This window comes from Burkholderia sp. BCC1972, from assembly GCF_905339605.1.
Taxonomy (GTDB): Bacteria; Pseudomonadota; Gammaproteobacteria; order Burkholderiales; family Burkholderiaceae; genus Burkholderia.
The window spans coordinates 1-162479 of record NZ_CAJPGH010000019.1 but is presented as its reverse complement, the minus strand read 5'-3'; the positions used below and the strand labels follow the sequence as shown (position 1 = coordinate 162479).

At 65.9% G+C, this 162479-nt stretch carries 154 protein-coding genes, 1 tRNA gene, 1 pseudogene and 1 riboswitch; of the genes and pseudogenes, 100 read left to right on the top strand and 56 right to left on the bottom strand.

Annotated elements, in window-relative coordinates; translation table 11 throughout:
- Positions 1-169 precede the first annotated feature (169 nt).
- A complete protein-coding gene (gene msrP, locus U5798_RS25240) occupies positions 170-1165 on the top strand; it encodes a protein-methionine-sulfoxide reductase catalytic subunit MsrP (protein WP_322083556.1) in 996 nt (331 codons plus the stop codon).
- A 20-nt stretch (positions 1166-1185) separates the two neighbouring features.
- The gene (msrQ, locus tag U5798_RS25235) at positions 1186-1872 is read left to right on the top strand and encodes a protein-methionine-sulfoxide reductase heme-binding subunit MsrQ (protein WP_322083555.1); all 687 of its coding nucleotides are present in this window, start codon (positions 1186-1188) and stop codon (positions 1870-1872) included.
- Positions 1873-1953: 81 nt separating this feature from the next.
- Here msrQ and lptM read toward each other — a convergent pair whose 3' ends face one another.
- Entirely contained in the window at positions 1954-2232 is a 279-nt protein-coding gene (gene lptM, locus U5798_RS25230; RefSeq protein WP_124453478.1) for an LPS translocon maturation chaperone LptM, read from the bottom strand.
- Between the two features lie 36 nt (positions 2233-2268).
- Between lptM and cyaY the strand changes: the two genes are divergently transcribed.
- The gene (gene cyaY, locus U5798_RS25225) at positions 2269-2595 is read left to right on the top strand and encodes an iron donor protein CyaY (RefSeq protein ID WP_124453476.1); all 327 of its coding nucleotides are present in this window, start codon (positions 2269-2271) and stop codon (positions 2593-2595) included.
- A gap of 81 nt (positions 2596-2676) precedes the next feature.
- Here cyaY and U5798_RS25220 read toward each other — a convergent pair whose 3' ends face one another.
- Positions 2677-5064: a penicillin-binding protein 1A gene (locus U5798_RS25220; protein ID WP_124453474.1), complete on the bottom strand. Its 2388-nt coding sequence runs from the start codon at positions 5062-5064 to the stop codon at positions 2677-2679.
- A gap of 226 nt (positions 5065-5290) precedes the next feature.
- On the opposite strand from U5798_RS25220, the gene U5798_RS25215 reads away from it, so the two are divergent.
- From U5798_RS25215 to ugpQ, 12 genes are all read left to right on the top strand, one after another.
- Positions 5291-6214: a competence protein ComA gene (locus tag U5798_RS25215; RefSeq protein ID WP_124453472.1), complete on the top strand. Its 924-nt coding sequence runs from the start codon at positions 5291-5293 to the stop codon at positions 6212-6214.
- The gene (locus U5798_RS25210) at positions 6211-6819 is read left to right on the top strand and encodes a fimbrial protein (protein ID WP_322083554.1); all 609 of its coding nucleotides are present in this window, start codon (positions 6211-6213) and stop codon (positions 6817-6819) included. The genes U5798_RS25215 and U5798_RS25210 overlap by 4 nt, the downstream gene beginning before the upstream one ends.
- On the top strand, positions 6816-7670 hold the full coding sequence (locus tag U5798_RS25205) for a pilus assembly protein (RefSeq protein WP_322083553.1): 855 nt from the start codon (positions 6816-6818) through the stop codon (positions 7668-7670). The genes U5798_RS25210 and U5798_RS25205 overlap by 4 nt, the downstream gene beginning before the upstream one ends.
- A complete protein-coding gene (locus U5798_RS25200; protein WP_322083552.1) occupies positions 7667-9298 on the top strand; it encodes a type IV pilus secretin PilQ in 1632 nt (543 codons plus the stop codon). Before U5798_RS25205 ends, U5798_RS25200 begins: the two co-directional genes overlap by 4 nt.
- A 40-nt stretch (positions 9299-9338) precedes the next feature.
- On the top strand, positions 9339-9893 hold the full coding sequence (gene aroK / locus U5798_RS25195; protein ID WP_322083558.1) for a shikimate kinase AroK: 555 nt from the start codon (positions 9339-9341) through the stop codon (positions 9891-9893).
- Entirely contained in the window at positions 9890-10969 is a 1080-nt protein-coding gene (gene aroB / locus U5798_RS25190) for a 3-dehydroquinate synthase (RefSeq protein WP_124453464.1), read from the top strand. The genes aroK and aroB overlap by 4 nt, the downstream gene beginning before the upstream one ends.
- 41 nt (positions 10970-11010) lie before the next feature.
- Entirely contained in the window at positions 11011-12219 is a 1209-nt protein-coding gene (locus U5798_RS25185; RefSeq protein WP_124453462.1) for a deoxyguanosinetriphosphate triphosphohydrolase, read from the top strand.
- Between the two features lie 88 nt (positions 12220-12307).
- The gene (ugpB, locus tag U5798_RS25180; protein ID WP_124453460.1) at positions 12308-13642 is read left to right on the top strand and encodes a sn-glycerol-3-phosphate ABC transporter substrate-binding protein UgpB; all 1335 of its coding nucleotides are present in this window, start codon (positions 12308-12310) and stop codon (positions 13640-13642) included.
- Positions 13643-13738: 96 nt separating this feature from the next.
- On the top strand, positions 13739-14623 hold the full coding sequence (ugpA, locus tag U5798_RS25175; protein WP_124453458.1) for a sn-glycerol-3-phosphate ABC transporter permease UgpA: 885 nt from the start codon (positions 13739-13741) through the stop codon (positions 14621-14623).
- On the top strand, positions 14620-15465 hold the full coding sequence (gene ugpE, locus U5798_RS25170) for a sn-glycerol-3-phosphate ABC transporter permease UgpE (RefSeq protein ID WP_124453457.1): 846 nt from the start codon (positions 14620-14622) through the stop codon (positions 15463-15465). The genes ugpA and ugpE overlap by 4 nt, the downstream gene beginning before the upstream one ends.
- Before the next feature lie 31 nt (positions 15466-15496).
- Positions 15497-16582 (top strand): sn-glycerol-3-phosphate import ATP-binding protein UgpC, encoded by a 1086-nt coding sequence (locus tag U5798_RS25165; RefSeq protein ID WP_322083551.1) that lies wholly within the window; start codon positions 15497-15499, stop codon positions 16580-16582.
- 28 nt (positions 16583-16610) lie between these two features.
- On the top strand, positions 16611-17381 hold the full coding sequence (gene ugpQ / locus U5798_RS25160) for a glycerophosphodiester phosphodiesterase (RefSeq protein ID WP_322083550.1): 771 nt from the start codon (positions 16611-16613) through the stop codon (positions 17379-17381).
- 176 nt (positions 17382-17557) lie between these two features.
- Here ugpQ and U5798_RS25155 read toward each other — a convergent pair whose 3' ends face one another.
- Positions 17558-18289: an OmpW/AlkL family protein gene (locus tag U5798_RS25155; RefSeq protein ID WP_124453452.1), complete on the bottom strand. Its 732-nt coding sequence runs from the start codon at positions 18287-18289 to the stop codon at positions 17558-17560.
- A gap of 194 nt (positions 18290-18483) precedes the next feature.
- Between U5798_RS25155 and U5798_RS25150 the strand changes: the two genes are divergently transcribed.
- The 3 genes from U5798_RS25150 to U5798_RS25140 all read left to right on the top strand — a co-directional run bounded on the left by U5798_RS25150 (position 18484) and on the right by U5798_RS25140 (position 25741).
- Positions 18484-19197, top strand: a complete 714-nt coding sequence (locus U5798_RS25150) for a transposase (RefSeq protein ID WP_034189835.1) — start codon at positions 18484-18486, stop codon at positions 19195-19197.
- A 288-nt stretch (positions 19198-19485) separates the two neighbouring features.
- A complete protein-coding gene (locus U5798_RS25145; protein WP_124453449.1) occupies positions 19486-24189 on the top strand; it encodes a glutamate synthase-related protein in 4704 nt (1567 codons plus the stop codon).
- Positions 24190-24274: 85 nt separating this feature from the next.
- Complete coding sequence (locus tag U5798_RS25140; protein WP_124453447.1) at positions 24275-25741, top strand: glutamate synthase subunit beta; 1467 nt, start codon at positions 24275-24277, stop codon at positions 25739-25741.
- A 59-nt stretch (positions 25742-25800) separates the two neighbouring features.
- On the opposite strand, the gene U5798_RS25135 is transcribed toward U5798_RS25140, so the two are convergent.
- From U5798_RS25135 to U5798_RS25125, 3 genes are all read right to left on the bottom strand, one after another.
- On the bottom strand, positions 25801-26199 hold the full coding sequence (locus tag U5798_RS25135) for a hypothetical protein (protein WP_322083549.1): 399 nt from the start codon (positions 26197-26199) through the stop codon (positions 25801-25803).
- A 76-nt stretch (positions 26200-26275) separates the two neighbouring features.
- Positions 26276-27493: a lipid II-degrading bacteriocin gene (locus U5798_RS25130; RefSeq protein WP_322083548.1), complete on the bottom strand. Its 1218-nt coding sequence runs from the start codon at positions 27491-27493 to the stop codon at positions 26276-26278.
- A gap of 365 nt (positions 27494-27858) precedes the next feature.
- On the bottom strand, positions 27859-28116 hold the full coding sequence (locus U5798_RS25125; RefSeq protein ID WP_322083547.1) for a hypothetical protein: 258 nt from the start codon (positions 28114-28116) through the stop codon (positions 27859-27861).
- A 215-nt stretch (positions 28117-28331) separates the two neighbouring features.
- On the opposite strand from U5798_RS25125, the gene U5798_RS25120 reads away from it, so the two are divergent.
- Positions 28332-29828 (top strand): alanine/glycine:cation symporter family protein, encoded by a 1497-nt coding sequence (locus U5798_RS25120; RefSeq protein ID WP_322083546.1) that lies wholly within the window; start codon positions 28332-28334, stop codon positions 29826-29828.
- Complete coding sequence (gene thpR / locus U5798_RS25115) at positions 29825-30400, top strand: RNA 2',3'-cyclic phosphodiesterase (RefSeq protein ID WP_322083545.1); 576 nt, start codon at positions 29825-29827, stop codon at positions 30398-30400. The genes U5798_RS25120 and thpR overlap by 4 nt, the downstream gene beginning before the upstream one ends.
- Here the strand turns inward: thpR and U5798_RS25110 are convergent.
- The 4 genes and pseudogenes from U5798_RS25110 to U5798_RS25095 form a co-directional block, all read right to left on the bottom strand.
- Entirely contained in the window at positions 30388-31671 is a 1284-nt protein-coding gene (locus U5798_RS25110; RefSeq protein WP_322083544.1) for a D-amino acid dehydrogenase, read from the bottom strand. The genes thpR and U5798_RS25110 overlap by 13 nt on opposite strands.
- Positions 31672-31696: 25 nt before the next feature.
- Positions 31697-32959 carry an MFS transporter gene (locus tag U5798_RS25105; RefSeq protein WP_124453439.1) on the bottom strand — a complete coding sequence of 421 codons (1263 nt, stop codon included), beginning with the start codon at positions 32957-32959 and terminating at the stop codon, positions 31697-31699.
- Positions 32960-33086: 127 nt separating this feature from the next.
- Positions 33087-33727, bottom strand: a pseudogene (locus tag U5798_RS25100) (SDR family NAD(P)-dependent oxidoreductase).
- Positions 33724-35493: an ABC transporter ATP-binding protein/permease gene (locus U5798_RS25095; protein WP_124453435.1), complete on the bottom strand. Its 1770-nt coding sequence runs from the start codon at positions 35491-35493 to the stop codon at positions 33724-33726. The pseudogene U5798_RS25100 and the gene U5798_RS25095 overlap by 4 nt, the downstream one beginning before the upstream one ends.
- A gap of 270 nt (positions 35494-35763) precedes the next feature.
- A riboswitch (TPP riboswitch) is annotated at positions 35764-35887 on the top strand.
- A 213-nt stretch (positions 35888-36100) separates the two neighbouring features.
- Between U5798_RS25095 and U5798_RS25090 the strand changes: the two genes are divergently transcribed.
- From U5798_RS25090 to tatC, 29 genes are all read left to right on the top strand, one after another.
- Positions 36101-37237 (top strand): FAD-dependent oxidoreductase, encoded by a 1137-nt coding sequence (locus U5798_RS25090; protein WP_124453434.1) that lies wholly within the window; start codon positions 36101-36103, stop codon positions 37235-37237.
- A 32-nt stretch (positions 37238-37269) separates the two neighbouring features.
- On the top strand, positions 37270-37467 hold the full coding sequence (gene thiS, locus U5798_RS25085) for a sulfur carrier protein ThiS (RefSeq protein ID WP_014898319.1): 198 nt from the start codon (positions 37270-37272) through the stop codon (positions 37465-37467).
- Positions 37468-37505: 38 nt separating this feature from the next.
- Positions 37506-38321: a thiazole synthase gene (locus tag U5798_RS25080; RefSeq protein WP_039322226.1), complete on the top strand. Its 816-nt coding sequence runs from the start codon at positions 37506-37508 to the stop codon at positions 38319-38321.
- Positions 38318-39442, top strand: coding sequence for a thiamine phosphate synthase (gene thiE, locus U5798_RS25075; protein WP_322083543.1), 1125 nt, complete (start codon positions 38318-38320; stop codon positions 39440-39442). The genes U5798_RS25080 and thiE overlap by 4 nt, the downstream gene beginning before the upstream one ends.
- An 84-nt stretch (positions 39443-39526) precedes the next feature.
- Positions 39527-40348 carry an ABC transporter ATP-binding protein gene (locus U5798_RS25070; RefSeq protein ID WP_124453428.1) on the top strand — a complete coding sequence of 274 codons (822 nt, stop codon included), beginning with the start codon at positions 39527-39529 and terminating at the stop codon, positions 40346-40348.
- The gene (mlaE, locus tag U5798_RS25065) at positions 40345-41112 is read left to right on the top strand and encodes a lipid asymmetry maintenance ABC transporter permease subunit MlaE (RefSeq protein WP_011655796.1); all 768 of its coding nucleotides are present in this window, start codon (positions 40345-40347) and stop codon (positions 41110-41112) included. Before U5798_RS25070 ends, mlaE begins: the two co-directional genes overlap by 4 nt.
- A 24-nt stretch (positions 41113-41136) precedes the next feature.
- Complete coding sequence (mlaD, locus tag U5798_RS25060; RefSeq protein ID WP_124453425.1) at positions 41137-41697, top strand: outer membrane lipid asymmetry maintenance protein MlaD; 561 nt, start codon at positions 41137-41139, stop codon at positions 41695-41697.
- 31 nt (positions 41698-41728) lie between these two features.
- Complete coding sequence (locus U5798_RS25055) at positions 41729-42694, top strand: VacJ family lipoprotein (protein ID WP_322083557.1); 966 nt, start codon at positions 41729-41731, stop codon at positions 42692-42694.
- A 111-nt stretch (positions 42695-42805) separates the two neighbouring features.
- Positions 42806-43435: a phospholipid-binding protein MlaC gene (locus U5798_RS25050; protein ID WP_059522369.1), complete on the top strand. Its 630-nt coding sequence runs from the start codon at positions 42806-42808 to the stop codon at positions 43433-43435.
- A complete protein-coding gene (locus U5798_RS25045; protein WP_322083542.1) occupies positions 43432-43707 on the top strand; it encodes a lipid asymmetry maintenance protein MlaB in 276 nt (91 codons plus the stop codon). Before U5798_RS25050 ends, U5798_RS25045 begins: the two co-directional genes overlap by 4 nt.
- A gap of 192 nt (positions 43708-43899) precedes the next feature.
- Positions 43900-44826: an ABC transporter ATP-binding protein gene (locus U5798_RS25040; protein ID WP_124453421.1), complete on the top strand. Its 927-nt coding sequence runs from the start codon at positions 43900-43902 to the stop codon at positions 44824-44826.
- Entirely contained in the window at positions 44823-45578 is a 756-nt protein-coding gene (locus tag U5798_RS25035; RefSeq protein WP_124453419.1) for an ABC transporter permease, read from the top strand. Before U5798_RS25040 ends, U5798_RS25035 begins: the two co-directional genes overlap by 4 nt.
- A 56-nt stretch (positions 45579-45634) precedes the next feature.
- On the top strand, positions 45635-45874 hold the full coding sequence (locus U5798_RS25030) for a BolA family protein (RefSeq protein WP_006477131.1): 240 nt from the start codon (positions 45635-45637) through the stop codon (positions 45872-45874).
- Positions 45875-45888: 14 nt separating this feature from the next.
- A complete protein-coding gene (gene murA, locus U5798_RS25025; protein WP_059232573.1) occupies positions 45889-47238 on the top strand; it encodes a UDP-N-acetylglucosamine 1-carboxyvinyltransferase in 1350 nt (449 codons plus the stop codon).
- Positions 47235-47888, top strand: coding sequence for an ATP phosphoribosyltransferase (hisG, locus tag U5798_RS25020; RefSeq protein WP_012327780.1), 654 nt, complete (start codon positions 47235-47237; stop codon positions 47886-47888). The genes murA and hisG overlap by 4 nt, the downstream gene beginning before the upstream one ends.
- Positions 47889-47912: 24 nt before the next feature.
- Positions 47913-49229 (top strand): histidinol dehydrogenase, encoded by a 1317-nt coding sequence (gene hisD, locus U5798_RS25015; protein ID WP_322083541.1) that lies wholly within the window; start codon positions 47913-47915, stop codon positions 49227-49229.
- Positions 49230-49374: 145 nt separating this feature from the next.
- Positions 49375-50448, top strand: a complete 1074-nt coding sequence (gene hisC, locus U5798_RS25010) for a histidinol-phosphate transaminase (protein ID WP_322083540.1) — start codon at positions 49375-49377, stop codon at positions 50446-50448.
- A 65-nt stretch (positions 50449-50513) separates the two neighbouring features.
- Complete coding sequence (gene hisB, locus U5798_RS25005) at positions 50514-51101, top strand: imidazoleglycerol-phosphate dehydratase HisB (protein WP_322083539.1); 588 nt, start codon at positions 50514-50516, stop codon at positions 51099-51101.
- 63 nt (positions 51102-51164) lie between these two features.
- On the top strand, positions 51165-51785 hold the full coding sequence (locus U5798_RS25000) for a YchE family NAAT transporter (protein WP_124453411.1): 621 nt from the start codon (positions 51165-51167) through the stop codon (positions 51783-51785).
- On the top strand, positions 51782-52423 hold the full coding sequence (gene hisH / locus U5798_RS24995; protein ID WP_124453409.1) for an imidazole glycerol phosphate synthase subunit HisH: 642 nt from the start codon (positions 51782-51784) through the stop codon (positions 52421-52423). The genes U5798_RS25000 and hisH overlap by 4 nt, the downstream gene beginning before the upstream one ends.
- A 163-nt stretch (positions 52424-52586) precedes the next feature.
- Complete coding sequence (gene hisA, locus U5798_RS24990) at positions 52587-53342, top strand: 1-(5-phosphoribosyl)-5-[(5-phosphoribosylamino)methylideneamino]imidazole-4-carboxamide isomerase (protein ID WP_124453407.1); 756 nt, start codon at positions 52587-52589, stop codon at positions 53340-53342.
- Between the two features lie 105 nt (positions 53343-53447).
- Positions 53448-54221 carry an imidazole glycerol phosphate synthase subunit HisF gene (gene hisF / locus U5798_RS24985; RefSeq protein WP_011350732.1) on the top strand — a complete coding sequence of 258 codons (774 nt, stop codon included), beginning with the start codon at positions 53448-53450 and terminating at the stop codon, positions 54219-54221.
- Positions 54221-54637, top strand: coding sequence for a phosphoribosyl-AMP cyclohydrolase (gene hisI / locus U5798_RS24980; RefSeq protein WP_027783357.1), 417 nt, complete (start codon positions 54221-54223; stop codon positions 54635-54637). The genes hisF and hisI overlap by 1 nt, the downstream gene beginning before the upstream one ends.
- Complete coding sequence (locus U5798_RS24975) at positions 54634-54999, top strand: phosphoribosyl-ATP diphosphatase (RefSeq protein WP_006485344.1); 366 nt, start codon at positions 54634-54636, stop codon at positions 54997-54999. Before hisI ends, U5798_RS24975 begins: the two co-directional genes overlap by 4 nt.
- Positions 55000-55070: 71 nt before the next feature.
- Positions 55071-55463, top strand: coding sequence for a DUF4870 family protein (locus U5798_RS24970; RefSeq protein WP_124453405.1), 393 nt, complete (start codon positions 55071-55073; stop codon positions 55461-55463).
- 31 nt (positions 55464-55494) lie between these two features.
- Positions 55495-55860 (top strand): histidine triad nucleotide-binding protein, encoded by a 366-nt coding sequence (locus U5798_RS24965; protein WP_124453403.1) that lies wholly within the window; start codon positions 55495-55497, stop codon positions 55858-55860.
- A 93-nt stretch (positions 55861-55953) separates the two neighbouring features.
- Complete coding sequence (gene tatA / locus U5798_RS24960; protein ID WP_059232563.1) at positions 55954-56184, top strand: Sec-independent protein translocase subunit TatA; 231 nt, start codon at positions 55954-55956, stop codon at positions 56182-56184.
- Positions 56185-56210: 26 nt separating this feature from the next.
- Entirely contained in the window at positions 56211-56741 is a 531-nt protein-coding gene (gene tatB, locus U5798_RS24955; RefSeq protein ID WP_124453401.1) for a Sec-independent protein translocase protein TatB, read from the top strand.
- 41 nt (positions 56742-56782) lie between these two features.
- Positions 56783-57571, top strand: a complete 789-nt coding sequence (tatC, locus tag U5798_RS24950; protein WP_124453399.1) for a twin-arginine translocase subunit TatC — start codon at positions 56783-56785, stop codon at positions 57569-57571.
- A 204-nt stretch (positions 57572-57775) separates the two neighbouring features.
- Here tatC and U5798_RS24945 read toward each other — a convergent pair whose 3' ends face one another.
- Positions 57776-58981 (bottom strand): Do family serine endopeptidase, encoded by a 1206-nt coding sequence (locus U5798_RS24945; protein WP_124453397.1) that lies wholly within the window; start codon positions 58979-58981, stop codon positions 57776-57778.
- A 21-nt stretch (positions 58982-59002) separates the two neighbouring features.
- Here U5798_RS24945 and U5798_RS24940 point away from each other — a divergent pair, with 21 nt between their 5' ends.
- The 7 genes from U5798_RS24940 to U5798_RS24910 all read left to right on the top strand — a co-directional run bounded on the left by U5798_RS24940 (position 59003) and on the right by U5798_RS24910 (position 64144).
- Complete coding sequence (locus U5798_RS24940; RefSeq protein ID WP_322083538.1) at positions 59003-59749, top strand: Nif3-like dinuclear metal center hexameric protein; 747 nt, start codon at positions 59003-59005, stop codon at positions 59747-59749.
- Positions 59750-59967: 218 nt separating this feature from the next.
- Entirely contained in the window at positions 59968-60588 is a 621-nt protein-coding gene (petA, locus tag U5798_RS24935) for a ubiquinol-cytochrome c reductase iron-sulfur subunit (RefSeq protein ID WP_124453489.1), read from the top strand.
- The gene (locus U5798_RS24930; protein ID WP_124453393.1) at positions 60588-61970 is read left to right on the top strand and encodes a cytochrome b; all 1383 of its coding nucleotides are present in this window, start codon (positions 60588-60590) and stop codon (positions 61968-61970) included. Before petA ends, U5798_RS24930 begins: the two co-directional genes overlap by 1 nt.
- A 21-nt stretch (positions 61971-61991) precedes the next feature.
- Positions 61992-62750: a cytochrome c1 gene (locus U5798_RS24925; protein WP_124453391.1), complete on the top strand. Its 759-nt coding sequence runs from the start codon at positions 61992-61994 to the stop codon at positions 62748-62750.
- A 94-nt stretch (positions 62751-62844) separates the two neighbouring features.
- A complete protein-coding gene (locus tag U5798_RS24920) occupies positions 62845-63456 on the top strand; it encodes a glutathione S-transferase N-terminal domain-containing protein (RefSeq protein WP_006400565.1) in 612 nt (203 codons plus the stop codon).
- Positions 63457-63527: 71 nt separating this feature from the next.
- Positions 63528-64049, top strand: a complete 522-nt coding sequence (locus U5798_RS24915; RefSeq protein ID WP_124453389.1) for a ClpXP protease specificity-enhancing factor — start codon at positions 63528-63530, stop codon at positions 64047-64049.
- Between the two features lie 19 nt (positions 64050-64068).
- Positions 64069-64144: transfer RNA gene (locus U5798_RS24910), tRNA-Thr, on the top strand.
- Positions 64145-64629: 485 nt separating this feature from the next.
- On the opposite strand, the gene U5798_RS24905 is transcribed toward U5798_RS24910, so the two are convergent.
- The 6 genes from U5798_RS24905 to U5798_RS24880 all read right to left on the bottom strand — a co-directional run bounded on the left by U5798_RS24905 (position 64630) and on the right by U5798_RS24880 (position 69599).
- Positions 64630-65076, bottom strand: coding sequence for a hypothetical protein (locus tag U5798_RS24905; protein ID WP_322083537.1), 447 nt, complete (start codon positions 65074-65076; stop codon positions 64630-64632).
- A 198-nt stretch (positions 65077-65274) separates the two neighbouring features.
- Positions 65275-65916: an NUDIX hydrolase gene (locus U5798_RS24900; protein ID WP_322083536.1), complete on the bottom strand. Its 642-nt coding sequence runs from the start codon at positions 65914-65916 to the stop codon at positions 65275-65277.
- Positions 65917-66112: 196 nt separating this feature from the next.
- Entirely contained in the window at positions 66113-67231 is a 1119-nt protein-coding gene (locus U5798_RS24895) for a DUF3396 domain-containing protein (protein WP_322083535.1), read from the bottom strand.
- A 9-nt stretch (positions 67232-67240) separates the two neighbouring features.
- Positions 67241-67972, bottom strand: coding sequence for a VRR-NUC domain-containing protein (locus tag U5798_RS24890; RefSeq protein WP_322083534.1), 732 nt, complete (start codon positions 67970-67972; stop codon positions 67241-67243).
- Positions 67969-68496 carry a PAAR domain-containing protein gene (locus tag U5798_RS24885; protein WP_322083533.1) on the bottom strand — a complete coding sequence of 176 codons (528 nt, stop codon included), beginning with the start codon at positions 68494-68496 and terminating at the stop codon, positions 67969-67971. Before U5798_RS24885 ends, U5798_RS24890 begins: the two co-directional genes overlap by 4 nt.
- 398 nt (positions 68497-68894) lie before the next feature.
- On the bottom strand, positions 68895-69599 hold the full coding sequence (locus U5798_RS24880) for a hypothetical protein (protein ID WP_322083532.1): 705 nt from the start codon (positions 69597-69599) through the stop codon (positions 68895-68897).
- Positions 69600-70223: 624 nt separating this feature from the next.
- Here U5798_RS24880 and U5798_RS24875 point away from each other — a divergent pair.
- Together U5798_RS24875 and U5798_RS24870 are read left to right on the top strand one after the other, a co-directional pair.
- Complete coding sequence (locus U5798_RS24875; RefSeq protein WP_322083531.1) at positions 70224-70355, top strand: hypothetical protein; 132 nt, start codon at positions 70224-70226, stop codon at positions 70353-70355.
- 304 nt (positions 70356-70659) lie between these two features.
- The gene (locus U5798_RS24870) at positions 70660-70863 is read left to right on the top strand and encodes a hypothetical protein (RefSeq protein WP_034189859.1); all 204 of its coding nucleotides are present in this window, start codon (positions 70660-70662) and stop codon (positions 70861-70863) included.
- Positions 70864-70922: 59 nt separating this feature from the next.
- On the opposite strand, the gene U5798_RS24865 is transcribed toward U5798_RS24870, so the two are convergent.
- Positions 70923-71723: a transporter substrate-binding domain-containing protein gene (locus tag U5798_RS24865; RefSeq protein ID WP_322083530.1), complete on the bottom strand. Its 801-nt coding sequence runs from the start codon at positions 71721-71723 to the stop codon at positions 70923-70925.
- A 337-nt stretch (positions 71724-72060) separates the two neighbouring features.
- On the opposite strand from U5798_RS24865, the gene U5798_RS24860 reads away from it, so the two are divergent.
- The 5 genes from U5798_RS24860 (at position 72061) to U5798_RS24840 (ending at position 81870) form a co-directional block, all read left to right on the top strand.
- Entirely contained in the window at positions 72061-75240 is a 3180-nt protein-coding gene (locus tag U5798_RS24860; RefSeq protein ID WP_322083529.1) for a type VI secretion system Vgr family protein, read from the top strand.
- Between the two features lie 53 nt (positions 75241-75293).
- Entirely contained in the window at positions 75294-79967 is a 4674-nt protein-coding gene (locus U5798_RS24855; RefSeq protein WP_322083528.1) for an RHS repeat-associated core domain-containing protein, read from the top strand.
- Position 79968: 1 nt separating this feature from the next.
- Positions 79969-80355 (top strand): hypothetical protein, encoded by a 387-nt coding sequence (locus U5798_RS24850; RefSeq protein ID WP_322083527.1) that lies wholly within the window; start codon positions 79969-79971, stop codon positions 80353-80355.
- A gap of 399 nt (positions 80356-80754) precedes the next feature.
- The gene (locus tag U5798_RS24845) at positions 80755-81339 is read left to right on the top strand and encodes a hypothetical protein (RefSeq protein WP_322083526.1); all 585 of its coding nucleotides are present in this window, start codon (positions 80755-80757) and stop codon (positions 81337-81339) included.
- 213 nt (positions 81340-81552) lie between these two features.
- The gene (locus U5798_RS24840; RefSeq protein ID WP_322083525.1) at positions 81553-81870 is read left to right on the top strand and encodes a hypothetical protein; all 318 of its coding nucleotides are present in this window, start codon (positions 81553-81555) and stop codon (positions 81868-81870) included.
- A gap of 84 nt (positions 81871-81954) precedes the next feature.
- On the opposite strand, the gene icmH is transcribed toward U5798_RS24840, so the two are convergent.
- The 3 genes from icmH to tssJ all read right to left on the bottom strand — a co-directional run bounded on the left by icmH (position 81955) and on the right by tssJ (position 84792).
- Positions 81955-82737 carry a type IVB secretion system protein IcmH/DotU gene (icmH, locus tag U5798_RS24835; protein ID WP_124453266.1) on the bottom strand — a complete coding sequence of 261 codons (783 nt, stop codon included), beginning with the start codon at positions 82735-82737 and terminating at the stop codon, positions 81955-81957.
- Positions 82734-84080, bottom strand: coding sequence for a type VI secretion system baseplate subunit TssK (tssK, locus tag U5798_RS24830; RefSeq protein WP_006477098.1), 1347 nt, complete (start codon positions 84078-84080; stop codon positions 82734-82736). The genes icmH and tssK overlap by 4 nt, the downstream gene beginning before the upstream one ends.
- Positions 84081-84180: 100 nt before the next feature.
- Positions 84181-84792, bottom strand: coding sequence for a type VI secretion system lipoprotein TssJ (tssJ, locus tag U5798_RS24825; RefSeq protein WP_124453264.1), 612 nt, complete (start codon positions 84790-84792; stop codon positions 84181-84183).
- A 374-nt stretch (positions 84793-85166) separates the two neighbouring features.
- On the opposite strand from tssJ, the gene U5798_RS24820 reads away from it, so the two are divergent.
- From U5798_RS24820 to tssA, 9 genes are all read left to right on the top strand, one after another.
- The gene (locus U5798_RS24820) at positions 85167-85808 is read left to right on the top strand and encodes a tetratricopeptide repeat protein (protein WP_124453262.1); all 642 of its coding nucleotides are present in this window, start codon (positions 85167-85169) and stop codon (positions 85806-85808) included.
- A gap of 46 nt (positions 85809-85854) precedes the next feature.
- Entirely contained in the window at positions 85855-86370 is a 516-nt protein-coding gene (tssB, locus tag U5798_RS24815) for a type VI secretion system contractile sheath small subunit (RefSeq protein ID WP_006484395.1), read from the top strand.
- Positions 86371-86385: 15 nt separating this feature from the next.
- Positions 86386-87876 (top strand): type VI secretion system contractile sheath large subunit, encoded by a 1491-nt coding sequence (gene tssC, locus U5798_RS24810; RefSeq protein WP_124453260.1) that lies wholly within the window; start codon positions 86386-86388, stop codon positions 87874-87876.
- Between the two features lie 71 nt (positions 87877-87947).
- Positions 87948-88451, top strand: coding sequence for an Hcp family type VI secretion system effector (locus U5798_RS24805; RefSeq protein ID WP_124453258.1), 504 nt, complete (start codon positions 87948-87950; stop codon positions 88449-88451).
- A 62-nt stretch (positions 88452-88513) separates the two neighbouring features.
- Entirely contained in the window at positions 88514-88999 is a 486-nt protein-coding gene (gene tssE, locus U5798_RS24800) for a type VI secretion system baseplate subunit TssE (RefSeq protein ID WP_124453256.1), read from the top strand.
- A gap of 77 nt (positions 89000-89076) precedes the next feature.
- Entirely contained in the window at positions 89077-90912 is a 1836-nt protein-coding gene (tssF, locus tag U5798_RS24795) for a type VI secretion system baseplate subunit TssF (protein ID WP_322083524.1), read from the top strand.
- Positions 90876-91976 (top strand): type VI secretion system baseplate subunit TssG, encoded by a 1101-nt coding sequence (tssG, locus tag U5798_RS24790; protein WP_322083523.1) that lies wholly within the window; start codon positions 90876-90878, stop codon positions 91974-91976. The genes tssF and tssG overlap by 37 nt, the downstream gene beginning before the upstream one ends.
- 43 nt (positions 91977-92019) lie before the next feature.
- Entirely contained in the window at positions 92020-94689 is a 2670-nt protein-coding gene (tssH, locus tag U5798_RS24785) for a type VI secretion system ATPase TssH (protein WP_322083522.1), read from the top strand.
- 44 nt (positions 94690-94733) lie between these two features.
- Positions 94734-95855 (top strand): type VI secretion system protein TssA, encoded by a 1122-nt coding sequence (gene tssA, locus U5798_RS24780; RefSeq protein WP_322083521.1) that lies wholly within the window; start codon positions 94734-94736, stop codon positions 95853-95855.
- A gap of 76 nt (positions 95856-95931) precedes the next feature.
- On the opposite strand, the gene U5798_RS24775 is transcribed toward tssA, so the two are convergent.
- From U5798_RS24775 to U5798_RS24760, 4 genes are all read right to left on the bottom strand, one after another.
- The gene (locus U5798_RS24775; RefSeq protein ID WP_322083520.1) at positions 95932-96882 is read right to left on the bottom strand and encodes an OmpA family protein; all 951 of its coding nucleotides are present in this window, start codon (positions 96880-96882) and stop codon (positions 95932-95934) included.
- Positions 96883-96886: 4 nt separating this feature from the next.
- The gene (gene tagF / locus U5798_RS24770) at positions 96887-97876 is read right to left on the bottom strand and encodes a type VI secretion system-associated protein TagF (RefSeq protein WP_124453244.1); all 990 of its coding nucleotides are present in this window, start codon (positions 97874-97876) and stop codon (positions 96887-96889) included.
- Complete coding sequence (gene tssM, locus U5798_RS24765; RefSeq protein ID WP_124453242.1) at positions 97873-101820, bottom strand: type VI secretion system membrane subunit TssM; 3948 nt, start codon at positions 101818-101820, stop codon at positions 97873-97875. The genes tagF and tssM overlap by 4 nt, the downstream gene beginning before the upstream one ends.
- A 301-nt stretch (positions 101821-102121) precedes the next feature.
- Complete coding sequence (locus U5798_RS24760; RefSeq protein ID WP_124453240.1) at positions 102122-102967, bottom strand: M15 family metallopeptidase; 846 nt, start codon at positions 102965-102967, stop codon at positions 102122-102124.
- Positions 102968-103088: 121 nt separating this feature from the next.
- Between U5798_RS24760 and U5798_RS24755 the strand changes: the two genes are divergently transcribed.
- Positions 103089-104057 (top strand): phage tail protein, encoded by a 969-nt coding sequence (locus U5798_RS24755; RefSeq protein WP_124453238.1) that lies wholly within the window; start codon positions 103089-103091, stop codon positions 104055-104057.
- Between the two features lie 206 nt (positions 104058-104263).
- Positions 104264-105292, top strand: coding sequence for a transporter (locus tag U5798_RS24750; protein WP_322083519.1), 1029 nt, complete (start codon positions 104264-104266; stop codon positions 105290-105292).
- 33 nt (positions 105293-105325) lie between these two features.
- Here U5798_RS24750 and U5798_RS24745 read toward each other — a convergent pair whose 3' ends face one another.
- Both U5798_RS24745 and U5798_RS24740 read right to left on the bottom strand, forming a co-directional pair.
- Complete coding sequence (locus U5798_RS24745) at positions 105326-105478, bottom strand: DUF1427 family protein (RefSeq protein WP_081051886.1); 153 nt, start codon at positions 105476-105478, stop codon at positions 105326-105328.
- Positions 105479-105502: 24 nt separating this feature from the next.
- Entirely contained in the window at positions 105503-106480 is a 978-nt protein-coding gene (locus U5798_RS24740; protein ID WP_322083518.1) for a zinc-binding alcohol dehydrogenase family protein, read from the bottom strand.
- Positions 106481-106641: 161 nt separating this feature from the next.
- Between U5798_RS24740 and U5798_RS24735 the strand changes: the two genes are divergently transcribed.
- A complete protein-coding gene (locus U5798_RS24735) occupies positions 106642-107562 on the top strand; it encodes a LysR family transcriptional regulator (RefSeq protein WP_322083517.1) in 921 nt (306 codons plus the stop codon).
- A 120-nt stretch (positions 107563-107682) separates the two neighbouring features.
- On the opposite strand, the gene U5798_RS24730 is transcribed toward U5798_RS24735, so the two are convergent.
- Positions 107683-109851, bottom strand: coding sequence for a M1 family metallopeptidase (locus tag U5798_RS24730; protein WP_124453230.1), 2169 nt, complete (start codon positions 109849-109851; stop codon positions 107683-107685).
- On the opposite strand from U5798_RS24730, the gene U5798_RS24725 reads away from it, so the two are divergent.
- From U5798_RS24725 to U5798_RS24705, 5 genes are all read left to right on the top strand, one after another.
- On the top strand, positions 109850-110077 hold the full coding sequence (locus U5798_RS24725; protein WP_185658184.1) for a hypothetical protein: 228 nt from the start codon (positions 109850-109852) through the stop codon (positions 110075-110077). The genes U5798_RS24730 and U5798_RS24725 overlap by 2 nt on opposite strands.
- Before the next feature lie 415 nt (positions 110078-110492).
- On the top strand, positions 110493-110987 hold the full coding sequence (locus U5798_RS24720) for an LEA type 2 family protein (protein ID WP_322083516.1): 495 nt from the start codon (positions 110493-110495) through the stop codon (positions 110985-110987).
- A gap of 153 nt (positions 110988-111140) precedes the next feature.
- A complete protein-coding gene (locus U5798_RS24715; RefSeq protein ID WP_124453227.1) occupies positions 111141-111473 on the top strand; it encodes a YegP family protein in 333 nt (110 codons plus the stop codon).
- Between the two features lie 136 nt (positions 111474-111609).
- A complete protein-coding gene (locus tag U5798_RS24710; protein WP_322083515.1) occupies positions 111610-112743 on the top strand; it encodes a class I SAM-dependent methyltransferase in 1134 nt (377 codons plus the stop codon).
- A 95-nt stretch (positions 112744-112838) separates the two neighbouring features.
- Positions 112839-113729 carry an SAM-dependent methyltransferase gene (locus U5798_RS24705; protein ID WP_322083514.1) on the top strand — a complete coding sequence of 297 codons (891 nt, stop codon included), beginning with the start codon at positions 112839-112841 and terminating at the stop codon, positions 113727-113729.
- A 55-nt stretch (positions 113730-113784) separates the two neighbouring features.
- Here the strand turns inward: U5798_RS24705 and U5798_RS24700 are convergent, their stop codons facing one another.
- Together U5798_RS24700 and U5798_RS24695 are read right to left on the bottom strand one after the other, a co-directional pair.
- Positions 113785-114357 carry a DUF1415 domain-containing protein gene (locus U5798_RS24700; RefSeq protein WP_124453212.1) on the bottom strand — a complete coding sequence of 191 codons (573 nt, stop codon included), beginning with the start codon at positions 114355-114357 and terminating at the stop codon, positions 113785-113787.
- Between the two features lie 76 nt (positions 114358-114433).
- A complete protein-coding gene (locus U5798_RS24695) occupies positions 114434-115054 on the bottom strand; it encodes a TetR/AcrR family transcriptional regulator (RefSeq protein ID WP_322083513.1) in 621 nt (206 codons plus the stop codon).
- 220 nt (positions 115055-115274) lie between these two features.
- Here U5798_RS24695 and U5798_RS24690 point away from each other — a divergent pair, with 220 nt between their 5' ends.
- The 3 genes from U5798_RS24690 (at position 115275) to U5798_RS24680 (ending at position 118761) form a co-directional block, all read left to right on the top strand.
- On the top strand, positions 115275-116558 hold the full coding sequence (locus tag U5798_RS24690) for an MFS transporter (RefSeq protein ID WP_124453208.1): 1284 nt from the start codon (positions 115275-115277) through the stop codon (positions 116556-116558).
- A gap of 157 nt (positions 116559-116715) precedes the next feature.
- Positions 116716-117321 (top strand): nitroreductase family protein, encoded by a 606-nt coding sequence (locus U5798_RS24685; RefSeq protein WP_322083512.1) that lies wholly within the window; start codon positions 116716-116718, stop codon positions 117319-117321.
- Between the two features lie 189 nt (positions 117322-117510).
- A complete protein-coding gene (locus tag U5798_RS24680) occupies positions 117511-118761 on the top strand; it encodes an Hsp70 family protein (protein WP_322083511.1) in 1251 nt (416 codons plus the stop codon).
- 103 nt (positions 118762-118864) lie between these two features.
- On the opposite strand, the gene U5798_RS24675 is transcribed toward U5798_RS24680, so the two are convergent.
- Entirely contained in the window at positions 118865-119068 is a 204-nt protein-coding gene (locus tag U5798_RS24675) for a cold-shock protein (protein WP_006477070.1), read from the bottom strand.
- A 420-nt stretch (positions 119069-119488) separates the two neighbouring features.
- Here U5798_RS24675 and U5798_RS24670 point away from each other — a divergent pair, with 420 nt between their 5' ends.
- Positions 119489-121087, top strand: a complete 1599-nt coding sequence (locus tag U5798_RS24670) for an APC family permease (RefSeq protein WP_124453200.1) — start codon at positions 119489-119491, stop codon at positions 121085-121087.
- Positions 121088-121196: 109 nt separating this feature from the next.
- Here U5798_RS24670 and U5798_RS24665 read toward each other — a convergent pair whose 3' ends face one another.
- The 7 genes from U5798_RS24665 to U5798_RS24635 all read right to left on the bottom strand — a co-directional run bounded on the left by U5798_RS24665 (position 121197) and on the right by U5798_RS24635 (position 127314).
- Positions 121197-121988 carry a DODA-type extradiol aromatic ring-opening family dioxygenase gene (locus U5798_RS24665; protein WP_124453198.1) on the bottom strand — a complete coding sequence of 264 codons (792 nt, stop codon included), beginning with the start codon at positions 121986-121988 and terminating at the stop codon, positions 121197-121199.
- Between the two features lie 210 nt (positions 121989-122198).
- The gene (locus U5798_RS24660) at positions 122199-122795 is read right to left on the bottom strand and encodes a UbiX family flavin prenyltransferase (RefSeq protein WP_059236411.1); all 597 of its coding nucleotides are present in this window, start codon (positions 122793-122795) and stop codon (positions 122199-122201) included.
- 24 nt (positions 122796-122819) lie between these two features.
- Entirely contained in the window at positions 122820-123131 is a 312-nt protein-coding gene (gene grxD, locus U5798_RS24655) for a Grx4 family monothiol glutaredoxin (protein WP_006477066.1), read from the bottom strand.
- A 67-nt stretch (positions 123132-123198) separates the two neighbouring features.
- Positions 123199-124041 (bottom strand): peptide chain release factor N(5)-glutamine methyltransferase, encoded by an 843-nt coding sequence (prmC, locus tag U5798_RS24650; protein ID WP_322083510.1) that lies wholly within the window; start codon positions 124039-124041, stop codon positions 123199-123201.
- Between the two features lie 7 nt (positions 124042-124048).
- Entirely contained in the window at positions 124049-125131 is a 1083-nt protein-coding gene (prfA, locus tag U5798_RS24645; protein ID WP_124453194.1) for a peptide chain release factor 1, read from the bottom strand.
- Between the two features lie 93 nt (positions 125132-125224).
- Positions 125225-126523 carry a glutamyl-tRNA reductase gene (hemA, locus tag U5798_RS24640; RefSeq protein WP_322083509.1) on the bottom strand — a complete coding sequence of 433 codons (1299 nt, stop codon included), beginning with the start codon at positions 126521-126523 and terminating at the stop codon, positions 125225-125227.
- A gap of 26 nt (positions 126524-126549) precedes the next feature.
- Positions 126550-127314, bottom strand: coding sequence for a response regulator transcription factor (locus U5798_RS24635; protein WP_124453192.1), 765 nt, complete (start codon positions 127312-127314; stop codon positions 126550-126552).
- A gap of 171 nt (positions 127315-127485) precedes the next feature.
- Here U5798_RS24635 and U5798_RS24630 point away from each other — a divergent pair, with 171 nt between their 5' ends.
- Genes U5798_RS24630 through U5798_RS24615 form a run of 4 tightly spaced genes read left to right on the top strand, consistent with a single transcriptional unit; the run spans position 127486 to position 130800 of the window.
- Entirely contained in the window at positions 127486-127740 is a 255-nt protein-coding gene (locus tag U5798_RS24630) for a hypothetical protein (protein ID WP_124453190.1), read from the top strand.
- A gap of 18 nt (positions 127741-127758) precedes the next feature.
- Complete coding sequence (locus U5798_RS24625; protein ID WP_322083508.1) at positions 127759-129573, top strand: aminopeptidase P family protein; 1815 nt, start codon at positions 127759-127761, stop codon at positions 129571-129573.
- A gap of 55 nt (positions 129574-129628) precedes the next feature.
- Positions 129629-130180: a cysteine hydrolase family protein gene (locus U5798_RS24620; RefSeq protein ID WP_322083507.1), complete on the top strand. Its 552-nt coding sequence runs from the start codon at positions 129629-129631 to the stop codon at positions 130178-130180.
- On the top strand, positions 130177-130800 hold the full coding sequence (locus tag U5798_RS24615) for an HAD family hydrolase (protein ID WP_124453184.1): 624 nt from the start codon (positions 130177-130179) through the stop codon (positions 130798-130800). Before U5798_RS24620 ends, U5798_RS24615 begins: the two co-directional genes overlap by 4 nt.
- Positions 130801-130931: 131 nt before the next feature.
- Here the strand turns inward: U5798_RS24615 and ettA are convergent, their stop codons facing one another.
- The 3 genes from ettA to gcvA form a co-directional block, all read right to left on the bottom strand.
- Positions 130932-132599 (bottom strand): energy-dependent translational throttle protein EttA, encoded by a 1668-nt coding sequence (gene ettA / locus U5798_RS24610; RefSeq protein ID WP_124453182.1) that lies wholly within the window; start codon positions 132597-132599, stop codon positions 130932-130934.
- Positions 132600-132785: 186 nt separating this feature from the next.
- Positions 132786-133094, bottom strand: coding sequence for a DUF3761 domain-containing protein (locus U5798_RS24605; protein WP_322083506.1), 309 nt, complete (start codon positions 133092-133094; stop codon positions 132786-132788).
- A gap of 51 nt (positions 133095-133145) precedes the next feature.
- Complete coding sequence (gene gcvA / locus U5798_RS24600; protein WP_322083505.1) at positions 133146-134084, bottom strand: transcriptional regulator GcvA; 939 nt, start codon at positions 134082-134084, stop codon at positions 133146-133148.
- 193 nt (positions 134085-134277) lie between these two features.
- On the opposite strand from gcvA, the gene U5798_RS24595 reads away from it, so the two are divergent.
- The 5 genes from U5798_RS24595 to U5798_RS24575 all read left to right on the top strand — a co-directional run bounded on the left by U5798_RS24595 (position 134278) and on the right by U5798_RS24575 (position 140066).
- A complete protein-coding gene (locus tag U5798_RS24595; protein WP_124453175.1) occupies positions 134278-135540 on the top strand; it encodes an MFS transporter in 1263 nt (420 codons plus the stop codon).
- 83 nt (positions 135541-135623) lie between these two features.
- Complete coding sequence (locus U5798_RS24590; protein WP_322083504.1) at positions 135624-135968, top strand: MmcQ/YjbR family DNA-binding protein; 345 nt, start codon at positions 135624-135626, stop codon at positions 135966-135968.
- A gap of 406 nt (positions 135969-136374) precedes the next feature.
- Positions 136375-137766 carry a GABA permease gene (gene gabP, locus U5798_RS24585; RefSeq protein ID WP_322083503.1) on the top strand — a complete coding sequence of 464 codons (1392 nt, stop codon included), beginning with the start codon at positions 136375-136377 and terminating at the stop codon, positions 137764-137766.
- 329 nt (positions 137767-138095) lie between these two features.
- The gene (locus U5798_RS24580; protein ID WP_322083502.1) at positions 138096-138965 is read left to right on the top strand and encodes an alpha/beta fold hydrolase; all 870 of its coding nucleotides are present in this window, start codon (positions 138096-138098) and stop codon (positions 138963-138965) included.
- A 39-nt stretch (positions 138966-139004) separates the two neighbouring features.
- Entirely contained in the window at positions 139005-140066 is a 1062-nt protein-coding gene (locus U5798_RS24575) for a radical SAM protein (RefSeq protein ID WP_322083501.1), read from the top strand.
- Positions 140067-140134: 68 nt separating this feature from the next.
- Here U5798_RS24575 and ychF read toward each other — a convergent pair whose 3' ends face one another.
- Entirely contained in the window at positions 140135-141229 is a 1095-nt protein-coding gene (gene ychF / locus U5798_RS24570; RefSeq protein ID WP_124453163.1) for a redox-regulated ATPase YchF, read from the bottom strand.
- Positions 141230-141475: 246 nt separating this feature from the next.
- Here ychF and U5798_RS24565 point away from each other — a divergent pair, with 246 nt between their 5' ends.
- The 4 genes from U5798_RS24565 (at position 141476) to U5798_RS24550 (ending at position 146122) form a co-directional block, all read left to right on the top strand.
- A complete protein-coding gene (locus U5798_RS24565; RefSeq protein ID WP_124453161.1) occupies positions 141476-142654 on the top strand; it encodes a UbiH/UbiF family hydroxylase in 1179 nt (392 codons plus the stop codon).
- Between the two features lie 90 nt (positions 142655-142744).
- Entirely contained in the window at positions 142745-143473 is a 729-nt protein-coding gene (locus tag U5798_RS24560; RefSeq protein WP_124453159.1) for a DsbC family protein, read from the top strand.
- Between the two features lie 105 nt (positions 143474-143578).
- Positions 143579-145378, top strand: a complete 1800-nt coding sequence (locus tag U5798_RS24555; protein ID WP_322083500.1) for a M61 family metallopeptidase — start codon at positions 143579-143581, stop codon at positions 145376-145378.
- Positions 145379-145525: 147 nt separating this feature from the next.
- A complete protein-coding gene (locus tag U5798_RS24550; protein WP_096472359.1) occupies positions 145526-146122 on the top strand; it encodes an FMN-dependent NADH-azoreductase in 597 nt (198 codons plus the stop codon).
- Positions 146123-146250: 128 nt separating this feature from the next.
- Here the strand turns inward: U5798_RS24550 and U5798_RS24545 are convergent, their stop codons facing one another.
- The 8 genes from U5798_RS24545 to rpe all read right to left on the bottom strand — a co-directional run bounded on the left by U5798_RS24545 (position 146251) and on the right by rpe (position 153572).
- Positions 146251-147162, bottom strand: a complete 912-nt coding sequence (locus tag U5798_RS24545) for a uracil-DNA glycosylase (RefSeq protein WP_322083499.1) — start codon at positions 147160-147162, stop codon at positions 146251-146253.
- Between the two features lie 13 nt (positions 147163-147175).
- Positions 147176-147802 carry a CYTH domain-containing protein gene (locus tag U5798_RS24540; protein ID WP_322083498.1) on the bottom strand — a complete coding sequence of 209 codons (627 nt, stop codon included), beginning with the start codon at positions 147800-147802 and terminating at the stop codon, positions 147176-147178.
- Positions 147802-148587 carry an indole-3-glycerol phosphate synthase TrpC gene (trpC, locus tag U5798_RS24535; RefSeq protein ID WP_059557500.1) on the bottom strand — a complete coding sequence of 262 codons (786 nt, stop codon included), beginning with the start codon at positions 148585-148587 and terminating at the stop codon, positions 147802-147804. The genes U5798_RS24540 and trpC overlap by 1 nt, the downstream gene beginning before the upstream one ends.
- Positions 148588-148616: 29 nt before the next feature.
- Positions 148617-149648, bottom strand: coding sequence for an anthranilate phosphoribosyltransferase (trpD, locus tag U5798_RS24530; protein WP_322083497.1), 1032 nt, complete (start codon positions 149646-149648; stop codon positions 148617-148619).
- Between the two features lie 13 nt (positions 149649-149661).
- Positions 149662-150252 carry an aminodeoxychorismate/anthranilate synthase component II gene (locus U5798_RS24525; protein WP_124453146.1) on the bottom strand — a complete coding sequence of 197 codons (591 nt, stop codon included), beginning with the start codon at positions 150250-150252 and terminating at the stop codon, positions 149662-149664.
- 13 nt (positions 150253-150265) lie between these two features.
- Positions 150266-151759, bottom strand: a complete 1494-nt coding sequence (gene trpE / locus U5798_RS24520) for an anthranilate synthase component I (RefSeq protein WP_124453144.1) — start codon at positions 151757-151759, stop codon at positions 150266-150268.
- A 357-nt stretch (positions 151760-152116) separates the two neighbouring features.
- On the bottom strand, positions 152117-152881 hold the full coding sequence (locus U5798_RS24515) for a phosphoglycolate phosphatase (RefSeq protein ID WP_322083496.1): 765 nt from the start codon (positions 152879-152881) through the stop codon (positions 152117-152119).
- Positions 152882-152885: 4 nt separating this feature from the next.
- Positions 152886-153572: a ribulose-phosphate 3-epimerase gene (gene rpe / locus U5798_RS24510; RefSeq protein ID WP_011883156.1), complete on the bottom strand. Its 687-nt coding sequence runs from the start codon at positions 153570-153572 to the stop codon at positions 152886-152888.
- Between the two features lie 178 nt (positions 153573-153750).
- Between rpe and apaG the strand changes: the two genes are divergently transcribed.
- Entirely contained in the window at positions 153751-154125 is a 375-nt protein-coding gene (gene apaG / locus U5798_RS24505; protein ID WP_011350820.1) for a Co2+/Mg2+ efflux protein ApaG, read from the top strand.
- Between the two features lie 14 nt (positions 154126-154139).
- Here apaG and U5798_RS24500 read toward each other — a convergent pair whose 3' ends face one another.
- Entirely contained in the window at positions 154140-154286 is a 147-nt protein-coding gene (locus U5798_RS24500) for a hypothetical protein (RefSeq protein WP_322083495.1), read from the bottom strand.
- Between the two features lie 28 nt (positions 154287-154314).
- On the opposite strand from U5798_RS24500, the gene U5798_RS24495 reads away from it, so the two are divergent.
- On the top strand, positions 154315-155439 hold the full coding sequence (locus U5798_RS24495) for a murein transglycosylase A (protein WP_322083494.1): 1125 nt from the start codon (positions 154315-154317) through the stop codon (positions 155437-155439).
- Positions 155440-155688: 249 nt separating this feature from the next.
- Here U5798_RS24495 and paaK read toward each other — a convergent pair whose 3' ends face one another.
- The 5 genes from paaK to paaN form a co-directional block, all read right to left on the bottom strand.
- Entirely contained in the window at positions 155689-156987 is a 1299-nt protein-coding gene (gene paaK / locus U5798_RS24490) for a phenylacetate--CoA ligase PaaK (protein ID WP_124453137.1), read from the bottom strand.
- Positions 156988-157025: 38 nt separating this feature from the next.
- On the bottom strand, positions 157026-157478 hold the full coding sequence (paaI, locus tag U5798_RS24485) for a hydroxyphenylacetyl-CoA thioesterase PaaI (protein ID WP_322083493.1): 453 nt from the start codon (positions 157476-157478) through the stop codon (positions 157026-157028).
- 1 nt (position 157479) lies between these two features.
- A complete protein-coding gene (paaG, locus tag U5798_RS24480) occupies positions 157480-158271 on the bottom strand; it encodes a 2-(1,2-epoxy-1,2-dihydrophenyl)acetyl-CoA isomerase PaaG (protein WP_322083492.1) in 792 nt (263 codons plus the stop codon).
- A gap of 45 nt (positions 158272-158316) precedes the next feature.
- Complete coding sequence (gene pcaF / locus U5798_RS24475) at positions 158317-159519, bottom strand: 3-oxoadipyl-CoA thiolase (RefSeq protein ID WP_124453132.1); 1203 nt, start codon at positions 159517-159519, stop codon at positions 158317-158319.
- Positions 159520-159606: 87 nt separating this feature from the next.
- Positions 159607-161313 carry a phenylacetic acid degradation protein PaaN gene (paaN, locus tag U5798_RS24470; protein WP_322083491.1) on the bottom strand — a complete coding sequence of 569 codons (1707 nt, stop codon included), beginning with the start codon at positions 161311-161313 and terminating at the stop codon, positions 159607-159609.
- A gap of 131 nt (positions 161314-161444) precedes the next feature.
- Between paaN and U5798_RS24465 the strand changes: the two genes are divergently transcribed.
- Positions 161445-162221 (top strand): enoyl-CoA hydratase, encoded by a 777-nt coding sequence (locus U5798_RS24465; protein ID WP_124453128.1) that lies wholly within the window; start codon positions 161445-161447, stop codon positions 162219-162221.
- Positions 162222-162479 lie beyond the last annotated feature (258 nt).

Sequence of the window (162479 nt, the reverse complement as noted above, 5' to 3'; positions counted from 1 at the left end):
CAAGCTGTAAGATTTCCGCCGCTCGTCCGACTATCGAACCGCCGGTGCACTGCGTGCCCGGCGGTTTTGTTTTGTAACAGGCGGGCGAACCGGGCGTCGAACGGCGCATGACGGGCCGGGTCGAACGCTCATGAAGCGTGCGCGCCGCGCATGCAGGAGGAGCAGCACGATGTGGATCAAACGCCCTTTGCGGAACGTACTGACCGGCGGTGATATTTCGCCCAGCGAGATCACCCCGCGCGCGATATTCGAGAACCGGCGGCGCGTGTTGCAGGCGGCCGGCCTCGCGGCGGCGGGCGGCTTGCTCGGCGGCAGCGGTGCGGCAATCGCCGCGTATGCATCGCCCGACGCGCGCGCGGCGAAGCTCGCGGCCAAAACGAACCCGACGTTCGTCGCCGCCGACAAGGTGACGCCGTTCAAGGACATCACGTCCTACAACAACTTCTACGAATTCGGCACCGACAAGAGCGACCCGGCGCAGAACGCCGGCACGCTGCGGCCGCGTCCGTGGCGCGTGAGCGTCGAGGGCGAGGTACAGCACCCGAAGGTGTTCGACCTCGACGAACTGCTGAAACTCGCGCCGCTCGAGGAACGCGTGTACCGGCTGCGCTGCGTCGAGGGCTGGTCGATGGTGATCCCGTGGATCGGCGTGCCGCTGTCCGAGCTGATCAAGCGCGTGCAGCCGACCGGCAACGCGAAATACGTGCAGTTCATCACGCTCGCCGACCCGTCGCAGATGCCGGGCCTTTCGACGCCGGTGCTCGACTGGCCATATTCGGAAGGGCTGCGGATGGATGAGGCGATGAATCCGCTGACACTGCTGACGATGGGGGTCTACGGGCAGGTGCTGCCGAACCAGAACGGCGCGCCGGTGCGGATCATCGTGCCGTGGAAGTACGGCTTCAAGAGCGCGAAGTCGCTCGTGAAGATCCGCTTCGTCGACAAGCAGCCGAAGACGAGCTGGAACACCTACGCATCGAACGAGTACGGCTTCTATTCGAACGTGAACCCGAACGTCGATCATCCGCGCTGGAGCCAGGCGACCGAGCGGCGCATCGGCGAGGACGGCTTCTTCACGCCGAAGCGCAAGACGCTGATGTTCAACGGCTACGGCGACCTCGTCGCGTCGATGTATCAGGGCATGGACCTGAAGAAGAACTTCTGAGCCCGACGGTGAGAAACGACATGCCTCCTTCGACGCTCACGCCCGCTCGCGCGGCGGATACCGGACGCGCCGCACGCACCGCGCGGGCCGGTGCGATCCGTCCGCCCGCGCCGCGCTGGCTCGCGCCGGCCAAGGTGCAGGTGTTCGCAGCCGGTCTCTATCCGCTCGCGCGTCTCGTGCTGTTCGGGCTGACCGACCGGCTCGGTGCGAATCCGATCGAATTCATCACGCGCTCGACGGGCCTCTGGACGCTCGTCATGTTGTGCATCACGCTCGCCGTCACACCGCTGCGGCGCATGACGGGGTTCGCGGCGCTGCTGCGTTTTCGCCGGATGATCGGGCTGTTCGCGTTCTTTTACGCGACGCTGCACTTCACGACCTACCTGTGGTTCGACAAGTGGTTCGACGTCGTCGCGATCCTGAAGGACGTCGGCAAGCGTCCGTTCATCACGGTCGGCTTCGCCGCATTCGTGCTGCTGATCCCGCTCGCCGCGACGTCGACGCGCGCAATGGTGCGCCGGCTCGGCCGCCACTGGGCGACGCTGCATCGTGCGATCTATGCGGTCGCACTGTTCGGCGTGCTGCACTTCTGGTGGATGCGCGCCGGCAAGCACAATCTCGCGCAGCCGAAGCTCTACGCGGCGATCGTCGCGGCGCTGCTCGGCTGGCGGCTGCTTGCATGGGGATGGCGGCGCGTGCGTGCGTGACGGCGCAGCCCGGAAAAACAAAAGGCGATGACCGTGAAGTCATCGCCTAGTTTCGCCAGCCGCGCGAGCCGCGTTGCGTCGTTACTTCGCGGCGGCCGGACCCGATGCCGGGGCGGGCATGGTCGATGCGCCGCTCGACAACTCGGGCGACAGCGTGAGCGGCGAACCCGACGTATCGGGTGTATCGTCGGACGACGCGTTTTCATCGGTCGGTTTCACGTCCGACGGCGGCGTGTTCTGTTGCTGGAGCGGTTTGGGCATCGGGGGTACGGTGGGCAGATAAAGCGCGCCGCTTTGACCGCAGCCGGCAAGAATCGCCAAAGCCGCTACAATCGCGCTCATCCGGAAAACGACTCGCATGATCGTCCCTGAACAATTGAACCGATAGAGTTTAGCATGTCCGATACCGAATACCTGACCCGTGCCGAGGCCGTGCTGATGGCCGTCGAGCGTACCGTCGACGCCGCGAACGATGGCGACCACGACATCGATCTGGAGCGCAACGGCAGCGTCCTGACGCTGACGTTCGAGAACGGCTCGAAGATCATCGTCAACCTGCAGCCGCCGATGAAGGAAGTGTGGATCGCCGCGAAGGCAGGCGGATTCCACTACCGTTTCATCGACGGCGAGTGGCGCGATACGCGCACGGGCACCGAGTTCTTCTCGGCGCTCACCGAATACGCGACCCAGCAGGCCGGCCTGCCGATCACGTTCAGCCTGTGACGCACCGGGGCGCCGGACCCCGAGCGTCGCAGCCAAAGAAAAAGCGCCCCGCGGGGCGCTTTTTCATGGCCGGGCCGTGTGTCAGTGGCCGCGGAACAGGTTCATGATGTCCTGCTTTTCCTGCTCGTCGACGTGCGGCACGGCTTCGTCGACGTTCTGCGTGGCCGGCGCCTGCGGCACGCCGACCGTCGACACGAAGCCGTGACCCGGCGTGAATTCGGTGAAGTACAGCTCGCTGCCGAGCGACTCGACACCGTCGGGCATCGTCGGCTTGAACTCGGGCACGCCCTTCAGCGCCGCGCCCATGTACTCGATCCAGACCGGCAGCGACAGGCCGCCGCCCGTTTCGCGATCGCCGAGGCTGCGCGGGTTGTCGTAGCCGATCCACGCGATCGCGGCGAGCGTGTGCTGGTAGCCGGCGAACCACGCGTCGTGCGAATCGTTCGTCGTACCGGTCTTGCCCGCGAGGTCGGTGCGCTTCAGGATGTTGGTCCGTGCGCCCGTGCCGCGCTGCGCGACGCTCTGCAGCAGGCTGTTCATCACGTATGCGTTGCGCGCGTCGATCGCGCGCGGCGCGTTCTGCTCGGCGACGAGCGGCTGTGCACGCGCGACGATCGCGCCGTTCGGATCGGTGACTTCGGCGATCAGGTACGGATTGACGCGGTAGCCGCCGTTCGCGAACACCGAGTACGCGCCGGCCATCTGCAGCGGCGTGACCTGGCCCGCGCCGAGCGCCATCGGCAGGTAGGCCGGATGACGGTCGGCATCGAAGCCGAAGCGCGTGATGTACTGCTGCGCGTACTTCGTGCCGATGTGGTTCAGGATCCGGATCGACACGAGGTTGCGCGAGCGCTGCAGCGCGGTGCGCATCGACATCGGGCCTTCGAAGCCGCCGCCGTAGTTCTTCGGCTCCCACGGCTGGCCGCCCGTTTCGGCGGCGCTGAAGTACAGCGGGCCGTCGTTGATCACGGTTGCCGGCCCGAGGCCCTTGTCGAGCGACGCCGAGTAGATGAACGGCTTGAACGACGAACCCGGCTGCCGCCATGCCTGCGTGACGTGGTTGAACTTGTTCTTGTTGTAGTCGAAGCCGCCGACGAGCGAGCGGATCGCGCCGTCCTGCGGGACGATCGACAGGAACGCGCCTTCGACCTGCGGCAATTGCGTGATCGACCATTTGCCGGTGTCGTTCTTCACGACGCGGACGATCGCACCGGGGCGGATGCGGCGGTTCGGCTGCGCGCTGGCCGACAGCGCGCCCGACGCGAAGCGCAGGTTGTCGCCCTCGACCGTCGCCGTGCTGCCGTCGATGAACGCCACCGTGATCTGGCGCGGGCTCGCGGCCGTGACGACCGCGGCAATCAGCTCGCCGTTGTCGGGGTGTTCGAGCAGCGCGTCGTCGATCGCCTGTTCGCGGTCGTCGGCACCGGCGGGCAGTTCGATGAAGCCTTCCGGCCCGCGATAGCCGTGGCGACGCTCGTAATCCATGATGCCCTTGCGCAGCGCGGTGTACGCGACCTGCTGGTCCGCGGAATCGATCGTCGTGACGACGTTGAAGCCGCGCGTGTAGGTTTCCTCGCGGTACTGCGCGTACATCATCTGTCTGACCATTTCCGCGACGTACTCGGCGTGCACGCTGAAATCGCGGCCCGGGCCCTTGACGACGAGCGGCTGCGCGGACGCTTCGTCGTACTGCTCGCGCGTGATGAAGTTCAGCTCGAGCATCCGCTGCAGGATGTATTCTTGGCGCACCTTCGCGCGCTTCGGATTGACGACCGGGTTGTACGCGGACGGCGCTTTCGGCAGCCCCGCGAGCATCGCGGCTTCCGCGAGCGAGATGTCCTTCAGGTCCTTGCCGAAATAGACCCGCGCGGCGCTCGCGAAGCCGTACGCGCGCTGGCCGAGATAGATCTGATTCATGTAGACCTCGAGAATCTGATCCTTCGTCAGCGCGCGCTCGATCCGGTACGCGAGCAGCATCTCGTAGATCTTGCGCGTGTAGGTCTTCTCGCTCGACAGGAAGAAGTTGCGCGCGACCTGCATCGTGATCGTGCTCGCGCCCTGCGACGCGTGGCCGTTCGTCAGCGCGACGAAGCCGGCGCGGATGATGCCGGTGAGGTCGACGCCGCCGTGATCGTAGAAGCGCGCGTCCTCGATCGCGAGGATCGCCTTCTTCAGCGAGTCGGGCACGTCCTTGAAATGGACGACGTCGCGGCGCTCCTCGCCGAATTCGCCGATCAGCACGTGATCGGACGTGTAGATGCGCAGCGGCACCTTCGGGCGATAGTCGGTCAGCGCGTCGAGCGACGGCATGTTCGGCCAGGCGACGACGAGCGCGTAGCCGAGCACGAGGCCGCCGGCCACGACGAGGGCCACGCACATCGCGGCGAAGCCGAGCAGGACTTTTTGCCACCAGGGCCGTTTCTTCGGCTCCGGGGCAGGAGGCGGGGACGTAGGAGTCGTGGATTGCATAGGCATACCGGAAAACAGTCCCGCGATTATAGCTGCCCGGTAAGACCGGTCCTGACGCGGGGGGCGGCCGCCGGAAAGCCGCCGGTCGGCATGCCGTCAGTATGACTCGCGCACGGCCGCCGCCGGCCGCTGCTGGCCGTTTGGCCGACTGTCGGCGGCGCGCGCCGCTTTGCAGAATCAGGTCTCGGAAACGCGGCGTGGGCCGCGACGATTTCGGGAGGCTGGGATGGCGGGACGATGGGTAGCACGGTTTGCGCAGGGCAGGCACCGGTCGACGGGAATCGACGTCGGCGCCGGCGAGGTGAGGGTGGTCGTGCTGAGCCGGCGCGGCCGGGGCGCGGATGTGCGGGTCGAGGGGCTCGAGCGGGAGCCGGTCGGGCTGGCGGGCGGGCCGGAAGACGCGCGCTGGGCCGCGGTCGCGCGTGCGCTGGCGGCAGCCGTTGCGCGACTGTCGGCGGCCGACGTGCGATGCGATGCGCGCGGCGTGATGGCGCTGCATGACGACGAAATACGTACCGCGACGCTCGACCTGGCCGGCCGTCACGACATCCCGGACGCCGCGCGGCAGGCGGCCGAGCGCATCTCGGGGCTGGCGCCGGACAGTTTCGCGTTCGACTGGCGGCAGCACGGCGGCGCGCGCTCCGGCGAGATTGCTGTGACCGTGGCCCCGCTCGCGCTGCTCGAACGGCGGATCGACGTGGCCGCCCAGGCCGGTATCGACCTGACGGCGGTCGACGGCGAGTCGGCGGCCATGCTGCGCGCACTGCGCTATGCCGCGCAATTCGAACTCGATGCTCAGGGTTCGTACGCCGCGCTCTGGTTCTGCGATTCGGGAGTGCGCGGCTGGCGAATCGACGGGCCGTTGGCGGTGCCGGTGCTCACGCTGTCCGGCACGCTGCCGGAGGCGCTCCCCGATGCGCTGCGCCGGCGCGCGCTCGGCGCCGTGCGCTGTGTATTCGTCGCCGGGGACGAGCGAAGCATCGCGCGCTTCGAAACGTCCGTCGCCGAGATTGGTGATGTGCTCGGCTCGGCGGTGGTGCCGTTCGACTGCACGAGCTGGGACGGGCAGCCATGCCCGCCCGCCGGCATGCCGGGCGGCCCGGCATTCGCCGTTGCGTTCGGGCTGGCGCTGCGCGGGGTGTGGGAATGACGGTCGATCAGGCGGCACTCGGCGGCTTCAACCTGCTGCCGTACCGCGAACGGCTGGCGCACGCGTTGCGGCGTCGCCGGGCCGCGCAGTGCGCGACGGCGATCCTGCTCGGCGTGCTCGGCACCTTGCTGTGGACGGGCGCGGCCACCTGGATGCGGTGGCGCACGGATGCCGCGCGCGCGGGTGTGGAAACGCGGCTGCGACAGTTGCAGCCGCAGGTGAGTGCCGCGACGCGCGCCGCCGATGCGGCGGCTGTCATCGCGCGGCGCGACGCGCAGGCCGCCGCGCTTGCCGCACCGCACGGGCGCGTCGCAGGGCTGCTGGCGACACTGGTGCAGGTGCGCGACAACGGCGTCCGGCTCGACGCGTTGCGCACGACGCCGGCCGGGGCCGTGCTCGATGTGCGGGCCACGAGCTACCGGGTGGCCGCGCGATGGCTCGCCGCGATGGCACGCGAGCAGCGTGACTGGCGGATCGACGTGGATGCGTTGACGCCTGCGTCGAGTGCGCGGGCGCCGCTTGCCGGGATGCCGTTCCGGTTCTCGGTTCAATTGCGCTGGCACGATGCGATGCCGTCGCGGACGGCGTCGGGAGGTGGCGCATGACGGCGATCACGCATTGGCCGGTGCCGCGTGGCGTTGCGTGGCCGCGCGGCATGCCGCGGGTCTCGCCGGCGGCCATGCAAGCCGCCGGCTGCGTGCTGGCGTTCGTGGCCGTGCTGGCAGGCGGCATTCATCTGGCGAATGCGGCCGACTGGAGCGGGCTCGCGCATAGTCGCGCGTTGCTGGTGGCCGCGCAGGGGCGCGCGGCCGACGCGCAGCGCATGCTCGAATCCGCGGAACGACGGCGCGGCGCCCATCCGGCGCCGGCGCATGACGATCGCGCGTCGCGTGCGCCGGAATGGGCCGCGCTGATGCTGGAGCTGGCCGATCTCGCTGCGTCGAGCGGGCTGCATGGCGTATCGATCGAGCCGCAGCGCACCGATGGCGCGGCGCCGGACGGCCGGCGCACCGTCCGCATCGCCGCGGATGGCGGCTTTCGCGCGTTGTCGAGGATGGTCGGCGGGTTGGCGCGCTTTCCGGTGCTGGCGGTGCCGTCGGCGCTGCGTGTCGAGCGCGGCATGCAGTCAACGCGGGTGGACATGTCTGTCGACGTGTTTCCGGCGCTGCCGGCCGCATCGCCCGCTGGCGGCACGGTGCCGCTTCGGGCTGAAGCGCTCGACGCCGATCCGTTCGGCGCTGAAGCCGATGGCGTGGCGGCCCGGCTCGCCGGCACGATTCGCGACGCGCGTGCCGGTCTCGCCTTGTTCGACGACGGCAACGGCGCGTTCACGGCCGTGATGCCCGGCGAAGCGCTCGGGGCGGCGCGCGTGGTGCGCGTCGAGTCCGCGGCGGTGATGCTCGCGACGGCGGACGGCGCGCACCGGGTCGCCTTCGACGACGGAGGGCGCCCATGACGAAGTACGGCCGTTGGGCGCTCGCCGTCTGGGCCGGATCGACGGCGGCCTGCGCAGGCGCATCGTTGCCGCCGCTGCCGGCAGTCTGGCCTGCCGCGTCGGTGGAGGCACCGGTGCCGGGCCTGCCGCTGCCGCACGGGAGGATGGATGGTGTGGACCACGCGGTCGAGGAGGAAGCCGGCCCGCCGCCGTTCGACCAGGCCGCTCGTGCGGTGCTTCGGACGGAGCCCGCCGCACCGGCCCCGCAGTTGGAGGGGCCGCCGATTCCGTTGGTGCCGCCGGCCCGGATGAGCGACGCCGCGGCGCGGCAACCCGGCGATGCGGACGACGCGCGGCGGATCTCGCTGAATCTGCAGGGCGCCGGGCTCGCGGCCGCGTTCGACGCGTTCGCGCGGTTCACGGGGCTCAATATCGTCGTCGGCGAGCAGGTGCGCGGCACGGTCACGTTACGTCTGAACAATGTCCGCTGGCGCGAGGCCTTCGACACGCTGCTCGACACGCACGGGCTCGCGATGTCCCGGCGCGGCAACGTGATCTGGGTCACGCCGGCGGCCGACCTGGCCGCCCGCGAGCGCGAGCGCTTCGAAATGCACGCGCGGGCCGCCGATCTGGAGCCGCTGGCGAGCCGCACGTTCGCGCTGCACTACCCGCGCGCGCAGGACGTGCAGCGGCTGCTGGCCGGCGCGACCGGCCAGCGCCTGCTGTCGAAGCGCGGTGCCGCGGCGGCCGATCCGCGCACGAACCTGCTGTTCGTCACCGATCTCGCGCCGCGCATCGCGCAGATCGCGGGCCTGATCGACGCGATCGACCGGCCGTCGCGGCAGGTCCGGATCGAGGCGCGGATCGTCGAAGGCGAACAGGGTTTCTCGCGCAACCTCGGCGTGCGCGTCGCGCTGCGGGCGCAGGGGCGGCCGCCGGCGGGCGAGAGCGCCACGTTCACGGCCGACGCGCGCAATGCGCTCGACCTGGCCGCGCGGCCGCTCGGCGGCTTCGACGCGGCGACTGCCGGCTTCACGCTATTCGCCGCGCCGCTCAGCCGCGTACTCGACGTCGAACTGAGCGCGCTCGAGGCACAAGGGCGGGGCCAGATCGTTTCGCGGCCGCGCGTGGTGACGGCCGACCGCGTCAAGGCCATTGTCGAGCAGGGTTCGGAGCTGCCGTACCAGGCGAAGGTGGGCAACGGCATGAGCGGCGTGCAGTTCCGCCGCGCGACGCTCAAGCTCGAGGTCGAGCCGCAGATCACGCCGGACGGGCGCGTGGTGCTCGACCTGGACGTGACGAAGGACAGCGTCGGCGAGCCGACGGCGGCCGGCCCCGCCATCCATACGAAGCATGTACAGACACGTGTCGAGGTCGAGAATGGCGGGACGGTCGCAATCGGTGGTATCTATGAACAACTGAACCGGAACGATGTGACGCGCGTGCCGCTCTTGGGCAAAATACCGTTTCTGGGCGCACTTTTCCGGCACCGCGCGCAGCGCGACCAGCGCAACGAACTGGTCGTGTTCATCACGCCGACCGTCGTCGATGCGCGCTGCGATGCGCGCGGCGCGGGCGACGCGGATGCCGATAAAACGGGGCCGGAAGCCGCCGGCGCAGGCTCGACAAGGCAGCCGCTTTGCCAGTAAGCTGCGCCACACACCAGCAAGATTGAAGCAGAGGAAGCCGTTGCAAGCGCGGGACCCACATGCAAACGTATTTTTCGTCGGCCTTATGGGAGCGGGTAAGACCACCGTGGGCCGTGCGGTCGCGCGTCGTCTCGACAGGACGTTCTTCGACTCCGACCATGAAATCGAGGCCCGCACGGGCGCGCGCATTCCGGTGATCTTCGAGCTGGAAGGCGAGGCCGGGTTTCGCGATCGCGAAACGCAGGTGATCACCGATCTCACGCAGCGCGAGAACATCGTGCTCGCGACGGGCGGCGGCGCGGTGCTGCGCCCGGAAAATCGCGACTGCCTGAAAAGCAACGGCATCGTCGTCTATCTGCGCGCCAATCCGCACGATCTGTGGCTGCGCACGCGCAAGGACAAGAACCGCCCGCTGCTGCAGACCGAAGATCCGAAGGGGCGTCTCGAAGCGCTGTACGAAGTGCGCGATCCGCTGTACCGCGAATGCGCGGATTTCGTCATCGAGACCGGCCGTCCGTCGGTCAACGGTCTCGTCAACATGGTGCTGATGCAACTCGAACTGGCGGGCGTCATCGCCAAGCCGCTACAAGCATGATTACTGTCAACGTCGATCTGGGCGACCGCGCCTATCCGATTCACATTGGTGCCGACCTGATCGGCCGCACCGAGCTGTTCGCGCCTCACATCAAGGGTTCGTCCGTCACGATCGTCACCAACACGACGGTCGATCCGCTCTACGGCGACGCGCTGCGCGCGGCGCTCGCGCCGCTCGGCAAGCGCGTGTCGACGGTCGTGCTGCCGGACGGCGAGGCGTACAAGAACTGGGAAACGCTGAACCTGATCTTCGACGGCCTGCTGACCGAACGCGCGGATCGCAAGACGACGCTCGTCGCGCTCGGCGGCGGCGTGATCGGCGACATGACGGGCTTTGCCGCTGCGTGCTACATGCGCGGCGTGCCGTTCATCCAGGTGCCGACGACGCTGCTGTCGCAAGTCGATTCGTCGGTCGGCGGCAAGACGGGCATCAATCACCCGCTCGGCAAGAACATGATCGGCGCGTTCTACCAGCCGCAAGCCGTGATCGCGGACATCGGCGCGCTGTCGACGCTGCCCGATCGCGAACTGGCGGCCGGCGTCGCCGAAGTCATCAAGACGGGCGCGATCGCAGATGCCGAGTTCTTCGACTGGATCGAGGCGAACGTCGATGCGCTGAACCGTCGCGAGCCGGCGGCGCTCGCGCACGCGGTGAAGCGTTCGTGCGAGATCAAGGCGAGCGTCGTCGCGGCCGACGAGCGTGAAGGCGGCCTGCGCGCAATCCTGAATTTCGGCCACACGTTCGGCCACGCGATCGAGGCCGGGCTCGGCTACGGAGAGTGGCTGCACGGCGAGGCGGTCGGCTGCGGGATGGTGATGGCGGGCGACCTGTCGGCACGGCTCGGCCTGCTCGACGAAGCGTCGCGGCAGCGCCTCGACGCGGTGATTGCGGCCGCGCATCTGCCGACCCGCGGGCCCGCGCTCGGCGACGCACGCTACATGGACCTGATGCGTGTCGACAAGAAGGCCGAGGCCGGCGCGATCAAGTTCATCCTGCTGAAGCGATTCGGCGATACGCTGATCACCGAGGCGCCGGACGAAGCCGTGTTCGCTACACTGGCGCAGACGACCCGCTAACGATGGCCCGGATGCCCCGGCGCCCCTGACATGGAGGAGACGTGAGCGAGACATCCAGCAGCACACTGCCCGAAGCCAGCCGCGCATCCGCCGCGCCGGTGGCCGAGCCGCCGACACTGGCGGCGCTGGAAGCCCATCTCGCTCCGTATGCCGCCCACGCGTCGCAGTCGCGTGGGCGCCGCCATCCGGAAACCCCGCCGGCGGCGCGCACCGAATTCCAGCGCGACCGCGACCGCATCGTCCATTCGACCGCGTTCCGCCGGCTCGAATACAAGACGCAGGTCTTCGTCAATCACGAAGGCGACCTGTTCCGCACCCGCCTCACGCACAGCCTCGAAGTCGCGCAGATCGCACGCTCGGTCGCACGCAACCTGCGCCTGAACGAGGATCTCGTCGAGGCGATCTCGCTCGCGCACGATCTCGGCCATACGCCGTTCGGCCATGCCGGGCAGGACGCGCTGAATGCGTGCATGCGCGACCACGGCGGCTTCGAGCACAACCTGCAGAGCCTCGCGGTCGTCGACGAGCTCGAGGAGCACTACGGTGCATTCAACGGGCTGAACCTGTGCTTCGAGACGCGCGAAGGCATCCTGAAACATTGCTCGCGCGAGAACGCGCGCAAGCTCGGCGCGCTCGGCGAGCGTTTCCTGCACGGCCGCCAGCCGTCGCTCGAAGCGCAGCTCGCGAACATCGCCGATGAAATCGCCTACAACAACCACGATGTCGACGACGGCCTGCGTTCCGGCCTGATCACGATCGAGCAGCTCGCGGAAGTCGAGCTGTGGCAGCGCCACTACGAAGCGGCGCTCGCCGAATTCCCGCACCTCGAAGGCCGCCGGCTCGTGCACGAGACGGTGCGCCGCATCATCAACACGCTGATCGTCGACCTGATCGACGAAACCACGCGCAACCTCGTGCGCGTCGCGCCTGCGTCGCTCGACGACGTGCGCGCCGCACCGCCGCTCGTGTCGCACAGCGCGACGGTCGCCGCGCAGGCCGCCGCGCTCAAGCGTTTCCTCTTCAAGAACCTGTATCGCCACTACAAGGTGATGCGCATGGCGAGCAAGGCGCAACGCGTCGTCACGGGGCTGTTCGACGCGTTCATCGACGATCCGCGCCTGCTGCCGCCGCCGTACCAGTCCGACGACACGGCACATCAGCCGCGCCTCGTCGCGCACTACATTGCCGGCATGACCGACCGCTTCGCGCTGAAGGAATATCAGCGCCTGTTCGTCATCAGCGACAACTGACTGTCACAAACGATCACTAGACTTCGCCGGTTCAATGGCGACGGGAATGTTGCACACGCTGTTGGTAACGTTTTCATAGGAGAGGTCGATGAAGAAGAAGCCTGCGGGGACACTGGTTCGTTCGATCGCGCTCGGCGGCGCGCTGATGTTCGGGGTACAGCACGTGGCGCTCGCCGCGACGGAAATTCAGTTCTGGCATGCGATGGAGGCCGCGCTCGGCGAGCGGGTCAATGCGATCGCCGACCAGTTCAACGCGTCGCAAAGCGACTACAAGATCGTGCCGGTCTTCAAGGGCACCTACGACCAGGCGCTCGCGGCCGGCATCGCCGCGTATCGCAGCGGCAACGCGCCTGCGATCCTCCAGGTCTACGAGGTCGGCACGGCCACGATGATGCAGGCGAAGAAGGCCGTCGTGCCGGTCTACGACGTGTTCAAGCAGGCCGGCGTGCCGCTCGACGAAAAGGCGTTCGTGCCGACCATCGCGAGCTACTACAGCGACGCGAAGACGGGCCATCTCGTGTCGATGCCGTTCAACAGCTCGACGCCGGTGCTGTACTACAACAAGGACGCGTTCAAGAAGGCCGGCCTCGACCCGAACCAGCCGCCGAAGACGTGGGCCGACGTGAAGGCCGATGCCGAGAAGCTGCGCAAGTCGGGGATGGCGTGCGGCTTCACGACCGGCTGGCAGGGCTGGATCCAGCTCGAGAACTACAGCGCGTGGCACGGGCTGCCGTTCGCGACCCGCAACAACGGCTTCGACGGCACCGACGCCGTCCTCGAATTCAACAAGCCGCAGCAGGTCGAGCACGTGTCGTTCCTGCAGCAGATGGCGAAGGACGGCACGTTCACGTACGCGGGCCGCAAGGATGAAGCGTCGGCGAAGTTCTACAGCGGCGACTGCGGGATCCTGACGACGTCGTCGGGCGCGCTCGCGAACGTGCAGAAGTTCGCGAAGTTCAGCTACGGCACCGGCATGCTGCCGTACGACGCGAACGTGAAGGGCGCACCGCAGAACGCGATCATCGGCGGCGCGAGCCTGTGGGTGCTGGCCGGCAAGGATCCGGCGACCTACAAGGGTGTCGCGAAATTCCTCGCGTACCTCGCAACGCCCGCCGTCGCCGCGAAGTGGCACCAGGACACGGGCTACCTGCCGGTCACGACCGCCGCCTACGACCTCACGCGCCAGCAGGGCTTCTACGCGAAGAACCCGAGCGCCGAAACCGCGATCAAGCAGATGCTGAACAAGCCGCCGCTGCCGTACACGAAGGGGCTGCGCCTGGGCAACATGCCGCAGATCCGCACGATCGTCGACGAGGAGTTCGAACAGGTCTGGGCGCAGAAGAAGTCGCCGAAGGATGCGCTCGATTCGGCCGCGTCGCGTGGCGACGAGCTGCTGCGCCGCTTCGAGAAGTCGGGCGGCTGAGCACGCATCGCTTCGTGCTGCCGGCGGCATCGCGCGCGAGCGCATGCCGGCCGGCGGCGCGGCTTCCTTTCCGCTTCGCCTGACCGGATATCCGCGATGCAATCCCGTTCCCGTTTCGGTACGAGCCTGGTGCCGTACCTGCTGATCGCGCCGCAGCTCGCGATCACGGCCGTGTTCTTCCTGTGGCCGGCCGGCGTCGCGCTGTGGCAGTCGACGCAGATGCAGGACGCGTTCGGCACGTCGAGCGAATTCGTCGGCTTCGCGAACTTCACGCACCTGTTCGCCGATCCGCTGTATCTCGACTCATTTCGCACGACGCTCGTGTTCAGCGGGCTCGTCACGGTGAGCGGGCTCGTCGTGTCGCTGCTGCTCGCCGCGTGCGCCGATCGCGTGATTCGCGGCGCACGCGTGTACCGCACGCTGCTGATCTGGCCGTACGCGGTCGCGCCGACGATCGCGGCCGTGCTGTGGGCGTTCCTGTTCAACCCGAGCATCGGCCTGATCACCTATGCGCTCGCGAAGGGCGGCATCGTCTGGAACCATGCGCTGAACGGCGAGCAGGCGATGTTCCTCGTCGTGCTCGCGTCGGTGTGGAAGCAGGTGAGCTACAACTTCCTGTTCTTCTACGCGGGCCTGCAGGCGATCCCGCGCTCGCTGATCGAGGCGGCGGCGATCGACGGCGCCGGGCCGGTGCGGCGCTTCTTCCACATCGTGCTGCCGCTGCTGTCGCCGACGAGTTTCTTCCTGCTGGTCGTGAACCTCGTCTACGCGTTCTTCGACACCTTCCCGGTGATCGACGCGGCCACCGGCGGCGGCCCGGCGCAGAGCACCAAGACGCTGATCTACAAGATCTTCGCGGAAGGCTTCCAGGGGCTCGACATCGGCAGCTCGGGCGCGCAGTCGGTCGTGCTGATGATCATCGTCGTCGGGCTCACGGTGATCCAGTTCCGCTTCGTCGAACGCAGGGTGCAATACGCATGATCGAAAATCGCAAGGGCTTCGACCTGTTCTGCCATGCGGTGCTGATCGCGGGCGTCGTGCTGATCGTGTTCCCCGTCTACGTCGCGTTCTGCGCGGCGACGATGAACGCGCAGGAAGTGTTCACGGTGCCGCTGTCGCTCGTGCCGAGCTCGCACCTGTTCGAGAACGTCGCGCATATCTGGTCGCACGGCAGCGGCGGCACGACGGCGCCGTTCGGCCGCCTGCTCGTGAACAGCTTCGCGATGGCGCTCGGCATCGCGGTCGGCAAGATCGCGGTGTCGATCCTGTCCGCGTACGCGATCGTCTATTTCCGCTTTCCGTTTCGCAACACGGCGTTCTGGCTGATCTTCGTCACGCTGATGCTGCCGGTGGAAGTGCGGATCTTTCCGACCGTGCAGGTGGTGTCGACGCTGCACCTGACGAACACGTACGGCGGGCTCACGATGCCGCTGATCGCGTCGGCGACCGCGACGTTCCTGTTCCGCCAGTTCTTCATGACGCTGCCCGACGAGCTGATGGACGCCGCGCGCATCGACGGCGCGGGGCCGCTGCGCTTCTTCTGGGACGTCGTGCTGCCGCTGTCGAAGACGAGCATCGCGGCGCTGTTCGTGATCACGTTTATCTACGGCTGGAACCAGTATCTGTGGCCGATCCTGATCACGACGGAGGCGTCGCTGTCGACGGCGGTGGTGGGCATCAAGACGATGATCGCGAGCGGCGACGCCGCGACCGAATGGCAATACGTGATGGCGGCGACGCTGCTGGCGATGATTCCGCCGCTCGTCGTCGTGCTGGCGATGCAGCGCTGGTTCGTGCGCGGCCTCGTCGATTCCGAGAAATGAACCACGGACGTAACCGGGAGAAGGACCAGGTATGGCTGCGCTGAGCTTGAAGGGCGTCAGGAAATCCTACGACGGCAAGCAGCACGTGCTGCACGGCATCGACGTGGAGATCGCGGACGGCGAATTCATCGTGCTGGTCGGCCCGTCGGGCTGCGGCAAGTCGACGTTGCTGCGGATGATCGCGGGGCTCGAGTCCGTGACGGACGGCGAGATCGCGATCGGCGAGCGCGTCGTCAACACGCTTGAGCCGAAGGATCGCGACATCGCGATGGTGTTCCAGAACTATGCGCTGTACCCGCACATGACGGTCGCGCAGAACATGGGCTACGGGCTGAAGATCCGCGGGATCGAGCGCGCGACGATCGATTCGCGGGTGGCCGCGGCCGCGAAGATCCTCGAACTGGAGCCGCTGCTCGCGCGGCGGCCGCGCGAGCTGTCGGGCGGCCAGCGGCAGCGCGTCGCGATGGGGCGCGCGATCGTGCGCGAGCCGTCGGTGTTCCTGTTCGACGAGCCGTTGTCGAACCTCGACGCGAAGCTGCGCGTGCAGATGCGGCTCGAGATCCAGCGGCTGCATGCGCGGCTCGCGACGACGAGCGTCTACGTGACGCACGACCAGATCGAGGCGATGACGCTCGCGCAGCGCGTGATCGTGATGAACCGCGGCTACGCGGAGCAGATCGGCGCGCCGGTCGACGTGTACGAGAAGCCGGCGACGGTGTTCGTCGCGGGCTTCATCGGCTCGCCGGCGATGAACCTGATGCACGGCCGGCTGTCGGAAGACGGCGCGACGTTCACGGTCGCGGGCGGCGGCCCTGCGCTGCCGGTCGCCGGCGCGCCCGGCATCGGCACGGCGATCGCCGCCGGGCGCGACTGGGTGCTCGGCGTGCGTCCCGAACACATGACGCCGCAGCCGGGCGCCGCGCAGGCGACGCTGCCGGTCGACTCGTGCGAGCTGCTCGGCGCGGACAACCTCGCGCATGGCCGCTGGGGCAATCACGACGTCGCGGTGCGCCTGCCGCACGCGGACCGTCCTGCGCGCGGCACGGCGCTGGCGGCCGCGCTGCCCGCGCACCGGCTGCATTTCTTCGATCCCGAAACCGGCAAGCGTGCCGGCTGACCCCGTTGCACTTGCCGAGAGACCGACGATGACCTTCCGCACCGACTGGCCCTATCCGCGCGTCGTCGCCCATCGCGGCGGCGGCACGCTCGCGCCGGAGAACACGCTGGCCGCGCTCGACGAGGGCGCGCGGCGCGGGCACCGGATGGTCGAGTTCGACGCGAAGCTGTCGGCCGACGACGTGACGTTCCTGCTGCACGACGACACCGTCGACCGGACCTCGAACGGCACGGGGGCGGCGGCGGGCATGCGTTATGCGGCGCTGGCGGCGCTCGATGCGGGCGCGTGGCGCGACGCGCGTTTCGCGGGCGAGCGGATGCCGACGCTCGAGGCCGCGGCGGCGCGCTGCATCGCGCACGGGCTGGCCGCGAATGTCGAGATCAAGCCGTGCCCAGGGCGCGAGCGCGAGACCGGGCAGCGCGTCGCGGCCGACGCGGCCGCGTACTGGCGCGATGCCGCGGTGCCGCCGCTGCTGTCGTCGTTCTCGTTCGATGCACTGCAGCAGGCGCGCGCGACCGTGCCGGCGCTGCCGCGCGGGATGCTCTACGAAGCCGTGCCGGACGACTGGCATGCCCAGGTCGTCGATGCGCTCGACTGCGTATCGTTGCATGCAGACCACAAAAAGCTCGACGAACCGCTCGTGCGCGCGATCAAGGCGGCCGGTCTGCGCATCCTGGCTTACACGGTGAACGACCTCGAACGGGCGCGCGAACTCGCGCGCTGGGGCGTCGATTCGGTCTGCACGGACCGCATCGACCTGATCGCGCCCGATGCGCTGGACGACATCGCCATCGTCTGACGGCAGCGGTCGCTGCGGGGTCCGGTGAAACTTTTGCCCGGAACGTGCCTGACGCGAAAAAACGACGCCCCGACGGGATTCCCGCCGGGGCGTTTTGCATCGTGGAGACGTTACGCCAGGAAAAATCCGCTACAAATTGCAGCAGGATTAACCATTCCCCAAATATTCGACTACGCTTAGAAGCGGTAGCCGACGTTCAGGTACGTGACGATCGGGTTCAGCGAGATGTGGGCCTTCGACGTTTCCGTCAGCGTGCCGACCGGCGTCCGGCGGGCCGTCGTGAAGGTCGCCGTCACGCTGACCGGGATGTACGAGAGCGACAGGCCTGCGAACCAGTGTTTCGTGAAGTTGTACGTGAAGCCGGCGTTGAAGACAGGCGCCCACTGGTTGCTGGTCGTGGCGCTGGTCGGGCCGCCGAGCACGCCGTTCTCGAAGCTGCCGTTCGTGATCTTCGCGCCGGTGAACCAGACATACGTCGCGCCGATGCCGACATACGGACGGAACTTCGCGTTGGCGTCGTTGAAGTGGTAGCGCAGCAATACGGCGGGGCTCCACTGGTACGCACGGCCGAGTACGCCGAATCTTTCGAACTGACCCTTGCCGGTAATGTCGAACTTCGGCGGTATCCCCATAACGAGCTCGGTGGAGATATGGTCGGTGATGAAGTAGCCCGTTGCGAGCCCGAGCGTATCGGCGTCGCTGATGCCGGCGCCGGTATTGGGAATCGACTGGTTGATGGGCGTGCCGCCTACGCCGTAGACGAACAGCGGGTCGCTGCTGTCCTGCGGCGCAAGGTGGAACCAGCCGGTGCTGACGTAGAAATCACCTGCGGATTGTGCTTGTGCCGTACCGCCCGCAAACGTGAATGCGAGCGCTGCAGCCCCCGTAATGGCCAGTTTTCGTTTCATTGTGTCTCCTCCGATCTAAAGGCGTGCTCATTATGACGACTGCGTTTAAAACCAAACAAGCTCGTAAGTTAGAGTTTTCTCCCTAGGATTCGCACGACCGTACGCATACGCGCGCCGCAGGGACAGGCATTCTACGCAGGTGCGCATTTTCGGACCTCCGGGTATTTCCTAACGCGTTCAAACGGACATTCAGCATGGCACGGTTAGCACGACTCTACGTTCCCGACCAGCCGCAGCACGTGATACTGCGCGGCCTGGATCAGCAACCCGCGTTCGTCGACGACCAGGACTACGAACTCTTCATCGATTGCCTGAAGGCCGCCGCACGCGATCATCACCTGTCGGTGCATGCCTACGTGCTGCTGCCGCGCCAGGTGCAACTCCTCGTGACACCGAGCGACGAGGCGAGCCTGCCGAAGGCGATGCAGGCCGTCGGCCGCCGCTACGTTGCGCATTTCAACCGGCGCTACTCGCGGCGCGGCACGCTGTGGGAAGGCCGCTACCGCGCGACCGTGATCGAAGGCGAGCGCTATTTCCTGCTCGCGAGCCGCGTGGTCGAGATGAGCCCCGTGCGTTCGCAGCTCGTCGCGACGCCCGAGGCCTATCGCTGGTCGAGCTACCGGCATCACGTCGGGCTCACCGTCGACAGCCTCATCACCGACCATCCGCTCTACTGGGCGCTCGGCAATACGCCGTTCGACCGCCAGCGCGCGTACAAGGAGCTGTGCGAGCAGCCGCTCGACGAGCGGCAGGCCGACCAGCTGCAGCAGGCGACGCTGAAGGGCTGGGTGCTCGGCGGTGAGCATTACCGCGAGTGGGCGGCGCGTACCGCGAACCGGCGCGTGTCGCCGCTGCCGCGCGGACGCCCCAGAAAGGTGCGTGAAAACACGCCGCCGATCCAGCAGTAATGCCGGAAAGGCGGGTCAGGAGCGGCGCTGCGGGCGCCGCTTCTCTTTGCACCAAAATGATACGGCCCCAATAAAACGGCACCAGATGAATGCATGCATTTAATTAGGGTTCGATCAAGCGGTTTTTGTTGCTATTCCCTTGATTCGTCGCGTATATTCCGAATTCCGGTGGCCCGGGCGAAGCATGCCCAACCACTGTCGGCCGTGCCGTCTCCCGTCGGGAGCGGGATCGACGGCAACAAGAAAACGGTTCAACGGCCTCCAGGCCCCCTTTACGACGGTGTCCCCATGAACGACCACCAGCAGCCGCTCGCCGCGGTGCCCGCCGCACAAGGTCTGTACGACCCGCAAAACGAACACGACGCCTGTGGCGTCGGCTTCGTCGCTCACATCAAGGGCAAGAAGAGCCACGAGATCATTCAGCAGGGTCTGAAGATCCTCGAGAACCTCGATCACCGCGGCGCGGTCGGTGCCGATCCGCTGATGGGCGACGGCGCGGGCATCCTGATCCAGATTCCGGACGCGTTCTATCGCGAGGAAATGGCGAAGCAGGGCGTGGACCTGCCGCCGGCCGGTGAATATGGGGTGGGGATGATCTTCCTGCCGAAGGAGAACGCGTCGCGTCTCGCGTGCGAGCAGGAGCTCGAGCGTACGGTGAAGGCGGAAGGCCAGGTCGTGCTCGGCTGGCGCGATGTGCCGGTCGACCACGCGATGCCGATTTCGCCGACCGTGAAGGCGAGCGAGCCGCTGATCCGCCAGATCTTCATCGGCCGCGGCAAGGACATCATGGTGACGGACGCGCTCGAGCGGAAGCTGTACGTGATCCGCAAGACGGCGAGCCACCGCATCCAGGCGCTGAAGCTCAAGCACGGCAAGGAATACTTCGTGCCGTCGATGTCGGCGCGCACCATCGTCTACAAGGGGCTGCTGCTGGCCGGCCAGGTCGGCGTGTACTACCGCGACCTGCAGGACCCGCGCGTCGTGTCGGCGCTCGCGCTCGTGCACCAGCGCTTCTCGACCAACACGTTCCCGGCATGGGAACTGGCGCACCCGTACCGGATGATCGCGCACAACGGCGAGATCAACACCGTGAAGGGCAACGTGAACTGGCTGAACGCGCGTACCGGCGCGATCGCGTCGCACGTGCTCGCCGACGATCTCCCGAAGCTGTGGCCGCTGATCTACCCGGGCCAGTCCGACACCGCATCGTTCGACAACTGTCTCGAGCTGCTGGTGATGGCCGGCTACCCGCTCGTGCACGCGGTGATGATGATGATCCCGGAGGCGTGGGAACAGCACACGCTGATGGACGAGAACCGCCGCGCGTTCTACGAATACCACGCCGCGATGATGGAGCCGTGGGACGGCCCGGCCGCGATCGCGTTCACCGACGGCCGCCAGATCGGCGCGACGCTCGACCGTAACGGCCTGCGCCCGGCGCGCTACATCGTGACCGACGACGACCTCGTCATCATGGCGTCGGAAGCCGGCACGCTGCCGATCCCCGAATCGAAGATCGTCAAGAAGTGGCGCCTGCAGCCGGGCAAGATGTTCCTCATCGACATGGAACACGGCCGCATCATCGACGACAAGGAACTGAAGGACAACCTCGCGAACGCGAAGCCGTACAAGAGCTGGATCGACGCCGTGCGCATCAAGCTCGACGAAATCGAGCCGAAGGCCGAGGAAGTCGCGGCCGGCCGTACGCAGGGCGCCGCGCTGCTCGACCGCCAGCAGGCGTTCGGCTATACGCAGGAAGACCTGAAGTTCCTGATGGCGCCGATGGCGCAGCAGGGCGAGGAAGCCGTCGGTTCGATGGGCAACGACTCGCCGCTCGCGGTGATGTCGAACAAGAACAAGACGCTCTATCACTACTTCAAGCAGCTGTTCGCGCAGGTCACGAACCCGCCGATCGACCCGATCCGTGAAAACATGGTCATGTCGCTCGTGTCGTTCATCGGCCCGAAGCCGAACCTGCTCGACACGAACAACATCAACCCGCCGATGCGTCTCGAAGTGTCGCAGCCGGTGCTCGACTTCAAGGACATCGCGAAGATCCGCGCGATCGACCAGTACACCGGCGGCAAGTTCAGCGCGTACGAACTGAACATCTGCTATCCCGTAGCCTGGGGCAAGGAAGGTATCGAGGCGCGTCTCGCGTCGCTGTGCGCGGAAGCCGTCGACGCGGTGAAGTCGGGCTACAACATGCTGATCGTGTCGGACCGCAAGACGGACGCCGAGCACGTCGCGATCCCGGCGCTGCTCGCCACGTCGGCGATCCACACGCACCTCGTCCAGCAAGGGCTGCGCACGAGCACGGGCCTTGTCGTCGAGACGGGCTCCGCGCGTGAAACGCACCACTTCGCGCTGCTCGCGGGCTACGGCGCGGAAGCCGTGCACCCGTACCTCGCGATGGAAACGCTCGCGAAGATGGCCGAGGGCCTGCCGGGCGACCTGTCGCCGGAGAAGGCCGTCTACAACTTCACGAAGGCGGTCGGCAAGGGCCTGCAGAAGGTGATGTCGAAGATGGGCATCTCGACGTACATGTCGTACACGGGCGCGCAGATCTTCGAAGCGCTCGGCCTGTCGAGCGACCTGGTCGAGAAGTACTTCAAGGGCACGGCGTCGAAGGTCGGCGGCATCGGCCTGTTCGAGGTCGCGGAAGAGGCGATCCGCCTGCACCGCGACGCGTTCGGCGACAGCCCGGTCCTGCGCGACATGCTCGACGCGGGCGGCGAGTACGCGTACCGCGTGCGCGGCGAAGACCACATGTGGACGCCGGATTCGATCGCGAAGCTGCAGCACGCGACGCGCAGCAACTCGTACCAGACGTACAAGGAATACGCGCACCTGATCAACGACCAGACCAAGCGTCACATGACGTTCCGCGGCCTGTTCGAGTTCAAGGTCGAGCCGACCCGGGCGATCCCGATCGAAAACGTCGAGCCGGCGAAGGACATCGTCAAGCGCTTCGCGACGGGCGCGATGTCGCTCGGTTCGATCAGCACCGAAGCGCACGCGACGCTCGCGGTCGCGATGAACCGGATCGGCGGCAAGTCGAACACCGGCGAAGGCGGCGAGGACGAGAAGCGCTACCGCAACGAACTGCGCGGCATTCCGATCAAGGCGGGCGAGACGCTGAAGTCGGTGATCGGCGACGAGATCGTCAGCGACATTCCGCTGAAGGACGGCGATTCGCTGCGCTCGAAGATCAAGCAGGTCGCGTCGGGCCGCTTCGGCGTCACCGCCGAGTACCTGGCATCGGCCGACCAGATCCAGATCAAGATGGCGCAGGGCGCAAAGCCGGGCGAGGGCGGCCAGCTGCCGGGCCACAAGGTCTCGGAATACATCGGCAAGCTGCGTTACTCGGTGCCGGGCGTCGGCCTGATCTCGCCGCCGCCGCACCACGACATCTACTCGATCGAGGATCTGGCGCAGCTGATCCACGACCTGAAGAACGTGAACCCGAGCGCGAGCATCTCCGTGAAGCTCGTGTCGGAAGTGGGCGTCGGGACGGTCGCGGCCGGTGTCGCGAAGGCGAAGGCCGATCACGTCGTGATCGCCGGCCATGACGGCGGCACGGGTGCGTCGCCGCTGTCGTCGGTCAAGCACGCCGGCACGCCGTGGGAACTGGGCCTCGCCGAAACGCAGCAGACGCTGGTGCTGAACCGCCTGCGCGGCCGGATCCGCGTGCAGGCCGACGGCCAGATGAAGACGGGCCGCGACGTCGTGATCGGCGCGCTGCTCGGCGCGGACGAATTCGGCTTCGCGACGGCGCCGCTCGTCGTCGAAGGCTGCATCATGATGCGCAAGTGCCACCTGAACACGTGCCCGGTCGGCGTCGCGACGCAGGATCCGGTGCTGCGTGCGAAGTTCAAGGGCCAGCCCGAGCACGTCGTGAACTACTTCTTCTTTGTCGCCGAGGAAGTGCGCGAGATCATGGCGCAGCTCGGCATCGCGAAGTTCGACGACCTGATCGGCCGCGCCGACCTGCTCGATACGCGCAAGGGCATCGAGCACTGGAAGGCGAAGGGCCTCGATTTCTCGCGCGTGTTCTACCAGCCGGAAGAATGCGAAGACGTCGCACCGCGTCACGTCGACGTGCAGGATCACGGCCTCGAGCGCGCGCTCGACCACGTGCTGATCGAGAAGGCGAAGGCCGCGATCGAGAACGGCGAGCATGTGTCGTTCATCCAGCCGGTGCGCAACGTGAACCGTACGGTCGGCGCGATGCTGTCGGGCGTGATCGCGAAGAAGCACGGCCATGACGGCCTCGCCGACGACGCGGTGCACATCCAGCTGAAGGGCACGGCGGGCCAGAGCTTCGGCGCGTTCCTCGCGAAGGGCGTGACGCTCGACCTCGTCGGCGACGGCAACGACTACGTCGGCAAGGGCCTGTCGGGCGGCCGGATCATCATCCGCCCGACCAACGACTTCCGCGGCAAGTCCGAGGAAAACATCATCTGCGGCAACACGGTGATGTACGGCGCGATCGAAGGCGAAGCCTTCTTCCGCGGCGTCGCGGGCGAGCGCTTCTGCGTGCGCAACTCGGGCGCGACGGCGGTCGTCGAAGGCACGGGCGACCACGGTTGCGAATACATGACGGGCGGTACGGTCGTCGTGCTCGGCGAGACGGGGCGCAACTTCGCGGCCGGCATGTCGGGCGGCCTCGCGTACATCTACGATCCGGAAGGCACGTTCGCGGCGAAGTGCAACAAGTCGATGGTCGCGCTCGAGCCGGTGCTGCAGCAGGCCGAGCAGGAGCGCACGGTCGACCGCGCACTCTGGCACGCAGGCACGACGGACGAAGCGCTGCTCAAGGGGCTCGTCGAGCGTCATTTCCAGTTCACGGGTTCGCCGCGCGCGAAGTCGCTGCTGGAAAACTGGGACGCGGCGCGCCGCCAGTTCGTGAAGGTGTTCCCGCACGAATACAAGCGCGCGCTGGGCGAGATCGGTGCGAAGAAGGCGGCGAAGGAAGTGCTGGCCGCCTGAGCGACGAACGACATAGCGAATGCCGCGCGCGCATGATTGCCGCGCGCGGCTCCCCCACCCGATACACCGAACAGAAGAGCACCTTATGGGCAAGGCAACCGGTTTTCTGGAGTTCGAACGCCGCCACGAGGCGTACGAAGCACCGCTCACGCGCGTGAAGCACTACAAGGAATTCGTCGCGGCACTGACCGACGCGGACGCGAAGATCCAGGGCGCGCGCTGCATGGATTGCGGCATCCCGTTCTGCAACAACGGCTGCCCGGTCAACAACATCATTCCGGACTTCAACGATCTCGTTTACCGCCAGGACTGGCAGCAGGCGATCGAAGTCCTGCACTCGACCAACAACTTCCCGGAATTCACGGGCCGCATCTGCCCGGCGCCGTGCGAGGCGGCGTGCACGCTCGGGATCAACAACGACCCGGTCGGCATCAAGTCGATCGAGCACGCGATCATCGACAAGGCCTGGGCGGAAGGCTGGGTGAAGCCGCTGCCGGCCGAGCACAAGACGGGCAAGAAGGTCGCGATCGTCGGTTCGGGCCCCGCGGGCCTCGCCGCCGCGCAGCAGCTCGCGCGCGCGGGCCACGACGTGACGGTGTTCGAGAAGAACGACCGCATCGGCGGCCTGCTGCGTTACGGGATCCCCGACTTCAAGCTCGAGAAGTGGCTGATCGACCGCCGCATGCGCCAGATGGAAGCGGAAGGCGTGACGTTCCGCACCAGCGTGTTCATCGGCAAGGATCCGCTGCCGGAGTCGATCGGCAGCCTCGCGAAGGAAACCATCTCGCCGGACACGCTGAAGGAAGAATTCGACGCGGTCGTGATCGCGGGCGGTTCCGAAACGCCGCGCGACCTGCCGGTGCCGGGCCGCGAGCTCGCGGGCGTCCATTTCGCGATGGACTTCCTGCCGCAGCAGAACCGCGTGAACGCGGGCGACAAGCTCGTCGACCAGCTGCTCGCGAAGGGCAAGCACGTGATCGTGATCGGCGGCGGCGATACGGGTTCTGACTGCGTCGGCACGTCGAACCGTCACGGCGCGAAGCAGGTCACGCAGTTCGAGCTGCTGCCGCAGCCGCCGGAAGAGGAAAACAAGCCGCTCGTGTGGCCGTACTGGCCGATCAAGATGCGCACGTCGTCGTCGCATGACGAAGGTTGCGAACGCGACTGGGCGGTCGCGACGAAGCGCCTCGAAGGCAAGAACGGCAAGGTCGAGAAGCTGATCGCGGTGCGCGTCGAGTGGAAGGACGGCAAGATGCAGGAAGTGCCGGGTTCCGAGTTCGAGATGAAGGCCGACCTCGTGCTGCTCGCGATGGGCTTCACGCAACCGGCGGCGCCGGTGCTCGACGCGTTCGGCGTCGCGAAGGATGCGCGCGGCAACGCACGTGCGGCGACCGAAGGCGATCGTTCGTACTACACGTCGGTCGACAAGGTGTTCGCGGCAGGCGACATGCGTCGCGGCCAGTCGCTCGTGGTGTGGGCGATCCGAGAAGGCCGCCAGTGCGCGCGCTCGGTCGATGCGTACCTGATGGGCCATACGGAACTGCCGCGCTGAGCTGAATCGCGCGAGCGGGTTTCGACGAAAGCCGGGCGTCCGAGAGGGCGCCCGGTTTTTTATTTTTGAGGCTGGGGGCGATCGCGGGCTTGTCCGATTGCGGCGCCCAACGGATCGATGGTTTGCCCGTAGCTTGCAAGCTGCCCGTTGCAATCGATCATCGCGGTGTATCGGGTTTCGTCAACCCGCAGCGGGAATTCCCACACACCCAGTTTCCATGCGTGATACTGCGGCGCGCCGTCGAACCGGATGCTGTCCGGCGGTATTCCATGCTCTTCGAGAAGACGGGCCTGGACATTTTTCCGTAGCGCATCGACAGACATGTCGGGACAACTGCCTTCCGTTCTCTCATACCGGGAAGTCGCGACGACGATGAACAGTAGCGTATAGGCGCAGATTGCTGCGCCAACCAGCCAGAGAACCAGCCTGAGAATGCCTCGCATAGCTCTGGAAATCATGAAGTGCCCGATGGGACGAAAAGAACATGTGAGATTGACTCGGGCAGCCACATTTCCGGAGCTGCCCGGCCGCATGCTAGCGAGGCGGACGCATTAGTCCACCGAGCGACGGTCTATGGACTGCCTGAGGGGGGCGTGTGCCTGCATTCTTCACCGGCCGTTGGCCCGAGAACGAGAGATGTTTTTCACCGAAAAAATTGATTTGATAGTCCTTGTGTCCCAACACGGCGCCGAGCTTGGCGAGAAACGTCGTCGCAGCCTCCTGCAGGAATGGCCGGTTGGAAGGATCTGCATCGAACCGATCGGGATTGAGTGAGTAGTAGCCGTCAAACCGATATGTATCGTCCTCGAGCATCACAAGCGTGCCACGTATTCTGCCGGATACTCGTCCAAAGACTGAGGCGCTCCAGAGGTCCTTTGTTCCGTGATTGAAGATGTTGGTGCTGAAAGCTGTGTCGAACGAGTAGGTGCCGGGGCCGTACCCGGGATTCTCAACGGCTTTCGTTATTTCTCTGAAATCGGCAATGCTCATTTTCAAGTTGAGAGATTCAATGTTGATGGTTTGTTGGGTTCCGTCTCCGTGTATCCAGTGATTAATTGCTTCAACGAACATCAATGGGTTCCCATACGATGAAAATGTGCTCGTCGGAGGGATGCCATGTGACTGGCCAATGTATATGCCGAATAATGCAGTGATGTTGGCATATTGACCAGGCTCGAAGCTAAATCCATATTGGTTGGCGCCAGGTAAATGCTTGTAGCCACCAAGGGCCAGCCACGGAGTGAAGCCGCCCACCAGTGTCAGTTGATTTCGCCAAAATGCTGTGTCGTTTTTTCCAAATATCTCAAGGTGTTTGAGGAATATATCGGTGGCGCGGATCATGTTTCCCGTGTTTGCAAAATGCAACATGAAATTTGATGTGCAATACTGATTGAAGCAAACCGTCGGTGCCGGAATTCCGGCTCCAGGATTGGCGCCCGGAATGTCGTTTACCTTGACGCCGAAATCACCGAAATTGAAATCCGGTGGCTTTGGTGTTGTGATCGTGATGGGCGGAAGCACATTGTTCTGAGCCATGGCCGTAGCATGCTTCAGCAGCGTGCCAAAAGGGAGCACTGTTGACGCAACCAGAAAACGTCGTCGCATCAAAGGCTGTTGTTCTTCTTTGGAGGATTGGTTTATCTGTTTCCAAGGATTGCGTATCGTCATTTTATGCCCCATGCAGTGGTGATTTCGATAATTGATTGGCAGGCCTGAACGTAAGACGGTTATATTTTTTTCTGCGGTCGGCAAGGAATTTTTCCTGCACGTCTTCGTGACGAAGTCGTCTGGATTGATCCTGCGAACTGGTATGAACCGAGATTCATAGAGGCATGCGACGGCTGCACCTTGCCTCGAAATCCCCCCGTATGCCGGCTCTGGGCAAGGGAAAGCTGAGGATGCAGAGGCAGCTGGCTGTTCCGTTCCCATTGCGTCGCGCTCCGACAAGAGTCGAGAAAAATCGAAAAGCGGGGACGCTTTTCTCGACATTTCCCGTTGGCGAGCAATGTGTCCAACAGTTACGAGGTGGTCTAAGGCGAAGGAGGGTATTTGTTCAGGAGATGTATGCCCGACGGGGATTCAAACCTGCTGCGGCAAGTGTGGTTTGAGGATTACTGTCATATCAGCCGGTTGCCGGAAATCATTGCGCTGGGTTTGCTGAGTGAAGCATCCGAGTTTCTTTTGAGCTCGGTGACGTGATCGTCGCGATGCAGCGAGTCCGGTCTCAGATCGAATCCGGACCGGCCGGGCGTGCCGGCATGGCAGGGTGCGCCGACGAATCCGAGTTCGTCGATGACGATCCCTGCTTTGCGCGAACGGCAAGAATGCCTGTTTCGAACTTCGTGATCGGTGTGTTGGGACAGCGTACGATTCATGATGCTTCGGGCATATTGCGCGCCGGGCTGCTGCCTCTGGCATGCGCCCGCATTTCCGCCGAGCGTCGCCTAACCTGATCACATCAGTTATTGATTTTCCGTGATCCCGATTCCTTTCATTTTGTAATAATCCTTGAAAACTGTCATATCATGTCGCCCCTCGGGCCGCGTTCGCGGTCGCCGTACATGACTGACGCTATTTACAAGGACTCTGGATGGAAGCATTCGTGCAAGGGCTGATCGAGGCCGTCAACGGCGTGCTGTGGAACTACGTGCTGATCGCGCTGCTGCTCGGCGCCGGCGCATGGTTCACGTTGCGGTTCCGCATGATCCAGCTGAAGGCGCTGTTCCTCAGCATGAAGCTGGTCGGCAGCAAGGGCGAGCCGGGCAGCATTTCATCGTTCCAGGCATTCGCGACCGGGCTCGCGAGCCGCGTCGGCACCGGCAACATCGCCGGCGTCGCGGTCGCGCTGACGGTCGGCGGGCCGGGCGCGATCTTCTGGATGTGGATGACCGCGCTCGTCGGGATGTCGTCCGCGTTCGTCGAGGCGACGCTCGCGCAGATCTTCAAGGTGTCGCACCCGGACGGCAGCTATCGCGGCGGCCCTGCGTACTACATCCAGACGGGCCTGCGCTCGCGCGGCTTCGGCGTGCTGTTCTCGCTGTCGCTGATCCTCGCGTTCGGCTTCGTGTTCAACGCGGTGCAGGCCAACGCGATCGCCGACGCGTTCCATACGTCGTTCGGCTGGAGCCGCGAGACGGTCGGCCTCGGCCTCGTGCTGCTGTCCGCCCCGATCATCTTCGGCGGCATCCGCCGCATCGCGGCGGTCGCACAGGTGATCGTGCCGCTGATGGCGATCGGCTACCTCGCGCTCGCGGTCTACGCGGTCGCGACGCACATCGCGCTGGTGCCGGGCGTGATCGCGCTGATCGTGAAGAGTGCGTTCGGCCTCGAGCAGGCGGCCGGCGGCCTGACCGGCCATGCGGTCAGCCAGGCGATCGCGATCGGCGTGAAGCGCGGGCTGTTCTCGAACGAAGCAGGGATGGGCAGCGCACCGAACGCGGCCGCGACCGCGAGCACGCGGCATCCGGTCACGCAGGGGCTGATCCAGATGCTCGGCGTGTTCGTCGACACGATCGTGATCTGCAGTGCGACCGCGTTCGTGATCCTGCTGTCGGGCCAGTATGAACTCGGCACCGGGATGGAAGGCGCGGCGCTCACGCAGCGCGCGATCTCGAGCCACGTCGGCGACTGGGGCGGCATCTACATGGCCGTCGCAATCTTCTTCCTCGCGTTCTCATCGGTGATCGGCAACTACGCGTATGCGGAAGGCAACGTCGAATTCATCACGAAGCGGCGCGGCGTGCTGCCGCTGTTCCGCATCGCGGTGCTCGCGATGGTGATGTTCGGCAGCGTCGGGCAATTGCCGCTCGTGTGGGCGATGGCCGATACGAGCATGGGGCTGATGGCGATCATCAACCTGATCGCGATCCTCGCGCTCGGCAAGCATGCGCATGCCGCGTGGGCCGACTATCGCCGCCAGCGCGCGGCGGGCGTCGCCGATCCGGTGTTCACGCGCAACACGATCCCCGAACTCGCGCGCGTGCTGCCGGCCGACGTGTGGGGCGAACACGGGCCGCTGCCGCGGCGTCCGGCTGCGGCTTCTGCCGGCGTGGCCGGCGCGCCGCGCGGCGCGGTGCGCGAGTCATGAACGGCGACCGGCTCCGTGCGTTCGTCGCGCTGATGCCCGATGCGGCGTCGCGCGACGCGCTGCACGCGTTGCCGGTCACCCGTGGCGCGCGGCGCACGCTGCCCGCGCAACTGCACATGACGCTCGCGTTCATCGGTGCGATCGAACGCGAACGGTGCGACGCGCTGGCCGCGCACCTGTCCGCGCTCGCGGCCGCGCATGCGCTGCCGTTGCTGCCGGTCGAGCGGATCGCGTGGTGGCCGAGCCTGCCGCGTGCGAGGCTGATCGTCGCGGAGCTGGCGGCCGATCCCGCGTGCGTCGCGCTGAATGCCGGGTTGTCGGCGCTGCTGCGCGAACTGGGGGTGCCTGCCGACCGGCGGCCGTTCCGGCCGCACGTGACGCTCGCGCGGCTGCCGCACGACGCGGTCGGCCAGCCCGCGCACGGCGGTGCGCCGGGGCGGCAGGTCGTGCTGCGCATCGAAGCGCTGACGCTGTTCGAAAGCCGGCTGTCGCACGAAGGCGTGTCGCACCGGCCGATCGTGTCGGCGCCGATCGCGCTCGCCCACGGCAGCGCCGGCGCCTACCGGCCGTAGCGCGCGAGCGTCAGGCCCGACAGGTCGATTTCCGGCTCGTGCCCCGTGACGAGATCCGCGACCACCTTTCCCGAACCCATCGACATCGCCCAGCCCGTCGAACCGTGGCCGACATTGAGCCAGAGCCCGTCGATCCCGCTCGCGCCGAGCAAAGGCGGGCCGTCGGGCGTCATCGGCCGGCGGCCGACCCAGAAGCGCGCCGATGCGCGATCGGCCGCATGCGGGAACCAGTCGTCGAGCACCTTCATCAGCGTATCGAGCGCCTGCTGACGCAGCGCCGCGTGCCGGTTGCCGAGCTCCGCGGTGCCCGCGACGCGCAGCGTCGGGCCGAAGCGCGTGATCGCCGTCTTCAGCGATTCGTCCATCAGCGCGGCGCGCGGCGCTTTTTCGTCGTCGACGACCGCGAGCGTCGCCGAGTAGCCCTTCACCGGATACAGCGGCACGTCGATCCCGTACGGCCGCAGCAGGCTGGCGCTGTCGACGCCGAGCGCGACGACGATCGCGTCGGCGGCGAGCCGCGCACCGCGTTGTGCGCCATCGCCGGCTTCGAGCGAATCGACCCGCACGCCGCGCACCTTGCCGCCCGCGACATCGAGCGTGCGGATTTCGGTGCGAAAGCGGAACGTCACGCCGTGCGCTTCGCATAGCGCCCGCAGTTCGCGCGTGAAGCGGGCGCAGTCGCCGGCTTCGTCGTCGGGCAGGTAGATGCCACCGACCGGCGCCTGCCGCGCCCAGCGCAGGCCCGGTTCGATCGCGGTGCAGCCGGCCGCATCGAGTTCGCGAAACGTGATGCCGGCGTCGCGCAGCACCTTCAGCGCGGGCTGCACCATCTCGACGTCGAATGCGCCGCGCAGCAGCTGCAGGTAGCCGCGACTCGCGCCATAGTCGAACGGATGACGCTCGCGAAACGCATGCAGGCACGCGCGGCTGTAATACGCGATGCGCTGCATCCGCTGCTTGTTCACGCGGAACCGCTCGAACTCGCATTCGCGCAGCCAGCGCGCGATCCAGCGCCACTGCGCGGGATCGGGCGTCGGCCGGAAGATCAGCGGCGACGCGGGCTTGAACAGGTACTTGAGGATCTTGCCGGGCATCCCGGGCGCGGCCCACGGCGTCACGTAGCCGGGCGCGATCACGCCCGCGTTGCCGAGGCTCGTCACCTGCGCGACATCGGCCTCGCGTTCGATCACGGTGACGTCGCAGCCTGCTTCGCGCAGGTGCCAGGCGGTGGTGACGCCGATCACGCCGGCGCCGAGGACGATCACGTGCATGCGATTTCCGGAGTGAAGCGGCCGCTCACGATGCGACGGCCGGATCGTCGACGAGCGACTTGCCGCGCGTTTCGGGCAGCACGAGCGCGGCGACGATCACGAGCAGGTAGCCGCCGCCCGCGACGAGGCCGATCGCCTTCACGAGCGACATCGACTGCGACAGCGAGCCGACGAGGATCGGGAAGAACGAGCCGAGCCCGCGGCCGAGGTTGTAGCAGAAGCCCTGGCCCGAGCCGCGGATCGCGCCCGGATACAGCTCCGACAGGTACGCGCCGACGCCGGCGAAGATCCCCTGCACGACGATGCCGAGCGGGAAGCCGAGCAGCAGCATCGCGGTATCGGTTATCGGCAGCATCGTGTATGCCATGCCGAGCGAGAACGAGCCGATCGCGAACAGGATGAACGATGCGCGGCGGCCGAGCCGGTCGGACAGGATCGCGCCGACCACGTAGCCGACGAACGAGCCGACGATCAGCACGACCAGATAGCCGCTCGTGTTGAATACCGACAGGTGGCGGACGGTTTTCAGGTAAGTGGGCAGCCACGTCGTGATCGCGTAGTAGCCGCCGAGCATGCCGGTGCACAGCGCGCTGCCGAACAGCGTCGCGCGCAGGTGCGGCGGCGAGAAGATCTCGAGGAAGTGGCCCGACACGCGGCCTTCGTCGCGGGCGCGGCGCGTGGCCGTGTAGATGTCGGGATCGCTGACGTTGCGGCGGATGTACAGGATCCACAGCGCGGGCACGATGCCGATCCAGAAGCACGCGCGCCACGCGACCTGCTCGGGCAGCAGCGCGAAGAACGCCCAGTAGAGGATCGCGGCCGCGCCCCAGCCGAACGACCAGCTGCTCTGCACGGTGCCGACGGCCTTCGCGCGATGCTCGGGCGAGCGGATCGTCTCGGCCATCATGATCGTCACGACCGACCATTCGCCGCCGAAGCCGAAGCCCTGCAGCGTGCGCGTGGCGAGCAGCTGCCAGAACGAATGCGTGAAACCGGACAGGCACGTGAACAGCGCGAACGTCGCGATCGTCCACTGCAATACGCGCACGCGGCCATAGCGGTCGGCGAGGATGCCGGCGACCCAGCCGCCGACCGCCGACGAGATCAGCGAACTCGTCGCGATCATCCCGGCCTCGCTCTTCGACATGCCCCACGTGGCGATCAGCGTCGGAATCAGGAACGAATAGATCATGAAGTCGAACGCATCGACCGCGTAGCCGCCGAAGCCGGCGTACAGCGTCCGGCGCTCGCGCGTCGACAATTCGTTGAACCACTGGAATGCCTGCATGCTTGCCGCCCCCTCTCGTCTTGTCTCGTCTCGCGCTGCCGCGTGGCGGTTATTTTACGGGCCCGATCCCGCGCGCCAAAAAGGCGGATGCAGTATGCGCGGGCAGGCAGGAAGAGGGAAAGACGCGTCAGAGCGTCAGGCCGCCGTCGACGTGAACGACCTGGCCGGTGATCTGCCGTGCCGCATCGGACAGCAGGAACGCGATCAGCGCGGCGACGTCGTCGGGCTCGGCGATCCGGCCGAGCGGCGTCGCCTGTTCGGCCTGCGCCCACGCGGCGGCGTTGCCGGCGCTCGGGCCGTGGTCCTTGCGCGTGAAGCCCGGCGCGACCGCGTTCACGGTGATGCGGTGCGCAGCGAATTCGGCGGCCGCGCGCGGCCCGCGAGCGCGGAGAACGCGCCGGGCATCGCCGCGAAGGCGGAGGCGAGTGCGTCGGCGGAAAGATCGGAAAAGGATTGCCGCGCGGCGAAGCCGGCGTTCGCGACGAGCTGGTCGAGCCCGCCGAAGCGGGCCGCGGTGCTATCGACCAGCGCGGCGGCGACACCCGGTTCGCCGAGATCGCCGGTCAGCGTGATGCACTCGGCGCCAGCCGCCGTGCACGCACAGGTGACTTCGGCGAGCCGGGCCCGCGCCGAATCGTCCGCGCCGCGCGCATGCAGCGCCAGCGCGATGCCGGGCGCCGCGAGCCGACGGGCGAGCGCCGCGCCGATCCCCGAGCCTGCGCCGGTGATCAGCGCGATGCGTTCGCGGTGCGCGGCGCGTGCGCTCACGCGGCGACCTTGTCGCCGGCGTTCACGCGTTCGACGTTGATCGTGCCGACGTGGAACGCGGCCAGCGACTCGCGGTGCGCGATGCTGACGATCGCGGCCTTCGGCAGCCGTTCGGCGAACAGGTGATAGAGGCGTGCCTCGTTGTCGGCGTCGAGCGCGCTGGTGGCTTCGTCGAGGAACAGGAAGTCGGGCTTGTGCAGCAGCACGCGGGCGCCGGCCAGGCGCTGCTGCTCGCCCGGCGACAGCACGCGGGTCCAGTGCGCGGTCTCGTCGAGGCGCTCGACGTAATCCTCGAGGCGGCACGCGCGCAGCGCGTCGCGGCACGCTTCGTCGCTGAACGTGTCGGGCGTCGCCGGATAGGTGAGCGCGGCCTTCAGCGTGCCGATCGGCAAATAGCTCGTCTGCGGCACGAACATCATCCGCGCGCCGACCGGCGCGTCGATCGCGCCGTCGCCGAACGGCCACAGGCCCGCGAGCGCGCGCATGAACGTGCTCTTGCCGGACCCCGACTTGCCGATCACGAGCCAGCGCGAACCCGGCTCGATCGTGACGTTGCCGATGTTCGCGAGCGCGTTGCCGTTCGGCAGCGCGAGCTTGAGCGACGAGGTCGACAGCTTCGCGCCGTCGATGTAGTGCAGGTTGATGCCGCCGTGCTCGGTGGCGGGCGACAGGCTTTCCTTCAGGTGCGACGTGCCCATCACGCGCTTGAATTCGCGCAGACGGTTGACGGTGGCGCGCCATTCGACGAGCGTGCGATAGCTGTTGAGGAACCAGGAGAAGGAGTCGCTGACCGTGCCGAATGCCGACGAGATCTGCATCAGCACGCCGAGCGTGAACGCACCCGCGAAGTAGCGCGGTGCCGCGACGACGAACGGGAAGATGATCGCGATCTGTCCATAGAAGGCGTTCACGAACGTCAGACGCTTGGTGTATTTCATCACGCGCCACCAATTGTCACGGATGCGCACGAAGAGGCCCTGTGCATTGCGGCTCTCGGTGTCCTCGCCGTCGTAGAAGGCGATCTGCTCGGCATTTTCGCGTACGCGGATCAGCCCGAAACGAAAGTCCGCCTCGACGCGTTGCTGCTGGTAGTTGATCGACACGAGCGGATGACCGACCTTCTGGATCATGATCGAGCCGACCACCGCGTACAGCGCAGCCGCCCACACCATGTATCCGGGAATCGAGATCGGCGTGGCGCCGAGCGAGAGCGTCAGCGCACCGCCGAGCGTCCAGAGGATCGTGATGAACGACGCGAGCGTGACGACCGTCGACAGCAAGTCGAGCGACAGCGCGAGCGTGGTCGTCGCGAACGACTGCAGATCGTCGGCGACGCGCTGGTCGGGGTTGTCGGCGAGGCGGTCGCGCTCGATCCGGTAGAACGCGCGGTCGCCGAGCCATTCGCCGAGGAAGCGCTCGGTCAGCCATTGCCGCCAGCGAAAGCCGAGCATCTGGCGCAAGTACAGTCCGTACACGGCGAGGATGATGAAGCCGAACGCGAGCAACGAGAACTGCATCATCAGGTGCGGGAAATCGTGGACGTCCTTCGTCTGCAGTGCGTTATAGAACTGCGCGTTCCACTTGTTCAACTGCACGGTGATCCACACGTTGCAGAGATTGATCACGATGATCGTGACGAGCAGCGTCCACGCGATTTTCCATTCGGACGATACCCAGTAGGGCTTGATGAGGCTCCATGCGGATACCGGGCGCTCGTCCTGCGGCGCGTCGGAGGCGGAGCGGACGGGATCGATCGATTGGGTCATGTGCTTCCTGATGAGTAGCCGGCGCGCGGGCCGGGCGAAGCCGGGCGCGCGCCGCGATACGGCATGCCGGGACGCGGCGCCGACTGACGGCGGGCGCAGCGATGGTCGCCCGCGCGTCTTAAACGGCACTTAAGGGCCGGCGGTGACGCGGCAACCGGCCGCTCGCGCGGCCGGCCTGCGGGCATTGTGCCAGAGCGGCGCGGGCCGACGGCGAATTTGCCCCAAGGGGGACAGTTTGCGGCACTTTCCGCTTTTATGGTCTAATGACCGACGACGAAACAGGGGTGCTTCGTGGCGCGGCCGGCAGATGTTCCGGGCGGCGCGGCGAGGCTGAGAAAAACCCTTTGCACCCGATCCGGGTAATACCGGCGAGGGAAGTTTCTGATCCCGCCGGGCCGCGCTGGCCGCCATCCCACATGGTCAGCGCCCGAGTCCCGCCCGGCCGGCCTTTGCTGCCGGTTTCGTCCTTTTGGGTACGCGCATTGCGCGTTACGGAAGGAATGATGACCGCACAATCTTCAGTCTTTTGCTTGATCCCCGGCCCGATGTCGCGTGCGTTCGCACGTGCGTCGTCGTTCGTCGTGCGCGTTCGCACGGAGGGCACGCGATGAACGTCCGGGATGCACGGCCCGATTTCGCGGTGCTCGGCGGCGGCCTCGTCGGCCGCCTGATCGCGTGGCGCCTTGCGGGCGACGGGCATCGCGTCGCGCTGTACGAGCGCGGCGGCCCGGACGGCGAGCAGTCGGCCGCGTGGATCGCGGCCGCGATGCTCGCGCCGCTCGCGGAAGCGGCGAGCGCGGAGCGGCTGATCACCGAGCTCGGCGCCGCGTCGCTCGAACGCTGGCCGCAATGGCTCGCGGAACTGCCCGAACCCGTCTTCTTCCAGCATCGCGGCACACTCGTCGTCTGGCATCACGCGGATCGCGCGGAGGCGCCGCTGTTCGAGCGGCGCGTGCGCGCGAACGCGCCGGCCGACCTGTTCGACGGCGGCTTCGTGACGCTCGTCGGCGCGCAGGTCGATGCGGCCGAGCCGACGCTCGCAGGCCGTTTCGCCCGCGGCCTGCTGCTGCCGCGCGAAGGCCAGCTCGACAATCGCCAGGCGCTGCGTGCGCTGGCGGCGGGCCTTGCCGAACGCGGCGTCGACCTGCACTGGCACGTCGCGATCGACGACGCGAACCTGCCCGACGCGCATTTCACGATCGATTGCCGCGGGCTCGGCGCGAAATCCGCGCTGCCCGCCCTGCGTGGCATCCGCGGCGAAGTCGCGCGCGTGCACGCACCCGGCATCGGGCTGACGCGGCCCGTGCGGCTGCTGCATCCGCGGTACCCGCTGTACATCGCGCCGAAGCAGGGCGATCTCTATGTGATCGGCGCGACCGAGGTGGAGGGCGAGGACATGTCGCCCGTCAGCGTGCGCTCCGCGCTCGAACTGCTGAGCGCGGCGTTCTCCGTGCACCCGGCGTTCGGCGAGGCGCGCATCCTCGAACTCAATGCGCAGTGCCGGCCGACGCTGCCCGATCACCGCCCGGCGGTGATCTGGGACGGCGCATCGACGCTCGCCGTCAACGGCCTGTACCGGCACGGCTTCATGATCGCGCCGGAAGTCGCGCACGCGGCCGTCGCGTGCGCGCAAGCCGCGCTCGGCGGCGCGTTCGGCGATGCCGACGCGTTTGCCGCATGGCGCGACGCCGCGCGCTGGCCGGCGCTCCTTCATCACCGCAGCGACGCGCGCCAGCCGGCGTGACGCGTGCCGCCGACCGAATCCGACCGAGCCTCATGGATATCCAGATCAACCAACAGACCCTGACGCTGCCCGACGGCGCGACGGTGGCCGACGCGCTCGCCGCGTACGGCGCGCGTCCGCCGTACGCGGTCGCGCTGAACGGCAATTTCGTCGCGCGCACGCAGCATGCGGCGCGCGCACTCGCGACGGGCGACAAGCTCGACGTCGTGCACCCCGTCGCGGGCGGCTGAGCGCCGCCGGTTCGCCCCCGCTCTTCCAGGAAAACGACATGACGTCCCTCACCTCCGCCGACGCGCTGACGCTGTACGGCGAAACTTTCGCCAGCCGCGTGCTGCTCGGCACGTCGCGCTATCCGTCGCTGCAGTCGCTGTCCGATTCGATCGCCGCGTCGCGCCCCGGGATGGTGACGGTCGCGCTGCGCCGCCAGATGACGGGCGGCACGGCCGAAGCCGGCTTTTTCGACCTGCTCAAGCGCCACGCGGTGCCGCTGCTGCCGAACACGGCCGGCTGCCAGACCGTCGCCGAGGCCGTGACGACCGCGCACATGGCGCGCGAGGTATTCGATACCGACTGGATCAAGCTCGAGCTGATCGGCGACGACTACACGCTGCAGCCCGACCCGGTCGGGCTGATCGAGGCCGCCGCGCAACTGGTCAAGGACGGCTTCAAGGTGCTGCCGTACTGCACCGAGGATCTCGTGATCGGCCGGCGCCTGCTCGACGTCGGCTGCGAGGCGCTGATGCCGTGGGGCGCGCCGATCGGCACGGGCAAGGGCGTCGTGAACCCGTACGGCCTGCGCGTGCTGCGCGAGCGCTTGCCCGACGTACCGCTGATCGTCGACGCGGGGCTCGGCGTGCCGTCGCACGCGTGCCAGGTGATGGAGTGGGGCTTCGACGGCGTGCTGCTGAACACGGCCGTGTCGCAGGCCACGCACCCGGAAATCATGGCGCGCGCGTTCGCGCAGGGCGTCGAAGCGGGGCGCGCCGCCTATCTGGCCGGGCCGATGGACGCGCGCGAAACTGCGCACGCGAGCACGCCGGTGGTCGGGATGCCGTTCTGGCACCAGGACGGGGGCGGCGCATGAGCGCGCGCTTCGCCGATGCATTCTGGCCGCCGGCCGACGAACTGGCCGAAGCGGCCGAACGGATCCGCGCCCGCCTCGGCGACTGGCCGGACGGCGCGGCGCCGTGGCGGCTCTGCGTGGCGGCACCCGAGGTGCCGTCGGACGGCGACGTCTTGATCGTGTCGGCCGGCGACCGCACCGCGCGGGCGCGCGCGTCGGCCGCGTCGCGGCCGGCCTCGCCGGACGCGGTTGCGATCGAATTCGACGAGCACGGCGCGGTGCTGCATGCGGCAGGCGCGCGCTACGCGCTCGAAGCCGCGCATCCGCTCGCGGACGACTGGATCGCGGCCCTCGCCGCATTCCTCGATTGCGGCTTCGCGCCGGTCGACGCGCTGGTGCTCGCGCTGGCGTGGCGCGACGGCGACGAGACGCGCGCCGCCGATGCGTGGCCGGTCGATGCCGCGCGGTTCCCGCGGGTCGCCGGGCTGCCGCCTGCGCCGGAGCCGGCATTCGCGCCGTGCCCCGCGCAGTTCGGCCTCTATCCGGTCGTGCCGAGTGCCGAATGGGTCGAGCGCGTGCTGGACGGCGGTGCGCGGACCGTGCAGCTGCGCGTGAAAGGCGCGACGCCAGACGCGCTGCGGCGCGAAATCGTGCGCGCGGTCGCGGCGGGGCGCCGCTATCCCGATGCGCGTGTGTTCATCAACGATCACTGGCAGATCGCTGCAGAAGAAGGCGCGTACGGCGTTCATCTTGGGCAGGAAGACCTCGAAACGGCCGATCTGGCCGCGATCGCGCGCGCGGGCCTGCGGCTCGGACTTTCGAGCCATGGTTATTACGAGATGTTGCGGGCGCTGCACGAGCGTCCGAGCTATCTCGCGCTCGGTCCCGTCTATGCGACCGCCACCAAGGCCGTCGCCGCGCCGCCGCAGGGCCTCGCGCGGATCGCCCGCTACGCGCGCTTCGCCAGCGCGCGGGCGCCGCTCGTCGCGATCGGCGGGGTGGGGCTCGACACGCTGCCGGCCGTGCTGGCGACGGGCGTCGGCAGCGTCGCGGTGGTCAGTGCGGTGACGGGCGCAGCCGATTATCGGACGGCGCTTATTGCGCTGCAGCAGTGCTTTCCCGGACAATTTGACAATCATTGACCGCAGGGCCCGGAACGGCGTCACGACATCATTCCAATGCAGGCCCTATAATTCGGCGTTCTGCGTAAAAGGACTGTCAGCTCCGTGAGCCCCACTCCTACCGAGACCCTGCTGGAACTTCGCGACGTCGACTTCGGCTACGGCGACCGCCTCGTCCTGTCCAACCTGAACCTGCGCTTCGGGCGCGGGCAGGTCGTCGCGGTCATGGGCGGCTCGGGTTGCGGCAAGACCACCGTGCTGCGCCTGGTCGGCGGCCTCGTGCGTGCGCGCCGCGGCCAGGTGCTGTTCGACGGCGCCGATGTCGGCGCGCAAACGCGCGACGGCCTGTACGCGCTGCGCCGCAAGATGGGCATGCTGTTCCAGTTCGGCGCGTTGTTTACCGACATGTCGGTGTTCGAGAACGTCGCGTTCGCGCTGCGCGAGCATACCGACCTGCCCGAAGACCTGATCCGCGACCTCGTGCTGATGAAGCTCAACGCGGTCGGCCTGCGCGGCGCGCGCGACCTGATGCCGTCCGAGGTGTCGGGCGGGATGGCGCGCCGCATCGCGCTGGCGCGCGCGATCGCACTCGATCCGCAGCTCATCATGTACGACGAGCCGTTCGCGGGCCTCGACCCGATCTCGCTCGGCATCACCGCGAACCTGATCCGCACGCTGAACCAGGCGCTCGGCGCGACGTCGATCCTCGTCACGCACGACGTGCCGGAATCGTTCGCGATCGCCGACTACGTGTATTTCCTGGCCAACGGCGGCGTGCTTGCCCAGGGCACGCCCGACGAGCTGCGCGCGTCGACGGATCCGAGCGTGCGGCAGTTCATCGACGGCGCGCCGGACGGCCCGTTCAAATTTCATTACACGAGCCCGCCGCTCGCAGCGGATTTCGGCCTCGGCGGAGGGCGCGCATGATCAGCGCGATCGGACGTTACGTCATCGGCGGCCTCGAGCGCGCGGGCTACGGCACGCGGCTGTTCGTGCGCCTCGTGCTGGAATTCTTCCCGCTGCTGCGCCGGCCGCGGCTGGTCACGAAGCAGATCCACTTCCTCGGCAACTATTCGTTCGTGATCATTGCCGTGTCGGGGCTGTTCGTCGGCTTCGTGCTCGGCCTGCAGGGGTATTACACGCTGAACCGCTACGGTTCCGAGCAGGCGCTCGGCCTGCTGGTCGCGCTGTCGCTCGTGCGCGAGCTGGGGCCGGTCGTCACCGCGCTGCTGTTCGCGGGGCGCGCGGGCACGTCGCTCACGGCCGAGATCGGCCTGATGAAAGCCGGCGAACAGCTCACCGCGCTCGAAATGATGGCGGTCGACCCGATCAAGACGGTGATCGCGCCGCGCCTTTGGGCCGGCATCATCGCGATGCCGCTGCTCGCCGCGATCTTCAACGCGGTCGGCGTGCTCGGCGGCTACTTCGTCGGCGTCGTGCTGATCGGCGTCGATCCGGGCGCGTTCTGGTCGCAGATGCAGGGCGGGGTCCAGGTCTGGGCCGACGTCGGCAACGGCGTGATCAAGAGCATCGTGTTCGGGTTCGCCGTGACTTTCATTGCGCTGTTTCAAGGGTATGAAGCGAAGCCCACGCCCGAAGGCGTGTCGCGCGCGACCACCAAGACGGTCGTGTTCGCGTCGCTCGCCGTACTCGGCCTCGATTTCCTGCTGACCGCGCTGATGTTCAGCTAAGCCTCAGCCAAGCCAAATTTTGGGATGACGATGAAAAAGACTGCTCTCGACTTCTGGGTCGGCCTGTTCGTGGTGGTGGGCTTCCTTGCGGTGCTGTTCCTGGCGCTCAAGGTCGGCAACATGAGTTCGCTGTCGTTTCAGCCGACCTATGCAGTGAGGATGAAATTCGACAATATCGGCGGGTTGAAGCCGCGCGCGGCCGTGAAGAGCGCGGGCGTCGTGGTCGGCCGCGTGAAGTCGATCGGGTTCGACACGAACACGTACCAGGCGCTGGTCACGATCGACGTCGACGGCCAGTACCAGTTCCCGAAGGATTCGTCGGCGAAGATCCTGACGTCGGGCCTGCTCGGCGAGCAATATATCGGCCTCGATCCGGGCGGCGACACCGAAATGCTGAAGGCCGGCGATACGATCACGATGACGCAGTCGGCGATCGTGCTCGAGAACCTGATCGGCCAGTTCCTGTACAGCAAGGCCGCCGATGCGGGCGGCGCGAAGCCGGCAGCAGGCGCATCGGCGGCACCCGCCGCGCCCGCACCGGTGGCGGTGCCGGCGTCCGCGGTGTCCGGCTCGGCAGCCCAATAACCACACGAGAGAAAACAAGAGGGTAATGACCATGCACACGATCCGCATCAGGCACGCCGCGCTGGCGCTGGCGGCAGTCGCCGCGTTGAGCGGCTGCGCGACCGTGCAGACGCCGACCAAGGGCGATCCGCTCGAAGGCTTCAACCGGACGATGTACAAGTTCAACGACACGGTCGACACGTACGCGCTGAAGCCGGTCGCGAAGGGCTACCAGTACGTGGTGCCGCAGCCGGTGCGCGACAGCGTGACGAACTTCTTCTCGAACATCGGCGATGTCTACATCGCGGCGAACAACATCGTGCAGCTGCAGATCGCGGACGGTGTCGGCGACATCATGCGCGTCGTGATCAATACGGTGTTCGGCGTCGGCGGCCTGTTCGACGTCGCGACGATCGCGAAGCTGCCGAAGCACACGGCCGACTTCGGGATCACGATGGGCCGCTACGGCATGCCGTCGGGCCCGTACCTCGTGCTGCCGCTGCTCGGGCCGAGCACGCTGCGCGACACGGCCGGCCTCGGCGTCGACTACGTCGGCAACCCGCTGACCTACGTGAAGCCGGATGGCCTGAGCTGGGGCCTGTTCGGCGTCAACCTCGTCAACACGCGTTCGAACCTGCTCGGCGCCGGCGACGTGCTGGACGCCGCGGCGCTCGACAAATACTCGTTCGTGCGCAACGCGTACCTGCAGCGCCGCCAGATGCTGATCAGCAACGCGCGCGGCGAAGCGGCCACGACGTCGAGCAACGACGCGCTGCCGAAGTACGACCTGCCGGAAGACGGCGCGGCACCGGCGGCAGCCGGCGCGGCCGGTACGGCGGGTGCGGCAGCGGTGGGCGGGGCGACGGCGCCGGCAGGCGCATCGGGCGCGGCGGTTGCTGCACCGGCGTCGGGCACGGCCGAATCGCCGAATCCAGCCAGCGAAACGAACGTGCCGGCCATGCAGGTGGCGCCGCCGTCGCCGGGCGGGTTCCGCTTCCCGAGCATCCGGCTGCACTGACGGATTTACATTCGTTACAGCCGGAAACGATTCAGTCGGTAGCGTATGCGAACTTGCGCGTAAGCTACCTGCTCCAACCTTTGCATCGACTCATTCATGCAGGTCACTATGATGAAAAAACTGTTCCTGATCCCTGTTTTCGCGGCGCTGTTCTCGTTCGGCAGCGCAGCTCACGCGCAAGTCGACCAATCGAACCCGCAGGCGCTGATCAAGACTGCGACGCAGCAGGTGCTCGACGAAGTCAAGCAGCAGACGATCAAGCAAGGTGATACCAACCGCATCATCACGATCGTCAACAAGGACATCCTGCCGTACACCGATTTCCGCCGCACCACGCAGCTCGCGATGGGCCGCAACTGGCGCACGGCAACGGCCGAGCAGCAGCAGCAGGTTCAGGAGCAGTTCAAGCTGCTGCTGATCCGCACGTACTCGGGCGCGCTGGCGCAGCTGAAGCCGGACCAGCAGATCCAGTACCCGCCGTTCCGCGCCGATCCGGCCGATACCGATGTCGTGGTCAAGACGGTCGCGATGAACAACGGCCAGCCGGTCCAGATCGATTACCGCCTGTACAAGACGGCGAACGGCTGGAAAGTGTATGACCTGAACGTGCTCGGCGCGTGGCTAATCCAGACGTACCAGCAGCAGTTCAACGAGAAGATCCAGCAAAGCGGCGTCGACGGCCTGATCCAGTTCCTGACGCAGCGCAACCAGCAGCTTGCCGCCGGCAAGCAAGCGTCGTGAGCGGCTTCGAAGCCGGTTCCTCGCTGACCGTCGCGAGCGCGAAGTCCGCGCTCGCGGACGGTCTTGCGCGCATCGGCGCCGGCGCGACCGCCGTCGATTGCGCGGCGCTGACGCAGTTCGACTCGTCCGCGCTCGCCGTGCTGCTCGCATGGCAACGTGCCGCCAAGTCGCGCGGCGCGACCCTCGACATCCTCAATCTCCCTTCGAAGCTCGCCAGCCTCGCGCGCGCCTACGGCGTCGACGCGCTCATCGACGGCACCGGGCGACATTGACGCTCTCCGACCGGAGCCTGCCGCGCCAGCCGGCGCGCGCAAGCTTCAGGCCGCGCGTCTCCGGCGCCGGCTCCACCTGCCGGTTTGCCCTATAATCAAGCGTTTTGCGGGGCAGCCAATCGGCGTCCGGCCCCCATTTTCATTCGCAGCAAGCACAGAATAGGCGTCGCGGCCCTGGCGTCGCGCACAGTCATGTCAGCCATAGAAATCCGTCACGTCAAGAAGCGCTACAAGTCGCTTCAGGCGCTCAAGGGCGTCAGCCTGTCGGTCGAGGAAGGCGAGTTTTTCGGTCTGCTCGGCCCCAACGGCGCAGGCAAGACCACGCTCATCAGTATTCTCGCCGGGCTCGCCCGGGCCGACGAAGGCAGTATCTCGGTGCGCGGCCACGACGTCGTCAAGGACTTCCGTGGTGCGCGCCGGGCGCTCGGCGTCGTGCCGCAGGAACTCGTCTTCGACCCGTTCTTCACCGTGCGCGAGACGCTGCGGATCCAGTCCGGTTATTTCGGGCTGCGCCGCAACGACGACTGGATCGACGAAGTGATGGCCAATCTCGATCTCACCGAGAAGGCCGACGCGAACATGCGCGCGCTGTCGGGCGGGATGAAGCGCCGCGTGCTCGTCGCGCAGGCGCTGGTGCACCGGCCGCCCGTGATCGTGCTCGACGAGCCGACCGCCGGCGTCGACGTCGAATTGCGCCAGACGCTGTGGAAATTCATCTCGCGCCTGAACCGCGAGGGTCACACGATCGTGCTGACCACCCATTACCTCGAGGAAGCCGAGTCGCTGTGCGACCGCATCGCGATGCTGCGCCGCGGCGAAGTGGTCGCGCTCGAGCGCACCGACGCGCTGCTGCGCCGCTTCGCGGGGCTGCAGCTGTACCTGCGCTTCGCGACGGGCGCGCTGCCGGCCGAGCTGCGCGGGCTGGAGTCCGACCCGGCCGCGCGTGCGCCGGGCGAGCACCTGCTGCGCCTCGCGAACTACGACGATGTCGAACGCATCCTCGCGCAATGCCGCGCGGCGGGCTGCACGTTCGACGAGATCGAGGTCCGCAAGGCCGACCTCGAGGATGTGTTCGTCCAGGTGATGAACGGGGCAGAAGTCGTCGAGGGGCTGGCATGAGCGGTTTCCAAACACTGTTCTACAAGGAACTGCTGCGTTTCTGGAAGGTGTCGTTCCAGACGGTGCTCGCACCGATCGTCACGGCGCTGCTTTACCTGACGATCTTCGGCCATGCGCTGTCGGGCCGCGTCGAGGTGTATCCGGGCGTCGAGTACGTGAGCTTTCTCGTGCCGGGCCTCGTGATGATGAGCGTGCTGCAGAACGCGTTCGCGAACAGCTCGTCGTCGCTGATCCAGTCGAAGATCACCGGCAACCTCGTGTTCATGCTGCTGCCGCCGCTGTCGTACCGCGACATCTTCGGCGCGTACGTGTTCGCATCGGTCGTGCGCGGGCTCGCGGTCGGCACCGGCGTGTTCGTCGTGACGATCTGGTTTATCCCGATGCATTTCGCGGCGCCGCTGTTCATCATTGCGTTCGCGCTGCTCGGCTCGGCGATCCTCGGTACGCTCGGCCTGATCGCCGGGATCTGGGCCGAGAAGTTCGACCAGCTCGCCGCGTTCCAGAACTTCCTGATCATGCCGCTGACGTTCCTGTCCGGCGTGTTCTATTCGACGCACTCGCTGCCGCCCGTGTGGCGCGAGATTTCGCGTCTCAATCCGTTTTTCTACATGATCGACGGCTTCCGTTTCGGGTTCTTCGGCGCGTCCGACATCAACCCGCTCGCGAGCCTCGCGATCGTCACCGGTTTCTTCGTGCTGCTCGCGCTGATCGCGATGCGGCTGCTCGCGACCGGCTACAAACTGCGTCATTGATATCGACAGGCTGCGGCCGCCCCCGGGGCGGTGCGCGCCGACAGGAGCCTTACACCATGTTGCCGACTCCCGAACAGGTCAAGCAATACATCGCCGGCGGTCTCGCCTGCACGCATCTGGAAGTCGAAGGCGACGGCCAGCATTTCTTCGCGACGATCGTGTCGGCGGCCTTCGAAGGCAAGCGGCCGATCCAGCGGCACCAGCTCGTCTATGCGGCGCTCGGCGATCGCATGAAGCAGGAAATTCACGCGCTCAGCATGAAGACGCTGACGCCCGCCGAATGGCAGAACGCATAACCGGAAATCACTGAGTGCAAGTCACCGTCAACGAGCGCGACGCCGTCAAGAGCGTCGCCACGGCACACCCGGCCGCCAACGGGGAATCGCAGGGACAGGGGATGGACAAGCTCGTGATCGAAGGCGGCAAGCGCCTGTCCGGCGAGATCGTCGTGTCGGGCGCGAAGAACGCCGCACTGCCGATCCTGTGCGCGGGGCTGCTCACCGCCGACCCGGTCGACCTCGACAATGTGCCGAACCTGAAGGACGTGCGCACCACGCTGAAGGTGCTGAACCAAATGGGCGTGAAGAGCGAGACCGACGGCTGCCGCGTGCAGCTCGACGCGTCGCGCGTCGACAACCTCGTCGCGCCGTACGAGCTCGTGAAGACGATGCGCGCGTCGATCCTCGTGCTCGGGCCGCTGCTCGCGCGCTTCGGCGAAGCGAAGGTGTCGCTGCCGGGCGGCTGCGCGATCGGCGCGCGTCCGGTCGACCAGCACATCAAGGGCCTGCAGGCGATGGGCGCCGAGATCAGCATCGAGCACGGCTTCATCGAAGCGCGCGCGAAGCGCCTGAAGGGCGCACGCATCGTGACCGACATGATTACGGTGACGGGCACGGAAAACCTGCTGATGGCCGCGACGCTGGCGGACGGCGAGACGGTGATCGAAAACGCCGCGCGTGAACCGGAAGTGAGCGATCTCGCGCACCTGCTGGTCGCGATGGGCGCGAAAATCGACGGTATCGGCACCGATCGCCTCGTGATCCAGGGCGTCGAGCGGCTGCACGGCGCGCGCCATTCGGTGATCCCCGACCGCATCGAGGCCGGCACGTTCCTGTGCGCGGTCGCGGCGGCCGGCGGCGACGTGATGCTGACGGGCGTGCGCCCGCACATCCTCGACGCGGTGATCGACAAGCTGCGCGAAGCCGGCGTGTCGATCGAGGAAGGCGACAGCTGGCTGCGCGTGAAGATGGACCGCCGGCCGTCCGCGGTGACGATCCGCACGTCGGAATACCCGGCGTTCCCGACCGACATGCAGGCCCAGTTCATGGCCCTCAATACGGTCGCGACGGGCACCGCGCAGGTCGTCGAAACCATTTTCGAGAACCGCTTCATGCACGTGCAGGAGCTGAACCGGCTCGGCGCGAACATCACGATCGACGGCAATACCGCGCTCGTGACGGGCGTCGAGAAGCTGTCGGGCGCGAACGTGATGGCGACCGACCTGCGTGCGTCCGCGAGCCTCGTGATCGCCGGGCTGCGCGCCGACGGCGAAACGCTCGTCGACCGCATCTATCACCTGGACCGCGGCTACGACCGCATGGAAGCCAAACTGACCGCCGTCGGCGCGAACGTGCGTCGCCTTTCCGGGAGCCAAGCATGACCGCGCCGCTGACCCTCGCCCTGTCGAAGGGCCGGATTTTCGAGGAAACCCTGCCGTTGCTGGCCGCGGCCGGCGTGCAGGTCACCGAGGATCCGGAAACATCGCGCAAGCTGATCCTGCCGACGACGAACCCCGACCTGCGCGTGATCATCGTGCGCGCGAGCGACGTGCCGACCTACGTCGAATACGGCGCGGCCGATTTCGGCGTGGCCGGCAAGGACGTGCTGGTCGAGCACGGCGGCTCGGGCCTGTACCAGCCGATCGATCTGAACATTGCGCGCTGCCGGATGTCGGTGGCCGTCTCGGCCGGTTTCGACTATGCGAGCGCCGTGCGCCAGGGCGCGCGGCTGCGCGTCGCGACGAAGTACGTCGAAACGGCACGCGAACACTTTGCCGCGAAGGGCGTGCACGTCGACCTGATCAAGCTGTACGGCTCGATGGAGCTCGCGCCGCTGGTCGGGCTGGCCGACGCGATCGTCGACCTCGTCAGCTCGGGCGGCACGCTGAAGGCGAACAATCTGGTCGAGGTCGAGGAGATCATGGCGATCTCGTCGCGCCTCGTCGTGAACCAGGCCGCGCTGAAGTTGAAGCGCGCGGCGCTCAAGCCGATCCTCGACGCGTTCGAACGCGCGTCGCAGAATGGTGGTTGAGCGCATCACCGTAACGGAACTCCCATGTCCATCACCATCCGCAAGCTCGATTCGACGAACGAAGGCTTCGGCGCCGCGCTGCGCGCGCTGCTCGCGTTCGAGGCGAGCGAAGACGCAGCGATCGAGCAATCGGTCGCGCAGATCCTCGCCGAAGTGAAGTCGCGCGGCGACGCCGCGGTGCTCGAGTACACCAACCGCTTCGACCGGCTGAGCGCGGACAGCGTCGCCGCGCTCGAACTGCCGCAGGACGCGCTGCAGACGGCGCTCGACGGTCTCGCGCCGAAGGCGCGCGCGGCGCTGGAAGCGGCCGCGGCGCGGGTCCGCGCGTACCACGAGAAGCAGAAGATCGAGTGCGGCACGCATAGCTGGCAGTACACGGAGGCGGACGGCACGGTGCTCGGCCAGAAGGTCACGCCGCTCGACCGCGTCGGCCTGTACGTGCCGGGCGGCAAGGCCGCGTATCCGTCGTCGGTGCTGATGAACGCGATTCCCGCGCGTGTCGCGGGGGTCGGCGAGATCGTGATGGTCGTGCCGACGCCGGACGGCGTGAAGAACGACCTCGTGCTGGCTGCGGCCCTGCTCGGCGGCGTCGATCGCGTGTTCACGATCGGCGGTGCGCAGGCGGTCGGTGCGCTCGCGTACGGCACCGCGACGGTGCCGGCCGTCGACAAGATCTGCGGCCCGGGCAATGCGTACGTCGCATCGGCGAAGCGCCGCGTGTTCGGCACGGTCGGCATCGACATGATCGCCGGCCCGTCGGAAATCCTCGTACTGTGCGACGGCACGACCGATCCGAACTGGGTCGCGATGGACCTGTTCTCGCAGGCCGAGCACGACGAGCTTGCGCAGTCGATCCTGCTGTGCCCGGACGGCGCGTTCCTCGACCGCGTCGAGAAGGCGATCGCCGAGCTGCTGCCGTCGATGCCGCGCCAGGACGTGATCCGCGCATCGCTCGAAGGGCGTGGCGCGCTGATCAAGGTGCGCGACATGGCCGAAGCGTGCCGGATCGCGAACGACATCGCGCCCGAGCACCTCGAAATCTCGGCGCTGGAACCGCAGCAATGGGGCCAGCAGATCCGCCACGCAGGCGCGATCTTCCTCGGCCGCTACACGAGCGAAAGCCTCGGCGACTACTGCGCGGGCCCGAACCACGTGCTGCCGACGTCGCGCACCGCGCGCTTCTCGTCGCCGCTCGGCGTGTACGACTTCATCAAGCGTTCGAGCCTGATCGAAGTCAGCGCGGAAGGTGCCCAGACGCTCGGCGAGATCGCGTCCGAGCTCGCGTACGGCGAAGGGCTGCAGGCGCATGCGAAGAGCGCCGAGTTCCGGATGAAGGGCTGACCACGCACTGCGCGGGGCCGGGGGCGGGCGCGGATGCGCCGGCGCCGGCCGGTACCGCGAACCGGGGCTGGAGACGAGTGCAGGGCGGCAGCCGCCGCCTTGCCGACCTATTTGATGCCGGCGCGACGCACGCCGGCTTGAGACCATGACGACGCCACAAGACATCATCCGCCGCGACGTGCTCGCGATGACGAGCTACCCGGTGCCCGACGCGAGCGGGTTCGTGAAGCTCGACGCGATGGAGAATCCGTACCCGCTGCCCGAGCCGCTCGCCGCGGCGCTGGGCGAGCGTCTCGCGCAGGTCGCGCTGAACCGCTATCCTGCGCCGCGCCCGGCCGCGCTGCTCGACAAGCTGCGCCACGCGATGGGCGTGCCGGCCGGTTGCGACGTGCTGCTCGGCAACGGCTCCGACGAAATCATCAGCATGATCTCGGTCGCGTGCGCGCAGCCGGGCGCGAAGGTGCTCGCGCCGGTGCCGGGCTTCGTGATGTACGAGCTGTCGGCGAAGCTCGCGCAGCTCGAATTCGTCGGCGTGCCGCTGCAGGCCGACCTGACGCTCGACATCGACGCGATGCTCGCGGCGATCGCCGAGCACCGGCCCGCGATCGTCTATCTCGCGTACCCGAACAACCCGACCGGCACGCTGTACGACGATGCCGACGTCGAACGAATCATTGCCGCCGCGCGGCACAGCCTGATCGTGATCGACGAGGCGTACCAGCCGTTCGCCGAGCGTTCGTGGCTGCCGCGCGCCGCCGAGTTCGACAACGTCGTCGTGATGCGTACGGTGTCGAAGCTCGGCCTTGCCGGCATCCGCCTCGGCTATCTCGTCGGGCGGCACGCGTGGCTGACCGAATTCGACAAGGTGCGCCCGCCGTACAACATCAACGTGCTGACCCAGGCGACCGCCGATTTCCTGCTCGACCACCTCGACGTGCTCGATGGGCAGGCGGCCGAGTTGCGCGCGGAACGCGCGCGTCTCGCGCAGGCCGTGGCCGCGCTGCCGGGCGCGACGGTGTTCCCGAGCGCCGGCAATTTCCTGCTGGTGCGCGTGCCGGACGCGGCTGCCGTGTTCGATGCGCTGCTCACCGAGCGGGTGCTGGTCAAAAACGTGAGTAAAATGCATCCATTACTGGCCGAATGCGTGCGGCTGACCGTCGGTTCTCCCGACGAAAACGCCCGCCTGCTGGCCGCCTTGAAACTCGCGCTGCCCGGTTGAGCCCAGGGCGCGGCGGCGCGCGACGATCAATCCCCATTTACTACAGACTCAATCAAGGAATTGCCATGCGTGTGGCGGAAGTCGTTCGCAATACCAGCGAAACGCAGATCCGTGTGAAGCTCGATCTCGACGGCACCGGCCAGCAGAAGCTGGCCACCGGCGTGCCGTTTCTCGACCATATGCTCGACCAGATCGCGCGGCACGGTCTGTTCGATCTCGAGGTCGAAGCGCACGGCGACACGCATATCGACGACCACCACACGGTCGAGGATGTCGGCATCACGCTCGGTCAGGCCGTCGCGAAGGCGATCGGCGACCGCAAGGGCATCCGCCGCTACGGCCATTCGTACGTGCCGCTCGACGAGGCGCTGTCGCGCGTCGTGATCGACTTCTCGGGCCGGCCGGGCCTCGAATTCCACGTGCCGTTCACGCGTGCGCGGATCGGCACGTTCGACGTCGACCTGTCGATCGAGTTCTTCCGCGGTTTCGTGAACCACGCGGGCGTCACGCTGCACATCGACAACCTGCGCGGGATCAACGCGCACCATCAGCTCGAAACCGTGTTCAAGGCCTTCGGCCGTGCGCTGCGCGCGGCCGTGGAGTTCGACGCGCGGGCGGCGGGGCAGATTCCGTCGACGAAAGGCAGCCTCTGATCGTCCGGATGGACGGACGCCAAGGACAAACCTCACGGCTTCGGCGCGCGGCGCCGGCTTGCGATGGATCTGCTCAAATCGTTCATTTCGCTGCTGGCGCTGATCAATCCGGTCGGCGCGGTGCCGTTCTTCCTGAGCCTGACGGCGCAGCAGACGGACGACGAGCGGCGGCGCACGATCCGGATCGCATCGGTGTCCGTGTTCTGCGTGATGACGGTGACCGCGCTGCTCGGGCAGCAGATCATCAACTTCTTCGGCATTTCGGTCGGGTCGCTCGAAGTGGGCGGCGGGATCATCATGCTGCTGATGGCGATCAACATGCTGAACGCGCAGATCGGCAACACGCGATCGACGCCGGAGGAGCGCCACGAGGCCGAGCTGAAGGACAACATCGCGGTCGTGCCGCTGGCGATTCCGCTGCTCACGGGCCCCGGCTCGATCAGCACGGTGATCATCTACGCGGCGAACGCGCATCACTGGTATGAACGGGTCGGGCTGGTCGCGATCGGCGCGGCCCTGGCTTTTCTGTGTTTCGTCGCGATGCGGCTCGCCGAGCCGATCGCGAACTGGATCGGCCGCACGGGCATCAACATCGCCACGCGGCTGATGGGTCTGATGCTGTCGGCGCTGGCGGTGGAATTCATCGTCAATGGACTGAGGGCGCTACTGCCTGCACTGAGATGAAAACTTCGATTGCGATTGTGGATTATGGGATGGGCAACCTGCGCTCGGTCGCGCAGGCGCTCAAGAAGGCCGAACCGGCCGCCGACGTGGCGATCGTCGACACGCCGGCCGCGATTCGCGCGGCCGACCGCGTCGTGCTGCCCGGCCAGGGCGCGATGCCCGACTGCATGCGCTGCCTCGGCGAATCCGGCCTGCAGGAGGCCGTGATCGAGGCGTCGCGCACGAAGCCGCTGCTCGGCGTATGCGTCGGCGAGCAGATGCTGTTCGACTGGAGCGCGGAAGGCGACACGAAGGGCCTCGGCCTGTTGCCCGGCAAGGTCGTGCGTTTCGAGCTCGGCGGCCGCGTGCAGGACGACGGCTCGCGCTTCAAGGTGCCGCAAATGGGCTGGAACCGCGTGCGCCAGTCGCAGCCGCACCCGCTGTGGGACGGCGTGCCCGACGATGCGTATTTCTACTTCGTGCACAGCTATTACGTGACGCCGGACAACCCGGCGCATACGGTTGGCGAAACGGCATACGGCGCGCCGTTTACGTCCGCGGTCGCGCGGGATAATCTCTTCGCGACCCAATTCCACCCCGAGAAAAGCGCGGAAGTCGGGTTGCGTCTGTATCGCAACTTCGTACACTGGAAACCGTGAACGTGGTGCGCGAGCCACAGTCGGCGGCCCGGAAAGGCCTGTCGCACGGGGTTCGCAAGCGAAAGCGCCGAAAGAGTTGTACTAAACTAGCGAGACGGCGCGGTACCGGATTGGCCGGTACGCGCCGGATTCTTTTCTTTTTCCACGACGACACCCGATTGCTATGTTGCTGATTCCGGCCATCGACCTCAAAGACGGTCAGTGTGTGCGCCTCAAACAGGGCGATATGGACCAGGCCACGATTTTTTCCGAGGACCCGGCGGCGATGGCCCGCAAGTGGGTCGATCTCGGCGCCCGGCGGCTCCATCTCGTCGACCTGAACGGCGCATTCGCCGGCAAGCCGAAGAATCTCGAGGCGATCGAAGCGATCCTCGACGAAGTCGGCGATGAAATCCCCGTCCAGCTCGGCGGCGGCATCCGCAGCCTCGAGACGATCGAGAAGTATCTCGACGCCGGCCTGTCCTACGTGATCATCGGCACCGCCGCCGTGAAGAACCCGGGCTTCCTGCAGGACGCGTGCACCGCGTTCGCGGGCAGCATCATCGTCGGCCTCGACGCGAAGGACGGCAAGGTCGCGACCGACGGCTGGAGCAAGCTGACCGGCCACGAAGTGATCGACCTCGCGAAGAAGTTCGAGGACTACGGCGTCGAATCGATCGTCTACACGGACATCGGCCGCGACGGGATGCTGCAGGGCATCAACATCGAGGCGACCGTGAAGCTCGCGCAGGCGGTCGGCATCCCGGTGATCGCCAGCGGCGGCCTGTCGAACCTCACGGACATCGAGAACCTGTGCGAAGCGGAAGAGCACGGCGTCGAAGGCGTGATCTGCGGCCGTGCGATCTACTCCGGCGATCTCGATTTCGCGGCCGCGCAAAAGCGCGCGGACGAACTGAACGGCGAACTCGACAACGCGTAACGCGGCTGTCCCGTTCGCCGGGGCTGCCCGCAGGCGGCCCCGACCGGAAGCCTCGCGCGAGGCTTCCGCAACCGGCCGTCCCAGCGCGGCATTTGGCGCAACATCATGGCTCTAGCTAAACGCATCATCCCCTGCCTGGACGTGACTGCCGGGCGTGTCGTCAAGGGCGTCAACTTCGTCGAGCTGCGCGACGCCGGCGATCCCGTCGAAATCGCCCGCCGCTACGACGACCAGGGCGCCGACGAACTGACGTTCCTCGACATCACCGCGACGTCCGACCAGCGCGACCTGATCCTGCCGATCATCGAAGCCGTCGCGTCGCAGGTGTTCATTCCGCTGACCGTCGGCGGCGGCGTGCGTGCCGTCGAGGACGTGCGGCGCCTGCTGAACGCGGGCGCGGACAAGGTCAGCATGAATTCGTCGGCGGTCGCGAACCCGCAACTCGTGCGCGACGCGGCCGACAAGTACGGCTCGCAGTGCATCGTGGTCGCGATCGACGCGAAGCGCGTGTCGGCCGACGGCGAGACGCCGCGCTGGGAAGTCTTCACGCACGGCGGCCGCAAGAACACGGGCCTCGATGCGATCGAATGGGCGCGCAAGATGGCCGAGCTCGGCGCGGGCGAGATCCTGCTCACGAGCATGGACCGCGACGGCACGAAGTCGGGCTTCGACCTCGCGCTCACGCGCGGCGTGTCGGACGCGGTGCCGGTGCCGGTGATCGCATCGGGCGGCGTCGGTTCGCTGCAGCATCTGGCAGACGGCATCAAGGACGGCCGCGCCGACGCGGTGCTGGCCGCGAGCATCTTCCACTATGGCGAGCACACGGTCGGCGAGGCGAAGCGCTTCATGGCCGACCAGGGCATCCCGGTGAGGCTGTGATGAATACGGAAACGAAATCCCTGCCCGCGTGGCTCGACAAGGTCCGCTGGGACGACAACGGCCTCGTGCCGGTGATCGCGCAGGAAGCGTCGACGAACGACGTGCTGATGTTCGCGTGGATGAATCGCGAGGCGCTGGCGAAGACGATCGAGACGCAGCGCGCGGTCTACTATTCGCGCTCGCGCAAGCGCCTGTGGTTCAAGGGCGAGGAGTCGGGCCACGTGCAGCACGTGCACGAGGTGCGGCTCGACTGCGACGAGGACGTCGTGCTGCTGAAGGTCGAGCAGGTGTCGGGCATCGCGTGCCACACCGGCCGGCATTCGTGCTTCTTCCAGAAATTCGAAGGTACGGTGGACAGCGGCGACTGGGTCGCGGTCGAGCCGGTGCTGAAAGATCCCGAACACATCTACAAATGACGCAATCGACCGAAGACACGCTGCTGCGCCTCGCGGCCGTGATCGATAGCCGCAAGGGCGGCGATCCCGATCAATCGTACGTATCGCGCCTGTTTCACAAGGGCGACGACGCGGTGCTGAAGAAGATCGGCGAAGAGGCGACGGAAGTCGTGCTGGCCGCGAAGGACGTGCGCCAGGGCGGCGCGCCGACCGCACTCGTCGGCGAAGTGGCCGACCTGTGGTTCCACTGCCTCGTGATGCTGTCGCATTTCGACCTGAGCCCGGCCGACGTGATCGCCGAACTCGAGCGCCGCGAAGGACTGTCGGGCATCGAGGAAAAGGCGCTGCGCAAGCGTCGCGAGCGCGAGGAAAACGGCGGCTGACGCGCATCGTCCCGCCGCGGTGGCAGCAGTGCGGTAAGCTGTAAGAATTGTCATCTGACGGGGGTAGCATCATGAACGATACGCCGAACCAGTTTCCGACGCCTGCAGTGCCGGGGGCAGCGGATGCCGAACGCCTGAACGGGTTGCGCACGCTGACTCACGTGCTCTACGGCCTTTATGCATTTCACTGGCTGACGGGCGGCGTCACGGGCATCATCGCGATCATCATCAACTACGTGAAGCGCGGCGATGTGGCCGGCACGCCGTACGCTGATCACTTCGAGTGGCAGATCCGCACGTTCTGGCGCGCGTTGATCGCGTACGTGATCGGGTTCGCGCTGGCATTCGTCGTGATCGGATTCGCAGTGATGTTTGTCACATGGATCTGGACGCTGTACCGTATCATCAAGGGCTGGCTGTACCTGAACGACAACAAGACGCTCGATCCGCAGGCGTGGTTCTGACCGGCCACGCGCGGGCGTTTGCAGGAGCAACATGAGTCACGATCCGAATTGCCTGTTCTGCAAGATCGCGGCAGGCGAGATCCCGAGCACGAAGGTGCACGAGGACGATGAATTCGTCGCGTTCCGCGACATCCGCCCGGCGGCCGAGACGCACGTGCTCGTGATTCCGCGTCAGCACCTGCCGACGCTGTCGGCGGCGAGTGCGGCCGATGCGCCGATGCTCGGCCGGCTGATGCTGCTCGTCGCGCGCCTGGCCGACCAGCTCGGCGTCGCGTACACGGGCGGCGAAACCGGTTTCCGCACGGTGATCAATACGGGCCCGGGCGGCGGGCAGGAGGTCTACCACCTGCACGCGCATATCCTGGCCGGTCCGCGCCCCTGGCAGCGGATGGGTTGACGGCGCGGGGCGTTTCCCCGCATCGATAGTCGAAGCCGGCGCGTCGCCGGCGATTTGCGCCGCACGGCGGCGTGGTTGAGGAGAGGTTTCATCATGGGTGGATTGAGCATTTGGCACTGGCTGATCGTGCTGCTGATCGTCGCGCTGGTTTTCGGTACGAAGAAACTGCGCAACATCGGTAACGATCTCGGCAGCGCCGTGAAGGGTTTCAAGGACGGCATGAAGGAAGGTGAAACGCCGGCCGATGCGCAGCAACTGCCGCGCACGGGCTCGGTCGACGTCAACGCGAAGGAAACGACGCGTTCCGATTCGAACAAGGCGTAACGCCGGCACGCTGACAGGCATTCGCGATGCTGGATCTCGGTCTTTCCAAGATGGCGCTGATCGGCGTCGTCGCGCTCGTGGTGCTCGGCCCCGAGCGCCTGCCGCGCGTCGCGCGTACGGCAGGCGCGCTGTTCGGCCGTGCGCAGCGGTACATCAACGACGTGAAGGCCGAGGTCTCGCGCGAAATCGAACTCGACGCGTTGCGGACGATGAAAACCGATTTCGAATCGGCCGCACGCAACGTCGAGACGACGATTCACGACAACCTGCGCGAGCACGAGAAGGACCTGAACGACACGTGGCATTCCGCGGTCGGCGGTCTTGACGGCGCTTCCGGCGATGCCGGTTCGTACGGTTCCGATGCGCCCGCGGCGCCGTCGTGGCGCGGCAGTTCGGCCGCGCTTGCGCCGAAGCGCCGCAACTGGCGCGTGAAGCAGGCGGCGACGCCTGTCTGGTACAAGCGCGCGACCACCCGCCGCACGCACGTGCAGTCGGGCGCCGCGCGTGTCGCGCGCCACCAGCCGGCCAGCCTGCGCCGGCCGACGCGCTTCTTCTGAGCCGAGCGCATGCTCGCTCGTCAATCCTACCGAGGGCCGGTGTGAGCGACCCCCAGCAGAACCCGGGCGACGCCCCGGAAGAAACTTTCATTTCCCATCTCGTCGAGCTTCGCGATCGCATCATTCGCGCGGGCCTGGCCGTGATCGTCGTGTTCCTCGGGCTCGTCTACTGGGCGCCCGACATCTTCCGGCTGCTCGCGCGGCCGCTGATGGAGAACCTGCCGAAGGACGGCAAGATGATCGTCACCGACGTCACCGGCTCGTTCTTCGTGCCGATGAAGGTCACGATGCTCGTCGCGCTCGTGATCGCGCTGCCGATCGTGCTGTACCAGATCTGGGCGTTCGTCGCGCCGGGGCTGTACCAGCACGAGAAGAAGCTCGTCACGCCGCTCGTCGGCAGCAGCTACGTGCTGTTCCTGTGCGGGATGGCATTCGCATACTTCCTCGTGTTTCCGACGATCTTCCGCGTGATGGCGCACTACAACGCGCCGCTCGGGGCCGAGATGACGACCGACATCGACAATTACCTGAGCTTCGTGCTCGGGATGTTCATCGCATTCGGCGTGACGTTCGAGGTGCCGATCGTCGTCGTGCTGCTCGTGCGGATGGGCGTGCTGTCCCTGAAGAAACTGAAGGAGATGCGGCCCTACGTGATCGTCGGCGCATTCGTGGTCGCGGCGGTCGTCACGCCGCCGGACGTGTTCTCGCAACTGATGCTCGCGCTGCCGCTGATCGTGCTGTTCGAGATCGGGCTGCTGGCCGCTCGATTCTTCGTGCCGAAGAAGCCGGCCGAAGAGAACGAAGCGGGGAACGGCGAAGCCGCGAGCTGACGGCGGTGCGCCAGGTGATGGGCCGGCCTTCCGGCCAGATCTGAGCAGCCCGGTGGCGCAGCTGTCCGGCAAGCGTGCGGCGAGGCCGCCTTCCCGGCAAGACGGGATCGATCGAAGCAAAGCAAAAGGGCAGCCGACCGGCTGCCCTTTATCGTTTCCGCCGGCGGCGCGGCGCGTGGTGTCGCGCCGCCAGCCCGCCGAACCTCATTCGGTATCGCCGTCCTGCTCGTCGAGCGCCTGCTTCGGCGGCGGCGGGCGCTTGCCGATCACGACGTTCACGTCGAACTCCTTGCCCTTGCGCACGACGTGCACCTTGGTCGGCGTGCCCGGCTTGATCTGCGCGACGACGTTCAGCAGCTTCGTCGTGTCGGTGATGTCCTCGCCATTGACCGTGACCAGGATATCGCCCGGCTTGATGCCGGCCTTGTCGGCCGGGCCGCCCTGCAGCACGCCCGCGACGATCGCGCCCGATTTCTGCTGGAGCCCGAACGACTCGGCGATCTCCGGTGTGACGTCCTGCGGCTCGACGCCGATCCAGCCGCGCGTGACCGAGCCCGTCGTGATGATGCTTTCGAGCACCGTGCGCGCGGTCGACACGGGAATCGCGAAGCCGATGCCGAGCGAGCCGCCCGAGCGCGAGTAGATCGCCGTGTTGATGCCGAGCAGGTTGCCGTTCACGTCGACCAGTGCGCCGCCCGAGTTGCCGGGGTTGATCGGCGCGTCGGTCTGGATGAAGTTCTCGAACGTGTTGATGCCGAGGTGATTGCGGCCGAGCGCGCTGATGATCCCCATCGTGACCGTCTGGCCGACGCCGAACGGGTTGCCGATCGCGAGCACGACGTCGCCGACCCGCGACTGGTCGGAGCGGCCGAGCGTGATCGTCGGCAGGTTCGTCATGTTGATCTTCAGCACGGCCAGGTCGGTCTCGGGATCGCTGCCGATCACCTTTGCGGTGGCCGTGCGGCCGTCGGCGAGCGCGACTTCGATCTGGTCGGCGCCGTCCACGACGTGCTGGTTCGTTAGAATGTAACCTTCAGGGCTCACGATAACGCCCGAGCCAAGGTTGGCTGCCGGTTCGTCCTGCTGCTTGCGGGCGTTGCGGTCGCCGAAGAAGTAGCGGAACAGCGGATCTTTCGCGCGCGGGTCGGGCGGCAGCGAGCCGTCCTTGCTGGAGAACACGTTGACGACGGCCGGCATCGCCTTCTGCGCGGCTTCGGCGTACGACGTGGTCGCCGGTGCGCCGCCGATGCCGGGCGCGACTTCCCGCAGCGCAACGATCGGCGTGGCGAGCTGCTTGCCGAGCTGTCCTTGCCGTTGCAGCCATTGCGGCTTGAGCGTCACGACGATGAACATCAGCGCGAGCAGCACGGTAACCGCTTGCGCGAAGAACAGCCAGAAGCGTCTAAGCATCTGAATGGATTAGAGGTTTATATGGATCGGATCGAACTTGAATTGTACTTGAACAATACCCTTGAAACCGCGCGCTTCAAGGACTATTGCCCGAACGGCCTCCAGGTCGAGGGGCGCCGCAAGATCGAGAAGATCGCCACCGGTGTGACGGCGTCGGTCGCGTTCCTCGAAGCCGCGCTCGAATGGGGGGCGGATGCCGTGCTCGTTCATCACGGCTATTTCTGGCGCAACGAGGCGCCGCAGATCACGGGCCGCAAGTACCAGCGCCTGAAGCTGCTGCTCGCGAACGACCTGAACCTGTTTGCATTCCACCTGCCGCTCGACGCGCATCCCGAGTTCGGCAACAACGCGCAGCTCGGCGAGAAGCTCGGGCTCATCGGCGAGCAGCGCTTCGGCGAAGGCGACCTCGGCTGGATGGCGACGCTGCCGATGCCCGTCACGCTCGAACACTTCGTCGCGAAGGTCGAGCGCACGCTCGGCCGCACGCCGCTCGTACTCGGTGAGCCGGAGATGCAGCTGCGCCGCATCGCGTGGTGCACGGGCGCCGCGCAGAGCTATTTCGACGCGGCGATCGATGCCGGCGCGGACGTGTTCCTCACCGGCGAGGTGTCCGAGTCGACCACGCACACGGCGGCCGAGAGCGGCGTCGCGTTCGTTGCGGCGGGGCACCATGCGACCGAGCGCTACGGAATCCAGGCACTTGGGCGCCACTTGTCCGAAGAATTCGATATCGAACACCTTTTTATCGATATTCATAATCCGGTCTGACGCGCGGATTTGCGGCGGCGCATCGAAATTTCGCAATGTAGCGGACGCTTAAAAGAGAAATGATTTAATCGCTCCGATAGTGGGGGATAACCCTTAACTATCAATCACTTCGAAGGGATTTTCATCTCCGGGCCTTGTAAATGGCGACTCCATTCGAGCAAACTAGCGGCGGAATGGAAAGTCGTGACGGAAAATCCAACTCAGAAGTGGGGCGTGTGATGCGAGACAAGGAAGAGAAACGCGTCGACAGCGGCCGCCGTACCTGGCTGATTGCGACATCCGTAGCAGGTGGCGTGGGAGGCGTAGCCACCGTCATACCTTTCGCGGCGTCGCTGGCGCCGTCCGCGAAAGCGAAAGCGGCCGGTGCACCGGTCGAGGTCGATATCAGCAGCCTGAAGCCTGGCGAAATGGTCACCGTACCGTGGCGCGGCAAGCCTGTCTGGATCCTGAACCGCACCGATTCGATGCTGGCCGACGTGGTCAAGGCCGACAAGGAAGTGGCCGATCCGACCTCGAAATCGCCGTATTCGATGCCGTTGCCCGCGTATTGCGCCAACGAATATCGCGCGCGGGCCGACCGCAAGAACATTCTCGTCGTGATGGCCGTGTGTACGCACCTCGGCTGCACGCCTAGCCAACGCTTCACGCCGGGTCCGCAGCCGAACCTGCCGGATGACTGGCCGGGTGGTTTCCTGTGCCCGTGCCACGGTTCGACCTACGACCTCGCCGGCCGTGTGTTCAAGAACAAGCCGGCGCCTCAGAATCTCGACATCCCGCCCTACATGTTCACGTCGGCGACGACCCTCGTGATCGGCAAGGACGAGAAAGGAGAAGCGTGATGGCCGCCGACAACAAAGAAGTCTCCACGACAGGTCTCACCGGCTGGATCGACCAGCGCTTCCCGCTCACGTCCACCTGGAAGAAGCACGTTTCCGAGTACTACGCGCCGAAGAACTTCAACTTCTGGTACTTCTTCGGCTCCCTCGCGCTGCTGGTGCTGGTCAACCAGATCGTCACGGGCATCTTCCTGACGATGAACTACAAGCCCGACTCGGTGCTCGCGTTCGCGTCGGTCGAGTACATCATGCGCGAGGTGCCGTGGGGCTGGCTGATCCGCTACATGCACTCGACCGGTGCATCGATGTTCTTCGTGGTCGTGTATCTCCACATGTTCCGCGGGCTGCTGTACGGGTCGTACCGCAAGCCGCGCGAGCTCGTGTGGATCTTCGGCTGCGCGATTTTCCTGTGCCTGATGGCCGAGGCGTTCTTCGGCTACCTGCTGCCGTGGGGCCAGATGTCGTTCTGGGGCGCGCAGGTGATCGTGAACCTGTTCTCGGCGATTCCGTTCGTCGGCCCGGACCTGTCGCTGTGGATTCGCGGCGACTACGTCGTGTCCGACGTCACGCTGAACCGTTTCTTCGCGTTCCACGTGATCGCGATTCCGCTCGTGCTGGTCGGCCTCGTCGTCGCGCACCTCGTCGCGCTGCACGAAGTGGGGTCAAATAATCCGGACGGGATCGAGATCAAGGCGAAGAAGGACGAGAACGGCATCCCGCTCGACGGCATCCCGTTCCACCCGTACTACTCGGTGCACGATTTCCTCGGCGTGTGCGTGTTCCTGATGGTGTTCGCGCTGATCGTGTTCTTCTCGCCGGAGATGGGCGGCTATTTCCTCGAGGCGAACAACTTCGTCCCGGCGAACCCGCTGCAGACGCCGCCCGAGATCGCGCCGGTCTGGTACTTCACCGCGTTCTACGCGATGCTGCGTGCAACCACCGACCCGTTCAAGATCGTGCTGATGATCGTGATCGCGCTGCTTGGCGTGCTCGCGCTGATCCGTGCGCGCGGCAAGTGGAAGGCCGGGCTGCCGGTGCTGGCCGCGGCGATCGTCGTGTTCATGTACCTGACGGAGTCGAAGTTCTGGGGTGTCGTCGTGATGGGTTCGGCGGTGATCACGCTGTTCTTCCTGCCGTGGCTCGACCGCAGCCCGGTGAAGTCGATCCGCTACCGGCCGCTGTTCCACAAGGTGTTTCTCGGGATCTTCGTCGCGGCGTTCCTGACCCTCGCGTTCCTCGGCACGCGGCCGCCATCGCCGGCGGCGACACTGATCGCGCAGGCCTGCGCGCTGATCTACTTCGCGTTCTTCCTCGGCATGCCCGTCTGGACGCCGCTTGGCACGTTCAAGCAGCCGCCGGAGCGGGTGCGCTTCAAGCCCCATTAATGTGAGCGAGGAGAGAACGACATGAAGAAACTGCTTTCGACACTCGCGCTGATCGGGGCGACCGCCTGTGCGCTGCTGGCGGCGCCGGCCGTGCGGGCGGAAGGTAATTTTCCGCTCGACCGGGCGCCCGATAACACGGAAAATCTCGTTTCGCTTCAGCACGGCGCGCAATTGTTTGTAAACTATTGCCTGAACTGCCACAGCGCGAACCTGATGCGCTACAACCGTCTGACGGATCTGGGCATATCCCAGAAGGAGATCGAAACGAATCTCCTGTTCACGACCGACAAGGTCGGGAACACGATGTCCGTCGCGATGCGGCCCGAAGACGCGAAGAACTGGCTCGGCACCACGCCGCCCGACCTGTCGGTGGAGGAACGCGCGCGCGGCCGCGACTGGCTGTATACGTACCTGCGGAGTTTCTACCGCGACGATACGCGGCCGACCGGCTGGAACAACGCGGTGTTCGAGAACGTCGGCATGCCCCATGTGTTGTGGCAGCTGCAGGGGCAGCGCATTGCCAAATTCGAAGACAAGACGGACGAGGAGACGGGCGAGAAGGTCCACACGCTCGTCGGCTTCCAGCAGGTCACGCCGGGCACGTTGTCGTCGCCCGACTATGATGCTGCGGTTGCCGACCTGGTGGCCTATATGACATGGATGTCCGAGCCGGCCCAGCAGACCCGCAAACGCCTCGGCGTGTGGGTGCTGATCTTTCTCGGTGTCCTGACTTTCCTGGCCTGGCGGCTCAATGCCGCGTACTGGAAAGATATCAAGTAAACACGCCTGACCGGCGTGGGGCCGGCGCAAGGAGGAACCCGTGAAAGGGGTTCCGCCGCGTGCCGGCCCTCGGCTTTTTTGAGGAAACGCAAATATGATGGTTCTGTATTCCGGCACAACTTGCCCGTTCTCCCAGCGTTGCCGGCTGGTGCTGTTCGAGAAGGGCATGGACTTCGAAATCCGCGACGTCGACCTGTTCAACAAGCCGGAAGACATTTCGGTGATGAACCCGTACGGTCAGGTGCCGATCCTGGTCGAGCGCGATCTGATCCTGTACGAATCGAACATCATCAACGAGTACATCGACGAGCGCTTCCCGCATCCGCAGCTGATGCCGGCCGACCCGGTGCAACGCGCACGTGCGCGCCTGTTCCTGCTCAACTTCGAGAAGGAACTGTTCGTCCACGTCAGCACGCTCGAGAACGAGAAGGGCAAGGCAGCGGAAAAGAATCACGAGAAGGCACGCCTCGCGATCCGCGATCGCCTGACGCAACTCGCGCCGATCTTCGTGAAGAACAAGTACATGCTCGGCGAAGAGTTCTCGATGCTCGACGTCGCGATCGCTCCGCTGCTGTGGCGCCTGGATCACTACGGCATCGAGCTGTCGAAGAACGCCGCGCCGCTGATGAAGTACGCCGAACGGATCTTCAGCCGTCCGGCCTACATCGAAGCACTGACGCCGTCCGAAAAGGTCATGCGTCGTTAATGTCGCAATGAAGGCATGACGGAGCGGGTGGCGCGGCGTGCCGCACGCCCGCTCCGGGTTCGAGGATTGTGATGCAAGAGATTTCAACGAAGCCTTATCTGCTGCGCGCGTTGTACGAGTGGTGCACCGATAACGGTTACACGCCGCATATCGCGGTGAGGGTCGACAACTCGACGCGTGTGCCGCGTCAGTTCGTGCGTGACGGCGAGATCGTGCTCAACATCAGCTTCGAGGCGACGAGCCAGTTGCAGATGGGCAACGAGTGGATCGAGTTCACGGCCCGGTTCTCCGGGAAGGCGCACAAGATCGAGATTCCGGTGGCCAACGTTCTCGCGATCTACGCGCGCGAGAACGGGCAGGGCATGGCGTTCCAGGTCGATGCGGTCGCTGGCGAAGGCACGGATTCGGGTGCGTTCGACGACGACGCTGCGCAAGCGGAAGACGTGCAGCGCGACGAGCCTTCGACGACGTTGACGCCGGTCGCCGACAGCGGCGCGAACGAGGAACCGTCCGAAGGTGCCGACGAACCGCCGAAAACCGACGGTGATGGCACGAAAGGCGGCAGCAGACCTCGCCTCAAGATCGTGAAATGAGGTAGAATCTCGCGCTTACGCCGGCTTAGCTCATCTGGTAGAGCAGTTGATTTGTAATCATCAGGTGGCGGGTTCGAGTCCTGCAGCCGGCACCATATCTGACAAGGGGTTACGCGATGTTTGCGTAGCCCCTTCGCGTTTCCAATGCACGCCTCACGTTTCCAATGTGCAGCGGCAATGCCTCGGTCACGGTGGCAGTCGCGTGATGCCTAGTCGCGGCAATCGCGCAGTATTTGGTTGTGAACCAGGCCCTCGCAGCTACTAAGGCGCGCTTCCCCACCTGCCCGCAAAAACGAGTGGTTTTTATGCACGCATGCACCGGCCGCTCAAGGCCGACCAGCACGTGCCGCGCGCAGCTCGACGAGCTGCTTTCGTTGTGCACTTTTATGCGCCCTGGTTATGCAGTCTCGCCAACCCTGACGATACTGCACCGGCCCGGCCGAGCGTGCGCATATTCGTGATGCGATACCTCTCGTGCATGGTCAGATATTGGTGCGGGCTTCTAGCAATTTCACGTCGTGACAGATTCGTGCGATTTGATGCACGTTGGGGCAGTTCATTACAGCCTGTCTCTGTTCATCTACTCTGGAATAATCTGTGTCGGAAAGAAGTTTCTCCATGCTGGATCGGAATCGTTTCGTGCTTCTACATAGTTTCTTCCATCCATATTAATGATGGTGAGGTAGTAGGTCGTGTCATTGCCGACTACCTGGAAATTGATCGAATTTGGTAGGTCGCCGTCGTAAACATAAAATACGCACCAGTTATCGATCACGGTCTTTTGTGATGACTCTAGATAGAGTGGCCCATCTGTTGACTCTTGAATGATGCTCAGGTAGTTTCCATTTTTGTCTTTCAGTGAAAATGAATTGTCGCCAAGCGGGACTACGGTAAATCTACACCAATCGTCAATCGCCCATTTTCCTGCTACGACATAAAGACTGCCGCCTGATGAATATTCGATTACGCTCCAATATTCTCCATTTTTTGCTTGGAATGCGTATATGCCGGATGTCAAATTGGTCATTGCGAACTCCTTGTCGGTCAACGGCTGTTGTGAATTGTTTCGACGAATCGGGACTCGAGGGGCATGGATGAAGATTTGAAGTTCGTGATGTGTGCATCAACAAGCTCAAGGAGGCACTCGTGATCACGGGCGTGATACAGGAATTTCCCTAATTTTACGGCGTGGAATTGAAAGAGGTGGATTTTCTTGGTTGGTTGGCTATTCTGGTGATTCTAGAATGTTGGTGCGTAAATATTCGAGAACTGTGTAATACCATCCGATAGTGGGGTCGCCGTCCCATGATTTAACTGTGCTCCAATATTTGGATTGTTTTATATTCCAGACGTCTGGATCTTCGAGTTCGTTGTCGTACGGCCATTGATCTATTTTATTGCGCTTGACGAAGTCTACGATTTTGCTGTAGCCAACTTTATCTTTCCATCCATTTTCTTTAATATTTTCTATAATTATTTCTGCCTGTCTCAGGCTTAATGCAGATATTATTGTGACGGTGCTATCCACGTCTCCTGGATTGGCTGTTTTAAAATATGCCGCCTCGTAGGATTTTTCTATTCCATTGTCTGTGTATGCGAATGTATGTGTGATTGTTGTGTGAGGCGGTAAATTGACCCCGGTTTCTTCAAGAAACTCACGGGCGGCGGCTGTCTGGGTGTCTTCGCCAGTTTTTTTTGCTCCGCCCGGAAGTGCGTATTTCCCGGGGCCTTTATATTTAGGAAAAGGCTCCCCTCTGGGGTAAGCTACACCCGTGTGGCCATCTCCGAAGTAGAAGCTCGCCATTCGCCTTTTTGCAATGAGAAACCAACCATCCTGATCATATAAGACTGCATATGCAGATGTCATGTTAATCATCCTCGTGATGACGGCGGAAAGAAGTCGGAGGTTTGGCGATTATCCGCTTCTTGATTGGATGTCAGTCTAGGGTTGTTGGGGATGTGAAGATAGCTGTCATTTATAGCAGGGGCGAAATGATAAACTATATTGCCAATCAGTATGACCCTTGATAAATCACCATATGCGAAATTGCGGAGACTTGGCTTTACTCACCACGGTCGCCCAGTTTCAGTGTTTTGTGCAGCTCGACCCAGTAGCTGTTGAGCTGTTCATCCGGCACGTTAAAGCGGTGCAGCCATCCTTCGGTCGCGACGACCGTATTGAGCAGTGGCGCAGTGCTATCGAGCGTCCCGTCCTGCAGGGTATCGACCGAATCCGCAACGATCGGCTTCAGCGCGCGATTCAGAATGACGTACGCGGCCGGCGGCGAGACGGGAACTCCCGGTCCGTTGGACACGCCGGACTCCGGCGCGACGCCCGCCTTGATCAGAAGGCCGCCGTCACCGAATGGCTGGCGGGAGAACCAGTCAGGCGGAAGCATGAGCGACGATGCGCCGCCAGCCGCGCGAACTAGATCCCCGTCGAGCGCGTTCAGCCAGTCGACGGTCTTGATCTTCGTGTAGAGCTTGCGGACGGTCGATCGCATCGGATCGCCGACGTCGATGCCAGGCCCGAAGCGGCGCGCGTAGAAATACTCACTGGCTTCGTTCGGCCGCCGCCCCATCGGGGGCACGTTCACGGCGAGGCCGCCATGCCCGTGGACGGTCGGTAGATCCTTGGCGAACGCATTGAACAGCGTTTCGAATACGCCCGGCCGCTGGACGAGAAACGCGCGCGGTACCGTGAAGGCCAGGCCGTCGAGACCGCGCTTGCGCGCTGCTTTCCCTTCGCTCAGCGCGAACACGGTAAATTCGTAGAACCCGGTGGCGAGCTTGTGCTCGGCGCTCGTCATCGCGACCGCGAGCGTTTCGTCGGCGGGCACGCGCGCCGCGATGCTCTCGAATCCCGGGGCCTTGTCGTATTGCGCCGGCTCTTCGCCCTCGGCGTACAGCCAGCGCAGCGGCCCGGATTTCGATGGCTGCTCGCCGGCTGCCGCCTCGAGCGCGTGGTGATATTCCTCGATCGCCGCATTGTATTGCTTGAAGCAGCGCACCAGGGCTTGGCGGACGGCGGGTGTGAAGCCGTCGCGGAAGTAGAGCACGCCCCGCACAACCAAGGCGGCACCGGTGATGCCCTTCTGGTGCGCGGGTTCGTACAGGCCGAAGGGCATCGTGTCCGCTCGGCGCGGATCCTTGGCCCAGGCAGCGATTTCGTCGTTTGTCATGGCGTCGGGTTACAAAACAGGGGGCGGCCGCAATTGCGGCGGCGGCGGGAGCGGCGGAGCTCCGGGCACGCTGGGGCTGGTCCCGTACAGTTCGTCCAGGTCAGATTGTGAGGCGGTTTGCCTCGAGCGCGAAGTCTTCTTCTGCCCGTCGTCGTCGCCGCATCCGCAGTCAGCTGCGCCGAGGTGGACGAACTTCGAGGGGCCACCGGCGATCTCGATATAGTCGTCTTCCTGGTCGGGGCCGTACGTGTCCCCCGGGAACTTCATTTCCACGACGGTCTTGATGTTCGACTGCACGGGCGGCTGTGCCGGGTCGTTCACGATGACGACGTCGGGGCGGCGCACGTCGCCCTTCTCGTACTTCTTGCCCTTGCTCGGCCACTTGTCCTTGATCCACTGCCGAATCCCGGTATTGGGCTCGAGAGGGTCCTCGTAGTCCATGATCGGCTCAGGCGGATCCGTTGTCATATCGTACGGCTGTTCCGGGCGGTATTCGGTCGGAACGCCCGTCTGCATCTTCGACACTTCGTTCGGCAGCCCGAGCCGCATCTCAACGCACCGCTGCCGCTGGATGGTCCCGGCTTTCGTCGCGACGCCGATGCGCCGGCACTCGCAGAACGTGTGACACAGAACCTTCCGGTCTTTCGGTGAGAGCTTGGCGGCACTTACTCCGACCTGAGTCGTCTGGCCGCTTGGGCTCATGCCCCCAGGTGACGAGCCTGGGGAGTAGCCGCCGCTCATTCACTACTCCCGGGTTGCTGGAAAGACAGGGAAGAGGCCAGGTGGCTGCTGAGCCAATCAGTGTGGCCGCTCGCGTCGGTCGTGCCTTGGACCGTCTTGCCGTCCGCCGACGTCACCGTGTACGGGTGGTTCGCGATCGGTTCGCGCGTCTTGTCGTCAACGAGCTGGAAGCGTCCGCGATACGAGCCATCGTCCTGCGCGACGTTCTGCGCCAGAACGCCTTTACCCGCGCCGATCGAGCCGCCCGCGCCGGACGTCGGTTCTACCGTCGCCTGGCCTTGCGACGCGATCAGCGTTGCGCCGCACGCCGTCTTGTCCCCATCGGTCGCCACGGCCCGCCCACCGAACGTCATGCTGCGCACCCGGACACCAATGATCGGATAGACGCCGCCGCACTTCGGGCACGACACCATGTCGCCTTCGAGCGCCAGCGGCTTCCCGAATACGATGTTGGTCGACGTACACGCGAGCACGCGGCCACCGTGGCTGGTGGTGTCGCCCTCGCGGATGAATGCTGAACTCATGCCGAATCCTCATAGGAATGCCGGCGAAGAATCTAGCATGACTGGATTACCCGCTCGCCCTGTTAGGACTGCCGGGAAGGCTCGTTGGAAGACCACTCAGACCGCGTTTCCAATCAGCGGCGGGCCCTTGTCAGATAAGGCTGGAACGCAGACAGAACCATGTGTTTTGGAAACGCGGAAATGCGCTAAGCCCTTGCAATCGTTGACATTTTCAAGTGCTTTGTAATCATCAGGTGGCGGGTTCGAGTCCTGCAGCCGGCACCATATTGAACGAAGGGCCGGGAGATTCTGTCTCCCGGCCCTTTGTCTTTTCTGCTCCCCCGGGCGACACACGTGATGCGGGCCGCATGCTTGCTTCGTGAGCCGCCGCGCATCCGCCCGATTGCCGCCGCGCATCGCTAAGCGATGCCGTTGCGCTGCAGCCAGTCTCGAAGGCAGTGTCTGCATACCGATGTCCCGCTTTCGAGCAGGTCGAGGCTGCGGTCGTCCGACTCCATTCGGTAGATGCCACCGGAAAGATCTGCATCTTCACCGAGCGAGCGGCGAAGGAATGCTTCGTCGAACCAGAATTCGTTTTCGGCTTTCGGTGAAACAACGACCACCTTGATGATTGGCTGACCGTGCGGCAGCGCGTCATGCCGATCGATCAACGCTGCCATGGCTGGTGATGTGCACGAACCGAAACCAATCCCGTGGATGTCGCACTTGACGAGCGGGCCATCTACCGTCGCATTGTCGGCGACGATCGCCGTGTCGAACGCGCGTGACACGGGCGTCGGCGAGTGCGGTTGTTCGCCTGAACGTACGAGCAGCTCGTCCAGGCAATCCGGGCAAACGTACTCGCACGCCCGGTCGAGCAACGCGAACTTACGCAGTTCGGTGACATGCGCGACGCCGTCCACATGGTTGGCCACGACCGCGTGCTCGTCCAGATCCGCGCGAGTCATCCACGCAGTACGGCTGCGTTTGGGCCGATCCAGCGATTCCCGCACCAATTCATCGCGCTCGAATTGTCCGCGTTCGCGAATCCGGTCGCCGATGCGTTTCGCTACCGAGATGAAGGGCCGGACGCCGTGCCTCGCGCACAATGTTGGAGATCTCACCTGTCGTTACCTCGTCATTGGTTGTCTTATGCGCGACCGAGCGCCAACGCCGATCACATCTGCCTGAAGTTGACGCACGCGAACGCGAGCAGCGCGGCCGGATCGCGCAGCAGCCGCGGCGCGGCGCCGGCAGGCGGCTGCGGGACCGATGAAGGATCCGACGTGGCTCGCACGGTGGCGGGTGAAGGTGGGGGCGCGATGCGTATGGCGTGACCTTAGCCCTGGGCAGGCCGGTTGCGCGCACGGTGCGACGAACGCGGCGCGCAGCTTCGACGAAGCGCTTCGGCTACCGACGGCTGGCCGGTTTCCGTCACGAGTGTAGTGGAACGTCAGACGGAAAGACACCGGCTGGTGCCGGCTTCGCTTCGTGCGGGATTTACCCGGCAGTCATCGCCGCGACGTGCAACTCGTTCGCGAATTCCGGCCGCCCGTCTCAAGCCGCATCGCGTGTCGGGGCTGCGCGGTATGGTGTCGGCGTGTCCACTCCGATCAGGCGACTTCGCCCATATCCGCGCTCCTTCATCTGAAGCCTTACGTGTACGTGATGTTCTGCGTGCTGCCCTACATCAGCATCAAGCGCTGTTTCCCGCGCGCCTGCCGTGGGCGACGACGAGCGGCTTCGCGATGCTGTCGTTCGCGGGATGGGGCGTGCTCGTGGGGACGACGCTCGGGCGCGCGCTGAACGTGGTCGTGCGCTGCATGCGCCATGCGAGCGGATCGAGTCGCGGCGGGTTCCCGTATTCGGTCGATTCGTGATGCCGTTCGCCGTCGCCAACCGGATCTGCATCGACCGCAAACGGCACGTGACGTGCGCAGTTTTGCCCCCGTTTTGCTGTCACGGCCGCGTCACGGCGCGCACATAAGGTTGCACGTTCCCGTCGCGGCGGCATCGCCGGACGAAAGCCGTGCGCAACCTGCCCGTGACGACGTGCCCGCGTCGCAGGCCGGCAACCGGGATCTCGCTCCCGGCCGCGCAGCGGTCATGCATCGCGCCATTTCATTCGAAAACACGATCGACGCCGGTTCGAACCGGATCGCGGACGATCAGGAGACAAGGACCATGCTGAGTCCGCATGAATTCTCGATGCTGTTGCGCATTGCGCGTGCGCCGGACAGCGTCGATCAATCGAATCCGGCCTTCGCCGTGCTGGTCGAGAAGCGTCTGGTCGACGATACGCAGGCGCGCATGAGCGCCGTGGCGGCGCGTCCGGCGCTGACGCCGATCGGCCAGATGCTGCTGGCGCGCTTCGACGAAGCGGCTTGAGGAGGCGCGTCACGCGTTCATCGAAATGAACGGCGTGACGCGTTGAAACGCCGGGCCGCTTATTGCGCGACCGGCACCGTCACGTCGCTGCCGAACCAGTGCATCGAGATCTTCTTCAACGTGCCGTCCTTGTGCAGCGAATCGAGCGCGTCGTTGATCGCCTTCTCGAACTTCGGATTGCCCTTGCGGAACGGGATCGCCATTTCCTGCTTGCCGCCGTTCAGCACCGCACCTGCGCGCAGCGGCAGGCTCGACGTCTTGATCATGTACGGCAGCATCAGGCGGTCGTCGAGCGTCGCCTCGATTCGGCCCGCGGCGAGGTCGCGCAGCTTCTCCGGTGCGCCCGGATAGGTCTGCACCTCGATGCCCGGCACGGTGCGCGCCATCTGGTCGTAGTTCGTGCCGAGCGTCACGCCGAGCTTCTTGCCCTTGAAGTCGTCGAGCGACTTGAAGTTGCGCGTGTCGTCCTTGCGCTGGATCAGCTGCGCGGCCGAGTACGTGTACGGCTGGCTGAAGTCGAGCACTTCCTTGCGCTGCGGCGTGATCGTGACCTGGTTGACAATCACGTCGAACTTGCCGGCCTGCAGGCCGGCGATGATGCCGCTCCATTCGGTCGGGATGAACTGCGTCTTCACGCCGAGCTTGCCGGCAACCGCGTTCGCCACGTCGACGTCGAAACCCTCGAGCTGGCCGGACGTGCCGCGCGAGTTGAACGGCGGATACGTGCCTTCGAGGCCGACGCGCAGCACGCCGGCTTTCTTCACGGAATCGAGCAGGTCTTCCGCGTGCGCGGCAACGGCCGTGAAGCCGAGGGCCGACGCGAGCAGCAGGCCCGACAGCAGGAACTTCGAACGTTTCATCGCAGATCTCCAGTGTTCAGTGTCGTGTGGTGAGCGCCGGGTATCGGTCGGACCCGGGTGAGGCCGGAATACGGGCACGTAGACACTACTCGCAACCGCGCCATGCCGGAAGTCGAATTGGCCCTGATTGCAATCGATTTCATCGGGCGGCGAGGGCTCGTTACGGCGAGCGGTCGGTCGTCGAGGTCCATCCATGCGGCTTTCGGCGCGTTCAAAAATGTGCTTTTGAATCAGGCTGCTTTGTGGATTCGTGCAAAGTTTTGTCTGTAAAATCGCGCAAGCTGAATTTAATGCAGCGCCATCCGAGGGCGCGTCAAAAGAAGAAAAGGCCGTAGCCATGAACATGCAGAACACGATCGCCGCATTGCGCGGCGGGTTGCTTCAGCAGGACCGGTTGCTGAAGCTCGATACGCCCTTGGGGGCCAACGTCCTGACCGTGCAGCGGGCAGTCGGCCGCTCGCGGATCGGGCGCGCGTACGAATTCACGCTGGACGTGCTGTCGACCGATAGCGATCTGGAACTTAAAAAACTGATCGCGCAGCCCGTCACGTTGTGGATCGAGCAGGGCGATCGCAGCTATCGGCCGATCAACGGATACGTGCATACCGCGCGCCGGTTGGGCGCCGACGGCGGGCTCACGACCTATCAGCTCACCTTCGCCGATTTCACCCATTTCCTGAAGTTCCGTCGCGACCAGCGTCTCTGGAACGACACGACCGTCGACCAGATCATCAGCGACGTGCTGAACCAGCATCCGCAGGCGCAGGGCCATTTCCGCTTCGCGCTGTCGAAGCCGCTGCCGAACCGCTCGTACACGCGCCAGCACGACACCGACTGGCATTTCGTGCATCGGCTGATGGAAAGCGAAGGTCTCTACTGTGCGTGGCAGCAGGCCGACGACGGCAAGTCGCACACGCTCGTGATCACCGACAATCTGCAGGCGTTCGCGCCGCTGTCGCCGGAGACGGTGAGTTTCTATCGTGGCGGTGCGACGAGCGCGGCCGACGCGTTCACGCAGTGGTCGGGCACACGCACGCTGCAGAGCGTCACGCGATCGACACGCACGTTCGACTACAAGAATCCGTCGCAACCATCGAACCCGAAGGGCACGTCGCTGCCGACGATGGCCGGTCAGGGCGAACTGCCCGATCAGCTCGAGGTGTACGAGTACACGGGCGCCTATACGTATCTCGACCAGTCGCGCGGCGACCATCTGACGAAGGTCAAGATGGAGGAATGGGAGTCGCAGGCGAAGCGCTTTCATGGCGCGGGCGGCGTGCGTGCGATCGATGCCGGCCGGCGCTTCACGCTGGCCGATCACCCCGAGCACGATCGCGATTCCGCCGATCAGCGCGAGTTTGCGGCGATCGAGGTGGCGTGGTGGATCGAGAACAACCTGCCGGTCGCGAGCGACAGCGCGGATTTTCCGTACAGCCTGCGCGAGGCGTTGATACAGGCACAGGACGGCTACGGTGCCGATCCCGCGTTTCGCGTGCCGCACCATGATGGATCGACCGGCTTCTATCTCGTCGAAGTCGAAGCGCAGCGTGTGAACGTGCCGTATCGCAGCCCGTTCGAGCACAAGAAGCCGGAGATGCATCTCGAGACGGCAATCGTCGTCGGGCCGCAGGGCGAGGAAGTCTATACGGACGAGTTGAACCGGATCCGTGTGCAGTTCGTGTGGGACCGCCTGAACCCGGGTAACGAGAATGCGTCGTGCTGGGTGCGCGTCGTGCAATCGGATACGGGCGGCGGCTACGGCGGCGTGCACGTGCCGCGTATCGGCGAGGAAGTGCTGATCGATTATGTGGGCGGCGATTGTGACCGGCCCTTGGCCGTCGGACGCGTATACAACGGCGCGAACCAGCCGCAATGGCATAGCGACGGGATCCTGTCCGGCTACCGGTCGAAGGAGTATTCGGGCGGCGGCTACAACCAGCTCGTGATGGACGACGCGACCGGGCAGAACCGCGTGCAGCTGATGAGCAGCAGCGCGAACAGCCTGCTGCACCTCGGTTACATCATCGACCAGAGCGGCAATTCGCGCGGGTCGTATCTCGGCAGCGGGTTCGACCTGCGCTCGGATGCGTACGGCGCGGTGCGCGCGAGCCAGGGGCTGTACGTGACGACGCATCCGAAGGCGCCGAACAGCCAGCCGCTCGACGTGAAGGAAGCGCAGCAGCAGCTCGTGACGGGTGAGAGCCTCGTCGAAGCGATGTCGGGCGTGAGCGAGCAGCATCAGGCGGAAAGCCTGAAGGACGCGCAGGACACGATGCGCGCGTTCACCGATGCGACGCAGGACAGCAAGTCGGGCAGCGCGTCGGGCGGGCGCACGGCAGGCGGCGGCACGGGTAACGCGAACGCGTTCAAGGAACCGGTGATGCTGTTCGGCAGCCCGTCGGGAATCGGGATGTCGACGCAGCAGTCGGTGCACGTGGTCGCGAACGATCACGTGAACGTGGCGAGCGGGCAGAGCGTGCACGTGGCCGCAGGCAAGTCGCTGATCGGGAGCATCGGGCAGAAGCTGAGCCTGTTCGTGCAGAACGCGGGGATGAAGCTGTTCGCGGGCAAGGGCAAGGTGGAGATCCAGGCGCAGTCGGACAACATCGAGGTGACCGCGCAGAAGGCGGTGAAGGTCGTGTCGGCGACGGACCGGATCGAGATCGCGGCTGATCAGGGGATCCTGCTGACGAGCGGCGGCGGGTATATCCGCATTCAAGGCGGGAACATCGAGATTCATACGCCAGGTGCGGTCGATGTGAAGGGCGCGTCGCATACGTTCGCGGGTCCGGCGAGCATGGGGTATCCGTTGCCGAGTCCACGGCCGGATCAGCCGGGGCAACTGGAGCTGTTTCACAAGTACGTGAACGGCGAGGCGGTGAAAGGCGGGCTGTTCACGGTGAAAGACGTGAACGGTGCGGTGCTGAAGAAGGGGGCACTCGACAACGGCGGCTACACGGTTGTGAGCGGGCTGCCGCCGGGCGCGGTACGTGTCGAGTTCGGGAAGGATCCGCGCGAATCGGATCAGCCGGCGAACTATTTCAAACAGGCGAAATGGCCGGCGGAGCCGGTCGAGCCGTCGCCGGAAGCGGCCCAGTCAGCGGCAACGGGACAGCTTGCCAGCCAGTTGCAAGGGATGGCCCCTGCTGCTGCGACGGCAGCCATGGGGCTCGTGAGCGGCGGTGGTGCAGGTGCAGCGCTGGGCGGACTGGCGAGTTCTGCGTTGCCGGCTGCGGCGGGCGCGCTGGGTGGGGCAGGTGCAGTCTCTGCACTGCAGACGGCGTCGAGCCTGGGCAGCGCCGCGAAGCAGGTGGCAGGGATGGTGCAGGCAGCACGGCAAGGCGGGCTCTCGGCATTGGCAGCGCCGGTTGCCAGCGCGGCGTCCGGCGCACTGCAGGGTGCGTTGCCAGGTGTCGCCGGGATCGCAGGCAAGGGTGCCGCGACGGTAGCGTCAGCTGCAGGTGGCACCGGCATGAAGCTGCCGACGAGCGGGTTTGGCGGACCGCTGAAATCCTGAGAGAGCGGCGGCTCGTCAGCTGCCCTAATATAACGAACTGAACGAAGAACGACATGGCACAACAACTTCCGCCGGGCGCAGAGAAGGAACAGGCCGTTACCTGGCTCAGCGATGTTTCTCCGAAGGATGTCGTCGCGGTCGGCAACCGCTTCGATGCGTGGTTGCGCAAGATCAGCGGCAACCACATCACGTTTGAGGACGTGAAGACATTTGCCGGCGCGGTGCCGATCATCGGCAACATCATGGCAATGGTCGACGCGCTCGGCGATATTGCCGAAATCATCGAGAAGCGCGGCGGCCAGGTGCTCGACTACATGAGCCTTGCGATCAATCTGCTTGGCATCATCCCGGTTCCGCCGACGCTCGCGCCTTTCCGGATGTCGGCGCGCCCGCTGCTTGCGCTCGTTCGCCACGAATTGCTGATGACGCGCAACAACCTCGGCGCGGCGATCATCTCCGTGCTGGTCACGCATATCAACGCGACCTGCGCGACCGAGATCGAGGATTTTCTCAACAAGCTGAAGTCCGGCCTCGTCGAACTGCTCAACGGATGCGCATCGACGTGCCAGGAGCTCATGCTCGCGCTGGCGACGGGCATGGACAAGGCGCTGCACGGTCAGCTCTTCGACGCCAACGCGAATCTGAAGCGACAGCAGCAGCTCGCAAAGAAGATGGCCGACAACCGGCCGTGGTACAGCCCGAGTCGTGTCGGTGACGGCATCCAATTCGCGTACGAGGGCACCAAGGCGCTCGGCAAGAAGGTCGCCAACAAGACGGCGGGCGCGGTGACGAAGCTCGCGCCGGATACCTGGCTCGAGCCGTTTCGCGGCACCGTGGCGTTCCTTCGGACGGAGGCACCGAAGATCGCGACGTCGATCCGTTCGCTTGCCGGCAGCGAAGAAGGCAAGATGATGTGGCTGGTCCTGCAGCTGATCGAGGCCGTCGGCCGCGTCAAGGCACGCGCGAAGCTTCATGAGCAGAGTACGGACGTCAAGGCGAACGGGAAGAGCCAGGCGAAGAAGACGCGGGGGCAGGAAGGGCTGGAGACAACCGAAGGGCAGGCGCCGGCCGAAGGGCCGGGGAAGAGCACGTGCAAGGCATGCGGGCTCGGAGCCTCAACGGCATCCATCGATTTCGCGTTCGGTGACGAAACATTCTCCCACGTGGATTTCGACCTGCCCGGCGCGATGCCGCTCGTTTGGGAGCGCACTTATCGTTCACGGCTGTCGGCTTATGACAATGGCGAGTTGGGCGCGCGGTGGATCACGCCCTATACGACGCGAATCGACATCAAGAATGGTCAGTGGATTTACCGCGATGCGGAAGGGCGCAGCATCGAGTATCCGGCACCTGCGGCCGGCGCGGTGCACGATGATCTGTCCGAGAACCTGACGCTGTCGCGGCTCGATGACACGTGGGTGACGATCGCATACGGCCATGAGGCGCTGCATGTGTACGAGCGCCGCGGCGAAGCGTTCCGGCTCGCGATGCAGAAGGACCGTGCCGGCAACACGATCACGCTGGACTACGACACGCTTGATCGCCTTGCACGCCTGATCGATGCGAGCGGCAATGTGCTCGCGTTCGAGCACGACAAGCATGGCCGAATCGTGCAGATCGAGCATGTGCTCAAGGACGGCGCGCGTCGCACGCTGGCGAGCTACGAATACGATGCGGACGGGGATCTCGTGCGTGCGACCGATCGTCATGGCAACGCACGGACGTATCAATATTGCCGCCACCTGGTGACGCGCTATACCGATCGCACGGGTCGCGGGATGACGCTCGAATGGGATGGTGCCGATGCCGAAGACAATGCGGACGCGAAGTGCATTCGCGAGTATGCGGATGACGGCAGCCTCGATCTCCGGCTCGCATGGAATCCGAACATCCGTCTGACCTACGTGACCGATGCACTCGGTCAGATGACGCGGTACTACTTCAACATCCACGGTTACGTGTATCGGATCGTCTATCCGGACGGTAACCAGGAGTGGTTCCGGCGTGATGCTCATCACAATCTGGTACTGCATATCCGACAGGATGGCAGCATCGAGCGGAGTGAATACGACGCGCGCGGCAATTTGGTCTGGCAGGAGCGGGCGGACGGTAGCGTCGTCGAGATGGCATACGACGACAAGGATCAGATGATCCGACTCGTTGATCCGAACGGACATGTGTGGCAGCGCAAGTACGACGACGCGGGCAATCTCGTCGAGGAGATTGATCCGCTCGAGCACTCGACGAAGTACATCTACAACGACAAGGGATTGCCGATACAGATCACCGATGCGAAGGGTGGGTCGAAGGCGCTGGAGTACAACGATGGTGGGCGGTTGACGAGCTACACGGACTGCTCCGGAAAGAAGACGGAGTGGCACTACGACGATATCGGGCGCGTGATTGAGGCAAAGGACGCATCGGGGGGCGTGGTCGCATATGACTATGGCCCGAACGGCCAACTCACGGCAATTCGTTCACCGGTCGGAGTCGCGCATGTGCAATACGACGCTGAGGGGCGTTTGTTGCGGCATGTCGATCAACTCAATCGATCGATGCGATACAGCTATGACGCGGTTGGCCGGATCGCGAGCCGCACGGATGCGCTCGGGCGGACGCTTGCATTTCGCTATGACCGTCTCGGTCGCTTAGTCGCGCTGACTGATGCGAACTTTGCAACGTACCAGTTTCACTATGATCCGGCGGGGCGGCTGATCGAGGAAATCGGCTTTGACGGCAAGTCGACGCGCTATGAGTACGACAAGGAAAACGGCAGGCTTGTTTCTGTGGACACAGCGGGTTGCGTGATGTCGGTTGATGTCGATGCGATTGGCCGTGTGATGAAGCGTGTCGTGGGGGAATGCGAGGAACGGTTTGCCTACGACCCGAGCGGCAGGTTGATCGATGCGGTGAACCGATACAGCCGTGTGCAGTCCTTCTTCGATCCGGTTGGCAACCTCGTGCGCGAACATCACGCCTACGATCTGTTTGGGGAACGGCGCAGCTACGTGTGGCACCACGAATACGACGAACTTGGCAACCGACGACGTACCGTGCGGCCAGATGGTCATGCGGTCGACTGGTTGATGTACGGTTCCGGACACGTGCATGGAATGCAACTCGATGGTGAGGAGCGGGTGCAATTTGAGCGCGATGACCTTCATCGCGAGACGGTGCGCGTCCTGTCGAGCAAGGTCGGGCAGCGTACGCACTACGATCTTGCGGGACGTTTGCTTCAGCAGACGATTCAGCGGTCGACGGCACCCGCACCGCTTGCCGAGCGGCGGTATCGCTATGACGCAGTGGGGCAATTGTCTCGGATCGAGGACAGCCGTAAGGGCGGGACCGACTATCGATACGATCCAGTCGGGCGGTTGATCGAAGCGATCAGTCCGGTTGCGAAGGAGCGGTTTGCGTTCGATCCGGCGAACAACATCGTCGATCCGACTACGTCTACGGAGGCACCAGCATCCCGTCCAAGCCCGGTGCGACCGGAAAGCACGTTGCCGGTCGAGGTGCCGAAAGTGCTCGGTAACCTGCTGAAGGCGTATGCGGGAATGCACTTCGAGTACGACGCACGCGGGAATCTGGTGCGCAAGCTTACGCCTGCGGGCGAGCAGGGGTATGAGTGGGATGAGTTCAATCGTTTGCTGTCGGCGCGGGTCGCGGAGACATCGCGGCAGAGTCAGTCACGGTATTTCTACGACGCATTCGGTCGCCGGATCGCAAAGGAGGTGAACGGCGAGCGCACGGTGTTCGGGTGGGATGGTGACACACTGGCGTATGAGAGCGACGGCGAGTGCGGTACGCACTATATCTACGAACCGGGGACGTTTGTGCCGCTGGCGCAGTATGTGTCTGAGCCAGTCTTGGGAATCGAGACACCGGGGTGGGAGAATACCGACCGCTATGTGCCAGAGGAAGATCCGCTGCAAAAGATGCCGGAGCGGCGAGGCGGCGCGGCACTGTTCTATTACCACTGCGACCAGATCGGGACACCTCAGTTGCTGACAGATGATGACGGTGACGTCGTGTGGGAGGGGACATATAAGGCGTGGGGAGAGGCGCGAGAGATTGTTGCGCGTGTATCGAAAGCGGCAGGAATTGCGCCGAGAAATCCGCTGCGGTTTCAGGGGCAGCAGATTGATGAGGAGACGGGGCTTCACTATAACCGGCACCGATACTATGATCCGAGTAGCGGACGGCTCATTAGTAAAGATCCGATTGGCCTCATCGGCGGCATTAATGTCTATCAATACGCACCCAACCCGATAGGCTGGATCGACCCACTTGGGTTAAAGAAATGTCGCCCTTGTCCGGAGGATTGCGAGAAAATTCTTTCGGAGTCAGGCCGTAAATTCGGACCGTATAACAATGTTCCGGCAGATTCGCATCACGTAATACAAAACGCGGCCATGAAAGGCGTCCCAGGATACGATGATGCTGCTGCGAACGCTGCACCTTCGGTGCAATTGGCGGGGCCGTCACACGAAATTGGGTCGGAGCATTATGTTGCGACACAATCGCAGCGTCAGAGAGGTGTCGGCGGTACATATGCAGCGGAGCGTCGGGTTGCATATCGGGCGCTACGCCGAGCTGGTTTTTCTGCAGATGAAACTCGCTGCCATGTAATGCGAGCTGACAATTATTTCTCCAATATGGGCGTTACGGCTGATACACCGACTCGTGTGCCAGGGAATAGAAATAGTTCAACTAGGAGGTGGTAGTGTGAGCAAATGGATTACAGAGGATATGATTTTGGAGATATCCAAGATATGTGAATGCTTTTCGAAAAATATTTTCGAAAAATTGGTTTCGGATGGAAATTTTGACGCCAAAGAGTCGGAGGGGATTAAGAGGAATATTTTGGAATATCTGTGCGGGGATGTTCTGGATGAGAGTGCGCTAAAAAGGATTGGAGTCCCTGATCGAGGCTACATCGTTAGTCACGTGAAGTTGTATGAAATTGATCCCGGGGCGCCATCGGAGTCCAGTAAGAGGATGCAATTCGATCTAATAATAGATGGTGTTGAAAGTGATCTTACTCTTGTTATGCATGCATATAAAATGGCTGAAGAGGATAAGATTTTGATTTACGATGCTCTAACTTTGTAGGGTCGGTTTGCTGCTGAATGAGAGTGGAAGCTTCGCGTTTCCGGGTTATTCTTTTTCGATGGGACGTGCAATCGTTCAGTTGAGGCGAAGTGATGAGGATACGTGTCGATTGGCGTGAATTGTATGTTGATGAGTAAAAATTTCCGACATTGATGCAAGGTGGGTCATCTTCGCTTCTTTTATTGGATTGGTTCGGGAAGGGGGAGATGATTACGTACGATTTCGATTCGGACCTGACCGCCATATTATGTCTATTTGGCTAGGGAGTCTGATGAAGAAGATGGTGAGTTCGTAGGTGTGGCGATCACGGAAGTCGTAGTATCTTGCCCAAAGTTCAATCGGCAAAAAGTATAGATGAGGGATGCAGGTTTCAAGTGGTGTTTAGGAGGAGCGCGCTCTATGCAGACCGTTTTCGTGCCTTTCGTTCTTCTCTCGCTCGCGACGACATCATATGCCGACGATTTCCGGCCGAGAGCCGCCGCAGCCCCTGATCTGGCTCATCCAAAGCTCTTCAAATCCAACGGTTTGAGCTTCCAGCTCCCGGGGGACTGGAGGATTACGGCAAACGATCGGCTCCAGGACACCGACGGCCGAGGAGTCAGTATCCAAGCCGACAAATCGGCATTCGAAGTATTGAATCTGGACGTGGTCGTTCAGGTGTTGCGAACGAAGGTCGCATCTTCGTTCGAAGGTACTGCGCAGTACCTGTACCAGAGCCAGGTGGATGACAAGCCCACCCAGTACACGAAGCCGGACTTCATGCCGTTCATGTTGAGCGGTAAGTATCCGGCACTTGCTTCACGCTATACGCACACGATCTTCAACCAAGACGAGCTCTACGCGCACCGTCTCGATCTCGTCACCAGCAAGGTCTGTGGCAAGGGCTGGACCTGCGTAGTCCTCTCGTCCGGATTGGCTGCGAACGAGGGTGCCGCCAAGCAGGGCATGGCCAAGATCTATGAAACGATCCGCTACCAACCCTGAAGGGCAATCCGACGTGGGAAATTAGACTCGATCTCGAATGGTGGTATCGCGTCCGCTCACGGACCGACAGCAACCACCGAGTCCACTGCGCGCATACGGAATTGGCATAATCACGGCTCGCTGACACGAGCGCCGCGACGCAGGCCCTTTCGTGTACCTGCCACATCGCCGCTCCTGCGCATTGACTCCAGTCCCGTTACCACCGCAATACCCATGTCGACCACCACCACGACCGAAGTGTCGTTGCAACACATCCTCGAACACCCCGGCGATTTCTCCGGATGGCTCTGCATGCCGCCGACGCCATGGACGCTCGATACAGAGGGCGCATTCACCGAAGACGCCGACGACCCCGAGACCGACACACCGCCCGCCGTCGCACCGTACCCTGACTGGCGCGTCACGCTGAACAGCGCGACGATCGAGGAGATCGTGATCAACGCGCATGACCAGGTCGACGAACCGACCGTCGCGCAGCTGTTCGACGCGTTCGTGTTCTACGTCGACAACGAAGAATTCATCCTGCTTTGACGGTGCACGCCGCGCGTCACAGTAAAAAAGGACCGCCAAGCGGTCCTTTTTCATGCAGCGTCAACGTCCGAACGAAGCGTAGCCTCAAGGCAACGAAATCGTCAAATTAGCCGACTCCGGGCCCACCTTGATCACCTGCGAATAAGGCGCCAACGCCTGCAGCGTCTTGTCCTTGAGATAAGTATTGAGCCCGAGATACCCGAGCAGCGCGACAAGCGCAAAAACCGCCCCAATCGCCCAAACCGGCACCTCACGCTTCAACCGATGCGCGATCTGATCCGGCAACGGCCAATGCGGCGCGAACGGCGCCCGCTTGCCTTTCATATGCGCGATTTCATCGCCCAGCCGCGCGGTGAGGTACGCGAGCTTCTCCGGCCCTTCGAGCAGATACTTGCCCTGGAACCCGAGCAGCAGGCACATATGAAACACCTCGAGCGACTGCAGCCGCGCCGCACCCTGCGCGCGGCACTCCTCGAGATACTGATAGAACTTCTCGCCCGCGAGCTGCTCGCCGAACAGCACGAGCTGCAGCGGCCGGCGTTCCCAGTCCGCACGGATCTTGAACTGCGACGACAGCACCATCTCGTCGATGGCCGCGCAGAACGCGAACTTCGCGCCGTACACATCCTCGGCAGCGATATTCAGCTTCTTCGCGCCGCGCTCGAAATCCGACAGGAATTCCTGGATCCGCGTGCTGAACTCGCCGGCGCTGTCCGGTTCCCGCCCGTTCTTGAGCAGGAACAGCATGAAGAAGCCGTCGTACAGCAGGTCGAGCAGCGAACGCGCCTGGAACGCGGAGTCCGTCGACGCCGGGGTATGCATGGGTGCCGGCGCGTTGTCGCCGAACAGGGAAGGCGCGTAGCTCATGATGTGACCGCGATCAGTTCGAATTTCAGGTCATTGATGCCAGTCGGCGCATAGATCATCGCGGACTGGGCCTGCAGCATGCGCTCGTACAGCGGGCTACGCGAATCGAGCGCGAAGTAGCACGCGCCGGGCCGCACCGGAATCGCGGGCGGCACCTGCGGCGTGTACGACAGCCTCACGCCGGGCATTGCCGACAGCACGAGCTTGTCGACGTCGTCGGGCGCACCGACCTTGAAGCGGGCCGGCACCGCATCGACGAGCTCGACGCTCGGCATGTCCGCGGACACGGCCAGGTAGAACTCGGTCTTGTCGTCGATCTTGCCGGAGTCGAGGCGCCCGAGGTGGAACGACGGACGCACCTCGTCGAGCGTGATCGCGAAGTAGCGCGTCGAGATCACGGTATCGAGCAGCTCGCGCAGCATCAGGTCGAGACGCGCAAAACTCGGTCCAGGATCGTCGTGGCGGTAGACGGGCAGGTCGGCGAGCGTATAGCCCTTCGAGAACGTCATCAGCTGGCCCGCGAGGCGCAGCAGTTCCTGGAACAGCCGCTCCGGATGCAGCGCCGCGTGCTGGTGCAGGTGCGCGAGCGTCGCGAAAGCGGCGTTCGCGGTGTGCAGCAGCCAGAACGACGCGATGTCGCCCGAGCGGAACTCGATGATGTTCTTCGACGGCTCGCGGTGGAAACCGTACAGCGCATTCACCTTCGCCTGCAGTGCGTCGACGAGCTGGCGCAGCCGCTGGTGCAGGATCGGCGACGCCTCGATCGCGAGGCACGGCGGCACGAAGCTGTCGTCGATCTCGAAACCGGACGTCGCGGTGCGGCGCACGCGCACGAGCGGCACCGACAGCAGCTGGTCGCGCGGTTCGCTGTGCGCGATCAGCTTGACCTGCGTCTTCAGGAACGTGATGTCGGCTTCCGCCGCATCGGTGAAGTTGTCGGCGACGCTCGTCTGCTCGCTGACGAAGCGCGTCATGAAGCCGGCGGCCGGATCGTCGCTGTAATTGGTGCCGTTCTCGCGCAGCGGGTGCAGCGCGAGATAGAACACGAATTCGTTGATGCCGTCGGGCAGCGTGTCCAGCGCGATCGGCGGCGGCAGGTCGTCGGCCTGCGGCGCGGCATACAACGCGCCGTCCGGGAACACGAGCGCGAGTTCCGCAACCCGCAGCACGTTGCTGCCGAGCGCGTCGCGGTCGATGCGCACCGAGCGCACGCCCCAGTTGTAAGGCTGGATCGCCTGGATGGACTCGAACAGGCGCGCCTCGTGGTACGCGTCCTGTCGCTGAAAGTGTTGAGGCCGGAGGAACAGCCCTTCCCCCCACAGCACCTTGGCCGAATAACTCATGTCAAATCCGGTTAATGTGGCGTTGCGATGTCATCGATTGTTCGTGCCCGAATAAATCGCCAATTGTTAACTCTTGTTAATTGACATTCGTGCGACATGTTTAACCGCAGGACACCGAAGAAAGCATATTCAGCGGTTGTGAAGGCGCACCCTGCTGCGGTGCAATGACAGTGCCATCGGTGACCGTCATCGCGCAATTATGCAGGCCGATGATTATGCCGGATTTCTCCGACTTCGCCGGATCGAACGTCAGTTTCCATCGCTGGAGTGCGGGATCACGGAACAGCGCGACGATGCCGAACGCCTGCGCTTCGCGTGAAACCTTCTCGGTCGCCGTATAGCGCTGGCCCGGAATCAGCGTGATTTCACGCACGTTCAACAGGTCGGCGCCGAGTGCGGCTTTTTCCTTGGTCGGATCGGTAAAGGCGTCGAACGGCGCCTGCTGGAACGACGTCGGGTCCTTCAGCGCGTAAAGCCGGACGACGAGCGCGAGCGGCTTGTGGTCGGTCGCGGCATTCAGGTTCGGCGCGGCGGCCAGCGTGAGTCCGATATTGCGCGGCGGCTTCTGCGCGTCCGGCACCTCGGGCTTGCCGATACCGGCCGCGGACATCACGGCGCTCGCGGCCGAGCCGAGCAGCGGAGCGGCCGCGCATCCGGCCAGGAGGGCGCACACAACCAGCGGCAGCGCATAGCGAATCATGGACGATCTCATCGTGTTTCCGGCGTGCCGCCTTTATCCCTGTCAATTCTGCCGGGTATTTCCGCGTTCGCTGCGTATCCCCGGCGTTGCATTGTTCAACTATTAAGCGCGCCTGCGTCTCGGCAGGCGTTCGGAAATTTTTTCCGCCACCCCGGCGGTGCGTCGTGCGGCCAGTAAAACTTGCGCGTCCCGGCCGAAAGGAAAAACCGCCGCGAACCCGCAGCGATAGGCCATTCGAGGGGGTAGCGCCCGGTTTTAAAAGGAATTACTCTTCACACGACGATTGAATTATGAAAAATTGATCGGTACTATACCCGCGCGCTTCTTGCAAAGCAAAAGAACCAGATTCTCAACGATTTAAAACTCACGCGCCGGTGGATATAACGATGAAAGACCGTCTCTTCGCAAAACTGTCTGGGGTAGTAGTGGCTTGCGGCGTGATCGCCGGTTGTGCGAGCCAGCCGTCCGCGCCGCCGACCGCCGAGGTGTTCAACAAGTCGCTGGCCGATGCAGACGCCGTTGCGAAGGCGGGGGACCAGGACAAGGCGCTCGGCCTCTACCAGCAGCTCGCGAAGTCGGATCCGACGCGCGAGGAGCCGTGGTCGCGCATCGCGCAGATCCAGTTCGCGCAGAACCACTACGGCCAGGCGATCGTCGCCGCCCAGGAAGCGCTGCAGCGCGACGCGACTGACCGCCAGGCGAAGAGCGTGCTGGCCGTCGCCGGCCTGCGGATCGCGACGCAATCGCTCGGCGAGCTGCGCCAGGATTCGTCGCTCGCGGGCGACGCGAAGTCCGATGCGCAGGCGCTGGCGAAGCAGCTGCGCGACACGCTGGGCGAATCGGCGCTGTTCCCGCCGGAAACGACGTCGACCCGTGCGTACGGCAAGGGCAAGAAGGGCCGCACCGTGGTGCACACCAAGAAGGCCGGCACGACGCAGAACACCGAAGCCACCGTCACGCCGCCGACCAATACGGCGGCGGGCGGCGGGGCGAAGGGCGGCGATCCGTTCGGCGCACTGCGCAACTGAAACCGCAACTGACGCGATAACCACAACTAACCTGGGAGCCGTCGAGATGGCCAAGAAAGAAAGCATTCAGAAAAGCTTGCAGAAAATACGGCCGCCGCGCGTCCAGCTCACCTACGAGGTCGAGAAGGGCGATGCGATCGAGGTGAAGGAACTGCCGTTCGTCGTCGGGGTCGTCGGCGATCTGGCGGGCCAGTCCGAAATCGAGCAGCCGAAGCTGCGCGATCGTAAATTCGTCAACATCGACCGCGACAATTTCGACGACGTGATGAAGGCGATCGAGCCGCGCGCCGCGTTCCAGGTGGAAAACCGCCTGAGCCCGGAAGGCGGCAAGTTCGCGGTCGACCTGAAGTTCCGCTCGCTGTCGGATTTCAGCCCGGACGAAGTCGTCGAACAGGTCGAGCCGCTGCGCCGCCTGCTCGAGGCGCGCTCGAAGCTCGCCGACCTGCGCAACAAGCTCGCCGGCAACGACAAGCTCGAGGATCTGCTGTCCGAGGTGCTGAAGAACACGCAGCAGCTGCAGGAGCTCGCAAAGGGCACCGGCGGCGACAAAGACGGCGAATGACGACGGAGTGTTGAGATGAACCAGCAAACGGCTGCGGCCCAAGCGAGCGGCGCGGAATACGCCGCCGGGACTTCGCTGCTCGACGATATCGTCGAGAAGAGCAAGGTCGCGAAATCCGATTCCGAGCACGCACGCGCGAAGGACCTGATCGGCGAACTCGTGCACCAGGTGCTCGACGGCACGGTGATCGTGTCGGACAACCTGTCGGCCACGATCGACGCGCGCGTCGCGGAGCTCGACCGCCTGATCTCCACGCAGCTTTCCGCGGTGATGCACGCGCCGGAATTCCAGCGACTCGAGAGCACGTGGCGCGGGATGGACTACCTGGTCAAGGAAAGCAACACGGGCCAGACGATCAAGATCAAGGCGCTGCACGCACCGAAGCGCGACCTCGTGCGCGACTTCAAGGGCGCGAGCGAATTCGACCAGAGCGCGCTGTTCAAGAAGGTCTACGAAGAAGAATTCGGCACGTTCGGCGGCTCGCCGTTCGGCGCGCTGGTCGGCGATTACGAGATCTCGCGCCAGCCGGAAGACCTGTACTTCATCGAGCAGATGTCGCGCGTCGCGGCAGCCGCCCATGCGCCGTTCATCGCATCGGCGTCGCCGGAGCTGCTGGGCCTCGAGTCGTTCGCCGACCTCGGCAAGCCGCGCGATCTCGCGAAGGTGTTCGACACGGTCGAATACGCGAAGTGGAAGTCGTTCCGCGATTCGGAAGATTCGCGCTACGTCGGCCTGACGCTGCCGCGCTTCCTCGGCCGCCTGCCGTTCAATCCGAAGGACGGCCAGACCGCCGAACGCTTCAACTTCGTCGAGGACGTCGACGGCACCGACCACGACAAGTACCTGTGGTGCAACGCGTCGTGGGCCTTCGCAGCCCGCCTGACGGCCGCGTTCGACGACTTCGGCTGGTGCGCGGCGATCCGCGGCGTCGAAGGCGGCGGCCTCGTCGAGGACCTGCCGACCCACACGTTCAAGACCGACGACGGTGAAGTCGCGCTGAAGTGCCCGACCGAGATCGCGATCACCGATCGCCGCGAGAAGGAGCTGAGCGACCTCGGCTTCATCCCGCTCGTCCATTGCAAGAATTCCGATTACGCCGCGTTCTTCGCCGCGCAGTCGGTGCAGAAAGCGAAGAAATACAGCACCGACAGCGCCAACGCGAACGCCGTTCTGTCCGCGCAGCTTCAATACATCTTCTCGGTATCGCGCGTCGCGCACTACCTGAAGGCGATGATGCGCGACAAGATCGGCAGCTTCGCATCGGCGCAGAACGTGGAGACATTCCTCAACCGGTGGATTTCGCAGTACGTCCTGCTCGACGACAACGCGTCGCAGGAACAGAAGGCGCAATTCCCGCTGCGCGAGGCTTCCATACAAGTGTCGGAGATTCCGGGGAAGCCGGGCTCGTATCGTTCGGTCGCGTTCCTGCGTCCGCACTTTCAGCTCGACGAACTCTCGATTTCTCTGCGACTTGTCGCTGATCTGCCCAAATCGGCAAATTCATAAGCGAGCAAAATCGCCCGGGCGGGCCGCCTGGGTAGGACGTTAAAACCACCTCTTTGGGGAGTAGAAGGGCCATGTTACACATTCACTTGCAATTTGGTAGCCCGGCAGTCAAGGGCGAGTCGGCTGACAAGGATCATCAGGGCTGGCTCGAGCTGAAGTCGTGGGATCACTCGATCCTGCAACCGCGTTCGGCAACGGCGTCGTCGGCCGGCGGCCTGACGCAAACGCGTTGCGAACACGGCGACATGGTGTTCTCGAAGGAAATCGATTCTTCGAGCCCGCTGCTGTACCAGCACGCGTCGGGCGGCACGACGTTCGACGAAGTGACGATCCATTTCTCGCGCGCTGACGGTGAAGGCAAGCGCGTGCAGTATCTGGAAGTCAAGCTCAAGTACGTGATCATCTCGAGCATCGCGCCGAGCGTCCGCGAGGAAGGTCTGCCGATCGAGACGTTCTCGCTGAAGTACGCAGCCGTGCAGTGGAAGCAGACCCAGCAGAAGATCGGCGGCAACCAGGGCGGCAACACGCAAGGCGCCTGGAGCCTGACGAAGAACGACAAGACCTACGCGGTCTAAGGTCGGTTGCGGCAACGGGGCGCACGGCGTCCCGTTGCCGTTTTCGCTGTGCATGCCGTCCGATGAAACGATTCGAACCCAGTTTTCTCGACAAGCTGTTCGACGACGAACCGCACCTGCCGGCCTCGGCAGCGATGCGGCAATTGTCGCTGGACGAGCTGAAGAACACGGTCGCCCGCGACGTCGAGGCGATCCTCAACACGCGCATCGCGCACACCGAGAGCGAGCTGGCGACGCTGCCCGAATGCCAGAAATCGGTGCTGACCTATGGGCTGAACGATTTCGCGGGGCTGAGCCTCGCGAGCCACTACGATCGCGCATTCATCTGCAAGTCGATCCAGCAGGCCATCGCGCGACATGAGCCGCGCCTGCAGCAGGTGCAGGTGACGTTCGAGCTGAACGAGCAGGCCACCAACGCGCTCTACTTCGCGATCCAGGCGCTGCTCGTCGTGCATCCGGCCGAGGAGCCGGTGAGTTTCGACGCGATGCTGCAACCGTCGACGCTGCAGTATTCGGTCACGCGCGCACGCGCTGCAAGAATGCAGTAAATCATGCCGCCGAGCGGGCCGGACCGCCCGGTGGTGGATCAGGGTCCGGCAGGAAATATTGAGGTTCGGGGTCGTCGATGGAAGAATTGCTGCCGTATTACGAGCGCGAATTATCGTTTTTGCGGCGCTATTCGCGAGATTTCGCCGAACGCTATCCGAAGATCGCGGCGCGGCTCGCGCTGTCCGGCGAGCATTGCGAGGATCCGCACGTCGAACGGATGATCGAGTCGTTCGCGCTGCTCGGCGCGCGCATCAACAAGAAACTCGACGACGACTATCCCGAATTCACCGAAGCGCTGCTGGAAGTGCTGTATCCGCACTACCTGCGGCCGTTTCCGTCGTGCTCGATCGCGCAGTTCACGCCGGCTTCGCCCGGCCAGCAGACCGAACCGGTCGTGATCGATCGCGGCACCGAACTGAAGAGCCGCCCGATCCGCGGCGTGCAGTGCCGGTTCCGCACCGCCTATGACGTGACGCTCGCGCCGATCCGCATTTCGGAAGCCCGTTACACGCCGGTCGCGCTCGCGCCGAGCGCGACGGTGCTGCCGTCGAACGCGACGGGCGTGATCTCGATCACGTTCGAATCGCTCGCCGCGCAGCTCGATCTCGGCGCGCTGAAGCTGTCGACGCTGCGGGCGCACCTGCACGGCGAGCAGTCGTTCGTCGCCGCGCTCACCGATTGCCTGTTCGTCAACGTGCTCGGCGCGTATGTCGAGCCCGAACGCAACGGCCGCTGGACCGCGCTGCGCAAGCTGCCGATCGCGCAAGCCGGCTTCGACGAAGACGACGCGCTGATCGACTATCCGGCGAAATCGCATCCCGCGTATCGCCTGCTCACCGAATACTTCGCGTTCCCCGACAAGTTCGATTTCGTCGATTTCGATCTCGCGGCGATCACGCGCGCGTCGGGCCGCTGCCAGCGCGCGACGCTGCATCTCGTGCTGCAGGACGTGCGCAGCGATTCGCACGTCGCGCGGCTGCTCGAGCTGCTGACACCGAGCCATTTCCGGCTGTTCTGCACACCGATCGTCAACCTGTTCCGCCAGCACGGCGAACCGATCCGCATTACGCACCGGGCGGTGTCGTACCCGGTGATCGCCGAGGCGCGGCGCGCGTTCGCGTACGAGGTGTACTCGATCGACTCGGTGAAGCTCGTCCGGCAGCAGGCGCATGAAGAGTCGGTGATCGAGTTCCGGCCGTTCTACTCGCTGCATCACGGCGAATCGGCGCGGATCGGCCACTACTGGTTCGCGCGCCGCAACGACTGGGTCGCGCAGAAGAGCCCCGGCTACGAAACCGAGATCTCGATCGTCGACATCGACTTCGAGCCGACGTCGCCGCAAACCGACACGCTGAGCCTCGACCTCACCTGCACGAACCGCGACCTGCCGGCGATGCTCGCGTTCGGCCTCGAGGGCGGCGACCTGTTCCAGGAAGGCGGTGCGCAGACGAGCGGCATCTCGCTGCTGCGCCGCCCGACGCAGAGCGTGCGCTTCGAGCGCGGCCGCGCCGCGCACTGGCGGCTCGTGTCGCATCTCGCGCTCAATCACGTGTCGCTGGTCGCGCACGGCCTCGCGCCGCTGAAGGAAATGCTGACGCTGTACGACCTGCGGCGCACCGCGGTGTCGATGCGCCAGATCGACGGCCTCGCCGGGATCGAGCAGCGCGGCGCCGTGCAGTGGCTGCCCGGCAAGCCGTTCGCGACCTTCGTGCGCGGCATCGAGATCCGGTTGACGATCGACGAGGAACACTTCGTCGGAGCGAGCCTCGCGTCGTTCGTGCGCGTGCTCGACAGCTTCTTCGGGCTGTACGTCCACCTCAACAGTTTCGTTCAATTGGTCGTCGTGTCGAAGCGCACCGGCGAGGAGATCATCCGATGCAAGCCCCGAACCGGCGAATCGATCCTGGCGTAGTCGACGCGCTGCTCGACGAGCCGCACCGCTTCGAGTTCTTCCAGGCGGTGCGCGTGCTCGAAGGGCTGTTCGCGCGGCAGGCGTCGGATGCGCCCGGCGCGTGGCGGCAGGGCGACGTGGTCGCGCAGCGCATCGAATTCCGCAACACGCTGTCGCTCGGCTTTCCGCCGAGCGAGATCGAACGCGTGCGTTCGTTCGACGACGACGGCACGCTGCTTGATTCTGACGAGCAACGCGGCGCCGCGCTCGCGGCCGGCGAGCTCGGCCACGTCGAGCTGACGCCCGCGTTCTTCGGGCTGCTCGGCGGGCAGGGCGCGCTGCCGCTGCATTACACCGAGCAGATCGTCGCGCGCGAGCACCTGCGGCGCGATCACGCGGCGCGTGCGTTCTTCGACGTGTTCTCGAACCGCGCGACCGCGCTGTTCTACGCGGCGTGGAAGAAATACCGGCTGCCGTTTCATTACGAACTCGACCGCGACGAGCGCTATCTGCCGCTGCTGCTCGCGATCGCGGGGGTGCCGAGCGACGAGGTGCGCGACAGCCTTGCGGCCGGCTCGGGCGGCGTGCTCGACGAGGCCGTCGCCGGCTACGCGCTGGCCGCGCGGCACCGGCCGATGTCGGCCGCGTACCTGCAGCGCGCGCTGTCCGATTACTTCCGCGTGCCGGTGAAGATCGACCAGTTCGTCGGCAAGTGGTACGACGTGCCGCCTGACCAGCTGAGCGTGCTCGGCGAAGTTAACGCGGTGCTCGGTGCGACGGCGCTCGTCGGCGAACGCGTCTGGCAGCGCGACATGCGTGCACGGATCGTCGTCGGCCCGCTGTCCAAGCGCGACTACGAGGCATTCCTGCCCGGCGGCGCGCAGGCCATCGCGCTCGAGCGGATGCTGACGCTGCTCGCGGGCGTCACGCTCGAGTACGAGGTGAGGCTCGTGCTGAAGCGCACCGAGGTCGGCGCCAGCGTGCTCGGCGCGGGCTCGCGGCTCGGCTGGGATGCGTTCCTCTGCACGCGCGACGCGCCCGAGGACCGCTCCGACGCACGCTACGAACTGCACGTGATTCACTGATTCCGAACGACAACAACACGCAATCGAACCTGAGATCGACGCCATGAGCACGCCTCTGAAGACCCTGATCACCAAACTGAACCCGCTGTGCCGGCACGCGACCGAGCGTGCGGCAAGCGCGTGCCTGGCGCGCGGCCATTACGAGGTCGATCTGGAGCACCTGTTCCTCGCGCTGCTCGAGGAGCCGGCCGGCGACCTGCCGCTCGCGCTGCGCGCGAGCCGTGTCGATCCGCATGCACTGCGTGCCGATCTCGAGCGCGAGCTCACGCGCCTGAAGACCGGCAACACGCGTACGCCGGTGTTCTCCGTGCACCTGATCGCGCTGTTCGAGCAGGCGTGGCTGATCGCATCGCTCGATTCGCAGCTCGGCCGCATCCGTTCGGGGCACCTGCTGCTCGCGCTGTTGACCGCGCCGGATCTCGCGCAGTTCGCGCAGCGGATGTCGTCGCAGTTCGCGGAAGTGAACGTGACGGACCTGAAGCACAAGTTCGACGAGGTCGTGGCCGGGTCGAGCGAGGCCGAGCCGCGCCAGTCCGATGCGGACGACGGCGGTGCGGCGCCGGCCGCCGACGGTGCGGCACCCGCGGCCGGCTCGTCGAAGACGCCCGCGCTCGACACGTACACGACCAACCTCACGCAGCGCGCGCGCGACGGCAAGATCGATCCGGTGATCGGCCGCGAAGCGGAGATCCGCCAGGCGATCGACATCCTGATGCGCCGCCGCCAGAACAACCCGATCATGACCGGCGAGGCCGGCGTCGGCAAAACCGCGGTCGTCGAAGGGCTCGCGCTGCGGATCGCGGCCGACGATGTCCCGCCGCCGCTGCGCGGTGTGGCGCTGCACGTGCTCGACATGGGGCTGCTGCAGGCCGGCGCGAGCGTGAAGGGTGAGTTCGAGAACCGCCTGAAGAGCGTGATCGACGAAGTGAAGAAGAGCGCGCATCCGATCATCCTGTTCATCGACGAAGCGCATACGATCATCGGCGCGGGCGGCCAGGCCGGCCAGAACGACGCGGCGAACCTGCTGAAGCCGGCGCTGGCGCGCGGCGAGCTGCGCACGATCGCCGCGACGACGTGGAGCGAATACAAGAAGTACTTCGAGAAGGACGCGGCGCTCGCGCGGCGCTTCCAGGTCGTGAAGGTCGAGGAGCCGAGCGAGCCGCTCGCGGCCGCGATGCTGCGCGGGATGTCGGGCCTGATGGAGAAGCACTTCAACGTGCGGATCCTCGACGACGCGATCACCGAGGCCGTGCGCCTGTCGCACCGCTACATCAGCGGCCGCCAGCTGCCCGACAAGGCGATCAGCGTGCTCGACACCGCGTGCGCGAAGGTCGCGCTCGCGCACAGCGCGACGCCGGCCGCGATCGACGACACGAAGAAGCGGATCGAGCGGATCGATGCGGAAATCGCGTCGCTGGAGCGCGAGACAGCGGGCGGCGCGCCGCACGACGAGCGGCTCGGCGAGCTGCGCGGTGCGCGCGACACGGCGCTCGAACAACTGGCGAAGGATGAAGAACGCTACGAAGCCGAGCGTGCGATCGTCTCCGAGATCACCGAACTGCGCGACACGCTCGACAAGGCGCGCGGCCCGTCGGAAGACGGCCAGTCGGTCGACGTGCAGGCCACCCGCGACAAGCTTTCCGAACGCGTGGCGGCGCTGCATGCGCTGCAGGGCGGCGAGCCGATGGTGCCGCTGCAGGTCGACGGCCACGTCGTCGCGGAGATCGTCGCCGCGTGGACGGGCATTCCGCTCGGCCGGATGGTGAAGGATGAAATCGACACCGTGCTGAACCTGCAGCCGCTGCTCGCCGCGCGCGTGATCGGCCAGGACCATGCGCTGGAGGCGATCGCGCAGCGCGTGCGCACCGCGACCGCGAACCTCGAGGATCCGAACAAGCCGCGCGGCGTGTTCATGTTCGTCGGGCCGTCGGGCGTCGGCAAGACAGAAACGGCGCTGGCGCTGGCCGACATCCTTTACGGCGGCGAGCGCAAGATGGTCACGATCAACATGAGCGAGTACCAGGAAGCGCACAGCGTGTCGGGCCTGAAAGGCTCGCCCCCCGGCTACGTCGGCTACGGCGAAGGCGGCGTGCTGACCGAGGCCGTGCGCCGCAACCCGTATTCGGTCGTGCTGCTCGACGAGGTCGAGAAGGCGCACCCCGACGTGCTCGAGATGTTCTTCCAGGTGTTCGACAAGGGCGCGATGGACGACGCGGAAGGGCGCGAGATCGACTTCCGCAACACGCTGATCATCCTGACGTCGAACGTCGGGTCGGCCGCGGTGATGCAGGCCTGCCTGAACAAGCCGGCCGACGAGCTGCCCGATCCGGACACGCTCGCCGAGACGCTGCGTCCGCAGCTGTACAAGACGTTCAAGCCTGCGTTCCTCGGGCGCATGAAGGTCGTGCCCTACTACCCGATTTCCGACGACGTGCTGGTCGAGATCATCGAGTTGAAGCTCGAGCGCATCCGCCGCCGGATCGAGGCGAACCACAAGGCCGCGTTCGAATGGGACGAGTCGCTCGTCGAGGCGGTGCTCGCGCGCTGCACCGAGGTCGACTCGGGCGCCCGCAACGTCGACCATATCCTGAACGGCACGCTGCTGCCGGAGATCGCGGGCCACGTGCTCGGCCGGATCGCCGACGGCGAAGCCATCGCGCGCATCGCGGTGCGTGCGGACGAGGCCGGCGAATTCGCCTATACGGTCGAATGAGCCCCCGCACGCGACATCTCATGCATCAACGGATTCACTGAACCATGCCGATCAATCTCCCCGAGCTGCTGACGCCGATCAGCGACGCGTCGCCCAGCGGCGACGACCTGCTGTTTTCGAACGAATTCGACGCGATCCAGGACGCGCGGCGCTACGACGATCCGACGCTCGACCAGGGCGAATGGGTGACCGAGATCAAGGAGGCCGACTGGGGCTTCGTCGTCGACCAGGCGGGCGAGCTGCTGCGCACGCGCACGAAGGACTTGCGGCTCGGCGTGTGGCTGACCGAGGCGCTCGCGCTCGAGGACGGCATCACCGGCCTCACCGAAGGCTATGCGCTGCTCGAGGGCCTGTGCCGCGAGTTCTGGGACACCGTGCACCCGCTGCCCGAAGGCGAGGACACCGAATACCGGCTCGGCAACGTCGCGTGGCTCTCCGGTCGCACGGCCGAGCTGCTGCGCGCGGTGCCGATGACGGACGGTGCGTCGAACGCGTTCAGCACGCTCGACTGGGAAGTGGCGCAGCACGTCGCGCAGTCGATCAAGCGCGACCCCGATCACGCGGACGAGATCGCGCGCGGCAAGCCGTCGCTCGACCAGATCGATTCGTCGCGGCGCGTGACGCCGATCGCGTTCTACACGACGCTGCTGGCGAACCTGAAGGCGTTCGAATTCGCGCTCGATGCGTTCGAGGAGCGGCTCGTCGAGCGCGCGGGCGATTCGGCGCCGAGCTTCCGGCAGGCGCGCGACGCGTTCGAGACCGTGTACCGGCTCGCCGAGCGCTTTGCGCGCGAGCAGGGCTATACGGGCAGCGCACCGCACACGCAAGCGGCGCCGCAGGCGCAGCCCGAGCGCATCGAGCCGGTTTTCGGCAATCCGATCCAGACCGAGGAGACTCATGTGCAGCAGCAGACCGCTTCGCGTCCCCCGGTGACGCAGATGATCGCCGGCATCCAGAACCGCGCGCAGGCCGTCGACCAGTTGCGTGCGGTCGCACGTTATTTCCGCCAGACCGAGCCGCACAGCCCGGTCGCGTATCTCGCCGACAAGGCGGCCGAATGGGCCGACATGCCGCTGCACAAGTGGCTGGAGAGCGTCGTGAAGGACGACGGCTCGCTGTCGCATATTCGCGAACTGCTGGGCGTGCGGCCGGACGAGCAGTCGTAAACGCAAAACGGGTGGCGCATTGCTGCCGCCACCCGTCGGGTGCCGCGCCGCCACGGAACGGCCGGCCGATCTGCTATTACTGCCCCACCCGAAACTCGATCCGCCGGTTCCTCGCCCGCCCATCGGCCGTATCATTCGGCGCAATAGGCTGATCCGGGCCCACCCCCGTCGTCGTCATCTGCTGCGGCGGAATGCTCTTCGTGATCAGATAACCCTTCACCGCGTCCGCGCGCGCCTGGCTCAGCGCGATGTTCGACGTCCGGTTCCCCGAGTTGTCGGTGTGGCCGATGATGTCGACCGTGCGGTTCTGCATCTTCGCGAGCGCGGCCGCCATCTGGTCGAGGATCAGCCGGCCCTGCGGCGTCAGCGTCGCGCTGCCGGTCTCGAACTCGATCGTCCGGTTCGCGAGCGTCTGGTCGAGCACGCCCTGCTCGGATGCCGACACGCGCAGCCCGTTCTTGATCGTATACGTCGGGTTCAGCGTGTTCGCCATGTCGCTCGCGAGCTGTTGGCGCTGCGCCTCGTTGTGCACCTCGCCCTTCATCTCGATCTGCGTGCCGTTGATCTTCAACTGGCCCTTGCTGATCTGCTTGAGCTGCGCGCCGAGCAGCTTCTGCACGTTGGCGCTCCAGTTCGGCGGCGTCGCGACGTCGCCGACCTCGATCTGGTCGACGACGTTCGTCGCGCCGTAGGTATCGCGCAGCTTCTGCAGCACGGCGGCCTTGGTCGCCTCGTCGGGCACCTTGCCGCCGGCCACGACCTGGCCGGGCGTCGCGTTCGCGGGCGGCGGCGTGATCGTGCCGGCGGTGCCGTGCACCACCGTGCCGGATGCGGCGCTGGCGTTCGGGTTCGACGACGGCAGCGCGGTCGTCGCGACCGTGCCGTTGCCGACCGGCGTGACGGTCGCGCCGGTGTTCTGCGCGAAAGCCGCGCTGCTGGCGACGAGGCCGGCGGCGAAGAGCGCGGCGAGGGCGGGCGAGAGGGCGACCGAAAAGCGGGTGCGCCGGGCGTGAATCGTGCGATGCATCCCGTCAGCCTCCGATGAACGCTTCGCGGAACGCGTCGATGGCGACGCGCAGCGAGAGTTGCGGTTGGTCGAGGTAGCTGACGAGCTTGCTGATCTGCTGATCGTTTTGCGCATGGGCGTCGATCCACTCGGGATCGTCGATGTCGATGTTGTGGGCGGCGTAGGTCTGCGGGTCGACCACGCTCAGCAGCGTCTTGGCCGACGCGCCGTTGAAGCCGATGATGAGCCGTTCGCGCTCGGCGATCGTGCCGATGAAGATCGCGAGCTCGAAGTCGGCCTGCGCGACGAACGGCGCGATCAATTCGAGCCAGAACGCGGCGACGAGGCTGCGGTAGAACGGATCGACCGGCAGCGGCAGCGTGAGGCCGCGTTCGATGTGCGACGAGCCGCTCTGCATCACCGGCCGCAGCAGCGAGCCGAGCGCGAGCATCGCGCCGCGCAGCCGCACCGGATGGCCGCTTTCGAGCAGCATCTGCTGGAGCCCGTACAGCGACTGGTGCTCGACGAAATCGTTGAAGGTGCCGTCATGTGACGTGCCGGGGCCGCCGACGTCGATCGGCACCTGCGTGTCGCCGAGCGCCTGCAGCGCGCCGGGCGGTTCGTCCTTGCCGAGCAGCGGCGGGATCTGCGTGGCGACGCGCGACCATAGCCGCGCGAACGCGAGCGGGCTGCGCGCGAGGAACGCGATCGGCCGGTCGACCTCGAGCGCGGTCGCGCCGAGGAACGGGAAGCGGCGCATCGACACGTCGTGGCTCGCGACCATGTGGCCCGCGATCGCGAGCTTGCTGCGCGAGCCGAGGAACGCGAAATGCATCGGCTTCGCATCCTCGTAGACGATCTTCCAGCGCGGATCTTCCGCGAGCAGCTCCAGCGCCTGCGCGATCCAGTGGTCGAGCGTCTGCAGCAGCTGCGGATTGTGTGCGCTCTTGACGAAGTCGCCGCGCGACGGAATCTTGCCGAAGTAGGCGATTTGCGCCTGAACGGTTTGCGTCATTGCGCCCCCTGTGCATTCGTTGCGTTGGCGGCCGCGACGGCCGGCGCCGCGGCCGGCGTGCCCGTGCCGGCGGACTGGGTTGCATTCTGCGCGGCGCCGGTGCTCGCGTCGGCGACCGACGACGGCAGCTGCAGGCCGCGCAGGCTCTGCTGCTGCGGCTGGTCACCGCCGCCGCTGGACGGTTGCGACGTGCTGATGATGCGCATCGTCACCGACACGTTCACGCTGCCCTGCGCCCACGTGAGGTCGAAGGTGCCGTCCGGGCGGCGCTTGCGCTGCGCCGAGTTGATCAGCTTCTCGAGACCGTAGCGGCCCGGCTCGTTGACGAGCTGCACCGTGCGGCCGTCGAAGGTCGTCGCGGACAGCGTCGCGCCCGGCGAGCCCTGCGGGTTCGGCCACACGAAGTTGGTCCACTGCGGCGGCGTGTTGCGGTAGCGCAGTTGCTGGCCGTCGATCGCGATCGTGTATTCCGTCGTACCCGTGCTCGGCTGCGGCAGGATCTGGAACACGGTCTGCGGCTCGGACGACGCGGCCGCGCTGCCGGCGGCACCGCCCGCGAGCGGTGCGACCCAGCGTGCGAAGCCGTTCGTGAAGTCCGGCGTGAGGCCGATGCCCATGTCGCCCCACGTGCGGGCGGCGAGCGTGTCGCCGCGGCGCACCGCGAGCGGCCCGAGCGTCGTGCCGACGAACTTCGCGATCGAGCCGTCCGGACCGAACACCTGGGCGATCTCGCCGGCGCCAGCCTCGACCTTCGCGCTCGCCGCGAACGGGTACTTCGTCGCGAGCGAGTTCTGGAACGGCTGGTAGACCTGCGCGTTCCACACCTTGTTGACTTCGGCGCTGGCCGGCTGGATCACGACCGCGAACGCCTGCATCAGCGGCCGCACGAGCAGCGGACGCAGCGACTTGCGTTGCGAGTCGGTGAGGCCCGTCAGCATCTGCTCGTCGACGAGCTTCAGCGAATCGGCGAGTTCCGAACCGTTGCCGTCGAGCGTCTGCTGCATCAGCTGGCGCGCGCCCGGGCCCGGGTCGCCCTGGTTCTTGATCACGTTGAAGCGGGTACGGACCTTCGACAGCGAATCCATGTAGCCCTTGAGCATCGACGTGCCGTCATGCGTCGCGACGATCCGCGCGAGCCCGATGAACTCCTGGCCGATCGGACCCATCGGCACCTCGGCCGGATTGCCGTTGATGTCGATGTTGGCGGCCGCCACCTGGCCGGCCTGCGAGCGCGTGAACAGCTGCTTGACCCAGTTCACGACGCCCGTCTGCGCCTTCTTGATCGCGACGTTCGCGAGCGACGGGTTGTCCCACGAGGTCTGGTCGTACGCGGTCTCGAGGATCTTGCGGATCGGCGAATCCTGCGGGTCGCCGAGGCGGTTCATCCCGTCGACGGCCTGGCCGAAGCTGCTGAAGCCCTGCACCGCGATGCCCTGCATGAACTTCTGCCAGTGCTGCGCGTACTCGGTCTTGTACATGCCGACGAGCGTCTTCTGGATCTGCTCGGGGCTGCCCTCGAGCGTCAGGTCGTCCTGCGTCGACGTGTTCAGCACCCAGTCCTTCGCCTGCAGCTCCTTGGTCGCTGCGTCGCGGATCGCCGGCTGCACGTAGTCGAACCACGCTTCGCGCGTGAACGTGCCCGGAATCGCATAGCTGCCGGCCACGAGCGACTGGTTGCCGTCGCCGACGATGCGCGCGATGGTCATCGGCGCGAAGCGGGTCGACGCGCGTGCCTTGATTTCCTCGTAGACGCGCTGGCGGGCCGGCATGCCGCGCACGACGCGGCGCAGGTTCTCGCGGGTCTGGTCGACGAGCGCGAGGTTCGCGTCGATCATCGGCCAGTCGTTGTCGTTCACGCGGGACAGGTAGAACGAGATCATGCGCTCGGCGCTCTTGATCATCTCGTCACGCGGCATGTTGCCGCGATTCGTCTCGAGCCAGCCGCGCCAGAAGCGGGCGAGCTGGTCGGTCAGGTGCGCCTGCTCGACGTGACGCTTGTCGGACAGCATCAGGTACGTCTTCAGCGCGTTGTACGCGTCCTGGACGTTGGTCGGCGACGCGTCGCTGTAGAGGCCGCCCTGCGGTGCGGCAGCCTGTTGCGGGGCGGCGGCCGGCGCTGTGCCGGACGCGGCCAGTGCGGCGCCGGCCTGCGGCGCGGCGCCTGCCGCGTTGGTCGAGACCGGAATCGCGCCACCCTGCACGGCGCCTGATTCGGGCGGGCGCGTCATCGGCACGAGCTGCTCGGGGTGCGCGTTCACGTCCTTCATGAACGACGCGAGGTTCTGCGACACGGGGGCCAGCAGGATCTGGCGCACGCCGTTGTAGTACTCGGTCAGCAGGTGCTGCTCGAGACGGTCGCCCTGGTACAGGCCGAGCGACACCGACAGCGGCTTGTCGCGGCGGAACTGCTCGAGCTGTTCGATCCGGTCCTCGAGGATGTCCATCGCCTGCAGGCGCGACTGCAGGTCGTTGCGGCCCTGCTGCAGGCGCGTGACGTTGTCGAGGTCGGCCTGCACGTTCGACACGAGCTGCTGGTTGCCGATCGTCGACCAGGTCCAGCCGCCGAGCGCGAGCGCGAGCGCCGCGACGAAGCCGAAGAAGGTCGCGTAGCGCAGCCGCGTCTTGGTCGGGCTCGCGAACTGGCGCACCGTCTGGCGGTCGGCGAAGATCACCTTCGAGAACAGGTCGCGCAGGAAGAAGCCGTTCTTCGAGAACGCGCTGTGCGGCTTCGGCAGTGCGTTTCCGTCAAGGCCGAAGCGGTGCGCGATGCGCTGCGCGGCCGCGCTGTTGGTTTCGCCTTCCTGCAGCGCGCTGGTGAAATAGAAGCCGCGGAAGATCGGCTTGTACTGGAACGGGTTGTTCTCGAACAGCGTCGCGAGGAACGCGCGCAGCGACGGCTTGATCGTCGAGAATTCGAGCGGAAAGCTCAACTGGCCCGGCGACAGCTGGTTGCCGCGCGACAGCGACAGCTGCGCGACGCTGATTTCCTTCAGCCCTTCGTACAGCTCCTCGAAGTGCGTGTCGAACTGTGCGACGACGTCACGCTTGTCGTCGGGCTCGTAGGGCAGGGTGGCGCCCCACACGCGGTCGTACTCGTGCTTGTCGCTGCTGCTGAAGAACTCGGTGAAGCCGGTGATCAGGTCGGCCTTCGTGAACATCACATAGACCGGCGCGAACACTTCCAGCTTTTCGGTCAGCTCCTGAACGCGCTGACGGAGGTTTTTCGCGAGGTTGATCGCGAACTCGGGGCGGTTGCCGGTGAGTTCGGCGATGCTCGCGGTGACGATGATGCCGTTGATCGGTGCCTTCGGGCGATAGCGCTTGAGCAGGCCGAGGAAGCCGAGCCACTCGCTGCGGTCTTCCTCGTGCACCGAGTAGCGGCCGGCCGTGTCGAGCAGGATGCCTTCGGTCGTGAAGAACCAGTCGCAGTTACGCGTGCCGCCGATGCCGTGGATCACGGCGCTGTTCTTGTCCGCGAACGGAAATTGCAGGCCGGAGTTGAGCACGGCGCTGCTCTTGCCCGCGGCCGGGTTGCCGATCACGATGTACCACGGCAGTTCGTACAGCGCGGAGCCGCCCGACACCTGGCCGATCTTCGAGGTCTTGATCGTCTTCACCGCATCCGACAGGCGCGTGCGGAGCACGTCGAGGTCGGCGGTCTTCGAATCGGGCGCGAGCGCGGCGGCGGCGGGCGCGGTGATCTTGCCGGTTTCCGCCTGCTCTTCGAGCACCTGGCCGAGCTGCTGGTTCGCGCGCTTCACGCGCCAGCGGCGCCACAGCGCGACGACGAGCCACAGCGCGAGGATCGCCGCGAACGCGATCGCCGCCCACAGGAGCGGCAGCTGCAGCATGTCGGCGACGATGAAGAGGATCGCCGCTAGCGCGACGATCCCGACAATCGAGAGCGTACGCGGATGAGTCAGCACGTTGAGGATGCGTTGCATAGGACGTTCAGGTTCCGGTGCGATTCGGTGAGGCGACGCAGGCGCGCCGAGCGGCAAGGGTGGCGCCGCGATGTGTCGCCATGCTGTCAAACGGGATGAAGGGGGCTGGCATCAATGCGCCCGCGGCATCGGAGAAGGCGCGCGCATTAATGAAAGGACGCTGTGAGATTTAAAACGGAAGCGGCGGCCGGAAAAAATCGCGCACCGGAATGCCCGATTTTTTGTGTCGCCCATATCGTTTCCTGCCGCGATATTAAGAAGCCCCATGCCGCCCTCATTATTTCCTGTCCGGCAGCCCTGGCTAGCTGCCGCGTCCCAGTTTAAAACCGGGTTTATGGTATTCCACGTGCCCGAGATCCATCATTTTCCATCGGCCGCCCCAGGTCAGTCCGACTTCTTCGGCGACCTGGCCGTACAACTGGTAGCCGCGCATCGCCCAGGGATCTTTCTCGGAAATGACCAGCTTGCCGTCGCGCAGGAATGCGTTGTCGGCCGCCAGCCCGAATTGGTGATAACTCTGGAAGGCTGCCGCGTTGGTCACGTTGCCGCCCATTTGCGCCAGCCGGTTCTGCCGTTCCGGGCTTCGGTACCCTTCCAGCAGCGCCATTTCATAACCGTGCTGTTCGTGCATGATCTTGTAGACCAGCAGCAAACGCGTACGGAAATCCGGGTCCAGCAGGTTCCAGTCGCGGCTCGCATCCTTCAGCGCCGGGCGTATCTGCTCGACTTCCTTGGTGGCGAAGACTTCCGGCGGCAGCGGCGGCGGCGGCACGAGCTGCTCGCCCTGCAGCAGCGCGGCGATCTTCTCGTCGGGCACGCGCGCCGTGTCGTCGTACTGGAACAATTGCCGGCCGCGTAAAGCAATGGCGACCAATGGCGGCGTCGCAAGAATACCTGCCGATACCATAATCATCAAGCGCCGGCGAACCAGTAAATTTTGCACATCGTTTAATGCGCCGCGCGTCGCGCTTGCCGATTTAACAATCTGACTCCGCGTACGCGCGGCGCGATCGTTCGCACGGCGCGTAAGACGGCCGTGAAACTGGGCGACGGATTCGAAAACGGTCGCGCGGATACCCGGTAAAAGCAACAGTGCCGCGACCGCTACGGCAAGGGCGAAATAGGCGACGAGTGCGACGGCAATCAAAGAAATCCCCGGAAATTGGAATTGATTGTGTTTTGCAATGCTTGCTCTTAGAATCAGGCTGCTTCGAGAGGCCGGGCTATATTATCGCGGTGAATTAAACCAGGATTCAATGAGACGCTGAATGAGTGCGCCGGAAAATTCAAATTCGAAAACTCCGCCCAGCCTGCTGTCCGATACGAAACCGGCAGGCGAGGGAGGACCTCAGCAGTCGCGCATTCTCGCGAATCTGGAAGGCCGTGTCACGCCGCCCGCCGAACCGCCGCGCCGTTCGCTGAAGGCGCCGATCGCCGCTGTCGTCGCACTGGTGGTCGCCGTCGGCGGCTGGGGCGCGTGGCGCATGCAGCAGCACTCGGGCGAGCAGGTCGTCGCCGCGACGGCCGCCGCCGAGCCCGCCGCAGCCGCGCCGGCCAAGGCCGTACCGGCCAGCAGCGCCGCCGCGCAGGTCGCGCAGAATGGTGCATCCGCGGCGCCCGCCGTCCAACCGGCCACGATCGTCAACGACGATTCGGCTTCCCAGACCGTTGCATCCGCACCGGCCGCGTCCGCCGCGGACGGCAGCCGCCTGTCGCGCGCACTGGCCAACGGCGCCGCCGACGCATCGGGCGCAGCCACCGCCGGTGCAGCCGCAGCCGCCACGGCCGCCGCCGTCGCGACGACCAAAGCTGCGAAGGCCGATGCCGCGAAGAACACGAAGGTCGCGGCGCACGGCAAGGCCGACACGAAGGCCGAATCAAAGGCCGAGGCCCGCAAGCATCGGAAGGAACAAGAGGCGGAGCTCGCGCAGGCGAAGAAGCGCCGCGACGCGACGTCGACCCGTACCGCGAAAGCGGCCAAGGACGATCCGGATGCCGATCTGCTCGCGGCGCTCGTCGCGCGCACGAAGCCGGCCGACAAGAAACTCGCCGCGCAGAAGGGGCAGGTCGTGCCGACCAAGACGGCGGCGACGACCGGCTCGCTGTCGTCGCGCGTGAAGGAATGTTCGGAACGCGGTTTCTTCGAAGACCAGCTGTGCCGCTGGCGCGTGTGTGACGGCCACTGGGGCAAGGACCCCGCGTGCCCGAGCGCCGCGCAGTCGGAGACGCGGCAGTAACGCGTCTTGCACCTGCCGCCATGCATGGTCCGCGCCGCCCGTTGGGCGGCGCGTTGCTTTGGGGGCGAGGAGGCTGCCGGTATGATGCGGCACGATGCTGTCACGCGCGCGTCACGCGCGTCGGGCATACGTCTCCTTTCTTTTCCCGGCGCGGGCCCGCGACCCGCGATGTGCGGCGCGTCGCGCGCCGCACGACCTTCGACACGATGGACCTGATCGTACAGACTTACGGCGCCGATACGTCCGGCATGGTGTGCGGCTTCCGCTTCGTTCCGGGCGGCTCCGGCGCGACGCTCGATGCCGACGCGGCCGCCGCGTGGCTGCGCACGTGCCGTGCGCACGATGCGGGCGCGTCGGGCGATTTCGTCTGGCTGCACTTCAATCTCGCGCATGGCGCGAGCGAGCGCTGGATGCGCACCCATCTCGGGCTGCCCGACAGTTTCTTCGAGTTTCTCCACGAAGGGTCGCGTTCGACCCGCATCGAGCAGGAAGACGGCGCGCTGCGCGCGATCGTCAACGACGTGATATTCAATCTCGAGCTGACGCCGTCGGAAATCGCGACGCTGTTCGTCCACGTCGAGCAGCGCATCATGGTGACCGCGCGGCTCAAGCCGCTGCGCTCGGTCGACACGCTGCGCGCGTGCGTGCGCGACGGCGAGCAGTTCAGGTCGCCCGCGGAACTGCTCGTGCACCTGCTGCGCGACCAGGCCGACCTGCTGATCCAGATCATGCGGCGCACGAGCATCGACGTCGATCGCATCGAGGATCGCTTCCTGTCGCAGCGGCTCACGTCGAGCCGCATCGAGCTCGGGGCGATGCGCCGCACGCTGACGCGCCTGCAGCGCATGCTCGCGCCGGAACCCGGTTCGATCTTCCGGCTGCTCGCGAAGCCGCCCGCGTGGCTGCACCTGGAAGACGTGCAGGAGCTGCGCGAATCGACCGAGGAGTTCTCGCTGGTGCTCGCCGACCTGGCGGGGCTCAACGAGCGGATCAAGCTGTTGCAGGAAGAGATCGGCTCGCGCCTCGACGAACAGAACAACCGGACGCTGTTCACGCTGACGCTCGTGACCGTGATCGCATTGCCGATCAACATCGTCGCGGGCTTCTTCGGGATGAACGTCGGCGGCGTGCCGTTTTCCGAAAACAAGCACGGCTTCTGGCTGATGGTGCTGCTCGTCGCGGGCTTCACCGCGCTCGCCGCATGGTGGGCGTTCCGCCGTCGCGACGACCGCTAGCGCAGCCGCGGCCGCGGCTGCCGCGGCGGCCCGTCAACGCAGCAGCGCGATCGCGCGCTCGCCGATCACCATCCCGAGCAGGCCGACGAGCGCGACGAGCGGCGGGGCCGGCGAGCGCACGTGCAGCAGCGCATACAGCACGCCGACGCCGAGGCCCACTGCGAGCGAAGTCACGTAATCCATCATGGCGGTCTCCCGTGTAGTCCGGCGTCAGGGCTTGAGGATCACGCGCTCGCGCGCACCGGCCAGCACCGCGCGGTACGCGTCGTGCGCGCGCTCGAGCGGGTACACGTAGTCGTCGCCGATCGGGAACGGGCGCAGCGTGCCGTTGCCGAAGCCGGGCGCGAGCGTGTCGAGGATCTGCGCGACCGCCGCGCCGCCGAGCTGCAGCGAATCGATGCCCACGAACGTATGCTGGCCGCGATAGAACGCGAAGATGTCGAACGGCACGCTGCGGTCGATCGTCGAGATGAAGATCTGCCGCGCGCCGATCGCCATCGACGCGTTCGCGGCTTCGAAATACGGGCTGCCCACCGTGTTGTAGACGATGTCCGCGCCGTGGCCGCCGGTCGCCGCGCGCACCGCGTCGGCCACCGGTTCCTTCGACGCGTCGATCATGTGCACGTCGCCCGACGCGTGGCCGCGATAGCCGCCGGCGCTGCGCTCGACGCCGATCACGGTCGCGCCGTGCGCACTCGCGAGCTGGATCGCGGCCTGGCCGACCTTGCCGTTCGCGCCGAACACGAGCACGACGTCGCCGGCCGCCGGCATGCCGGCCCGGCGCAAGCCTTCGTACGCCGTGACGAACGGCACGCCGACGCCGGCCGCTTCGTCGAGCGTCAGCACGGCCGGCTTGCGGCGCACCTGTGCCGCATCGAGCACGAGCCATTCCGCGTGCGAGCCGTTGCGCCCGACGCCGAGATCGCCGCCCGAGCCCCACACCGGCGCGCCGATCCAGCCGTCCGGGCCGCTGCGCACGATGCCGGCCCAGTCGCGCCCGGGCGTGCGTGGCCACACCGCGTGCGGCATGCGGCCGAGCGCGGCCTTCACGTCGCTCGGGTTCACGCCGGCCGCGCGCACCTCGATCAGCATCTGGCCGTCGGCCGGGACGGGCGTGTCGATTTCCCGGACGCGCGCGTCGAGCGACTCGATGTCGGCGGCGGGGGCGTCGAAGCGGATGCTGCGCATGATGATCTCCGTGACGGATGGCTGCCGTGCGGCCCGGCGGGCCGGCGCGTGCAGCGGATGAAAAGGATGGGTGCAGTCTAGTCGGCGCGATTTGACGCGGAAACATGCAAAGGCGGATGATTGTTTTGCGATAAACGCATAGCCAAATCCGAAGGCCCCGCATGGACGACTTCCTTTCCCCGCATCTCGCGCTGTTCGTCGACGTGGTCGATCAACAGAGCTTCTCGGCGGCCGCGCGCCGGCTCGGCGTCGCCGCGTCGTCGGTCACGCGGCGCATCGACCGCCTGGAGGCGCAGCTCGGCATCCGCCTCCTGCATCGCACCACGCACGCGCTGCGGCCGACCGAGGCCGGGCAGCTGCTGTACGAGCGCGCGACGCGGATGCTGGCCGAACTGCGCGGCCTGCAGGAAGACCTGCACAGCCAGCACGACGAGCCGAGCGGGCTGCTGCGCGTCGACTGTCCGGCGCCGTTCGGCCGGCGGCACCTGATGGCCGCGCTGGCCGCGTTCATGCAGCGTCATCCGGCGCTGCAGGTCGACCTGGTGCTGACCGACAGCATGGTCGACCTGCAGGGCGCGCGGCTCGGTACCGACGCCGACCTCGCGGTACGCATCGGTCCGCTCGAGGACACGCGCCTGGTCGCGACCGTGCTGGCGCCGCAGCGGCGCGTGCTGTGCGCAAGCGAGGCCTATCTCGCGCGGCGCGGCGAGCCCGCATCGCCGGATGCGCTCGTCGCCCACGACTGTCTCGCGTGGCACGGCGCGCCGCCGCCGGGCGCGTGGCGCTTCGGCGAGCGTCGCCACGTGCCGGCGCAGCCGCGGTTTCGCAGCAATCATTCGGAGGCGTTGCTCGAGGCGGCGCTCGACGGGCTCGGTCTCGCGCACCTGCCGACCTGGCTCGCGGGGGACGCGCTGCGCGACGGCCGGTTGCGCGCGGTGCTGCCGCAGTACGCGGCAGCACCCGAACCGGCGACGATTCACGTGCTGCGCCAGCAGGCGCGCGGCAGCGCCCGGACGTCGAAACTCGTCGCGTTCCTCGCGACGTGGTTCGCGCAGCCGGCGTGGGATGCCGCGTGGGCGTGACGGCAAGCGGGCGCCGGCCGCAAGAAAAAAGGGCCTCGCACGCGAGGCCCGTCAAAGGTCGGAGAAACCGGTACGCCGGCCGGCGCCGCAGGCTGCGCGGCGCCGGCCGGCTGCGCACCGTTACTGCGTCACTACCTTGCGCGGCTTGAAGACGCCCTGGTAGTGCAGTGCCGGGCGTTCCTTCGTCGTCAGCTCGACGCCGCCGAAGGTCGGCGTCTGGCGCAGCTTCATCGCGGCCGGCGAAGCGACCGAGCCGATCGACGTCGAGCGCGAGGCCGGCGCGAGGTTGTTCGCGACGAGCAGCGCGGCTTCGCTCTTCAGGTTCGCCAGCAGCACCGGATCGGTCGAGCCGTTGACCTGCGTGAGCAGCCCGCTCCAGGCCGCGTCGCTGTAGTTCACGACGTAGTAGTCGAGACCGCTCGGGTCGGCGACCACGCCCGTGCAGCCGTCGATCCGCGTCTGCGTCTGCGTGTCCTTCAGCGCGAGCGTCGTGCGTTTCGCGAGACCCTGGCCGTACGCGAGCGTGATCGGCACCGTCCACTGCACGCCCGGATACGCGTTCTTGTTCGGGAACGGCTGCTGTTTCAGCGTGACGACCGTCTGGTTCTTCGTCAGGTCGCACTGCGTGTCGAGCGAGATCAGCGGCACGCCGGTCTGGCGCACGTAGCTGTCGCCGATCGCGCCGATCGACTGGCCGCTTTCCTTCGACAGCGCATCCCACAGGCGCTTCGGCGTACCGTTGCCGAACGAGTAGTCGACCAGGTACTGCTGCAGGCCGCGGCGCAGCGTCTGCTCGCCGAGATAGTTCTCGAGCGTTTTCAGCACGTGGCCGCCCTTGTCGTACGTGAACGCGCTGGCGCTCAGCACGAAGTCGTTCGACGCCCAGCCGTTGAAGTTCGGCGCGACCGGGAACGCGTTCGGGCCGATGTCACGATTGATCACGCGGTACTTGTTCTTCACCTGGTCGAGCCAGCTGAACTCGTTGGGGAAGAACTGGATCGTCGTCTTCGTCTCGAAGAACGTCGCGAACGACTCGTTGAGCCAGACGTTGTCCCACCAGTCGGCCGTGACGAGATCGCCGAACCACTGGTGCGCGACTTCGTGCGTCAGCACCTCGTTTCCGTAGTGCGACATCGGCTGGCCCGGCTGCGGCAGGATGTCGTCGGCGAACTCGAGAATCGAGCCCCAGTTCTCCATCCCGCCGAAGTTCAGGTCCTTCTGATCCTTGAACGCGTCGTTCGCGGCCACCGTGTCGAACTTCGTCAGCGGCAGCGCGATGCCGGTGTAGCGGTAGTAGAAGTCGAGCGCCTGCTTGGTGCGGTCCATCGCCGGCTTCGCCCAGTCGCTCATGCCCGGCGGCGTGAACACGCGCAGGTGCAGGCCGCCCTTGCCGCCCGGCAGCGGGCTCGTGAAGTCGTCCTCGTACGTGTCGAACAGGCCGCCGCCGAAGAACAGCAGGTACGACGGCATCGGCGGGGTCTTGTCGAACTGCACGAGCTTGTAGCCGCCGCCGACGTTGGTCGACGGCTTCTCGGCCGCGTTCGACACGACGCGCCAGTTCTGCGGCACTTCGGCCGTCACTTCATAGGTCGGGCGGAAGGCCGGTTCGTCCCAGCCGGGGAACCACTGGCGCGACAGGTTGGTTTCGCCCTGCGTCAGGATCGCGCCGCTCGTCTTGCCATCGGTGCCCTTCAGGTCGACGCGGAAGATGCCTTCCGCGGCCGAGCAGCCCGGATACGGATCGTCGCCGCAGCTGCCGCCCGTCTTCGCGACCGGATCGTCGTACGACTTGAAATTGATGATGCCCGACCATTCCATGTGCAGCGAATAGTTGCCCGGCGAGATCGTGCCGCTCACGGGGCGCAGCTGGTAGAAGTCGCCCTTGTCCTGCGGCGTCGCGATCAGCTGGATGTTGCCCGGCTGCAGCGTGATGCGGCCGTTCGTGAACTTGATCCGGTGGCCGGCGATCACGATGTTGTTGACCGGCTTCAACACCTTGATTTCGACGTCGGCGCGACCGTCGAACGCGTTCAGCGCTTCGTTCGGGCGGAACCACAGCCGGTAGTTCACGGGCACCACGGTGTCCGGCAACTCGACAGGCGACACGCTCTTGTCGACGTTGGATGCGCTCGGCGGCGCGGTGACGGCGGGCGACGAGCCCGAATGCGGCGCGCCGGCGGAGCTGAGCGCGGAAGCGGAGCCCGCACCGCCGTCGTCGCCGCCGCACCCGGCGAGTGCCAGTGCGGCGACGAGCGGCAGATAACGCATCTTGCGAATATGGATCGACATGACTGAAACCTCGATTGTAGAAAGAATCGTTCAGTGCTGCGAAAACGCCGGACAAAGCAATCCCCTCGCCGTTAATCAACGACGAAAAAATGGCAATGACGGATTATTCGAAAAAAGCGGCGGCCGACTACGTGAAGGTAATCATGGTTTACTGCCCCCTCTGGATTTCCGGATATTGGTTAACTGGCCGGTTCAAAATGGCCGGACGCGTGTTGTACTGAATTGATTTCGCGCGCACGACACGGGGCCGCACGCCCGGCGCGGGCGCGCAATCCCTTTGAACCGACGACCTACGGGGCTGGCCGGGCCAGTCCGCAGGACGGAAGGAAGGCGTGTTGCCGTTCCGTAAATTCGCCGTCATGCGGCTTCAAGGTTTGTCGGCTTGCTCCAAGGATGCGTAAATATACTTGATGGTTTTGGGTAAAGGAAACGAAAAATTTAGAAAGAGCATCTATTGATTTCTACGCGCTTCATTGAATGCTGGAAGTCGTTAATACGCTTCAGTCTGGCTGATGATTTCGTAGTTTTAATCTATTAACGATCTTGTGTTGCTGCAGAAACTACGAAATCCGGCGTGGCGCGGCACGCTCGGTACAATGCATCGACGACCCGTTCACCGATCGCCGCGAGGAGGCCCTCCTATGCCACGTACCCCGTTTCGTTTCGCGCCGCTGCGCGCCATGCTGATGTTGTTCGCCGCCGTGCTGCTGCTCGGCGGTTGCGCGGGGCTGACGCGGGCGCCGCTGAGCGTGTCGGTGGCCGGGCTCGATCCGCTCGTCGGGGAGGGGCTCGAGATGCGCTTCAACCTGAAGTTGCGCGTGCAGAATCCGAACGATGCCCCGATCGACTACGACGGCATCGCGGTTGCGCTCGACCTGAACGGCACGCTGTTCGCGAGCGGCGTCAGCGATCGTGCGGGCACCGTGCCGCGTTTCGGCGAGGCCGTGCTCGACGTGCCCGTTTCGGTATCGGCTTTCGCCGCCGCGCGGCAGGCGTGGAACCTGCCCGGCGCGGCCGCGAGCGGCGAACTGCCGTATGCGCTGCGCGGCCGGCTCGCGGGCGGCGTGCTCGGCACCGTGCACTTCAACGATGCAGGCACGCTGCGCATGCCTGCCATGCCGGGGTGGGGCGGGTAGCGTCTCGGGTCATGATTCAATGTCGGTCAAATGTGAACAAAATTCACCATTTGACGGTCTTCAACGCTTATCTCAATGGCATGTCGATTTTTGTCGGCGCGGCCCCTACACTTGCCGATGTCCGAGGGTCGGACATTCTTTTAGGGGAAATCCATGGCGGCAAAATTCGAGCTCATGAAGGCCACGAACGGTCAGTACTACTTCCACCTGAAGTCGGCGAACGGCGAGATCATCCTCGCGAGCGAGCGGTACGAGGAGAAAAGCGGCGCGAGAAACGGGATCGCGTCCGTACGGGAAAATGCGCCGCTCGACGAGCGCTACGAGCGCAAGCTCGCCCGCAACGGCGAGCCCATGTTCAATCTTAAGGCGGCCAACCACCAGATCATCGGCACGAGCGAAACGTACAGCAGCGTGCAGGCACGCGAGAACGGCATCGCGGCCGTCAAGCGCGATGCACCCGTTGCGGAAACGTTCGATCTCGCCTGATTGACGGTTGCGCCGCGGCGAACGCTTGCGGGCAGGCGCCGCGGCGCCCGTTTTGCCCGGTCGGGCAAAGCGCGGTATGGTGTGGTCCGCGCGGTGAATTCCCGCCGCCGTTGAAGCCAACCGTAACCGAGTTCGCGTGACCGATTCCCCTGTTTTCCACTGGACCGACGCCGACGGCGCCGATCATGCCGTGCGCTGGCGCTCCGAAGCCGGCGTGCAACCGCCGAAGCGCGCGGTGCCCGCCGACGATCGCCTCACTGCCGACGCGGCCTACCGCCTTGCGTGCGAGGGCACCGCGCTCGTCTGGCAGGGCGACTTCCAGAACGCGCGCCAGCTCGTGCAGGCGATGGCGCGCCGTGTCGAGCGCAAGCCGAAGAAGGCGAAAGCCGCGGCCGGCGTCGACGCATTCAACCTGCATCGTCTCGCGCAGTCGCAGCGCGCCCGCACGCTCGGGATGCTGCTGATTCCGCTCGACGCCGACTACACGATCCCGTTGCGCCGTGCGCCCGACGTGCGTGCCGCCTGCGAGGAGGCGTACGGCCCCGGCGGCGTGCCGTCGGTCGTGTCGCTGCGCGAACTGCTCGGTCTCGTCGGCGCACACGAGTGGCGCAAGAAGGGCGTACCGATCCCGGCGCTCGGCGGCGCGCCGATCCACCCGCACTACGGCGTGTTCTCGCCGGTGCGCGGCGAATACGTCGACCTCGTCGCGCGCGCGCCGCTGCCGGCCATGTCGCTCGCGTTCGACATCGGCACCGGCACCGGCGTGCTGGCGGCCGTGCTGGCGTCGCGCGGCGTCGAGCGCATCGTCGCGACCGACCAGGATCCGCGTGCGCTGGCCTGCGCGCGCGAGAACGTCGCGCGACTCGGCCATGCCGGCCAGGTCGACGTCGTCGAAGCCGACCTGTTTCCGGCCGGCCGTGCGCCGCTCGTCGTCTGCAACCCGCCGTGGGTGCCGGCCCGGCCGAGCGCGCCGATCGAATACGCGGTCTACGACCCCGACAGCCGCATGCTGCGCGGCTTCCTCGCGGGGCTTGTCGCGCACCTCGAGCCGGGCGGCGAAGGCTGGCTGATCCTGTCCGATTTCGCGGAGCATCTCGGCCTGCGGTCGCGGGCGACGCTGCTGCAATGGATCGACGAGGCGGGCCTCGTCGTGCGCGGCCGCGACGACATCCGCCCCGCGCATCCGAAGTCGACGGACGCCGACGATCCGCTGCATGCGGCGCGCCAGGCCGAAGTCACGTCGCTGTGGCGGCTCGGCGCGCGCGTCTGAGCCTGGCCGCGCATTTTCGGTAAACTGTCGCCATTCCTCACGAATTCCCGCCGCCGGGCCGTGGTCGACCGACCGTGGCCCGGCGCCGCATCACGATGTCGAACAAGACCCACGAAATCCGCCCGGAGCAGTCCGTCGAGCTGCTGAAGGAACTGCACATCCTCACTCGCGACGGGAAGCTGAACCAGGACAGCCGCCGCAAGCTGAAGCAGGTCTATCACCTGTTCCAGTTCATCGAGCCGCTGCTCGCCGGCGTGCAGGCCGACAAAGGCAGCGTGACGCTCGTCGATCACGGCGCCGGCAAGTCATACCTCGGCTTCATCCTGTATGACCTGTTCTTCAAGCAGCAGCCGGGGCACGGCACGCCGGCGTTCGCGTCGCACGTGTACGGGATCGAGACGCGCGAGGAGCTCGTCACGCGCTCGACCGAGCTGGCCGCCCGGCTCGGGTTCGGCGGCATGTCGTTCCTGAACCTGTCGGTCGCCGATTCGATCACGTCGCCGCAGCTGCCCGAAACCGTCGACGTCGTCACCGCGCTGCACGCGTGCGACACGGCGACCGACGACGCGATCCGCTTCGCGCTCGCGAAGCGTGCGCAGCACATCGTGCTCGTGCCGTGCTGCCAGGCGGAAGTCGCGGGCGTGCTGCGCAAGAACAAGGGCAAGTCGCTCGCGAACGCGCTGACCGAGGTGTGGCGGCATCCGCTGCATACGCGCGAATTCGGCAGCCAGATCACCAACGTGCTGCGCTGCCTGCAGCTCGAAGCGCACGGCTACCAGGTCAGCGTGACCGAGCTGGTCGGCTGGGAGCATTCGATGAAGAACGAGCTGATCATCGCGCAGTACAAGAACCTGCCGCGCCGGCGCCCCGGCGAGCGGCTGAACGAGATCCTCGGCATGTTCGGCCTGGCCGAACTGAACGAGCGCTTCTTCGTGGCGGAAGCTGCGGCGACGGGCGGCGCGGCCGTCGAGCCGGCCGAAGGCTGACACGCAGCCCGCGCGGCGCACGCCGCCCGTTGCACGCCGCACGTGACACGCCGTGTCAGACGTCGTCGCCCGGCCGGCGCATCCATTCGCGCCAGCCGTCGTGGCCGAGGCGGCGCAGCGTTTCCTGATTCCTTTCGTAGATCGCGGACGCGTCCGGGAACGCGTCGACCGCACGCGCGATGCTGTCTTCGCGCAGCAGGTGCAGGATCGGGTACGGCGCGCGGTTCGTGTAGTTCTCGATGTCGTCGGGCTCGCTGCCTTCGAACCGGTATTGCGGGTGGAAGCTCGCGATCTGCAGCACGCCGTCGAGCCGCAACTGCTGCACGAGCCGCTCGGCAAAGAACAGCGCGTCGTTGTAGTCGACGAAATCGGCGAACGCATGCGGGTAGATCACGAGCGTCGTATCGACCTGCTGCGGGTCCGCCGCCTCGAGCGCGCGCAGCTCGGTCTCGAGTTCGGCGAGCGCGTCTTCCAGCGTCGTCGCGTCGCTGATCGCGTAGCGCACCTGTTCCTTCACATAGACACTTTTCGCGAACGGGCACAGGTTGAGCCCGATCACCGCGCGCGCGAGCCAGTGCCGCGTGGCGGCGAGGATGTCGTCGTGCGATTCGGGGCGGGTGTCGGTCATCGTAAAACCAGTCGGGCGGAAGAGCGGCGAGGGCCGCATTGTAGCGGGCCCGCCGGGCTCGGGCGTATGCGCCCCGTCAAGCGCACGCGGCTTCGATCAGCTGCGTGACGAGCGCGGGCGCCGTGCCGATCGGCGTTTCGCCGTGCCGGTACGTCTGGCTCGCCGCGTAGATGCCTTCGACGATCAACGCGAGCGCGTCGGCCAGCGCCTTCGGCTGCCGCGCGCCGGCGCCTTCGCATAGCGCGACGAGCCGATTCATCAATTGTTCCTTGTTCTGCGCGACGCGCTCGCGCGCCGGGTGCGACGCATCCGGGAATTCGGCGGCGACGTTGACGAACGGGCAGCCGCGATAGTCCTTCTGCGTCGCGCGCTCGGCAAGATCGGCGAAATACTGGATCAGCTGCGCCTTCGGCTGGCCGGGATGCTTCGCGGCGCTCGTGTCGAGGCGCTCGAAGAAGCACGCGTCCATCCGTTCCAGATACGCGAGAATCAGTTCGTCCTTCGACGAGAACTGGCGGTACAGGCTCATCTTGTTGACGCCCGCGCGCTCCACGACGGCCTCGACGCCGACGGTGCGCACGCCTTCCTTGTAAAACAGCTCCTCGGCGGCGCGCAGCAGGTGCTCCTGCGCGGTGGCGCCGTCGATCGGCCGGCGCGTGCGGCGCGCCGGCAGTTTGGCGATCTCGATGCCCGACATGATGCCCCTCGGCTGCATAGTGGAATGGCTTGACATGTTACCGACTGGTCACTACGATCGCAACACACTTGTGACCGGTCGGTAACAATCGCGGCCGGATCAACAGACAAATGCCAAGCGTCGGCCCGGGTCAGCCGATGTTGAAATGTGCGGCGGAGGTGGCCTGGTTGGGGCGGGGCGGGCGCGATGGCGCCGGAACCGCCAACTGGAGAACGCGAAGATGAACTGGGCAGTGACACGAATCGGCGGGCGCTTCCACTACGGATGGCTCGCGGCGGCGGTGGTATTCCTGATCCTGTTGGCGGCAGCCGGCACGCGCGCGACGCCGAGCGTGCTGATGGTGCCGCTCGAGCGCGAGCTCGGCTGGAGCCGGGCGGCGATTTCGCTGGCGATCTCGGTGAATATCGCACTGTACGGCCTGACGGGCCCGTTTGCGGCCGCGGCGATGCAGCGCTTCGGGCTGCGCCCGACGATCCTCACGGCGCTCGTGACGATGAGCGCCGGTGTCGCGCTGTCGTCGATGATGACGCAGAGCTGGCAGATGGTCGTGATCTGGGGCCTGATGGTCGGCTGCTCGACGGGTGTCGTCGCGCTGACGCTGTCCGCGACGTTCGTCACGCGCTGGTTCCATGCGCGGCGCGGCCTCGTGATGGGGATCCTGACCGCCAGCACGGCCACCGGCCAGCTTGTGTTCCTGCCGATGCTCGCGGCGATCGCGCAGCGCCACGGCTGGCGGCCGGTCGTGCTGGTCGTCGCGGTGGCGGCCGCGATCGTGATTCCGCTGGTTGCCTTCCTGCTGCCCGAGCGGCCGGCCGACGTGCAGCTGCGCCCGTACGGCGAACCGGCCGATGCGCCGGCCGCGCCCGTCGCGTCGAAGGAGAACCCGCTCGCGGTCGCGTTCCGCACGCTGCTGATGGCGAGCCGTTCGCGCGACTTCTGGCTGCTGTTCTTCAGCTTCTTCATCTGCGGCGCGAGCACCAACGGCTATGTCGGCACGCACCTGATCGCGATGTGCAGCGACTACGGGATGAGTGAAGTGCAGGGCGCGTCGCTGCTCGCGGCGATGGGCGTGTTCGACCTGTTCGGCACGACGCTGTCGGGCTGGTTGTCCGACCGCTACGACAACCGCGTGCTGCTGTTCTGGTACTACGGGCTGCGCGGGCTGTCGCTGATCTACCTGCCGCATGCGTTCGGGATCGATTTCTTCGGGCTGCCGCTGTTCGCGATGTTCTACGGCCTCGACTGGATCGCAACCGTACCGCCGACCGTGCGGCTCGCGACCGACGTGTTCGGCAAGGCCGCGGCGCCGGTCGTGTTCGGCTGGATCGTCGCCGGCCACCAGCTCGGCGCGGCGTTCGCGGCGCTCGGCGCCGGGCTGCTGCGCGCGAGCCTCGGCACCTACACGATCGCGTCGATGATCTCGGGCGGGCTGTGCATCGTCGGTGCGCTGATCGTGCTGCGGATCAACCGCGGCCCGTCGCGCGCAGCCGCGCAGGCGGCCTGATTGCGGTGAACGCGGCCGGCCGCGCAGCCTGTGGCCGGCCAATGCAGGCAGGGAGATTTGCATAGCGCGGGAGGATCGGGCGCGCAGCCGCTCAAGCGGGTATGCTTGCGGTTCGCCGGGCGTTCGCGCCCCTTCATCGATGTCAGCGAGGAACCGCATGTCCGTCAAACCTGCTCCCACTACTGTTTCGATTCACGATCTGATCGCGGGCCGCTGGAGCCCGCGCGCCTATTCGGACGAGCCCGTCAGTGCCGGCGATCTCCACGCGGTGCTCGAAGCCGCGCGCTGGGCGCCGTCCGCGTACAACGCGCAGCCGTGGCGTTTCATCGTATTCGATCGCGCGCAGGACGAAGACGCGTTCAAGCGCGCGTTCGCGACGCTGGTGCCGTTCAACCAGGGCTGGAATGCGCCGGCGCCCGTGCTGATCGCGGTAACGGCCCACACGCTCACGCCGAAGGGCGAGCCGGCACCCACCGCGTCGTACGACGCCGGTGCCGCCGCGATGTCGCTGGTGTTGCAGGCGCACGCGCTCGGCCTCGCCGCCCACCAGATGAGCGGTTTCGACACGAAGGCGTTTCGCGACGCGTTCGCGATTCCGGCCGACGTCGCGATCCTGTCGATCATCTCGCTCGGCCATTACGGCAACGTCGACAAGCTCGACCCCGTGCTGCGCGATCGCGAAAAGGCGCCGCGTACGCGCCAGGCGATCGGCGAAGTCGTGTATGCGGGCGCGTGGAAGAAGAGCTTCGACGCGGCAGCCTGACCACGCAAGCGGGCGGGCTGCACCCTCGTGCACCCCGTTCGCGCGTGTCCGCGGCGCGGCGCACCGCGCCGTTGCCATCGGCACCCGCTGAGCGGTACCGGTGGCCAGCCCCGGTTGTGATCCCGCGGGCTTCATGTTAAAAAGCCCGTCCTTTCCGTTTTCGCGCCGGCCCTGCTGCGGCAACTTCCCATGACTTACTGCGCGATCGATTTCGGCACGTCCAATTCCGCCGTGGCGCTGCCCGACGGCGACGGCATGCGCCTCGCGCCCGTCGAGGGCGACCACCTGACGCTGCCCACCGCGATCTTCTTCAACAACGACGAAGAGACGGTCGAATACGGCCGTGCGGCGCTGGCTTCCTATATCGACGGTTTCGACGGCCGGCTGATGCGCTCGATGAAGAGCATCCTCGGCTCGCCGCTCGCGGAAACGACGACCGATCTCGGCGACGGCAGTGCGATCGCGTACACCGAAATCATCGCGCGCTTCCTGACGCACCTGAAGCGCAAGGCCGAAGCGCGCGCGGGCGCGCCGATCGGCCGCGCGGTGCTCGGCCGGCCGGTGTTCTTCGTCGACGACGATCCGCGCGCCGACCGCCTCGCGCAGGATCAGCTCGAGGCGGCCGCACGATCGGTCGGCTTCGCGGACGTTCACTTCCAGTACGAACCGATCGCCGCCGCGTTCGACTACGAATCGCGCCAGCAGGCCGAGCGCCTCGTGCTCGTCGCCGACATCGGCGGCGGCACGTCCGACTTTTCGCTGGTGCGCGTCGGGCCCGAGCGGATGGCGCGGCTCGAGCGCAAGGACGACGTGCTGGCGCACCACGGCGTGCACGTCGCAGGCACCGACTACGACCGGCGTGTCGAGCTGGCAGCGATCCTGCCCGCATTCGGCTACCGTTCGCTCGACCCGGAAGGGCGCGAGCTGCCGAACAAGATCTACTTCGATCTCGCGACCTGGCACCTGATCAATACGGTCTACACGCCGAAGCGGATCGGCGAGCTGAAGCTGATGAAGCACCTGTACCAGGACGTGCGGCAGTACGACCGGCTCACGAGCGTGGTCGAGCAGCGGCTCGGGCATGCGCTGATGGCGCGCGCGGAAGAAGCGAAGATCGGTGTTGCGGCGGGCGGGGAGACGATGATCAACCTGAACGACGTGGAAGAAGACCTGCTGATCGCATTCGATGCCGATCGCCTCGTCGATGCGAGCCGCGACGACACCTCGCGGATCGTCGACGCCGCGCGCGAGACGGTGCGGCTCGCGGGCGTGGCGCCGCGCGACGTCGGCGCGCTGTATTTCACCGGCGGCTCGACCGGGCTCGCGTTCCTGTCGGGCGCGCTCGCGGGCGCATTCCCGGACGCGCAGCCGGTATTCGGCGACCGTCTCGCAAGTGTCGCGACGGGCCTCGGCATTCACGCGCAACGATTGTTCGGCTGAATGGCAATTGGCGGTTTGGCATAGCCGCCAATGCCGCTCCGGCGCCCAAAAACAAAAAGCCCCGCCGAAGCGGGGCTTTTTTACACGAATTATCGCGCCAAGCTTAGACCGGACGGATGTTCGCAGCTTGCAGACCCTTCGGGCCCGTCTTCACTTCGAATTCAACCTTCTGGTTTTCTTGCAGCGTCTTGAAGCCTTCGACGCGGATTTCCGAGAAGTGCGCGAACAGATCGTCGCCGCCGCCTTCCGGGGTGATGAAGCCGAAGCCCTTTGCGTCATTGAACCACTTGACGGTACCGGTTGCCATGTTACTTGTTCCTAAAAAGATAAAACGGGGCCGAAGCCCATGGGGTGCGGAAAATCAAGGAAGGGGTAATAGGACCAACCGGAGTACCGTTGATGGGCGAACTACGAAAGAACCAATTCACTCGCCACTTGAAATCCTGCGAAGTCCTTTATACGGCTAATCGGTCTGATGGTCAACCGTATTCCCATGCTCTCAGGGTTATTGCGGAGATCAGGTTTACAAAGCTTGCAGGCGATGCGAATTTTTTGTAGGGGTCGATCGATTTTGGCGCCACGCCGGAGGTGCAACCGTTAAACTACGCGCCGCGCGGACGGGTTGCCCCGATCGGATGACCCGTCCCCCCAAGAATGCGTGCGCGGTGCTGTCCGAGCCGATCCCGGACCGCAGGCCGACCATGCTTTTTGAGACATAGGAGAGGATGTGAAGAGTTCTATTCAACGGAACATCGGCCCGTTTGCATTGATGCTGACGGGACTGGGTTCGATTATCGGCTCGGGCTGGCTGTTCGGTGCCTGGAAGGCCGCGAAGATCGCCGGTCCGGCGGCGATCTGCGCATGGATCATCGGTGCTGTCGTGATTCTCGCGATTGCCCTGACGTACGCGGAGCTGGGTGCGATGTTCCCCGAGTCGGGCGGCATGGTGCGTTACGCACGCTACTCGCACGGTTCGCTGGTGGGCTTCATCAGCGCATGGGCCAACTGGATCGCGATCGTATCCGTGATTCCGATCGAGGCCGAAGCGTCGATCCAGTACATGAGCACGTGGCCGTATCCGTGGGCGCATGCATTGTTCGTGAACGGCGAGTTGCAGACACTCGGCCTGCTGCTGTCGGCCGTGCTGGTCGTCATCTACTTCATGCTGAACTACTGGGGCGTCAAGGCCTTCGCGCGGGCGAACACGGCGATCACGATCTTCAAGTTCCTGATCCCCGGCCTCACGATCCTCGGCCTGATGCTGACGAGCTTCCATGCGGAAAACCTCGGCACCGCCTCCAATGCGAGCTTCGCGCCGTATGGCTGGTCGGCCGTGCTGACCGCAGTCGCGACGAGCGGCATCGTGTTCGCGTTCAACGGCTTCCAGAGCCCGGTGAACCTGGCCGGTGAAGCGCGCAACCCGTCGCGCAGCGTGCCGTTCGCGGTGATCACGTCGATCCTGCTCGCACTCGTGATCTACGTGCTGCTGCAGATGGCCTACATCGGTTCGGTGAACCCGGCCGACGTCGCGAAGGGCTGGGCGCACTTCAACTTCTCGTCGCCGTTCGCGGAACTCGCGATCGCGCTGAACCTGAACTGGCTGGCGATCCTGCTGTACGTCGACGCGTTCATCAGCCCGAGCGGCACCGGGACGACCTACATGGCGACGACGACCCGCATGATCTACGCGATGGAGCGCAACAACACGATGCCGAAGATGTTCGGCAACGTGCACCCGATCTACGGCGTGCCGCGCCAGGCGATGTGGTTCAACCTGCTCGTGTCGTTCATCTTCCTGTTCTTCTTCCGCGGCTGGAGCTCGCTCGCGGCGGTGATCTCGGTCGCGACGGTGATCTCGTACCTGACCGGCCCGATCAGCCTGATGGCGCTGCGCCGCTCGGCGACCGACATCGAGCGTCCGTTGTCGATTCCGCTGATGAAGCTGATCGCCCCGTTCGCATTCGTGTGCGCATCGCTGATCCTGTACTGGGCGAAGTGGCCGCTGACGGGCGAAATCATCCTGCTGATGATCGTCGCGCTGCCGGTGTACTTCTACTTCCAGGCGAAATCGGGCTGGACCGGCTGGGGTGCCGACCTGAAGGCCGCATGGTGGCTGGTCGCGTACCTGCCGACGATGGCCGTGCTGTCGCTGATCGGCAGCAAGGAATTCGGCGGTCACGGCTACCTGCCGTACGGCTGGGACATGCTGATCGTCGCGGCGATCTCGCTGGTGTTCTACTTCTGGGGTGTGAATACGGGCTACCGGACCCAGTATCTCGACGAGCGCGAGTCGCACGACGAGATCCTCGAAGGGGTCGGTGTCTGACGCCTGACCTGTCGCCGGATTCGGCGGCGGCAGGATGCGGCGAAAAAAAGCCCGTCCGAGCGATGCTCGGGCGGGCTTTTTTGTTTGTGGCCGGCGGTTGCGTCGCGGCTCAGGCGTTGGCGCTCGCGAACACGTAGTTCGTCATCGCGAGCACGCGCTGGTAGGTGCCGAGCGACTGGATGCCGAGCTGGTAGTCGTCGTCCGCCGCACCGAGCGCCGTGAAGACCGGCAGCAGATGCTCGTCGGTCGGATGCATCAGCGCCGCGTGCGGCGCCTGCCGGCGGTAGTCGAGCAGTGCGTCGACATCGCGCGCGGCAAGCTTCGCCTCGAACCAGTCGGTGAATTCCGCGACGCGCGGGTCCGCGTCCTCGGGCGCGGCGCCGAAATCGGCTGCGCGCAGGTTGTGCGTGATCTGGCCCGAACCGATCACCATCACGCCTTCGTCGCGCAGCGGCCGCAGCGCGCGGCCAAGCGCGAAGTGATGCGCCGCATCCGCGCGGGGCTGGATCGACAGCTGGGCCACGGGCACGTCGGCCTCCGGGAACATCAGCAGCATCGGCACCCACGCGCCGTGGTCGAGCCCGTGCTCGGTCGTCGCGGTCGCGATGCCGGCCGCATTCAGCAACGTGGCCGCGCGCGCGGCGACATCGGGCGCGCCCGGCGCCGGATAGCGGATGTCGTACAGCGCCTGCGGGAAACCGTAGAAATCGTGGATCGTTTCCGGATGCGCGGCGACGCTCGCGACCGGCCGTTGCGTGCCCCAGTGCGCGGACAGCATCAGCACAGCGCGCGGGCGCGGCAATTCGGCACCGAGGTGCGTGAACGCGCCGGACGGCAGCGTCGGGTCGATCGGCAGCGTCGGCGCGCCGTGGGACAGGTACAGCGAAGGCAAGCGGTTCATGGTGGTGGCCTGCGAAAAAGGGTTTGCCTGTGACTATAGGCGCGCACCCGAAATTGATAAATCGGCGTTTCTGAATTTGATTGACGCTTGTTTGTTGATAATCGGCGCAACGCGATGCATGACGATGCGGGTAGTCGTCAGTTTGCGTGCAATCGAATGAGCTGCCGTGAAAATCGGCGAAGATGCGCGAAGAAAGGGGCGAAGTAGCGCTTACTGCGCGTGCCGGATGCCGGCCCACGGTGTCGTCTGCGGCGCGCTGAGCGCGAACAGGTCGAGCACGCGCGTGACGGTCTGGTCGACGAGTTCCTCGATCGTCTTCGGCATCGCGTAGAACGCGGGCAGCGGCGGAAAGACGATGCCGCCCATCTCGGTGACGGCGGTCATGTTGCGCAGATGCGCGAGGTTGAACGGCGTTTCGCGCACCATCAGCACGAGACGGCGGCGTTCTTTCAGCGTGACGTCGGCCGCGCGCGTGATCAGGTTGTCGGACAGCCCGTGCGCGACGCTCGCGAGCGTCTTCATCGAGCATGGCGCGATCACCATCCCGTCGGTCGCGAACGAACCCGACGCGATCGTCGCGCCGACGTCGCGCACCGAGTGCACGACGTCCGCACGGCTTTCGACATCGGCCTTCGGCAGCTTCAGCTCGTGCTGGATGTTGAGCCAGCCGGCGTTCGAGATCAGCAGGTGCGTTTCGACGCCGCCCGCGGCGCGCAGCAGGTCGAGCAGCCGGACGCCGTAGATCGCGCCGGTGGCGCCGGTGATCGCGACGATCAGCCGGCGTGGCGGCGCGCTGGGAGATGCCATCGAAAGGGGGGCGGGTTCCGCGTGTTAAGCGGCGGCGAACAGTTGCTGCAGTTCGCCCGACTGGTACATCTCCATCATGATGTCCGAGCCGCCGATGAATTCGCCCTTCACATAGAGCTGCGGGATGGTCGGCCAGTTCGAGAATGCCTTGATGCCCTGGCGGATTTCGTCGTCTTCAAGCACGTTGACCGTCTTGAACTGGTCGACGCCGCAGGCTTTCAGCACCTGCACGGCGCGGCCCGAGAAGCCGCACATCGGGAATTGCGCGTTGCCCTTCATGAAGAGCACGACCTGGTTTTCGTCGACGATTTGCTTGATACGTTGTTGGGTGTCCATGACTGACCTTGCGTTTGCGGGGCGTTAGATCGAAATGATAGCGGATTTCAACCGGGCGGGCCGGGCATCAGCCCGGCAGCCGGCCGCCTGTCGTGCGTTCGATCGCGGCGAGATCGGCGAGCGATTCGACCGCGACGAAGCCGTGCGAGGCGAGGATCGTGCGGACGGCTTCGGCCTGGTCGTAGCCGTGCTCGATCCAGAGCGTGCCGCCCGGTTTCAGATGGATGCCGGCGCCCGCGACGATCGTGCGGATCGCGCTGAGGCCGTCGGCATCGTCAGTGAGTGCGCCGCGCGGCTCGAAACGCAGGTCGCCCTGCGCGAGGTGCGGATCGTGCTGCGCGATGTACGGCGGGTTGCTGACGATCGTGTCGAACACGAGCGTCGGATCGAGCGCCGCGTACCAGTCGCTCTGCAGCCACTGCAGCGGGCCGCCGGGACGGCGTGCGTCGAGCAGCTTGTCCGCGTTGCGTTGCGCGACGGCGAGCGCAGCCGGCGAGCGGTCGAGCGCCCACACGCGCGCATCGGGGCGTTCCGCCGCGATCGACACGGCGATCGCGCCGCTGCCGGTACCGAGATCGAGCACGGCAGCGTGCGGCAGCCCGTCGATCGCATCGAGCGCGGCTTCGACGAGCAGTTCGGTTTCGGGGCGCGGGATCAGCACGTCGGGCGTCACGTCGAACGGGCGGCCGAAGAACTCGCGCATCCCGACCAGTTGCGCGACGGGCTCGCCGGCGACGCGGCGCGCTTCGAGCGCGCGGTAGCGTTCGACCGCGGCCGCGTCGAGCGGCGCATCGCCGCGCGTGATCAGTTGCGTGCGGGTCCAGCCGAGCGCGTGCGCGAGCAGTACGCGCGCATCGACCGCGTCGAGCGGCGACACGCGCAGCAATTCGTCGGCAGTGGTGTCGGGCATCGCGGCCTCAGTCGGCGTCGCCGAGCGACGCCAGCAGCTCGGCCTGATGCTCGCTGACGAGCGCGCCGATCAGTTCGTCGAGATCGCCGTCCATGATCGCCTCGAGCCGGTACAGCGTCAGGTTGATCCGGTGGTCGGTCATCCGGCCTTGCGGGAAGTTGTAGGTGCGGATCCGTTCGGAACGGTCGCCGGAGCCGATCAGGCTCTTGCGCGTCGCGGCTTCCTTCGCATGCTGCTCGTGATACTGCTTGTCCTTGATGCGCGCGGCGAGCACCTTCAGCGCGCGATCCTTGTTCTTGTGCTGCGAACGGTCGTCCTGGCATTCGACGACGATCCCGGTCGGGATGTGCGTGACGCGCACGGCCGAATCGGTCTTGTTGATGTGCTGGCCGCCCGCGCCGGACGCGCGGAACGTGTCGATCCGCAGGTCGGCCGGATTGATCTCGACCTCGCCGATCTCGTCGGCTTCCGGCATCACCGCGACCGTGCACGCGGACGTATGGATGCGCCCCTGCGTCTCGGTCGCCGGCACGCGCTGGACGCGATGGCCGCCCGATTCGAATTTCAGGCGCGAATATGCGCCCTGGCCCGCGATCCGCACGATCACTTCCTTGTAGCCGCCCAGATCCGACGCGCTCTCCGACATCATTTCGACCTGCCAGCGCTGGCGTTCCGCGAAGCGCAGGTACATGCGCAGCAGGTCGCCGGCAAACAGCGCCGATTCATCGCCGCCCGTGCCCGCACGGATTTCGAGGAAGATGTTGCGGTCGTCGTTCGGATCCTTCGGCAGCAGCATCTTCTGCAGCTCGGTCTCGAGGCGCGCCATGCCGTCGCGTGCGCTGCGGATTTCGTCTTCCGCGAAGTCTCGCATTGACGGATCGGCAAGCAGCTCCTGCGCGGCCGTCTCGTCGCTGCGCGACTGGCGCCACAGCGCGTATTGCTCGACGACCGGGCCGAGTTCCGCATGTTCACGCGTCAGTTTGCGGTACTGGTCGAGGTCGGCCGTGACGTTTTCGCGGCTCAGCAGATCGTTCAGTTCGGCCAGCCGTGTGGACAGCTGGTCGAGCTTGCGTTGCATGCTCGTCTTCATGGTGTGGAGCGGCGCTCCCGGGCAAGGGGTATTCGGAAAGGATAGGCCGGTGGCAGGACAACGACCGGCCGGCGGCAGGGCGAGCGGCCGGCGCTAGTGGCCGGACTGGTCGTTCGAGCGCGGCGCGTGCTGGTAGAAGCCGCGCATCAGGTCGATCAGCGAATCGCGATCGGCGCCGTTCACGCGGTTGAGCGCGCTCGTCGGGCCGTGGATCAGCTTGTTGGTCAGCGCCTGCGACAACGCTTCGAGTACGGCGGCCGGATCGTCGCCGCGTGCGAGCAGCTTCTGCGCCTTGTCGACTTCGGCGCGGCGCAGCGCGTCGGCCTGCGTATGCATGTGACGAATCACCGGCACGACGCTGCGCGTGTCGAGCCATTGCATGAAATTCTGCACGCGCGTCTCGATGATCGCTTCGGCCTGCGCAACCGCGGCCTGGCGCGACGCGTTGCCTTCACGCACGATCGCGCCGAGATCGTCGACGGTGTAGAGGAACACGTCCTTCAGCTTGCCGACTTCGGGCTCGATGTCGCGCGGCACCGCGAGGTCGACCATGAAGATCGGGCGGTGGCGGCGTGCCTTCACCGCGCGCTCCACTGCACCGAGGCCGATGATCGGCAGCGTCGACGCCGTGCACGACACGATGATGTCGAATTCGTGCATGCGGGTGGGCAGGTCGGCCAGCGGCATCGCGCGGCCGTTGAAGCGTTCGGCGAGCCGCTGGCCGCGTTCGGCCGTGCGGTTCGCGACGACGAGTTCGCGCGGGCCTTGCGCGGCGAAGTGCGTCGCGCACAGCTCGATCATTTCGCCGGCGCCGATGAACAGCACGCGCTGATCGGACACCTTTTCGAAGATCCGCTGCGCGAGGCGTACCGCGGCGGCGGCCATCGACACCGACTGCGTGCCGATTTCGGTCGTGCCGCGCACTTCCTTCGCGACCGCGAACGTGCGCTGGAACAGCTGGTTCAGATAGGTGCCGAGCGCGCCGGCTTCCGTCGCGGTGCGCACGGCGTCCTTCATCTGGCCCAGGATCTGGGTTTCGCCGAGCACCATCGAATCGAGGCCGGATGCGACGCGGAATGCGTGCCGGACCGCTTCGGACTGCGGCAGCGCGTACACGTGCGGCGCAAGCTCGTCGACCGGAATCCGGTGATACTCCGACAGCCAGCGGACCGCGTCTTCGCGTGCCGCGCGATCGTCGGTCGCGCAATACAGTTCGGTGCGGTTGCAGGTGGAGAGGATCGCCGCTTCAGGCGTATTGGGCGCCTGGGGGCCGAGAAACACATTCTTGAACGTGACGAGAGCCGGCTTGATCTGCTCGAGCGGAAACGCCACGCGTTCGCGCAGGGCGACAGGCGCAGTGTGGTGATTGATTCCGATCGTGAGGAGTTGCATATCAAGGGCTATCGTTTAGCCCCATATTATAGCGTTTCAGCGATTTCCTCACTCGCCGCATACCGGGCATCAGCATGGCGGGGCCGTGAATTTGGGGGCTCGATCGGCACGCGGTCGAGCTGGTAGCCGAAGCCGTAGAGCGGCAGCAACCGGTAGCCGCGCTCCGGAAGCAGCCGCAATTTGCTGCGCAGCCGGGACGCGTGCGTATCGAGCGTGCGCGACTTCATGTCGCGGCGGCGCCCCCATACCGTTTCGAGGATATGGGCGCGCGACACGGGCCGCGACAGGTTCGTGAACAGCAGCTGGGCGAAACGGAACTCCTTGGGCGTCAGGGAAACGATTGCGTCGCCGAAGCGCACGAGATCATGCGTGGCGTCGAATGCATATTCGCCATACATTTCGCGCGAGCGGGTGGGCGGGCGGCGTACGCCGGCGCGCCGGCTCAGCGCGTTGACGCGTGCAAGCAGCTCGGGGCCGCTCACGGGCCGCGCGAGGCAATCGTCGGCGCCCGCGTGCAGGCACGAGACGATTTCGCTTTCGCGCGGCGACTGCATCATGGCGATGGCCGGCAAACCGGGCAGGACTGCCTGCGCGCGCGGAATGACCTCCTGGGCCGGCTGGTCGCCGGCCCAGTGGCCGGTGATCAGCATGTCGCAGGTGTTGTCTGCGGCGAGCCACGCGAAGAATGCGGCGCTGGACGGAAACGCGTGGCACACGTGGCCGCCCGCGAAGAGCAGGCGGTTCAGGAGTGCGACATGACGCGACTCCGGATCGATCAGAGCGATTCGCATGAGAATTTCTTCAATACGGCAGCCGGTGCGCGCTTGCCATAACGTCGAGTCGGCCCCTACACTCGAATGTTCGCGGCACCCGGCTGGTCCCGGGTTCGATGGATGAATCGATGCTAGCCGCTGGTAACGTTCACGCCTATGGGACGAATCTGAATTTATAGAAGGCGTTGAATGAACTGGTTTGGAATCCTTGTCCTGGGAGCGGCCGTCGGGCTGTTCGGCCGCTGGCTGCATCCGATGCGGCGCACGGGCCGGCCGGCATGGTGGATCGCCGTGCTCGCCGGCATCGCTGGCGCGGTCGCCGCCCGCATGGCCGGCAATCTCTCGGGACTGTTTTACGATGGCGAGACGCTCGAATGGCCGGTCTGCACCGGCGTCGCGTTCCTTGCCGTAGCCGTGACGGTCGCGCTGTCGGCCCGTCGCTGAATGCTCTCAGGTGAAATCATGAATGCCCGTCTTCCCGAAGTCTCGCCGGTGCCGGCCCGCCTCGCGCTGCTGCGCGGCGCCATGGCCCGCGAGGATCTGGCCGCCTATCTCGTGCCGTCCGCCGACCCCCACCTGTCCGAATACCTGCCCGAACGCTGGCAGGCGCGCCGCTGGCTGTCGGGCTTCACGGGCTCGGTCGGCACGCTGGTCGTGACCGCGGATTTCGCGGGGCTGTGGGTCGACAGCCGCTACTGGGTGCAGGCCGACGCCGAGCTGGCCGGCACGGGCGTGCAGCTGATGAAGATGACGGGCGGGCAGCAGAGCGCGCCGCACGTCGACTGGCTGGCGCAGAACGTGCCGGCCGGCATGACGGTCGGCGTCGACGGTGCGGTGCTCGGCGTCGCGGCCGCACGCGGGCTGACGGCCGCGCTGAGCACGCGCGGCGTCGCGCTGCGCACCGATCTCGACCTGCTCGACGCGATCTGGCCCGAGCGGCCGGGGCTGCCCGGCGACGCGGTGTTCGAGCACGTGGCGCCGCAGGCCGACACGACGCGCGCGAGCAAGCTGGCCGACGTGCGCCGCGCGATGCACGCGCAGGGCGCGCAGTGGCATTTCGTGTCGACGCTCGACGACCTCGCATGGCTGTTCAACCTGCGCGGCGCCGACGTCAACTTCAATCCCGTGTTCGTTGCGCACGCAATGATCGGCGCCGATCGCGCGACGCTGTTCGTCGCCGACGGCAAGGTGTCGCCGGCACTGGCCGCGTCGCTCGCGCAGGACGGCGTCGACGTCCGTGCCTACGACGACGCGCGCGCGTCGCTCGCCGCGCTGCCCGCCGGCGCGACGCTGCTGGTCGATCCGCGCCGCGTGACGTTCGGCACGCTCGAGGCCGTGCCGGCCGGCGTGACGCTCGTCGAGGCCGTGAATCCGTCGACGTTCGCGAAGTCGCGCAAGACGTCCGCCGAGATCGAGCACGTGCGCGTGACGATGGAGCACGACGGTGCAGCGCTCGCGGAATTCTTCGCTTGGTTCGAACAGGCCGTGAACCGCGAGACGATCACCGAGCTGACGATCGAGGAGAAGCTCACGGCCGCGCGCGCACGGCGCCCCGGCTACGTGTCCGCCAGCTTCGCGACGATTGCCGGCTTCAACGCGAACGGCGCGATGCCGCATTACCATGCGACGCCCGAATCGCACGCGACGATCGCCGGCGATGGCCTGCTGCTGATCGATTCGGGCGGCCAGTACATGACGGGCACGACCGACATCACGCGCGTCGTGCCGGTCGGCACCGTCAGCGACCTGCAGCGGCGCGATTTCACGATCGTGCTGAAATCGATGATGGCGCTGTCGCGCGCACGCTTCCCGCGCGGCATCCGCTCGCCGATGCTCGACGCGATCGCGCGCGCGCCGATGTGGGCGGCCGGGCTCGACTACGGGCACGGCACGGGGCACGGCGTCGGCTACTTCCTGAACGTGCACGAAGGCCCGCAGGTCATCTCGCACTACGCGCCGGCCGAGCCGCACACGGCGATGGAAGAGGGGATGATCACGTCGATCGAGCCGGGCGTGTACCGCCCCGGCCAGTGGGGCATCCGGATCGAGAACCTGGTCGTGAACCGCGCGGCCGGGAAGACGGAATTCGGCGATTTCCTCGCGTTCGAGACGCTGACGCTGTGCCCGATCGACACGCGCTGCGTGCTGATCGAGATGCTGCATGACGAAGAGCGCGCGTGGCTGAACACGTATCACGCGACGGTGCGCGAGCGCGTCGGCCGGCACCTGAGCGGCGATGCGAAGGCGTGGCTCGACGCACGCACGCAGCCGATCTGACGCAACAAGCGATATCGGCCGGACGACGGCCGAACGCCAAAACCGAGGGCAAGCAATGGCGGACACCGCAGTGATCGTGATCGACATGCAGCGCGGGCTGCTGGAGCGGGCGCAGCCCGCTTACCGGCTCGACGACGTCGTGTCGGGCATCAACCGGTTGACGGCGGCGGCGCGCGCGGCGAACGCGCCCGTCTGCTTCGTGCAGCACGACGGCGATGCGGATGACGACGTCGTGCCCGGCACGCCGGGCTGGGAGTTGCATGCGGGGCTGGTCGTCGGCGACGACGACTGGCGCGTGCGCAAGCAGATGAGCGATTCGTTCCACGAAACGCCGCTCGCGGCGCAGCTCGATCGCCACGGCATCCGTTCGGTGCTGATCTGCGGCTACGCGACCGAATTCTGCGTCGATTCGGCTGCACGACGTGCCGCGCTGCTCGGCTACCGGACGACCGTCGTGTCCGACCTGCACACGACGAACGAGCGCACGCACCTGTCGGCCGCGCAGATCGTCGCGCACCACCACTTCATCTGGAACAACAATTCGCTGTCGGGCAACGCGGTGACGCCGCGCCCGCTTGCCGATGTACTCGCGACGGAGTTCGCATGACGATCAAGGCCGTGGTGTTCGATTTCGGCGGCGTGCTGATCGACTGGAGCCCCGAGTATCTTTACCGTGAACTGATTCCCGACGAAGCCGAGCGTCGCTGGTTTCTCACGCACGTGTGCGCGATGGACTGGGTGGTCCGCCAGGACGGCGGGCAGACGATCGACGAAGGCACGGCCGAGCTCGTCGCGAAGTTTCCGGAGCACGAGGCGCTGATCCGTGCCTTCTATGCACGCTGGCACGAGATGATCGGCGGCGTGCTCGAAGAAGGCGCCGCGCTGGTCGACCGGCTGGACGCGCAGGGGATGCCGCTGTTCGGGCTGACGAACTGGTCCGCGCAGACGTTTCCGTATGCGTGGGACAACTTCCCGGTGCTGCGGCGCTTCAAGGACATCGTCGTGTCCGGCCGCGTGAAGCTCGTGAAGCCCGATCCGGCGATCTATCGCGAGATGCATGCGCGGATCGAGCCGCACCTGCCGGGCATCGCGCCGCACGAGCTCGTGTTCATCGACGACAACGCGAAGAATGCGGAGGCCGCGACGGCGCTCGGCTGGCACGGCATTCATCATACGAGCGCGGCGGCAACCGAGGCGCGGTTGCGCGAACTGGGCGCGCTCGCGTAAGCGGCGGGCGAGCGCTCGGGCAAATGAAAAAGCGGGCCATCGGCCCGCTTTTTCTTGGTGCTGCTCCGGAAGCGAGGCCCTTCGGCATCCAGCCCCGCGTTGCCGCGGTGCCGGCGCCCGGGCCGCGCCGGTCAGCGGCTGATCGGCTTGTAGCGCAGACGCTTCGGCTTCGCGGCTTCCTCGCCGAGGCGCGCACGCTTGTCGGCTTCGTACTCCTGGTAGTTGCCGTCGAAGAACGTGACCTGCGAATCGCCTTCGAACGCGAGGATGTGCGTCGCGATCCGGTCGAGGAACCAGCGATCGTGCGAGATCACCATCACCGAGCCCGCGAATTCGAGCAGCGCGTCTTCCAGCGCACGCAGCGTTTCGACGTCGAGGTCGTTCGACGGTTCGTCGAGCAGCAGCACGTTGCCGCCCGAGATCAGCGTCTTCGCGAGGTGCAGGCGGCCGCGTTCGCCGCCGGACAGGTTGCCGACGATTTTCTGCTGGTCGCCGCCCTTGAAGTTGAAGCGGCCGATGTACGCACGCGACGGCGTTTCGTACTTGCCGACCGTCAGCACGTCGGCGCCGCCCGAGATTTCCTCGAACACCGTCTTCGAGCCGTCGAGGGCGTCGCGGCTCTGGTCGACGTACGCGAGCTTCACCGTCGGGCCCATCACGACTTCGCCCGAATCCGGCTGTTCCTTGCCGGTCAGCATCTTGAACAGCGTCGACTTGCCGGCGCCGTTCGGGCCGATGATGCCGACGATCGCACCGGCCGGAATCTTGAAGTTCAGGTTGTCGATCAGCAGGCGATCGCCGAACGACTTGCTGACGTTCTTGAACTCGATCACTTCGTTGCCGAGGCGTTCGCCGGCCGGAATGAAGATTTCCTGCGTTTCGTTGCGCTTCTGGTATTCCTGGCTGCTCAGTTCCTCGAAGCGCGCGATACGCGCCTTCGACTTCGCCTGGCGGCCCTTCGGGTTCTGGCGCACCCACTCCAGTTCCTTCTTGATCGCCTTCTGGCGCGCCGATTCCGACGCTTCTTCCTGCTTCAGGCGCTCTTCCTTCTGGTCGAGCCAGCTGCTGTAGTTGCCCTTCCACGGAATGCCGTGGCCGCGGTCGAGTTCGAGAATCCACTCGGCCGCGTTGTCGAGGAAGTAGCGATCGTGGGTGACGGCGACCACGGTGCCCGGGAAGCGCACCAGGAACTGCTCGAGCCAGTCGACCGATTCGGCGTCGAGGTGGTTGGTCGGTTCGTCGAGCAGCAGCATGTCCGGCTTTTCGAGCAGCAGCTTGCACAGTGCGACGCGGCGCTTTTCACCGCCCGACAGGTGCTCGATCTTCGCGTCCCACGCCGGCAGGCGCAGCGCGTCGGCCGCCACTTCGAGCTGCTGCTCGGGGCTGCCGCCGTCGCTCGACGCGAGGATCGCCTCGTACTTCGCCTGCTCGGCCGCGAGTGCGTCGAAATCGGCGTCGGGTTCCGCGTAGGCCGCGTAGATTTCTTCCAGCTTCTTGTTGGCCTGGAACAGGTCGCCGAGGCCTTCCTCGACGGCTTCGCGCACGGTCTTCGTCGGATCGAGCTGCGGTTCCTGCGGCAGGTAGCCGATGTTCAGGTTCGGCATCGGCGTGGCTTCGCCTTCGATGTCCTTGTCGACGCCCGCCATGATGCGGATCAGCGTCGACTTGCCCGAGCCGTTCAGGCCGAGCACGCCGATCTTCGCGCCGGGAAAGAACGACAGCGAGATGTCCTTCAGGATCTGGCGCTTGGGCGGCACGATCTTGCCGACCCGGTTCATCGTGAAAACGTATTGGGCCATTTCGGTGTGAAAGTCAGAAGTGGTTGAGACGGCCGCGCAGCGCGCAGGCGTGGCGGCGTCGGGTGATTCGGTACGGAGCGTGCCGCGCGGGGCGCGGCGGCGTCGCCGCGTGTCGGCGGCGCGAGCGGGTATTGTACTTCGCCGCCGGCTACCGCTGGCGCAGTGCAGCCATCCGGATGCGCCGCGTTACAGCCAGGCGGCGACGCCGCCATGCCCCGAGCACGTGCCGCGCCGATGGCGGCTGAAGCTGTACGTGCCGTCGCGGCAGCGTGCGCTCGCGCCTTCCGGCACGCGGCCCGATTTCGAATGCGCGGGCGCGTGCACGGTCTCGCCGTCGCGGTTGCGATAGGTGTCGTGACGGTCGAGATCGGCTTCGTCGCCGTAGCCGGGCGATGTGCGGTACGCATGCGCCGGCTGGGGCAGTGCGGCGCACGCGAAGAAGAGCGCGGCGGACAAGGTTGCGATGTGCGTCGCGCGGCGGAGCAGGGCGGGCATGGTCTCTCGGTCCGTTGTTATCGGTGTCGGGCCAGTGGCCCGCGCCGCATGTTAGCGGATCGCGGCCGGATCGGTATCGGCGCCGGACATCGACGCCGCGCCGTCGGCCCGCGCGGCATCGAGAATCCAGCGGCGGAACGCGGCCACCTTCGGCCGTTCGGCGTGATGCGGCGGATAAACGAGGTAGTACGCGAAATCGTCGAGCCACGCGGCGTCGGCGAGTTGCACGAGCCGCCCGCTCGCCAGTTCGCCGCGTACCATCGCGGCCGGCAGCAGCCCGGCGCCCTGGCCGGCGACGATCGCCTGCAGCAGCAGGCCCGAATCGTCGAACGCAGGGCCGCGCGGCGGGCCGAAATCGTCGATCCGCTGCGCGCCGAACCAGATGTGCCAGCCCTTGCGCTCGGCGTCGTGCAGTTGCGGCCAGCCGACGAGATCGGCCGGCGTCGCCGGCATGCCGAGCCGCGCGACGAGCTCGGGCGCCGCGAGCGCGACGATCTCCACGGTCAGCAGGCGTTCGCTGCACAGCCCGATGTAGCGTCCGAGGCCGTGACGGATCGCGACATCGACGCCGTCGCGCGAGAAATCCGCGAGCGCATGGCTCGTGACGACCTGCAGGTCGACGTCCGGGCATGCGTGCCGGAACTGCGCGAGGCGCGGGACGAGCCACGCGGACGCGAAGAACGGCGTGACGCTCACCGTCAGCACGCCGCTGTCGGCGGCGCCCGACACGCGCTGCGACGCATCGGCGATCTGCCGGAACGCGTTGCGCACCGGCGGCAGGTAGTCGCGACCGGCGGCCGTCAGCAGGATGCCCCGGTTCACGCGCTCGAACAGCTGCACGCCGAGATGCGTCTCGAGCGTGCGGATCATCTGGCTCACCGCGCCGGGCGTGACCGACAACTCCTCGGCCGCCGACTTCACCGACAGGTGGCGGGCGGCCGCTTCGAAGGCGCGCAGCGCGTTGAGCGGCGGCAGGCGGGAACGATTCATTCAGTTTTTCTAAAACGAATGGCCGACGAAATATCGTTTGAGGCGATGCGTATGCGCGAGTACCGTTGACGCATCGGATCGCATGCTTCGTGGCCGTTTTACGGTGGCCGATGCGATCAACATAGTTCATCTATATCTACGAGGCAATCCGGACGCCATCCGGCGGACGGTGGAACCTGAGAGGAGCATCGTCATGAACCGCCCGGGCGCATCGCGCCTCTTCTACGGCTGGTACGTGGTCGCGGCCGCGTTCGCCGTCACGTTCGTCGGGTTCGGCAGCGCGTACACGTTCAGCGCGTTCGTCGAGTCGCTGCAGCGGGATTTCGCCGCGTCGCGCGGGCAAATTTCGCTCGTGTTCTCGCTGGCCGGCTTCCTGTATTTCGGTTTCGGCATCGTCAGCGGGCCGCTGGCCGATCGCTTCGGCTCGCGGCGGCTCGCCGTCGCCGGGATGCTGCTGACGGGTGCGGGGCTCGCGGCTGCCGGCGCCGCACAGTCGCTGCTGCAGGTCTATGTCGCGTACGGGCTCGGTGTCGGCCTCGGGGTCGGCTGCGCCTACGTGCCGGCCGTCGGCGCGGTGCAGCGCTGGTTCGTGCGCCGGCGCGGCTTTGCGTCGGGGCTCGCGGTCGCGGGGATCGGCGTCGGCACGCTCGTGATGCCGCCGCTCGCGTCCGCGCTGATCGCCCATGTCGGCTGGCGCGGCGCATATTTCACGCTGGCCGCGATCGCGGTCGTGCTCGGAGCGGGCATGTCGCTGCTGATCGAGAACGATCCGCGCGGGCGAGGCGTGTTGCCGGACGGCGATGCTGCCGGCGACGGCGGCCGGAACGCCGCTGCTGCGTCGGCCGGCGTGAACGTGCGGGCCGGCGCGACGGTGCGTGAAGCCGTCACGTCGCGGCCGTTCGCGAGCCTTTACGCGGCCTGCCTCGTCTGCTCGTTCGGCGTGTTCGTCCCGTTCGTTCACCTCGTACCATATGCGCTCGATCATCGCGTCGCGCCCTCGACGGCCGTATTGCTGCTCGGCGCGATCGGCGTCGGCAGCACGGCCGGCCGCTTCTTTCTCGGCGGCCTGGCCGACCGCTTCGGCCGCCGCGCGTCGCTGCTCGCGATGTTCGCCGGCATGGCCGTTGCGCTCGTCGCATGGGCGGGCGCCGGGACCGTCGCGACGCTCGCCGCGTTCGCGCTCGTGTTCGGCGTGTTCTACGGCGGCTGGGTCGCCGTGCTGCCGGCCGTCGTGATGGACTACTTCGGCGGGCGCAACGTGAGCGCGATCATCGGCATCCTGTACACGAGTGTCGCGTTCGGCACGCTGATCGGGCCGGCCGCCGCCGGTTTCATCTACGACGCGGGCGGCGGTTATCTCGTGCCGATCCTCGCGAGCGCCGCGGCGAATGCGATCGCGTTCGCGATCGTCGCGACGACCGGACGGGCGCCGGCGGTCGCGCGCGCGGCCGGCTGACAGCGCACCCGGCTGGGCGCGCCGCGCGATTTCCGGTAGGGTGGGCGGACCGTCGATCATCGACGAACGCTCGGGGAGGCATCGTGACATTCGACGAAGTCCGGCAGATCGCACTGGCGTGGCGCGGCGTCGAGGAAGGCACGTCGTACGGCACGCCCGCGCTCAAGGTGAAAGGCAAGATGCTCGCGCGTCTGCGCGAGGACGGCGACACGCTCGTCGTGAAGGGCGTCGGCCCCGACGAGCGCGCCTGGCTGATCGAATCGGAACCCGACGTGTACTACGTGACCGATCACTATGTCGGCTGGCCGATCGTGCTGGTGCGCCTGTCGGCCGCGCATCCCGACGCCGTGAAAAACCTGCTTCTGCGAGAATGGGGCGCGATCGTACCGGCGAAGTGGCGGGACGAATCGGCGCGCGGCACGAACTGAGTGCCCGGCTCACGCCGTGGCCGGCATGCCCGTGATGGATGCACGCGAGCCGCCGCCGAGCCGCAGCAAGCGTTGCATCGGTTTGCATCGATGCAACAAGTGGTTCCATCGAAATTCTTCAATTGGTTCTTAGTGAAGAACCGTTTGATGCTTACACTCCTTCGCTTCGAAGGCGGCTGACGAAGGCCGACGGAATGGGCGCACGCGATGCGCCGGCGCCTTGCGCGCCGCATCGCACCCGCAGCTTCGCAGACTGCGCGGGCGCACCGACCCGTACGGCCCCATCCGGCCTCATGCCCGCGTGCGACGCACGCGCGGCCGCAGCCGGACTCGACAACGACAACTCCCCGCGCCGCCTTCATGCGACACCCGGTCATATCGGAACCGTTTTTTTGGAGAGAGACAGATGAGTGGAAGCAACACAGGCCTCGGCACGGGCCTGAAGCAGCGTCACGTGACGATGATGTCGATTGCCGGCGTTATCGGCGCGGGGTTGTTCGTCGGCTCCGGCCATGCGATCGCGGAAGCCGGGCCGGCATCGATACTCGCGTATGCGATCGCGGGCGTGCTGGTCGTGCTGGTGATGCGCATGCTCGGCGAAATGGCCGTCGCGCATCCGGACAGCGGATCGTTCTCGACCTACGCCGATCGTGCGATCGGCCATTGGGCCGGCTTCACGATTGGCTGGCTGTACTGGTGGTTCTGGGTACTCGTGATCCCGATCGAGGCAACGGCCGCCGCGACCATTCTCAATGCGTGGTTCCCGGGCATCGCGACGTGGATCTTCGCGCTCGGCATTACGCTGCTGCTCACCATCACCAACCTCTTTTCCGTCAAGAACTACGGCGAATTCGAATTCTGGTTCGCGCTGATCAAGGTCGTCGCGATCGTCGTGTTCCTGTGCATCGGCGGCGCGGCGATCGTCGGCATCATTCCGGCGCCGGCCGTGTCGGGCGTGTCGAACCTGTTCGTGCACGACGGCTTCATGCCGCACGGCGCAAGCGCGGTGCTGGCGGCAATGCTGACGACGATGTTCTCGTTCCTCGGCACCGAGATCGTGACGATCGCGGCCGCCGAATCGGACAACCCGCAACGCCAGATCGTGCGCGCGACGAACTCGGTCATCTGGCGTATCACGCTGTTCTATCTCGGCTCGATCCTGATCGTCGCGGCCATCGTGCCGTGGAACGACCCGCTGCTGCCGAAGCACGGCTCGTATCAGCGCGCAATGGAACTCATCGGCATCCCGAACGCGAAGGCGATCATCGACGTGATCGTGCTCGTGTCGGTCGCGAGCTGCCTGAACTCGGCGCTGTACACGGCGTCGCGGATGCTGTTCTCGCTGTCGAAGCGCAAGGACGCGCCGGCGTTCCTGCATCGCACCGATTCGACCGGCACGCCGCGCGCGGCCGTGCTGGCGTCGACCGCATTCGGTTTCGTGACCGTGATCGCGAACTACCTGATGCCGGAACAGGTGTTCGGCTTCCTGCTCGCGACGTCGGGCGCGATCGCGCTGCTCGTGTATCTGGTGATCGCGATCTCGCAACTGCGGATGCGCAAGACGCTCGAATCGACCGGCGCCGACCTGACGCTGCGGATGTGGTTGTTCCCGTGGCTCACGTGGGCGGTGATCCTGTTCATCTGCGGCACGCTGACCGTGATGTTCGTCAGCGAGGATCACCGGATGGAAGTCGGTGCGACGGCCGTGCTGGCGTTGATCGTGCTGCTCGCGTCGTGGCTGAACAAGCGCGGTCGCGATGCGCAGGCGAACGCGGGGCGGCGGGTGTCGGCGACGTGATGAAGTGACGTGGTGGCGGGGCGGGGAGCTCCGGTCATGAAAAATGGCCCGATCGGCGTTTGCCGGTCGGGCCATTTTTATTTTTGCGATGGACGGATGCTGTTGCGAGTATCGACGAGAAGGTTTCGATATTAGAGGCCGAATAATCGAACTTGTCTGATTTTATTGTCGACGGAATCTTCTTACATTGATCACTTCGACAGCCGGAGTGAATCGATGGAGCAATCGATTTGGACTGCTTTTTTATGCGTTTGCGTTTCGAAACGAACCAGTTTGTTCGTCATCGAGCATGACACGAATCCTTGCCCCGGTGCATTGAGGTCGGAGCAATGACCGGGCAACTGGCAGCTCGAGTACGCGTCGAGTTTCGCGCCGTTGACGGGTACACGCTTCGGGGAACCTATTTCCCGGCGGCGGCCGGCTCCAGCTCTCCCGTACTTGTCTGTCCTGCTACCGGATTGCGTCAGTCCTTCTATTTCGCATTTGCGGAGTGGCTGCGTGAAGGTGGCTATCCGACGTTCGTATTCGACTATCGGGGTATCGGTGCGTCGCTGGATGGGTGCCATGTCAGTCAATCGAGTGCCCGCAAACAGGATTGGGGGCAGCTTGACATGCCCGCTGCGCTCGATTGGCTCCTCGGCACAACCGGTGCACGTGATGCCCATTTGATTGGGCACAGCGCGGGCGCACAACTGGTTGGCCTGATGCCAAACCACGCGTCGATCCGCTCGCTGTGCGCCATATCCGCTTCATCCGGATACACCGGCAACATCCGGGGCGCTACGCGCGTTGCTGCGCTGCTGCTGGCGAATCTCTACGTTCCGGTTACCGCTCGCCTGTTCGGCTACGTCCCTGCCAGAGTGCTCGGCTGGGGCGAGGATTTGCCCGCCCGCGTCGGGCTTCAGTGGGCTCGATGGTGCCGCCGCCCCGGATACATGGCGAACGAGTTCGGAATCGGCATTGCCCGCCACTACTACGACGAATTCGCTGCTCCCGTTACGGTCGTCGCAGCAACCGACGACCCACTCGCGACGCCGGCCAATATCGAAGACTGGCTGCGTTGGTTGCCGAGCGCCAGCCGCAACGTCCATTTCATCAGTTCGGAAAACTGCGATGGCCGAACAATCGGTCACGTCGGCATGTTCCGCCGCACGCATTCGTCGCTGTGGCGGGAACTCACCAGAGGATTGCAAGGGTGACGCTCCAGCGTGCTTGCGTCCTCGAATCAGGAGACCAGGATGGACGATTCAATCGCTATGAAAGCGCGTTTCAAGGCAGTGAGAAATGAGGCGAAGGAGACACGCGCGTCGCTTTACCATCTCACGAATCAATGCAATCTGCGCTGCAAAGGGTGCTGGTTTTTCGAGAACGAGTTTGACGTAGCATCGGACGAGTTGAACGATTCGTCGCGGCTGGAGGCCCGTGTGCAGGATGAGGCCGCACGTGGAATCAATGCGCCATTGCTGATAGGCGGCGAACCTGCACTGTTTCTCGACCGGATAAGGATATTCCGGAAGCACATGCCGAAGGTGTCCGTTTCGACAAACGGTCTTCGTCGCATTCCTTTCGAGGGCTTCGAAGATATCACTATCGCGATCTCCGTATTCGGCGGTGGGCCGCTCGATGACGAATTGCGAGCGATTGGCCCGAACGGGAAGCGTTTCACCGGTCTGTTCGACAAGGTGCTTGCGAATTATCGTGACGACGAGCGGGCTGGTTTCGTCTATGCCGTCTCGATCGACGGCGTTGCTTATATCGAAGAAACGGTACGCAAGATTCGAGATAACGGAAATCGTCTGCTGTTCAATTACTACAGTTCATACGATGTTGCAGGACCGCTTCGTCGGCAAGGTGAGGAGCAACTCCTGAATGTATTGCTCGAATTGCGGGCGAAATACCCGGAAACCGTGGCGAGCCATCCGTACTATCTGGCCGCACTCATGCGCGGCGAGACCAACTGGGGAATATTCGGTCATGCGAGTTGCCCGAGTGTCAGCGAAGCTCATCCGGAGAACGAGGAGCGGTTCGCTTCGGGATGGCCCGCGTTACCGAAATTCAACGCGTATCGCGCGGATTTCCAGACGCTGGCCCGCTGCTGTACTTCAGGAGAGTGTGCGAAGTGTCGCGACAGCCAGGCCGTGATGTCGTGGTTGTTGGTCAACGCGAGACACGTGCTGCAGGAAGACGATGGGCTCAGGACGTGGACCGAAGTGGCAGAGAGCTATTTCAGCCAGTTCGTCTGGTCGCGTTACCATCCACGCAACCGCGCCGGGCATACGCTGGACTGCGCGAGGCAGTGACGCGATGCGGTCGCCGGAATAAAAAAGCCCGCGAATGCGGGCTTTTTGAATGAGCATCGAACCAACGCTCAGACGTTGAACAAGAAGTTCATCACATCCCCGTCGTGCACGACATATTCCTTCCCTTCCGCGCGCATCTTGCCGGCTTCCTTCGCGCCTTGCTCGCCCTTGTACGTGACGAAGTCGTCGAACGCGATCGTCTGCGCGCGAATGAAGCCGCGCTCGAAGTCGGTGTGGATCACGCCGGCCGCTTGCGGTGCCGTGTCGCCGATATGGATCGTCCACGCGCGCACTTCCTTCACGCCCGCGGTGAAATAGGTTTGCAGCCCGAGCAGCTTGAAGCCCGCGCGGATCACGCGGTCGAGGCCCGGCTCTTCCATGCCCATGTCGGCGAGGAACGCTTCCTTGTCCGCGTCGTCGAGATCGGCGATTTCGGCTTCGATCGCCGCGCACACGGCGACCACCGGCGCGTTTTCGCTTTCTGCGTACTTGCGCACTGCATCGAGGTGCGGGTTGTTCTCGAAACCGTCGTCCTTCACGTTGGCGACATACATCGCCGGCTTCGCGGTGATCAGGCAGAACGGCTTGAGCAGCGCCTCTTCGTCGTCCGACAGCGCGAGGCCGCGCACGGCCTTGCCCTGGTCGAGCTGCGCGCGCACTTTCTCGAGCACCGCGACGAGCTTCGCCGCTTCCTTGTCGTTGCCCGACTTCGCGGCCTTCGAGTAGCGCGTGAGCGCCTTCTCGACGGTGCCGAGGTCGGCCAGCGCGAGTTCGGTGTTGATCACTTCGATGTCGTCGATCGGGCTGACCTTGCCGGCCACGTGAATGACGTTCTCGTCCTCGAAGCAGCGCACGACGTGCGTGATCGCATCGGTCTCGCGAATGTTCGCGAGGAACTGGTTGCCGAGGCCTTCACCCTTGCTCGCGCCCGCGACGAGGCCTGCGATGTCGACGAATTCGACGACGGCCGGCACGACACGCTCCGGCTTGACGATCTCGGAGAGCGCCTTCAGGCGCGTATCGGGCACTTCGACGATGCCGACGTTCGGCTCGATCGTGCAGAACGGGTAGTTCTCGGCGGCGATGCCGGCCTTGGTCAGCGCATTGAACAGGGTGGACTTGCCGACGTTGGGCAAGCCGACGATGCCGCATTTGAGACTCATGGAATCCTTCGGACGGGTAAGGCGGCGCGGCCGGACAGGGCACGGCGGCGCGGGAAAAAAGGGCGGCCGGCGCGTGGGGCGCGGCGGGCCGACGGGCAAAAACGCTATTGTACCGTGCCGACGCCCCGGATTCCGGGGTTGCGCCGAACGGCCGATGCGGCGGGCCGCTGCGCCGCGCGGGCCGCCTGCGATTCTGCTGATTTCCCGCAAAGTCCGGCCGCGTAAGGGTTTGGCCCCGCAGCTATAATGCCCGCCATGACTGCCCACCACTCCTTCGACGTCGCCGTGGTCGGCGGCGGGCTCGTCGGCAAGACGGCCGCGCTCGCGCTGACCCAGTCCGGCTACAAGACCGCCTTGCTCGCCCAGCCGGCCACACCGCGCCCCGCCGATCTCGCGTTCGACACGCGCGTCTACGCGCTGTCCTCCAGTTCGCAGGCGCTGCTCGAGCGGCTGCGGGTCTGGCAGGCGCTCGACCACGGCCGGCTCGCGCCCGTCTACGACATGCGCGTGTACGGCGATGCGCACGCGGAACTGCATTTCTCCGCGTACCAGGCCTCCGTGCCGCAGCTCGCGTGGATCGCCGAATCGTCGCTGGTCGAGACGTCGCTCGACGCCGCCCTGCGGTTCCAGCCGAACCTCACGTGGTTCGATGCGCGCGCGCAGGGCTTCGACGTGCGCGACGACGCGGCCGTGCTCACGCTGTCGTCGGGGCAGGTGCTGGAAGCCGACCTGATCGTCGGCGCCGACGGCGCCCATTCGTGGGTGCGCTCCCAAATGGGGGCCAGGGTCGAGCGGCGCGATTACCGGCAGACGGGCGTCGTCGCGAACTTCAAGGCGTCGCTGCCGCACCGCGAGACGGCCTACCAGTGGTTCCACGAAGGCGAGATCGTCGCGCTGCTGCCGCTGCCGGACGGTCATGTATCGCTCGTGTGGTCCGCGCATACCGCGCATGCCGATGAATTGCTTGCACTCGATCCGGCGCAGCTCGCGGCCGAGGTCGAGCGCGTGTCGCACGGCCAGGTCGGCACGCTAGAGTGCGTGACGCCGGCCGCCGGTTTCCCGCTCGCGCTGCAGACGGTCGACAAGCTGATCGCGCCGCGCGTCGCGCTGGTCGGCGATGCCGCGCACCTGATCCACCCGCTCGCGGGGCAGGGGATGAACCTCGGGCTGCGCGACGTCGCGGCGCTCGCCGATGCGATCGCGGGCAAGGAGAGCTTCCGCAACCTCGGCGATACGGTGCTGCTGCGCCGCTACGAGCGTTCGCGCCGCGAGGACATCCGCGGGCTGATGGTCGCGACCGACGGCCTGCAGCGGCTGTTCGCGGTGCCGGGCGCGCTCGCGAAGGCGGTACGCAATGCGGGGATGGCCTTCGTCGGCGCGCAGCCGCTCGTGAAGCGCTGGCTCGTGTCGGCCGCGCTCGGCTGAGCGAACCTTCGGCTGTTTCGCCGGTCGGACTCCGTTCCGTTACGGCGTACACTGTGCCGTGCACTCCGATTGAGCTGAAGGAAGATTTCGATGAAAAAAACGATCCGCATCGCGTCGCTGGCGCTCGCCGTCACGATGGCGACGCTCGGCTGCACCGCGCAGGCCGACCAGACCACCGACAAGCTGAAAGCGACGCTGCAAGCCCGTCTCGGCAACGACGCGCCGATCAAGAGCGTGGCGAAATCGCCGGTCGCGGGCCTCTACGAAGTGAACCTCGGTACGCAGATCATCTATAGCGATGCGGCGGGCGATTACGTGCTGCTCGGCGACCTCGTCGACACCAAGTCGCACAAGAACCTGACCGACGCCCGCCTGTCCGAGATCAACAAGATCGACTTCGCGAGCCTGCCGTTCGCGAATGCGATCAAGATCGTCAAGGGCAACGGCGCACGCAAGATCGCGGTGTTCTCCGATCCGAACTGCCCGTACTGCAAGAAGCTCGAGACGACGCTGCAATCGGTCGACAACGTCACTGTCTACACGTTCCTGTACCCGGTGCTGTCGCCGGATTCGACCGCGAAGTCGAAGGCGATCTGGTGCGCGACCGACCGTGCGAAGTCATGGGAAGGCTGGATGCTCGACCACCGTGCGCCGTCGGGGGCCGGCACCTGCGATACCAGCGCGCTCGACAAGAACCTCGCGCTCGGTCGCGGCATGAACGTGACGGGCACGCCGACGATCTTCCTGCCGGACGGCCGCCGTCTGCCGGGCGCGGTCTCGGCCGACCAGCTCAATCAGGCGCTCGCCTCGAGCAAGTAACCGACCACACGCCGGGCACATGGCCCGGCCAGCGAGGGGCGCCCGCATGATCTGCCGGCGCCTCTCTTCGTTTTCGCTGCCGTATTCGACCGACCGATTGCCACGATGACCCAGCCGATCCGCTATTCGATTGTCCCGAAAGATCTTGCCGCGCACCTGTTCGAAGTATCGGTGACGGTCGCCGATCCCGATCCCGAAGGCCAGCGCTTCTCGCTGCCGGTGTGGATTCCGGGCAGCTACCTCGTGCGCGAGTTCGCGCGCAACATCGTGACGCTCGGTGCGTTCAACGACGCGGGCCGCAAGGTGCGCATCGCGAAGACCGACAAGCACACGTGGCAGGCCGCGCCCGTGACCGGCGCGCTGACGCTGCGCTACGACGTGTATGCGTGGGACCTGTCGGTGCGCTCCGCGTATCTCGACGAATCGGGCGGGTTCTTCAACGCGACGGCCGTGTTCCTGAGCGTCGCCGGGCGCGAGGACGCGCCGTGCGAAGTCGACATCGCGAAACCGGCCGGCGCGGCGTTCCGCACGTGGCGCGTCGGCACCGCGCTGCCCGAGGCGCGCGGCACGAAGCGCTATGGCTTCGGCACGTACCGTGCAGCGAACTACGACGAGCTGTCCGATCATCCGGTGACGATCGGCGAATTCGCGCTTGCGACGTTCGACGCGCACGGCGTGCCGCACGACATCGTGATCGCCGGGCGCGTGACGCAACTCGACATGGAGCGGCTGCGTACCGACCTGAAGCGCGTATGCGAAGCGCAGATCGCGCTGTTCGAGCCGAAGTCGAAGAAGGCGCCGATGGACCGCTACGTGTTCATGACGCTCGCGGTCAGCGACGGCTACGGCGGCCTCGAGCATCGTGCATCGACCGCGCTGATCTGCAACCGCACCGACCTGCCCGTGAAGGGGCGGCCCGAAACGACGGAAGGCTATCGTACGTATCTCGGCCTCTGCAGCCACGAGTACTTCCATACGTGGAACGTGAAGCGCATCAAGCCGGCGGCATTCGTGCCGTACGACCTGTCGAAGGAAAACTACACGTCGCTGCTGTGGCTCTTCGAGGGCTTCACGTCGTATTACGACGACCTGATGCTGGTGCGCAGCGGGCTGATGTCGCAGGACGAATATTTCGCGGCGCTGGGACGCACGATCGGCGGCGTGCTGCGCGGCACGGGCCGGCTCAAGCAGAGCGTCGCGGAAAGCTCCTTCGACGCGTGGATCAAGTACTACCGCCAGGACGAGAACGCGACCAACGCGATCGTCAGCTATTACACGAAGGGTTCGCTCGTCGCGCTCGCGTTCGATCTCGCGATTCGCGCGCAGACGCGCAACCGGAAGTCGCTCGACGACGTGATGCGCCTGCTGTGGCAGCGCTACGGTCGCGATTTCTACCGCGGCAAGCCGGCGGGCGTCGAGGAAAACGAAGTCGAGGCGCTGATCGAAGAGGCGACGGGCGTTGCGCTAGGCCGCCTGTTCACCGACGCCGTGCAGGGTACGCGCGACCTGCCGCTCGTCGAGCTGTTCGCGCCGTTCGGCGTGACGCTCGCGCCCGATGTCGCGAACGGCGCGGCCGCGAAGCCGACGATCGGTGCGCGCCTGCGCGGCGGCGCGGACTGCACGTTCGCGGCGGTTTATGAAGGCGGCGCCGCGCATCGCGCGGGGCTGTCGGCCGGCGATACGCTGATCGCGGTCGACGGGCTGCGCGTGACGGGCACGAACCTCGATGCGCTGCTCGCGCGCTACCAGCCGGGCGACAAGGTCGAGGTTCACGCGTTCCGCCGCGACGAGCTGCGCACCGCGAAACTGAAGCTCGACGGCCCGGAAGTCACGCGCTACCGGCTGACGGCGGCCGCGAAGCCGGCCGCGGTCTCGAAGGCACGGGAAGCCTGGCTGAAGGGTTGAAAGCCAGGAGGCGGGTATCGGGGCGCGATCGGGGATTGTTCTGCTGTTGCAACAATCCGTCGCCCTGAACCCGCTTTTTCGCGGTCATGCGGCCACGCACAATGGGGTCACTCGCGCTACCGAAGCGCAACCCTACTGGAGCCTGACATGACGACCATTCTGCAAATCAATTCCGCTGCACGTTCGCAAGGTGCGCAATCGACGCTGCTGGCCAACGAGCTGACGGCAAAACTGCAACAATCGAACCCCGGCGCGAAAGTCGTGGTTCGTGACCTGCTGGCCGACGCGCTGCCGCACCTCGACGAATCGGTGCTCGGCGCGTTCTTCACGCCGGCCGAGAACCGCACCGCGGAGCAGAATGCGATCGTCGCGAAGAGCGATGCCCTGATCGCCGAGCTGCAAGCCGCCGACATCATCGTGATCGGCGCACCGATGTACAACTTCGGCATCTCGTCGCAACTGAAGACGTACTTCGACTGGATCGCCCGCGCAGGCGTCACGTTCCGCTACACGGAGAACGGTCCGGAAGGCCTGATCAAGGGCAAGAAGGTTCACGTCGTGACGGCCCGCGGCGGCAAGTATGCCGGTACGCCGAACGACAGCCAGACGCCGTACCTGCGCACGTTCCTCGGCTTCGTCGGCATGACCGACGTGAGCTTCATCTTCGCGGAAGGCCTGAACCTCGGCCCGGATGCGCAAAGCGCCGCGCTGGCCAGCGCGCGCGAAGCGATCGCCGCTGCGTAAGGACGGTCGACGCAGGTGCGGCGCACCTGCTGCATCGCCCGATAAGGAAACGCCGCGTCCCCCGAAAGGGGCGCGGCGTTTTTTTGCATGCCGGCCGGCTGCCGGCTCGAAGGAGCCGGCGCGGTGCGTTACGCGAGCGTTTCGGCCACGTCCGGCAGGCGCCAGTCGATCGGTTCGCGGCCGGCGTCGACCAGATAGTCGTTCGCGAGCGCGAAATGGCGGCAGCCGAGGAAGCCACGGTGCGCGGACAGCGGCGACGGATGCGGCGCCTCGAGCACGCAATGCGCGCTCGCGTCGAACAGTGCGCGCTTCGCCTGCGCGTGCGCACCCCACAGCATGAAGACGAGCCCGCGATGACGGCCGGCGAGTTCGCGAATCAGCGTGTCCGTGCATTGTTCCCAGCCGCGCTTCGCGTGGCTCGCGGCCGCGCCGCGCTCGACCGTCAGCACGGTGTTGAGCAGCAGCACGCCCTGGCGCGCCCAGGTGTCGAGACAGCCGTGGCGCGGCGTGTCGTGACCGAAGTTCGCGGCGATTTCCTTGAAGATGTTGCGCAGCGACGGCGGCGTGCGGACGGCCGGCGGTACCGAGAACGCAAGGCCGTGCGCCTGCGGCGTGCCGCGATCGTCGCCGTGGTACGGATCCTGGCCGAGGATCACGATCTTCACGTCGTCGGGGCTCGTCAGGCGCAGCGCGCGGAACACGTCGGTCGGGTAGACCGTCTTGCCGGCTGCGCGCTCGTCGTCGACGAAACGGCACAGCGGCGCGTACGCGTCGCTGTCGGTGAACGGTTTCAGCACGTCGCGCCAGACGGCCGGCAGCGCGTCGAATTGCGCGGCGAGATGCGGAACCTCGGCGGCAGCGGGCCGCGGCACTGCCGCGGCGGCCGGAGCAGCCGGTTCAGCGGCTTTCTTCGCGGATTTGCGCCCGGCCGCGGGCGCTTGGGGCGCCGGGGACGGGACATCGGCCGGTGCCGTTTCCGGCACGGGATCATCGAACAGCGACGCCTGTTGCGGCGCGCGGGAAGTCTTGCGGGTTGCCATGCGTGATGCGTGTTTATTGCGCGCGCAGCCGGTAGCCGCGCTGCGCCTTGCTGATGTTTTCGGGAACGAGGCCCGGCAGCGCCTGCTGCAGTTCGGCGGCGAGCGTCGAGAGCGCCGCTTCCGGGCCGTCGATCAGTTCGAGTTCGATTTCGCTGATCGGTTCGCGGCGCGTTTCGTGTTCCGCCTGGACGACGATCTCGCCGAGGTCCACCGCGGCTTCGACGGTTGCGCCGCCAATTGCGATGCGCCACAGCGTACGCGAAAAATCCGTTCGGAACAGCGCGTACAGCGCGCCGGCCGCGTCATTCAGCGCGGCGGCGGCTTCCGGCACGTCGCAGGCCGCGACGAGCGCGTCGATCTCGAGCGCGTCGCCGGCGACCGGCAGTTCCCATTCGTGGCGGCGATGCAGGCCGCCTTCCGCGCTGCCGACCGTCTTGAACGTCTGCAGCCAGCCGTCCGGCGTGCGGCGCACGCGCACCGCGCTCTTCGAGCGCGCCAGCGCGAGATCGGGCGTGTCGTAATAGACGTTCGCGAGCGTGATGCCGTGACCGGGTTCGCCGGTCAGCGTCTCGAAGAAGCGTCGCGCGGCGTCGGCCTGGCCGGCCGGCAGCGCGAGCTTGATTTCCTTTTCGATCGCCATCAGAAGAACATCCGCGCGAGTTCCTCGCCCGGCTGCTCGGCGCGCATGAATGCTTCGCCGACGAGGAACGTGTTCACGTTCGCCGCGCGCATCGTGTCGACGTCGGTGCGCGACAGGATGCCCGATTCGGTCACGACGATGCGGTCCGCCGGAATCATGTCGAGCATGTCGAGCGTGGTCTGGATCGACGTCTCGAACGTGCGCAGGTTGCGGTTGTTGATGCCGAGCAGCGGCGTCTTGAGCGTCAGCGCCTGTTCCATCTCGTTGCGGTCGTGCACTTCGACCAGCACCGCGAGGCCCAGCGAGTGCGCATACGCTTCGAGATCCTGCATCAGCGGCGTGTCGAGCGCGGCGGCGATCAGCAGGATCGCGTCGGCGCCCATCGCACGGGCTTCGACGATCTGGTACGCGTCGACGATGAAGTCCTTGCGCAGCACCGGCAGCGTGCACGCCGCGCGCGCTTCCTCGAGGTAGCGAACGCCGCCCTGGAAGAATTGCTCGTCGGTCAGTACCGACAGGCACGCGGCGCCGTGCGCCGCATACGAGCGTGCGATGTCGGCCGGCACGAAGTGCTCGCGCAGCACGCCCTTCGACGGGCTGGCCTTCTTGATTTCGGCGATCACCGCGGCGTCGCCGGCCGCGTGCTTCGCACGCAGCGCGCCGACGAAGTCGCGCAGGTCGCGCGCGGAGGCGTCCAGCTTCAGTGCCTCGAGCGGCGTGCTGCGCATGGCCGCGGCGATTTCTTCGCGCTTGACGGCGATGATTCGGTCGAGAATGTCGCTCATGTGGATTCCTGCTTGATTCGTAAGGGGAGTCACCGCTTGAACTGCTGCGTGAAGCGCACGAGTTCGTCGACTTTCGCGCGCGCCTTGCCGCTCGCGATCGCTTCGCGGGCGCGCTGGATGCCGTCGGCGATCGACTCGGCGACGTTCGCCGCATAGAGCGCGGTGCCCGCGTTCAGCGTGACGATCTCGCGCGCGACGCTCGGCTGGTTGTCCAGCGCGCCGAGCAGCATCGTGCGCGATTCATCGGCATTTTCCACCTTCAGCGTGCGGTTCGACACCATCTGCAGGCCGAAGTCCTCCGGATGGATCTCGTATTCGTGCACCTTGCCGTCGCGCAGTTCGCCAACGAGCGTCGCGGCGCCGAGGGACACCTCGTCCATGCCGTCCTTGCCGTACACGACGAGCACGTGCTGCGCGCCGAGGCGCTGCATCACGCGCACCTGGATGCCGACGAGGTCGGGGTGGAACACGCCCATCAGCTGGTTCGGCGCGCCGGCCGGATTGGTCAGCGGGCCGAGGATGTTGAAGATCGTGCGCACGCCGAGCTCGCGGCGCACGGCCGCGATGTTCTTCATCGCCGGGTGATGGTTCGGCGCGAACATGAAGCCCATGCCCGTCTCGGCGATCGACGCGGCGACCTGCTCCGACTGCAGGTCGATGTTCACGCCGAGCGCCTCGAGCACGTCGGCGCTGCCGGACTTGCTCGACACGCCGCGGTTGCCGTGCTTCGCGACCTTCGCGCCGGCCGCGGCCGTGACGAACATCGATGCGGTCGAGATGTTGAACGTATGCGAGCCGTCGCCGCCGGTGCCGACGATGTCGACGAAGTTCGAGTTGTCCTGCACCTCGACGTGATTCGCGAATTCGCGCATCACGGTCGCGGCGGCGGCGATCTCGCCGATCGTCTCCTTCTTCACGCGCAGCCCGGTGATGATCGCGGCCGCCATCACGGGCGACAGGTCGCCGCGCATGATGAGCCGCATCAGGTGCAGCATTTCGTCGTGGAAGATCTCGCGGTGTTCGATCGTGCGCTGCAGCGCTTCCTGCGGGGTAATCGTCATCGTGCGGCTCCCGTCAGGCGGCTTGCGCGGCCGCGGCGCGCGCCAGCTTCAGGAAATTCTCGAGCAGCGCATGGCCGTGCTCGGACAGGATCGATTCCGGGTGAAACTGCACGCCCTCGATCGGCAGCGTCTTGTGGCGCACGCCCATGATTTCGCCGTCGTCGGTCCACGCGGACACCTCGAGGCAGTCGGGCAGCGATTCGCGCTCGATCGCGAGCGAGTGGTAGCGCGTGACGTCGAAGTGCTTCGGCAGGTCGGCGAACACGCCGCGGCAGTCGGTTTCGATCCGGCTCACCTTGCCGTGCATGATGGTCGTCGCGCGCACGACGCGGCCGCCGAACGCTTCGCCGATGGCCTGATGGCCGAGGCAGACGCCGAGGATCGGCTTCTTGCCCGAAAATTCGCGCAGCACGTCGAGCGTGATGCCCGCGTGTTGCGGATTGCTCGGGCCCGGCGACAGGCAGATCGCGTCGGGATTCAGGCGCGCGATCTCGTCGAGCGTGATTTCGTCGTTGCGGTAGGTACGCACGTCCTCGCCGAGTTCACCGAAGTACTGGACCAGGTTGTAGGTAAACGAGTCGTAGTTGTCGATCATGAGCAGCATGGTCAGTCTCCGGTCAGAAGTCGCTATCGAGGCCGTCCTGGACCTGTTCGGCCGCACGCAGCACCGCGCGCGCCTTGTTCTCGGTCTCTTGCCATTCGGATTCGGGCACCGAATCCGCGACGACGCCGGCCGCCGCTTGCACATACAGGTTGCCGTTGTGGATCAGGCCCGTGCGGATCGCGATCGCGAGATCCATTTCGCCCGAGAACGACAGGTAGCCGACCGCACCGCCGTACAGCCCGCGCTTGACCGGCTCGAGCTCGTCGATCAGTTCCATCGCGCGCACCTTCGGCGCGCCGGACAGCGTGCCGGCAGGGAACGTCGCGCGCAGCACGTCGTAGTTCGTCATGCCGGGCTTCAGCTTGCCTTCGACCGAGCTGACGATGTGCTGCACGTGCGAATACTTCTCGATGACCATCTTGTCGGTCACCTGCACCGAGCCGATTTCCGCGATGCGGCCGACGTCGTTGCGCGCGAGGTCGATCAGCATCACGTGCTCGGCGATTTCCTTCGGATCGTTGAGCAGCTCGGTCGCGAGTTCCGCGTCGCGCTCGGGCGTGTTGCCGCGCGGGCGCGTGCCGGCGAGCGGACGGATCGTGACGATCTGGTCTTCGCCGCGCTTTTCCTGGCGCACGAGGATTTCCGGCGACGCGCCGACCACGTGGAAATCGCCGAAGTTGTAGTAATACATGTACGGCGACGGGTTCAGCGAACGCAGCGCGCGGTACAGAGACAGCGGATTGTCGCGGTACGGCTTCGTCAGCCGCTGGCCGACCTGGATCTGCATCAGTTCGCCGGCCGCGATGTATTCCTTCGCCTGGCGCACGGCGGCGAGATAGTCGTCCTTCTTGAACTCGCGGAACGTCTCGGTGCGCACGCTCGCCGACGTGACGGGCGGCTGCACGGTCGTGCGCAGGCGCTGCTTCAGTTCGCGCAGGCGCTGTTTCGCCTTCGCGTAGGCTTCGGGCTGGCCCGGGTCCGCGTAGATGATCAGGTACAGCTTGCCGGCGAGGTTATCGATCACCGCGACTTCCTCGGTCAGCAGCAACTGGATGTCGGGCAGGCCGAGATCGTCGCGCGGCGCGGTATTCGCGAGCTTCTTCTCGATATAGCGCACCGCGTCGTAGCCGAAGTAGCCGGCGAGACCGCCGCAGAAGCGCGGCAGGCCCGGGCGCTGCGCGACCTTGAAGCGCGCCTGGAACGATTCGATGAACCGGAACGGGTCGCCGTCGTGCGTCTCGACGACCTGGCCGTCGCGCACGACTTCCGACACGCCGTTGCGGGTGCGTACGAGCGTGCGGGCCGGCAGGCCGATGAACGAGTAGCGGCCGAAGCGTTCGCCGCCCACCACCGATTCGAGCAGGAACGAGTTGGCGCCCGCGCGTTCGGGCTGGGCCAGCTTCAGGTAGAGGGACAGCGGCGTTTCGAGATCGGCGAGGGCTTCCGCGATCAGCGGGATGCGGTTGTAGCCTTCGTTCGCGAGCGATTGGAATTCGAGTTCGGTCATGTTCCGGTCCTGTTCGGGACGAGCGGCGCGTGCGCCAGGGATCACTTGACGCTGCGCGGGTTGCCGTCGGCGAAAGGGCGGTCGAACGAGAAGTGCCTGTTGCCGGCCGGCACTCCGGGCGTGAACGTCGCGAGCCTGCGGCCGCTCCTGAACGCAAGCGTTCGGACGCGGTGGAACTCGAGGTGGTGCGACGGTCGGCGCGCGGATGCGCAGCGAGATAAAAAACGGCGCTGAAGACGTGCTTCAGCGTACCTCATCGAAGAGGTTAGCGCGACCAGCGACGCCAGGGCCAGGCTCCCCGGTCGATGCTGCTCAGACTCCGTTTTTTATTCAGAAACATGCAGATGGAAGAAATAATCAGAGGGTTGGCCGGCCGGCGTTGTGCGCGGAAATTGCGCGAGCCGCGACCAGCAACGAATCGACTATACCATCCGAATTTATCGTTTGTATAGCTTTGCCGTGGTTGTAGCCGTACGGCACAGTCAGCGTCGCCATCCCGGCCGCGCGGCCTGCCAGCGCGTCGTTTTCCGAGTCGCCGATCGCGACCGCCGCGTCCGGTGCGACGCCGAGCGCGTCGCAGGCCGTCAGCATCGGCAGCGGATCGGGCTTCTTGCGCGCCACGCTGTCGCCGCCGAGCACGATGCCGAAGCAGCCGGCCAGCCCGTATTGCTCGAGCAGCTCGACCGCGAAGCGGTGCGGCTTGTTCGTCACGCACGCGAGCCGGATGCCGGCCGCGCGCAGCGCGTCGAGGCCGGCGGCCACCTCCGGATAGAGGCGCGCATGGCGGCCGTTGATCTTCGCGTATTCGGTCTGGTAGATCGCCAGTGCGTCGTCGAAGCGCGCATGCGCCTCGTCGGCCGGGAAGCGCGGTTTCAGCACGCTCTGGATCAGGTGCTCGGAGCCCTTGCCGACGTAGCCGATCACCTCGTCGCGCGACGTGGCCGGCGCGCCGAGCTGCGCGAGCATCCCGTTCAGGCCGGCCGTGAAATCGTCGGCCGTATCGACCATCGTGCCGTCGAGGTCGATCAGCGCGGCTTCGATGCGCGGCGCGGTGAAGCGGATCGGGGCGGCGTCGGTGGCGGCCCCGGCCGGCGCATGGCTGGCAAGCGACGAATCGGCCACGGCTTCAGCTCCGCTCGACGGTGGCGAGCGCCGCGCGCATCTCGTCGATCACCTTGCGGTAGTCGGGCTTGCCGAAGATCGCCGAACCCGCGACGAACGTGTCGGCGCCGGCCGCCGCGATTTCCGCGATGTTGTCGGTCTTCACGCCGCCGTCGACCTCGAGCAGGATCTCGCGGCCCGTGCGTTCGGTGTATGCGTCGATGCGTGCGCGTGCTTCGCGCAGCTTGTTCAGCGTCTCCGGAATGAACGACTGGCCGCCGAAGCCCGGGTTGACCGACATCAGCAGCACGAAGTCGAGGCGATCCATCACGTGGTCGAGGTAGTTCAGCGGCGTGGCCGGGTTGAACACGAGGCCGGCCTTGCAGCCGTGGTCGCGGATCAGCGACAGCGTGCGGTCGATGTGATCGGAGCCTTCCGGGTGGAAGCTGATCAGGTTCGCACCGGCCTTCGCGAAATCGGGCACGATCCGGTCGACCGGGCGCACCATCAGGTGCACGTCGATCGGCACCTGCACGTGCGGGCGGATCGCTTCGCACACGAGCGGGCCGATCGTCAGGTTCGGCACATAATGGTTGTCCATCACGTCGAAGTGGATCCAGTCGGCGCCGGCGGCGACGACGTTGCGGACTTCTTCGCCGAGCCGTGCGAAATCGGCCGACAGGATGCTGGGAGCGATACGGAATTGGGTCATGGCAGGGGAGCGGGGACGTTGCGGCGCAAAACCGTCATTCTACCGTCCGGCGACCCGGTGCGCGGCGGCAGGCCGTGCGGCCGAGGCCCGATTGCGCATAGAATGCCGAACCAATGCGGCGCGCCCGCGGCCCCGTTGCCCATGCCGGCACGGACAGTCACCTTCCACCGGAAACATCATGAGTCAGTATCAGTTCACCGTTTCGGTGAAAACCAGCTACTTGCCGGAACAATCCGACCCCGATCGCCGTCAATACGCATTCGCGTACACGCTGACGATCCGTAACACGGGACAGGTCGCGGCGCAGCTGATCGCGCGTCACTGGATCATCACGGACAGCGAGAACCACGTGCAGGAAGTGAAGGGGCTCGGCGTCGTCGGGCACCAGCCGCTGCTGCAGCCGGGCGAGCACTTCGAATACACGAGCTGGGCCGTGATCGCGACGCCGGTCGGCACGATGCGCGGTGCGTACTTCTGCGTGGCGGAAGACGGCGAGCGTTTCGAGGCGCCGGTCGACGAGTTCGCACTGCACATGCCGCGCACGCTGCATTGAGCGTGCGAAGCGCGTCAGCGCAGCGGGCGGTCGTTGTTGCCGCGGGCGTGCTTCTTTCTGCCCGACGACGTCCACACGACGATGAAGATCAGCAGGGCAAGCGCTACGAAGGCTTCGAGCGCGAAGATGAGCATCGGATATTGGTCGAGAAAATCTGACATGGCGGTTTCCATCAAGAACGGACATTGTATGTGGTTTGGGCCCCGGTTGGCCGGGTGGGTGGCAGCGGCCGCGGCGGCGGCGCTGCTGGCCGCGTGCGGCGGCGCACCGACGCGGACCTCGTCGCTGAAGCCGCCGACCGGCGCGGCGATCGTGCCGGGGCAGATCGCCGCGAAGCGGCTCACGCCGGTCGCGTGGCAGCAGGTGCCGGGCTGGCAGGACGATTCGCTGATCGGCGCGACGGCCGCGCTGCGCCAGAACTGCGTGCGGCTCGCGCGCCAGCCGGCCTGGGCGCGTGCCTGCGCGGCCGCCGACCGCCTCGACGAGCTCGACGTCAGCAGCGCGCGCACCTTCTTCGAAACGTATTTCACGCCGTTCCAGCTCGCGAACACCGACGGGACGCTCGACGGGCTCGTGACCGGCTATTACGAGCCGCTGCTGCACGGTTCGCGCGTGCGCCGCGGCCCGTATCAGTACGCGCTCTATCGCTGGCCGGCCGGCTATCGCGCGGGCGCCGCGCTGCCGGCTCGCTCGCAGCTCGAGCGCGCGGGCATCCTGAACGGCAACGAACTCGTGTGGGTCGACGATCCGATCGAGGCGTTCTTCCTGCAGGTGCAGGGCTCGGGGCGCGTGCTGCTCGACGACGGCTCGGTGATGCGGGTCGGCTTCGGCGGCACCAACAACCAGCCGTACCGTTCGATCGGCAAGTGGCTGCTCGATCGCGGCGAGCTGACGCCCGCCCAGGCGACGATGCAGGGCATCAAGGCATGGGCGAAGGCGAACCCGACCCGCGTCGACGCGCTGCTCGACACGAATCCGCGGTTCGTGTTCTTCCGCGACATGCCGACCAAGGAAGACGCGCCGCACGGCGGTGCGGACGGCCCGATCGGTGCGCTTGGCGTACCGCTGACGCCGGAGCGTTCGATCGCGGTCGATCCGTCGGCGATCCCGCTCGGCACGCCCGTGTTCCTGCAGACCACGCGCCCGCTGACGAATACGCCGATGAATCGGCTCGTGTTCGCGCAGGATACGGGTTCGGCGATCAAGGGCGGTGTGCGCGCCGACTATTTCTGGGGGCTCGGCGACGACGCGGGCGATCAGGCCGGCCGGATGAAGCAGGTCGGCCGGATGTGGCTGCTGTTTCCGAATTCGTGATTTGGGGCGGCGCGGGCTGCCCGGATGGTGGCTCGTGAACGAGACGCGGGATGGATGGCGCACCTCATGCGCGTGGGGCGTGCCGGTCTGATCGCTGGTGTCCCCATGTGATTTTCGTTCGCGTGATGCTGTGCGTGTCACGTCGAACGACGCTTTGGAGTAGAACAGCCCGATCGGCGTCGGCCGACCGGGCTGTTTCGTTTGCAGGCACGGATTCGTCGCTGCGCGACGCACGCGCGGCGAGCGACCTCAGCCCTTGCGCTTGTCGACGACGCGGCGCGCCTTGCCGACCGAGCGCTCGATCCCGTTCACGGGCAGCACGTTGATCACGGCCGTCACGCCGATCAGCGACTTGATGTCGTACGCGAGCGCCTGCTTTGCCGCATGGATCGCCGCCGTATCGGGTGCGGAGTCGGGGCAGGGCTCGACGTTGAGCGTCAGCACGTCGAGCGGGCCTTCCTTCGTCAGTACGATCTGATAGTGCGGCGCGAGCGCGCGTTGCTTGAGCAACTGTTCCTCGATTTGCGTCGGGAACACGTTGACGCCGCGCACGATCATCATGTCGTCCGAGCGGCCGGTGATCTTCTCCATCCGGCGCATCGTGCGGGCGGTGCCGGGCAACAGGCGCGTGAGGTCGCGGGTGCGATAGCGGATGATCGGCAGCGCCTCCTTCGTCAGCGATGTGAACACGAGCTCGCCGAGTTCGCCGTCCGGCAGCACTTCGCCGGTTTCCGGGTCGATGATTTCCGGATAGAAGTGGTCTTCCCAGATGGTCGGGCCGTCCTTGGTCTCGACGCATTCGGACGCGACGCCGGGGCCCATCACTTCGGACAGCCCGTAGATGTCGACCGCATCGATGCCCATCCGCTGTTCGATCGCGACGCGCATGTCGTTGGTCCAGGGCTCCGCGCCGAAGATGCCGATGCGCAGCGAGCTCTGAACGGGATCGAGGCCCTGGCGCTCGATTTCGTCGGCGATCGACAGCATGTAGCTCGGCGTCACCATGATGATGTCGGGCCGGAAGTCCTGGATCAGCTGGACCTGCTTCTCGGTCTGGCCGCCGCCGAACGGGATCACGGTCAGCCCTGCGCGTTCGGCGCCGTAGTGCGCGCCGAGCCCGCCCGTGAAGAGGCCGTAGCCGTAGCTGACGTGCACCTTGTCGCCGCGGCGCGCACCGGCGGCGCGGATCGAGCGCGCGACGAGATTCGCCCACGTGTCGATGTCGCCGGCCGTATAGCCGACGACCGTCGGCTTGCCGGTCGTACCCGATGACGCATGGATGCGCGAGATCTGGTCTTGCGGCACCGCGAACATCCCGAACGGGTAGTTGTCGCGCAGGTCGCCTTTGGTCGTGAACGGGAAGCGCGACAAGTCGGCGAGCGTCTTCAGGTCGTCCGGATGCACGCCCGCGTCGTCGAATTTGCGACGATAGACGGGCGAGTGATCATACGCATGCCGGAGCGACCACTTGAGGCGTTCGAGCTGCAGTGCGATCAGCTCGTCGCGTGAGGCGGTCTCGATCGGCTCGAGCGGTAGCGGGGTAGTCATGCCTGTCTCCAGTGTTTGTTATGTGCGAGCCGTCGACGTCAGCGGTCTTCCGGGATGACCGTGCCCTTGATCTGGGCGGATTTGCCGCGAAACATCGCGACCGTTTCACCGGTCTGGTTCGTGACGCGGATGTCGTAAATGCCGTGGCGGCCGGCGCGCGCCTGTTCGATCGCCTCGGCCGTCAGCACGTCGTCGCCGTGCACCGGGCGCAGGAACTCGATCGAGCAGCCGGCCGCGACCGTGTTCAGGTTGTACGAGTTGCACGCGAACGCGAACGTCGAATCGGCGAGCGTGAAGATGATCCCGCCGTGACAGGTCCGGTGTCCGTTCAGGAATTCGGGCCGTACGCGCATCTGCAGCCGGGCGTAGCCGGCGCGTACTTCGGCGATTTGCATGCCGAACGCGCGGCTGCATGCATCTGCGTCGTACATGGCCTGCGCCGTGGCGCGGGCCAGCGAATCGGGATCGAGCGTCGCGGTGGCGTTCGGCATGTCAACGCCCCTCGAAGCGCGGCGCGCGCTTCTCGATGAATGCCTTCACGCCTTCCGCATAGTCATGCGACTGGCCGAGCTTGCGCTGATGGTCGCGTTCCAGGTCGAGCTGCTGGTCGAGCGTGTTCGTGACGCTGTCGCGCATCGATTGCTTGATCGACGCGATCGCGAGCGTCGGTTGCTGCGCGAGCTGGTTCGCGAGCTGACGGACCGTCGCGACGAGCGCGTCGTCATCGACCGCGCGCCAGATCAAGCCCCATTGCTCGGCCTGTTCGGCACCGAGCTTGTCGCCGGTCAGCGCGAGCCCCAGCGCGCGTGCCATGCCGGCGCGCTGCGGCAGGAACCACGTGCCGCCCGAATCCGGTACGAGCCCGATCTTGACGAAGGCCTGGATGAAACTGCTCGAACGGGCGGCGAACACGAGATCGCAGGCGAGCGCAAGATTCGCGCCGGCGCCCGCCGCGGTGCCGTTGACGGCAGCGATCACCGGAATCGGCAGGCGCTGCAGGCGGCGGATCAGCGGATTGAAGTGCTCGTCGATCAGTGAGCCGAGGTCGGTGGACGCGCCCGGTGTGAAGTCGAGGTCGGCCAGGTCCTGGCCCGCACAGAAGCCGCGCCCCGCACCCGTCAGAATCAGCGCACGCGCGCCGGCCGCTTCGACTTCATCGAGTGCCGACTGCAGTTCGCGATGCATCGCCCGCGTGAAGCTGTTCAGCTTGTCGGGGCGGTTGAGGGTGATCGTGGCCACGCGCGCGACCTGATCGATATCCAGCTGAATCGCCTGATAGGACATGCAGTGTCTCCTTCATGACTTCGTTATAGGCGCGCGGCGCGTCGGTTACACGCGTTCGATCGCGAGGGCGATCCCCTGGCCGACGCCGATGCACATCGTACAGAGCGCGAAGCGGCCGCCCGTACGTTCGAGTTGATGGAGCGCCGTGGTCACGAGCCGGGCACCCGAAGCGCCGAGCGGGTGGCCCAGCGCAATGGCGCCGCCGTTGGGGTTCACGCGCGGATCGTCGTCGGCGACGCCGAGCATCCGCAGCACCGCGAGGCCCTGCGATGCGAACGCCTCGTTGAGCTCGATCACGTCGAACTGGTCGATGGTCATGCCGAGTTGTCGCAGCAGCTTTTGCGTGGCCGGCGCGGGGCCGATGCCCATCACGCGCGGTTCCACACCGGCGGTTGCCATGCCGACGACGCGCGCGCGGCGGCGCAGGCCATATTGATCGGCAGCCTGTGCGTTGGCGAGCAGCAGCGCACATGCGCCGTCGTTGACGCCCGATGCATTGCCTGCCGTCACCGAGCCGTCCGGACGCACGACACCCTTCAGCTTCGCGAGCGCCTCGAGCGACGTCTCGCGCGGATGTTCGTCGCGCGACACGACGATCGCGTCACCTTTCTTCTGCGGAATCGTGACCGCGACGATTTCGTCGGCGAGCGTGCCGTCCTGCTGCGCACGCGCGGCCTTCTGCTGGCTGCGCAGTGCGAACAGATCCTGGTCGGCTCGGCTGATGTTGTAGTCGACCGCGACGTTCTCGGCCGTCTCCGGCATCGAATCGACGCCATGCAGCTGTTTCATCAGCGGATTGACGAAGCGCCAGCCGATCGTCGTATCGAAGATGTCGGCCTGGCGTGCGAACGCGCTCGTGGCCTTGCCCATCACGAACGGCGCGCGCGTCATGCTCTCGACGCCGCCCGCGATCATCAGGCGCGCTTCTCCCGCCTTGATCGCGCGCGCGGCCGTGCCGACCGCGTCCATCCCGGAGCCGCACAGCCGGTTCAGCGTCGTGCCCGGCACGTCGGTCGGCAGGCCCGCGAGCAGCGCCGACATGCGCGCGACGTTGCGGTTGTCCTCGCCGGCCTGGTTCGCGCAGCCGTAGATCACGTCGTCGATCGCCGACCAGTCGACGTTTCGGTTGCGTTCGACGAGCGCCTTGAGCGGCACAGCGCCGAGGTCGTCGGCGCGGACGTCTTTCAGGGCGCCGCCGTAGCGGCCGATGGGGGTGCGAATCGCGTCGCAGATGTAGGCGTCTGTCATGGGCGTATCGATGAGCAACGAACCCGCCGGGTGGCGGATTCGTTCATGGTAGAGAACGTGGCGGCGTTTGCACGTCGGCCATTCGGGTTATGCCGTCTGGCCGGCTTCCGCGGGGACCGCCTTCGGGGCAACATGAACGCGGCTTTGCACCACACGGAAGCGGTTGGCGACGAACGCCGGGTCGGCCAGGGCCGCGTTGGCCGCCGGGTTCGCACCGGTGCCGTGGAAATCGGAGAATGCGGCCGACTGGTTGACGAACACGCCGCCCGTCAGGTTGATCGACAGCGCGACACCGCCGCGTACCGCCGCGTCGTGCGCCGCGTCGACGATCGCGTCGTCGGTGCTGTACACGGAGAGCGTCAGCGCGCCATGTTCCGCTGCGATTTCACCAGCGAGATCGAGCGACTGCGCGGTCGAGTCGGTCGCGATCACGAACGAGATCGGGCCGAACCACTCCTGCGTGAATTTCGCGCGGTCGGCCACGTCGAGCTGCAGCACGAGCGGCGTGCGCACGCGGGCATCGGGGAAGGCCGGGTGCTGGAGGGTCAGGCTGTCGGCGAGCACGCGGCCGAGCTGGCGGGTATCGTCGATACGCGCGGTTACGCCTTCGTTCTGGATCGCGCCGATCAATTCGACCGAGCGTGCCGGGTCGCCGGTGAGTTTCTGCACGGAAACGGCGATGGCCTGGGCGACCTCGTCGAAGCTCGCATGACCGTCCGCCGTGCGGATACCGTCGCGCGGCACATAGATGTTCTGCGGCGCGGTGCACATCTGGCCGGAGTACAGCGCCAGCGAGAACGCGATGTTCTTGGCGGCGGCCTTCAGGTCGTCGGTCGAGTCGATCACGATCTGGTTGACGCCCGCCTTCTCGGTATAGACCTGCGCCTGGTGGGCATGGCGTTCGAGCCACGTGCCGTTCTGCGTGCTGCCGGTGAAGTCGATCAGCTTGATCTCGGGGCGCAGCGCGAGATCCTGTACGAGGGCGCCGTCGTTGGGCTCGGTCGCCAGGAGCGTGACGACGTTCGGATCGAACCCGGCCTCGCGCAGCACGTCACGAGCGATCCGCACCGTGATCGCGAGCGGCAGGATCGCGCCCGGATGCGGTTTGACGATCACGGTGTTGCCGGTTGCGAGGTCGGCGAACAGGCCCGGGTAGCCGTTCCAGGTCGGGAACGTGCAGCAGCCGAGCACGAGCCCCGTGCCGCGCGGGACGATCGTGTAGCGCTTGTGCATCGCGAGCGGCGGGTTCTTGCCTTGCGGCTTTTCCCAGTGCGCGTCGGCGGGGATGCGGCGTAGTTCGTCCCATGCGTAGGCCACTGCCTCGAGCGCGCGATCCTGCGCGTGCGGGCCGCCGGCTTGGAACGCCATCATGAACGCCTGCCCGGTGGTGTGCATCACGCTGTATGCGATCTCGAAGCTCGCGCGATTCAGGCGCGCGAGGATTTCGAGACTGACGCCGACCCAGGCGCTCGGGCCGGCTTCACGCCACGTGCGTTGCGCGGCGGATGCGGCGGCGATCAGTGCGTCGGGCGTCGATTTCGGATACCGGATGCCGAGCGCGATGCCGTATGGCGACTGCTCTGCACCGACCGTTTCGCCGGACGCCGGCTGGTCGAGCACGAACGTCTTGTCGAGGTGCGACTTGAACGCGGCCTCGCCATCGGCGTTCGCGCTTTCCCCGTACACTTTGGGGCTCGGCATCTCGACGAACGGGCTCCAGTACCCGCGGCTCTCGATGGCGGCGAGAGCGTGTTTCAGCGTGTCTTCGTGCTTCGTGAACAGTGCATGGGTCATGGCAGCGGCCTGATGAACATTGAGAGGGATTGGATCGATTAATTAACCGACCGGTTGGTCGGAGAATGGTAGCATCAAACTATTCGCATGTGTGCGAGGCGTTTCTCATTTCATTGATCGAGGAGAAATAGATGGCTTACGAGAACATCCTGGTGGAGACCCAGGGGCGTGTCGGGCTGGTTACGCTGAACCGCCCGAAGGCGCTGAATGCGTTGAACGATGCGCTGATGGACGAGTTGGGTGCCGCACTGAAGGCGTTCGATGCGGACGACAACATCGGCGCGATCGTCGTGACGGGGAGCGAGAAGGCATTCGCGGCCGGCGCGGACATCGGCATGATGGCGACCTACTCCTATATGGATGTTTACCGGGGCGACTACATCACGCGCAACTGGGAGACGGTCCGCGAGATCCGCAAGCCGATCATTGCGGCGGTTTCGGGCTTTGCGCTGGGTGGCGGCTGCGAGCTCGCAATGATGTGCGACATCATCTTCGCGGCGGATACGGCCAAGTTCGGCCAGCCCGAGATCAAGCTGGGCATCATGCCGGGCGCCGGCGGCACGCAGCGGTTGCCGCGTGCGGTGTCGAAGGCGAAGGCGATGGACATGTGTCTGACCGCGCGTTTCATGGACGCCGCCGAAGCCGAGCGTGCCGGGCTCGTGTCGCGCGTGCTGCCGGCTGACAAGTTGCTCGACGAGGCGCTTGCTGCCGCGGCGACGATTGCCGAGTTCTCGCTGCCGGCGGTCATGATGGTCAAGGAGTCGGTGAACCGTGCATACGAGACGACACTGGCGGAGGGTGTTCATTTCGAGCGTCGGCTGTTCCATTCGTTGTTCGCGACCGAAGACCAGAAGGAAGGGATGGCGGCATTCGTCGAGAAGCGCAAGCCGGTGTTCAAGAACCGCTGATCGGGTTGAGCGACGGCAGGTGCCCGACGTCTGTTTGGCGTCTGCTGTCAGTACGATCGCCCGGCGTGTCGGGCCCCCAAGCCCCGTGCGCGTCAGCGCACGGGGGCTTTTTCAAATTTCTTCACAAAAGGCTTGCGGGAATGGCGCGAGGTGCATAGAATCACGCCTCTTTCGCGCTAACGGAAACGCGGCGCGGGAGGAAGGGAAGCGGTGCTGGTGAGGCTCGGTGGTAGCAGCCTCGGCGGTACGGAAGTTGAG

Bases quoted from the DNA above. Each gene is read 5' to 3' on its own strand.
- U5798_RS24630 (WP_124453190.1), top strand. From the start codon at position 127,486: ATGAACTGGTTTGGAATCCTTGTCCTGGGAGCGGCCGTCGGGCTGTTC.
- hisG (WP_012327780.1), top strand. From the start codon at position 47,235: ATGACCGCGCCGCTGACCCTCGCCCTGTCGAAGGGCCGGATTTTCGAG.
- hisA (WP_124453407.1), top strand. From the start codon at position 52,587: ATGTTGCTGATTCCGGCCATCGACCTCAAAGACGGTCAGTGTGTGCGC.
- U5798_RS25050 (WP_059522369.1), top strand. From the start codon at position 42,806: ATGAAAAAACTGTTCCTGATCCCTGTTTTCGCGGCGCTGTTCTCGTTC.
- U5798_RS25080 (WP_039322226.1), top strand. From the start codon at position 37,506: ATGACGTCCCTCACCTCCGCCGACGCGCTGACGCTGTACGGCGAAACT.
- U5798_RS25105 (WP_124453439.1), bottom strand. From the start codon at position 32,959: ATGCAGGCATTCCAGTGGTTCAACGAATTGTCGACGCGCGAGCGCCGG.
- U5798_RS25095 (WP_124453435.1), bottom strand. From the start codon at position 35,493: ATGACCCAATCGATCGATCCCGTCCGCTCCGCCTCCGACGCGCCGCAG.
- U5798_RS25135 (WP_322083549.1), bottom strand. From the start codon at position 26,199: ATGATTTCCAGAGCTATGCGAGGCATTCTCAGGCTGGTTCTCTGGCTG.
- thiE (WP_322083543.1), top strand. From the start codon at position 38,318: ATGAGCGCGCGCTTCGCCGATGCATTCTGGCCGCCGGCCGACGAACTG.
- U5798_RS24695 (WP_322083513.1), bottom strand. From the start codon at position 115,054: ATGTCGGGCATCGAGATCGCCAAACTGCCGGCGCGCCGCACGCGCCGG.
- U5798_RS24965 (WP_124453403.1), top strand. From the start codon at position 55,495: ATGAGTCACGATCCGAATTGCCTGTTCTGCAAGATCGCGGCAGGCGAG.
- U5798_RS24555 (WP_322083500.1), top strand. From the start codon at position 143,579: ATGACCCAGCCGATCCGCTATTCGATTGTCCCGAAAGATCTTGCCGCG.
- apaG (WP_011350820.1), top strand. From the start codon at position 153,751: ATGAGTCAGTATCAGTTCACCGTTTCGGTGAAAACCAGCTACTTGCCG.
- U5798_RS25155 (WP_124453452.1), bottom strand. From the start codon at position 18,289: ATGAAACGAAAACTGGCCATTACGGGGGCTGCAGCGCTCGCATTCACG.
- U5798_RS24720 (WP_322083516.1), top strand. From the start codon at position 110,493: ATGCCACGTACCCCGTTTCGTTTCGCGCCGCTGCGCGCCATGCTGATG.
- U5798_RS24725 (WP_185658184.1), top strand. From the start codon at position 109,850: ATGACTGAAACCTCGATTGTAGAAAGAATCGTTCAGTGCTGCGAAAAC.
- hisC (WP_322083540.1), top strand. From the start codon at position 49,375: ATGACGACGCCACAAGACATCATCCGCCGCGACGTGCTCGCGATGACG.
- ugpE (WP_124453457.1), top strand. From the start codon at position 14,620: ATGATCGAAAATCGCAAGGGCTTCGACCTGTTCTGCCATGCGGTGCTG.
- U5798_RS24580 (WP_322083502.1), top strand. From the start codon at position 138,096: ATGACCGGGCAACTGGCAGCTCGAGTACGCGTCGAGTTTCGCGCCGTT.
- U5798_RS24625 (WP_322083508.1), top strand. From the start codon at position 127,759: ATGAATGCCCGTCTTCCCGAAGTCTCGCCGGTGCCGGCCCGCCTCGCG.
- hisD (WP_322083541.1), top strand. From the start codon at position 47,913: ATGTCCATCACCATCCGCAAGCTCGATTCGACGAACGAAGGCTTCGGC.
- U5798_RS25205 (WP_322083553.1), top strand. From the start codon at position 6,816: ATGACGGCGATCACGCATTGGCCGGTGCCGCGTGGCGTTGCGTGGCCG.
- U5798_RS25210 (WP_322083554.1), top strand. From the start codon at position 6,211: ATGACGGTCGATCAGGCGGCACTCGGCGGCTTCAACCTGCTGCCGTAC.
- gcvA (WP_322083505.1), bottom strand. From the start codon at position 134,084: ATGAATCGTTCCCGCCTGCCGCCGCTCAACGCGCTGCGCGCCTTCGAA.
- U5798_RS24745 (WP_081051886.1), bottom strand. From the start codon at position 105,478: ATGATGGATTACGTGACTTCGCTCGCAGTGGGCCTCGGCGTCGGCGTG.
- U5798_RS25035 (WP_124453419.1), top strand. From the start codon at position 44,823: ATGAGCGGTTTCCAAACACTGTTCTACAAGGAACTGCTGCGTTTCTGG.
- tssJ (WP_124453264.1), bottom strand. From the start codon at position 84,792: ATGAGATCGTCCATGATTCGCTATGCGCTGCCGCTGGTTGTGTGCGCC.
- tssK (WP_006477098.1), bottom strand. From the start codon at position 84,080: ATGAGTTATTCGGCCAAGGTGCTGTGGGGGGAAGGGCTGTTCCTCCGG.
- msrQ (WP_322083555.1), top strand. From the start codon at position 1,186: ATGCCTCCTTCGACGCTCACGCCCGCTCGCGCGGCGGATACCGGACGC.
- ychF (WP_124453163.1), bottom strand. From the start codon at position 141,229: ATGAGTCTCAAATGCGGCATCGTCGGCTTGCCCAACGTCGGCAAGTCC.
- U5798_RS24845 (WP_322083526.1), top strand. From the start codon at position 80,755: ATGCAGACCGTTTTCGTGCCTTTCGTTCTTCTCTCGCTCGCGACGACA.
- U5798_RS24495 (WP_322083494.1), top strand. From the start codon at position 154,315: ATGTGGTTTGGGCCCCGGTTGGCCGGGTGGGTGGCAGCGGCCGCGGCG.
- cyaY (WP_124453476.1), top strand. From the start codon at position 2,269: ATGTCCGATACCGAATACCTGACCCGTGCCGAGGCCGTGCTGATGGCC.
- U5798_RS25165 (WP_322083551.1), top strand. From the start codon at position 15,497: ATGGCTGCGCTGAGCTTGAAGGGCGTCAGGAAATCCTACGACGGCAAG.
- aroB (WP_124453464.1), top strand. From the start codon at position 9,890: ATGATTACTGTCAACGTCGATCTGGGCGACCGCGCCTATCCGATTCAC.
- U5798_RS25110 (WP_322083544.1), bottom strand. From the start codon at position 31,671: ATGCACGTGATCGTCCTCGGCGCCGGCGTGATCGGCGTCACCACCGCC.
- U5798_RS24750 (WP_322083519.1), top strand. From the start codon at position 104,264: ATGGACCTGATCGTACAGACTTACGGCGCCGATACGTCCGGCATGGTG.
- tatA (WP_059232563.1), top strand. From the start codon at position 55,954: ATGGGTGGATTGAGCATTTGGCACTGGCTGATCGTGCTGCTGATCGTC.
- trpD (WP_322083497.1), bottom strand. From the start codon at position 149,648: ATGACGATTACCCCGCAGGAAGCGCTGCAGCGCACGATCGAACACCGC.
- U5798_RS25220 (WP_124453474.1), bottom strand. From the start codon at position 5,064: ATGCAATCCACGACTCCTACGTCCCCGCCTCCTGCCCCGGAGCCGAAG.
- U5798_RS24680 (WP_322083511.1), top strand. From the start codon at position 117,511: ATGACTTACTGCGCGATCGATTTCGGCACGTCCAATTCCGCCGTGGCG.
- thpR (WP_322083545.1), top strand. From the start codon at position 29,825: ATGAACGGCGACCGGCTCCGTGCGTTCGTCGCGCTGATGCCCGATGCG.
- hisB (WP_322083539.1), top strand. From the start codon at position 50,514: ATGCGTGTGGCGGAAGTCGTTCGCAATACCAGCGAAACGCAGATCCGT.
- U5798_RS24675 (WP_006477070.1), bottom strand. From the start codon at position 119,068: ATGGCAACCGGTACCGTCAAGTGGTTCAATGACGCAAAGGGCTTCGGC.
- U5798_RS24465 (WP_124453128.1), top strand. From the start codon at position 161,445: ATGGCTTACGAGAACATCCTGGTGGAGACCCAGGGGCGTGTCGGGCTG.
- U5798_RS24700 (WP_124453212.1), bottom strand. From the start codon at position 114,357: ATGACCGACACCCGCCCCGAATCGCACGACGACATCCTCGCCGCCACG.
- U5798_RS24575 (WP_322083501.1), top strand. From the start codon at position 139,005: ATGGACGATTCAATCGCTATGAAAGCGCGTTTCAAGGCAGTGAGAAAT.
- ugpA (WP_124453458.1), top strand. From the start codon at position 13,739: ATGCAATCCCGTTCCCGTTTCGGTACGAGCCTGGTGCCGTACCTGCTG.
- U5798_RS24870 (WP_034189859.1), top strand. From the start codon at position 70,660: ATGCTGAGTCCGCATGAATTCTCGATGCTGTTGCGCATTGCGCGTGCG.
- tssE (WP_124453256.1), top strand. From the start codon at position 88,514: ATGAAACGATTCGAACCCAGTTTTCTCGACAAGCTGTTCGACGACGAA.
- U5798_RS24735 (WP_322083517.1), top strand. From the start codon at position 106,642: ATGGACGACTTCCTTTCCCCGCATCTCGCGCTGTTCGTCGACGTGGTC.
- U5798_RS24930 (WP_124453393.1), top strand. From the start codon at position 60,588: ATGGCCGCCGACAACAAAGAAGTCTCCACGACAGGTCTCACCGGCTGG.
- U5798_RS25200 (WP_322083552.1), top strand. From the start codon at position 7,667: ATGACGAAGTACGGCCGTTGGGCGCTCGCCGTCTGGGCCGGATCGACG.
- pcaF (WP_124453132.1), bottom strand. From the start codon at position 159,519: ATGACAGACGCCTACATCTGCGACGCGATTCGCACCCCCATCGGCCGC.
- U5798_RS24925 (WP_124453391.1), top strand. From the start codon at position 61,992: ATGAAGAAACTGCTTTCGACACTCGCGCTGATCGGGGCGACCGCCTGT.
- tssG (WP_322083523.1), top strand. From the start codon at position 90,876: ATGCAAGCCCCGAACCGGCGAATCGATCCTGGCGTAGTCGACGCGCTG.
- U5798_RS24715 (WP_124453227.1), top strand. From the start codon at position 111,141: ATGGCGGCAAAATTCGAGCTCATGAAGGCCACGAACGGTCAGTACTAC.
- lptM (WP_124453478.1), bottom strand. From the start codon at position 2,232: ATGCGAGTCGTTTTCCGGATGAGCGCGATTGTAGCGGCTTTGGCGATT.
- tagF (WP_124453244.1), bottom strand. From the start codon at position 97,876: ATGACGCAAACCGTTCAGGCGCAAATCGCCTACTTCGGCAAGATTCCG.
- paaG (WP_322083492.1), bottom strand. From the start codon at position 158,271: ATGTCCTATCAGGCGATTCAGCTGGATATCGATCAGGTCGCGCGCGTG.
- hisH (WP_124453409.1), top strand. From the start codon at position 51,782: ATGAAAACTTCGATTGCGATTGTGGATTATGGGATGGGCAACCTGCGC.
- U5798_RS24855 (WP_322083528.1), top strand. From the start codon at position 75,294: ATGGCACAACAACTTCCGCCGGGCGCAGAGAAGGAACAGGCCGTTACC.
- U5798_RS24885 (WP_322083533.1), bottom strand. From the start codon at position 68,496: ATGAGTTCAGCATTCATCCGCGAGGGCGACACCACCAGCCACGGTGGC.
- paaI (WP_322083493.1), bottom strand. From the start codon at position 157,478: ATGCCGAACGCCACCGCGACGCTCGATCCCGATTCGCTGGCCCGCGCC.
- U5798_RS24975 (WP_006485344.1), top strand. From the start codon at position 54,634: ATGACGCAATCGACCGAAGACACGCTGCTGCGCCTCGCGGCCGTGATC.
- ugpQ (WP_322083550.1), top strand. From the start codon at position 16,611: ATGACCTTCCGCACCGACTGGCCCTATCCGCGCGTCGTCGCCCATCGC.
- U5798_RS24860 (WP_322083529.1), top strand. From the start codon at position 72,061: ATGAACATGCAGAACACGATCGCCGCATTGCGCGGCGGGTTGCTTCAG.
- U5798_RS24915 (WP_124453389.1), top strand. From the start codon at position 63,528: ATGCAAGAGATTTCAACGAAGCCTTATCTGCTGCGCGCGTTGTACGAG.
- U5798_RS25030 (WP_006477131.1), top strand. From the start codon at position 45,635: ATGTTGCCGACTCCCGAACAGGTCAAGCAATACATCGCCGGCGGTCTC.
- U5798_RS24905 (WP_322083537.1), bottom strand. From the start codon at position 65,076: ATGACCAATTTGACATCCGGCATATACGCATTCCAAGCAAAAAATGGA.
- U5798_RS24545 (WP_322083499.1), bottom strand. From the start codon at position 147,162: ATGGCAACCCGCAAGACTTCCCGCGCGCCGCAACAGGCGTCGCTGTTC.
- tatB (WP_124453401.1), top strand. From the start codon at position 56,211: ATGCTGGATCTCGGTCTTTCCAAGATGGCGCTGATCGGCGTCGTCGCG.
- paaN (WP_322083491.1), bottom strand. From the start codon at position 161,313: ATGACCCATGCACTGTTCACGAAGCACGAAGACACGCTGAAACACGCT.
- grxD (WP_006477066.1), bottom strand. From the start codon at position 123,131: ATGGACACCCAACAACGTATCAAGCAAATCGTCGACGAAAACCAGGTC.
- U5798_RS25150 (WP_034189835.1), top strand. From the start codon at position 18,484: ATGGCACGGTTAGCACGACTCTACGTTCCCGACCAGCCGCAGCACGTG.
- U5798_RS24945 (WP_124453397.1), bottom strand. From the start codon at position 58,981: ATGCTTAGACGCTTCTGGCTGTTCTTCGCGCAAGCGGTTACCGTGCTG.
- ugpB (WP_124453460.1), top strand. From the start codon at position 12,308: ATGAAGAAGAAGCCTGCGGGGACACTGGTTCGTTCGATCGCGCTCGGC.
- trpC (WP_059557500.1), bottom strand. From the start codon at position 148,587: ATGAGCGACATTCTCGACCGAATCATCGCCGTCAAGCGCGAAGAAATC.
- tssH (WP_322083522.1), top strand. From the start codon at position 92,020: ATGAGCACGCCTCTGAAGACCCTGATCACCAAACTGAACCCGCTGTGC.
- U5798_RS25215 (WP_124453472.1), top strand. From the start codon at position 5,291: ATGGCGGGACGATGGGTAGCACGGTTTGCGCAGGGCAGGCACCGGTCG.
- hemA (WP_322083509.1), bottom strand. From the start codon at position 126,523: ATGCAACTCCTCACGATCGGAATCAATCACCACACTGCGCCTGTCGCC.
- tssA (WP_322083521.1), top strand. From the start codon at position 94,734: ATGCCGATCAATCTCCCCGAGCTGCTGACGCCGATCAGCGACGCGTCG.
- U5798_RS24865 (WP_322083530.1), bottom strand. From the start codon at position 71,723: ATGAAACGTTCGAAGTTCCTGCTGTCGGGCCTGCTGCTCGCGTCGGCC.
- U5798_RS24560 (WP_124453159.1), top strand. From the start codon at position 142,745: ATGAAAAAAACGATCCGCATCGCGTCGCTGGCGCTCGCCGTCACGATG.
- U5798_RS24890 (WP_322083534.1), bottom strand. From the start codon at position 67,972: ATGAGCGGCGGCTACTCCCCAGGCTCGTCACCTGGGGGCATGAGCCCA.
- U5798_RS24540 (WP_322083498.1), bottom strand. From the start codon at position 147,802: ATGGCGATCGAAAAGGAAATCAAGCTCGCGCTGCCGGCCGGCCAGGCC.
- prmC (WP_322083510.1), bottom strand. From the start codon at position 124,041: ATGCCCGACACCACTGCCGACGAATTGCTGCGCGTGTCGCCGCTCGAC.
- U5798_RS25000 (WP_124453411.1), top strand. From the start codon at position 51,165: ATGGATCTGCTCAAATCGTTCATTTCGCTGCTGGCGCTGATCAATCCG.
- U5798_RS24500 (WP_322083495.1), bottom strand. From the start codon at position 154,286: ATGTCAGATTTTCTCGACCAATATCCGATGCTCATCTTCGCGCTCGAA.
- U5798_RS24635 (WP_124453192.1), bottom strand. From the start codon at position 127,314: ATGCGAATCGCTCTGATCGATCCGGAGTCGCGTCATGTCGCACTCCTG.
- U5798_RS24875 (WP_322083531.1), top strand. From the start codon at position 70,224: ATGCTGTCGTTCGCGGGATGGGGCGTGCTCGTGGGGACGACGCTCGGG.
- U5798_RS24595 (WP_124453175.1), top strand. From the start codon at position 134,278: ATGAACCGCCCGGGCGCATCGCGCCTCTTCTACGGCTGGTACGTGGTC.
- U5798_RS24895 (WP_322083535.1), bottom strand. From the start codon at position 67,231: ATGACAAACGACGAAATCGCTGCCTGGGCCAAGGATCCGCGCCGAGCG.
- U5798_RS24740 (WP_322083518.1), bottom strand. From the start codon at position 106,480: ATGCGCAGCATCCGCTTCGACGCCCCCGCCGCCGACATCGAGTCGCTC.
- U5798_RS24615 (WP_124453184.1), top strand. From the start codon at position 130,177: ATGACGATCAAGGCCGTGGTGTTCGATTTCGGCGGCGTGCTGATCGAC.
- U5798_RS24755 (WP_124453238.1), top strand. From the start codon at position 103,089: ATGAGTGCGCCGGAAAATTCAAATTCGAAAACTCCGCCCAGCCTGCTG.
- hisF (WP_011350732.1), top strand. From the start codon at position 53,448: ATGGCTCTAGCTAAACGCATCATCCCCTGCCTGGACGTGACTGCCGGG.
- prfA (WP_124453194.1), bottom strand. From the start codon at position 125,131: ATGAAGACGAGCATGCAACGCAAGCTCGACCAGCTGTCCACACGGCTG.
- U5798_RS24620 (WP_322083507.1), top strand. From the start codon at position 129,629: ATGGCGGACACCGCAGTGATCGTGATCGACATGCAGCGCGGGCTGCTG.
- U5798_RS24660 (WP_059236411.1), bottom strand. From the start codon at position 122,795: ATGGCATCTCCCAGCGCGCCGCCACGCCGGCTGATCGTCGCGATCACC.
- U5798_RS24805 (WP_124453258.1), top strand. From the start codon at position 87,948: ATGTTACACATTCACTTGCAATTTGGTAGCCCGGCAGTCAAGGGCGAG.
- U5798_RS24775 (WP_322083520.1), bottom strand. From the start codon at position 96,882: ATGCATCGCACGATTCACGCCCGGCGCACCCGCTTTTCGGTCGCCCTC.
- U5798_RS24900 (WP_322083536.1), bottom strand. From the start codon at position 65,916: ATGACATCTGCATATGCAGTCTTATATGATCAGGATGGTTGGTTTCTC.
- U5798_RS25055 (WP_322083557.1), top strand. From the start codon at position 41,729: ATGCACACGATCCGCATCAGGCACGCCGCGCTGGCGCTGGCGGCAGTC.
- U5798_RS24690 (WP_124453208.1), top strand. From the start codon at position 115,275: ATGAACTGGGCAGTGACACGAATCGGCGGGCGCTTCCACTACGGATGG.
- U5798_RS24605 (WP_322083506.1), bottom strand. From the start codon at position 133,094: ATGCCCGCCCTGCTCCGCCGCGCGACGCACATCGCAACCTTGTCCGCC.
- U5798_RS24970 (WP_124453405.1), top strand. From the start codon at position 55,071: ATGAACGATACGCCGAACCAGTTTCCGACGCCTGCAGTGCCGGGGGCA.
- trpE (WP_124453144.1), bottom strand. From the start codon at position 151,759: ATGACCGAACTCGAATTCCAATCGCTCGCGAACGAAGGCTACAACCGC.
- U5798_RS25040 (WP_124453421.1), top strand. From the start codon at position 43,900: ATGTCAGCCATAGAAATCCGTCACGTCAAGAAGCGCTACAAGTCGCTT.
- msrP (WP_322083556.1), top strand. From the start codon at position 170: ATGTGGATCAAACGCCCTTTGCGGAACGTACTGACCGGCGGTGATATT.
- U5798_RS24920 (WP_006400565.1), top strand. From the start codon at position 62,845: ATGATGGTTCTGTATTCCGGCACAACTTGCCCGTTCTCCCAGCGTTGC.
- mlaE (WP_011655796.1), top strand. From the start codon at position 40,345: ATGATCAGCGCGATCGGACGTTACGTCATCGGCGGCCTCGAGCGCGCG.
- U5798_RS25125 (WP_322083547.1), bottom strand. From the start codon at position 28,116: ATGAATCGTACGCTGTCCCAACACACCGATCACGAAGTTCGAAACAGG.
- hisI (WP_027783357.1), top strand. From the start codon at position 54,221: ATGAATACGGAAACGAAATCCCTGCCCGCGTGGCTCGACAAGGTCCGC.
- thiS (WP_014898319.1), top strand. From the start codon at position 37,270: ATGGATATCCAGATCAACCAACAGACCCTGACGCTGCCCGACGGCGCG.
- petA (WP_124453489.1), top strand. From the start codon at position 59,968: ATGCGAGACAAGGAAGAGAAACGCGTCGACAGCGGCCGCCGTACCTGG.
- U5798_RS24730 (WP_124453230.1), bottom strand. From the start codon at position 109,851: ATGTCGATCCATATTCGCAAGATGCGTTATCTGCCGCTCGTCGCCGCA.
- gabP (WP_322083503.1), top strand. From the start codon at position 136,375: ATGAGTGGAAGCAACACAGGCCTCGGCACGGGCCTGAAGCAGCGTCAC.
- tssC (WP_124453260.1), top strand. From the start codon at position 86,386: ATGAACCAGCAAACGGCTGCGGCCCAAGCGAGCGGCGCGGAATACGCC.
- U5798_RS25090 (WP_124453434.1), top strand. From the start codon at position 36,101: ATGAACGTCCGGGATGCACGGCCCGATTTCGCGGTGCTCGGCGGCGGC.
- mlaD (WP_124453425.1), top strand. From the start codon at position 41,137: ATGACGATGAAAAAGACTGCTCTCGACTTCTGGGTCGGCCTGTTCGTG.
- ettA (WP_124453182.1), bottom strand. From the start codon at position 132,599: ATGGCCCAATACGTTTTCACGATGAACCGGGTCGGCAAGATCGTGCCG.
- U5798_RS24705 (WP_322083514.1), top strand. From the start codon at position 112,839: ATGTCGAACAAGACCCACGAAATCCGCCCGGAGCAGTCCGTCGAGCTG.
- U5798_RS24840 (WP_322083525.1), top strand. From the start codon at position 81,553: ATGTCGACCACCACCACGACCGAAGTGTCGTTGCAACACATCCTCGAA.
- U5798_RS24550 (WP_096472359.1), top strand. From the start codon at position 145,526: ATGACGACCATTCTGCAAATCAATTCCGCTGCACGTTCGCAAGGTGCG.
- paaK (WP_124453137.1), bottom strand. From the start codon at position 156,987: ATGACTACCCCGCTACCGCTCGAGCCGATCGAGACCGCCTCACGCGAC.
- tssF (WP_322083524.1), top strand. From the start codon at position 89,077: ATGGAAGAATTGCTGCCGTATTACGAGCGCGAATTATCGTTTTTGCGG.
- U5798_RS25140 (WP_124453447.1), top strand. From the start codon at position 24,275: ATGGGCAAGGCAACCGGTTTTCTGGAGTTCGAACGCCGCCACGAGGCG.
- rpe (WP_011883156.1), bottom strand. From the start codon at position 153,572: ATGACCCAATTCCGTATCGCTCCCAGCATCCTGTCGGCCGATTTCGCA.
- U5798_RS25120 (WP_322083546.1), top strand. From the start codon at position 28,332: ATGGAAGCATTCGTGCAAGGGCTGATCGAGGCCGTCAACGGCGTGCTG.
- U5798_RS24525 (WP_124453146.1), bottom strand. From the start codon at position 150,252: ATGCTGCTCATGATCGACAACTACGACTCGTTTACCTACAACCTGGTC.
- tssM (WP_124453242.1), bottom strand. From the start codon at position 101,820: ATGCAACGCATCCTCAACGTGCTGACTCATCCGCGTACGCTCTCGATT.
- U5798_RS24685 (WP_322083512.1), top strand. From the start codon at position 116,716: ATGTCCGTCAAACCTGCTCCCACTACTGTTTCGATTCACGATCTGATC.
- U5798_RS24665 (WP_124453198.1), bottom strand. From the start codon at position 121,988: ATGAACCGCTTGCCTTCGCTGTACCTGTCCCACGGCGCGCCGACGCTG.
- icmH (WP_124453266.1), bottom strand. From the start codon at position 82,737: ATGAGCTACGCGCCTTCCCTGTTCGGCGACAACGCGCCGGCACCCATG.
- U5798_RS25145 (WP_124453449.1), top strand. From the start codon at position 19,486: ATGAACGACCACCAGCAGCCGCTCGCCGCGGTGCCCGCCGCACAAGGT.
- U5798_RS24565 (WP_124453161.1), top strand. From the start codon at position 141,476: ATGCCCGCCATGACTGCCCACCACTCCTTCGACGTCGCCGTGGTCGGC.
- U5798_RS24820 (WP_124453262.1), top strand. From the start codon at position 85,167: ATGAAAGACCGTCTCTTCGCAAAACTGTCTGGGGTAGTAGTGGCTTGC.
- tssB (WP_006484395.1), top strand. From the start codon at position 85,855: ATGGCCAAGAAAGAAAGCATTCAGAAAAGCTTGCAGAAAATACGGCCG.
- U5798_RS24940 (WP_322083538.1), top strand. From the start codon at position 59,003: ATGGATCGGATCGAACTTGAATTGTACTTGAACAATACCCTTGAAACC.